214 protein-coding genes and 1 tRNA gene (2 of these 215 running past the window's edge) are annotated in these 220061 nt (G+C 68.1%); 83 read left to right on the forward strand and 132 right to left on the reverse strand.

What is annotated here, in order from left to right; translation table 11 throughout:
* From ACAM54_RS24185 to ACAM54_RS24205, 5 genes are all read right to left on the reverse strand, one after another.
* Positions 1 to 73, reverse strand: partial view of a LysR family transcriptional regulator gene (locus tag ACAM54_RS24185; protein ID WP_145739484.1) — the 5' portion only. Its footprint begins 833 nt before the window's first position; the window shows 73 of its 906 coding nt (coding positions 1-73); the start codon lies at positions 71 to 73; its stop codon lies beyond the left edge, outside the window.
* A 37-nt stretch (positions 74 to 110) separates the two neighbouring features.
* Positions 111 to 725 (reverse strand): hypothetical protein, encoded by a 615-nt coding sequence (locus ACAM54_RS24190; RefSeq protein ID WP_145739482.1) that lies wholly within the window; start codon positions 723 to 725, stop codon positions 111 to 113.
* The gene (gene htpG / locus ACAM54_RS24195) at positions 722 to 2758 is read right to left on the reverse strand and encodes a molecular chaperone HtpG (protein ID WP_369649187.1); all 2037 of its coding nucleotides are present in this window, start codon (positions 2756 to 2758) and stop codon (positions 722 to 724) included. Before htpG ends, ACAM54_RS24190 begins: the two co-directional genes overlap by 4 nt.
* Before the next feature lie 110 nt (positions 2759 to 2868).
* A complete protein-coding gene (locus tag ACAM54_RS24200) occupies positions 2869 to 3912 on the reverse strand; it encodes an ABC transporter substrate-binding protein (protein WP_369649188.1) in 1044 nt (347 codons plus the stop codon).
* Positions 3913 to 3984: 72 nt separating this feature from the next.
* Positions 3985 to 4902, reverse strand: a complete 918-nt coding sequence (locus ACAM54_RS24205; protein WP_192325486.1) for a LysR family transcriptional regulator — start codon at positions 4900 to 4902, stop codon at positions 3985 to 3987.
* 102 nt (positions 4903 to 5004) lie between these two features.
* Between ACAM54_RS24205 and ACAM54_RS24210 the strand changes: the two genes are divergently transcribed.
* Together ACAM54_RS24210 and aqpZ are read left to right on the forward strand one after the other, a co-directional pair.
* Positions 5005 to 6015: an NAD(P)-dependent alcohol dehydrogenase gene (locus ACAM54_RS24210; protein ID WP_369649189.1), complete on the forward strand. Its 1011-nt coding sequence runs from the start codon at positions 5005 to 5007 to the stop codon at positions 6013 to 6015.
* A 175-nt stretch (positions 6016 to 6190) separates the two neighbouring features.
* A complete protein-coding gene (gene aqpZ, locus ACAM54_RS24215; protein ID WP_145739472.1) occupies positions 6191 to 6898 on the forward strand; it encodes an aquaporin Z in 708 nt (235 codons plus the stop codon).
* Here the strand turns inward: aqpZ and ACAM54_RS24220 are convergent, their stop codons facing one another.
* The 5 genes from ACAM54_RS24220 to ACAM54_RS24240 all read right to left on the reverse strand — a co-directional run bounded on the left by ACAM54_RS24220 (position 6899) and on the right by ACAM54_RS24240 (position 11528).
* Positions 6899 to 7237, reverse strand: a complete 339-nt coding sequence (locus tag ACAM54_RS24220; RefSeq protein ID WP_369649190.1) for a hypothetical protein — start codon at positions 7235 to 7237, stop codon at positions 6899 to 6901.
* Positions 7238 to 7348: 111 nt separating this feature from the next.
* Complete coding sequence (locus ACAM54_RS24225) at positions 7349 to 8773, reverse strand: sensor histidine kinase (RefSeq protein ID WP_369649191.1); 1425 nt, start codon at positions 8771 to 8773, stop codon at positions 7349 to 7351.
* A gap of 61 nt (positions 8774 to 8834) precedes the next feature.
* Positions 8835 to 9491 (reverse strand): response regulator transcription factor, encoded by a 657-nt coding sequence (locus ACAM54_RS24230; protein ID WP_145739467.1) that lies wholly within the window; start codon positions 9489 to 9491, stop codon positions 8835 to 8837.
* 86 nt (positions 9492 to 9577) lie between these two features.
* A complete protein-coding gene (locus tag ACAM54_RS24235; RefSeq protein WP_369649192.1) occupies positions 9578 to 10696 on the reverse strand; it encodes a winged helix DNA-binding domain-containing protein in 1119 nt (372 codons plus the stop codon).
* Positions 10697 to 10706: 10 nt separating this feature from the next.
* A complete protein-coding gene (locus tag ACAM54_RS24240; protein WP_369649193.1) occupies positions 10707 to 11528 on the reverse strand; it encodes a pseudouridine synthase in 822 nt (273 codons plus the stop codon).
* Between the two features lie 143 nt (positions 11529 to 11671).
* On the opposite strand from ACAM54_RS24240, the gene ACAM54_RS24245 reads away from it, so the two are divergent.
* From ACAM54_RS24245 to ACAM54_RS24260, 4 genes are all read left to right on the forward strand, one after another.
* The gene (locus ACAM54_RS24245) at positions 11672 to 12811 is read left to right on the forward strand and encodes a glycosyltransferase (RefSeq protein WP_369649194.1); all 1140 of its coding nucleotides are present in this window, start codon (positions 11672 to 11674) and stop codon (positions 12809 to 12811) included.
* Positions 12808 to 13299, forward strand: a complete 492-nt coding sequence (locus ACAM54_RS24250) for a hypothetical protein (RefSeq protein WP_145739461.1) — start codon at positions 12808 to 12810, stop codon at positions 13297 to 13299. The genes ACAM54_RS24245 and ACAM54_RS24250 overlap by 4 nt, the downstream gene beginning before the upstream one ends.
* Entirely contained in the window at positions 13296 to 13874 is a 579-nt protein-coding gene (locus tag ACAM54_RS24255; protein ID WP_369649195.1) for a tyrosine-protein phosphatase, read from the forward strand. Before ACAM54_RS24250 ends, ACAM54_RS24255 begins: the two co-directional genes overlap by 4 nt.
* 100 nt (positions 13875 to 13974) lie before the next feature.
* Positions 13975 to 15105 (forward strand): zinc-binding dehydrogenase, encoded by a 1131-nt coding sequence (locus ACAM54_RS24260; protein WP_369649196.1) that lies wholly within the window; start codon positions 13975 to 13977, stop codon positions 15103 to 15105.
* A gap of 147 nt (positions 15106 to 15252) precedes the next feature.
* Here ACAM54_RS24260 and kdpE read toward each other — a convergent pair whose 3' ends face one another.
* From kdpE to ACAM54_RS24300, 8 genes are read right to left on the reverse strand one after another with little or no spacing between them, the layout of a single operon-like run.
* Entirely contained in the window at positions 15253 to 15945 is a 693-nt protein-coding gene (gene kdpE, locus ACAM54_RS24265; protein WP_369649197.1) for a two-component system response regulator KdpE, read from the reverse strand.
* Positions 15946 to 15949: 4 nt separating this feature from the next.
* On the reverse strand, positions 15950 to 18706 hold the full coding sequence (locus tag ACAM54_RS24270; RefSeq protein WP_369649198.1) for a DUF4118 domain-containing protein: 2757 nt from the start codon (positions 18704 to 18706) through the stop codon (positions 15950 to 15952).
* 23 nt (positions 18707 to 18729) lie between these two features.
* Complete coding sequence (locus tag ACAM54_RS24275; RefSeq protein WP_369649199.1) at positions 18730 to 18861, reverse strand: hypothetical protein; 132 nt, start codon at positions 18859 to 18861, stop codon at positions 18730 to 18732.
* On the reverse strand, positions 18851 to 19420 hold the full coding sequence (kdpC, locus tag ACAM54_RS24280) for a potassium-transporting ATPase subunit KdpC (RefSeq protein ID WP_369649200.1): 570 nt from the start codon (positions 19418 to 19420) through the stop codon (positions 18851 to 18853). The genes ACAM54_RS24275 and kdpC overlap by 11 nt, the downstream gene beginning before the upstream one ends.
* A 13-nt stretch (positions 19421 to 19433) precedes the next feature.
* Positions 19434 to 21530: a potassium-transporting ATPase subunit KdpB gene (kdpB, locus tag ACAM54_RS24285; RefSeq protein ID WP_369649201.1), complete on the reverse strand. Its 2097-nt coding sequence runs from the start codon at positions 21528 to 21530 to the stop codon at positions 19434 to 19436.
* A gap of 11 nt (positions 21531 to 21541) precedes the next feature.
* A complete protein-coding gene (kdpA, locus tag ACAM54_RS24290; protein WP_369649202.1) occupies positions 21542 to 23347 on the reverse strand; it encodes a potassium-transporting ATPase subunit KdpA in 1806 nt (601 codons plus the stop codon).
* Position 23348: 1 nt separating this feature from the next.
* Complete coding sequence (kdpF, locus tag ACAM54_RS24295) at positions 23349 to 23447, reverse strand: K(+)-transporting ATPase subunit F (protein ID WP_145739447.1); 99 nt, start codon at positions 23445 to 23447, stop codon at positions 23349 to 23351.
* Positions 23444 to 23569: a hypothetical protein gene (locus ACAM54_RS24300; protein WP_369649203.1), complete on the reverse strand. Its 126-nt coding sequence runs from the start codon at positions 23567 to 23569 to the stop codon at positions 23444 to 23446. The genes kdpF and ACAM54_RS24300 overlap by 4 nt, the downstream gene beginning before the upstream one ends.
* Before the next feature lie 176 nt (positions 23570 to 23745).
* Between ACAM54_RS24300 and ACAM54_RS24305 the strand changes: the two genes are divergently transcribed.
* A complete protein-coding gene (locus tag ACAM54_RS24305) occupies positions 23746 to 24414 on the forward strand; it encodes a helix-turn-helix transcriptional regulator (protein ID WP_369649204.1) in 669 nt (222 codons plus the stop codon).
* A 38-nt stretch (positions 24415 to 24452) separates the two neighbouring features.
* On the forward strand, positions 24453 to 25034 hold the full coding sequence (locus ACAM54_RS24310; RefSeq protein ID WP_145739444.1) for a superoxide dismutase: 582 nt from the start codon (positions 24453 to 24455) through the stop codon (positions 25032 to 25034).
* A 4-nt stretch (positions 25035 to 25038) separates the two neighbouring features.
* Here the strand turns inward: ACAM54_RS24310 and ACAM54_RS24315 are convergent, their stop codons facing one another.
* From ACAM54_RS24315 to ACAM54_RS24330, 4 genes are all read right to left on the reverse strand, one after another.
* Entirely contained in the window at positions 25039 to 25416 is a 378-nt protein-coding gene (locus tag ACAM54_RS24315; RefSeq protein ID WP_369649205.1) for a VOC family protein, read from the reverse strand.
* Between the two features lie 147 nt (positions 25417 to 25563).
* The gene (locus ACAM54_RS24320; protein ID WP_369649206.1) at positions 25564 to 26106 is read right to left on the reverse strand and encodes a hypothetical protein; all 543 of its coding nucleotides are present in this window, start codon (positions 26104 to 26106) and stop codon (positions 25564 to 25566) included.
* A gap of 15 nt (positions 26107 to 26121) precedes the next feature.
* The gene (locus tag ACAM54_RS24325) at positions 26122 to 27984 is read right to left on the reverse strand and encodes a LysM peptidoglycan-binding domain-containing protein (RefSeq protein WP_369649207.1); all 1863 of its coding nucleotides are present in this window, start codon (positions 27982 to 27984) and stop codon (positions 26122 to 26124) included.
* 15 nt (positions 27985 to 27999) lie between these two features.
* Positions 28000 to 30801, reverse strand: coding sequence for a type VI secretion system Vgr family protein (locus ACAM54_RS24330; RefSeq protein ID WP_369649208.1), 2802 nt, complete (start codon positions 30799 to 30801; stop codon positions 28000 to 28002).
* A gap of 282 nt (positions 30802 to 31083) precedes the next feature.
* Between ACAM54_RS24330 and ACAM54_RS24335 the strand changes: the two genes are divergently transcribed.
* Complete coding sequence (locus ACAM54_RS24335; protein ID WP_369649209.1) at positions 31084 to 32061, forward strand: Bug family tripartite tricarboxylate transporter substrate binding protein; 978 nt, start codon at positions 31084 to 31086, stop codon at positions 32059 to 32061.
* Positions 32062 to 32121: 60 nt separating this feature from the next.
* Complete coding sequence (locus ACAM54_RS24340) at positions 32122 to 33168, forward strand: MBL fold metallo-hydrolase (RefSeq protein ID WP_369649210.1); 1047 nt, start codon at positions 32122 to 32124, stop codon at positions 33166 to 33168.
* Between the two features lie 58 nt (positions 33169 to 33226).
* Here the strand turns inward: ACAM54_RS24340 and ACAM54_RS24345 are convergent, their stop codons facing one another.
* On the reverse strand, positions 33227 to 33484 hold the full coding sequence (locus ACAM54_RS24345; RefSeq protein WP_015867751.1) for a hypothetical protein: 258 nt from the start codon (positions 33482 to 33484) through the stop codon (positions 33227 to 33229).
* 22 nt (positions 33485 to 33506) lie between these two features.
* On the reverse strand, positions 33507 to 34277 hold the full coding sequence (locus tag ACAM54_RS24350; protein ID WP_369649211.1) for an SDR family NAD(P)-dependent oxidoreductase: 771 nt from the start codon (positions 34275 to 34277) through the stop codon (positions 33507 to 33509).
* Positions 34278 to 34479: 202 nt separating this feature from the next.
* Here ACAM54_RS24350 and ACAM54_RS24355 point away from each other — a divergent pair, with 202 nt between their 5' ends.
* Positions 34480 to 35067: a hypothetical protein gene (locus ACAM54_RS24355; protein ID WP_369649212.1), complete on the forward strand. Its 588-nt coding sequence runs from the start codon at positions 34480 to 34482 to the stop codon at positions 35065 to 35067.
* 16 nt (positions 35068 to 35083) lie between these two features.
* On the opposite strand, the gene ACAM54_RS24360 is transcribed toward ACAM54_RS24355, so the two are convergent.
* Together ACAM54_RS24360 and ACAM54_RS24365 are read right to left on the reverse strand one after the other, a co-directional pair.
* The gene (locus ACAM54_RS24360) at positions 35084 to 35554 is read right to left on the reverse strand and encodes a hypothetical protein (protein ID WP_192325464.1); all 471 of its coding nucleotides are present in this window, start codon (positions 35552 to 35554) and stop codon (positions 35084 to 35086) included.
* Entirely contained in the window at positions 35551 to 36345 is a 795-nt protein-coding gene (locus tag ACAM54_RS24365; RefSeq protein WP_369649213.1) for a Crp/Fnr family transcriptional regulator, read from the reverse strand. Before ACAM54_RS24365 ends, ACAM54_RS24360 begins: the two co-directional genes overlap by 4 nt.
* Positions 36346 to 36429: 84 nt before the next feature.
* Here ACAM54_RS24365 and ACAM54_RS24370 point away from each other — a divergent pair, with 84 nt between their 5' ends.
* The 7 genes from ACAM54_RS24370 to ACAM54_RS24400 all read left to right on the forward strand — a co-directional run bounded on the left by ACAM54_RS24370 (position 36430) and on the right by ACAM54_RS24400 (position 44843).
* Entirely contained in the window at positions 36430 to 38385 is a 1956-nt protein-coding gene (locus ACAM54_RS24370) for a long-chain fatty acid--CoA ligase (RefSeq protein ID WP_145739414.1), read from the forward strand.
* Positions 38382 to 39170: an ABC transporter ATP-binding protein gene (locus ACAM54_RS24375; protein WP_145739413.1), complete on the forward strand. Its 789-nt coding sequence runs from the start codon at positions 38382 to 38384 to the stop codon at positions 39168 to 39170. Before ACAM54_RS24370 ends, ACAM54_RS24375 begins: the two co-directional genes overlap by 4 nt.
* A gap of 1 nt (position 39171) precedes the next feature.
* Complete coding sequence (locus tag ACAM54_RS24380) at positions 39172 to 40101, forward strand: branched-chain amino acid ABC transporter permease (RefSeq protein WP_145739411.1); 930 nt, start codon at positions 39172 to 39174, stop codon at positions 40099 to 40101.
* A 1-nt stretch (position 40102) separates the two neighbouring features.
* Complete coding sequence (locus ACAM54_RS24385; protein WP_145739410.1) at positions 40103 to 41167, forward strand: branched-chain amino acid ABC transporter permease; 1065 nt, start codon at positions 40103 to 40105, stop codon at positions 41165 to 41167.
* Positions 41168 to 41217: 50 nt separating this feature from the next.
* The gene (locus tag ACAM54_RS24390; RefSeq protein WP_145739408.1) at positions 41218 to 42549 is read left to right on the forward strand and encodes an ABC transporter substrate-binding protein; all 1332 of its coding nucleotides are present in this window, start codon (positions 41218 to 41220) and stop codon (positions 42547 to 42549) included.
* An 85-nt stretch (positions 42550 to 42634) separates the two neighbouring features.
* The gene (locus ACAM54_RS24395; protein ID WP_145739406.1) at positions 42635 to 43447 is read left to right on the forward strand and encodes an ABC transporter ATP-binding protein; all 813 of its coding nucleotides are present in this window, start codon (positions 42635 to 42637) and stop codon (positions 43445 to 43447) included.
* A gap of 145 nt (positions 43448 to 43592) precedes the next feature.
* Positions 43593 to 44843, forward strand: a complete 1251-nt coding sequence (locus ACAM54_RS24400) for a phenylacetate--CoA ligase family protein (protein ID WP_369651014.1) — start codon at positions 43593 to 43595, stop codon at positions 44841 to 44843.
* On the opposite strand, the gene ACAM54_RS24405 is transcribed toward ACAM54_RS24400, so the two are convergent.
* The 3 genes from ACAM54_RS24405 to ACAM54_RS24415 form a co-directional block, all read right to left on the reverse strand.
* The gene (locus ACAM54_RS24405; RefSeq protein WP_369649214.1) at positions 44834 to 45859 is read right to left on the reverse strand and encodes a hypothetical protein; all 1026 of its coding nucleotides are present in this window, start codon (positions 45857 to 45859) and stop codon (positions 44834 to 44836) included. The genes ACAM54_RS24400 and ACAM54_RS24405 overlap by 10 nt on opposite strands.
* A gap of 61 nt (positions 45860 to 45920) precedes the next feature.
* A complete protein-coding gene (locus tag ACAM54_RS24410) occupies positions 45921 to 46493 on the reverse strand; it encodes a type 1 glutamine amidotransferase domain-containing protein (RefSeq protein WP_145739402.1) in 573 nt (190 codons plus the stop codon).
* A gap of 145 nt (positions 46494 to 46638) precedes the next feature.
* Positions 46639 to 47829, reverse strand: coding sequence for a M48 family metalloprotease (locus ACAM54_RS24415; protein ID WP_192325456.1), 1191 nt, complete (start codon positions 47827 to 47829; stop codon positions 46639 to 46641).
* Positions 47830 to 48035: 206 nt separating this feature from the next.
* On the opposite strand from ACAM54_RS24415, the gene ACAM54_RS24420 reads away from it, so the two are divergent.
* Complete coding sequence (locus tag ACAM54_RS24420) at positions 48036 to 49010, forward strand: tripartite tricarboxylate transporter substrate-binding protein (RefSeq protein WP_145739399.1); 975 nt, start codon at positions 48036 to 48038, stop codon at positions 49008 to 49010.
* Between the two features lie 79 nt (positions 49011 to 49089).
* Here ACAM54_RS24420 and ACAM54_RS24425 read toward each other — a convergent pair whose 3' ends face one another.
* A complete protein-coding gene (locus ACAM54_RS24425; RefSeq protein ID WP_145739397.1) occupies positions 49090 to 51213 on the reverse strand; it encodes a carboxypeptidase-like regulatory domain-containing protein in 2124 nt (707 codons plus the stop codon).
* 179 nt (positions 51214 to 51392) lie between these two features.
* On the opposite strand from ACAM54_RS24425, the gene ACAM54_RS24430 reads away from it, so the two are divergent.
* On the forward strand, positions 51393 to 52373 hold the full coding sequence (locus tag ACAM54_RS24430) for a helix-turn-helix transcriptional regulator (protein ID WP_145739395.1): 981 nt from the start codon (positions 51393 to 51395) through the stop codon (positions 52371 to 52373).
* Between the two features lie 17 nt (positions 52374 to 52390).
* On the opposite strand, the gene ACAM54_RS24435 is transcribed toward ACAM54_RS24430, so the two are convergent.
* Positions 52391 to 54484 carry a PQQ-dependent dehydrogenase, methanol/ethanol family gene (locus ACAM54_RS24435; protein WP_369649215.1) on the reverse strand — a complete coding sequence of 698 codons (2094 nt, stop codon included), beginning with the start codon at positions 54482 to 54484 and terminating at the stop codon, positions 52391 to 52393.
* 155 nt (positions 54485 to 54639) lie between these two features.
* On the opposite strand from ACAM54_RS24435, the gene ACAM54_RS24440 reads away from it, so the two are divergent.
* The gene (locus tag ACAM54_RS24440; protein ID WP_369649216.1) at positions 54640 to 55923 is read left to right on the forward strand and encodes a helix-turn-helix domain-containing protein; all 1284 of its coding nucleotides are present in this window, start codon (positions 54640 to 54642) and stop codon (positions 55921 to 55923) included.
* Between the two features lie 4 nt (positions 55924 to 55927).
* Here ACAM54_RS24440 and ACAM54_RS24445 read toward each other — a convergent pair whose 3' ends face one another.
* The 5 genes from ACAM54_RS24445 to xylF all read right to left on the reverse strand — a co-directional run bounded on the left by ACAM54_RS24445 (position 55928) and on the right by xylF (position 62988).
* Positions 55928 to 58360 carry a membrane-bound PQQ-dependent dehydrogenase, glucose/quinate/shikimate family gene (locus ACAM54_RS24445; RefSeq protein WP_369649217.1) on the reverse strand — a complete coding sequence of 811 codons (2433 nt, stop codon included), beginning with the start codon at positions 58358 to 58360 and terminating at the stop codon, positions 55928 to 55930.
* A 115-nt stretch (positions 58361 to 58475) separates the two neighbouring features.
* Positions 58476 to 59639: an ROK family protein gene (locus tag ACAM54_RS24450; RefSeq protein ID WP_369649218.1), complete on the reverse strand. Its 1164-nt coding sequence runs from the start codon at positions 59637 to 59639 to the stop codon at positions 58476 to 58478.
* 19 nt (positions 59640 to 59658) lie between these two features.
* On the reverse strand, positions 59659 to 60435 hold the full coding sequence (locus ACAM54_RS24455; RefSeq protein WP_047787587.1) for an ATP-binding cassette domain-containing protein: 777 nt from the start codon (positions 60433 to 60435) through the stop codon (positions 59659 to 59661).
* A 219-nt stretch (positions 60436 to 60654) separates the two neighbouring features.
* Entirely contained in the window at positions 60655 to 61845 is a 1191-nt protein-coding gene (locus ACAM54_RS24460) for a sugar ABC transporter permease (RefSeq protein ID WP_369649219.1), read from the reverse strand.
* Positions 61846 to 61965: 120 nt separating this feature from the next.
* Positions 61966 to 62988, reverse strand: coding sequence for a D-xylose ABC transporter substrate-binding protein (xylF, locus tag ACAM54_RS24465; protein WP_369649220.1), 1023 nt, complete (start codon positions 62986 to 62988; stop codon positions 61966 to 61968).
* Positions 62989 to 63240: 252 nt separating this feature from the next.
* Here xylF and ACAM54_RS24470 point away from each other — a divergent pair, with 252 nt between their 5' ends.
* Entirely contained in the window at positions 63241 to 63672 is a 432-nt protein-coding gene (locus ACAM54_RS24470) for a VOC family protein (RefSeq protein WP_145739380.1), read from the forward strand.
* Positions 63673 to 63739: 67 nt separating this feature from the next.
* Positions 63740 to 64606 (forward strand): LysR family transcriptional regulator, encoded by an 867-nt coding sequence (locus tag ACAM54_RS24475; protein WP_145739378.1) that lies wholly within the window; start codon positions 63740 to 63742, stop codon positions 64604 to 64606.
* Here the strand turns inward: ACAM54_RS24475 and ACAM54_RS24480 are convergent.
* Both ACAM54_RS24480 and ACAM54_RS24485 read right to left on the reverse strand, forming a co-directional pair.
* Positions 64600 to 67164: a PepSY domain-containing protein gene (locus tag ACAM54_RS24480; protein ID WP_369649221.1), complete on the reverse strand. Its 2565-nt coding sequence runs from the start codon at positions 67162 to 67164 to the stop codon at positions 64600 to 64602. The genes ACAM54_RS24475 and ACAM54_RS24480 overlap by 7 nt on opposite strands.
* Positions 67165 to 67217: 53 nt before the next feature.
* Positions 67218 to 69332 carry a TonB-dependent siderophore receptor gene (locus ACAM54_RS24485; RefSeq protein ID WP_369649222.1) on the reverse strand — a complete coding sequence of 705 codons (2115 nt, stop codon included), beginning with the start codon at positions 69330 to 69332 and terminating at the stop codon, positions 67218 to 67220.
* Positions 69333 to 69544: 212 nt separating this feature from the next.
* Here ACAM54_RS24485 and ACAM54_RS24490 point away from each other — a divergent pair, with 212 nt between their 5' ends.
* Genes ACAM54_RS24490 through ACAM54_RS24500 form a run of 3 tightly spaced genes read left to right on the forward strand, consistent with a single transcriptional unit; the run spans position 69545 to position 71949 of the window.
* Positions 69545 to 70558 (forward strand): thiamine pyrophosphate-dependent dehydrogenase E1 component subunit alpha, encoded by a 1014-nt coding sequence (locus tag ACAM54_RS24490; RefSeq protein ID WP_145739372.1) that lies wholly within the window; start codon positions 69545 to 69547, stop codon positions 70556 to 70558.
* Positions 70549 to 71514 (forward strand): alpha-ketoacid dehydrogenase subunit beta, encoded by a 966-nt coding sequence (locus tag ACAM54_RS24495; protein ID WP_369649223.1) that lies wholly within the window; start codon positions 70549 to 70551, stop codon positions 71512 to 71514. The genes ACAM54_RS24490 and ACAM54_RS24495 overlap by 10 nt, the downstream gene beginning before the upstream one ends.
* A gap of 12 nt (positions 71515 to 71526) precedes the next feature.
* Positions 71527 to 71949, forward strand: a complete 423-nt coding sequence (locus ACAM54_RS24500) for a MarR family winged helix-turn-helix transcriptional regulator (RefSeq protein ID WP_209535564.1) — start codon at positions 71527 to 71529, stop codon at positions 71947 to 71949.
* Positions 71950 to 71952: 3 nt separating this feature from the next.
* On the opposite strand, the gene ACAM54_RS24505 is transcribed toward ACAM54_RS24500, so the two are convergent.
* A complete protein-coding gene (locus ACAM54_RS24505; RefSeq protein ID WP_307698206.1) occupies positions 71953 to 72714 on the reverse strand; it encodes an SDR family oxidoreductase in 762 nt (253 codons plus the stop codon).
* Positions 72715 to 72830: 116 nt separating this feature from the next.
* Here ACAM54_RS24505 and ACAM54_RS24510 point away from each other — a divergent pair, with 116 nt between their 5' ends.
* Together ACAM54_RS24510 and ACAM54_RS24515 are read left to right on the forward strand one after the other, a co-directional pair.
* Positions 72831 to 73757, forward strand: a complete 927-nt coding sequence (locus ACAM54_RS24510; protein WP_145739364.1) for a LysR family transcriptional regulator — start codon at positions 72831 to 72833, stop codon at positions 73755 to 73757.
* Positions 73758 to 73820: 63 nt separating this feature from the next.
* A complete protein-coding gene (locus ACAM54_RS24515; protein ID WP_145739362.1) occupies positions 73821 to 74840 on the forward strand; it encodes a tripartite tricarboxylate transporter substrate binding protein in 1020 nt (339 codons plus the stop codon).
* Positions 74841 to 74863: 23 nt separating this feature from the next.
* Here the strand turns inward: ACAM54_RS24515 and ACAM54_RS24520 are convergent, their stop codons facing one another.
* On the reverse strand, positions 74864 to 75187 hold the full coding sequence (locus ACAM54_RS24520) for a DUF1840 domain-containing protein (RefSeq protein ID WP_145739360.1): 324 nt from the start codon (positions 75185 to 75187) through the stop codon (positions 74864 to 74866).
* 12 nt (positions 75188 to 75199) lie between these two features.
* Positions 75200 to 76468 (reverse strand): cyclopropane-fatty-acyl-phospholipid synthase family protein, encoded by a 1269-nt coding sequence (locus ACAM54_RS24525; RefSeq protein ID WP_209500131.1) that lies wholly within the window; start codon positions 76466 to 76468, stop codon positions 75200 to 75202.
* 116 nt (positions 76469 to 76584) lie between these two features.
* Between ACAM54_RS24525 and ACAM54_RS24530 the strand changes: the two genes are divergently transcribed.
* From ACAM54_RS24530 to ACAM54_RS24555, 6 genes are all read left to right on the forward strand, one after another.
* Positions 76585 to 78960, forward strand: a complete 2376-nt coding sequence (locus ACAM54_RS24530; protein WP_369651885.1) for a bifunctional salicylyl-CoA 5-hydroxylase/oxidoreductase — start codon at positions 76585 to 76587, stop codon at positions 78958 to 78960.
* Between the two features lie 86 nt (positions 78961 to 79046).
* Positions 79047 to 79523 (forward strand): MarR family winged helix-turn-helix transcriptional regulator, encoded by a 477-nt coding sequence (locus ACAM54_RS24535; RefSeq protein ID WP_015867787.1) that lies wholly within the window; start codon positions 79047 to 79049, stop codon positions 79521 to 79523.
* Positions 79520 to 80374, forward strand: a complete 855-nt coding sequence (locus tag ACAM54_RS24540; protein WP_369649225.1) for an enoyl-CoA hydratase family protein — start codon at positions 79520 to 79522, stop codon at positions 80372 to 80374. The genes ACAM54_RS24535 and ACAM54_RS24540 overlap by 4 nt, the downstream gene beginning before the upstream one ends.
* 4 nt (positions 80375 to 80378) lie before the next feature.
* Entirely contained in the window at positions 80379 to 81572 is a 1194-nt protein-coding gene (locus tag ACAM54_RS24545) for an acyl-CoA dehydrogenase family protein (RefSeq protein WP_369649226.1), read from the forward strand.
* 5 nt (positions 81573 to 81577) lie between these two features.
* Positions 81578 to 83206, forward strand: coding sequence for an AMP-binding protein (locus ACAM54_RS24550; protein ID WP_369649227.1), 1629 nt, complete (start codon positions 81578 to 81580; stop codon positions 83204 to 83206).
* The gene (locus ACAM54_RS24555) at positions 83203 to 83601 is read left to right on the forward strand and encodes a RidA family protein (protein WP_145739348.1); all 399 of its coding nucleotides are present in this window, start codon (positions 83203 to 83205) and stop codon (positions 83599 to 83601) included. The genes ACAM54_RS24550 and ACAM54_RS24555 overlap by 4 nt, the downstream gene beginning before the upstream one ends.
* A 125-nt stretch (positions 83602 to 83726) precedes the next feature.
* On the opposite strand, the gene ACAM54_RS24560 is transcribed toward ACAM54_RS24555, so the two are convergent.
* The 18 genes from ACAM54_RS24560 to rplN form a co-directional block, all read right to left on the reverse strand.
* Positions 83727 to 83803, reverse strand: a tRNA-Met gene (locus ACAM54_RS24560).
* Positions 83804 to 83821: 18 nt separating this feature from the next.
* Positions 83822 to 84220 (reverse strand): 50S ribosomal protein L17, encoded by a 399-nt coding sequence (rplQ, locus tag ACAM54_RS24565; RefSeq protein ID WP_015867792.1) that lies wholly within the window; start codon positions 84218 to 84220, stop codon positions 83822 to 83824.
* 81 nt (positions 84221 to 84301) lie between these two features.
* Positions 84302 to 85291: a DNA-directed RNA polymerase subunit alpha gene (gene rpoA / locus ACAM54_RS24570; RefSeq protein WP_009124827.1), complete on the reverse strand. Its 990-nt coding sequence runs from the start codon at positions 85289 to 85291 to the stop codon at positions 84302 to 84304.
* Between the two features lie 128 nt (positions 85292 to 85419).
* On the reverse strand, positions 85420 to 86043 hold the full coding sequence (gene rpsD, locus ACAM54_RS24575; RefSeq protein WP_013544104.1) for a 30S ribosomal protein S4: 624 nt from the start codon (positions 86041 to 86043) through the stop codon (positions 85420 to 85422).
* A 130-nt stretch (positions 86044 to 86173) separates the two neighbouring features.
* Complete coding sequence (gene rpsK / locus ACAM54_RS24580; RefSeq protein WP_009124825.1) at positions 86174 to 86578, reverse strand: 30S ribosomal protein S11; 405 nt, start codon at positions 86576 to 86578, stop codon at positions 86174 to 86176.
* A gap of 12 nt (positions 86579 to 86590) precedes the next feature.
* Positions 86591 to 86956 (reverse strand): 30S ribosomal protein S13, encoded by a 366-nt coding sequence (gene rpsM, locus ACAM54_RS24585; protein ID WP_013544105.1) that lies wholly within the window; start codon positions 86954 to 86956, stop codon positions 86591 to 86593.
* A gap of 23 nt (positions 86957 to 86979) precedes the next feature.
* Positions 86980 to 87093: a 50S ribosomal protein L36 gene (rpmJ, locus tag ACAM54_RS24590; protein WP_013544106.1), complete on the reverse strand. Its 114-nt coding sequence runs from the start codon at positions 87091 to 87093 to the stop codon at positions 86980 to 86982.
* A gap of 64 nt (positions 87094 to 87157) precedes the next feature.
* The gene (gene secY / locus ACAM54_RS24595) at positions 87158 to 88471 is read right to left on the reverse strand and encodes a preprotein translocase subunit SecY (RefSeq protein WP_145739339.1); all 1314 of its coding nucleotides are present in this window, start codon (positions 88469 to 88471) and stop codon (positions 87158 to 87160) included.
* A 26-nt stretch (positions 88472 to 88497) separates the two neighbouring features.
* Positions 88498 to 88929: a 50S ribosomal protein L15 gene (gene rplO, locus ACAM54_RS24600; RefSeq protein ID WP_369649228.1), complete on the reverse strand. Its 432-nt coding sequence runs from the start codon at positions 88927 to 88929 to the stop codon at positions 88498 to 88500.
* A gap of 11 nt (positions 88930 to 88940) precedes the next feature.
* Positions 88941 to 89126, reverse strand: coding sequence for a 50S ribosomal protein L30 (gene rpmD, locus ACAM54_RS24605; RefSeq protein ID WP_009124818.1), 186 nt, complete (start codon positions 89124 to 89126; stop codon positions 88941 to 88943).
* Positions 89127 to 89161: 35 nt separating this feature from the next.
* Positions 89162 to 89680 (reverse strand): 30S ribosomal protein S5, encoded by a 519-nt coding sequence (gene rpsE / locus ACAM54_RS24610; RefSeq protein ID WP_124959016.1) that lies wholly within the window; start codon positions 89678 to 89680, stop codon positions 89162 to 89164.
* Between the two features lie 18 nt (positions 89681 to 89698).
* Complete coding sequence (gene rplR, locus ACAM54_RS24615; RefSeq protein ID WP_021012927.1) at positions 89699 to 90064, reverse strand: 50S ribosomal protein L18; 366 nt, start codon at positions 90062 to 90064, stop codon at positions 89699 to 89701.
* A 14-nt stretch (positions 90065 to 90078) separates the two neighbouring features.
* A complete protein-coding gene (rplF, locus tag ACAM54_RS24620; RefSeq protein WP_013544111.1) occupies positions 90079 to 90612 on the reverse strand; it encodes a 50S ribosomal protein L6 in 534 nt (177 codons plus the stop codon).
* Positions 90613 to 90636: 24 nt separating this feature from the next.
* Entirely contained in the window at positions 90637 to 91032 is a 396-nt protein-coding gene (gene rpsH, locus ACAM54_RS24625) for a 30S ribosomal protein S8 (RefSeq protein ID WP_021012928.1), read from the reverse strand.
* A gap of 20 nt (positions 91033 to 91052) precedes the next feature.
* Complete coding sequence (gene rpsN / locus ACAM54_RS24630) at positions 91053 to 91358, reverse strand: 30S ribosomal protein S14 (protein WP_015867798.1); 306 nt, start codon at positions 91356 to 91358, stop codon at positions 91053 to 91055.
* 8 nt (positions 91359 to 91366) lie between these two features.
* On the reverse strand, positions 91367 to 91906 hold the full coding sequence (rplE, locus tag ACAM54_RS24635; protein WP_013544114.1) for a 50S ribosomal protein L5: 540 nt from the start codon (positions 91904 to 91906) through the stop codon (positions 91367 to 91369).
* A gap of 11 nt (positions 91907 to 91917) precedes the next feature.
* Complete coding sequence (gene rplX, locus ACAM54_RS24640) at positions 91918 to 92250, reverse strand: 50S ribosomal protein L24 (protein WP_015867799.1); 333 nt, start codon at positions 92248 to 92250, stop codon at positions 91918 to 91920.
* Positions 92251 to 92263: 13 nt separating this feature from the next.
* Entirely contained in the window at positions 92264 to 92632 is a 369-nt protein-coding gene (rplN, locus tag ACAM54_RS24645) for a 50S ribosomal protein L14 (RefSeq protein ID WP_009124801.1), read from the reverse strand.
* Between the two features lie 249 nt (positions 92633 to 92881).
* On the opposite strand from rplN, the gene ACAM54_RS24650 reads away from it, so the two are divergent.
* Both ACAM54_RS24650 and proC read left to right on the forward strand, forming a co-directional pair.
* A complete protein-coding gene (locus ACAM54_RS24650; RefSeq protein WP_369649229.1) occupies positions 92882 to 94024 on the forward strand; it encodes an esterase-like activity of phytase family protein in 1143 nt (380 codons plus the stop codon).
* On the forward strand, positions 94021 to 94878 hold the full coding sequence (proC, locus tag ACAM54_RS24655) for a pyrroline-5-carboxylate reductase (protein WP_209535575.1): 858 nt from the start codon (positions 94021 to 94023) through the stop codon (positions 94876 to 94878). The genes ACAM54_RS24650 and proC overlap by 4 nt, the downstream gene beginning before the upstream one ends.
* A 6-nt stretch (positions 94879 to 94884) precedes the next feature.
* Here proC and ACAM54_RS24660 read toward each other — a convergent pair whose 3' ends face one another.
* The 10 genes from ACAM54_RS24660 to ACAM54_RS24705 form a co-directional block, all read right to left on the reverse strand.
* Positions 94885 to 95352: a MaoC/PaaZ C-terminal domain-containing protein gene (locus ACAM54_RS24660; RefSeq protein ID WP_209535578.1), complete on the reverse strand. Its 468-nt coding sequence runs from the start codon at positions 95350 to 95352 to the stop codon at positions 94885 to 94887.
* A 15-nt stretch (positions 95353 to 95367) separates the two neighbouring features.
* Positions 95368 to 96228, reverse strand: coding sequence for a 4-hydroxybenzoate octaprenyltransferase (gene ubiA, locus ACAM54_RS24665; protein WP_369649230.1), 861 nt, complete (start codon positions 96226 to 96228; stop codon positions 95368 to 95370).
* A gap of 58 nt (positions 96229 to 96286) precedes the next feature.
* A complete protein-coding gene (locus ACAM54_RS24670; RefSeq protein ID WP_145739326.1) occupies positions 96287 to 96853 on the reverse strand; it encodes a Dps family protein in 567 nt (188 codons plus the stop codon).
* A 137-nt stretch (positions 96854 to 96990) separates the two neighbouring features.
* Complete coding sequence (locus tag ACAM54_RS24675) at positions 96991 to 97956, reverse strand: LysR substrate-binding domain-containing protein (protein WP_369649231.1); 966 nt, start codon at positions 97954 to 97956, stop codon at positions 96991 to 96993.
* 73 nt (positions 97957 to 98029) lie between these two features.
* Entirely contained in the window at positions 98030 to 98530 is a 501-nt protein-coding gene (locus ACAM54_RS24680; RefSeq protein ID WP_369649232.1) for a plastocyanin/azurin family copper-binding protein, read from the reverse strand.
* 81 nt (positions 98531 to 98611) lie between these two features.
* Positions 98612 to 99301: an amino acid ABC transporter permease gene (locus ACAM54_RS24685; RefSeq protein ID WP_209500135.1), complete on the reverse strand. Its 690-nt coding sequence runs from the start codon at positions 99299 to 99301 to the stop codon at positions 98612 to 98614.
* Entirely contained in the window at positions 99301 to 100038 is a 738-nt protein-coding gene (locus tag ACAM54_RS24690) for an amino acid ABC transporter permease (protein WP_145739318.1), read from the reverse strand. The genes ACAM54_RS24685 and ACAM54_RS24690 overlap by 1 nt, the downstream gene beginning before the upstream one ends.
* Before the next feature lie 62 nt (positions 100039 to 100100).
* Positions 100101 to 101003 carry a transporter substrate-binding domain-containing protein gene (locus ACAM54_RS24695; RefSeq protein WP_369649233.1) on the reverse strand — a complete coding sequence of 301 codons (903 nt, stop codon included), beginning with the start codon at positions 101001 to 101003 and terminating at the stop codon, positions 100101 to 100103.
* Positions 101004 to 101025: 22 nt separating this feature from the next.
* Complete coding sequence (locus ACAM54_RS24700; RefSeq protein WP_369649234.1) at positions 101026 to 102198, reverse strand: PLP-dependent aspartate aminotransferase family protein; 1173 nt, start codon at positions 102196 to 102198, stop codon at positions 101026 to 101028.
* A gap of 31 nt (positions 102199 to 102229) precedes the next feature.
* Complete coding sequence (locus ACAM54_RS24705; RefSeq protein WP_145739312.1) at positions 102230 to 102682, reverse strand: hypothetical protein; 453 nt, start codon at positions 102680 to 102682, stop codon at positions 102230 to 102232.
* A gap of 96 nt (positions 102683 to 102778) precedes the next feature.
* Here ACAM54_RS24705 and ACAM54_RS24710 point away from each other — a divergent pair, with 96 nt between their 5' ends.
* Positions 102779 to 103717, forward strand: a complete 939-nt coding sequence (locus ACAM54_RS24710) for a LysR substrate-binding domain-containing protein (RefSeq protein WP_369649235.1) — start codon at positions 102779 to 102781, stop codon at positions 103715 to 103717.
* Positions 103718 to 103802: 85 nt separating this feature from the next.
* Here the strand turns inward: ACAM54_RS24710 and recG are convergent, their stop codons facing one another.
* Positions 103803 to 105932, reverse strand: coding sequence for an ATP-dependent DNA helicase RecG (gene recG, locus ACAM54_RS24715; RefSeq protein ID WP_369649236.1), 2130 nt, complete (start codon positions 105930 to 105932; stop codon positions 103803 to 103805).
* 82 nt (positions 105933 to 106014) lie between these two features.
* On the opposite strand from recG, the gene queA reads away from it, so the two are divergent.
* From queA to tgt, 3 genes are read left to right on the forward strand one after another with little or no spacing between them, the layout of a single operon-like run.
* Positions 106015 to 107058, forward strand: coding sequence for a tRNA preQ1(34) S-adenosylmethionine ribosyltransferase-isomerase QueA (gene queA / locus ACAM54_RS24720; protein WP_209535583.1), 1044 nt, complete (start codon positions 106015 to 106017; stop codon positions 107056 to 107058).
* Positions 107055 to 108305 carry a sorbosone dehydrogenase family protein gene (locus ACAM54_RS24725; RefSeq protein ID WP_192325410.1) on the forward strand — a complete coding sequence of 417 codons (1251 nt, stop codon included), beginning with the start codon at positions 107055 to 107057 and terminating at the stop codon, positions 108303 to 108305. Before queA ends, ACAM54_RS24725 begins: the two co-directional genes overlap by 4 nt.
* A complete protein-coding gene (tgt, locus tag ACAM54_RS24730) occupies positions 108302 to 109519 on the forward strand; it encodes a tRNA guanosine(34) transglycosylase Tgt (RefSeq protein WP_369649237.1) in 1218 nt (405 codons plus the stop codon). The genes ACAM54_RS24725 and tgt overlap by 4 nt, the downstream gene beginning before the upstream one ends.
* Positions 109520 to 109528: 9 nt before the next feature.
* Here tgt and ACAM54_RS24735 read toward each other — a convergent pair whose 3' ends face one another.
* On the reverse strand, positions 109529 to 109897 hold the full coding sequence (locus ACAM54_RS24735) for a hypothetical protein (RefSeq protein WP_225613070.1): 369 nt from the start codon (positions 109895 to 109897) through the stop codon (positions 109529 to 109531).
* A 137-nt stretch (positions 109898 to 110034) separates the two neighbouring features.
* On the opposite strand from ACAM54_RS24735, the gene ACAM54_RS24740 reads away from it, so the two are divergent.
* On the forward strand, positions 110035 to 110820 hold the full coding sequence (locus ACAM54_RS24740; protein ID WP_192325408.1) for an SDR family NAD(P)-dependent oxidoreductase: 786 nt from the start codon (positions 110035 to 110037) through the stop codon (positions 110818 to 110820).
* 45 nt (positions 110821 to 110865) lie between these two features.
* On the opposite strand, the gene ACAM54_RS24745 is transcribed toward ACAM54_RS24740, so the two are convergent.
* The 7 genes from ACAM54_RS24745 to ACAM54_RS24775 all read right to left on the reverse strand — a co-directional run bounded on the left by ACAM54_RS24745 (position 110866) and on the right by ACAM54_RS24775 (position 117316).
* On the reverse strand, positions 110866 to 111243 hold the full coding sequence (locus tag ACAM54_RS24745) for a DUF3597 domain-containing protein (RefSeq protein ID WP_009124759.1): 378 nt from the start codon (positions 111241 to 111243) through the stop codon (positions 110866 to 110868).
* 92 nt (positions 111244 to 111335) lie between these two features.
* Positions 111336 to 112451: a serine endopeptidase gene (locus ACAM54_RS24750; protein WP_369649238.1), complete on the reverse strand. Its 1116-nt coding sequence runs from the start codon at positions 112449 to 112451 to the stop codon at positions 111336 to 111338.
* 28 nt (positions 112452 to 112479) lie between these two features.
* Positions 112480 to 113277, reverse strand: a complete 798-nt coding sequence (locus ACAM54_RS24755; protein ID WP_369649239.1) for a DUF2145 domain-containing protein — start codon at positions 113275 to 113277, stop codon at positions 112480 to 112482.
* Positions 113274 to 113732: a hypothetical protein gene (locus ACAM54_RS24760; protein ID WP_369649240.1), complete on the reverse strand. Its 459-nt coding sequence runs from the start codon at positions 113730 to 113732 to the stop codon at positions 113274 to 113276. Before ACAM54_RS24760 ends, ACAM54_RS24755 begins: the two co-directional genes overlap by 4 nt.
* A 41-nt stretch (positions 113733 to 113773) precedes the next feature.
* On the reverse strand, positions 113774 to 114271 hold the full coding sequence (locus ACAM54_RS24765; RefSeq protein ID WP_145739289.1) for a YiaA/YiaB family inner membrane protein: 498 nt from the start codon (positions 114269 to 114271) through the stop codon (positions 113774 to 113776).
* 151 nt (positions 114272 to 114422) lie between these two features.
* Positions 114423 to 116384, reverse strand: coding sequence for an MFS transporter (locus ACAM54_RS24770; RefSeq protein ID WP_209500155.1), 1962 nt, complete (start codon positions 116382 to 116384; stop codon positions 114423 to 114425).
* A gap of 71 nt (positions 116385 to 116455) precedes the next feature.
* Positions 116456 to 117316 carry a hypothetical protein gene (locus ACAM54_RS24775; protein ID WP_145739286.1) on the reverse strand — a complete coding sequence of 287 codons (861 nt, stop codon included), beginning with the start codon at positions 117314 to 117316 and terminating at the stop codon, positions 116456 to 116458.
* A gap of 138 nt (positions 117317 to 117454) precedes the next feature.
* On the opposite strand from ACAM54_RS24775, the gene ACAM54_RS24780 reads away from it, so the two are divergent.
* Positions 117455 to 118189: a helix-turn-helix transcriptional regulator gene (locus ACAM54_RS24780; RefSeq protein WP_145739284.1), complete on the forward strand. Its 735-nt coding sequence runs from the start codon at positions 117455 to 117457 to the stop codon at positions 118187 to 118189.
* A gap of 117 nt (positions 118190 to 118306) precedes the next feature.
* Here ACAM54_RS24780 and pyrF read toward each other — a convergent pair whose 3' ends face one another.
* The 6 genes from pyrF to ACAM54_RS24810 form a co-directional block, all read right to left on the reverse strand.
* On the reverse strand, positions 118307 to 119128 hold the full coding sequence (gene pyrF / locus ACAM54_RS24785) for an orotidine-5'-phosphate decarboxylase (protein WP_369649241.1): 822 nt from the start codon (positions 119126 to 119128) through the stop codon (positions 118307 to 118309).
* Positions 119129 to 119160: 32 nt separating this feature from the next.
* Positions 119161 to 119955 (reverse strand): uracil-DNA glycosylase family protein, encoded by a 795-nt coding sequence (locus ACAM54_RS24790; RefSeq protein WP_369649242.1) that lies wholly within the window; start codon positions 119953 to 119955, stop codon positions 119161 to 119163.
* On the reverse strand, positions 119952 to 120494 hold the full coding sequence (rimI, locus tag ACAM54_RS24795; protein ID WP_062364083.1) for a ribosomal protein S18-alanine N-acetyltransferase: 543 nt from the start codon (positions 120492 to 120494) through the stop codon (positions 119952 to 119954). The genes ACAM54_RS24790 and rimI overlap by 4 nt, the downstream gene beginning before the upstream one ends.
* The gene (gene tsaB / locus ACAM54_RS24800) at positions 120491 to 121207 is read right to left on the reverse strand and encodes a tRNA (adenosine(37)-N6)-threonylcarbamoyltransferase complex dimerization subunit type 1 TsaB (RefSeq protein WP_192327616.1); all 717 of its coding nucleotides are present in this window, start codon (positions 121205 to 121207) and stop codon (positions 120491 to 120493) included. The genes rimI and tsaB overlap by 4 nt, the downstream gene beginning before the upstream one ends.
* A complete protein-coding gene (locus tag ACAM54_RS24805; protein ID WP_369649243.1) occupies positions 121200 to 122216 on the reverse strand; it encodes a DMT family transporter in 1017 nt (338 codons plus the stop codon). The genes tsaB and ACAM54_RS24805 overlap by 8 nt, the downstream gene beginning before the upstream one ends.
* A gap of 65 nt (positions 122217 to 122281) precedes the next feature.
* Positions 122282 to 123046 (reverse strand): DeoR/GlpR family DNA-binding transcription regulator, encoded by a 765-nt coding sequence (locus ACAM54_RS24810; protein WP_209535597.1) that lies wholly within the window; start codon positions 123044 to 123046, stop codon positions 122282 to 122284.
* Between the two features lie 79 nt (positions 123047 to 123125).
* Between ACAM54_RS24810 and ACAM54_RS24815 the strand changes: the two genes are divergently transcribed.
* The 3 genes from ACAM54_RS24815 to ACAM54_RS24825 all read left to right on the forward strand — a co-directional run bounded on the left by ACAM54_RS24815 (position 123126) and on the right by ACAM54_RS24825 (position 126882).
* Entirely contained in the window at positions 123126 to 123716 is a 591-nt protein-coding gene (locus ACAM54_RS24815; protein WP_369649244.1) for a GDP-mannose pyrophosphatase, read from the forward strand.
* Between the two features lie 8 nt (positions 123717 to 123724).
* Positions 123725 to 125158, forward strand: coding sequence for a D-alanyl-D-alanine carboxypeptidase/D-alanyl-D-alanine-endopeptidase (gene dacB / locus ACAM54_RS24820; protein WP_369649245.1), 1434 nt, complete (start codon positions 123725 to 123727; stop codon positions 125156 to 125158).
* A gap of 140 nt (positions 125159 to 125298) precedes the next feature.
* Positions 125299 to 126882, forward strand: coding sequence for an alpha/beta hydrolase family protein (locus ACAM54_RS24825; protein ID WP_369649246.1), 1584 nt, complete (start codon positions 125299 to 125301; stop codon positions 126880 to 126882).
* A 12-nt stretch (positions 126883 to 126894) separates the two neighbouring features.
* Here ACAM54_RS24825 and ACAM54_RS24830 read toward each other — a convergent pair whose 3' ends face one another.
* From ACAM54_RS24830 to purE, 3 genes are read right to left on the reverse strand one after another with little or no spacing between them, the layout of a single operon-like run.
* Complete coding sequence (locus ACAM54_RS24830) at positions 126895 to 127896, reverse strand: L-threonylcarbamoyladenylate synthase (protein WP_369649247.1); 1002 nt, start codon at positions 127894 to 127896, stop codon at positions 126895 to 126897.
* Positions 127893 to 129083 carry a 5-(carboxyamino)imidazole ribonucleotide synthase gene (locus ACAM54_RS24835; protein WP_369649248.1) on the reverse strand — a complete coding sequence of 397 codons (1191 nt, stop codon included), beginning with the start codon at positions 129081 to 129083 and terminating at the stop codon, positions 127893 to 127895. The genes ACAM54_RS24830 and ACAM54_RS24835 overlap by 4 nt, the downstream gene beginning before the upstream one ends.
* Positions 129080 to 129625, reverse strand: coding sequence for a 5-(carboxyamino)imidazole ribonucleotide mutase (gene purE / locus ACAM54_RS24840; protein WP_369649249.1), 546 nt, complete (start codon positions 129623 to 129625; stop codon positions 129080 to 129082). Before purE ends, ACAM54_RS24835 begins: the two co-directional genes overlap by 4 nt.
* A gap of 36 nt (positions 129626 to 129661) precedes the next feature.
* On the opposite strand from purE, the gene ACAM54_RS24845 reads away from it, so the two are divergent.
* Entirely contained in the window at positions 129662 to 130582 is a 921-nt protein-coding gene (locus ACAM54_RS24845) for a tetratricopeptide repeat protein (RefSeq protein ID WP_369649250.1), read from the forward strand.
* 115 nt (positions 130583 to 130697) lie between these two features.
* Positions 130698 to 131150 (forward strand): META domain-containing protein, encoded by a 453-nt coding sequence (locus tag ACAM54_RS24850; RefSeq protein WP_369649251.1) that lies wholly within the window; start codon positions 130698 to 130700, stop codon positions 131148 to 131150.
* A 21-nt stretch (positions 131151 to 131171) separates the two neighbouring features.
* On the opposite strand, the gene ACAM54_RS24855 is transcribed toward ACAM54_RS24850, so the two are convergent.
* From ACAM54_RS24855 to ACAM54_RS24865, 3 genes are all read right to left on the reverse strand, one after another.
* The gene (locus tag ACAM54_RS24855; RefSeq protein ID WP_369649252.1) at positions 131172 to 132077 is read right to left on the reverse strand and encodes a phosphoribosylaminoimidazolesuccinocarboxamide synthase; all 906 of its coding nucleotides are present in this window, start codon (positions 132075 to 132077) and stop codon (positions 131172 to 131174) included.
* Positions 132078 to 132183: 106 nt separating this feature from the next.
* Positions 132184 to 133248 carry a class II fructose-bisphosphate aldolase gene (fba, locus tag ACAM54_RS24860; RefSeq protein ID WP_145739259.1) on the reverse strand — a complete coding sequence of 355 codons (1065 nt, stop codon included), beginning with the start codon at positions 133246 to 133248 and terminating at the stop codon, positions 132184 to 132186.
* 112 nt (positions 133249 to 133360) lie between these two features.
* Positions 133361 to 133870 carry an Lrp/AsnC family transcriptional regulator gene (locus ACAM54_RS24865; RefSeq protein WP_369649253.1) on the reverse strand — a complete coding sequence of 170 codons (510 nt, stop codon included), beginning with the start codon at positions 133868 to 133870 and terminating at the stop codon, positions 133361 to 133363.
* A 137-nt stretch (positions 133871 to 134007) separates the two neighbouring features.
* Here ACAM54_RS24865 and ACAM54_RS24870 point away from each other — a divergent pair, with 137 nt between their 5' ends.
* Positions 134008 to 135024, forward strand: a complete 1017-nt coding sequence (locus ACAM54_RS24870; protein WP_369649254.1) for a 1-aminocyclopropane-1-carboxylate deaminase — start codon at positions 134008 to 134010, stop codon at positions 135022 to 135024.
* Between the two features lie 124 nt (positions 135025 to 135148).
* On the opposite strand, the gene pyk is transcribed toward ACAM54_RS24870, so the two are convergent.
* The 3 genes from pyk to ACAM54_RS24885 all read right to left on the reverse strand — a co-directional run bounded on the left by pyk (position 135149) and on the right by ACAM54_RS24885 (position 138875).
* Positions 135149 to 136597, reverse strand: coding sequence for a pyruvate kinase (gene pyk / locus ACAM54_RS24875; RefSeq protein ID WP_062364063.1), 1449 nt, complete (start codon positions 136595 to 136597; stop codon positions 135149 to 135151).
* 84 nt (positions 136598 to 136681) lie between these two features.
* Positions 136682 to 137875 (reverse strand): phosphoglycerate kinase, encoded by a 1194-nt coding sequence (locus ACAM54_RS24880; protein WP_209500174.1) that lies wholly within the window; start codon positions 137873 to 137875, stop codon positions 136682 to 136684.
* A gap of 94 nt (positions 137876 to 137969) precedes the next feature.
* Positions 137970 to 138875 carry a LysR family transcriptional regulator gene (locus ACAM54_RS24885; RefSeq protein ID WP_369649255.1) on the reverse strand — a complete coding sequence of 302 codons (906 nt, stop codon included), beginning with the start codon at positions 138873 to 138875 and terminating at the stop codon, positions 137970 to 137972.
* 88 nt (positions 138876 to 138963) lie between these two features.
* On the opposite strand from ACAM54_RS24885, the gene ACAM54_RS24890 reads away from it, so the two are divergent.
* From ACAM54_RS24890 to ACAM54_RS24915, 6 genes are read left to right on the forward strand one after another with little or no spacing between them, the layout of a single operon-like run.
* Positions 138964 to 139512 (forward strand): VOC family protein, encoded by a 549-nt coding sequence (locus tag ACAM54_RS24890; protein ID WP_145739249.1) that lies wholly within the window; start codon positions 138964 to 138966, stop codon positions 139510 to 139512.
* Positions 139505 to 140626 (forward strand): S9 family peptidase, encoded by a 1122-nt coding sequence (locus tag ACAM54_RS24895; protein ID WP_145739247.1) that lies wholly within the window; start codon positions 139505 to 139507, stop codon positions 140624 to 140626. The genes ACAM54_RS24890 and ACAM54_RS24895 overlap by 8 nt, the downstream gene beginning before the upstream one ends.
* 7 nt (positions 140627 to 140633) lie before the next feature.
* Positions 140634 to 142286: an FAD-dependent oxidoreductase gene (locus ACAM54_RS24900; RefSeq protein ID WP_369649256.1), complete on the forward strand. Its 1653-nt coding sequence runs from the start codon at positions 140634 to 140636 to the stop codon at positions 142284 to 142286.
* Positions 142283 to 142486 (forward strand): DUF2783 domain-containing protein, encoded by a 204-nt coding sequence (locus ACAM54_RS24905; protein ID WP_145739244.1) that lies wholly within the window; start codon positions 142283 to 142285, stop codon positions 142484 to 142486. Before ACAM54_RS24900 ends, ACAM54_RS24905 begins: the two co-directional genes overlap by 4 nt.
* Positions 142483 to 143454 (forward strand): MBL fold metallo-hydrolase, encoded by a 972-nt coding sequence (locus ACAM54_RS24910; protein WP_369649257.1) that lies wholly within the window; start codon positions 142483 to 142485, stop codon positions 143452 to 143454. The genes ACAM54_RS24905 and ACAM54_RS24910 overlap by 4 nt, the downstream gene beginning before the upstream one ends.
* A gap of 44 nt (positions 143455 to 143498) precedes the next feature.
* A complete protein-coding gene (locus ACAM54_RS24915) occupies positions 143499 to 144473 on the forward strand; it encodes a tripartite tricarboxylate transporter substrate binding protein (protein WP_145739240.1) in 975 nt (324 codons plus the stop codon).
* An 18-nt stretch (positions 144474 to 144491) separates the two neighbouring features.
* Here ACAM54_RS24915 and ACAM54_RS24920 read toward each other — a convergent pair whose 3' ends face one another.
* The 5 genes from ACAM54_RS24920 to def are packed head-to-tail and all read right to left on the reverse strand — an operon-like array spanning position 144492 to position 147535.
* A complete protein-coding gene (locus ACAM54_RS24920; protein ID WP_015867848.1) occupies positions 144492 to 144827 on the reverse strand; it encodes an AzlD domain-containing protein in 336 nt (111 codons plus the stop codon).
* The gene (locus ACAM54_RS24925; RefSeq protein ID WP_145739238.1) at positions 144824 to 145564 is read right to left on the reverse strand and encodes an AzlC family ABC transporter permease; all 741 of its coding nucleotides are present in this window, start codon (positions 145562 to 145564) and stop codon (positions 144824 to 144826) included. The genes ACAM54_RS24920 and ACAM54_RS24925 overlap by 4 nt, the downstream gene beginning before the upstream one ends.
* Positions 145564 to 146520, reverse strand: a complete 957-nt coding sequence (fmt, locus tag ACAM54_RS24930) for a methionyl-tRNA formyltransferase (RefSeq protein WP_209535609.1) — start codon at positions 146518 to 146520, stop codon at positions 145564 to 145566. Before fmt ends, ACAM54_RS24925 begins: the two co-directional genes overlap by 1 nt.
* The gene (locus tag ACAM54_RS24935) at positions 146517 to 147017 is read right to left on the reverse strand and encodes a hypothetical protein (protein WP_369649258.1); all 501 of its coding nucleotides are present in this window, start codon (positions 147015 to 147017) and stop codon (positions 146517 to 146519) included. Before ACAM54_RS24935 ends, fmt begins: the two co-directional genes overlap by 4 nt.
* Positions 147014 to 147535, reverse strand: a complete 522-nt coding sequence (gene def / locus ACAM54_RS24940) for a peptide deformylase (RefSeq protein WP_369649259.1) — start codon at positions 147533 to 147535, stop codon at positions 147014 to 147016. Before def ends, ACAM54_RS24935 begins: the two co-directional genes overlap by 4 nt.
* A gap of 160 nt (positions 147536 to 147695) precedes the next feature.
* Between def and ACAM54_RS24945 the strand changes: the two genes are divergently transcribed.
* From ACAM54_RS24945 to ACAM54_RS24955, 3 genes are all read left to right on the forward strand, one after another.
* The gene (locus ACAM54_RS24945; RefSeq protein ID WP_145739233.1) at positions 147696 to 148913 is read left to right on the forward strand and encodes a LysM peptidoglycan-binding domain-containing protein; all 1218 of its coding nucleotides are present in this window, start codon (positions 147696 to 147698) and stop codon (positions 148911 to 148913) included.
* Positions 148914 to 148946: 33 nt separating this feature from the next.
* Positions 148947 to 150101, forward strand: a complete 1155-nt coding sequence (gene dprA / locus ACAM54_RS24950) for a DNA-processing protein DprA (RefSeq protein WP_369649260.1) — start codon at positions 148947 to 148949, stop codon at positions 150099 to 150101.
* A 142-nt stretch (positions 150102 to 150243) separates the two neighbouring features.
* Positions 150244 to 150762 (forward strand): DUF494 family protein, encoded by a 519-nt coding sequence (locus tag ACAM54_RS24955; protein ID WP_369649261.1) that lies wholly within the window; start codon positions 150244 to 150246, stop codon positions 150760 to 150762.
* A 4-nt stretch (positions 150763 to 150766) separates the two neighbouring features.
* On the opposite strand, the gene ACAM54_RS24960 is transcribed toward ACAM54_RS24955, so the two are convergent.
* From ACAM54_RS24960 to ACAM54_RS24980, 5 genes are all read right to left on the reverse strand, one after another.
* Positions 150767 to 153115: a DUF1631 family protein gene (locus tag ACAM54_RS24960; RefSeq protein WP_369649262.1), complete on the reverse strand. Its 2349-nt coding sequence runs from the start codon at positions 153113 to 153115 to the stop codon at positions 150767 to 150769.
* 140 nt (positions 153116 to 153255) lie between these two features.
* Positions 153256 to 154215 carry a protein translocase subunit SecF gene (secF, locus tag ACAM54_RS24965; RefSeq protein ID WP_145739225.1) on the reverse strand — a complete coding sequence of 320 codons (960 nt, stop codon included), beginning with the start codon at positions 154213 to 154215 and terminating at the stop codon, positions 153256 to 153258.
* Positions 154216 to 154233: 18 nt separating this feature from the next.
* Positions 154234 to 156117, reverse strand: coding sequence for a protein translocase subunit SecD (secD, locus tag ACAM54_RS24970; protein WP_369649263.1), 1884 nt, complete (start codon positions 156115 to 156117; stop codon positions 154234 to 154236).
* Positions 156118 to 156207: 90 nt separating this feature from the next.
* Positions 156208 to 156543, reverse strand: a complete 336-nt coding sequence (yajC, locus tag ACAM54_RS24975; protein ID WP_018905224.1) for a preprotein translocase subunit YajC — start codon at positions 156541 to 156543, stop codon at positions 156208 to 156210.
* 261 nt (positions 156544 to 156804) lie between these two features.
* Positions 156805 to 160401 (reverse strand): indolepyruvate ferredoxin oxidoreductase family protein, encoded by a 3597-nt coding sequence (locus ACAM54_RS24980; RefSeq protein ID WP_369649264.1) that lies wholly within the window; start codon positions 160399 to 160401, stop codon positions 156805 to 156807.
* Positions 160402 to 160581: 180 nt separating this feature from the next.
* Here ACAM54_RS24980 and ACAM54_RS24985 point away from each other — a divergent pair, with 180 nt between their 5' ends.
* The 4 genes from ACAM54_RS24985 (at position 160582) to ACAM54_RS25000 (ending at position 164338) form a co-directional block, all read left to right on the forward strand.
* Positions 160582 to 161058: an Lrp/AsnC family transcriptional regulator gene (locus tag ACAM54_RS24985; RefSeq protein WP_369649265.1), complete on the forward strand. Its 477-nt coding sequence runs from the start codon at positions 160582 to 160584 to the stop codon at positions 161056 to 161058.
* A 74-nt stretch (positions 161059 to 161132) separates the two neighbouring features.
* Positions 161133 to 161891 carry a basic amino acid ABC transporter substrate-binding protein gene (locus ACAM54_RS24990; protein WP_369649266.1) on the forward strand — a complete coding sequence of 253 codons (759 nt, stop codon included), beginning with the start codon at positions 161133 to 161135 and terminating at the stop codon, positions 161889 to 161891.
* A gap of 32 nt (positions 161892 to 161923) precedes the next feature.
* Entirely contained in the window at positions 161924 to 162694 is a 771-nt protein-coding gene (locus tag ACAM54_RS24995) for an amino acid ABC transporter permease (RefSeq protein ID WP_369649267.1), read from the forward strand.
* Between the two features lie 15 nt (positions 162695 to 162709).
* A complete protein-coding gene (locus ACAM54_RS25000) occupies positions 162710 to 164338 on the forward strand; it encodes an MFS transporter (protein ID WP_369649268.1) in 1629 nt (542 codons plus the stop codon).
* A gap of 16 nt (positions 164339 to 164354) precedes the next feature.
* Here ACAM54_RS25000 and ACAM54_RS25005 read toward each other — a convergent pair whose 3' ends face one another.
* The 6 genes from ACAM54_RS25005 to ACAM54_RS25030 are packed head-to-tail and all read right to left on the reverse strand — an operon-like array spanning position 164355 to position 169512.
* Positions 164355 to 164669, reverse strand: coding sequence for a cytochrome C oxidase subunit IV family protein (locus tag ACAM54_RS25005; RefSeq protein WP_145739215.1), 315 nt, complete (start codon positions 164667 to 164669; stop codon positions 164355 to 164357).
* 8 nt (positions 164670 to 164677) lie between these two features.
* A complete protein-coding gene (locus ACAM54_RS25010; RefSeq protein ID WP_209535615.1) occupies positions 164678 to 165379 on the reverse strand; it encodes a heme-copper oxidase subunit III family protein in 702 nt (233 codons plus the stop codon).
* A gap of 11 nt (positions 165380 to 165390) precedes the next feature.
* The gene (locus tag ACAM54_RS25015) at positions 165391 to 166005 is read right to left on the reverse strand and encodes a cytochrome c oxidase subunit 3 (protein WP_145739211.1); all 615 of its coding nucleotides are present in this window, start codon (positions 166003 to 166005) and stop codon (positions 165391 to 165393) included.
* Positions 166002 to 167768, reverse strand: coding sequence for a cytochrome c oxidase subunit I (gene ctaD, locus ACAM54_RS25020; protein WP_307698297.1), 1767 nt, complete (start codon positions 167766 to 167768; stop codon positions 166002 to 166004). The genes ACAM54_RS25015 and ctaD overlap by 4 nt, the downstream gene beginning before the upstream one ends.
* A 26-nt stretch (positions 167769 to 167794) precedes the next feature.
* Entirely contained in the window at positions 167795 to 168952 is a 1158-nt protein-coding gene (locus ACAM54_RS25025) for a c-type cytochrome (protein ID WP_369649269.1), read from the reverse strand.
* A gap of 44 nt (positions 168953 to 168996) precedes the next feature.
* Positions 168997 to 169512, reverse strand: coding sequence for a DUF1269 domain-containing protein (locus tag ACAM54_RS25030; protein ID WP_145739208.1), 516 nt, complete (start codon positions 169510 to 169512; stop codon positions 168997 to 168999).
* Between the two features lie 196 nt (positions 169513 to 169708).
* Here ACAM54_RS25030 and ACAM54_RS25035 point away from each other — a divergent pair, with 196 nt between their 5' ends.
* The 8 genes from ACAM54_RS25035 (at position 169709) to ACAM54_RS25070 (ending at position 177364) form a co-directional block, all read left to right on the forward strand.
* Entirely contained in the window at positions 169709 to 170530 is an 822-nt protein-coding gene (locus ACAM54_RS25035) for a creatininase family protein (protein ID WP_209535618.1), read from the forward strand.
* 13 nt (positions 170531 to 170543) lie between these two features.
* Entirely contained in the window at positions 170544 to 171353 is an 810-nt protein-coding gene (locus tag ACAM54_RS25040; RefSeq protein WP_369649270.1) for an ABC transporter ATP-binding protein, read from the forward strand.
* Positions 171331 to 172212: an ABC transporter permease gene (locus tag ACAM54_RS25045; RefSeq protein WP_369649271.1), complete on the forward strand. Its 882-nt coding sequence runs from the start codon at positions 171331 to 171333 to the stop codon at positions 172210 to 172212. Before ACAM54_RS25040 ends, ACAM54_RS25045 begins: the two co-directional genes overlap by 23 nt.
* Entirely contained in the window at positions 172202 to 173581 is a 1380-nt protein-coding gene (locus tag ACAM54_RS25050; protein WP_369649272.1) for an FAD-binding oxidoreductase, read from the forward strand. The genes ACAM54_RS25045 and ACAM54_RS25050 overlap by 11 nt, the downstream gene beginning before the upstream one ends.
* Before the next feature lie 398 nt (positions 173582 to 173979).
* A complete protein-coding gene (locus tag ACAM54_RS25055) occupies positions 173980 to 175008 on the forward strand; it encodes an ABC transporter substrate-binding protein (RefSeq protein ID WP_192327549.1) in 1029 nt (342 codons plus the stop codon).
* A gap of 139 nt (positions 175009 to 175147) precedes the next feature.
* Positions 175148 to 175738, forward strand: coding sequence for an NAD(P)H-dependent oxidoreductase (locus ACAM54_RS25060; RefSeq protein WP_369649273.1), 591 nt, complete (start codon positions 175148 to 175150; stop codon positions 175736 to 175738).
* A 16-nt stretch (positions 175739 to 175754) separates the two neighbouring features.
* Entirely contained in the window at positions 175755 to 176714 is a 960-nt protein-coding gene (locus ACAM54_RS25065) for a 2Fe-2S iron-sulfur cluster-binding protein (RefSeq protein WP_369649274.1), read from the forward strand.
* Positions 176711 to 177364 carry a TetR family transcriptional regulator C-terminal domain-containing protein gene (locus tag ACAM54_RS25070; protein ID WP_369649275.1) on the forward strand — a complete coding sequence of 218 codons (654 nt, stop codon included), beginning with the start codon at positions 176711 to 176713 and terminating at the stop codon, positions 177362 to 177364. Before ACAM54_RS25065 ends, ACAM54_RS25070 begins: the two co-directional genes overlap by 4 nt.
* A 111-nt stretch (positions 177365 to 177475) precedes the next feature.
* Here the strand turns inward: ACAM54_RS25070 and ACAM54_RS25075 are convergent, their stop codons facing one another.
* The 10 genes from ACAM54_RS25075 to ACAM54_RS25120 form a co-directional block, all read right to left on the reverse strand.
* Entirely contained in the window at positions 177476 to 177931 is a 456-nt protein-coding gene (locus tag ACAM54_RS25075) for a RidA family protein (protein ID WP_369649276.1), read from the reverse strand.
* Positions 177928 to 179127, reverse strand: coding sequence for an amidohydrolase family protein (locus tag ACAM54_RS25080; RefSeq protein WP_369649277.1), 1200 nt, complete (start codon positions 179125 to 179127; stop codon positions 177928 to 177930). The genes ACAM54_RS25075 and ACAM54_RS25080 overlap by 4 nt, the downstream gene beginning before the upstream one ends.
* The gene (gene otnI / locus ACAM54_RS25085; protein WP_369649278.1) at positions 179124 to 179942 is read right to left on the reverse strand and encodes a 2-oxo-tetronate isomerase; all 819 of its coding nucleotides are present in this window, start codon (positions 179940 to 179942) and stop codon (positions 179124 to 179126) included. Before otnI ends, ACAM54_RS25080 begins: the two co-directional genes overlap by 4 nt.
* Before the next feature lie 25 nt (positions 179943 to 179967).
* The gene (locus ACAM54_RS25090; RefSeq protein ID WP_369649279.1) at positions 179968 to 180636 is read right to left on the reverse strand and encodes an aldolase; all 669 of its coding nucleotides are present in this window, start codon (positions 180634 to 180636) and stop codon (positions 179968 to 179970) included.
* Entirely contained in the window at positions 180633 to 181904 is a 1272-nt protein-coding gene (otnK, locus tag ACAM54_RS25095; RefSeq protein WP_369649280.1) for a 3-oxo-tetronate kinase, read from the reverse strand. The genes ACAM54_RS25090 and otnK overlap by 4 nt, the downstream gene beginning before the upstream one ends.
* Before the next feature lie 2 nt (positions 181905 to 181906).
* Positions 181907 to 182920, reverse strand: coding sequence for a D-erythronate dehydrogenase (gene denD / locus ACAM54_RS25100; protein WP_369649281.1), 1014 nt, complete (start codon positions 182918 to 182920; stop codon positions 181907 to 181909).
* Between the two features lie 23 nt (positions 182921 to 182943).
* Positions 182944 to 183837 carry an alpha/beta fold hydrolase gene (locus tag ACAM54_RS25105; protein ID WP_369649282.1) on the reverse strand — a complete coding sequence of 298 codons (894 nt, stop codon included), beginning with the start codon at positions 183835 to 183837 and terminating at the stop codon, positions 182944 to 182946.
* Positions 183834 to 184760: an L-threonate dehydrogenase gene (ltnD, locus tag ACAM54_RS25110; RefSeq protein ID WP_369649283.1), complete on the reverse strand. Its 927-nt coding sequence runs from the start codon at positions 184758 to 184760 to the stop codon at positions 183834 to 183836. The genes ACAM54_RS25105 and ltnD overlap by 4 nt, the downstream gene beginning before the upstream one ends.
* A gap of 16 nt (positions 184761 to 184776) precedes the next feature.
* Positions 184777 to 186099 (reverse strand): MFS transporter, encoded by a 1323-nt coding sequence (locus ACAM54_RS25115; protein ID WP_369649284.1) that lies wholly within the window; start codon positions 186097 to 186099, stop codon positions 184777 to 184779.
* A gap of 170 nt (positions 186100 to 186269) precedes the next feature.
* Positions 186270 to 187046: a FadR/GntR family transcriptional regulator gene (locus ACAM54_RS25120; RefSeq protein WP_145739175.1), complete on the reverse strand. Its 777-nt coding sequence runs from the start codon at positions 187044 to 187046 to the stop codon at positions 186270 to 186272.
* Positions 187047 to 187350: 304 nt separating this feature from the next.
* On the opposite strand from ACAM54_RS25120, the gene ACAM54_RS25125 reads away from it, so the two are divergent.
* The gene (locus ACAM54_RS25125) at positions 187351 to 187812 is read left to right on the forward strand and encodes a hypothetical protein (protein WP_369649285.1); all 462 of its coding nucleotides are present in this window, start codon (positions 187351 to 187353) and stop codon (positions 187810 to 187812) included.
* A gap of 49 nt (positions 187813 to 187861) precedes the next feature.
* Here ACAM54_RS25125 and mdeB read toward each other — a convergent pair whose 3' ends face one another.
* Positions 187862 to 190540, reverse strand: a complete 2679-nt coding sequence (gene mdeB / locus ACAM54_RS25130) for an alpha-ketoglutarate dehydrogenase (protein ID WP_369649286.1) — start codon at positions 190538 to 190540, stop codon at positions 187862 to 187864.
* Positions 190541 to 190645: 105 nt separating this feature from the next.
* On the opposite strand from mdeB, the gene ACAM54_RS25135 reads away from it, so the two are divergent.
* A complete protein-coding gene (locus ACAM54_RS25135; protein ID WP_047785924.1) occupies positions 190646 to 191110 on the forward strand; it encodes an Lrp/AsnC family transcriptional regulator in 465 nt (154 codons plus the stop codon).
* A gap of 22 nt (positions 191111 to 191132) precedes the next feature.
* Here the strand turns inward: ACAM54_RS25135 and ACAM54_RS25140 are convergent, their stop codons facing one another.
* The gene (locus tag ACAM54_RS25140) at positions 191133 to 193385 is read right to left on the reverse strand and encodes a PhoX family phosphatase (protein WP_369649287.1); all 2253 of its coding nucleotides are present in this window, start codon (positions 193383 to 193385) and stop codon (positions 191133 to 191135) included.
* A gap of 109 nt (positions 193386 to 193494) precedes the next feature.
* On the reverse strand, positions 193495 to 194643 hold the full coding sequence (locus tag ACAM54_RS25145; RefSeq protein ID WP_369649288.1) for a murein transglycosylase A: 1149 nt from the start codon (positions 194641 to 194643) through the stop codon (positions 193495 to 193497).
* Here ACAM54_RS25145 and ACAM54_RS25150 point away from each other — a divergent pair.
* The 3 genes from ACAM54_RS25150 (at position 194642) to ACAM54_RS25160 (ending at position 196318) form a co-directional block, all read left to right on the forward strand.
* The gene (locus tag ACAM54_RS25150; RefSeq protein ID WP_186454098.1) at positions 194642 to 194806 is read left to right on the forward strand and encodes a hypothetical protein; all 165 of its coding nucleotides are present in this window, start codon (positions 194642 to 194644) and stop codon (positions 194804 to 194806) included. The two genes, ACAM54_RS25145 and ACAM54_RS25150, sit on opposite strands and share 2 nt — an antisense overlap.
* Positions 194807 to 195003: 197 nt before the next feature.
* Entirely contained in the window at positions 195004 to 195663 is a 660-nt protein-coding gene (locus tag ACAM54_RS25155; RefSeq protein ID WP_145739163.1) for an OmpA family protein, read from the forward strand.
* 91 nt (positions 195664 to 195754) lie between these two features.
* Positions 195755 to 196318, forward strand: a complete 564-nt coding sequence (locus tag ACAM54_RS25160) for an OmpA family protein (RefSeq protein WP_369649289.1) — start codon at positions 195755 to 195757, stop codon at positions 196316 to 196318.
* Between the two features lie 116 nt (positions 196319 to 196434).
* On the opposite strand, the gene ACAM54_RS25165 is transcribed toward ACAM54_RS25160, so the two are convergent.
* The 4 genes from ACAM54_RS25165 to ACAM54_RS25180 are packed head-to-tail and all read right to left on the reverse strand — an operon-like array spanning position 196435 to position 204187.
* Positions 196435 to 197061 carry a response regulator transcription factor gene (locus ACAM54_RS25165; RefSeq protein WP_145739159.1) on the reverse strand — a complete coding sequence of 209 codons (627 nt, stop codon included), beginning with the start codon at positions 197059 to 197061 and terminating at the stop codon, positions 196435 to 196437.
* 43 nt (positions 197062 to 197104) lie between these two features.
* Positions 197105 to 199153: a nitrogen regulation protein NR(II) gene (locus ACAM54_RS25170; protein WP_369649290.1), complete on the reverse strand. Its 2049-nt coding sequence runs from the start codon at positions 199151 to 199153 to the stop codon at positions 197105 to 197107.
* A 19-nt stretch (positions 199154 to 199172) separates the two neighbouring features.
* Positions 199173 to 199988 (reverse strand): carbon-nitrogen hydrolase family protein, encoded by an 816-nt coding sequence (locus tag ACAM54_RS25175; protein WP_145739156.1) that lies wholly within the window; start codon positions 199986 to 199988, stop codon positions 199173 to 199175.
* Positions 199985 to 204187 (reverse strand): YhdP family protein, encoded by a 4203-nt coding sequence (locus tag ACAM54_RS25180; protein ID WP_369649291.1) that lies wholly within the window; start codon positions 204185 to 204187, stop codon positions 199985 to 199987. Before ACAM54_RS25180 ends, ACAM54_RS25175 begins: the two co-directional genes overlap by 4 nt.
* Positions 204188 to 204212: 25 nt before the next feature.
* On the opposite strand from ACAM54_RS25180, the gene glnE reads away from it, so the two are divergent.
* Both glnE and ACAM54_RS25190 read left to right on the forward strand, forming a co-directional pair.
* On the forward strand, positions 204213 to 207008 hold the full coding sequence (gene glnE / locus ACAM54_RS25185; protein WP_369649292.1) for a bifunctional [glutamate--ammonia ligase]-adenylyl-L-tyrosine phosphorylase/[glutamate--ammonia-ligase] adenylyltransferase: 2796 nt from the start codon (positions 204213 to 204215) through the stop codon (positions 207006 to 207008).
* A gap of 109 nt (positions 207009 to 207117) precedes the next feature.
* Positions 207118 to 208248 carry a septal ring lytic transglycosylase RlpA family protein gene (locus ACAM54_RS25190; RefSeq protein ID WP_369649293.1) on the forward strand — a complete coding sequence of 377 codons (1131 nt, stop codon included), beginning with the start codon at positions 207118 to 207120 and terminating at the stop codon, positions 208246 to 208248.
* A 9-nt stretch (positions 208249 to 208257) separates the two neighbouring features.
* On the opposite strand, the gene ACAM54_RS25195 is transcribed toward ACAM54_RS25190, so the two are convergent.
* The 3 genes from ACAM54_RS25195 to ACAM54_RS25205 all read right to left on the reverse strand — a co-directional run bounded on the left by ACAM54_RS25195 (position 208258) and on the right by ACAM54_RS25205 (position 210595).
* The gene (locus ACAM54_RS25195) at positions 208258 to 208725 is read right to left on the reverse strand and encodes a carboxymuconolactone decarboxylase family protein (RefSeq protein ID WP_369649294.1); all 468 of its coding nucleotides are present in this window, start codon (positions 208723 to 208725) and stop codon (positions 208258 to 208260) included.
* A gap of 91 nt (positions 208726 to 208816) precedes the next feature.
* Complete coding sequence (locus ACAM54_RS25200; protein ID WP_145739147.1) at positions 208817 to 209698, reverse strand: RNA polymerase sigma-70 factor; 882 nt, start codon at positions 209696 to 209698, stop codon at positions 208817 to 208819.
* A 39-nt stretch (positions 209699 to 209737) separates the two neighbouring features.
* Positions 209738 to 210595, reverse strand: coding sequence for a ferritin-like domain-containing protein (locus ACAM54_RS25205; RefSeq protein ID WP_145739146.1), 858 nt, complete (start codon positions 210593 to 210595; stop codon positions 209738 to 209740).
* A gap of 130 nt (positions 210596 to 210725) precedes the next feature.
* Between ACAM54_RS25205 and ACAM54_RS25210 the strand changes: the two genes are divergently transcribed.
* Positions 210726 to 211343, forward strand: coding sequence for a glutathione peroxidase (locus ACAM54_RS25210; RefSeq protein WP_369649295.1), 618 nt, complete (start codon positions 210726 to 210728; stop codon positions 211341 to 211343).
* A 287-nt stretch (positions 211344 to 211630) separates the two neighbouring features.
* On the opposite strand, the gene ACAM54_RS25215 is transcribed toward ACAM54_RS25210, so the two are convergent.
* Positions 211631 to 212242 carry a glutathione S-transferase N-terminal domain-containing protein gene (locus tag ACAM54_RS25215; RefSeq protein ID WP_145739142.1) on the reverse strand — a complete coding sequence of 204 codons (612 nt, stop codon included), beginning with the start codon at positions 212240 to 212242 and terminating at the stop codon, positions 211631 to 211633.
* A gap of 121 nt (positions 212243 to 212363) precedes the next feature.
* Between ACAM54_RS25215 and purB the strand changes: the two genes are divergently transcribed.
* The 4 genes from purB (at position 212364) to ACAM54_RS25235 (ending at position 217837) form a co-directional block, all read left to right on the forward strand.
* Positions 212364 to 213743, forward strand: a complete 1380-nt coding sequence (purB, locus tag ACAM54_RS25220; protein ID WP_145739140.1) for an adenylosuccinate lyase — start codon at positions 212364 to 212366, stop codon at positions 213741 to 213743.
* 135 nt (positions 213744 to 213878) lie between these two features.
* Positions 213879 to 215021, forward strand: coding sequence for a PepSY-associated TM helix domain-containing protein (locus tag ACAM54_RS25225; protein ID WP_369649296.1), 1143 nt, complete (start codon positions 213879 to 213881; stop codon positions 215019 to 215021).
* A gap of 82 nt (positions 215022 to 215103) precedes the next feature.
* A complete protein-coding gene (locus ACAM54_RS25230) occupies positions 215104 to 217242 on the forward strand; it encodes a TonB-dependent receptor family protein (protein WP_369651015.1) in 2139 nt (712 codons plus the stop codon).
* 34 nt (positions 217243 to 217276) lie between these two features.
* Positions 217277 to 217837, forward strand: a complete 561-nt coding sequence (locus ACAM54_RS25235) for a YaeQ family protein (RefSeq protein ID WP_145739134.1) — start codon at positions 217277 to 217279, stop codon at positions 217835 to 217837.
* Between the two features lie 2 nt (positions 217838 to 217839).
* Here ACAM54_RS25235 and ACAM54_RS25240 read toward each other — a convergent pair whose 3' ends face one another.
* Positions 217840 to 218145: a DUF2007 domain-containing protein gene (locus ACAM54_RS25240; RefSeq protein WP_209535645.1), complete on the reverse strand. Its 306-nt coding sequence runs from the start codon at positions 218143 to 218145 to the stop codon at positions 217840 to 217842.
* A gap of 13 nt (positions 218146 to 218158) precedes the next feature.
* Complete coding sequence (locus ACAM54_RS25245; protein ID WP_369649297.1) at positions 218159 to 218623, reverse strand: DUF3717 domain-containing protein; 465 nt, start codon at positions 218621 to 218623, stop codon at positions 218159 to 218161.
* Between the two features lie 485 nt (positions 218624 to 219108).
* Between ACAM54_RS25245 and ACAM54_RS25250 the strand changes: the two genes are divergently transcribed.
* The gene (locus tag ACAM54_RS25250) at positions 219109 to 219855 is read left to right on the forward strand and encodes a TerC family protein (protein WP_145739128.1); all 747 of its coding nucleotides are present in this window, start codon (positions 219109 to 219111) and stop codon (positions 219853 to 219855) included.
* Positions 219856 to 219936: 81 nt separating this feature from the next.
* Positions 219937 to 220061, forward strand: partial view of a hypothetical protein gene (locus tag ACAM54_RS25255; protein ID WP_145739126.1) — the start only. Its footprint extends 340 nt past the window's final position; the window shows 125 of its 465 coding nt (coding positions 1-125); the start codon lies at positions 219937 to 219939; the stop codon falls past the right edge of the window.

Raw genomic sequence — 220061 nt, forward strand, 5'->3', positions numbered from 1 at the left:
GCAGCGAAGCCGCGCGGCGGATGTTGCCGATCTCGGCGAGCGTGACGAAGCATCGCCATTGCTTGAGTTCCAAGGAGCGGTCTCCAGCACAGCGCCGCAGGCAGCGGCGATCAGGGTGCGATCGGATTGCCCGGCGTGCCGGGGCTGCCGGCTGCAGGAGCGGCGGCATCGGCCACCGGGCGGTAGGAAACACGCACCGAGGAAGGCGGCGGCACCGCTCGCGGCGCAGAGGCGGCGGCCGGCTGGGTCACGCCGCCCTTGGTGACCGTGACCGGCGCAGCGGTTGGAATCGCCGCCACGGGCGCCACACCCGTGATGCCGGAGGTACCGGAAACCGGGACCGTGGCCCCCACCGCCGCCGTCGTGACCGGCGCGGCGCCGCCTGCAGGCGCGTAGCCGGCCTTTCCGGCATTGGGATCGTGCAGCACCACGCTTTTGCCCACGCCCACGCCGGTGCCGATCGGACCGATGCCGACGCCGACACCCACGCCCGCATTGCCGGCCACCACGCCGGTGTTGTTGACCGCCACGCCCGCGCCGAGCGGACCCCAGCCGGTGTTGAGCCCGACGGAGAAATTGCCGTCCTTGGTGGCGCCCAGCCCGAGCGAGAGTCCGGGCACCAGCGGAATGCCGATGTGATAGTGCGAACAGCCGCTCACCGCCGCCAGCAGCAGCGCCGCCGCGACGGCGGCCGCTGCACGGGCGGTGCGCGGCCGGGCGTTCACACCAGCAGCGCGTTGACGCGCCTCACGTAGGCCGCGGGATCGGCCGGCAGGCCGCCTTCGGCCAGCAGCGCCTGGTCGAACAGGATGTTCGCAAGATCGTCGAAGTGCTCGGAGCCGTCGAGCTTCTTCACCAGCGCGTGCTCGGCGTTCACTTCGAGCACGGGCTTCAGGTCGGGCGCGGGCTGGCCGGCCTGCTTGAGCATGCGCGCGAGCTGCGTGCTCATGCCGCCGTCCTGCACCACCAGGCAGGCCGGCGAATCGACCAGGCGCGTGGTCACCCGCACGTCCCCGGCCTTGTCCTTGAGCGCTTCCTTGAGCTTCTCGAGCAGCGGCTTGAAGGATTCGGCGGCTTCCTCGGCGGCCTTCTTCTCGGCCTCGTCCTGCAGCTTGCCGAGGTCGACCGCGCCCTTGGCCACGCTCTGCAGCGGCGTGCCGTCGAACTCGGTGAGGTAGTTGAGCGCCCATTCGTCGACGCGGTCGGTCATCAGCAGCACCTCGATGCCCTTCTTCTTGAAGACCTCGAGCTGCGGGCTGTTCTTGGCGGCGGCGAGCGTGTCGGCCGTGATGTAGTAGATCGCGTCCTGGCCTTCCTTCATGCGCGCCTTGTAGTCGGCAAAGCTCACGCTCACGGTGTCGCTCGTGGTGGAGGCGAAGCGCAGCAGCTTGGCGATGCGGTCGCGGTTGCCGAAGTCCTCGCCCAGGCCTTCCTTGAGCACGGCGCCGAACTCGGCATAGAACTTGGCGTACTTGCCCGATTCGTCGGCCGCGGATGCCGCTGTTTCGGCGGCCGTCGGCGCATTCTTGTCGACCACGTCGGTCACGGACTCGGTCGGCTCGGGGGCCGGCACCGATTCGCCGGAGCCCACGTCGATCTTGCCCTCTGCGCTTTCCGGCCCGGTCTTCTGCTTCTTGGCCAGGTCTTCGAGCATGCCGAGCACGCGCTTGGTGCTGCCTTCGCGGATGGCCTTCACGTCGCGGCTTTCCTGCAGCAGCTCGCGGCTCACGTTGAGCGGCAGGTCGGACGAGTCGATCACGCCCTTCACGAAGCGCAGGTAGCTGGGCAGCAGCGCCTCGGCGTCGTCCATGATGAAGACGCGCTTCACGTAGAGCTTGACGCCCGCGCTCTTGTCGCGGTTCCACAGGTCGAACGGCGCCTTCGACGGAATGTAGAGCAGCTGCGTGTACTCGGTGCTGCCTTCCACGCGGTTGTGGCTCCAGGCGAGCGGGGCCTCGTAGTCGTGGCTGATGCTCTTGTAGAACTCTTCGTACTGCTCGGGCGTGATGTCCTTCTTGGGGCGGCTCCAGAGCGCGCTGGCCTTGTTGACGGTTTCCCATTCGCCGGTCTTGACCATGTCGCCGGGCTGGTCGTTCTCGCCTTCCTTCCACTCCTCCTTTTCCATGAGGATGGGCAGCGAGATGTGGTCGGAGTACTTGCCGACGATCTGCTTGAGCTTCCAGGCGTTGAGGTATTCGTCGGCGTCGTCGCGCAGGTGCAGCGTGATGCCAGTGCCGCGCTCGGGACGCGTGATGTCGGCCACCTCGAAGTCGCCGGCGCCGCCGCTCGTCCAGCGCACGCCCTGCTCGGGCGGCAGGCCCGCGCGGCGCGATTCGACCGTGATCTTGTCGGCCACGATGAAGCCCGAATAGAAGCCCACGCCGAACTGGCCGATGAGCTGCGCGTCGGCCTTCTGGTCGCCGCTGAGCTTGCTCACGAAGTCCTTGGTACCGCTTTTGGCGATGGTGCCGAGGTTCTCGATGGCCTCCTGGCGCGACAGGCCGATGCCCTTGTCGGTGATGGTGATGGTGCGCGCGGCCTTGTCGAAGGAAAGGCGCACGTCCAGCTCGGGCTGGTCCTCGTAGAGTTCGGGACGGTCGATGGCCTCGAAGCGCAGCTTGTCGCAGGCGTCCGATGCGTTCGAGATCAGCTCGCGCAGGAAGATTTCCTTGTTCGAGTAGAGCGCATGCGTGACGAGGTGCAGCAGTTGCGCGACTTCAGCCTGGAACGGGAGTTTCGTGTTGGAAGAATCAGCCATGGGAAGAGAAGAAATATCGAAGCCAAAAAATTCTAAGCCGGGCGGCCTTGACCGCACGCTCGACTCGCCAACTCTGCGAGTTGGGGCTTTCGCCCCGAAAAACAATAGGCCTACCTGGCCTGCGATTCCACCTCGCGGGTCCAGCGGTCGATCAGCCGCTTGCGCTCGGCGGCCCTGCCGTATTTCTCGAAGTCGTACTTGATGAGCTTCACGTCGCTCATCGACGGAATGCGCGCATCGGGCTTGAAGGTCTTGTTGGCGGGCGACTGCAGGCTGCCGACCTGCCCCCCGATCGCCTGGCCGGCCGGGCTCATGAGCCAGTCGTAGTAGCGCTTCGCATTCTCCTTGTTGCGCGCACCCTTGACCAGCGCGATGCCGCCCACCTCGTAGCTGGTGCCCTCGCAGGGCGCGGCGGTCTTGACCGGGAATTTGTCATACCGCCAGCGCTCGAAGCCGAAGATGAAGCTCACGCCGATGGCCACCTCGCCCTTGGCGACGTTGGGCGCCTGCGCCTGGCCGCTGCGGGTGTAGCTGGTGACGTTGCGGTGCAGCTTCCTCAAATAGTCGAAGGCCGCGTCCTCGCCCATCTGCTGCACCAGGCCCGCGATGATGGTGTAGGCCGTGCCGCTGGAGGCCGGATGCGAGATCTCGATCTCGCCCCGGTATTCGGGCTTGACCAGGTCGGCCCAGCACTTGGGCTCGTGCAGCTTCTTGCGCCTGAGCAGCTCGGTGTTGAAGCCGAAGCCGATGGCGCTGGTGTAGAAGCCGCCCACCATGTTCTGCGACATGGCGTACTGGCGCACCGACCAGTCGTGCAGGTCGTTGATGTAGGCCGGCCGGTAGGCTTCGAGCAGGCCCTGCTCGGCGGCCTGCAGGAACGGGTCGCCGGTGCCGCCCCACCAGATGTCGGTCTTGGGGTTGGCCGCCTCGGCGCGCAGCTGGGCGCCGATCTCGCCGGTGCCCTTGTGCGCCTGCTGCACCCGGATGCCGGTCTCGCGCGTGAAGGCCGCGGCCGCGGCTTCGCACCAGCCCGCGTCGGTGCTGCACAGCGCGTTCACCGTGCCCTGCGCGGCGGCGCCGGCAGAAAAAAGCAGGGCCATGGCGCCCGCGCATGCGGCAAGGGCCGCGGCATTCCTCTGGACAAAGGGGCGCATGCGTTCTCCGGTGAATGAGTGACTGGCTGGCTGAAGGATGAAAGGCGACGAAAGGATAGCGGGCAAAGCCGCTCAGCGGGCCGCCAGCAGCGGCGGCAGGTGCTCGGCCAGCCAGTCGACCACCACCCGGGTCTTGTGGGGCAGGTAGCGGCTGCGCGAGCGGATCACGTTGAGCTCGAAGCCGAAAGGCCGCGGCTCCTCGAACACGCGCACCAGCGTGCCGGCCGCCAGCGCATCGGCTGCCAGCCAGGCCGGCAGGCGCGCGAGCCCCATGCCGCCGATGGCGGCTTCGAGCAGCACCTCGGCGCTGTCGCAGCGCAGCCGCGAGGGCAGCACCACTTCGGCCAGCCGGCCTTCGGCGTCGTGGAAGCGCCAGGGCGAGATCTGCCCGTCGCGGGCGTAGAACACCGCCTCGTGCGACGGCGATGCGCCCAGTTCGGCCACGCTGCCCGGGTGCCCGCGTTCGGCCAGGTAGGCCGGCGCGGCGCACAGCACCATCCACTGCACGCCGACCGGCCGCGCGACCAGTTCGGCGCTGTCGGCCAGCTCGCCGCTGCGGATGGCCAGGTCCAGCCCGTCTTCGACCAGGTCCACGCGCCGGTCGTTGAAGGAAAGCTCCAGCGACAGCCCCGGATGCCGGCGCGCCAGCGCCAGCAGCAGCGGCCCGACCTTCAGCCGCCCCAGCATGGCCGGCATGCTCAGGCGCACCAGCCCGGCGGCGGTGCTGCGCGCGGCGTCGGCCATGGCCTCGGCGGCATCGAGTTCGGCCAGCACGCGCCGGCAGCGCTCGTAGTAGCCATGGCCTTCCTCGGTGAGGCTCTGGCTGCGCGTGGTGCGCAGGAAAAGCCGCGTGCCCAGCCGCGCCTCGAGCCGCGCAATGCTCTTGGCCACCGCGGAGCGGGTGACGTGCAGCCGCTCTGCCGCACGCGCAAAACTGCCGGCCTCCACCGCGGCGACGAACTCTTCGATGCCCTGCAGGCGTGGACTCATTGGATACTTTCAGGCGCCATAGAGTTGAAAATTATCCAACACTGGATATATCAACTCGCCAATAGCATGAAGGCTTCTTTTCTTTTTTGTGGAGGCTTTTTCATGCAGGCAAGCAGAACGCTCAGGCGCTGGCAACTTTCTTCCTTCGGCCGCGAGCAGCTCGAACAGGTGGAGCTGCCGCTGCCCGCGCCCGGCCCGGGCCAGGTCCTCGTGCAGGTGGGCGCGGTGTCGCTCAACTACCGCGACCTGCTGATGATCCGCGACGGCATGGGCATGACGTTCGACCTGCCCTTCACGCCCGGCTCGGACATGGCCGGCACGGTGGTGGCCGTGGGCCCGGGCGTGCGGCGCCTGGCCGTGGGCGACCACGTGGTCAACACTTTCTGGGGCGGCTGGATCGACAGCCACTGGCCGGCCGAGGCCGTGCCGATGGGCGGCCCCGGCCCGGGCATGCTCGCCTCGCACGTGCTGATCGACGCGGCCTGGGCCGTGGCCGCGCCGGCCACGCTCGATTTCGCGCAGGCCAGCACGCTGCCGTGCGCCGGCCTCACGGCCTGGTTCGCGCTGGCCGAGACCGGCGCGCTGCGGCCCGGCCAGACCGTGCTGGTCCATGGCACCGGCGGCGTGGCGCTGTTCGGCGTGCAGCTGGCGCGGCTGAATGGCGCGCGGGCCATCGTGGTCACGGGCAGCGAAGAGAAGCGTGCGCAGACGCTGGCGCTGGGCGCCAGCGAAGTGCTGATGCGAGACAGCGACTGGCCGGCCGAAGTGCGCCGGCTCACGCAGGGCCGCGGCGCCGACCACGTGCTCGAACTCGCGAGCGGGCCGAACCTCGACCGCTCGCTGCAGGCGGTGGCGCAGGGCGGGCGCGTGTCGATCATCGGCATGCTCGGCGGCGAGACGCTCAGCGCTTCGTACTACGCGGTGGTGCTCGGCCGCGTCACGGTGCAGGGCATTGGCGTGGGCCATCGGCGCGCGCTCGAAGACCTGGTGCGCGCCGTCGACGCCAATGCGCTCGAGCCCGTGATCGCGGCGCGATACGCCTTCGATGACTTGCCCGATGCGCTCGACCATCTCGCGCGCGGCGCCTTCGGCAAGATCGTCGTCGTGCCCTGACCAAGCCCTTTAGCGGTTTGCGCAACGCGTGTCAGAAACAAAAGACCGCTGAACTGTGAACAGGTTCCGCCAGCTGCAACAACATGCGTGACGCATGCTGTTTACGTTCCTAGAATCCGCCCGCGCGCGGCCCCCGGCCACGCAATTTTTTTCAACTTCTGGAGGGATGGAGCAGATGGAACATAGCACCTACAAAAAGTGGTCGGCCGAGTTCATTGGTACTTTCTGGCTCACGCTGGGCGGCTGCGGAAGCGCGGTCCTGGCGGCGGCCTTTCCGAACAACCTGGGCATCGGCTTCCTGGGCGTCGCGCTGGCGTTCGGCCTGACGGTGGTGACCGGCGCCTATGCGCTCGGTCCCATCTCGGGCGGCCACTTCAATCCGGCGGTGTCGATCGGCCTCGCAGCCGCGGGGCGCTTCAAGGCCTCGCAGCTCGCGGGCTACATCGTCTCGCAGGTGCTGGGTGCGATTGCCGCGGCCGGCGTGCTCTACCTGATTGCCACCGGCAAGCCCGGCGCCGACATCGGCGGCTTCGCCACCAATGGCTTCGGCGAACACTCGCCCGGCAAGTACGGCATGACGGCCGCGCTGGTGTGCGAGGTGGTGATGACCGCGGTGTTCCTGATCGTGATCCTCGGCGCCACCGCCAAGCGCGCGGCCGGCGGCTTCGCGGGCCTGGCCATCGGCCTGTGCCTCACGCTGATCCACCTGATCTCCATTCCGGTCACCAACACCTCGGTGAATCCCGCGCGCAGCACGGGCCCGGCGCTGTTCGGCCCGTCGTACGCGGTGTCGGAGCTGTGGCTGTTCTGGGTCGCGCCCATCGCGGGCGCGATCATCGGCGCGCTGATCTACCGCGCGCTGCTCGGCAACAGCGACGACTGATCAACTGCCGCTGGCCGACTGCACGAGCGGCAGCGAGGTCGACTGCCCGATCGACTCGGTGCCCGTCGCATGCGAGGCCGCATAGGCGCCGGCCTGCACGTCGGACACCCGCGTCGTCGAGTTCATGGCCGGCGCGCTGGTCGACTGGCCGATGGACTCGGTGCCGTCGGGACGCGCGGCGGCCATCGCGCCGGCCTGCACGTCGGGGTTCTCGGGCGAATTCATCTGCAGCGGGTGGTAGTCCGAGCCGTCGGTGGTCTCGGCCGACGCATTCACGGCACCGAGCGCCGCGAACGCGGCGAAGGAGCCAAGGGCAAGAAGCTTGAAGGAAGTGCGCATGGTGTGTGCTCCTGAGGGTTTGTCTCCGGCCGCGTGCCATCGCGCGAACTGCGCGTGGCAGGGCCTGGATGCACTCTAGGCAGCCCGGCTGAGCGCGCCGTGAGCAGGAAATTAGCTTGGCGTGAGCGGCGCCGTTGCCGCAGTCGCCGCCGGCGGCAGGTGCACCCGGGCCAGCAGCCCCGGCCCGCCGCCACCTTCTGCCTCATCGCGGTTGCGCAGCTCGACGCGCAGGCCATGCCGCTCGGCGGCCGTGCGCGCAATCGCCAGCCCGAGCCCGCTGCCGCCGGCCGGAGCGCCCGGCACGCGAAAGAAGCGGTCGAACACGCGGCCGATCGACGAGGCCGGAATGCCCGGCCCGTTGTCGAGCACGTCGACCACTGCATGGCCGTCGACCTCGTGCAGCCGCACGTCGACCACGCCGCCTTCGGGCGCATAGCGCAGCGCGTTGTCGATCAGGTTGTCGAACACGCTGCGCAGCTCGGCGGCCGGCGCCTGCACCACGGGCGCGATCGAGCCCTCGAAACCGATGTCCACGCGCCGCGCGTCGGCCAGCACCATCAGCTGGCTCACGCTCTCGCGCAGCAGGGTTTCGATGTCGACCGCTTCGCGCGAGGGCGCGAGCGGGCGTCCCGGCGCGTCCTGCCGCGAGAGGCTCAGCAACTGCTCGATCAGGTGCTGCGCGCGCGTGACGCCGGCCTCGAGCTGGTTGAAGCGCTCGGTGGCTTCGCCGGCGGGCACGTGCGCGCGCAGGTTCTCGATCTGCAGGCCGATCGCGGCCATCGGCGTGCGCAGCTCGTGAGCCGCGTCCTGCACGAAGCGGCGCTGCGTGGCGAAGGCACTGCGCACGCGCGACAGCAGGTGGTTGAACGCGTGGACCAGCGGCGCGATCTCGTCCGGCACGCGCGCCAGCGACAGCTCGGTGGGGCGGCGCTCGTCCTGCGAGGCCACGTCGCGCGCCACCGCGCGCAGCGAGCGCGAAGCCGCCGACACGATGAGCCAGAGGATCAGCAAGGCCAGCGGCAGCAGCAGCGCGATGGGCAGTCCTTCGAGCAGCGCGCGGCGCAGCGCCCGGCGCCGGCGGTAGTCCTCGTTCTGCAGCACCTGCACGCGCGGCTGGTCGGCGCGCGGCCCGGCCTCGGCCGTGAACACGCGCCAGCGCGACGGCGTGGGCGCATCGGCGCGCGCATCGCTGAAACCCGGCCGCGGCTGCAGCGGCACCACGGCCAGCGGCGGCCAGGAAACCGCGCGCAGCGTGCGGCCATCGGCGCTCCAGAGCTGGACCACGAAGGAGCCGCGCACCAGGGCGGCATTGCCGTCGAGCGGGCGCGGGGTCCCGGACTGGCCGCTGCCCGCATAGGAATCGGCCACCAGCCGCATCTGCTCGTCGAGCGCGTTGTGCACCAGGTCGCCATAGGCCACGAAGGTGAACCACGCCGTGAGCGCCGCCGCCACCAGGTGCAGCGTGACGAGCCAGAACAGCAGTTGGGTGCGCAGCGAGCGCGGGCGCCACCAGCGGCCGCCGCGCACAGAGGTCATTGGCAAACCTCCGTGCTTCGCACTGCGGTGCGAGCCCCCTTCGGAGCGGCCGGGCGGGGGCTCATGCCGCAACGCGCCAGCCGAGCCCGCGCACGTTGCGGATCGAATCGGCGCCGAGCTTGCGGCGCATGCCGTGGATCAGCACGTCGATGGCGTTGCTGGTCACTTCCTCGCCCCAGCCGTAGATGCGGTTCTCGAGCTGCTCGCGCGAAAGGATGGCGCCGGGCCGCTCGAGCAGGGCGTGCAGCAGCGCGAACTCGCGCGCGGTGAGCGCCTCGCGCGCCCCATCGACCAGCACCTCGCGCGTGGTGAGGTCGAGCTGCATCGTGCTGCCGCCGATCAGCGAATGCGCGGCGCCGTCGCGCCGGCGCACCACGGCCCGCATGCGCGCGAGCAGTTCGCGGAACTCGAAGGGCTTCCGCAGGTAGTCGTCGGCGCCCAGGTCGAGGCTGTGGATGCGGTCGTCCAGGCCGTCGCGCGCGGTGAGCACCAGCACCGGCGTGGCGTCGCCGCGTTCGCGCGCGCGGCGCAGCACCTCGGTGCCGTCCTGCCGCGGCAGGCCCAGGTCGAGCAGCACGCAGGTGTAGCCGCCGTCGCCGAGCGCGCTTTGCGCCAGTTCGCCGTCGCGCACCCAGTCGGCCGACCAGCCTGCGCCCTCGAGCGCCTGCTTCAGGCTGCGCCCGATCATCTCGTCGTCTTCCACCAGCAGCACACGCATTGCGGCGACTCCTTGGGCGCCAAGGTAGCACGCGATCGGGATGACCGGTAGTGTCCTGCGCCGCGGCGCAGCGTAGGGGCGAAGTCTTAGGCGGGGCTTAGCACGCGGACTTCGTGCCGCTCGCCCTCGCCATCCGCTGCAAAGGCCAGCAGGCGCATGGCCTCTTCCTGCACGCCGAGCCGCTCGGCCTTCGGCCAGCGGGTGAAGGGCTCCAGCACCACCGTGGCCGTGTTGTTCTTCGCGCGCTCGATCTTCCAGACGCCCGCGACGAAGCCGTCGAGCAGCACCGTGCCACGCACGATGCCGTTGGCAGTGAACACGCGGGCGCGGTGCGCCTCGCTCATCACGCGGCTGCGGTCGGCATGCGAGAGCAGCAGGTTGTCCCATTCGGCGACGAGGCGCGGCGGCGCGGGCGTGTCGGGCCCGGGGCGCGGCGCGCGCGGCAGGTCGAACAGTTCCTGGCCCTGCTCGCCGATGAAGCTGCGCAGCTGCGGCCGGAGGCGCTCGGCCACGGCCTTCCAGCCCGCGAGGCCCGACCATGCGCCGGCATCGGCGAGTGTGGCGGGGCCGAAGGCTGCGAGGTAGCGCAGCAGCAGCTCGTCCTGCGTGGCCGGTGCGGCATCGGCGGCGGATTCTCCGAGCCACTGTGCGATGGGCTGCAGCCGTGCGTTCTGGTGCGAGTTCCAGCTGCCCGCGGGCGGCAGGTGCACCAGCGGCACACTGTTGCGGATGAGTGCGGCGAGCGAGGCGGGCTCGCGGTCTTTCCAGCGCGCCGCAAGGGCCCGGCCGAGTTCGGAGCTGGTGAGCGGGCCTTCGCGCAGCAGCGCGAGGCCCGCCTGCACCACCACCGCACGGTCGATGCCTTCGAGCGCCCGCGCGTGGCTGCTGCCCTGCAATCCGCGCTGGTGCACGGGTTCGAGCAGCGGCCGCCAGGCCAGCGCATCCGATGCGGCCATCAGGTGCAGCGTCGCGCGCATCGTCGACATGCGCACGACGCGGCGCTGCTTGAGGGCTTCGGTCAACTGCTCGCGGCGAAAGCCTTCGAGCCGGCTCCACAGGCCGATGTAGGGCGGGTTCGGCGCCTGCGCCTGCAGCCCCGCGAGCTTTTCGATGGCCTGCGCGGGCGTCGCCTTGCGCCGCTCCAGCAGCATCTGCCGCGCCAGCGTGGCCCGGTTCAGCGCGCGCTGGCTCAGCACCACGGCCATCGGCAACGGCTCAGAACTTCTCGTGCGGAGCGAGGTAGCGCCACTGCCCCACGGGCAGGTTGCCGAGCATCACACGGCCGATGCGCACGCGCTTCAGGCCCACCACCTTCAGGCCGACCAGCTCGCACATGCGGCGGATCTGGCGCTTCTTGCCCTCGGTGAGCACGAAGCGCAATTGCTCGGGGTTCTGCCATTCGACCCGTGCCGGCTTGAGCGGCTGGCCGTCGAGGCTCAGGCCGTGGCGCAGCCTGGCGAGCATTGCGGGCGGGAAGACCGCCTGCACATTGGTCGTGACGGGATCGTCGTCGTCCATGCGCACCAGCTGCCCGGTGGGCGCGGGCTGGCCCAGGCCGTGGTAGGCCACGCGCACCAGGTACTCCTTCTCCATCACCGAGTCTTCGCCGATCAGCTGGCGCGCGATGCGCCCGTCCTGCGTCATCACCAGCAGGCCGATGGAATCGATGTCGAGCCGCCCGCACGGCGCCAGGCCGCGCAGCTGCTGCGGGCTGAAGAAGAAGCGCGCGTTGTCCTCGGCCCAGCGGTTCTGCGGCGTGAAGAGCGTCACCGCGGGCTCGTGGCCGTCCTCGGCCTGGCCGCTCACGTAGCCGATGGGCTTGTTGATGAGGATGGTGACCTGCGTCGCCTGCTGGCCCTTGGCGGCCTTGTCGATCTCGATGCGGTCGGACGGCGTGACCTTCACGCCCATTTCGGCCGGCTTGCCGTTCACCTTCACCCAGCCGTTGGCGATCCATTCGTCGGCCTCGCGGCGCGAGCAGAGGCCGAGCTCGGCCATGCGTTTGTTGAGGCGGATCGGGGCGGGGGCGTCGGTCATGCGGGGCGCGGTCGGTTGGGGGCGGGTCACGCCCGGTGAAGCGGTGCGCAGCCGCATTTTCGCCGATGGGCGGCCGCCCGCGGGATGTGTCGCAATGCATGGGGATAATGCGCGCCAATGGCCCGCCGACGGCCCGGACCCGCATGACCAAAATCCTGATCCTCAGCGTGAGCGCCGGCAACGGCCACGTGCGCGCAGCGCAAGCCCTCGAAGCCGCGATGCAATCGGCCCCGCCGCACACGGCGGTCCACATCGATGCCATGGCCCACGTGGCCGGCGGCTTCCGCAAGGTGTACACCGACTGGTACATCCAGCTCGTGAACCGCGCGCCCGAGCTGTGGTCCTACCTGCACCAGCGCACCGACGCCACGCCGCACCACGCGCCTTCGCAGCGCCTGCGCCGCGGCATCGAGCGGCTGAGCACCGGCGCCCTGCTGCGCGAGATCCGCCGCGAGAAGCCCGACGCCGTGATCTGCACCCACTTCCTGCCGGCCGAGCTGCTGATGCGCGAGCGCAACCGCGGCCGCATCGACTACCCGGTGTGGCTGCAGATCACCGACTACGACCTGCACAACATGTGGCTGGTGCCGGGCATGGCAGGCTACCTGGCCGCGACGGAGGAAGTGGCCTTCAGGCTGCAAGCGCGCGGCATTCCCGCGGAGCGCATCCACGTGACCGGCATCCCGGTGATGCCGGCCTTCTCCGAGCCTGACGCGCCGGCGCTCGCGCGCAATGCCTGCGCCGCGGCGCTCGGCCTCGATCCCGCACGGCCGGTGCTGCTGATGGCGTCGGGCGGTGCAGGCGTCGGCGACCTGGCGAGCATGGTCGAGCGCGTGCTTTCGCTCGGCGGCGACAGCGGCTTGCAGGTGATTGCCGTGGCCGGCCGCAACGCCGAGGCGCACGGCAAGCTGCAGGCCCTGGCCGCGCGCCATCCGGGGCGCGTGGTCGCCATCGGCTTCACCCACGAGATGCACAGGCTCATGGCGGCGGCCGACCTGGTCGTGACCAAGCCCGGCGGGCTCACGGTGTCGGAGTGCCTGGCGCTCGGCAAGCCGATGCTGCTGATTTCGCCGATTCCGGGGCAGGAAGAGCACAACGCCGGCTTCCTGATGGAAGAAGGCGCGGGCTGGCTGGCCTACGACGCCATCGGCCTCGACTACAAGGTGGCACGCCTGATGGCCGACCCCGCCAAGCTCGCGGACATGGCCGAATGCAGCCGCGCGCTCGGCAAGCCGCGCGCGGCGGCCGCGGTGCTGCGCCACGTGCTGGGCGAAGCCGCATGACGGGCGCCGTGGAGAAAACGGGCGTGGCCCGCACGCTCGGCTACCTGGCATGGGTGGTGGTGATGGCCTTCTTCTTCGCCAATGCCGAGATCCAGATCGAAGGCGGCGCCGGCTGGGCCACCTCGCTGCCCACCTGGCGCATCGAGAACAGCATCTGGCTCGACATCTTCTGGGGCGGGCGCGCGATGACGGGCTACCACGCCTGGGTCTTCACCTTCATGGTGCTGGTGTTCCTGGCGCCGCTGGCCTTCAACGGACGCTGGACGTGGCGCGATTTCGGGCTGGCCGTGGCCGGCCTGATCGTGTTCTGGGTCTGCGAGGACTTCCTCTGGTTCCTCATCAACCCGGCCTTCGGCTGGGCGCGCTTCAATGCGGTGGATGCCTTCTGGCACAAGCACTGGATCTGGGGCGCGCCGGTCGACTACTGGGGCGGCCTGGCGGTGGCCCTGCTGATTTTGGTGACGCGGCATTGGCGGCGCGCGAAATGAGCGCAAGGAAGCACAAGCGCAGGAACGGCAGCGGCGCCGCCGCGGCGCACGCCGTGCCGCGCCCCGGGCACTGGGCCGATCCGCTCGACGCGCTCGGCGTCGAGAACCTGCACCGCATCACGCCCACGCTGTACCGCAGCGCGCAGCCGCGCATCGCCAACGTGGCGGCGCTGAAGGCGCTGGGCATCGGCACCACCGTGAGCCTGCGCTCCTTCAACGACGATCGGAAGGTGTTCGCGGGCAGCGGCATCCGCCTGGTGCGCGTGCCGATCAACACCTGGTCGATCGACGACGCCAAGGTGCTGCGCGCGCTGGTGGCCATTCGCGAGGCCGAGAAGCAGGGGCCGGTGCTGATCCACTGCATGCACGGCGCCGACCGCACCGGCGTGGTCGCGGCGGCCTACCGCATGGCGGTGCAGGGCTGGGACAAGGAAAGCGCGCGCCAGGAGATGTTCCGCGGCGGCTACGGCTACCACACGCTCTGGCGCAACATCCCGCGCTACATCGATCGCTTCGATGCAGAGAAGATGGGCCATGCGCTGGCCCACGCACCGACGGTTCCCGCGGTGTCCTGAAGGCGTCTGCAGCTTTCGCACGCCGCTCCTATACTGGCCGCCCCGTGGCCCTGGGCCACCTTCGAACCTGCCTCTTTCACGAGGCTCAAGGGGCTCATCCATGGCACTGCAACTGCGCTCCCTCATCCGTGCGAACGGCGAACTCGAACTCTCGCTGCACGACGAGCCGATTCCCGAACCCCAGGCGCACGAGGTCGTGATCCGCGTCGAGGCCTCGCCGATGAATCCGTCGGACCTGGGCCTGCTGTTCGGTGCGGCCGACATGGGCACTGCCAAGGTCTCCGGCACGCCCGAGCGGCCGATCGTCACGGCCGCCGTGCCCGAACGCGCCATGCCGGCCATGGCCGGGCGGCTGGACCAGTCGATGCCGGTCGGCAACGAAGGCGCCGGCGTGGTGGTGAAGGCCGGTTCGTCGCCCGCGGCGCAGGCGCTGCTGGGCAAGACGGTGGCCGCGATCGGTGGCGCGATGTATTCGCAGTACCGCGCGGTGGCCGCGGCCCAGTGCCTGGAACTGCCCGCGGGCACCGCGCCGGCCGAAGGCGCGTCGTGCTTCGTGAACCCGCTCACTTCGCTGGGCATGGTCGAGACGATGCGGCGCGAAGGCCACAAGGCGCTGGTGCACACGGCCGCCGCATCCAACCTGGGCCAGATGCTCAACAAGATCTGCCAGAAGGACGGCATCGCGCTGGTCAACATCGTGCGCAAGCCCGAGCAGGAAGCACTGCTGCGCGGCATCGGCGCGAAGTACGTGTGCAACGCGAGTTCGCCCACCTTCCTCGACGACCTGACGCAGGCCCTGGTCGAGACCGGCGCCACGCTGGCCTTCGATGCCACGGGCGGCGGCAAGCTCGCGGGCCAGATCCTCGGCTGCATGGAAGCGGCGCTGAACCGCACCGCCAAGGAATACAGCCGCTACGGCTCGACCACGCACAAGCAGGTCTACATCTACGGCGGCCTGGACCGCTCGCCGACGGAGTTCGTGCGCAACTTCGGCATGGCGTGGGGCATGGGCGGGTGGCTGCTGTTTCCGTTCCTGCAGAAGCTCGGGGACGAAGGCGCGCAGCGGCTGAAGGCGCGCGTGGTGGCGGAGTTGAAGACCACGTTTGCGAGCCATTACACGCGGGAGGTTTCGCTGCTCGAGGCCTTGCAGCTCGATGCGATCGGGGTGTATGGGAAGCAGGCGACGGGGGAGAAATTTCTGCTCAATCCGAACAAGGGCGTGGCGGCTTGAATGCCGCTGCCCTCACCCCTGCCCTCTCCCGGAGGGAGAGGGAGCAATAGCCCGACACCATCTCGCCGCTCCGTCTTGTCCCCTCTCCCTCCGGGAGAGGGCTAGGGTGAGGGCTCTGTGCCCCCGACAAAGCGCGGCGCCCGCCAGCTAAACCACCAACCGATACCCCACGGCCGTTTCGGTCAGCAAATGCCGCGGCTGCGCCGGATCCGCTTCCAGCTTCTGCCGCAAATGCCCCATGTAGATGCGCAGATAGTGGCTCTGGTCGGTATGCGACGGGCCCCATACCTCGCGCAGCAGTTGGCGCTGCGTGAGCACGCGGCCGGCGTTGGCGACCAGCACTGACAGCAATCGGTACTCGGTCGGCGTCAGGTGCACCTCGGCACCTGTGCGGCGCACGATGCGCGCGGCGCGGTCCAGTTCGACCTCGCCGAAACGGAACACCGCTTCTGCCGTTTCGTCGCCGCCCGCCGCGCGCGGCCGGCGCAGGTTGGCGCGCACGCGCGCGAGCAGCTCGCCGGTGCCGAAGGGCTTGGTCAGGTAGTCGTCGGCGCCGGCATCGAGCGCGGCGATCTTGTCGGCCTCGTCGCTGCGCGCGGACAGCACGATGATCGGCACGGCCGACCAGCCCCGCACATCGCGGATCAGGGAGACGCCATCGCCATCGGGCAGGCCGAGGTCGAGCACCAGCAGGTCGGGCTGGCGCGTGCCGGCCGCTGCGAGCCCGTCGCGCAGCGTGCCGGCCTCATGCACCAGCCAGCCTTCGGCCTCGAGCGCACCGCGCACGAAGCGCCGGATCTGCGGCTCGTCCTCGATCACGATGGCGGTGGGCGATGGCATGGATTCAGAATTGTGCTTCGGCTGTTTCCGGTGGTTCCCGGCGCGGCAGGGTGACCGTGAATTCTGCACCGCCGCCCTGCGCATTGGCCGCGGCAATCTCGCCGCCGTGCGCGCTCACCACGGCGCGGCAGATTGCAAGGCCCAGGCCCACGCCCGGCGTGGCCGACTCGGTTTCGCCGCGCGTGAACTTGTCGAACAGCTTCTGCTCGCGGCCCAGCAGCGCGGCGGGCAGGCCCGGGCCGTGGTCGCGCACCGTGAGCATCAGCGTGCCGGGCTCGGCCCGCGCGCCGACCACGATGGGCGGCGCACCGTACTTGGTGGCGTTCTCGATCAGGTTGACCAGCACGCGCTCGATCAGCACGGCATCGAATTCGACCAGCGGAAGCCCCGGTTCGAGCGCGGTCTGCACCACGGTATGGCCGAGCGCGGTGCGCGCCGCGCGGATGGCCGAGCCGACCACCTCCTCCACCGACTGCCAGTCGCGCCGCAGGTTCACCGCGCCGCCCGCGATGCCGCTTTCGAGCCTCGCCATGTCGAGCAGGTTGTTGACCAGCGCGTGCAGCTCGTGCGCCTGCGCGACGATGGCGTGCGCCGCCTCGGCGTGCGCTTCGGGCGGCAGCGTCTGCAGCGATTCAGCCAGCGCGATCAATGCGGTGAGCGGCGTGCGCACGTCGTGCGAAATGGCGCCGAGCAGCGCGTTGCGCAGGCGCTCCGATTCCATCTCGACCACCGCCTGCTGCGCCACCTCCACATAGTGCACGCGCTCCAGCGCAATCGCGATCTGCCGGGCCAGCGTGTCGAGCTGCTGCGCCTGTTCCGGGATCAGCAGCCAGCGCGGCTGCGCCGGCGACAGCGCGAGCACGCCGCGCACGCGCATCGGCGCCTGCAGCGGCACGTAGTGCCAGGGCTGCGCCGCCAGCGTGGCGGTGGCCAGGCCCGCAGGCTGGCCGTGGCGGAAGGCCCAGTCGGCCACCTGCGCATCGAAGCCCTCAGGCGGGCTCTTGGGCAGCACGAGCTGGTCGGCCGCATCGGTGACCAGCACCAGCGCCTGGCCGCCGAAGTGCCCCTGCACCGCGGCGGCGCCCAGCGCCACCACCTGCGTGCTTTCCAGTGCGGCCGAGAGTTCGCGCGTGAGTTCGAACAGCGAGCGCGCGCGCCGCTCGCGGCTGGTCGACACGCCGGCCGCAAAGCGCAGCCCCGCCATCAGCTGGCCCACGAGCAGGCCCACGCCGAGCATGACCGCGAAGGTCAGCACGTACTGCACGTCGCTCACCGCGAACGACAGGCGCGGCGGCACGAAGAAATAATCGAACGCCGCCACGTTGAGCAAGGCCGCAAGCGCCGAGGGCCCGCGGCCGAAGCGCATGGCCACGCCGACCACGCCCAGCATGAACAGCATCACGATGTTGGACAGCTCCAGCACGCGGGCCAGCGGCGTGCAGACCAGCGTGAGCACGACGCTCGCGGCCGTGGCCCAGGCATAGCCCGGCCAATGGACAGGCGCCTTCTCGTGGTCGTCGTCATCGGCGCGCGTGGCGGCGATGGGCGCGCGCGCCAGGCGGCGCGAGCTGTCGGCGCGGCCGACTTCCATGATGTCGAGCGCGGGCGCGCGCCGCGCCAGCGCGCGCGAAAGCGGCATCGGCGTGGCGGGCCACCAGCGGCGCCAGCCGCCGGGCTGCTCCGGGCGCCCCAGCACCAGCGTGGCGCAATTGAGCCGCCGCGCCTGCTCGGCCAGCTGCTCGGCCACGTCGGAGCCGGTGAGCACCGCGGTGGCCGCACCCAGTTCCTCGGCGAGCTTGAGCACCGCGAGGATGCGGTCGCGCTCCTCGGCGGCGAGCCGCTGCAGCCGCGGCGTCTCGACATATGCGGCGTGCCAGCGCACATTGAGCTGCCCCGCAAGCCGCGCCGCAGTGCGCACCGTCTGCGCGTCGCCCTCGTGCGGCCCGACGCACGCGAGGATCGCGCCCGAGGTGTTCCAGGCCTGCAGCGCGCCGCCCTGCCCGTCCTTTCCGTTGCGGCCGGCCGCGCCCGACTGCTCGACGCGCCAGCCGCGCACGTCGTCTTCCACATGCTCGGCGGTACGGCGCAGCGCAATTTCGCGCAGCGCGATCAGGTTGCCCTTGCGGAAGAAGTTCTGCGCGGCACGCTCGGCCTGCTGGGGCAGGTAGACCTTGCCGGCCGCGAGCCGCGCCGCGAGTTCGTCGGGTGTGACGTCCACCAGCACCACCTCGTCGGCTTCGTCGAGCACGGTGTCGGGCACGGTCTCGTGCACCCGCACGCCGGTGATGGCGCCGACCGTGCCGTTGAGGCTTTCGAGATGCTGCACGTTGAGCGCCGACCAGACCTCGATGCCCGCGGCCAGGAGCTCCTGCACGTCCTGCCAGCGCTTGGCATGGCGCGAGCCGGGCGCATTGGTGTGGGCCAGCTCGTCGACCAGCAGCACGGCGGGCTTGCGCGCGAGGGCGGCATCGAGATCGAATTCGGCGAGCCTGCGGCCGCGGTGGTCCACCTCCCGCAGCGGCAGCAGCTCGAGCCCCGCGAGCAGCGCCGCGGTTTCGCTGCGGCCATGGGTCTCGGCCACGCCGACCAGCACGTCGCGCCCCGCGGCACGCTCGCGCTGCGCGGCGCTCAGCATGGCCCAGGTCTTGCCGACGCCCGCGCTCGCGCCGAAGTAGATGCGCAGCTTGCCGCGCAGCGCGCGCGCCTCGTCGCTGCGCAGTTGCGCAAGCAGGGCATCGGGATCGGGGCGGGTGTCGGGCATGGTGCTGGCGGTGGCTGCGCAGGTTAGCGCATCGGCGCGCCCTTGCGGCGCTTGGCATGCCGCCGCGCGGTGCGCGAAAGCGCCCACCAGGCAAAGACCAGCGGCGCGAAGAGTGCTGCAAATGCCAGCAGCAAGCGGAAGAGGTCAGTGGCCATCGAGCGCGAGATTCAATGCCAGCACATTGACGCGCGGCTCGCCCAGCCAGCCCCAGAGCGGTGCCTGCGTGTGGCTGGCGACCAGCGCCTTCACCTGCTCGGGCGGCAGCCCGCGCACGCGCGCCACGCGTGCCGCCTGGTAGAGCGCGGCGGCGGGGCTGATGTCGGGGTCGAGCCCGCTGGCCGAAGCCGTGACGAGATCGACCGGCACCGGCGCAGTGTTGCCCGGGTCCGCGGCGCGCAGCGCCTTGACGCGGCCCTTGACCGCTTCGGCCAGCGCCGGGTTGAGCGGTCCCTGGTTCGAGCCGCCCGAGGCGCTCGCGTTGTACGGCTGCGGCGCGGTGGCCGAGGGCCGGCCCCAGAAGTGCTTCGGATCGCTGAAGTTCTGGCCGATGAGGCTGGAGCCCACGGCGGAGCCGTTGCGCACGACCAGGCTGCCCGCGGCCTGCGACGGAAACAGCGCCTGGGCGGCACCGGTGACGGCCAGCGGGTAGACCAGGCCGGTGAGCGCACTCAGCAGTGCGAAGAGCACCAGCGCGGGACGAATGATGTTGTTCATGGTGAAGAGCTCCTCAGACCAGATGGACTGCGACCAGCAGCCAGTCGATCAGCTTGATGCCGATGAAGGGAACGAGCAGGCCGCCGAGGCCATAAATGGCCAGGTTGCGGCGCAGCAGCGCGGCCGCGCCCACCGGCCGGTAGCGCACGCCCTTGAGCGCGAGCGGAATCAGGAACACGATGACCAGCGCGTTGAAGATCACCGCCGAAAGAATCGCCGACGACGGACTCGCGAGCCGCATCACGTTGAGAGCGCCGAGCTGCGGGTAGGTCGAGACGAAGATCGCCGGGATGATCGCGAAGTACTTCGCCACGTCGTTCGCGATCGAGAAGGTGGTGAGCGAGCCGCGCGTCATGAGCAGCGCCTTGCCGGTTTCCACCACCTCGAGCAGCTTGGTCGGGTTCGAGTCCAGGTCGACCATGTTGCCGGCCTCCTTCGCCGCCTGCGTGCCGCTGCCCATGGCCACGGCCACGTCGGCCTGCGCGAGCGCGGGTGCGTCGTTGGTGCCGTCGCCGGTCATCGCAACGAGGCGGCCTTCGGACTGGTACTGGCGGATCAGCGCGAGCTTGTCCTCGGGCGTGGCTTCGGCCAGGAAGTCGTCGACGCCGGCCTCGGCCGCAATGGCCGCGGCGGTGAGCTTGTTGTCGCCGGTGATCATCACGGTCTTGATGCCCATGCGGCGCAGCTCGGCAAAGCGCTCCTTGATGCCGGTCTTGACGATGTCCTTGAGCTCGACCACGCCGAGCACGCGATTGCCCTCGGACACGGCCAGCGGCGTGCTGCCGCGGCGGGCGGTTTCCTCGGACGCGCGCAGCACCTCGGCCGGCATGCTGCCGCCGATCGATTCGACATGCCGGCGGATCGCATCGACCGCGCCCTTGCGCAGCAGCACCGCGTCGGCATCGAGGCTGTTCGGCGCGGCCGGCAGGTCGACGCCGCTCATGCGGGTCTGGGCAGTGAACGGCACGAAGCGCGCGCCTTCGACAGATGCGGCCTCCAGGCCATCGCGGCGAGCGAGTTCCACGATGCTGCGGCCCTCGGGCGTTTCGTCGGCCAGAGACGCGAGCATCGCGGCGCGTGCGAGGCGGCCCTTCGGCACGCCGGGCGCGGGCAGGAAGGCACTCGCCTGGCGGTTGCCGTGCGTGATGGTGCCGGTCTTGTCGAGCAGCAGCACGTCGACGTCTCCGGCCGCTTCCACGGCACGGCCCGAGGTGGCGATCACGTTGGCCTGCATCATGCGGCTCATGCCGGCCACGCCCACGGCCGAGAGCAGGCCGCCGATGGTGGTGGGAATCAGGCACACCAGCAGCGCCACCAGCGCGGTCAACGACACCACGGCGCCCGCGCCTGCGGCCTCCACGCTGAACAGCGAGAACGGCAGCAGCGTGACGGTGACCATCAGGAACACGAGCGTGAGCGCGACCAGCAGGATGGTGAGCGCGATCTCGTTGGGCGTCTTGTGGCGCTTGGCCGCCTCGACCATGCCGATCATGCGGTCGAGGAACGACTCGCCCGGGTTCACCGAGATGCGCACTACCAGCCAGTCGGACAGCACGCGCGTGCCGCCGGTCACCGCCGAGAAGTCACCGCCCGATTCGCGCACCACGGGCGCCGATTCGCCGGTGATCGCGCTCTCGTCGACCGAGGCCACGCCCTCGATCACCTCGCCGTCGAGCGGGATGACGTCGCCGGTCTCGACCAGCACCACGTCGCCCCTTCGGAGATTCGGCGCCTGTTCGGGAAGCCACTGGCTTCCGTGACGCGGTTCCTTGAGCTTCTTGGCCCAGGTGTCCTTGCGCAGGCCGCGCAGCGAAGCGGCCTGCGCCTTGCTGCGGCCCTCGGCCAGGGCTTCCGCGAAGTTCGCGAACAGCACGGTGAACCACAGCCAGATGGTGATGGCCAGCACGAAGGCAGGCTTCATGCCGGTGTCGCCCGGAAAGCTCAGCGCATGTACCCAGAGCAGCGTCGTGAGGATGCTGCCGATGTAGACGATGAACATCACGGGGTTGCGCCACTGGGTGCGCGGGTTCAGCTTGGCGAAGGCGCCCCACAGGGCGGGCTTGACCAGCGACGCATCGAGCAGCGAGAGAGTTGTCTTTGTATGAATCATGGTGCGCTCCTTCATTTCCAGAGCACGAGGTGTTCGACCACGGGTCCGAGCGCCAGCGCCGGCACGTAGTTGAGAAGGCCGACCAGCAGCACCGTGCCGATCAGCAGCGAGACGAACAGCGGCCCGTGCGTGGGCAGCGTGCCGCCAGTGACGGGCAGGCGCTGCTTTGCCGCGAGCGAGCCGGCAATGGCCAGCACCGGCACGATCACCGCGAAGCGGCCGAGCCACATCGCAAGCCCGAGCAGGCCGTTGTAGAACGGCGTGTTGGCCGAGAGGCCCGCGAAGGCGCTGCCGTTGTTGTTGGCGGCCGAGCTCAGTGCGTAGAGGATTTCGGAGAAGCCGTGGGCGCCGGGGTTCGCGATGCCGGCCTTGCCCGCACCGGCCAGCACCGCCACCGCCGTGCCCGCCAGCACCAGCACAGGTGTGACCAGGATGGCGATGGAGATCAGCTTCATCTCGCGCACCTCGATCTTCTTGCCGAGGTACTCGGGCGTGCGGCCGATCATCAGCCCCGCGATGAACACCGCGAGCATCGCGAAGATCAGCATGCCGTACAGGCCGCTGCCCACGCCGCCGAACACCACCTCGCCCAGCTGCATCAGCACCATGGGCACCATGCCGCCAAGCGGCGTGAAGGAGTCGTGCATCGCGATCACCGCGCCGCACGAGGCGGCCGTGGTGACGGCGGCGAAGAGCGCCGAGGCATCGATGCCGAAGCGCACTTCCTTGCCTTCCATGTTGCCGCCGCTTTGCAGCACGCCATGCAGCTGGTCGACGCCGAGCGCGCCGAAGAGCGGATTGCCGGCCTGCTCGGCGGGAATGACGACCATCACCGCGGCCACGAACATCACCGTCATCGCCGCGAGCACCGCCCAGCCCTGGCGCAGGTCGCCCACCACGCGGCCGAAGGTGAAGCACAGCGCCGCCGGGATCAGGAAGATCGCGAGCATCTGCAGCAGGTTGCTGAGCGCGGTCAGGTTCTCGTAGGGATGCGCCGAGTTGGCGTTGAAGAAGCCGCCGCCGTTGGTGCCGAGCATCTTGATGGCTTCCTGCGAAGCCACCGGCCCCATGGCGAGCGTCTGCGTCCTGGTGGTGGCGTCTTCCATCACCGGCTCACCCTTCTCGTTCTTCAGCGGCTGGCCGTCGGCACCGTTCTTCGGCTGCTGGAAGGCCGTGGCCTCGACCGTGTCTACGGTCTTGTAGGCCTCGAAGTTCTGGATCGCGCCCTGGCTCACGAAGAACACCGCGAGCACGAACGACAGCGGCACCAGCACCCACAGCGTGATGCGCGTGAGGTCGGCCCAGAAGTTGCCGACCAGGCCCTTGGCCTTGCCGTCGCCGCGCCGCGCGAAGCCGCGGATCAGCGCGAAGGCCACCGCGATGCCCGTCGCGGCCGAGAAGAAGTTCTGCACCGCGAGCCCAAGCATCTGCGTGAGATAGCTCATGGCCGACTCGCCGCCGTAGCCCTGCCAGTTGGTGTTGGAGACGAAGCTCACCGCGGTGTTGAAGGCCGAATCGGGCGAGATGGCGCCCATGCCCGCGGGATTCAGCGGCAGCCAGCCCTGCAGGCGCTGCAGCGCATAGACGAAGACCGCGCCCACGGCATTGAAGGCCAGCAGCGCGAGCGCGTAGCGCAGCCAGTGCATCGATTGCTCGGGGCGCGTGCCTGCGAGCCGGTAGAGCGGCGCCTCGACGCGCTGCATCCAGCGCGGCACGCGCTCGTTGCACAGCGCGGCAAGGAATTTGCCGACAGGCCAGGCCAACACCAGCAGTGCGGCCAGAAAAAGAGCCAACAGGCCCCATGCGGAAGAAGTCATTTCAGAACTCCTCGGCACAGATCAGCGCGAACACGAGGTACGCGAACAGGAGCACGGCCACCAGCGCGCCGAAGCCGTAAAGCGCTTCGAGGCCGATCACGATGCGTCCCCTTGCGCCGTTCCCGCCGCATTCTTCGGCGCGCCAAGCCGGTCCAGCCCGACGGCCATGGCCGCGGCCACGGCCCCCAGCGCCAGAAGGGCGCCCATCCAGACGAAGTCCATTCATCACTCCTCAAGCGAAAACAAGGACTCGAGTCTCGGCAGGCGTCCGTAAAAACGGGAAACAGAGTCGGCCAGGGCGCATAAAGAAACCGTAAAAGCGTCCCCTCTTTTCCAAAGGGCTCGACAACACCTCGGCCGCCGCTTGATAATCAAAGCAGCTTCTTTGAATAAGAAAGATGACCTCGCGCCCCCTCGACGCCAAGCCCGCCTGGATGCCGCACCAGCCGGCGGACCGCATCCTGTCCACGCTCAAGACCCGTGGCGCGCTCGGCATTCCCGACATCGCCAAGGTGCTCGACGTCACGGTGGAGGCCGTGCGCCAGCAGATGGCCAAGCTGCAGGCCGAGGGCCTGGTCGATGCCGAGAGCCGTCCCGCGGGCCGCGGCAGGCCCACGCAGATATGGCGCCTTACCGGCGCCGGCCACGCGCGCTTTCCCGACACGCATGCCGAGATGACGGTGCAGATGATCAGCGCCGTGATCAGCGTGTTCGGCGAGAAGGGCATGGACCGGCTCATCGGCGCGCGCGAGGAGGCCATGCGCGCCAACTACCGCGAGGCCATGCGCGGCACGCGCAGCCTCAAGAACAAGCTCGAGCGGCTGGCCGACATCCGCAGCCGCGAGGGCTACATGGCCGAGTTCCGGCCCGAGGGCGACGGCTTCCTCTTCATCGAGAACCATTGCCCCATCTGCGCCGCGGCGCGCGCCTGCACCGGCTTTTGTCGCAGCGAGCTGCAGCTCTTCGACGAAGTGCTGGGCCCCGGCGTGAGCGTGAGCCGCGTCGAGCACGTGCTCGCGGGCGCGCGGCGCTGCGCCTACCAGGTGAGCCCGAAGAGCGCGCCCTGATTCGATTCGATTTCTAACCCCGAAAGGAAAAACCCACCATGGAACACACCCTGCCGCCCCTGCCCTACGCCCTCGACGCGCTGGCACCCGAGTACTCGAAGGAAACCCTCGAGTACCACTACGGCAAGCACCACAACGCCTACGTGGTGAACCTCAACAACCTGCAAAAGGGCACCGAGTTCGAATCGATGCCCCTTGAGGAAATCGTCAAGAAGTCCAGCGGCGGCATCTACAACAACGCCGCCCAGATCTGGAACCACACCTTCTTCTGGAGCTGCATGAAGCCCCAGGGCGGCGGCGCTCCGAGCGGCGCGCTGGCCAAGGCCATCGATGCCAAGTGGGGCAGCTACGACGCGTTCAAGGAAGCGTTCGTGAAGTCGGCCGTGGGCAACTTCGGTTCGGGCTGGACCTGGCTGGTGAAGAAGGCCGACGGCTCGCTGGACATCGTGAACATGGGCGCCGCGGGCACGCCGCTGACCACCGGCGACACACCGGTGCTGACGGTGGACGTCTGGGAGCACGCCTACTACATCGACTACCGCAACCTGCGCCCGAAGTTCGTCGAGACCTTCCTGGCCAAGCTGGTGAACTGGGACTTCGCGGCAAAGAACTTCGGCTGAGCGCTCAGCCGTTGATGAGGTTCAGGATGTTCCCGTCCGGGTCCTTGAACCACGCGACCTTCATGTCGCCCATGACGTGGATGTCGCCTTCGAGCCTTGCGCCGGGCATGTCGTAGTGCTCGAAGCGCACGCCCTTGGCCTTGAGCGCGGCCACGAGCCGCTCGATATCGCCATCGACCGGCCAGGTCACGGCCGTGGCCTGGTTGGTGCCCGCGAAGGCCGAGCGGTACACGTTGACGCGTGAGTTGCCGCTGCGGTAGACGATCACCTCGTCGCCCTCGGCATCGACCTGCGCCAGGCCCAGCGTGTCTTCATAGAAGCGGCGCGCCACGGCGAGATCCTTCACCGCGAGATTGGCCACCGCGTTGATGTTTCCGAGCATGAGAGTCTCCTGTGAAGCCCATCGCGCAGTGGAAGCGCGGCGGGCGAGCCAAAAATACTCAACCATTTGGTGGAGTATTTGACTCGCGGTGGCCCGTGTCAATACCGGGCTAGTTTGCTCGCGCGACCCGTGGGGCAACCGAAAGCTCTATGGCGCGCGGGTTGTGGGAGGCAAAAGCACACAAAACGCTTCTTCGACATCTTGAGCCTTAACCAAGGAATTGTTCGAAGCCAACGAATAGCTTTTGACCTTCTTCCTGCCTCTTATGAAATTCATCATGTGAGGCCCACCTTTGCTGGAGTAAACCACGACTCCATCCAATCCTTCATCCACCCCAATTTCGGGGTCTTTGAACGATTTTAGCAAGTGATTCAAACGCTGAAGCGATGGCCTGTCTTTTTCAATAAAAACCTTTCGAATCAGATCGTCGGTAATTCCATCAGGGCGCTTTTTCATATACAAGGTTGACCCCCACTGCTCCCAACGCACGCCGCAACTCGAATCAACCCGGCCCGAACGTATGAAATCACGAATTACCTCATCAACATTCAACCCCTTGACCCCCTTCTCCAGGTTCACCCAAACTACAAGTCGATCATCCCTATATCCCGCAAATGAGTTCAAAGAAAAACCAAACAAAAAGGCGGCCCAAGATGCAAAAACCACACTTTTGAAGAACAAAAAATTCATCACACGCGCCTCCTATTACAAAATATCTCTGTTTGATTGACTTGCGCTTTTTTTTGGTTTGTCGGGAGGTATTCCCAACATCAGATTCAATGACACAGAATTCGCCTCCTCCAATCCGGGATCGTTTAGATCTTTTTTGGCTTGCTCATGATAAGAGGTGGGGACAAAGTATTTCAAATAATCCGAACTTCCCGATTTTTTTATTTCCATTTTTCCATTTTTTCCCTTTACTTTCACAGGAGCCCTCACCTCCTTTGAAAAAGGAGAAAATCTTATCTGGTTGCGCTGATTTCCTCCAAGGAGGATTAAATCTTCGCCACCATACTTTGCGTAGACGAAGCCGACATGATGTCCGTGACCGGATTTTGACGTGACCATCGCGATAGCGCCGTATATTGGTCTATCCAATTCCACGAACAAAGGGTTTCGAATTATTCGTGCTACTTTTTCAGATTTTTCCTTAGGCCCGTCTACTTCGTAAAAGCCGTGTGCACGTGCTTTCGCGGTCCTGTGATTTGGAAAGCTGATGTTGTCGATCGGATACTTTGCTTGTGACAGGCACCAATTAACGAAAGCGGCGCACCATGCGTTGCTGTTCCCGTCCAAAGATTTCAAGCCGTCGTTCACTTCAATGTGATAGTTGATTTTGTCTTGCAGAGTGGCTTCAGTTTCGCCCGCCCTCAGCTTCGCTTCCGCGATAGCAATAGGCATCCAAGGAGCTCGACCAGGAAAAGGATTGATCAATGCCAAGACCTTTCCCGTTCCTTCCTTGGATCGCTCCGAATCCGAGGGTTGCGTGCTTGACGGGATGGGCGCTGCCGGCGGGGCTGCGGGACGAGGTCGGGGTTTCGGAATTGCTGGCGTGCTTGCTGGAACAGCCTTTGGTGCCACGGCCGTTGGAGCCCCTTGTGCCGGGCCGGCTTCCTTGCCGCTCCCCCCGATCAGCAGCACTTCGCCAGGATAGATCCGGTCGCTGCTCAGGCCGTTGCCATCCTTGATCGCTGCGACACTGGTGCGGTACAGTTTTGCGATTTTCCCTAGGCTGTCTCCGGGTTGCACCACGTAGCTCATCGGCTTTTTCTGGCCGGGCATGGAGCTGTTGATCTTTTCCGAGCCCGCGACGCCCTTCCATTTTCTGAACTTCGCCAAGAGATTGAAGTCTTGGCCGGCGTCGCCTTGAATCGTTCCGACCGTCACCGGCTCCTTGGTTTTCGGGTCTGTGACCTTGACATGCACAGGGGCCTTGTCCGAAGGGTGAATTACCAGCGGGAAGCGCCCTGTGGCATCGGATTTGACCTTTTCTTCCCTGTCTCCCTTTTGCAGGATGATTTCCGTATCGGGCAAGGGCTGGCTGCCGTTGGTGGCGTTGATCGTGCTCACGACCACCCAGGTTTCTTTCCGGGTTTCGGGTTTCGCGTGGTAGCCCTCGATTTCCGAGATGCTGTCCACTATCTTCTCAAGCTCTGCATCGGTGCATTCGCTTAATTTCCGGTCGCCCGGAATGCCGCTTGTCCGGAGCAGGTCGTCTGTATATTTTTCCGTGTTGTTTTCCCCTTTGGGGGCGTAGACCGGAATGGCTTCGGGGATGGTTCGGTTGCCATGCAGGCGTTTCAGGTTGGCCTTCAGTTCCGTCCGCCCGGAATCCTCATCGGGGAAGATCAGGAATGTTCTGCCGGACTTGGTGGTGGCGAACCCGACGTAGCCCTTGGCCTTCTTGGGAGCGGGCACGCCATCCACCATTCGAGCGGTCAAGTCGCCAGGGTTATTGATTCGCCATGGCAGTGTTCCGCCGGAGCGCAGCAGATGTCGGCCGTCCTCGCAGATGAACTCTGCGACTTCGATGTTGGGGTGGTAGGTTGCGGATATCAGCTTTGACATGTCGGATCCAAGGACTCAGGCCAACCCGTTCAGATGAGCTTCGACCACTGACTCAGAAAGAAAGTGGTTCAGGCCCGCCCCTCCTTCCGGTTGCGCAAAGAATCTCGAGTCTTCGATGTCAGGCGGATCGTCGTCCGCATCCTCGCTTTCTGCGTCGGCCATATCGGGATTGGCCTGCTCCGTGCGCATCGTGGGAACCGGGCTCCAATCCCAGGTCTCTTCGCCCACGATCAACGTCGCCTCATCGGGCGTCTCGAAGGTGATTCTTGGAAGCCGCCCGTCGTCCGGAATGACTCCTTCGGCTTTGACCGCCTGCCGCTCGTCCAGGATCTTGTAGGGCAGCCCCGCCATTTCCAGATGCTTGAAGACTTCGTCGCTGCCAAGCGGCGCGAAGCGGACGCTGTACTTGTCGTCATGGCTGACGCCCTGCATCCGTAGAAGCTTCTCCATGTTCATCGGCCCCGCCAGGCTGTGGATGCCCGCATGCTCGCGCCACACCCCGCTGGTGCCATGCACGATCCCCGAGGCATTCCACCGCGTAAAGCTGCTGCCCCCGTTGATCAGGATCTCGTCCTTGGCGGTGATGCTGATCTTTTCGGCTCCCAGGTTGATGTCGAGCCTGGCGAAGAGATTGATGCCTTTCTCCAGCGCGGCGATGTCGATGCCGGCGGTGGCCGCGGTCAGGCGGATGGACTTGTAGGCGAACACGCGCACGGCCTCCTTCACGCTGGCCAGCAGGCTCTTGCCCGCGCTGATGCTGGTGTGGCCGCCGCTGCTCAACGCGTTGTGGGTGATGCTCGCGATGTGCGTGGCGCCTGCCGCGGTGCTCTGGATGCCCGCCGCGCTGGCGATTACCAGGTGAGGTTCGTCGAGTTCCGGAAACCGGTCTTCCTGCCCGTCGCCACCCCTGCCCTTGATGGCATCGTTCTGTTCCTTGAGAACGCGGGTGACGGCGTCCTGGTCGCCCGCCTCGTGCGCCTTGGCCTGCTGGGCGGTCTGGCTCTGGCGCTCATGCAGGTCGCGCGCAGCCGTCAGGCGCGCGGCTGTTTCGCTGAGGTCGGTAATGTGGCCTTGCGCATGGGAGCGTGTCTCGGTGGTGAGCAGCAGGCCCCTGCCCGCGCGCACGGCGGCGTGGCCGTCGGTGCGCAGTTCGGCGCCCTCGCCGCGGTCGTCCTTGCGGCCCGCCGCGTCGTCGATGCGGCCGACGTGGCCCAGGCTCAGGCTGCTGCTGAGGTGATCGCTCTTGAGCTGGACCTGGATCTTCCCGGGATGGTCATCCAGCGCCAGGTGATTGCCGCGCGTGCCGCCAGAGCGCTCTTGCAGGCCCAGTTCGCAGCTTCGTATGCCCGAGAGGTTCGTCTGGGCGGGCAGGTGCCATGCAGGCATGTGCTCGGCATTGAACACGCGCCCGGTGATGAGGGGGTGGTCGGGGTCGCCGCCGAGGAAATCGACGACCACCTCCTGCCCGATGCGCGGCAGGGCGGCCGCGCCGAAGGTCGCGCCGGCCCAGGCCATGGACACGCGCACCCAGCAGCTGGAGTTCTCGTCGCGCTGGCCGAGCCGGTCCCAGTGGAACTGGACCTTGACGCGGCCGTACTGGTCGGCCCAGATCTCCTGGTTGCGCGGACCGACGACGACGGCGGTCTGGGGCCCGCAGGTGCGCGGCCTGGGCGTGGTGCGCGGTGGGCGCCAGGCATAGCTCGTGGGCTGGGCCTCGAAGGCGAAGCGCTGCACCGAGCCTTCGGACGGGGCGGCGCCTTCGCTGGCCTGCAGGTTTTCCTGCAGCTCGTAGTCGACACTGGTCAGGAGGTAGGGCTGGTTCTGGTCGTCCCGCGGATGGTGCGCGAGCTGGAAGGTGCAGCCCGGCGCCAGGTCGCGCCGGTTGGAACGCCCGCTCGCGGTGCTGCGCCCGCTGGCCTGTTCTTCGGTGCGGATGCGCGCATAGGCCTCGCCGTCGTCGTGCTTCGTGTAGCCGCCGGGCCAGTTGTAGCGCTCGAGCTTGTCGTGTGCGTGGCCGGCGGGCATTTGCCGCAGGCTGGACAGGTCCGCCCTGGGTTTGAGGAAGTCGTAGTCGCTGGTGGCATGGAAACCGGCGCGGATTTCTTCGCCGGTCTTCCATTCGTAGATGCGCTCGCCCGGGCTGGCGCCGCTGCCTCGGGTCATGCCCGCCTGTTCGGAGGGATGGAAGCGCACGGTGTCGCCACCGGGCAGGGGGTCGTGCGAGGCGGCGATGTCGTCGGCAAACACCAGGATGTGGCGCTCGGCTTCGTGCCTGAAGTAGTAGTAGATGCCTTCGCGTTCGCACAGGCGCGAGATGAAGTCGAAGTCGCTCTCCTGGTATTGCACGCAGTAGTCCCAGGTGCGGTAGTCGCGGCTGAGCCTCTTTTCGAGGGAATGGCCGTAGCTGCCCAGCACCTCGGCAAGGATGTCGGGCACGGTCTGGTCCTGGAACACCCGCAGGTCGCTGCGCCGCGTGGCCAGCCACAGCCAGGGGCGCAGCGTCATCCGGTAGAAGGACTGGCGGGCGTCCACCTGCGTGAGGCCGAAGTGGGTGACAAGGCCGGCCAGGTAGCGCGGGGCGCCGCTCTCGGTCTCCATCACGACGGTGGCGGGCTCGCCCAGCAGGGCCCTCGCATCGATGGCGTGGCTGCGGCCCAGCAGGTCCAGATCGAATTCGAAGAGCTGGTGCAGCGCCTCGCGGCCAACCAGACGGTGGAACTGCAAGGCTTCGCCCAGGGGCGAGTGCAGGGTGACGCGCCTTTTCGCAGGCGCGGGCAAGCCACGGGCGAGCAAGCTCGCGCGATCGAACATTGACATGAAAGCTCCCTGGCCGCCCTCAGAGGCTGGGGGGCCGTTTTGTTGGAAGATTATGTAAGCCGCTGTTGCAGGCCCGGAAGCAGCCCAAAGTAGTCATCGCGAACGCACACGCACAATTCGTGAAGCAATGCACATTGCGCAGCCGCCGCAGCCCGAGAAGAGGCCCATCGCGAACCACGAAAACCCGGCGACGCCGGTTCCGGCACACTGCACCCCCGGTGCAGTGTCCGGCGAGGACTAAAGTCTGCAACCCCGATTCGCTCCGATACAGAGACAACACCCATGATCCGCAAGCTCACCTGCTCGCTGGCCCTCGCGCTGGCACTTCCCCTGGCCTTCACCGCCCCTGCGCAGGCACAGTCCTACCCCACCAAGCCCATTCGCATGATCGTGCCCTTCCCGCCCGGCGGCGGCACCGACATCCTGGCGCGGCTGGTCGCGCAGAAGCTCACCGAGGCCAACCACTGGACCGTGGTGCCCGACAACCGCGGCGGCGCCGGCGGCACCATCGGCATTGCGGAGGCCGCGCGCGCCGCGCCCACGGGCTACGACATCGTGATGGGCCAGAAGGACAACATGGTCGTTGCGCCCTGGCTCTACAAGAACCTGAGCTACCACCCGGTGAAGGACCTCACGGCCGTGGCCCACGTGGCCTACACGCCGGTGGTGATCGTCACGCAGGCCAACTCGAAGTTCAAGACGCTCGACGACGTGGTGAAAGCCGCGCGCGCCGCGCCCGACACCGTCACCTACGGCTCGCCGGGCAACGGCACCACCATCCACCTGGCCGGCGAGATCTTCAACGGTGCCGCCCAGATCAAGATGCGCCACGTGCCCTACAAGGGCTCCAACGCGGCCATGATGGACGTGCTCGCGGGCAACGTCGACCTGATGGTGTCGTCGGTGCCCTCGGCGCTGGCGCAGATCAAGGCGGGCAAGCTGCGCCCGCTGGCCGTGACCTCGGCCAAGCGCAGCACCTCGCTGCCCGAGACGCCCACCGTGGCCGAGCTGGGCTACAAGGGCTTCGACGTGTCCACCTGGTATGGCCTCTTCGTGCCCGCCAAGACGCCGAAGGACGTGATCGCCACGCTGAATGCCGAAGTCAACAAGCTGCTGGCCACGCCCGAGATGAAGGCCGCCATCGTCGCGCAGGGCGCCGAGCCGCAGGGCATGACGCCCGAGCAGTTCGAGACGCTGCTGAAGACCGACTACGAGAAGTGGAAGGGCATTGTGCAAGCCTCGGGCGCGACCATCGAATAAGCGCGGCCGCCGCACAATGGCGTCTCCACCACAGGCCGCAGCGACGGCACGGAGACACCGATGGCAGCACAGCGCAAGAATTCGAAGAACGCCCTCCCGCTGAAGGCCGCCGCCCTGGCAGCGGTTGCCGCACTGGCACAGGGCTGCGCGCAGACACCGCCCAGTACCACCGCGCCGCTGGCCGCCACCCCCTCGGAGGCCAGCGTGGCGGCCCACGTGGCCACCGCCACGCGCGCGGCCGGCACCGACCTCAAGCCCCTGCTGACCCTGTGCCAGCCCGCCCCCGCGGCCCGGCCGCCGCAGGACGCGCTCGACAAGAGCCTCACCGCATTCATCAACCGGCCCGCGCCGCCGCCGGGCCAGGCCTTCGACAACCTGTATTTCGTGGGCGCCGACTGGGTCAGCGCCTGGGCGATCAAGACCTCGCAGGGGATCATCCTGATCGATGCGCTCAACACCCAGGCCGAGGCCGCGTCGCTCATCGAGGGCGGCATGCGCAGGCTGGGGCTCGACCCGGCGCAGATCAAGTACGTGATCGTGACGCACGGCCACGGCGACCACTACGGCGGTGCCGGCTACCTTGCACAGAAGTACCGCGCGCGCGTGGTGATGAGCGAGGCCGACTGGACCATGACCGAAACCCGGCTCGAGTTCGCGACGCCGATCTGGGGCGCGCCGCCCAAGCGCGACATCTCGGTGAAGGACGGCGACCGCATCACGCTCGGCGACACCAGCGTCACGCTATACCTCACGCCGGGCCACACCATGGGCACGCTCTCGCCGGTGTTCGACGTGAGCGCAGGCGGGCGCAAGCACCGCGCGATGCTCTGGGGCGGCACGGGCTTCAATTTCGGCAAGGACGTGCCGCGGCTGGACGCCTACATCGGCGCCACGCAGCGCATGGGTGCGATCGCGCAGAGCCAGCGTGTCGACGTGCTGCTGTCGAACCATTCGAACATCGATGGCTCGCAAGCCAGGCTCGCCGCCCTGCGGCAGCAGCCTGCGCCGGCCGCGAACCCGTTCGTGCTCGGCACGCCGGCGGTGGAGCGCTCGCTGGCCGTGATGGGCGAATGCGCGCAGGCGCAGCGCGACCGGTTCTTGCTGTAGTGATGCCGCCGTGCCCCCACCCCAACCCTCCCCCGGAAGGGGAGGGAGAAATGCGGGCTCAGTCCGGCGTGAACTTCTTGTTGAAGATGTCGACGTCCGATGCCAGCTCGAAGGTCGCCACCTGGCCCATCTTGCCGTCACTCAGGCGGCAGGCGGAGAACAGGCTGTAGCGGCCCTTGAAGTAGAACTCGTCCATCACGATCAGCGCGTACGGATACGGCACGAAGACCTGGTGCTCGAAGATGACGCGGTGCACGTTCCTCGGCGACGGAAAGAGCTTGTAGTCGCCGGTATCGATCGACTTTGCGGTGGCCATGGTGTGCTCGCCTTGCTGGCGCTCAGGCCGGGTCGCGCACGTCGGCCACGGGGTTGCGGCCGAAGTCCTCGCGCGCCAGGTACTTGAGCACCTTGGCCGCGGCGGTGGCGGGACTGTCGAGCCGGCCTTCCTCCTTCATGCTCACGAAGCGCGTGCGGTCCGGGAACTTCTCGGCCGATGCGCCGCGCAATTGCACCTGCATGTCGGTGTCGATCACGCCGGGCGCGAGCGAGACGATACGCGCGCCGTTCGGTGCAGCGGCCTCCTCGAGCGCCACGGCGCGCGAGAAGTGGTCCATGCCGGCCTTGGCCGCGCAGTAGGGTGCCTGGCTTCCCATGGCATTGCGCCCGAGGCCCGACGAAATGTTCAGCACCTTGCGCGTGCCGCGCCATTCGCGGGTCGCGCCCAGGAAGGCGGCCGTCAGCAGCATCGGTGCTTCGAGGCCGATGCGCAGCGCCTGCGAAAGATCGCCATCGGCCGCGGCCGAGAGCGGCGCCGGATTGCCCACCGTGCCGGCGTTGTTGATCAGCGTGGCGCTGTCGAAGCGCCGGGCGTCCTGCGAGGCGAGCCAGTCGCGCACGCGCGCAGCGGCCGAAACCGGGTCGGCCAGGTCCTGTTCCCATTGCATGAGTTCGACGCCACTGCCTGCCTTGGTCGCTTGACCGGCGAGTTCGGGGCTCTGGCGGCGCGAGATGCACAGCAGCAGGTTGCCGGGCTGGAGAAGCTGCTCGGCCATGGCGCGACCGAGGCCGCGGGAAGCGCCGGTGATCAGGTAGAGATGAGAGGTGGGCATGGGCGATGTATGAGGGTCGGGAAAGCCGTTCGACGGAGCCGGTGAATATAGAAGATGCCGATCCTGCGGGTGATGGCCTGGCTCATTCTCGTTCGCCGGTCCGCTCGCGTTTCCGCCATTTGACAACTCACCGCTCCAGCACTAGGCTGAGCTTGCAGAACGTAATACTTTTGCTTTACCCAAACCTGGGTCAGGAGGCATCATGCTAAGGATCATTGCAGCCCTGAGCGCCGCGCTCATGCTCGCTACCGTGACCGCGGTGGCGCAGGAACCAGCCCCATCCAGCCACAAGGGCATGGCCAAGGCCGGCGGAGCCAAATCCGACGCCGCCGCCATCAGCAAGGCAACGAGTGCCGCGCCGCCGGACATCGGCCGCCATGCCGCGGTCATGGCCATGGGCGCCGACGGCAAGATGAGGGAGTTGCGCCCCGGCACCAATGGTTGGATGTGCATGCTCGATCTCGCCGGCGATTCGATGTGCCTCGACAAGACGTGGCAGGCCTGGGGCGACGCCTGGATGAACAAGAAAGACCCGCCGAAGCCGCAGGCGGTGGGCGTGGCCTACATGCTCAATGGCGACAAGGGCGCCAGCAACACCGATCCCTATGCGACCAAACGAACGGCTGACAACCAGTGGGTCGTGAGCGGACCGCACATCATGATCCTGCCGACGGAGGCGAGTCAGCTCGAGTCGTATCCGACGGACTGGACCAAGGGTGGTCCGTGGGTGATGTGGAAGGGAACGCCCTATGCCCACATCATGGTGCCCACGAAGGCAATGGCGAAATAGGTGCGCGCCGCCCACCCTACCCGCCGCGAAACTGCCCCCTCAAAAACCCCCGATGGCGCGCAATATGCGCCATCTGCGCCGGCGCAATCGTTCCGTCCAGGTCGTGCTCGTCGGCGCCATTGAGCACCGCGTTCGCATGCCCCATCGCGCGCTCGACGATCTCATGCTCGCTCACGCCGAGCTGCGCGCCCAGGTCCATGGCCACGCGCCGCATCGCGCGCTGCGAGAGCATCCACATGGCGCCGAAGCGATCCCATGCGAGCGCGGCCTGTTCGGCTTTCTCATGGTCGGCCAGGATGTCCTTGAGCGGCCTGGCGAGCAGTTCGTCCATGGCTTCGAGCCGCTCGCTCAAGGCGGCGTTACGCTGCGCCAGCTGCTCGGGCGTCGGGCCTTCTTCTTCGTTCTTCGAAGGTTGTCGAGGCGGCGGCACATAGCCCGCCAGGTCGGCATCGGCGGGCACGATGCGGAGTTGGTCGTCGAGGCTCATGGCTTGCGTTCCCGTTCTTCAATGTCAATGCCGGTGTCGGCGGATGCGTTCTTGCGGCCGCTCATCGCGCTCGCGCGCAGGCCCGGCAGGTCGAGCACGCGCAGCCCACCGTACTCCACGCGGATCAACCCCTCTGCCGACAGGCCGTTGAGCGCCTCGTTCACGCGCTGGCGCGACAGGCCGACCAGGTAGGCCAGCTCCTGCTGCGTGATGCGCAGGACCTCGCCCACGCCCGGATAGAGCACCGGGTTGAACAGCGACACGAGGTTGCGCGCCACGCGCGCGTCGGGGTTGTTGAGCCGGTCGATCTCGAGCGCCGCGATGAACTGCCCGAGCCGCTCGTTGAGCTGGTTCATCACGAAGCGGTTGAAGCCGATCGAATGATCGAGCAGCCAGTGGAAGCTCTCGATCGGCAGCCCCGCCACCACGCTGCGCCGCAGCGCCTGGATGTTGTAGCGGTAGGGCTCGCGCTTCATCACCGTGCCTTCGCCGAACCAGCCGCCGGGCGGCACGCCGGTGTAGGTGACGGAGCCGCCGTCGGCGTTGTCGTTGCTCATCTTGAGCAGGCCTTCGACCACGCCGAACCAGTAGGTGGGCGAGCGGCCGACGCGGCAGACCAGGTCGCCGACCTCGGCCTCGCCCACCACCAGCGCAGCTTCGGCGCGGCGGCGCTCGGCCGGTGTGAGCGTGGGCAGCCAGGGAATGCCGTCGAGCTCGGCAGCGTTGGCGGATCGCACGCGGTCCTTGATCGAACCGCCGAGCACGCTGTGTTGGGAATTGCCGTGAGGCATCGGGAAACTCCGGGGAGTAGTGTCCCTAGGATTGTCGTTGGAACGACAACCTGGCGTCAAAGTGGGGCCTACGATCCGCCCACTGTGCAAACCACCGCCCCCACCTTTCCCCGTCTGCTGCTTGCGCACGCGCAAACCCAGCCCCAGGCGCCCGCCATCCGCGAGAAGGACCTCGGCATCTGGCAAACCTGGAGCTGGAGCGCCGTGGCGCAGGAAGTGCGCGAAATGGCCTGCGGCCTCGCGAGCCTGGGCTTCAAGCCCTTCGACAACCTGTCCATCGTGGGGGCCAACCGCCCGCACCTGTACATGGCGGTGCTTGCGGCGCAGAGCCTGCGTGGCGTGCCGGTGCCGCTCTACCAGGACGCGGTGGCCAGCGAGATGGTCTTCATGCTGCAGGACGCGGCCATCGACTTCGTGATCGTCGAGGACCAGGAGCAGGTCGACAAGCTGCTCGAGTGCCGCGAGCTGCAGAAGGACCAGCAGCACGGCATCCGCCACATCATCTACGACGACCCCAAGGGCCTGCGCCACTACGACCAGCCCGGGCTCATGAGCTACGAGCAGCTGCGCGAACTGGGCCGCGAATTCGACAAGGCCCACGTCGGCTACTACGACCGCGCGGTGGCCAGTGGCGAGGCCACCGATGTCGGCGTGATCCTCTACACCTCGGGCACCACCGGCCGGCCCAAGGGCGTGTGCCAGACGCATGCGAGCTTCATCGCGGCGGGCCGCGGCGGCGTGGAGACCGACAGGCTCGGGCCCGGCGACAACATTATGAGCTACCTGCCGATGGCCTGGGTGGGCGACCACCTGTTCTCGGTGGCGCAGTGGCTGGTGGGCGGCTTCACGCTCAACTGCCCGGAGTCGAGCGAGACGGTGATGAACGACATGCGCGAGATCGGACCGAGCTACTACTTCGGCCCGCCGCGCACCTTCGAGGGCCTGCTCACGGCCGTGTCGATCCGCATGGAAGACGCGGCGGCTCCGAAGCGCTGGCTGTACGGCAAGTTCATGGCGCTCGCGCAGCGCGTGGGTGCGGACATCCTCAACGGCGCGCCAGTGAGCCTGGGCGACCGCCTGATGTACGGCCTCGGCAACCTGCTGATCTACGGACCGCTGCGCAACGTGCTGGGCATGAGCCGCATCCGCGTGGCCTACACGGCCGGCGCGGCCATCGGGCCCGACCTGTTCCGCTTCTACCGCTCGATCGGCGTCAACCTGAAGCAGTTCTACGGCCAGACCGAGACCTGCGCCTACGTCTGCCTGCAGCAGGACGGCAAGGTCAAGCTGCAGACGGTGGGCACCGCGGCACCGGGCATCGAACTGAAGATCGCGGACGACGGCGAGGTGCTGGTGCGCGGCGTCTCGGTGCTCAAGGAATACTACAAGCGCCCCGACGCCACGGCCGAGGTGCTCGACGCCAACGGCTATTTCCACACCGGCGACGCCGGCGTGCTCGACAGCGAGGGCCACCTGCGCATCATCGACCGCGCGAAGGATGTGGGCCGGCTCGCGAGCGGCGCGATCTTTGCCCCCAACTACATCGAGAACAAGCTCAAGTTCTTTCCGCAGATCAAGGAAGCCGTGTGCTTCGGCAACGGGCGCGACGAGGTCTGCGCCGCCATCAACATCGACTTCGAGGCGGTGGGCAACTGGGCGGAACGGCGCGGACTGGCCTACGGCGGCTATGTCGATCTGGCCGGCAAGCCCGAGGTGCTGGCGCTGGTGGGCGAGTGCATCGCCAAGGTGAATGCCGACCTTGCGAGCGAGGACGGCATGGGCGAGACGCAGATCGCGCGCTTCCTGGTGCTGCACAAGGAGCTCGATCCCGACGACGACGAGCTCACGCGCACGCGCAAGGTGCGGCGCGGCTTCATCGCCGAAAAGTACGCGGTGCTGGTCAGCGCGCTCTACGGCGGGAGGACCGAGCAGTTCATCGAAACCCAGGTCAAGTTCGAGGACGGACGCACCGGCGCGGTGAGCGCCACGCTGAAGATCGTCGAGGCCAGGACCTTCCCCATCGTGAAGGCCGCGGCATGAGCAGCAACAGAAAAGTCGGCGACGTCATCCTCGACGTGCAGAACATCAGCTTGAGCTTCGGCGGCGTGAAGGCGCTCACTGACATCAGCTTCAACGTGCGCGAGCACGAGGTGCGGGCCATCATCGGCCCGAACGGCGCGGGCAAGAGCTCGATGCTCAACTGCATCAACGGCGTCTACTGGCCGCAGCAGGGCTCCATCACCTTTCGCGGCCAGACCTTCAAGCACATGAACTCGCGCCAGGTGGCCGAGATGGGCGTGGCGCGCACCTTCCAGAACCTGGCGCTGTTCAAGGGCATGAGCGTGCTCGACAACATCATGACGGGACGCAACCTCAAGATGAAGAGCGGCCTGTTCGCGCAGGCACTGCGCTGGGGCCCGGCCGAGCGCGAGGAATTGCGGCATCGCGAGTTCGTCGAGCACATCATCGACTTCCTGGAGATCCAGGCGCACCGCAAGACGCCGGTAGGCCGCCTGCCCTACGGCCTTCAGAAGCGCGTGGACCTGGGCCGCGCGCTCGCGATGGAGCCGCAGGTGCTGCTGCTCGACGAGCCGATGGCCGGCATGAACGTGGAAGAAAAGCAGGACATGAGCCGCTTCATCCTCGACGTGAACGACGAGTTCGGCGCCACCATCGTTCTCATCGAGCACGACATGGGCGTGGTGATGGACATCTCCGACCGCGTGGTGGTGCTGGACTACGGCAAGAAGATCGGCGACGGCACGCCGCACGAGGTTCGCAACAACGAAGACGTGATCCGGGCGTACCTGGGCGTGGAGCACTGACATGGGCTTTTTCCTCGAAACCCTCTTCGGCGGCCTCATGGTCGGCATGCTCTATTCGCTGATCGCCATCGGCTTCGTGCTGATCTACAAGGCCTCGGGCGTCTTCAACTTCGCGCAGGGCGCGATGGTGCTGTTCGCGGCCCTTGCGATGGCGCGCTTCGCCGAATGGTTCCCGCAGTGGTTCGGCTTCGAAAGCCAGGTGCTCGCGAACATCCTGGCCTTCATCGCGGCCATGGGGGTGATGGTGATCGTGGCCTGGCTGATCGAGCGGCTCGCGCTCAGCAAGCTGGTGAACCAGGAAGGCATCACGCTGCTGATGGCGACGCTGGGCATTGCCTACTTTCTCGACGGCGTGGGCCAGACGATCTTCGGCAACGACATCTACAAGATCGACATCGGCATGCCCAAGGAACCGCTGATGGTGCTGCAGGGCACCTTCCAGGGTGGGCTGCTGCTGAGCCAGGAAGACCTGGTTGCCGCGCTGGTGGCCGCAGGCCTCGTGGTGGTGCTGGCGATCTTCTTCCAGAAAACCGCCACGGGCCGCGCCCTTCGCGCCGTGGCCGACGACCACCAGGCGGCGCAGTCGATCGGCATTCCGCTCAAGCGCATCTGGGTGATCGTGTGGTCGGTGGCGGGCTTCTCGGCACTGGTGGCCGGGATCATCTGGGGCTCCAAGCTGGGCGTTCAGTTCTCGCTCTCGCTGGTGGCGCTGAAAGCGCTGCCGGTGGTGATCCTCGGCGGGCTCACCTCGATACCGGGCGCGATCATCGGCGGCCTGCTGATCGGCGTCGGCGAGAAGCTCTCTGAAATCTATCTCGGCCCCATGCTCGGCGGCGGCATCGAGATCTGGTTCGCCTATGTGTTGGCGCTCGTCTTCCTGCTGGTTCGGCCTCAGGGCCTGTTCGGCGAAAAGATCATCGATCGGGTCTGAAATGTTTTACAGAGAAAACGGCCAGTTCAAGTCGAGCTACCGCGCCGACCAGCAGATCTTCCCGATCGCGCAGGACCGCATCGCCATCCTGGTGCTGCTGCTCGTGGCCTTCATCGTGGTGCCGCTGGGCGTCTCGGACTACTGGATGCGCGCCATCCTCACGCCCTTCCTGATCCTGTCGCTCGCGGCGCTGGGCCTCAATATCCTGGTGGGCTACTGCGGGCAGATCTCGCTCGGCACGGGCGCCTTCATGGCGGTGGGTGCGTATGCGGCCTACAACTTCCAGGTGCGCATCGACGGCATGCCGCTGATCGCGTCTCTGCTGCTGGGCGGCCTGTGCGCCACGGTGATCGGCGTGCTGTTCGGCATTCCGAGCCTGCGCATCAAGGGGCTGTACCTGGCCGTGGCCACGCTGGCGGCGCAGTTCTTCACCGACTGGGCTTTCCTGCGCATCCAGTGGTTCACCAACAATTCGTCGTCGGGCTCGGTGAGCGTGGCGGGGCTCAACGTGTTCGGCGTGCCGATCGAGTCGCCGGTGCAGAAGTACCTGTTCTGCCTCATCTTCGTGGTGGTGTTCGCGCTGCTCGCGAAGAACCTGGTGCGCAGCGCCATCGGCCGCGAGTGGATGGCGATGCGCGACATGGACGTGGCCGCCGCGGTGATCGGCATCCGCCCGGTGTACGCCAAGCTCACGGCCTTTGCGGTGAGCAGCTTCATCGTCGGCGTGGCGGGCGCGCTGTGGGGCTTCGTCCACCTGGGCGCATGGGAGCCGGCGGCGTTCAGCATCGACCGCTCGTTCCAGCTGCTGTTCATGGTGATCATCGGCGGGCTCGGCTCGATCATGGGCAGCTTCTTCGGTGCCGCGTTCATCGTGCTGCTGCCGCTCTTCCTGAACCAGCTGCCGGGCTGGCTGGGCTTCTCGATCTCGACCGCACTGGCCTCGCACCTGGAGACCATGATCTTCGGCGCGCTGATCGTGTTCTTCCTGATCGTCGAGCCGCACGGCCTGGCGCGGCTGTGGTCCACGGGCAAGGAAAAGCTGCGGCTCTGGCCCTTCCCCCACTGATTTTCCGTTCGTAGAAACCGGCACCGAGGTGCCCACATAAGGAGACAGGCATGAAACTGAAATCGCTCGCTCTGACCGCCGCCCTGGTGGCCAGCACCCTCGGCGCGCTGCTTGCGCCATCGCTCGCGCAAGCCCAGGCCAAGGAACAGTTCTTCCCGCTGCTGGTGTACCGCACCGGCCCCTATGCGCCCAACGGCACCCCATGGGCCAACGGCAAGCAGGACTACATCAAGTACATCAACGCGACCGGCGGCATCAACGGCGTGAAGATCACGTTCGAAGAGTGCGAGACCGGCTACGCCACCGACAAGGGCGTGGAGTGCTATGAGCGCCTGAAGGGCCGCCCGGGCGTGACGCTGTTCGACCCGCAGGCCACCGGCATCACCTTTGCGCTGACCGACAAGGTGCCCACCGACAAGATCCCGCTCATCACGCTGGGCTACGGCCTGTCGGCGTCGCAGGACGGCAGCGTGTTCAAGTGGAACTTCCCGCTGATGGGCAGCTACTGGACCGCGGCCGACATCCTGATCCAGCACATCGGCAAGAAGGAAGGCGGCATGGACAAGCTCAAGGGCAAGAAGATCGCCCTCGTGTACCACGACTCTCCGTTCGGCAAGGAGCCGATTCCGCTGCTGCAGGAGCGCGCCAAGCAGAACGGCTTCGAGCTGTCGCTGATTCCGGTCACCGCGCCCGGCGTGGAGCAGAAGTCCGCCTGGCTGCAGGTGCGCCAGTCGCGCCCCGACTACGTGCTGCTGTGGGGCTGGGGCGTGATGAACTCCACCGCGCTGAAGGAAGCCGTGGCCACCGGCTATCCGCGCGAGAAGATGTACGGCGTGTGGTGGGCCGGCGCCGAGCCTGACGTGAAGGACGTGGGCGCCAATGCCAAGGGCTACAACGCGCTGGCGCTCAACACCTCGGGCGCGGAGCCGAAGGTGATCCAGGAGATCCTCAAGCAGGTGCACGACAAGGGCCAGGGCACGGGGCCGAAGGACGAAGTGGGCTCGGTGCTCTACACCCGCGGCGTGATCATCCAGATGCTGGGCATCGAGGCTGTGAAGCGCGCGCAGGAACGCTTCGGCAAGGGCAAGGTCATGACCGGCGAGCAGGTGCGCTGGGGCATGGAGAACCTCGCGCTCGACCAGAAGAAGCTCGATGCACTGGGCTTCTCGGGCGTGCTGCGTCCGCTGAGCACTTCGTGCCAGGACCACATGGGCTCGACCTGGGCGCGCGTGCACACCTGGGACGGCGCCAAGTGGGGCGGCATGTCCGACTGGTACCAGGCCGACGAGCAGATCATCAAGCCGATGGTGAAGGTTGCGGCCGAGAAGTACGCCGGCGAGAAGAAGCTGACGCGCCGCGACGCGGCGGACTGCAGCATGTGACGGCTTGAAGAACCGTGGCGGCTCGCAGGAGCCGCCATTCGAAAGCGCAGCCCTTGTTGTTCTTTCGAATGCTTCGGACCACACCATGAGCGAACCCAACATCATCCTCAACGTCAACGGCATCGAGGTCATCTACAACCACGTGATCCTCGTGCTCAAGGGCGTTTCGCTCGTGGTGCCCGAGGGCGGCATCGTGGCGCTGCTCGGTGGCAACGGTGCGGGCAAGACAACCACGCTGCGCGCGGTGAGCAACCTGCTCGCAGGCGAGCGCGGCGCGGTCACCAAGGGCACCATCGAACTGCGCGGCGAACGCATCGAGGCGCTGTCTCCGGCCGAGCTGGTGAAGCGCGGCCTGATCCAGGTGATGGAAGGCCGCCATTGCTTCGCGCACCTGACGATCGAGGAAAACCTGATGACCGGCGCCTACACGCGCACCGACGGCAAGGCCGCGGTGCAGCAGACGCTGGAGAAGGTGTATGCGTACTTCCCGCGGCTGAAGACGCGGCGCACCTCGCAGGCGGCCTACACCTCGGGCGGCGAACAGCAGATGTGCGCGATCGGCCGCGCGCTGATGGCCAACCCGACCATGGTGCTGCTCGACGAGCCCTCGATGGGCCTGGCACCGCAGATCGTGGAAGAGGTGTTCGAGATCGTGAAGGACCTCAACACCAAGGAGCGCGTGACCTTCCTGCTGGCCGAGCAGAACACCAACATGGCGCTGCGCTACGCCGACTACGGCTACATCCTGGAGAACGGCCGCATCGTGATGGACGGCGAGGCGAAGAGCCTGCGCGAGAACGAGGACGTGAAGGAGTTCTACCTCGGCGTCGGCGGTGCGGACCGCAAGAGCTTCCGCGACGTGAAGAGCTACAAGCGCCGGAAAAGGTGGCTGGCATGACCCACCCCCGTTCCTCGCTCACTTCGTTTAGCTCGATTCCCCCCTCGAGGGGGCGCACCCCGGCGGCCCGGCAAAGCCGGTTCCGCGGGTGCCCGCGAACGGGCTTCGTTGCGCCCCCCATCCGATGAAGAAGGGCATTGAACCCATGACCGACTACTACGACGCCCTCGAAATCCGCGACCCCGCCGAACGCGAGCGCGACCTGCTGGCCGCGCTGCCGAAGCAGATCGCACAGGCCCAGACCGCCGCGCCCGCGTTCGCGAAGATCCTCGACGGCGTGAAGCCCGCCGACATCACCACGCGCGAAGCACTCGCCAAGCTGCCCGTCACGCGCAAGACCGAACTGCTCGAACTGCAGAAGCAGCGCCGCGCCGACGACCCGTTCGGCGGCTTTTCCACCATCGGCCGCGGCACCCGCATGCCGCGCGTGTTCGCGAGCCCCGGCACCATCTACGAACCCGAGGGCGAGGCGCGCGACTACTGGCGCACGGCGCGCGCGCTGCATGCCGCGGGCTTTCGCGGCGGCGAGCTCATCCACAACAGCTTCAGCTACCACATGACGCCCGCCGGCTCCATCATGGAAAGCGGCGCGCGGGCCATCGGTTGCACCGTGTTCGCGGGCGGCACCGGCCAGACCGAGCAGCAGCTCGAAGCCATGGCCGACCTGAAGCCCGAGGGCTATGCGGGCACGCCGAGCTTCCTCAAGATCCTGCTGGAAAAAGCCGAGGAGAAGGGCCTGAAGCTGCCCTCGCTCACCAAGGCGCTGGTGTCGGGCGAAGCCTTTCCTCCGAGCCTGCACGACTGGATCGCCGCGCACGGCGTGCAGGGCACGCAGTGCTATGCCACCGCCGACCTCGGCCTGATCGCCTACGAGACCAGCGCGCGCGAAGGCCTGGTGCTCGATGAAGGCGTGCTGGTCGAGATCGTGCGTCCCGGCACCGGCGACCCGGTGCCCGACGGCGAGGTGGGCGAGATCGTGGTGACCACTTTCAACCCCGACTATCCGCTGGTGCGCTTCGGCACCGGCGACCTTTCCGCCGTGCTCGCAGGCACCTGCCCCACCGGCCGCACCAACAAGCGCATCAAGGGCTGGCTCGGCCGCGCCGACCAGACCACCAAGGTGCGCGGCATGTTCGTGCACCCCTCGCAGGTGGCGGAGATCGCGCGGCGCTTTCCGGAAGTGCAGCGCGCGCGCCTCGTGGTCTCGGGCGAGATGGGCGACGACCAGATGACCTTCAGGCTCGAATGCGCAGCAGGTGGGCCGGCCGGGCTCGAGGCGCGCATTGCCGATGCGGTGCGCGAAGTGACCAAGCTGCGCGGCACCATCGAGCTGGTGGCGCCGGGCACGCTGCCGAACGACGGCAAGGTGATCGAGGACGCGCGCAGCTACAAGTAGCGGCGGTAGAACCGGCGCGTGAGCGCGCGCATCGCCAGCACCAGCAGCACCAGGTAGACCGCCGACAGCAGGACTGCGAGCGCCACGAGGCGGCCGTCGCTGCTCGTGCCCGAGAAGCTCGCGCTCGCGATCCACAGCAGCCCGCCGAGCGCAAGGGCGGCGCAGGCCACCTGCAGCAGCACGAAGGCCGACACCGCGGCCGCCACGGCCCGGAACGGACGCGCCTGCGCGGGCCCCGGCGCGGCGCCGAGCCAGCCGCCCCAGAACGCCAGCGCAAAGACCAGCAGCGGCACAGCGAACCAGCCGAGCAGAAGCGGTGCCAGGTCCGAGTCCCTCGAGGTGTCGACCCAGCCGCTCGCGGCATGGCCGATCCACATCTGCAGCGAGACAAAGGTCGCGGCGGCCACGAGTGCCACTGCGCGGCGCGGCGCTGCCATGTCCGCGCCGCCATCCGCCGCGCCGGGCGATGCATCCACGAGCGCAGTGCTGCGCTCGCGCAGCGCGAAGCGTGCGGCCAGCCACACGCTCCCGACGAGCACGAGCATCTGGATGGCCGACTGGACGAACATCGACACGGCCATGACCGGCCGCAGGCCGTACGTGCCGACGCGCTCGTGCAGCGGCCCACCGGGCATGAAGAGCAGCTGCGCCTGGTAAAACAGCGGCGTCAATGCCAGCATGTTGACGACCATCACCGCGAGGAACACGGCAGCGAAGCGGCTGCCAGGACCGCGAAGCTGCGCGATGGAGGCCGCGCCGCGTTCGTCGAGCGCCTGGCGCGCATGGCACCACGCCAGCGTGGCCGCCAGCAGCCATACCGAGACGGCGCGCGACAGCAGCAGCACCCATACGCCGGGCTGCGCATACACGCCGCGCATCTGCTCGCCGTGTGGCGAGGAAGGCAGCAGCTGCACCGCCATGGTCACCGCAAACAGCGCCGCATCGACCGCCACCGCGATCCATGCGAAATTTCCGGGCAGGCGCTGCGCGCGCTCGAACGAAGAGGATGCGGCCATGGGATGGGAGCGTACCGGAACGCGCGGCCCCATCCGCGTGCGCGCCGCACCGGCCGCATGCTCAGTGGATCGCGGCCTCGTGTGCGAGTTCGAACATCGTCGTCATCTCGCGGATGAACGCGGGCAGGTCGCCGGGCTTGCGGCTTGTCACCAGGCCGCTGTCGACCACCACCTCCTTGTCGAGCCACTTCGCACCGGCGTTGTGCAGGTCGGCGCGCAGCGAAGGCCATGAGGTCATCCTGCGGCCCTTCACACCGCCGGCATCGATGAGCGTCCATGGTCCATGACAGATGGCCGCGATGGGCTTGCCCGACTCGACGAAGGCACGCACGAAGGCCACGGCCTTCTGGTTGATACGCAGCGCGTCGGGGTTGGCGACGCCGCCGGGCAGCAGCAGCGCGTCGAAGTCGTCGGCATTGGCGTTCTTGAGCGGCACGTCGACCTCGAAGGTGTCGGCGGGCTCGAGCTGCTTCCAGGCGCGCACGCTGCCGTCGAGTGGCGAAACGATCTGCGTCTGCGCGCCGGCATGGTCGAGCGCCTTGCGCGGCTCGGTCATCTCGGCCTGCTCGAAGCCGTCCGCCACGAGGATGGCAACCTTCATTCCGTCCAGTGAAGAAGAAGAGATGGTGGGCATGGGTGAGTCACTCCTTGAAGGTGGTTTTTTTGATGGCAATGACACTTCACCCTAGGGCCCACGCCCGCGGCGCGCATCGGCGCGCGCCGGGTCCGCCTGTCGGACGGTTCGACGGGCGGCAACCTTCTCTTACGGCCAGCTGCCGCTATTTGCGGCAGCTGGCCGGCAGCGCCTTTTCGGGCAGGCCGTCGCCGGCCACGCAGTTCCAGGCAATGCCGTCCTCGGTGGCCGAGGGCTCCATGCGCAGCGTGCCCTTGGCCTTTGGAAGCACCACATCCACCACCATGCTGTCCGGATCGAGCGTCAGCTCCGAGCCGCCGGGCAGGGTCTCGGGCGCGCCGGCGGTGGCGAGGGAATCGGGAATCTCTTCCTTCTGCTTGTAGTAGTTGCCGAGCGCTTCGCGCACCGGCGCGGCTTCGGACCAGGCCTGCGAAACGGCTGCCCGCGACTCGTAGTCCTTGTAGGCCGGAAGAGCCACCCCAGCCAGCACGCCGATGATGGCCACCACCACCAGGAGCGCCAGCGCGCCGCCGCCGGCACGGCCGGTGTACGGCACGAAGACCGCGAGCAGGTAGGCCACCGGATTGCGGCTCGGCAGCTTCGCGCCCGGATCGATGGCGCGCGCGACGCGCTTGGTGAGCCAGGGATAGCCGGCGATCAGTTCATGGAACGAGGCCCAGAAGCCGCTGTTGCCCACCGACTGGTCGGCGTAGCGCTGCAGGTCGACGTGGCGCCACTGCTGCGCGCCGGCGGCCAGCGCCACGAGCGCGCGGGGCGCGGAGTCGGGCTGCTTGCAGCAGGCGGCGCCGTGCAGGTCGCAGGTGTATTCCTGGGCCCGCGAATAGGCGGCGCCGAGCAGCGGCAGCCACAGCACCGGGGCGCGCCAGATGTGGCCCGTGAGGTGGCCGCGCCGGATGTGGCCCAGCTCGTGGCCGATGTAGAAGTTGATGCCGTCGGGCTGGGCCTCCATGGCGTCGACCACGTCGGACAGCAGCACCACGAAGTTGCGGCCGAAGAAGCGCGTGGCAAAGGCATTGAAGATGCCGTCGCCATGCAGCAGGTAGGCCTCGGGCGGGTTCTGGATGCCCAGATGGCCGCAGCAGGCCTCGAATCGCGCATGCAGTTCCGGCAGCTGGGTGGGCGAAAGCTTCACGGCCGTGCCCTTGATCCAGGCGATGACGGCCGACTGTGCGAACACGTAGGCGATGAAGCCGAGCAGGACATAGACGAGCGCGATGCCCAGGGTGCCCAGCACCAGCAGCGCCCAGACCAGCAGGCCGAGCCCGAGCGTGATGTTGCCGAGCCAGCGCTCGCGCGGATAGACCCATGGATCCATTGGAATTTCCTCCTCGATGCGGGCCCGAAGGCCTGCGGTGTTGTGGTTTTTCTTCGCGCCTCCCCAGGCGCGACTTGCGAGCGCGCATCATGCCCCAGGAAGGGGCGGATTTCGGCCCGTGCCTAAGGGCTATTCGCTATTCGTCAGGTCATGGTCAGCCTTTATGATCGCGGCCGTTTTTGAATTTCACCAACCGAGAGACACACATGAAGAAATTGCTTGCACTCACGGCGTTCGCCGCTGCTGCCGCCGGCGCCTGGGCCCAGGATTTCCCCGCAGGCAAGACCGTCACGCTGGTGGTGCCCTTCTCCGCCGGCGGCCCGACCGACCGCGTGGCCCGCGACCTGGCCGAAGCCCTGCAAAAGACCCTGGGCACGACGATCGTGGTGGACAACACCGCCGGTGCCGGCAGCTCCATCGGCACCGCCAAGGTGGCCCGCGCCGCGCCGGACGGCTACACGCTGCTGCTCAACCACATCGGCATGTCGACGATGCCGGCGCTCTACCGCAAGCTGCCGTTCAACGTCGAGAACGACTTCGAATACCTCGGCATGGTCAATGAAGTGCCGATGACGCTCATCGGCAAGCCGACGCTGCCGGCCAACAACTACAAGGAGCTGACGGCCTGGATCGCGGCCAACAAGGGCAAGATCAACCTCGGCAACGCCGGCCTGGGCGCCGCGTCGCACCTGTGCGGCCTGCTGTTCCAGAGCGCGCTCAAGGTCGAGATGACGCCGGTTCCCTACAAGGGCACCGCACCGGCCATCGCCGACCTGCTGGGCGGCCAGATCGACCTGCTGTGCGACCAGACCACCAACACCACCTCGCAGATCGAGGCCAAGAAGGTCAAGGCCTACGCCGTGACCACGAGCAAGCGCCTGACCACGCCGGCCCTGAAGGACCTGCCGACGCTCGCCGAATCGGGCCTGAAGGACTTCGAGGTCTCGATCTGGCACGGCGTGTACGCGCCCAAGGGCACGCCGGCACCGGTGCTGAAGAAGCTCAACGAAGCCATCAAGGCCGCCATGAAGGACCCGGGCTTCATCAAGCGCGAGGAAGCGCTGGGTGCGGTGATCACCACCGACAAGCGCACCGAGCCGGCCGAGCACAAGAAGTTCGTCGCAGCCGAGATCGCCAAGTGGGGCCCGATCATCAAGGCCGCCGGCGTGTACGCCGACTGATTTCCCCCGCGCTCAAGAAAAAAGAGCCGCCGGCCCTCGGGACCGGCGGCTTTTTTCATGGCGGTGACAGCAGGAAGAATCAGGGCAGCGTGACCGTCCACACCTCGAAGTTCTTGCGCACGTCGACCTGGCGCGCGGTGCGGGCCGTGAAGCTGAAGGTGCTCAGCGAGGAGCCCTGTGCGTACTGCCAGCTGTTGTTGCCGGCCGGCACGCAGTGCGTATCGCTGGGGCTGACCGGCTGGCAATAGACCATCGCCTTGCGCGCCGTGCTGCGCACGGTGACGGTTTCGCCGAAGCGGGCGCCGCCGGGGCCGGGCGCCCTGCCGAAAACACCGAACGAGGTGGGTGCGAGCGCACCGGCCGGAACGGTCCAGGCATCGAGGCCGCCGTCGGCGCTGAAGTCGACGTTGTTGGGCTCCGACGGCGTCGGTGCCGCAAAGACGATGCCCCGCGCGGAGCCCAGGCTTTCCGCGAGCATTTCGGCGCGCAGGGCCGGCGTGAGTTCCACCATCGGCGTCTGCACGGCTTCCGCGATGGTGGGCACGCGCGAGAAGGTGCGCACGTACTGCACCACGTTCGGGGTGGCACCGTCGGCGCGGAAGAACTCCAGCTTCCATACCGACTGGTCGGCGATCTTGCCGAGTTCCTCGTCGGTATACGCCGGCGTGGCGAAGAGATTGGCGCTGTCGAAATCGCTCGGGCTGCCGGGCTGGGCCGGGTCCAGGTAGCGCGCCGACATGCGCCACAGCGCCGAATTCAGGGCGGAGCCGGCCGTGCCGTCCGGCGTGAGCACCAGCGTGTTCAGGCCGGCCTTGGGCACCAGCACCAGCTCCTTGCCCGGCAGTGAAGCGGTCGTTGCCACCACCTTCGAAAGGATCGGATCGCCGTTGCCGTCGCGCACGTTGTCGATGGAGACGGCGTAGCCGACCGAATGGAAGACCAGGTTCTGGTGCTTCAGGTAGTCCTTCTTCTCGAGCTGCGGGCGAACGGACGCGCGGTAGGTGTGGCTGTTGCCGGTGAGCTTCAGCGCGCCATCCACGATCTTGGCGTTGAAGACGTCGTTGTCGGTGTTGCCCAGAACGTCGGTCCAGCGGTAGGTGAGCGCGACGTCGCCGTTCTTGTGGAAGTATTCGAAGTTGCCGCGGTCGTGCTTCAGGTTGGTGGGGCCAAAGCGGAACAGGCTTTCGAACGAGCGGCGCGCACCGCCGCTCACGCGGCCGATGGGCGCGCCGGCCGCCACGAAGCTGGCCGGATCGTCGTTCACGAACAGCGTGCGGCAGGCTGGCGCCACCACGTTGGCGGCGCTGCCGTAGGCATTGCCGTCGGGCTCGATGGGGCTGTCGACGCGCTGTGCGAGCGGCAGCGCATAGCAGGCGTTGATGCGGTCGAGCAGCGCCTGCACCATGGCCGGAGTGGGCGGCTGCACCAGCGTTGCGGCGTCGATGGCGGGCAGCGTCGCAATGGTGGCGTCGCCGCTGCGAAAGACGATGGACACCGGCGGGCTGTCCTCGCCGGCGGGCAGCGCCTTCACCGTGATCTCGATGTTGGCCGCCGTGCCGTCGGGGCGCACCGACACGTTGAGCGCGTCGAGCACGCGATCCTGGCCGGTGCCGTTGGCCTGGAACTCGCCGCTCATCGGGTCGATGCTCGCGTCGAGCGCGGTCAGCAGCGGCTGCAGCGCGGCGACCAGCTTGGCCACCTGGTCGCCGATCGACCCCGCCGTGACGGCGCCGGCGTCGGCCTGGATCGCCGCGGCCAGCTGCGAGGGGTCGCCGTTGGGCGACAGCTGCGCCACGATGATGGTGGTCAGCGGCGTCACGTTGGTGGTGCCGGTCGCGGTGCTCGCGGTGGTGCTGTAGAGGGTCAGGTCGTCGCGCACGGCCTGGATCACCAGCGGCGCCTTGGTGCCGGCGGGCAGCGAGCAGCTGTAGCTGCCTTCGGGCGTGGTGGTCACTTCGCAGACCTTGGCGCCGGTCTGGTCGAACACCGTGAGCACCGCACCGGCGAGCGCCGCGCCGGTGGCGACGGTGCCGCTGAGGGTGGTGGCCGCTGCTGCGGGGGGCTCGCCGCCGTTCGACGCCGCCGGAATGAAGCCGAACCCGCCGCCGCCTCCTCCTCCTCCGCCTCCCCCGCCGCATGCGCCGAGAAGCGCGAGGGTGACAACGGACAGGGCATGCGGGATCTTCCGGGTGAGAGAGGGCATCGGTGGGCTCTTCGAATAGGTTGAAAGCCCCGGACCATCCGGGGTCCGCAAACAATAGCTTTCACTTTTTCAAAGAAAATGATGCAAATGCATCATTCTTGAAAACCGCCGGCGGGCCGCGGTGGCAATCACCGGAACATGGGATGCCCGCTGCGCGGGCGCGATGGAAAACTGCGCCGATGACCAGGCCCGCCGCCCTTCATGACTTCAGCGAGTTGCTGCTGCAGCTCTACCGGCTCTCGCACGAGCTGCCCATCCACGCCTTCCAGGATGCCGCGCTCGACCTCATCAAGCCGGTCCTGGCCTTCGATTCCTCGATGTGGGGCACCGCCACCCGAACCGACAACGGCATCGACATCCACACCATCCACCTGCACAACCAGCCGGTGGAAATGCTCGCGGCCTACGAAGAGGTGAAGCACCTCGACACCGCGGCGATGGAAGTGGGCAAGCAGCCGAAGTCGACGCTCTCGTTCAATGCCAATGCCTGGTTCCACCGCAAGGACCAGGCGCAGCTGCGCGACTACGGCGAGCGCTTCGAACAGGCCAACTTCTTCATCAGCTCGGACGTGCACCCGCAGACGAACTTCGTGCACTGGCTCAGCCTGTTCCGCTCGGACCCGGAGGCGCACGGCACCGAAGACGAACGGCAGCTGCTCGCGAGCCTGGCGCCGCACGTGATGCAGGCACTGGCGCTCAACCGCATCGTGCACCTCGACCGGCTCGAGACCGGCGGCCAGGCACCCGGCGGCTCCGCCATCGGCGACCTGCGCGGCGTGCTCTATCACGCCGACGGCCCTTTCGAAGCGACGCTGAAGGCCGAGTGGCCGTCGTGGCACGGGCGCACGCTGCCCGACGCGCTGCTGAAGCATTTCCTCGGCGGCCATGCGCGCTACAGCGGGCGGGCGGTCGTGGTCACGCACCATGTGGAGCAGCGACTGCTGTTCCTCAAGAGCCGCAGGCGCTGCCTGGCCGACAGCCTCACGCCGCGCGAGCACACCATTGCCGAGCTGCTGGCCCGCGGCGACACGCACAAGGACATCGCGGCCATGCTGAACCGCTCGCCGGCCACCGTGCGCAACCACATCCAGTCGATCTACGACAAGCTGCAGGTGGGCAACGTGGCAGGCCTGATCCAGGAGCTGCGGCTCGCGGGCTGACCGGCCCGCGCGCAGCCTCACTTCGGCCGGATCGCGTCGGCCGTGCCCTGGATGAAGGCCTTGATGCTCTCGATGTCCTCGCCCGAGAGCTTGCCGGTGAAGTCGGGCATGCCGCGCGCCATGGCCGGGCCCTTGAGGATGAACTTGTCGAGGTTCTCGATGTAGGCCGCGTCCATGTAGCCGAGGTTCGGGATGTTGCCGCCGCGGTCCACGCCCGGCACGCCATGGCAGAACACGCAGTTGCTCACATAGAGCATGGTGCCGGTCTGGACCTTGGCGGGGTCGTACTTCACGCCCTGCACCAGCTTGTCCATGCGGTACTGCACGAAGTCGGGCATCTTCGCGCTGCCGCCCACGGCAAAGGTGTAGACCGTGCCCGGGCCCTGCCGCTCGGTGGCGCGCTGCGCGAGGCCGTAGACGCCGCCCCAGCCCACGGCCACCGACACATACTGCTTGCCATCGACCATGTAGGTGGCGGGCGCGGCCACCACGCCGGTGCCGGTGGCCGTTTCCCAGAGCTTCTCGCCGGTCTTCGCGTTGTAGGCTACCAGCCGGCCGTCGGCCGTGCCCTGGAACACCAGGTTGCCGGCGGTGGTGAGCGTGCCGCCGTTCCAGGGCGAGACATAGTCCACGCCCCAGGCCTCCTTCTGCGCCACCGGGTCCCAGGCGACGAGGCGGCCGAAGGGCTTGCTCTTGGGCGGCTCGGCGTTGGCGAACATCGCGGTGTTCCAGCCCAGCGCGGCATGCGGGCGGCCGGGTGCGTTCTGGTCGAACTTCCAGTCCTTGTCGTCCATCAGGTTGATCGGAATGTTCTGCGCCGGCAGGTAGGCCAGGCCCGTCTGCGGGTTGAACGACATCGGATGCCAGTTGTGCGCGCCGAAGGGGCCGGGAATGCTATCGCCGGGCTTGTCGTTCTGGCGCGCGGCCGCGATCTCGATGGGACGGCCGTTCTTGTCGTAGCCCGTGGCCCAGTTCACGTCGACGAAATTCTTCGCCGAGATGAACTTGCCGTTGGTGCGGTCGATGACGAAGAAGAAGCCGTTCTTCGGCGCATGCAGCAGCACCTTGCGCGCCTTGCCGCCGAGCGTGACGTTGGCCAGGATCATCGACTGGGTGGAGGTGTAGTCCCAGTTGTCGCCCGGCGTCTCCTGGTAGTGCCACACGTACTTGCCGGTGTCGGGGTTCAGGGCCACCACCGAGCCGAGGTAGAGGTTGTCGCCGCCCTTGGGGCTGCGCTTCTTGTGCGCCCAGGGCGAGCCGTTGCCGGTGCCCACGTACATCAGGTTGAGCTCGGGGTCGAAGGCGAAGCTGTCCCATGCGGTGCCGCCGCCGCCGGCTTCCCAGTACTTGCCGCTCGGGTCCCAGGTCTTGGCGGCGCGCGCCATCGATTCGTCCTCGAAGGGCTTGGCCGGGTCGCCCGGCACCACGAACCAGCGCCACTTCTGCTCGCCGGTCTTCGCGTCGTAGGCCGTGACGTAGCCGCGCACGCCGTACTCGGCGCCGCCGTTGCCGATGATGACCTTGCCCTTGAAGACGCGCGGCGCGCCGGTGATGGTGTAGGAGCCCTTCTGCCCCTCGATGGTGTTCTTCTCCCAGACCTTCTGCCCTGTGACGGCGTCGAGCGCGATCAGGCGGCCGTCGAAGGCGCCGACGTAGACCTTGCCCTCGTGCAGCGCGACGCCGCGGTTCACCACGTCGCAGCAGCCCCTGAAACCCTTGGACTTGTCGACCTGCGGATCGAAGCTCCAGAGCTTCTGCCCGGTGCGCGTGTCGATGGCATGCACCACGCTCCACGACGCGGTGACGTACATGACGCCGTCCACCACCAGCGGCGTGGCCTCGATGCCGCGCGTGGACTCGAGGTTGTAGGACCAGGCGAGGCCCAGCTGCTTGACGTTGCCGGCGTTCACCTGGTCGAGCTTGCTGAAGCGCGACTCGGCGTAGTCCAGGCCGTAGCTCGGCCAGTCGGGGGTCTTCTTCTGGGCCGCATTGGCGCGGATGAAGTCGCCGTTCACCTGCCTGGCGGCCGAGGCCTGGGCCGCGGCGGGCGAGCTGCCCGCGCACAGCAATGCACCGGCGAGCACGAGCAACCCGGAGTGGATCTTTTTCATCGGGAGTCTCCTTTGTGCCGCAAGGATCGTTTTTGCCGCCCTCGCGTTCACCTTCGGGATTTCCCCAGTCCGGCGCTGTTCCATTGCGGAACACATTCGACAGGGGCAGCGATCTCCCTTTCCTGGTTCCCCCATTTCGAGGAGCAGCGAACAGCATGGCTTTCGAACGGCTGGGCACGGCAACTGCGCCGCGCCAACTTTTTTCCAGCACGCCCGCGCAGCGCGTGGCGCTCGCGCGGCAGCAGTTCTTCGAGGAAGGCGTGCGGCCTTCGGGCCTGGTCGGCGAGGCGGTGATCCAGTCGTGGCTGCGCTGCACGCGAAACCACAGCGACCGCCAGCGCATCGTGCCTTTCGATGCGGTCACGCCGAGCCGCCTTCACGCCACGCTGGCGCGCAACCGCGAGCTGCTCGAAGTGGCGCGGCAGGAACTCGCGAGCATGGAAAGCGCGCTCGCAGGCACCGACTGCCGCGTGATCCTGACCGACGGCGAAGGCGTGGTGGTGCATGTCACGCAGCAGCCGGCCGCCGCGCACCAGCCGGTGCTGCGCAAGACCGCGCGCGTGGGCGTGAACATTTCAGAGCGCATCGTCGGCACCACGGCGCCCGGCATCGTGGCGACCACCGGGCAGGCCTGCACCGTCGACGGCGCGGAGCACTACTTCGACGTGCTGTCGCAGATGCAGTGCGCCGCGGCGCCGATCCGCGACGTGGCGGGCCGGCTCGCGGGCGTGCTCGACATCACGATGGAGGCGCGGCGCTTCGGCTTCGATGCGGCATCGATGGTGGGGCTCTATGCCACGACCATCGAGAACCGCCTGCTGCAGGCGCAGTCGCGCGACCACCTGATCCTGCGCTTCCAGGCCAGCCCCACCCTGCTGGGCACGCCCATGGAAGCGCTGGCCGGCGTGGCGCCCGACGGCACCATCGCCTGGCTCAACAGTGCCGGCGCGCGGCTGATCGGTCGCCTGCCCGAAGAAGCCTGCGAACGCGATGTCGAATCGATGCTGGGCCACGACCTCGCGAGCCTGCTGCGGCTCGAAAGGCGCGAAGCCGCGCAGCCGCTGCGCCTGGCGAGCGGCCTGGGCGTGTGGGTGCAGGCGCGCCTGAAGGCTGCGGACGGCGTGGACTTCAGGCACGCCGTGGCGGTGCCCGGCGAAAGCAGTGCCATGCTGTCCGTCGAGCCTGCAACGGCAGCCGAGCCGTTGGCGGCGCGCGAGCACACGCCAGCGACCGCCTCGCACCCCGTGCCGGCGGAAGCGCCGCCGGGCGAGACCCTGCGCGAGCACAGCCGCAAGCTGATCGAGGAAACGCTGGCGGCGCAGGGCGGTAACGTGTCGCAGGCGGCGCGGCAGCTGGGCGTGTCGCGCGGCACGCTGTACCGGCGGCTGCGCGGCTGGCGCGAAGAGGACAAGGTCGCGCCGCGCACGCCGCCGAGCTGAAGGCTCAGCGCCTGGGCAGCGCGTAGGCGATCACGTGGTCGCCGGTGCGCGTGCCCAGCGAGCCGTGGCCGCCCGCAACCACCACCACGTACTGGCGCCCGTCGCTGCCGCGGTAGCTCATCGGCGTGGCCTGCCCGCCCGCGGGCAGGCGGGCGCGCCAGAGTTCCTTGCCGTTGGCGACGTCGTAGGCGCGCAGGTAGTAGTCGAGCGTGCCCGAGAGAAAGGCCACGCCGCCGGCCGTCATCATCGGCCCGCCGAGGCTGGGCACGCCCATCGCAAAGGGCAGCGGCAGCGGCGAGCTGTCGCGCACGGTGCCGTTCCTGTGCTTCCACACCACGCGGCCGGTGCGCAGGTCGGCTCCGGCCACATGGCCCCATGGCGGCGCCTGGCACGGCAGGCCGAACACCGAGGTGAAGGCGCGCAGCTGCACCGCGAACGGCGCGCCGAAGTTCTCGTTGAGCGCGGGCAGGCTGTCATTGGGCCGGTTCTTGCCCTGCACGTAGAGCGAGGTGTCGTTGGCGCGCGGAATGAGCTTCGACACGAAGGCCAGCGAGGCCGGCGTGGTGAAGGCCATCTGCCGCACCGGGTCGACCGCCACGCCGCCCCAGTTGAAGACGCCGAAGTTGCCGGGATAGATCAGCGAGCCCTCGGTCGACGGCGGCGTGTAGCGGCCTTCGTAGCGCAGCCGGTGGAAGGCGATGCGGCAGGCCAGCTGGTCGAACACGGTGCCGCCCCACATGTCGGCCGGCGTGAGCGCGGGCGGATCGAAAGACAACTCGGACACGGGCTGCGTGAGCGAGGTGTGGTCGCCCGCGGCCGGCCCCTGCGGCGCGGGCCGTTCATGGACCTTGGTCACGGGCTTGCCATCGCGGCGGTCGAGCACGAACAGCTCGCCCTGCTTGGTCGGCTGCACGAGCGCGGGCACCGTCTCGCTGCCGATGCGCAGGTCGACGAGGCTGGGCTGCGAGGGCACGTCGTAGTCCCAGAGGTCGTGGTGCACGGTCTGGAAGCTCCAGCGCACGCGGCCGGTAGCCAGGTCCAGCGCCACCACCGAGGACGAGTAGCGCTCGGCGCCTTCGCTGCGCTTGCCGCCCCACTGGTCGGGCGGCTGGTTGCCGGTGGGCACGTAGACCAGCCCGAGCGCCTCGTCCACGCTGGAGATCGACCAGCTGTTCGGCGAGTTGGCCGTGTACGTGCGGTCGGCCGCGATGGGCGCAGTGTCGTCCGGGTTGCCCGAATCCCAGTTCCACACCAGCGCGCCGGTGTCGATGTCGAAGGCCCGGATCACGCCCGAGGTCTCCTTCGTCGAAACGTTGTCCAGCACCGTGCCGCCCACGATGACGAGCGAGCGCGTTACCACCACGGGAGAGGTCGAGTAGTAGGAACCTGGCTTCGCGTTGGGCATGTTCTTCCACAGGTCGATCTGGCCCGTGCCGCCGCCGAAGCGCATGCAGGGCCTGCCGCTTTCGGGATTGAGCGCGATGACGCGGCCATCGGCCGTGGGCATGAAGAGCTTGGCGTCGCAGTCGCCGCTGGCAGCCGGGGTTGGCGAAGGCGAAGCAGGCGCGGGCCGCACCGCACGGCCCGGGTCGTATGACAGGCCGCGGCAGGTCAGGTGCTGCAGGGCCAGCGGGCGCCGGATCTCGGGCGTGTAGCGCCAGAGCTGCTGGCCGGTGGTCGCGTTCAGTGCCACCACCGACTGGTGCGGCGTGCAAAGAAAAAGCCGCTCGCCGATCTTCAGCGGCGTGACCTCGAAGGTTGTCTCCTCGGGGTCGCCGCTCTGGCCGCGCACGTCGCCGGTGCGGAAGTGCCACGCTTCCTGCAGCTCGCCCACATTGGCCGGCGTGATCTGGTCGAGTGCCGAGTAGCGCTGGCCCATGCCGTTGCCGCCGTAGGCCATCCAGTCGTCCTTCGGCGGGGCCGGTGCGGCGTTCGCCGGCGCCGCGGCGGCTGCCGTCGGCGCCGGCATGGCGCCCTCCACGCGCGTCGCATCGCGCGTCCACGAGAACACCGCGGCGGCCAGGAAGGCCAGCAGCACCACGCCGAGAAAGCCCCGTGCAGGCGCCACGCCCGCGGCGCTGCGGCGCCCGAGTGCACGCGCGACCCAGGGCGTGAGCAGGAACACGCCGAGCACGAAGAACACGTCGCCGCGCGCCGCCAGCGGCCACCAGTCGAACCCCACTTCCCACAGGGCCCAGACCAGCGTGAACGCCACCACGGCCGCATAGGCCCAGAGGCCGGCGCCGCTGCCGCGCGGCAGCAGCACCGCCGCGACGATCAGCCCGAACCCCGCCACGAGGTAGTACCACGAGCCGCCGAGCACCGCGAGCCAGGCGCCTGCCGCCCCCAGCCCCAGGCCCGCAAGGCCGATGACAACGGCAGTGATGTTGAGCAGCGCGGGAGAAGGCGCACGAACGCGCGCGGCGGCATCGGGCATGGCACGGACTCCAGGTTTTTTCTCGAAGCTAGGCCAAGGCCGCGGTGATGGGCGTAGGCGGTTTGCGCATGTCGCCGTGCATCACCGGACGCGCGGCCGCTTGCCGCCGATCTTCTTAAACAGAAGGTATTCGGTATTCGTTGCGCGCGGCGCGGGCCCGGCGCGTGCGCGCATCGGGCTGCAGCGGCCGGAGGTATTCGTGCAGCGCCAGTGCGGCGGCGCCCACGGCGGGTGCAAGCGCGCGATAGCGCGCAATGCGCAGATCGGGCGCGGGCATGCCGGCCGCATCGGCATGGCGCCCGACCCACTCGAAGGCCGCCTGCGCCAGGCCGAGATGGCCGGTGCAGGACTTGCCGCCGAGCACGATGGCGCGCGGATCGAAGGTGACCCACAGGTTCTGCAGCAGCACGCCGAAGAAGGCTGCCGCATGGGCCATGCCGGGCGCTTCGCGCTCGAGCGCGCGCGAGCCGAAGAAGGCCTCGGCGCAGCCGCGGCGCCCGCACGAGCACAGCGGCCCGTCGAGCTGCAGGATGGTGTGGCCGATCTCGCCCGCCATGCCTTGCGCGCCCGTGAAGAGCCGGTCGTTCAGCACCACGCCGGCGCCCACGCCCACGTCGCAGCTCACGAAGATCAGCGGGTCCGCGCTCTCGCCGCCGGAGAACTCGTATTCGCCCAGCGCGGCGGCATCGGCATCGTTCTGCAGCTGCACCGTGACGCCCGGCAGCCCGGCCGCGGCAAAGGCTTCTTCCAGCGCGGGCAGCAGGCTCACGTTGCGCCAGCCGAGGTTGGGCGCGAAGCGGACCACGCCGGTGCAGTCGTCCACCGCGCCAGGCACGCAGACGCCGATGCTCGACAGGCGCAGCCCCAGTGCGTCGAGCTGCCCGTGCGCGGCCGCGGCCATGCGCGCGACCTGCGCGCAGGCGCCGGCCGGTGCGCTGTCGGCCAGCGCCTGCGTATCGGCATGCAGCACCTCGCCCTGCAGCGAGACGCACACCAGGCGCACCGTTTCGACCGCGATCTCGACACCCATCAGCGCGCGCACGCCGACGTTGATCCGCAGCGGCGTCGAAGGCCGTCCCAGCCCATCGGCGACGGTGGTGCCCGCCTCGCTGAGCCAGCCCTCGTCGAGCAGCTCGCGCACCAGCAGGCTCACGGTCGATTTGGTGAGGCCGCTCTCGCTCGCGAGCCGTGCACGCGACAGGCCCGGCCGCGCGCGCAGGAGGCGCAGCAGCACGCTGCGGTTCATGCGCTTGAGCAGCTGCTGGTCGCCGATGGTCACGGGGCTCCCCTGCCTTCGCTCACCTGTGGGCCTGCTCTTTTCCTTCGGGGCGCTTGCCGGCGATGATCATGCCGAGCACTTCGTCCTCCGTGACGTCCGCGGTGCGGTAGGTGCCCACGAGCTTGCCGTTCTTCATGACCGCGACGCGGTCGCTCAGCGAGAACACGTCGGGCATGTCGTGCGTGATCAGGAAGATGCCGACGCCGTCGGCCTTGAGCTGCTTCACGAGTCCGCCGACCATCGCGGTTTCTTCGGGTCCGAGCGCGGCGCAGGGCTCGTCCATGATCAGGATGCGCGCGTTGAAGTACAGCGCGCGCGAGATCGCCACCACCTGCCGCTGCCCGCCCGAGAGCCTGCGCACCGGGATGCGGATGTTGGTGAAGTTCTTGTTCAGGCGCTGGAACACCTTGCGCGCCTGCACTTCCATGAAGTGGTCGTCGAGCGTGTTCCAGCGCGTCATCTTCTCGCGGCCGAGAAAGAGGTTCGACACGGAGTCGAGGTTGTCGGCCAGCGCGAGGGTCTGGTAGATGGTCTCGATGCCGAGCGCCTGCGCTTCGGCGGGCGTGCGGATGTGGACCTTCTCGCCCGCGATCAGCGTGTCGCCCGAATCGACCGGGTAGGCGCCCGCGAGCATCTTCATGAGCGTGGACTTGCCCGCGCCGTTGTGGCCGAGCACGGCGACCACTTCGCCGGGATGTAGGTTGATGCTCACGCCGTCCACGGCCTTCACGCCGCCGAAGGCCTTGCGGATCTCCTTCAGTTCCACCAGGGGCTTCGAGGTGTCGACCGTGGTCATTTGAGTTCCTTTTGCGGTGTGCCGTGGAAAGGACTTTTTGCATCCTGGGTTCCGATGTTCAGGGCGCGTGCACAGGCCACCGGGTACTCCCCTCCGCGAATGTCCCCCGCCTTCGGCTCCTCCTTGATTTCGCTGCGGGGAGCACCCGATGCCCTGCGCACAGGGCACGCTCCGGGTGCGTTGCCGATCAACGACGGCTCTGTCCAGCGCACTTTCATCCTAGTTCTCCCCGAACTTGCGCCGGTACAGCACGTCGAACACCACCGCCACGATCAGCACCTGCCCGATGATCACCATGCGCTTGCCGATCGGCACGTCGAGCAGCAGCATGCCGCTGTCGAGCGACTGCATGATCAGCGCGCCCAGCACCGAGCCGAAGATCGAACCGGTGCCGCCCGCGAGCGCCGTGCCGCCGATCACGGCGGCCGCGATCACGTACAGCTCCATGCCCGTGCCGAGCGAGTTGGTGCCCGCATTGAGCCGCGCGATCGACACGATGGCCGCCACCGTCACCAGCACCGCGAGCAGCGCGAACAGCATCAGCGTGACGCGCTTGACCGGAATGCCCACCAGCGCCGCCGCATCGGGGTTGCCGCCCATCGCGAACACATAGCGGCCGAAGCGCGTGCGGTGCACGATGAACGACAGCACGATCGCGACCACGGCCCAGATCAGCACCGGGATCGGCAGGCCCTGCGGCGCGTCCTTCGAGGCGATCTGGTAGTTGTTCATGACCGCCGCGAAGACGAACACCACGGCCGCCGGCACCGCCGTCAGCAGCACTTCCAGCCACAGCGGCTCGTTGGGCATCCCGTGGTGCGCGCGTGCGCGGCGCTTCTGCAGCATGCGCGCGAACAGCACCACCGCCACGAAGGCCGCGAGGATCCAGGTCATGGTGGTGCCGATGCCGCCGTCGTAGCCGCCGCCCAGGCGCTGGAAGAACTCGTCGTTCACGGGCTGCGTCTTGCCGTCGGCCACCAGGAAGGCCGCGCCGCGGAACGACATCAGCCCGCCGAGCGTGACCACGAACGAGGGTACGCCCAGCATCGCCGTGAGCCAGCCCTGGTAGATCGACACCAGCAGCGCCACCGCAAGGCCCGCGAGGCAGGCCGCGGGCCACGACCAGCCCGAGGTGTACTGCAGGTAGGCGATCAGCACGCCCACGAAGCCCATGACCGAGCCGACCGACAGGTCGATGTGGCGCGCCACGATGACCAGCACCATCACCGTCGACACGATGCCCACCACCGCCGTCTGCTGCGCCACGTTGTAGAGGTTCTCGGGCGACAGGAACACGCCGCCCGACATCACGTTGAAGACCACCCCCATGGCGATCAGCAGCACGCTCATCAGCAAGAGCCGCAGGTCGACGCCCGTGCGCCGCCACCAGCCTGGCGTTGGATTGCTCATTTTTCAGATCCTCTCGAAGGAACAACAGGTGCGCGGCGGCGGCCGGGCGGGCCCATGGGCCGGCCGGACACGGCAGTGCTGCGCGGGTTGCGGCGCTTCTTCGCGCGCGCTCTCTTCTTGCTACTTGCAGGCCGCGGGCGCGCTGGCCGCCTGGACGCCCTTGCAGAGCTCGTCCTTCTTGATCCAGCCGGCCTTCACGACCACGTCGAGGTTGTCGCGCGTGATCGGCACCGGCGTGAGCAGGCGCGACGACAGCGAGATCTTCTTCGGCCCGGAATTCCAGGGCGCGGCCTTCTCGACCGGCTTGCCCTGCGACAGCGCGATGGCGGCGCTGGCGGCTTCGCGGCCGAGTTCGCGCGAGTCCTTGAAGATGGTGGCGGTCTGCGTGCCCAGCGCAATGCGGTTGAGCGCCGCGAAGTCGGCGTCCTGGCCCGACACCGGAATGCCGCGCAGGCCCTTGGCCGTGAGCGCGGCCACCGCGCCGCCGGCCGTGCCGTCGTTGGCCGCCACCACCGCGTCGACCTTGTTGGCGTTCTTGGTGAGGATCTGCTCCATGTTCTTCTGCGCCACCTCGGGCTTCCAGCCCTCGGTGTATTCGTCGCCGACGATCTTGATGTCGCCCTTCTTGATGGCGGCGTCCAGCACCTCCTGCTGGCCCGCGCGCAGGAAGTCGGCGTTGGGATCGCTCGGCGAGCCCTTGATGATCACGTAGTTGCCCTTGGGCTTGACCTTGAAGACCTCGCGCGCCTCCATGCGGCCGACCTCGACGTTGTCGAAGGTGATGTAGAAGACGCCGGGCGCCTCGATCAGCCGGTCGTACGCGACCACGGGCACCTTCTGGCGCGTGGCCTTGGTGACGGCCGGAAGGATCGCATCCTTGTCCATTGCCAGCACGATCAGCGCCTTGGCGCCCTTCGACATCAGGCCCTCGATGTCGCCCAGCTGCTTCTCGGGCGAGCCGCCCGCATCGGCGCTGATGTACTTGGCGCCGAGCTTCTCGAGCTGCGCCTTGATCGCGGCCTCGTCGGTCTTCCAGCGCTCTTCCTGGAAGTTGGACCAGCTCACGCCGACCACGGTCTGGGCCAGTGCGCCCACGGCAGAAAGGCCGAAGGCCATGGCGGCCAGGGTGTGCTTGAGTTGCATGGATGTCTCTCCTTGGAAGGTGTGCCCGGCGAAAAGGCCGTGTAAGAAATTAGTTAGTTTGAAGGGCGAACTAACTATCCCATCGCGGCCGTGCGCTGGGCACCCGGGAATTCCCGGGGGAATGCACACGCCGGGGCGGCGGATCGAGCACCGAAAAAATCGATGCTCAGCGAAAAAATATATCGCTTTCGGTTGTGAGGCGTGCTGCTTAAAGTCCGGGCCATGCTGAACTCAAGAGATGCGATCGCCGCCATGAATGCACCCGCCACGAGAATCCCTTTCCACCTCGCCTTTCCCGTCCGCGACATTGCCGAAGCCCGCGCCTTCTATGGCGGCCTGCTCGGCTGCCCCGAGGGCCGCAGCGCGCCCGAATGGGTCGACTTCGACTTCTACGGCCACCAGATCGTGGCGCACCTCGCGCCCGATGAATGCGGCCACAAGGCCAGCAGCGCGGTCGACGGCCACGACGTGCCGGTGCGCCACTTCGGCGCCATCCTCCCGATGGACCAGTGGCAGGCGCTGGCCGACAAGCTCGTGGCGCGGCAGACCCGCTTCGTGATCGAGCCCTACATCCGCTTCAAGGGCGAGCCGGGCGAACAGGCGACGATGTTCTTTCTCGATCCGTCGGGCAATGCCATCGAGATGAAGTCGTTCGCGAATCTCGATTCGCTGTTCGCCGTCTGAAGGCCCCAACCACAGCCCATCGTGATGAAACATTGAACCATGCATCGATTCTTGAGATGCTCGGTTCATGATCAACGAGCTCAGAACCTTCATCGCCGTCTGCCGCCACGGCACCTTTGCCGCCGCGGGAGAGCGGATCGGCCTGACGCAGTCGGCGGTCAGCAGCCAGGTCAAGCGGCTCGAGGAAGCCCTGGGGTTCGCGCTGTTCGAACGGACCGGGCGCTCCGCCACCTTGAATGCGGCCGGCCAGACGACGCTGGCGCGCGCGGAGGAGATCTGCGCGCTCTACGCCAGGCTCGGCGAGCTTCCCGATGACGCCGCGAGCGGCGGGCTGCTGCGCATCGGCGCCATTGCCTCGGCGCAGTCGACACTCGTCGCGCGGGCGCTTGCAAGGCTGCGCAAGCAGCAGCCGCTGCTGCGCGTCCATGTGTCGCCCGGCGTGTCGATGCGGCTGATGGACGAACTCGACGCGGGCACGATCGATGCGGCGGTGATCATCCGGCCGCCGTTCGGCCTTCTTCCGGAACTGGCGTGGCAGCCGCTGGTGCAGGAGCCGTACGTGCTCATCGCGCCCAGGAAACTGCCGGGCAAGGACTGGCGCGCGCTGCTCCAGGAGCAGCCCTTCCTGCGCTACGACCGCGCGTCGTTCGGTGGCCGCATGGTGGAAAGATTCCTCCGGCGCGAAGGCATCGCGGTCAACGATTCGATCGAACTGGACGAGATCGCCGGGCTCATCCACATGACGTCCAAGGGGCTGGGAGTTGCGCTCGTTCCGCTGGTCGAGGCGCACCTTCCGCTGCCCGCGGGTGTTCGCATGCTCCCGCTCGGCGAATTCACGTTCCACCGCGAGGTGGGCCTCCTGCAGCGCAAGCCGCGCGCCAGCCCGCCTGCCGCCGCGCAGTTTGCGCAGTGCCTGCGGGAAGCCGCTCAGTAGACATCGCGCCGGTAGCGGCCCTCTGCCACCAGGTCTTCGTAGGCCACCGAACCCAGCACCTCGCGCAACGCGAGGTCGACGCCCGGCGCCATGCCTTCGAGGCTGCCGCAGACGTAGACCACCGCACCCTCGGCCACCCGTTGGCGCAGCAGGCCGGCCGCCTCGCGCAGCTGGTGCTGCACATACCGGCGCTCGGCCTGGTCGCGCGAGAACACCAGGTCGACGCGCTCGATCGCCGCGGCCGCCTGCCACTGCGCGATTTCCCCGGCGCAGAAGGCGTCGTGCGCCGCATTCCGTTCGCCGAACACCAGCCAGTTGCGGCCGTGGTCCCGCCGCACGCGCTCGCGAAGATGCGCGCGCAGGCCGGCAAAGCCGGAGCCATTGCCGATGAAGACGCAGGGCGCCTCATCGTCGACGAGCGCGAAAGCGGGATTGGGCAGCAGGCGAAGCTCGACCTGTGCATCCAGCGGCGCCCCCTCGGTCAGCCAGCCCGAGGCCACGCCCATGCCGTCCGCGTGGCGGACCTGGCGCACCAGCAGCTGCACGCAGCCATCGGCCGTGGTCGAGGCCACCGAATAGCGCCGCGGCGCCAGCGGCACCAGCATGTCGGCCAATGCCTGCGCGCTGGCCGCCGACGCTGCGGGAAGCATGCTGCGAGACAGCGCGTCTTCGAGCGTGCGCTCGCGGCCATCGCAGTGCACGCGCGCTCGTCCGTCGAGGCCGGTGCGGCGCAGGAATTGCCCGACGGCGTGGCCGGGCTGGCGCGGCAGCAGTTCGACAAGCGCGCCCGGCGCCCAGGCGGCTGCGCCGGCATGCGCGAGCTCGATCTCGAAGAGCGGATCGCCCTGGCTGCCGGCATTGAGCAGGGTGCGCCGCACGAGGCGCCAGGGCCCGAAGGGCGCCGCCTTCGCTTCGTGCGCCTTCCATGCGCCGGGCTGCAGCACGCCGAAGGCTTCGGCCAGCGACTGCTGCCAGCGGGCCAGCGCACCGGCATCGCCGTTGTGCACTTCGATCATCGGGAACAGCGCCTGCGCGCCGTGGCCGCGCAGGTCATGGTCCAGCGCCCTGCCGAAGCCGCAGAAGTTGGCGTAGTGCCGGTCCCCCAGCGCGAGCAGGCCGTAGTGCACATGCTGCAGGCCGGAGCCGGTCTGCAGCGCGAACTGGCGCGCAAAGGCGCGCAGGCTGTCCGGCGGATCGCCGTCGCCGAAGGTGCTGGCCACCAGCAGCACCTTGCGGTAGCGCCGCAGCGCATCCACGCTCAGGCGCACCAGCGGCTGCAGCACCACCGCGACGCCGGCCGATTGCAGCACCGCGGCCGTCTGCAGCGCGATGCGCTCCGCCTGGCCGGTCTGGCTCGCAAAGGTGAGCAGCACGGGCTCGGCGCCGGGCCCGTCGGACCGCAGCGCAGGACCGAGCCGCGTGCGCTCCTCGCGTACGGCCCGCTTGGTGCGCCGGCGTCCGAGGTAGAGCATCCACCCCGTGATCGCGAACAGCGCCAGGCCCAGGCTGCTGAGCAGCATCACGATGCGGCCCGGCAATCCCCAGTAGGTGCCCATGTGCATCGGATAGATGCTGTTGACCAGCCGGCCGGCCAGCGGCTTGTCGGCATAGCGCTGGTGCCGGGTGGGCTCGCCGGTGGCGGCGTCAAGGTAGAGGCGGTTGCGTGCGCGTTCGTGTTCGGGGTGGGCGCGCAGGTAGGTCACTTCGAGCTGCGATGCATTGCGCGCCGGCAGGCGCAGCGTGGCCAGGCTCCAGTCGCCGCCGGTTTCGTCGAGGAAGGATTGCCACACGCGCTGCAGGTCGGGCGCCGCCTGCGCCTTGGCGGGCGCGCTGCCGGCCTGCATGCCCTGCGCACGGACCACGCGCCCTTCGCCGGCGGCGTTGTCGACCATCGCGCGCACGGCGTCGAAGCCCCAGTAGATGCCCGTGAGGCTCGAGACCAGGTACACCAGCAGCGCGAGGGTGCCGGCCACCGCATGCAGGTTCCAGAGAAAGGCGCGGCCGGTCAGCGCGAAGTCCAGCTTCAGCCAGGCCTGCCACGCGAGCGGCCGGCGCGGCCAGCGCAGGTAGAGGCCCGACAGCGCAAGCACCAGCAGCCCCGCGGCCAGGGTGCCGGTGACGGGCTTGCCCGCATCGCGCGGCAGCAGCAGCCAGCGATGCAGGTGCTCGGCGAACTCGAAGAAGGCCTCGCCCGCGGGCACGGGCAGCAGCGCGCCGGTCCAGGGATCGGCCAGCCGGACCTCGCCCTGGCGCTGGCCTTCGGGCGGCGCAAAGTTGATGCGCGCCGGCCGCCCGGCTTCGGCAAACACCGTGAGCGCCGCGATGCGCAGTGCCGGCTCGGCCGCCTGCACCTGCACCTGCGCCGCGAGCGCCGCGGGCCGCAGCGCCGGCGCACCAGCCAGGTTGGGAATGTGGCGCAATTCGGGATTGAGCGCGTCGACGATCTCCGCGCGAAAGGAAAGCACCGCGCCGCTCAGCCCGATCACGACGAGCACGCTGCCGGCGGTGATGCCGATGAACCAGTGGATCTGGAACCAGATCCGTCTCAGGAGAGCCATGGAAAAAACGCCGAAGGATGTGAAGGGCCGCTGCCGTCTTGTTGCGGATTCGTTCAAAGGTCGACCTTGAGCGTCGCCTTGATGCTGCGCGGCGCGCCCACGGCCAGCCGCGTGCCGGCCGCTGCCCAGTAGCGCTTGTCGGCCACGTTGTCGACGTTGACCTGCCACAGCGTGCGCTTGCCGAACAGCTGCGTCACGTAGCGCGCGCCCAGGCCGAAAAGGGTGTTGCCGCCGATGAAGGCCTGGTTCAGGTCGTCCACCGGCCGGCGCCCCGTGTAGTAGGCGCCCGCGTTGACCGAGAGGCCCGGCACTGCGGCGATGTCGTACGAGAGAAAGACGCTGGCCGTTTGTTTGGCGGTGTTCTCGGGCATCTTCCCGTTGTATTGCGCGTTGATGCCGCGGAACTCGGCATCCAGCGACTGGGCCGACAGCTGCCAGGCGAGCGCGCGCGTCAGGCGGCCCTGCGCCGAGACTTCGAGGCCGCGGTAGCGCTGGCGGCCGTCGGCCACGAAGGTGTTGGCGCTGTTGGTGTAGGCGCCGGGGCGTTCGATGTCGAACAGCGCACCCGACAGCAGCATGCCGCCGTCGCTGAGCCAGCGCAGGCCGATTTCCTTCTGCTTGCTCACGCCGGGCGGCATGTGGGCGTTCTGGTTGGCGGTGCCGGCGGGCGCGATCTCGCCTTCCTCCACGCCCTCCGCATAGGAGACGTAGCCCACCAGCGCGGACGTGAACTTGTAGCTCAGCGCCGCGAGCGGCGTGGTCTTGCGCACGTCGTAGGCGATCGGCGGGATCGTGGCGCTCGCGCCCTGCGTGCTCTCGTAGTGGGTGCGGCGCAGGCCGGCCACCAGCTGCCACTGCGGCGAGAAGCTGATGCGGTCGAGCGCATAGAGCCCGAGCTCCTCGCTTTCCTGGGCGCCAGTGGTGGGCCGGGCCGGCCGCGCCGTCAGCGGCAAATAGCCGATGGGCACCGGGTTGTACAGGTTCTGCACGGTGCTGGCGCCGCCGTAGTTGCGCTGGAAGATCGGGTCCTGCGTCTTCTTGCTGCGCGCGGCGCCGAGCGTGAGTTCGTGCTGCACGCTGCCGGTCGAGAAGGTGCCGAACAGCTCGGTGCGCAGCAGGTCCGAGGTCTGCTTGAGGCTCTGGTCGTTGCCGGTGATGCGGCCGGCGCCTGTCAGCACGTTGTAGTTGCTGAAGCTTGCGAGCCGGCGGTCGCGCTCGGCTTCGGAGTGGCCGGCTTCCACGGTCAGTGCCCAGTTGCCGCCGAGCGAATAGTCGGCGCGCAGCTGGGTGTTGGTGACTTCGGCATCGAACACGGCCCACGGCGGCCCGAGCAGCTTGTCGGGGTTGGGCACGGCAGGCAGGGCGATCACCCCGTTGACAGCCGCCAGCCGGGTGATGCCGGCCTGCTCGGTGATGCGCTTGCGGTAGTTCTCGACGTCGGCCTTGAGCGTGAGCCGGCTGTTGATGCGCCAGTCGAACGCGGCCGACACGAACCTGCGGTTGCCGTCCACGCCGTCGATGTTCGAGCCGATGCGCCCGCCGGCGGCGTTGATGCGCAGCCCGTACTGGTTCTGGTCGCCGAACTGGCGCCCGAGGTCGGCCAGTGCCTGTGCCGAGCCGCGGTCGTCGAGCGTGAGGCCCACGGTGCTCACGGGCGTGCTGCCGGCGCGCTTGGTCACGAGGTTGACGATGCCCGCCGGCGTGGTGAAGCCGTAGTAGAGCGCCGAGGCGCCCTTCAGCACCTCGACGCGCTCCTTGTTCTCCATGGGAATCTCGGAGACGTTGGGAATCGCGAGCGAGCCGTTGAGCCGGTAGTTCGTCCGGTTCTCCACCGCGATGCCGCGGATCACGAGCTGGTCGAAGGTGTCGCCGCCGTTCTGCTGGCGCGTCACGCCGGCCGTGTTGCGCAGCGCCTCGTAGATGCTGGCCGCGCCCTGCAGCTCCAGCACCTCGCGCGTGACGGTGTTGACCGTGGCGGGCACGTCCATGATGCCGGCGCCGCGGAAGGTGCCGGCCTCCACCGTGTTGGCGACGAAGCCGGTGGTCGCACTGGATTCCACCGTGACGGTGCCGAGCTGCCCGCGCGCCTCGGCGGCCGGCTCGGTGATTTGGGCATGGGAAAAGGCCCCCGCGAGCGCGAGAGGCGTGGCCAGAAAGAACTTGTGCATGGGAAAAGCAGGGGCCGGCGCTGCTTCGATCGACGCGGGCAGCGGCCGCAAAGGAATCGTGCGGACGGGGGCGCCATTCTACCGATGCATTTGAGAATCATTCTCAGACTTCCACTGCGGGAACACGGCAGGGGGTAAGCCCTGTGAGGCCATGTCGTCACGCTTGATACGATTTTTGCCGGAACGCCCCCGTCAAGGGCGCTGGAGACAAGATGGACCCGAGCAATTCAGGCACGGCGCTGTACCGCGCCATGGTGCGCATCCGCGCCTTCGAAAACGCCGCCGAAGCCGCCAGCCAGGGCGGCGTGAGCGCCTATGGCCAGCAGGCCGCCGGCGCCGCCAAGGTGCGCGGGCCGCTGCACCTTTCGACCGGCCAGGAGGCGGTGCCCGCGGGCGTCTGCGCGCACCTGCGCACGAGCGACTACCTCACCTCCACGCACCGCGGCCACGGCCACACGCTGGCCAAGGGCGCCGACCTTGCCCGCATGATGTGCGAGCTGTTCGGCAAGGCCACCGGCTTCAACGGCGGCAAGGGCGGCTCGATGCACATCGCGGACTTCTCGGTCGGCATGCTGGGCGCGAACGGCGTGGTGGCGGCGGGCCTGCCGATTGCGGTCGGCGCGGCGCATGCGCAGAAGCTGCTCGGAAAAAATGGCGACATCACGGTCTGCTTCTTCGGCGACGGCGCCATCAACCGCGGGCCTTTCCTCGAGGCGCTGAACTGGGCGCGCGTGTACGGCCTGCCGGTGCTCTTCGTCTGCGAGGACAACCGCTGGAGCGCCACCACCGCGAGCGGCCCGATGACGGCGGGCGAAGGCGCATCGGCGCGCGCCGCCTCGATGGACATCGCGGCCACGCAGGTCGACGGCAACGACGTGTTCGCGGTGCACGAAACCGCCGCGCGGCTGGTCGCCGAAGTGCGCGGTGGCGCCGGACCGCGGCTTTTGCATGCGCTGACCTACCGCGTGAAGGGGCATGTGTCGGTCGACCTCGCGGCCTACCGCGATCCGGCCGAACTGGCCGCCGCGCTCGAAACCGATCCGATCGCGCGGGCACGCGGGCACCTTCTGGACATGGGCGTGGCCGCCGCGACGCTGGATGCCATCGAGAATGCCGCGCGCGACGAGGTGGACACCGCCCTCGCCGTGGCCGACGCCGCGCCCTGGCCCGAGCCCGGCGCCGCCTTCACCGACGTGCAGACCACGGGAGCAGGCCAATGGCTGTGACAACCACGCTGAGTTATTCCGAAGCCGCCGTGCTCGCAATCCAGCGCGAAATGGAAGCCGATGCGCGCGTGGTCGTGCTCGGCGAGGACGTGGGCCGCGGCGGCATCTTCGGCCAGTACAAGGGCCTGCAGCAGGCCTTCGGCGCCGAGCGCGTGATCGACACGCCGATCAGCGAGGCCGCGATCATGGGCGCCGGCGTGGGCATGGCGCTCGCGGGCCTGCGGCCCGTGGTCGAGATGCGGGTGGTCGACTTCGCGCTCTGCGGCATGGACGAACTGGTCAACCAGGCCGCCAAGAACCGCTTCATGTTCGGCGGCCAGGGCCGCGTGCCGCTGGTGGCACGCATGCCCGGCGGCATCTGGGACGCCTCGGCCGCGCAGCATTCGCAGTCGCTCGAGGCCTGGTTCGCGCACCTGCCGGGCGTGGTGGTGGTGAGCCCGTCGACGCCGCAGGACAACTACGGCCTGTTGCGCGCCGCGCTCGCGTGCGGCGACCCCGTGGTCTACATCGAGCACAAGACGCTCTGGGGCCTGCGCGGCGAGGTCGACGAAGACATCGCCGTGCCGCTCGGCAAGGCGCGGCGCATGCGCGAGGGCAACGCGCTCACGCTCGTGAGCTGGAGCCGGCAGATGCAGGCCTGCGCGGCGGCCTGCGATGCACTGGCGGCCGAAGGCATCGCGGTCGACCTGATCGACCTGCGCACGCTCTGGCCCTGGGACCGCGAGACGGTGCTCGCGTCGTGTGCACGCACCGGGCGGCTGCTGGTGGCGCACGAGGCGGTGCAGGCGGCGGGCTTCGGCGCCGAGATTGCCGCCAGCGCCGCCGAGGCCACGGGCTGCCGCGTGGCGCGGCTTGGCGCGCCGCGCATTCCGGTCGGCTATGCGCCGGTGCTGGAGGCGCAATCGCGCGTCGGCGCCGAGGCCATCGCGGCCGCCGCGAGAAAACTGCTGGGCTGAACCAGCCGCGCCATGGACCCGCTGTTCTTCAAGCTGGTGCGGGTGGTCAATCTCACGGCGCGGCCCTTTCACGAGAAGGTGGGCCGCGAACACCACCTCACGCTCAACGAATGGCGTGCCATGGCGGTGCTCGGCGCGCAGCCGGGGCTCAATGCCACGCAGATCGCCGATCTCACCGGCCTCGACAAGATGGCGGTGAGCCGCGCCCTGGCCGGCCTGAAGCGCCACAAGCGTGTGCAGCCCGTGGGCGACCCCACCGACCGGCGCCGCAGCCGGCTCTACCTGACGGCGGCCGGCAAGGCGCTGCACGAAACCGTCGGCGTGCTGGGCCGGCAGCGCGAGGCCGCGCTGTTCGAGGGCATCGCGGCCGACGAGCTCGCCCGCCTCGATGCCACCCTGGACAAGCTCATTGCCGCCGTCCAGCGCGCCGGATAGCCTTCAGGCCGCGAATCCGCCGTCGATGTTGAGGCTGGCGCCGGTAACGAACGCGGCTTCGGGACTCGCGAGGTACGCCACCATGCCGGCGATTTCCTCGGGGCGCGCGTGGCGGGCCAGCGCCATCAGGCCGTGCATCGCGGCGGCGTTCGGGCCGTCGACCGGGTTCATGTCGGTGTTGACGGGGCCGGGCTGCACGTTGTTGACCGTGATGCCGCGCGGACCGAGGTCGCGCGCGAGGCCCTGCACCAGGCCCTTGAGCGCCGACTTGCTCATGGCATAGGCGCTGCCGCCGGGCCAGGGCATGCGCTCGGCGTTGGTGCTGCCGATGTTGATGATGCGCCCGCCCTCGCCCATGTGGCGCACGGCGGCCTTGGCCGCCACGAAGACTGCGCGCACGTTGATGTCCAGCGTGCGGTCGAAATCCTCGAGCGAGAAATCATCGAGGGTGCCGGGCAGGAAGACGCCGGCGTTGTTGACCAGCATGTCGATGCGGCCGAGCTTGCGCGCGGCTTCGTCGATGCCGGCGGTGAGCGCGGCGGCATCGGCGCTGTCGATCTTCAGCGCCAGCGCACGGCCGCCTTCGGCCTCGATGCTGCGCACGAGTTCGTCGGCCGGCGCGCCGGAGCTGGCATAGCTGAAGGCGACGGCGGCGCCGTCCTCGGCCAGGCGGCGCACGATCGCGGCGCCGATGCCGCGCGAACCGCCGGTGACGAAAGCGACCTTGCCCGTGAGCACGGGGGAAGTGGATTTGCTGAGTGCCATGGTGATGGTTTCCTATCGGTTGTGAGGTGGAAGACCTTCAGTGTCGGGATTCCATTACCGTTCCGGTAGCCATCAATCGTTCCAATCAGATTCAACCATTGGTTGAAAATAGGCCCATGGAACCGCTCAATCACCTCCAGTCCTTCGTGCAGAGCGCCGAAAGCGGCAGCTTCTCGGCCGCTGCCCGCCGGCTCGGGCTCACGCCGGCCGCGGTCAGCAAGAACGTCGCGCGGCTCGAAGCCCGGCTGGGCGTGCGGCTGTTCCAGCGCAGCACCCGCCGCCTCACGCTGACGGAGGGCGGCGAGCGTTTCCTGGGCCAGATCGGCGGGGCGCTGGCCACGCTGCAGGACGCCGTGGCCGGCCTGTCGCAGGACGACGGCCAGCCCGCCGGCACACTCAAGGTGAGCATGGGCCAGGCCTTCGGCCGCGAGCATGTGCTGCCGATGATGGGCGACTTCCTCGCGCGATACCCGTCCATCCTGCCCGACTGGCACTTCGACAACCAGCAGGTGGACCTGGTGGGCGAAGGCTTCGACGCGGCCATCGGCGGCGGCATCGAGCTGTCGCCCGGCGTGGTGGCGCGCGAACTGGCGCGCATCCATGTGGTGGCGGTGGCCGCACCGGGCTACCTGGCAGGGCGCACGCTGCCGGCACAGCCCGCGGAACTGGCGCAGCTCGACGCCCTGCTGCGGCGCTCCTCGCCCACCGGCCGGCTTCGCAGCTGGACGCTGCAGCATGCGAGCGGCGACCAGGCCACGGTGGAGCTGCCGCGGCCGCGCGCGATCTTCAACGACCCCGAAGCCATTGCGCACGCCGCGCTGATGGGCCTGGGCGTGGCGATGCTGCCGATGCCCTTCGTCGAACGCGGCCTGCGCAGCGGCGAGCTGGTGCGCCTGCTGCCCGAGTGGCACTTCGACGCGGGCGCGGTCTGGCTCTACTACCCGAGCAAGAAGCTGCTGCCCGCGAAGACGCGCGTGTTCATCGACTTTGTGCTGGAGCGTTTTCGCAGCGAGCGGTTTGCACAGCGGATGCAGGTGGCATAGACCGGCGCCCCACGGGGTTTTTACCCGCCATGCGCGCGGCGGTTCCCCTGTACAAACGCCCGCATGACCTCTTCTTCAAACTTCAAGACGAACCGCCGCGCCGCACTGGCCGCTTCCGCCTGCGCCATCGCCCTCGCGGCTGCCCCTTCCTGGGCCCAGAACACCTGGCCGAACAAGCCGGTGCGCATCGTCGTGCCCTTCGCGGCCGGCGGCACCACCGACATCCTGGCGCGCGCCGTCGCGCCCGAACTGTCGAAGGCCTTCGGCCAGCAGTTCATCGTCGACAACCGCGCGGGCGCGGGCGGCAACGTGGGCGCCGAGATCGTGGCGCGCGCGCCGAACGACGGCTATACGCTCTTGATGGGCACGGTCGGCACGCACGGCATCAACCGCGCGCTCTATCCCAAGCTGCCGTTCGACCCGATCAAGGACTTCGCGCCGATCACGCTGGTGGCGGCCGTGCCGAACGTCATGGAGATGAACGCCGACAAGGCCAAGGCGCTGAACATCCACAACGTGCAGGACTTCATCAAGTACGCCAAGGCCAACCCGGGCAAGCTCAACATGGCCTCCAGCGGCAGCGGCACCTCGATCCACCTGGCAGGCGAGCTCTTCAAGAGCATGACCGGCACCTTCATGGCCCACATCCCGTACAAGGGCTCGGGCCCGGCGCTGCTGGACATGGTGGGCGGCAACGCCGACGTGATGTTCGACAACCTGCCTTCGTCGATGGCGCAGATCAAGGGCGGCAAGCTCACGGCCCTGGCCGTGACCAGTGCCAGGCGCTCGCCGGCGCTGCCCGACGTCCCGACGGTCGAGGAAGCGGGCGGCCCGACGCTCAAGGGCTTCGAGGCGAGCTCATGGTTCGGCCTGCTGGCGCCGGCCGGCACCTCGCCCGAGATCGTGAACCGGATCCAGCAGGAAGTGGCCAAGTCGCTGGGCACGCCCGCCATCAAGGAAAAGATGCTCGCCCAGGGCGCCATCCCGAGCGGCAATTCGCCGGCCGACTTCGCCAAGCTGATTGCCAGCGAGCACGTGAAGTGGGCGAAGGTTGTGAAGGACTCCGGCGCGAAGGTGGACTAACCCCCAGGCTTCGCGACAGGCGCTCAGGTCTTCCAGGTCACGTCTTTTTTATCGGCCAGGGAATCCCTGAGCATGTGCAGCAGCGGGGCTGCGCGCTGGTGCAGGCCCACGTGCTGCTTTTCGGCCTCGTTGGCGTGGCCTTCGACGGCGTAGTCGTCATGGTTGTGCGGATTGCTGGCCTCGCGCGCCAGCGCGGATTCGAGCGCCGCAATGGCGCCCGGGATCTGCTCGAGGGTGATGATGCCCTGCGGCGCAGGTGCCTTGCCGACGATGTCGAACAGCTGGCGTGCATGCACCTCCAGCATCACGAAGTCAGGGGAGGCCCGGGACTGGAATCGGTACAGCATGGTTGTTCTCACTCACTTGTAGATGTAGTCACGGGCAAAAGGGTACACCGATTGCGAACCGCGCAAAACACCATGCTCGACCCGGCCGTCGGGCTTGGTCGAAAGCATCTGGTGCAATGAGATCCAGCCCTGCTCGAAGCTCATGGCCGAGCCCGCCAGGTAGAGGCGGTAGGCGCGCAGGATGCGCTCGGCATTCTCGCCCTGCCGCCCGCCCGCGCGCGCGAGCACTTCGCGCGCCGTGTCGAGCTGCGACTCCAGCGCGTCCGACCAGGCCCACAGCGTGCGCGCATAGTGCGGGCGCAGGCTTTCGGTATCGACCATCTCCAGACCCGCGGCCGCCGTCTCGCGCAGCACGTGCGTCACATGCAGCAGCTCGCCGCCCGGGAAGATGTACTTCTCGATGAAGTCGCCCATGCCCGCGCCCAGCTGGCGGTAGTCGAGCTGGCCCGAGGTGATGCCGTGGTTCAGCACCAGCCCGCCGGGCTTGAGCAGCGAATGGATCTTGCGGAAATAGGTGGGCATGTTGGCCGCGCCCACATGCTCGAACATGCCGACCGACGAGATCTTGTCGAAGGGCGCATCGGCCGAAAGCTCGCGGTAGTCGCGCAGCTCCACCCGCACGCGGCCCTGCAGGCCCTTTTCCTCGATCAGGCGCTGCACGTGCGCATGCTGGTTCTTCGACAGCGTGATGCCGGTGGCGTCGACGCCATAGTGCTCCGCCGCCCACAGCAGCAGCCCGCCCCAGCCGGAGCCGATGTCGAGAAAACGCTCGCCGGGCTGCAGCAGCAGCTTGCGGCAGATGTGGTCCAGCTTGGCCTCCTGGGCTTGCGCCAGCGTCAGCCCCGGCGTGCGGAAATAGGCGCACGAATACACCCGGCGCGGATCGAGCCACAGCGCGTAGAAGTCGTCGGAGACGTCGTAATGGAACTGGATCTGCTCGGCATCCTTGTGCAGCGAATGCGAGTTGTGGGACTTGGCCAGCCGCAGCAGCCGGGTCCACCAGGTGGTGTTGGTCTCCGCGGGGTTGCCGGGCAGCATGCCGACCGTGGCGTCGATCAGGTCGCGCATCGCGCCTTCGATCTGCACCCGGCCCTCCACATAGGCCTCTCCGATGGCCCCCACCTGATGCGCCGCCAGCTTGGCCAGCGCCGACCACTCGCTGAACGCCAGGGTGACACGCGACCCCGGCTTGGCAACTCTTCGACCATCGGGCAGTTCCAGCGCGATGGGCACGGGCAGCGACGCAAGCTGCGACTCGATCTTGGGTATCAAGCTTTGCATGGTGAAGCGATGGTATTGATTTTTTCGATTTTTTGCATGACACCCACGGCGCCCCGGGTACCCCGCCGGGGAAGGCCCCGTTGACACCAGATTGTTTATGCTTAAACTATTCAACCATGAACAGCCTAACCGCCGGCACCTCTGCCGCACCCGCCATGGACCTTCAACGCATCCTGTGCATCGGCGGCGGCCCCGCGGGCCTGTACTTCGCGCTGCTGATGAAGGCGCGCAACCCCGCGCTCGAGATCACCGTGGTGGAGCGCAACCGCCCCTTCGACACCTTCGGCTGGGGCGTGGTGCTCAGCGACCAGACGCTCGCCAACCTGCGCGCGGCCGATGCCGAGACCGCGGCGCTGATCGGCAGCGAGTTCCACCACTGGGACGACATCCAGGTTTTCTTCAAGGGCCGGCAGGTGCGCTCGGGCGGCCACGGCTTCTGCGGCATCGGCCGCAAGCGTCTGCTGAACATCCTGCAGGAGCGCTGCCTCGCGCTCGGCGTGAAGCTGGTCTTCGAGACCGACGCCACCGACGACCAGGCGATCGCCGCCCAGTACAACGCCGACCTGGTGATTGCAAGCGACGGCCTCAACAGCCGCATCCGCCAGCGCTATGCCGACGTGTTCAAGCCCGACATCGACCTGCGCAACTGCCGCTTCGTGTGGCTGGGCACGCACCAGACCTTCGACGCCTTCACCTTCGCCTTCGAACAGACCGAGCACGGCTGGTTCCAGGCCCATGCCTACCAGTTCGATGACAAGACCTCGACCTTCATCGTCGAGACGCCCGAAGCAGTCTGGAAGGCCCACGGCCTCGACCAGATGGAGCAGCCCGAGGCCATCGCCTTCTGCGAGAAGCTGTTCGCCAAGTACCTGGGCGGCCATTCGCTCATCAGCAATGCCACGCATTTGCGCGGCTCGGCCAACTGGATCCGCTTTCCGCGCGTGGTGTGCGAGCGCTGGACGCACCGCATCGACGTGCAGGGCCGCTCGGTGCCCGTGGTGCTGATGGGCGACGCGGCGCACACGGCGCACTTCTCGATCGGCTCGGGCACCAAGCTCGCGCTGGAAGACGCGATCGACCTGGCCAACGAATTCGCGCAGGGCGGCACTGTCGACCACGTGCTCGAAGGCTACGAGGCGCGCCGCAGCGTCGAGGTGCTCAAGATCCAGAACGCCGCGCGCAACTCCACCGAATGGTTCGAGAACGTGCCGCGCTACACCGGCATGCAGATCGAGCAGTTCGCCTACTCGCTGCTCACGCGCTCGCAGCGCATCAGCCACGAGAACCTGCGCGTGCGCGACACGCAATGGCTTGGCGGCTACGAGCAATGGCTCGCCGGCGGCAAGCCCATTGCGCCCATGCTGATGCCGCTGCAGGTGCGCGGCCTCAAGCTCAAGAACCGCATCCTGGTGTCGCCGATGGCCACCTACAGCGCGGTCGACGGCGTGCCGCAGGACTTCCTGCTGGTGCACCTGGGCGCGCGCGCGCTCGGCGGCGCCGCCATGGTGTTCGTCGAAATGACCAGCCCGACGCCCGAAGGCCGCATCACCCCCGGCTGCACGGGCCTGTACAACGACGCCCAGCAGGCCGCGTTCAAGCGCATCGTCGATTTCGTGCACACGCAGTCGAGCGCCAAGATCGCCATGCAGCTCGGCCACAGCGGCCCCAAGGGTTCGACGCGCGTGGGCTGGGAAGGCACCGACGAGCCGCTAGCAAGCGGCAACTGGCCGCTGCTGGCCGCCAGCGCGGTGGCCTACGGCGAACAGAACCAGCTGCCGGCCGCGATGACGCGCGAACAGATGGACTTCATGCGCGACCAGTTCGTGGCGTCCACGCGCCGCGCCGCCGAATGCGGCTTCGACTGGCTCGAGCTGCACTGCGCGCACGGCTACCTGCTGTCGGCCTTCATCAGCCCGCTGACCAACCTGCGCACCGACGAATACGGCGGCGGCATCGAAGCGCGCTGCCGCTACCCGCTCGAGGTGTTCCGCGCCATGCGCGCCGTGTGGCCGCAAGACAAGCCGATGAGCGTGCGCATCTCGGCGCACGACTGGGCGCCCGGCGGCAACACCGATGCCGATGCCGTGGTGGTGGCGCGCCTCTTCAAGGAAGCCGGTGCGGACTTCATCGACGTGTCTTCCGGCCAGACCACGCGCGCCGCCAAGCCGGTGTACGGCCGCATGTACCAGACGCCGTTCTCGGACCGCATCCGCAACGAGGTCGGCATCTCGACCATCGCGGTGGGCGCCATCACCGACGCCGACCAGGCCAACAGCATCATCGCGGCCGGCCGCGCCGACCTCTGCGCCATCGCGCGCCCGCACCTTGCCGACCCTGCGTGGACCTTGCACGAGGCCGCCAAGCTGCAAAGCCGCGACGTCGACTGGCCCAAGCAATACCTGAGCGGGCGCGACCAGATGTACCGCGAGATCGCCAAGCAGCAGCAGATCTCCGCCGCCGCGTTGGCTCAGAACAGCGAGGAGACGCACTGAAATGAAACCCCCACGCTCATCGCTTCGCGTATCGCTGCCCCCCGAGGGGGCGCGTCAGTGCCTTCGGGCGGCCGGGCGCCACTGACATGGACCTCGAAGCACGCGCCCACAGCGAGCACCCCGAGGCCCTGCGCCTCTGGCTGCGGCTGCTCACCTGCACCCAGCTGATCGAGAAGCAGGTGCGCAACGAACTGCGCTCGCAGTTCGCCACCACGCTGCCGCGCTTCGACTTGATGTCGCAGCTCGAGCGCTCGCCCGATGGCCTGAAGATGAACGAGCTCTCGCGCCGCATGATGGTGACGGGCGGCAACGTCACCGGCATCACCGACCAGCTCGTGACCGAAGGGCTGGTGGAACGCATCAACGTCGAGGGCGACCGCCGCGCCTGGCGCGTGCGGCTCACGGCGCGCGGGCGCAAGCTCTTCAACGAGATGGCGCAGCAGCACGAAGACTGGATCGTCGATGCCTTCGCGGCCCTCAGCGCCAAGGAGATCGCGCAGCTGCACAAGCTGCTCGGCAAGGTCAAGCAACACTCACACAGCCAGATGGCGGAGGCCGAATGAAGCACTACATCGGCGCGGGCAATCCCATGCACGCGCAATTCGAGGCCAAGGCGCCTTACGCGGCGAAGCACTTCGCATGGCACTACGAAGCGGGCGTCGGCACCATCACGCTGAATCGCCCCGAGCGCAAGAACCCGCTCACCTTCGACTCGTACGCCGAGCTGCGCGACCTGTTCCGCGCCTTGGCTTATGCGACCGACGTGAGGGCCATCGTGGTCACCGGCGCCGGCGGCAACTTCTGCTCGGGCGGCGACGTGCACGAGATCATCGGCCCGCTCACCGGCATGCGCATGCCGGAGCTGCTCGAGTTCACGCGCATGACCGGCGACCTGGTGAAGGCCATCCGCCACTGCCCGCAGCCGATCGTCGGCGCCATCGACGGCGTGTGCGCCGGTGCCGGCGCGATGATCGCGCTGGCCTGCGACCTGCGCTACGGCTCGCCCGCCACGCGCACTGCCTTCCTGTTCACGCGCGTCGGCCTGGCCGGCGCCGACATGGGCGCCTGCGCCTTGCTGCCGCGCGTGATCGGCCAGGGTCGCGCTTCCGAGCTGCTGTTCACCGGCCGCGCGATGACGGCCCAGGAAGGCCAGGCCTGGGGCTTCTTCAATGCGCTGCATGAAAGCGACGCCCTGCTCGAAGCGGCCACCAAGGTGGCGCGCGAACTGGCTGAAGGCCCGAGCTTCGCGCACGGCATGACCAAGACCATGCTCTCGCAGGAGTGGTCGATGACCATCGACCAGGCCATCGAGGCCGAAGCGCAGGCGCAGGCCATCTGCATGCAGACCGAGGATTTCAGGCGCGCCTACGAAGCGTTTGCGGCCAAGCGCAAGCCCGTGTTCGGCGGAGACTGAAGTCATGATGACCAAGATCCCCGCACCACCGTCGACAACGCACCTCGCGCTGCCGTTCTTCGACGACGCGCATCGCGCGCTCGCGAGCGAGCTGCTGCCCTGGTGCGCCGCGCAGGAGATCGACGAGCGCGACGACCGCGCGGCCTGCCGCGACTGGGTGCGCCGCCTCGGCGACGGCGGCTGGCTGCGCTATGCCGTGCCCGGCAGCGCAGGCGGCGCGCTGGAGCGCCTCGATTCGCGCGCGCTCGTGCTGCTGCGCGAAACGCTCGGCTACCACTCGCCGCTGGCCGACTTCGCGTTTGCGATGCAGGGGCTGGGCAGCGGCGCGATCACGCTCGCGGGCACGCCCGAGCAGCAATCGCAGTACCTCACGGCCGTGGGCAGGGGCGAGAAGATCGCGGCCTTTGCCCTCAGCGAACCCGACGCGGGCTCCGACGTGGCGGCCATGGCCATGCGCGCCGAAGCCACGCCCGACGGCTGGCGCCTCAACGGCGAGAAGACCTGGATCAGCAACGGCGGCATCGCCGACTTCTACTGCCTGTTCGCCAAGACCGATCCCGCGGGCGGCACGCGCGGCATCACGGCGTTCATCGTCGATGCAACGGCAGCCGGCCTCGACACTTCCGAGCACATCGACGTGATGGCGCCGCATCCGCTGGCCACGCTGCGCTTTCAGGACTGCATCGTGCCGCGCACGGCGCAACTCGGCGAACTCAACGGCGGCTTCAAGCTCGCGATGCGCACGCTCGACATCTTCCGTGCATCCGTCGCAGCGGCGGCATTGGGCATGGGTCGCCGCGCACTCGCCGAAGCCATCGCACATGCGAAGGGCCGGCGCATGTTCGGACAGACGCTCGCCGATTTCCAGCTCACGCAGGCCAAGCTCGGCGAGATGGCGGCATTGATCGACAGCGCGGCCTTGCTCACCTACCGCGCCGCATGGATGCGCGATGACGCCGAACGCCGCGGCGCACCCGCGGTGGGCGACGTGTCCGCCGCAGCGGCCATGGCCAAGATGTGCGCCACCGAGAACGCGAGCCGCGTGATCGACATGGCGCTGCAGATGCACGGCGGCCTCGGCGTGAAGGTTGGCACGAAGATTGAGAGCCTCTACCGCGACATCCGCTCGCTGCGCATCTACGAAGGCGCGACGGAAGTCCAGCAACTGATCATCGGCAAATCCGTTTTGCGGGGATAAACACCGTGTCTGCCCAAGTCGACCGCTTCGTTCACGACCGCCTGCCGCCCGCCGAGCAGCTGCCGGTCTTCCGCTACGACCTCCCGGAGTTGCAGTTGCCCGATCAGCTGAACCTCGTGGAGGAGCTCCTGGACAAGGCGCCCGCCAAGGGCTTCGGCGACAAGCCGATGCTGCGTTCGCCCGCCGGCACGCTGACCTATTCGCAGGCCGCCGTCGAAGTCAACCGCATCGCGCAGGTGCTGACCGAAGACCTCGGCCTCGTGCCCGGCAACCGCGTGCTGCTGCGCGGCGGCAACTCGGTGGCCATGGCACTGTCGTGGCTCGCGGTGGTCAAGGCCGGGTTGATTGCCGTCGCCACCATGCCGCTGCTGCGCGCCAAGGAACTCGGCGAGATCGTCGAGAAGGCGCGTCCCGTGGCGGCGCTGTGCGACGGACGCCTGCTCGACGAACTCGTGCTGGCGCAGCGGGAGCATCCCGTGCTCGCATCGGTGATCGCGTTCAACCAGCCCGATGCGCCCGATTCGCTGTCGGCGCGCGCGGCCGGCAAGAGCGGCGTGTTCACCGCCTGCCCCACGGCGTCGGACGACATCGCCCTGCTCGCCTTCACCTCCGGCACCACGGGCAAGCCCAAGGCACCGGTCACCACGCACCGCGACGTGCTCGCAATGTGCAACACCTGGCCCCGGCATGTGCTGCAGGCGCGCAGCGACGACATCGTGATCGGCTCGCCGCCGCTGGCTTTCACTTTCGGGCTCGGCGGGTTGCTGGTGTTTCCGATGTGGGCCGGCGCCTCGGTGTACTTTGCCGATGCGCCGTTCACGCCCGAGGGGCTCGTGAAGCTCATCAACGAGGTCGGCGCGACCATCTGCTACACGGCGCCCACCTTCTATCGCCAGATGGCGCCCTTCGTGCGGCAGCACGGCGTGCCGAGCCTGCGCATCTGCGTGAGCGCCGGCGAGGCGCTGCCCGACGCCACGCGCCAGCTGTGGAAGGAAGCCTCCGGCATCGAGATGCTCGACGGCATCGGCGGCACCGAGGTGTTCCACATCTACATCTCGGCCGCCGGCGACCAGGTGCGCCGCGGCGCAGTCGGCAAGGTGGTGCCCGGCTTCACCGCCAAGGTGGTGGACGACCAGGGCAACGAAGTCCCGCGCGGCACCATCGGCAAGCTGGCGCTGCAGGGGCCCGTGGGCTGCCGCTACCTGGACGATCCGCGCCAGGCCGACTACGTGAAGAACGGCTGGAACTACCCCGGCGATTCGTTCGTGCAGGACGACGACGGCTACTTCTTCTACCAGGCACGCGCCGACGACATGATCATCACCGCCGGCTACAACGTCGGCGGACCCGAGGTCGAGGACGCGCTGCTCAAGCACCCGGCCGTGGCCGAATGCGGCGTGATCGGCAAGCCCGATGCCGACCGCGGCATGATCGTGAAGGCCTTCTGCGTGCTGAAGCCCGGCCACGAGGGCAATGCGGCGCTCGTCAAGGTGCTGCAGGACCATGTGAAGGCCGCCATCGCACCGTTCAAATACCCGCGGGAGATCGAGTTCGTGCCGGTGCTGCCGCGCACCGAGACCGGCAAGCTCCAGCGATTCAAACTGAGACAATTCAACGACGACACCACATCATGATGAACAAACTCCTGCAGCCCCCGGGCTGGTTGCCCCCCAAGGGCTATGCGAATGGCGTGGCCGCGCGCGGCACCATGGTGTTCGTCGGCGGCCAGATCGGCTGGAATGCGCAGCAGCAGTTCGAGTCGGACGACTTCATCGAGCAGTGCGGCCTGGCGTTGCGCAACATCGCCGCAGTGCTGCGTGAAGCCGGTGCCGGCCCCGAGCACATGGTGCGCATGACCTGGTACGTGACCGACCGCGACGAATACAGCCGCCGGCTCGGCGAACTCGGCCCGGTGTACCGCGATGCCATGGGGCGCAATTTCCCGGCCATGACCTGCGTGCAGGTGGCGGCGCTGGTCGAGCACCGCGCCAAGGTCGAGATCGAGGTCACGGCGGTCATTCCGGACTAGCCGGACGCGAAAGAAGCCGCCTGCGCGGCACAAATGAAAATGCCCTCTTCGCGAGGGCATTTTTATGAGCGGATCCATCGACCCAAAGAAAAAAGGCCCTTTGAATTTCAAAGGGCCTTTTAAATTGGTTGCGCGAGCAAGATTTGAACTTGCGACCTTTGGGTTATGAGCCCAACGAGCTACCAGGCTGCTCCATCGCGCGGCAAGATGGAATTATACCTTATTCAGCAGCGCCTTGCTCGGCGGCTTCTTCTTTAATTTCAGGACGGTCGACCAGTTCGACCAGTGCCATGGGTGCATTGTCGCCAACGCGGAAACCCATCTTCAGGATGCGGGTGTAGCCGCCCGGACGCGCTGCGAAACGCGGGCCGAGTTCACCGAAGAGCTTGACGACGCTGTCGCGGTCGCGCAGGCGGTCGAAAGCCAGGCGCTTGTTGGCAACCGTGGGCTTCTTGGCGAGCGTGATCATCGGCTCGATGACGCGGCGCAGTTCCTTGGCCTTGGGGACCGTGGTCTTGATGACTTCGTGCTCGATGAGCGAATTCATCATGTTCTGCAGCATCGCAAGGCGGTGCGAGCTGGTGCGGTTGAGTTTGCGGAGTCCGTGTCCGTGACGCATGGTGCTTTCCTTTACTTTATTAAACAGGCAGCCGTATCAGGTACTGCCCGGGCACGAGCCCTCATGGGCTCAATTCAAAAATCAACGCTTGTCGAGGCCGGCCGGCGGCCAGCTTTCAAGCTTCATACCCAAGGTCAGGCCGCGCGAGGCAAGCACTTCCTTGATTTCGTTGAGCGACTTGCGACCCAGGTTCGGGGTCTTGAGCAGCTCGTTCTCGGTGCGCTGGATCAGGTCGCCGATGTAGTAGATGTTTTCGGCCTTCAGGCAGTTGGCCGAACGCACGGTGAGCTCGAGCTCGTCGACAGGGCGCAGCAGGATCGGATCGAATTGCTGTGCGCTGCGCGGTGCCGGCGCATCGAATGCAGCCAGTTCGCCGCCTTCGAGCTGCGCGAACACGGCCAGCTGTTCAACCAGGATTTTAGCCGAGGCGCGCACCGCGTCTTCGGCGGTGATCGCACCGTTGGTCTCGATTTCGACCAGCAGCTTGTCGAGGTCGGTACGCTGTTCGACACGGGCGCTTTCGACCGTGTAGCTCACGCGCTTCACGGGCGAGAACGAGGCGTCCAGGACGATGCGGCCGATCGACTTGGTCGGCTCGTCGGCGTAGCGGCGCATCGTGCCGGGCACGTAGCCGCGGCCCTTTTCGACCTTGATCTGCATGTCGAGCTTGCCGCCTTGCGACAGGTGCGCGATCACGTGGTCGGGGTTGATGATCTCGACGTCGTGCGGGGTCTGGATGTCCGATGCCAGCACCGGGCCTTCGCCGTCCTTGCGCAGGCTCAGCGTGACTTCGTCGCGGTTGTGGAGCTTGAACACCACACCCTTGAGATTCAGCAGGATGTTGACGACATCTTCCTGCACGCCGTCGATCGACGAGTACTCGTGCAGAACGCCGGCGATCGTGACTTCAGTGGCCGAATAACCGACCATCGACGACAGCAGAACGCGGCGCAGCGCGTTGCCGAGCGTGTGGCCGTAGCCGCGCTCGAAAGGCTCGAGCGTGACCTTGGCCTTGTTGGCGGCAAGTTGCTCGACCTGGATGGTCTTGGGTTTCAGCAGGGTGGTTTGCATGCAGACTTCCTCTCAATACCCCCGGCTCGTTACACCGGTAAGGCTGGTGAAGCACCCGTCGGGAGTGCCTCCCGATGGGAACAAAAAAATCAAAATCGGGCCGCGAAGCGCGGCCCGTTGTCGTCTGTTTAGCGCGAGTACAGTTCGACGATCAGCGATTCGTTGATGTCGGCTGCGAATTCGTCGCGATCGGGCACCTTCTTGAAGGTACCTTCGGCCTTGTCGGCGTTCACTTCGACCCAGGCCGGGATACCGACTTGCTGGGCGAGTTGGAGCGCTTCGGCAATGCGGGTCTGCTTCTTCGACTTGTCGCGAACGGCGATCACGTCGCCGGTCTTGACCAGGTACGACGGGATGTTGACCGACTGGCCATTCACCGTGATCGCCTTGTGCGACACGAGCTGGCGTGCCTCGGCGCGCGTCGAGCCGAAGCCCATGCGGTAGACCACGTTGTCCAGGCGCGATTCGAGGATGAACAGCAGGTTGGCACCAGTGTTGCCACGGCGGCGGTCGGCTTCCTCGAAGTAGCGGCGGAACTGCTTCTCGAGTACGCCGTACATGCGCTTGACCTTCTGCTTTTCGCGCAGCTGCAGGCCGTAGTCCGACGTGCGCTGACCCGAAGTGCGGCCATGCTGGCCGGGCTTGGAATCGAACTTGGCCTTGTCCTGGATGGAGCGGCGGGCGCTCTTGAGGAACAGGTCGGTGCCTTCACGGCGGGAAAGTTTGGCCTTGGGGCCGAGGTAGCGTGCCACGATTTTTCCTTTGTGTCATCTGCCGCAGTTGCCTGCGGGAGCCATCGGCGAGGACGCGGATGGCGGTGGGCTTAGTAAAAAAACAAATGCGCAGCCGCTCAAAAGCCGGCTGCGCCTTGCGGACTGACGATCAGATGCGGCGACGCTTCTGGGGACGGCAGCCGTTGTGCGGAACGGGCGTCACGTCGGCAATGGAATTGATCCGGATGCCGAGCGCAGCCAGTGCGCGCACCGACGATTCGCGACCGGGGCCGGGGCCCTTGATCTCGACGTCGAGGTTCTTGATGCCTTGTTCGACAGCAGCACGGCCGGCCACTTCGGAAGCCACCTGCGCAGCGAACGGCGTCGACTTGCGCGAGCCCTTGAAGCCCTGGCCACCCGACGAAGCCCACGACAGGGCGTTGCCCTGGCGATCGGTGATCGTGATGATGGTGTTGTTGAACGAGGCATGCACGTGGGCGATGCCGTCCGCAACGTTCTTGCGAACCTTCTTGCGAACGCGCTGTGCGGCGTTGTTTGCAGGTGCTTTAGCCATGCTGGTCTATCCTTATTTCTTCAGGGACTGCGCAGCCTTGCGCGGACCCTTGCGGGTGCGGGCGTTGGTGCGCGTGCGCTGGCCGCGCATCGGCAGGCCGCGACGGTGACGGAAGCCGCGATAGCAGCCGATGTCCATCAAACGCTTGATGTTCATCGTCGTCTCGCGACGCAGATCGCCTTCGATGGTGAACAAGGCGATCTGGTCGCGGATCTTTTCGAGATCGGCGTCGGTCAGGTCCTTGATCTTCTTCGAATATTCGATGCCGCTCGCTTCGCAGATTTGACGGGCGCGGGTGCGACCGATGCCGAAGATGGCGGTCAGGCCGATTTCAGCGTGCTTGTGCGGCGGAATGTTGATGCCAGCAATACGTGCCATGTGCGTCCTCTAATACTCTTCAATCAACCCTGGCGCTGCTTGTGGCGCGGGTCGGTGCAAATCACACGCACCACACCTTTACGGCGGATGACCTTGCAATTACGGCAGATGGTTTTGACCGAAGCCGAAACTCTCATTTCATTCTCCTAAAACTGTTTAACGTGGCGGTCTACCGCCCGAACTCAATACTGCAACACAGCCCTACGATGTCTTGAAGTTGGCCTTCTTCAGCAGCGATTCGTACTGCTGGGACATCATGTAGTTTTGCACCTGGGCCATGAAGTCCATCGTGACGACCACGATGATCAGCAGGGAGGTACCACCGAAGTAGAACGGCACGTTGTACTTCAGGATCAGGAACTCGGGCAGCAGGCAGACGAAGGTGATGTACACCGCGCCGGCCAACGTCAGGCGAACCAGAATCTTGTCGATATAGCGAGCGGTCTGGTCACCCGGACGAATGCCCGGAATGAATGCACCGCTCTTCTTCAGGTTGTCGGCCGTTTCCTTGCTGTTGAACACGAGCGCCGTGTAGAAGAAGCAGAAGAAAACGATCGCGGCAGCGTACAGCAGCACGTAGATCGGCTCGCCCGGACGCAGTGCGCCGGCAATGTCCTTGATCCAGCCGAAACCACCTTCGCCGGTGCTGAACCAGCCGACCACCGTTGCCGGCAGCAGGATGATCGAAGAGGCGAAGATCGGCGGAATCACACCGGCCATGTTCAGCTTCAGGGGCAGGTGCGACGACTGGCCGCCATAGACCTTGTTGCCGACCTGGCGCCGCGCATAGTTCACGAGGATCTTGCGCTGGCCGCGTTCGACGAACACCACGAAGTAGGTGACCAGCACCACGATCGCGATGATGAACAGCGCAATGATAGGGTTCATCGCACCGGTCGTCACCAGCGAAGCGAGGCCGCCGATGGCATTGGGCAGGCCGGCCGCGATACCTGCAAAGATCAGGATCGAGATGCCGTTGCCCAGGCCGCGTTCGGTGATCTGCTCGCCGAGCCACATCAGGAACATCGAACCTGCCGTGAGGCTCACCATGGCGGTCAGGCGGAAGCCGAAACCGGGCGAGATGACCAGGCCGGCCGAGGACTCGAGCGCCACTGCAATGCTGAACGACTGGAACAGGGCCAGGCCGAGCGCGCCATAGCGCGTGTACTGCGTGATCTTGCGGCGGCCGGCCTCGCCTTCCTTCTTCAATTGCTCGAAGGTCGGAAGCACGTAGGTCATCAGCTGCATGATGATCGACGCCGAGATGTACGGCATGATCCCCAACGCGAACACGGTGAAGCGCGACAGCGCCCCGCCCGAGAACATGTTGAACAGGCTCAGGATGCCGCCCTGCTGGCCCTGGAACAACGCCGCCAGCTGGTCCGGGTTGATGCCCGGCACAGGAATGTGCGCGCCGATCCGATAGACCACGAGCGCGAGCAGCAAGAAGACGAGCCGGCGACGCAGGTCGCCGAACTTGCCTGTCTTTGCGATCGTTGCCGCGTTAGTTGCCACGAAGAACTTCTTTCAGTCCGGTGTGATCAGGCGACGCTGCCGCCGGCTGCTTCGATCGCAGCCTTGGCACCAGCGGTTGCACCCACGCCCGTCAGCTTGACGGCCTTGGTGAGTTCACCGGTCTTGACGACCTTGACGACCTTGGCGAGCTGGCCCACGAGGCCGGCTTGCTTGAGTGCCAGGATGTCCACTTCGGCCAGGCCGAGCTGCTCGAGGGCAGTCAGCGTGACTTCGGCGTTGAACTTCAGCAGGTGCGACTTGAAGCCACGCTTGGGCAGGCGGCGCTGCAGCGGCATTTGACCGCCTTCGAAGCCGACCTTGTGGAAACCGCCTGCGCGCGACTTCTGACCCTTGTGACCGCGGCCTGCGGTCTTGCCGATGCCGGAGCCGATACCGCGGCCGACACGGCGCTTGGCGTGCTTGGCGCCAGCTGCCGGCTTGATGCCATTGAGTTCCATATCAGTCTCTCTTACAGAACTTTGACCAGATAACTGATCTTGTTGATCATGCCGCGCACCGCCGGGGTGTCCTGCAGCTCGCTCACGCTGTTGAGCTTGCGCAGGCCGAGGCCACGCACGGTCGCGCGATGCGATTCCTTGGTGCCAATCGGGCTCTTGACCAATTGCACCTTGAGGGTTTGTTGTTGCGTCGTCATTTGAATGCTTCCTTCAGCCTTGCGAGAGCTTGCGCTCAGGCGAAGATTTCTTCGACGGTCAGGCCGCGCTTGGCAGCCACTTCGGACGCGGTCGTCGAGTTCTTCAACCCGTCGAGCGTGGCGCGAACCATGTTGTAGGGGTTCGACGAACCGTGGCTCTTGGCCACGATGTCGGTGATGCCCATGACTTCGAACACGGCGCGCATCGGGCCGCCGGCGATGATGCCGGTACCCTTCGGGGCGGGGATCATGACGACCGAAGCGGCGCCATGGTGACCCGTCACGCGGTGATGCAGCGTACCGTTCTTGATCGAGATCTTGGCCAGGTTGCGACGGGCTTCTTCCATCGCCTTCTGCACTGCAGCGGGCACTTCCTTGGACTTGCCCTTGCCCATGCCGACGCGGCCGTCGCCGTCGCCCACGACGGTGAGTGCTGCGAAACCGAGGATACGACCACCCTTCACCACCTTGGTGACGCGGTTGATCGCGATCATCTTCTCGCGCAAACCGTCTTCAGGGCCTTCGTTCTGCGTTCTTGCTTGAATCTTTGCCATTTTGAATCTCGTGTCCGTTTAGAACTGCAGGCCGGCTTCGCGGGCAGCGTCGGCCAGCGCCTTGACGCGGCCGTGGTACGCGAAACCAGCGCGGTCGAAGGCGACCTTCTCGACGCCGGCAGCCTTCGCCTTTTCAGCGATGCGCTTGCCGATGGCCGTTGCAGCGGCAGCATTGCCGCCCTTGCCCGAACCGCCGAGCGCAGCGCGCACTTCGGCTTCGGCCGTCGATGCGGTGGCGATCACCTTGGTGCCGTCGTCGGAGATGACGGTGGCATAGATGTGCAGGTTGGTGCGGTTCACCGTCAGACGGGCCACACCCTGCGTCGCGATGCGGATGCGGGTCTGGCGCGAGCGGCGAAGACGCTGTGCTTTTTTGGTCAACATCATTTTGCTGCCCCTTACTTCTTCTTGGTCTCTTTGATCACGATCTTCTCGTCCGAATAACGGATGCCCTTGCCCTTGTAGGGCTCAGGCGGACGAACAGCGCGGATCTCAGCGGCGATTTGACCAACGCGCTGACGGTCAGCACCCTTGATCACGATTTCGGTCGGGGTCGCAGTGGCCACCGTGATGCCTTGCGGCATGTCGATGTTGACCGGGTGCGAATAGCCGACTTGCAGGTTCAACTTGTTGTTGGACGCTGCAGCCTTGTAGCCGACGCCTACCAGGTTGAGCTTCTTCTCGAAGCCCTTGGTCACGCCAACCACCATGTTGTTCACCAGCTGACGGATCGTGCCGCTCATCGCGTTCGCTTCACGCGACTCGTTGGCGGGCTCGAAATTCAGCTTGCCGTCGTTGCTGACGACCTTGACCAGGGGATTGCGCGCAAGGTTGAGCGTGCCGCCCGTGCCCTTGACGCTGATCTGGTCTTCCTTGATCGACACATCCACGCCTGCGGGGATGGTGATCGGCATTTTTCCTACTCGGGACATTTCAGTTACTCCTCGATGTCTCGGTTAGGCGACGTAGCACAGCACTTCGCCACCGACACCGGTAGCGCGCGCCTTGCGGTCGGTCATCACGCCCTTGGGGGTCGTGACGATCGCGACGCCGAGGCCGTTCTGGACTTGCGGAATGGAAGCGCTGGCCTTGTAGACGCGCAGGCCGGGGCGGCTCACGCGCTCGATGCGCTCGATGACCGGGCGGCCAGCGTAGTACTTCAGGGTAATGACGAGTTCGGACTTGCCGTCTTCGGTCTTGACCTGGAAACCGTCGATATAGCCCTCGTCCTTCAGGACCTGCGAGATCGCGATCTTCACCTTGGAAGACGGGACCGACACAGTGGGCTTCGCCACCATCTGCGCGTTACGGATACGCGTCAGCAGGTCGGCAATGGGATCACTCATGCTCATGTTGTTTGCTCCTGCCTGGCTTACCAGCTGGCCTTGGTGACACCGGGGATGTCGCCATTGAAGGCCAGTTCGCGGATCTTGGCGCGGGCCAGACCGAATTGACGGAAGGTGCCGCGGGGGCGACCGGTGATTTCGCAACGGTTGCGCTGGCGCGTGGGGTTCGCGTTGCGCGGCAGCTTCTGCAGGCCCAGGCGGGCGGCAGCGCGCTCTTCGTCGCTCTTCTTCAGGTCGTTGGAAATTGCCTTCAGTTCCGCGTGCTTCGCAGCGTACTTGGCGACCAGCTTGTCGCGCTTGAGTTCGCGTTGGATCAGGGATTGTTTAGCCACGGTGCGCCTCAGTTCTTGAACGGGAAACGGAAACCAGCGAGAAGCGCCTTGGCTTCTTCGTCGGTCTTGGCCGTCGTCGTGATGCTGATGTTGAGACCGCGCAGGGCATCGACCTTGTCGTATTCGATCTCGGGGAAAATGATCTGTTCCTTGACGCCGATGTTGTAGTTGCCACGGCCGTCGAACGCACGGCCGGAAATGCCGCGGAAGTCGCGAACACGCGGCAGCGCGATGGTCACGAAACGGTCCAGGAACTCATACATCTGCACGCCACGCAGCGTGACCATGCAGCCGATCGGCTGGTTTTCGCGGATCTTGAAACCGGCGATGGCCTTCTTCGACTTGGTGACCACGGGCTTCTGGCCGGCGATCTTGGTCAGGTCGGCAACTGCGTTGTCGAGGACCTTCTTGTCGGCGACAGCTTCACCCACGCCCATGTTTAGCGTGATCTTGGTGAGGCGGGGGACCTGCATCGGCGACTTGTAGCCGAACTTTTCCGTCAGGTCTTTCGCGATCTTTTCGCGATAGTGTTGTTGGAGACGTGCCATGTGAGTACCTCTTAGGCGAACTTGATTTCGTCGCCGCTGGACTTGAAGACGCGAACAGCCACGCGCTTGCCGTCAGCACCCTGGGTGATCTTGATGCCCACGCGATCGGCCTTGCCGGTCGCGGCATTGAAGATCGCCACGTTGGATTGGTGGATGGGCATGGTCTTCTCGACGATGCCGCCGGTCGTACCCTTGAGAGGGTTCGGCTTGGCGTGCTTCTTGACGATGTTCACGCCCTCGACGACGAGGTGCGAATCATCCTTGCGCAGCGAGACGGTGCCGCGCTTGCCTTTGTCGCGCCCGGCCAACACGATGACCTGGTCGCCTTTGCGAATCTTGTTCATGGCGTTGTTGTCCTTAGAGAACTTCAGGGGCCAGCGACACGATCTTCATGAACTTTTCGGTGCGCAGCTCGCGCGTCACCGGTCCGAAGATGCGGGTGCCGATCGGCTCCAGCTTGGCGTTGAGCAACACGGCTGCGTTGCCATCGAATTTGACGAGCGAACCGTCGGCGCGACGGATGCCCTTGGCGGTGCGGACCACCACTGCGCTGTAGATCTCGCCCTTTTTGACGCGACCACGCGGAGCGGCTTCCTTGATGCTCACCTTGATGACGTCGCCCACGCTGGCATAACGCCGCTTGGAGCCACCGAGCACCTTGATACACAGGACGGACTTCGCGCCTGTGTTGTCGGCCACTTCGAGCCGGGATTCAGTTTGGATCATTGCTAGTAGTTCCCAACTTGTACCGATGCGCCTCCGGGAGGGAAACGCTGCGGTCAGTCTTGGGCCCGTCGTCCGCACCTCGAACCACTCGAGGCACTTCCGCTTTGGGCTGAAAGCTTCGCCTTTTTTGAAGCGAAGCCTGCGATTGTTGCACGCAGGCCAAGGCATGTCAACTGCCTTCTGAGATCGAAATGGACTGGAACTAGACTTGGCGGTGTGCGCACCTTCGATCCAGGCCCCACATCGCCCATGCGCCGCCGGCTGCTGGCGGGCGCGGGCGCCATGGCGGCGGGGCTCGCAGGGCTGGGATTGGGCGGCTGCCGCAGTCCGGCCCTTCCGCCGGCGGGGCCGCAGCGGCTGCGCCGCCTGGCCGAGGCGCACTGGCCGCACCGGCTGAATATACAGGGCACGACCGCCGGCGGCCTCTCGGGCATCGATTACGACGCCGAAAGGAGTGAGTACCTGCTGCTCAGCGATGATCGGTCAGACCTGAATCCCGCGCGCTTCTATATGGTGCAGTGGGCGCCTCCGTGGGTCCAGCCGCCCGAACCTCGGAGTGTCGTGCAGCTGCAACGCCCGGGCGGCGGCCCCTGGCCCGCGCGGCGCCGCGCCGAGCCCGGCACCCCGGTGCCGGACCCCGAAGCGTTGCGCCTGCGGCCCGGCGCCGGCACCCTGCTCTGGACGAGCGAAGGCGATGTCGGGCGGGGGTTCGGCCCGGCCCTGTACGAGTCGGCGCGCGATGGCCGCCTGCTGCGCGAGTTCGCGCTGCCGGCCATGTTCAACCCCGATCCGGCGCAGCGCCGCGGCCCGCGCGACAACCTGGGCTTCGAGGGCCTGGCGCTGACACCCGACGGCCGGCACGCCTGGCTCGCGATGGAGAACGCGCTGATCCAGGACGGCCCGGTGCCCACCACGCGCGCGGCGGGCGGCCCCTGCCGGCTGACCCGGATCGAGCTGGAGACCGGCCGGGCCACGCGCCAGATTGCCTATGTTCCCGATGCGATCCCGCTGCGGCCGCTCGTTCCCGGCAGCCATGCCGACAACGGCATCAGCGAGATCCTGATGCTCGATGCCGACCGCATGCTGGTGCTGGAGCGCGCCTATGCCACCGGCGCCGGCAACTCGCTGCGCCTCTACGAGATCGACACCCGCGACGCCTCCGACGTGCTGGACGTGGACACGCTCGCCCCGGGCAACCAACGCGCGGCCGCCAAGGACCTGGTCGCCGACTTCGCCACGCTCGGCCTTTCGCGCCTCGACAACACCGAGGGCATGTGCTGGGGACCGCCACTGCCGGACGGCAAGCGCACGCTGGTGGTGGTGAGCGACGACAATTTCAACCCGCTGCAGACAACCCAGTTCGCGGCATTCGAATACACCGACCGACCATGACCATCGCCGTCACCTTCCTGCCCCGCACCGCACCGCCGCCGCTGCCTCCGATCGCCTTCGTCGGCGGCGGCAACATGGCCAGCGCCATCATCGGCGGCCTCATCAAGCAGGGCACGCCCGCCGGCACCTTCGAGGTGGTCGAGCCCTTCGAGGAGGCGCGCACCAAGCTTGCGCAAGCCTTCGGCATTGCCGCCCACGCCGAGGCCGGCGATGCCCTTTCGCGCTGCTCGGTGGTTGTGTGGGCGGTCAAGCCGCAGACTTTCGCACAAGCCGCCCAACCAGTGCGCGCGTTCGCAGAAAACGCACTGCACCTGAGCGTGGCGGCCGGCATTCCGTCGGGCAGCATTGCGCGCTGGCTCGGCAGCGAGCGCGTGGTGCGCGCCATGCCCAACACGCCGGCGCTGGTGGGCCAGGGCATGACCGGCCTCTTTGCCCGGGCGGCGGTGGATGCCGCCGACCGCGCGCTGGTCGGACAGCTGCTGGCACCGACCGGCGAGCTGCTCTGGGTCGACGACGAAGCCGCGCTCGATGCGGTGACAGCCATGTCCGGCTCCGGCCCGGCCTACGTGTTCTATTTCATCGAGGCCATGACCGAAGCTGGCGTCGAGATGGGCCTGCCGCTCGAGCAGGCCCAGCGGCTGGCCATCGGCACCTTCACCGGCGCCTCGGCGCTCGCGCACAGCGCCACCGAGCCGCCCTCGGTGCTGCGCGAACGCGTGACCTCCAAGGGTGGCACCACCCATGCGGCGATCACCTCGCTCGAGGGTGCCGACGTCAAGGCGAAGTTCAAGGCCGCCATCCGCGCGGCGCAGAAACGCGCCGCCGAGCTGGGCGAGGAATTCGGCCGCGCCTGAAGCGCGTCAGGCCGGCAACGCGCGCGGCCCGAGGAAGACCAGCCACTCGGCCGCCAGCGTGACGGTGCCGTCCTCGAGCTCGAGCAGCACCGCCTCCTTGAGCAGGAAGCTGCCGCCGGGCTTGGACGCGACCTCGAGAACGCGCACACGCGCCCGGAAGCGCGCGCCGACCGGCATCGGCCTGACGAAGCGCAAGCGGTCGAATCCGTAGTTCAACGCGTGATTCGCATCGAAGGGCAGCAGCGTCCGCATGGCCTCGCCGGTCAGCTTTATCAGGTGCGACACCTGGAAGAAGCCCGGCACGATCGTTCCGCCGTAGTCCGCCTCGCGTGCGGCCCGCTCCGGATCGAGGTGGATCCATTCGCCCTCGCCGTCGCCCGACAGCGCCGCGTAGCGGTCGACCATCTCCTGGGTGATGAGGTGCCATCCGGACAGGCCTTCCTGGCCGATCTTCTGTGTCAGGCGATCGAGCATGTGCGTCCTGTCTGTCTAGCGAATGGCGTAGCCGGCCGCGATGCCGGCAAACACTGTGAAGCCGAGCCAGTGGTTCAGCCGGAAGGCCTTGAAGCAGCCGTCGCGCGTGCGCTCGCGGATCAGCCGCCAGTGCCAGGCGGCCTGTCCCGCAGCCACGGCGATCCCCGCGAAGAACGGGGCACCCAGCGAGCGGCTCGCACCGGCCCAGGTCCAGACCGCCAGGAAGATCGCGTAGCTCAGCATCACCGCCGCCACGTCGAAGCGGCCGAAGGTGATGGCCGAGGTCTTCATGCCGATCTTCAGGTCGTCGTCGCGGTCGACCATTGCGTACTCGGTGTCGTAGGCCAGCACCCAGAACAGGTTGCCGGCCAGCAGCCAGGCAGCGAACACCGGCACGGCGGCTTGCACCGCCGCAAAAGCCATCGGGATGCCGAAGCTGAAGGCAACGCCGAGCACCGCCTGCGGAACCGACACGAAGCGCTTGGCGAAGGGATAGGCCAGCGTGATGGCCAGCGCCGCGAACGACCACAGGATGGTGAGCCGGTTGGTCGTGAGCACCAGCCCGAAGGCCAAGAGCGCCAGCACGGCGCCCAGCACGAGCGCCTCCCTGACCGACACCGCGCCGCTGGTCACCGGCCGCTGGGCGGTCCGCTTCACATGGCGGTCGAAGTCGCGGTCGGCCACGTCGTTGACGCAGCAGCCCGCGCTGCGCATCAGGATGGTGCCCAGCACGAAGACGGCCAGCAGCTGCCAGCCCGGCCAGCCTTCGGCCGCAAACCAGAGCGCGCCCAGCGTGGGCCACAGCAGCAGCAGCCAGCCGGCGGGACGGTTCCAGCGGATCAGGTCGAGATAGAGCGCAAAACGGCGGGCGAGCATGCGGCAGGCAAAAAAAGAGCGGCCATTGTGCCGCTCCTGGGTTCCCGGGCCCGGGCGATCAGTCCTCGAGCAGCGAGCGCAGCATCCAGGCCGTCTGGTCGTGCACGGTGCAGCGCGCAGTCAGCATGTCGGCCGTCGGGTCGTCGCCGGCTTCCTCGGCCACGGGGATGAATTCGCGCGCGATGCGCGACACGGTTTCGTGGCCCTTGACCAGGATGCGCACCATTTCCATCGCCTTGGGCGGGGTCTGGGGCACGTCGGGCACGGTGGCGATCTTGCTGAACTCGGCATAGGAGCCCGGCGCATAGTGGCCCAGCGCGCGGATGCGTTCCGCGAGCACGTCGGTGGCGCCCCAGAGTTCGGTGTACTGGCCCATGAACATCGCATGCAGCGAGTTGAAGTGCGGCCCCGTCACGTTCCAGTGGAAGTTGTGGGTCGTGAGGTAGAGCGTGTAGGTGTCGGCCAGCACGCGGCTCAGGCCCTCGGCAATGGCGGCGCGGTCCTGGCGCTCGATGCCGATGTTGATGAGGGGCGCATTGCGGCTGCCGGATTCCTGCGCCACCACGGTGCCGCCCTTCTTGGGCACCTTGCCGGACGACGATGCTTTCTTCGATGCTTTGGCCATGGCTGGAAACTCTTTCTTCAGGTTTTGCTGAACACACCGTTATTCTGAAAGCCGACCCGCGGCTTCGCAACAGCGCCACTCTATCCCGGTGATGAATGAATTCGAACGGCTGCCGCGTAGGCCAAGTTCGCGTATTTCTACGACAGCCGTTTGACACCCGGCAGTTCGCACGCATAGATCGCGTTGCGCAAGGCCGCGATCGCCTCGTAGCGGGTGAAGGTGCGGCGCCAGGCCAGCACCACGCGCCGCGTCGGCGGATCGCGGTCGTGCGCGTCGCGCACCGGCAGGTAGCGCACCATCTGCTCGGGCTCCTTGCGCCCTTTGACCTTGGGCTTGAGCGCTTCGGCCGGCACCGACAGGCGCGGCACCAGCGTCACGCCCATGCCCGAGGCCACCATGTGCTTGATGGTCTCGAGCGACGAGCCCTCGAAGCTCTTGCGGATGCCCTCGGCATTGCTCGAGAAGCGCGCGAATTCGGGACAGACCTCGAGCACGTGGTCGCGAAAGCAATGGCCGGTGCCCAGCAGCAGCATGGTTTCGCTCTGCAGCTCTTCCGAAGTGACCGATTCGCGGTCGGCCAGCTTGTGCTTCGTGGGCAGCGCGGCCATGAAGGGCTCGTCGTAGAGCGGCGCCATGGCCAGGCCGGTGTCGGGGAAGGGCTCGGCCATGATCGCGCAGTCGATCTCGCCGGCACGCAGCATCTCGAGCAGCTTGGCGGTGAAGTTCTCCTGCAGCACCAGCGGCATCTGCGGCGTGCGCGCAATCACCTGGCGCACCAGGTCGGGCAGCAGGTACGGGCCGATGGTGTAGATCACGCCGAGGTTCAGCGGGCCGGCCAGCGGGTCTTTTCCGCGCTTGGCGATTTCCTTGATGCTGGCGGCCTGGTCGAGCACGCTCTGCGCCTGCTGAACGATCTGCTCGCCGAGCGGCGTGACGGTGACTTCGCCCGCGCTGCGCTCGAAGAGCTTGACCTCGAGTTCGTCCTCGAGCTTCTTGATGGCCACCGAGAGAGTGGGTTGGGAGACGTAGCAGGCCTCGGCCGCCTTGCCGAAGTGCCGTTCGCGGGCTACTGCGACGATGTATTTGAGTTCGGTGAGAGTCATAGCTTGCGTCAATTATGCGCAAGCGTCCGTGACCGGACATTGTCTGGGGCTTAGCTGCCAGCAGGGCGGGACGTCAGGACCCCGAAGCGGTGACGACCTTGACCTTGCCCGCCATGCCGGCCTGGTAGTGGCCCGCGATGAGGCAGGCGAAATCGAAGTCCCCGGCCCGGTTGAAGGTCCAGACGATTTCCCCGGTCTTGCCGGGCGGGACGTGCGCCATGTAGGGCTCGGAATGCTCCATGCCAGGGAACTTCATCATCAGCGCCGCGTGCTCGTCGAGTTCCTTCTTCGTGCCGAGCACGAACTCGTGCATGACCTGCCCGTCGTTCCGGATCGAAAGCCTCACCGTCTCGCCCTGCTTCACCTGGATGCGGTCGGGGGCGAAGCGCATGTTGTCGGCCATCCTGAACTCGAGCTTCCGGGTTGCGCTGCCCGCATCGCCCGCAATGCCCCAATCTTTCTGTTCCTTGCGAACCGGCCCGCTCGGCGCGCCGTGATCCTCGTCGCCATGTGCGAAGCCGGGGTTCGAGAACGCCAAGGTGCTGGCGAGCATCAATGTCCTGATGGATGTCATGGGAGTTCCTGCGTGGTTGGCGTGGAAATGGCGCACGGGCGACGCCGGTCATGGTTTTCGTGCGTTCGCCGGTTCATTCATTCAGGCTGCCGATGCGGCCCTGCGCCGCTGCAGCCAGGTGACCGACCACGCCCCTGCCGTGCACAGCACCAGGTAGACGGCGGCGACCAGGAGGTAGACCTCCACCACGCGCCCATCGCGCTGGCCTACCTTGCTTGCCGCTCCGAGAAAGTCGTTCAGGCTGATCACGTAGACCAGCGAGGTGTCCTTGAGCAGGGCAATGGTCTGGTTGATCAGAGACGGCGTCATGTTGCGGAACGCCTGCGGCAGGATCACGTGCCGCAAGGCCTGCCCCGGCGTCATGCCAAGCGATTGCGCCGCCTGCATCTGTCCCGCGCGGACACTGCCGATGCCGGCGCGGATGATCTCGCAGTAGTAAGCCGACTCCGCGAGCACGAAGGCCACGAGCGCCGCATAGATGGGGCCGACCGACAGGTTCGGGTCCCCGGTGGCGGCCCGCAGCACCACGGGCATCAGGAAGTAGATCCAGAGAATCGTGAGGATCAGCGGAATCGAACGGAACAGGTTCACGTAGCCGGCCACGAGGGCCGCAACGGGACGCGGCGCAAAGATCCGCGTGATCGCCAGCAAGGTGCCCACCCCGACGCCCGCCGCCATGGCCGCCACCACGAGGAAGGCCGTCATCTGCAGGCCCTGCGCCAAGTAGGGCCAGGCGCGCTGCAGGGAGACCCAGTCGAAGTCGTATCCCATCAGGCGGCCCCCAGCAGGCCCGGCACGCGCGCGCGCCGCTCGATGTGGCGCATCAGCACGATCACGCCGTAGGTGATCGCCATGTAGACGAAGGTCGCGGCAATGAAGGCCTCGAACGGATGCGCACTGAATTCACTGAGCTGGCGGGTCTGCCCCGTCAGTTCCATGAGCCCGATGGTGAGCGCCACCGCCGAGTTCTTGAACACGTTCAGGAAGTCCGAAGTCAGCGGCGGAATGACGATGCGCAGGGCCTGCGGCAGGATCACGTACCGATAGGCCGCCGCGGTCCCCAGGCCGAGCGCCATGGCCGCCTGCTTCTGGCTGCGCGGCACCGACTCGATGCCCGCCCGCACCTGTTCGGCCGCCTTCGCGGCCGTGTACAGCGTGAGTCCCACCAGCACGGTGAGAAACTGGTTCGTCGTCGGGTTCATCTGCTTCAGTGCGTTGCCCCAATCGACAGGCAACAATTCGGGCACCACGAAGTACCAGAGAAACAGCTGGACCAGCAGCGGCGTGTTCCGAAAGCAGTGGATGTACACCGTGGACAGGTAGCGCGCGGGACGGTTCGGCAGCGTCCTTGCGACGCCGGCCACCAGGCCGAGGCCCAGCGCCAGCGTCCAGGCCAGCAGCGACAGGAGCACCGTCCACCACAACCCGCGCAGAAGCATCAGGCCGTACAGGCCCTCGCCCGTGACTGAAGGCTTGAAAAAGATCAACCAATCCCAGGTGTAGTGCATTGTGCGGGGCGATCGGAGTGGCGGGCGCTTTCAAGCGGTCGTGCGGGAGTGGGCGCTGCCGCTCACAGCGGCTGGTCGTTCGGATGGCGCAGGAGTTCCTGCATGTCGGGCGACATCGGGAAGTTGACCGTGATGTTGCCCTTCACGGCAATCGGCTTGAGAAAATACTTCTCGTACAGCGAGGCAAACTCGCCCGATCGCATCATCCCGGTGATCACGCCGTCGACGAGCTTCTTGAAGGCAGCATCGCCCTTGCGCAGCATGCAGCCGTAGGCCTCCTTCTGCTGGGGCACGCCAACCACTTCCCAGTCGGCCGGATTCCGGGCGCGCGCGATGTTGCTGAACAGAATGATGTCGTCCTGCGTGGCCGCGACGGCCCGGCCTGTTTCAACGGTCAGGAAATTCTCGTTGATGTCCTTGGCCAGGATGATGTTGATGCCCCACTTGTTCTTCTCGTTGAGCTGCCGCAGCATGCGCTCGGCCGTGGTGCCCGCGCTCACGACGACGTTCTTGCCGACCAGATCGGACCAGTGCTTGATGCCCGAGTTCTTGCGCACGAGCAGCCGTGCCCCGACCACGAAGAAGGTGGTGGAGAACGACACCTGGTTCTGCCGCTCGGCGTTGTTCGTGGTGGAGCTGCACTCCAGGTCGACCGTCTGGTTGGCCACCAGCGGAATGCGCGTCTGCGGCGTCACCTCCAGCGTCTTGACCTCCAGCTTGGCGAGCTTCTGGTCCTTCTTCACCTGCTCGACCACGCGCTGCGAGATCTCCCAGGCAAAGCCCGCCTGCTTGTTGTTGTCGTCCAGGTAGTTGAAGGGAATGGACGCGCCGCGGGTTGCCAGCGTGATGGAGCCGGTGTCCTTGATCTTCTTGAGCGTGCCGTCCAGCGGCTGCGCGGCCGCAGCGGCGCACAGCGCCAGTGCGGCAGAGGCGAGACAGGAGCGAATCAGGGGCTTGAGGATCATCGTGGGCTCCGGTGGTCTTGGATCAAAGGGTGGAACTCTTCTGGAAGGCGTTCAGCGCGCCCAGCAGCTCGTCGAGCAGCGCCCGCGGGTCCTGAAGGCCGATGGACAGGCGGATGACCGGGCCGTGCACGTCGCAAAATTTGCGCCCGGCCAGCTCTTGCGCGGGATAGAAGGCCGCGATGCTGCGCACGCCGCCCCAGCTCGCGCCGATGGAAAAATGCCTGAGCTCACGGAACATCGCGCGGTAGGCGTCGTAGGGAGCGTCCACGAGCTGCAGCGACATCACGCAGCCCGCCTGCTTGAAGTCGCGCGCCCACAGGGCATGGTCCGGTGTTCCGGGCAACGCGGGAAAGAGCATCCGGCGCACCAGCGGGTGCTCGGCAAGCCGCCCGGCAATCAGTTGCGCGCTGCCGGCCTGGCGCTCCATGCGCACCTGCATCGTGTCCAGGCCGCGGGCGACGAGAAAGCAATCCTCCGGGCTCACCGCCAGCCCCATCTGCGATTGAAGGCCGCGCAAGGACCGGTACAGGTTCTCGTCCTGGATCGCGATGCTGCCCATCAGCACGTCCGAATGGCCGCCCATGTACTTGGTGCAGGCATGGACGCACAGGTCCACGCCATGCGCCAGGGCGGCAAAGCCCAGCGGGCTGGCCCAGGTGTTGTCGATGGCCGTCAGCACGCCGCGGGCGCGGGCCACGGCGGTGATCGCCGGTATGTCCTCCACCTCCATCGTCACGGTGCCCGGCGACTCCAGCCAGATCAGCCGCGTGTTGGGGCGGATGAGCCGCTCGATGTCCGAGCCGATGCGCGGCGGGTAGAACTCGACCTCGACGCCGAGAGCCTGCAGCCGTTCGACCGCGAAGGATTTGGCGAGACCGTATGCGGCGTCGGTCATCAGAAGGTGGTCGCCCTTCTTGAGCAATGCGAGCAGCACGCTGCAAATGGCCGCCTGGCCCGAAGGGAAGACAACGCAGTGCGCGGCGCCGTCCAGTTCGGCAATGCGGAGTTCCAGCGCGCGCTGCGTGGGCGTGCCGGTGGTTCCGTAGCTGAAGCCGTCCGGCAGGCGGTTGCGCCGGTGCACGAAATCGTCGAGCGAATCGAAGACGACCGTGGAGGCCCGCCATACCGGCGGTGCCAGGCTGGCGAAGGCGCCCGCAGCTGAAGCGTCGAGAGCAGGGGTCTGGGAATTCAACATGGGAAAGAGGGGTCGGTGCCTTGGCTGCAGCTCACTGCGCCGGCGCGGTTTCAATGAGCCGCAAGGCTTGCTTCATCTGGTCGACGGCCATGTTCTCCAGGTCGGTGTAGACCTTCATGTCCGCCGACAGCCGCGCAAAGGTCTCCCGCGCCGCCGCGACCTTGGCCGGATCGTTGGTCTTCGGATTGGCCAGCGCCGCTTCGAGGCGCTTGTACTCGCTGGTGAGCAAGGCCGGCTGCTCGCCCAGCGCCCGCAGGCCGGCATTGGTCATCGAGCGGATGCGCAGCACCATCCTCACGTCGGATTGCTCCATCTCGGCTTGCGCGCGTTCGAATGCGAGCTTCGCGGCCAGGGCCGCTTCGCTGTCGAGCTTCTTCGTCGCCGCAACGGCGTTGAACTTGGCGATGTCGGCCGAAAGGTCATGTGCCCACGAGGGCGCAGCCAAAGCCAGTGCGGTCACTGCAATGACGGTTCGAAGTTTCACGTCGCTTCTCCAGGTGGGTGGCTGAAGCCGCAACTCTAGGACCGCATAGATAATCTGAATCGCGCTCAAAGTTTTTTCTCCATAAGTGATTGTTATATGTTGCTGCGCGAGATCGAGGTGTTCCGTTCGGTGATGTCGGTGGGGTCCGCCAGCAAGGCCGCCGCGCTGCTGGGGGTCACACAACCCGCCATCAGCCAGTCGCTGAAACGGCTCGAAGACGCGGCCGGCTTCGCGCTTTTCCGCCGGCTGCGGGGCCGCCTGCATCCAACACCCGAAGCGCAGGCGCTGCTGGTCGAGGTGGAGCGGGTTTTCGTGGGCCTCAGCAGCATCGAGCACCGCATGCGCAGCCTGAAGCGCTTCGGCGTCAACACGCTGCGCATGGCGGTCTATCCCGCCTTCGGCCTGACCTTCGTGCCGCGGGTGCTGTCGCGCCTGGTCACCGAGCGTCTGGACGCCGAGGCCCGGCCACAGATTTCGCTGCAGGTGCTCAGTTCGCGGGAGGTGCACGAGGCCGTGCTGGGGCGCCAGGTCGACTTCGGGCTGATGGCCGACGAAATGCCGACCACCGGCCTGGAGCACTCCGAATTCGCGCGCTTTCCGGGCGTGGTGGTCATGCATCCGAAGCACCGCCTGGTCAATGCCAGGACCATTCAGCCGCAGCAGATTGCGGAAGAGCCGTTTCTTGCGCTCAACCCCGAGGACGCTTCGCGAAGGCGCCTCGAGCGCGCGCTGGCGGAGCGCAACGTCGCCCTGAGCGTGCTGGTCGAAACGCCGTATGCGGCGAGCGTCTGCGAAATGGCGCTGAGCGGAATGGGCATCGGCGTCGTCAATCCGGTCACGGCACTGGAGTACGCGCGGCGCGGATTGGTCATCCGCCCGCTGTCGCTCGATGTCTCTTTCGCCGGGCTGCTCGTGCTGCCACCGGGCCAGCCGCTGTCGGGGCTTGCGCTGCGCATGCTGCAGCTCATGCGCATCCAGCTTGCCGAGGACCAGAAGGCCCTTGCGGCCTTTCTCAAGCCCCGCCCCAAGGCTTGAGGGCGCTCATTTCGGCGAGTTTCCCTGGACCGGATCGCGGCGCTCGATCCTCGCGTTCACGCGCAGGACTGCCGCCTGACGCGGCCTACGCCTTCAGGTACTCGGCCTTGGTGCCGAGCCAGCGGTCGATGTGGCGCTGGGCCAGGTCGTGGTGCTTGTCGAGCATCAGTGGCGCGAGTTCGCGCGCCCAGTCGAGCAGCATCGTGTCGGTGGCAAGGTCGGCAAAACGCAGCAGCGGCGCGCCCGACTGCCGCGCGCCCAGGAATTCGCCCGGGCCGCGGATCTCGAGGTCGCGCCGCGCGATCTCGAAGCCGTCGCTGGTTTCGGCCATGGCCTTGAGCCGGGCGCGGGCCGCTTCGCCGACGCGGCCGCTGTCGCCCGGCGCGTAGAGCAGCACGCAGGCCGAGGCCGCGGCGCCGCGCCCCACGCGGCCGCGCAGCTGGTGCAGCTGCGAGAGCCCGAAGCGCTCGGCATGCTCGATCACCATCAGCGAGGCATTCGGCACGTCCACGCCCACTTCGATCACCGTGGTGCTCACCAGCACCTGGATCTCGTTGGCAGTGAAAGCGGCCATCACCGCCTGCTTCTCGGCCGTGGGCATGCGCGAATGCAGCAGCCCGACGTTGACGGCCGTGCCGAGCGCATCGGCCAGCTCGTCGCGCGTCTCGGTGGCGTTGCGCAGGTCGACGGCCTCGCTTTCCTCGATCAGCGGGCAGACCCAGTAGACCTGCCGGCCCTGGGCGATCTGCGCCTGGATGCGGTCGATCACCTCGTCGCGGCGGTGGTCGGCCACCAGCTTGGTGACGATGGGCGTGCGGCCCGGCGGCAACTCGTCGAGCGTGGAAACGTCCAGGTCGGCGTAGTAGCTCATCGCCAGCGTGCGCGGGATCGGCGTGGCGCTCATCATCAGCAGGTGCGGTTCGAGGTGGCCCACCGCCTTGCCGCGCAACGCCAGGCGCTGCGCCACGCCGAAGCGGTGCTGCTCGTCGATGATCGCCAATGCGAGGTTCTTGAAACGCACTTTCTCCGAAATGACGGCATGGGTGCCGATGACCAGCGCCGCCTCGCCGCTCTCGACCGCGGCCGACATCGCGTCGCGCTCCCTCTTCTTCTGGCTGCCGGTGAGCCAGGCCACGCGCAGGCCGCGTTCGGCCAAGAGCGGATCGAGCCAGCCGACCAGCTTGCCGAAGTGCTGCGCCGCGAGGATTTCGGTCGGCGCCATCAGCGCGCACTGAAAGCCCGCATCGATGCAGCGCGCCGCCGCGAGCGCCGCCACCACGGTCTTGCCCGAGCCCACGTCGCCCTGCAGCAGGCGGTGCATCGGGATCTCGCGGCGCAGATCGCGGGTGATTTCCTCGCCCACGCGCTGCTGCGCGCCGGTCAGGCCGAAGGGCAGCACCGCGAGCAGCTGCGCATGCAGCGAGCTCGCCTGCGGCTCGGCCGAGGAAGGCAGCATCGGCGCACGCTGCGCCGCGCGCTCCAGCCGCGCCTGCAATTGCGAGAGCTGCTGCGCCAGCAGCTCTTCCGCCTTGATGCGCTGCCATGCCGGGTGGCTGTGGTCTTCGAGCGTGGCCATCGCCACGTCGGGCGTCGGGTAGTGCAGGAAGGTCAGCGAACTGCGCAGGTCCCAGGCGCCGCGCCATCCGATCTGCACGGGAATCGTCTCGTCGAGCACCGCGCGCGCCAGGCCCGAGCGCACCTCGCGCCGCAGCACCGGCTGGGGCAGTCCGGCAATGGTCGAATAGACCGGCGTCAGTGCCTGCGGCAGCGCCGTGCCGGCCGCCTTGACGGTCGGATGCATCATTTGCCGCCCGACGAAGCCGCCGCGCATCTCGCCCCGCACGCGCACGCGCGCGCCAATGGCCAGCTGCTTCTGCTGCGAGGGATAGAAGTTGAAGAAGCGCAGCTGGCAGGTGTCGCTGCCGTCGTCGATGGTGGCGATCAGCTGCCGGCGCGGGCGGAACACCACTTCGCATTCGGTCACCACGCCCTCGACCTGTGCCATGTCGCCGTCGCGCGTGTCGGCCAGCCGCACGATGCGGGTCTCGTCCTCGTAGCGCATCGGCAGGTAGAGCGCGAAGTCGATGTCGCGCACCAGGCCGAGCTTGCGCAGCGCGCGCTGCACGGCGCTCAGCCCGGCGCCGGGCGCGGCCGGGGCGGCGGCGGGCGGGCTTGTGGTCTTTTCGGGCGGCACGGACTTCGCGGAAGCGGGCATGGGACAATTCTGCCCGGCTCCGGCCACGTCCTCCTCATCTTCCATGCCTCCTTGGCACGGGCCCGTCCGGCCCTCAAGCACCATGCGCGCCTTCACGCTTTCCGATTTCGATTTCGACCTGCCGCCCGAGCTGGTGGCCCAACACCCGGCTCCCGAACGCACGTCCTCCCGCCTCCTCGACGGCACGGGCGACGCGCCCGCCGACCGCATCTTCAAGGACCTGCCCTCGCTGCTGCGCGCGGGCGATCTGCTGGTCTTCAACGACACGCGCGTGGTCAAGGCACGCCTGTTCGGCGAGAAGCCGACCGGCGGCAAGCTCGAGTTGCTGGTGGAGCGCGTGCTGCAGGGCCACGAGGTCGTGGCGCACATGAAAGTGAGCAAGAAGCCGCCGGTGGGCACCACACTGCAGATGGTGGGCGGCTTTCGCGCGACGCTGCTGGGCCGCTGGCCCGACGAGCAGGGCGCGCTGTTCCGCTTCGGCTTCGAGAGCGACGCCGGCGAAGACCCCTACGCGCTGATGGCCCGCTGCGGCCATGTGCCGCTGCCGCCCTACATCACGCACACCGATTCGGCCGACGACGAAAGCCGCTACCAGACCGTGTTCGCGCGCGTGCCCGGCGCGGTGGCTGCACCGACCGCTGCGCTGCATTTCGACGAGGCGCTGCTGGCCGAGCTCGAAGCCCGCGGCGTGCAGCGCGCCAACGTCACGCTGCACGTGGGTGCGGGCACCTTCCAGCCCGTGAAGACCGAGAACATTTCAGAGCACACGATGCATGCCGAGCGCTACGAAGTGCCCGAGGCCACGCAGCGCGCCATCGCCGACTGCAAGGCGCGCGGCGGCCGCGTGGTCGCGGTCGGCACCACCACCGTGCGCACGCTCGAATCGTGGGCCAGGAGCGGCGAGGCCGCGGGCGACACGCGCATCTTCATCACGCCGGGCTTCGTGTTCGAGCACGTCGACCTGCTGGTCACCAACTTCCATTTGCCGAAGAGCACGCTGATGATGCTGGTCTCGGCCTTTGCGGGCTATGAACACGTGATGGCGCTCTATGCCCACGCCATCGCGCAGCACTACCGTTTCTTCAGCTACGGCGACGCCATGCTGCTGGCGCGCGCTCCCACATGAAAACCAACCACGCCATCCGCGCCTCGCTGGCCGCGCTCGCCTTCGGATGCACGCTGCTGCTGCCCGTGGCCGGCCATGCACGCGGCTACACGCCGCAGGGGCTGTGCGGCGGCTATACGCGGCTCGACATCGGCAGCCCCGCAGGCACCTGCGTCGCGCTGCTGGCCGACGAGGCCCAGGGCCTGCGTGCGCCCCGGCGCATCCTCGAGGTGGCGCCGGGGCGCTACTGGGTCGTCGACATGGGATCGTGGGAGCCGCGCCGCGGCCGCCTGCTCGAGATGGTGCTGCCCACCGAAGGCGCCGCGCCACGGCGCGCGCGCTTCAGCGTGCTGGCCGAGCAGCTCGACCGGCCGCTGGGCCTCGTGGCCGGGCCCGACGGCAAGATCTACGTCGGCGAGTCGGGCACGATCTGGCGCACGCCGATCCCTCTGCCCGGCGGCACTCTGCAGCGCGAGACGGTGATCGACGGCCTGCCGGGCGACGGCACGCATCCGCTCAAGGAACTGGCCTTCGGACCGGGCGGGCGGCTCTACGTCAACGTCGGCTCCGACTCCGATGCCTGCCGCGATGCGTCGTCGAAGCAATACCCGCTGCCCTGCCCCGACCTGGCCGGACCGAAGCCGCGCGCCGCCGTGTACGAGGCCGTGCTCGCCGGGCCGGACCACAAGCTGCAGAGCTTCAAGCCCTTTGCCACCGGCCTGCGCAACTCGGTCGCCCTGACCGTGCTGCCGGACGGCCCCGCCAAGGGCACCGTGCTGCAGGGCGAGAATTCCATCGACTATGAAGACGTCGGCCAGCCGCCCGAGGAGCTGAACCGGCTGCAGGCCGGGCGCGACTACGGCTGGCCCTATTGCGTAGGCAACCGGCAACCCGCGCGCGGCTACGAGAACCGGCACGACTGCAAGGCCACCGAGGCACCGCTGATGCTCTGGCCCGCGCACGCCGCGCCGCTGCAGATGATCACCGGGCCCGCGGACAGCCGCTTCGCGGGGCAGCTGCTGGTCGCCTGGCGCGGCCACCAGCCGCCCGGCCACCGCGTGGTGGGCTACAAGCTCGATGCGCGCGGCCTGCCGTCGGGCAAGCCGATCGAATGGCTCGCCGGCTGGAGCCCCAAGGCCGGCGTGCGCCCGATGGGCCGCCCCACCGGCATCACCGTCGACCGGCAGGGCCGCCTGCTCGCCGTCGAAGACTTCAACCGTACCATCCTGATGCTGCTGCCGGACACCGGCGCCGCCCCCCAGAAATGACCGACACCACGTCCCTGCCGCGCCTGAAGTTCGAACTTCTCAAGACCGATCCCGCGAGCCACGCGCGCCGCGGCACGCTCACGCTCAACCATGGCGTGGTGCAGACACCGATCTTCATGCCCGTGGGCACCTACGGCACCGTCAAGGGCGTGATGCCGCGCAGCCTCGATGAGATGGGCGCGCAGATCATCCTGGGCAACACCTTCCACCTCTGGATGCGCCCCGGCCTCGACGTGATGGCCAGCTTCGGCGGGCTGCACCAGTTCGAGAAATGGAACAAGCCGATCCTCACCGACTCGGGCGGCTTCCAGGTCTGGTCGCTGGGCGCGATGCGCAAGATCAGCGAGGAAGGCGTGAAGTTCGCCTCGCCCGTCAATGGCGACAAGCTGTTCCTCACGCCCGAGGTCTCGATGCAGATCCAGACCATCCTCAACAGCGACATCGTGATGCAGTTCGACGAGTGCACGCCCTACGACACCCAGGGCCACATCACGACCGAGGCCGAGGCGCGCATCTCGATGGAGCTGAGCCTGCGCTGGGCCAAACGCTGCCAGCACGAGTTCGCGCGGCTTCAGAACCCCAACGCGCTGTTCGGCATCGTGCAGGGCGGCATGTTCGAGAACCTGCGCGAGGAATCGCTCGCGGCGCTGGTCGACATGGACTTTCCGGGCTACGCCATCGGCGGCGTGAGCGTGGGCGAGCCCAAGGAGGAGATGCTGCACATCATGGGCCACACGCCGCACCGGCTGCCCGCGAACAAGCCGCGCTACCTGATGGGCGTGGGCACGCCCGAAGACCTGGTGCAGGGCGTGGCCGACGGCGTCGACATGTTCGACTGCGTGATGCCCACGCGCAACGCGCGCAACGGCACGCTGTTCACGCGCTTCGGCGACCTGAAGATGCGCAATGCGCGCCACAAGAACGATCCGCAGCCGATCGACCCGAGCTGCACCTGCTACGCCTGCGCGGGCGCACCGCGAGGCCCCTCCGGTAGCCCGGGCGTCTCGTGGAACGACGGCGGGCGCGAAGGCTTCAGCCGCGCCTACCTGCACCACCTCGACCGCTGCGCCGAGATGCTCGGGCCGATGCTCGCCACCATCCACAACCTGCACTACTACCTGAACCTGATGCGCGAGATCCGCGAATCGCTCGAGGCGGGCACGTTCACGGAATTCCGCGCGCGCTTCAAGTCGGAGCGCGCACGCGGCATCTGACGCGCAGCGCTACTTCGGCGGCTGGATCGCGAGCGGCGTGGCGTAGGGCTCGATGCGCAGCAGTTCGTTCCTGAACACCACGATCTGCCTGAGGGGCGCCTGCACCAGCGCGCCGCCCGCGTCCTTGTGCGAGGCGTATTGCCACAGCGTGAGCTGGCCCTTGGCCGCGAGCTGAGCGGCCAGCCGTTCCACGGCAGGATTGGAGCCCGACCCCAGCTGCGCCGCATCGGCGCCCACGATCACCTCGTCGCGCGGCGAGACCAGCTTGAAGAGCTGCATGGACGCCGCCGCCTGGGCGCGCACGGGGCGCACCGCCAGCACGGCGGGAAGAAGCGCGAGCCCAAGAAGGGTGCGGCGGGGAAGCGTGTTCGTCGTCATGGAGAAGGAGCGTAGCCACCAACGCCCGCGCCGGCCATTCGCCGGAAGCCATACGCCGGCCGGCGGCCCCTCGCCATGCAGGGGCACGCCCATCCGGTACGCTTGCCGCTCGTAGCCATCGCTGTTGCCGCATTCACATGACCACCGACGCATCACCACTTTCGTCCTACACCGCCCGCTATCCCTCGCTGGCCGGCCGCACCGTGTTCATCTCGGGCGGTGCGAGCGGCATCGGAGAGGCGCTGGTCCGGGCCTTCCACGCGCAGGGCGCGAAGGTCGGGTTCTGCGATCTCGACACGGCCGCCGGCACTGCGCTCGCGGCGCAGCTGCAGGGCGAGACGCCCGCGCTGTTCATCGCATGCGACGTGACCGACACGGCGGCGCTCGCGGCCACCATTGCCGCGGTGCGCGCGCAATTCGGCCCGATCGGCGTGCTGCTCAACAACGCGGCCAACGACCGGCGCCACGAGATGGCCGACGTCACCAGCGAAGACTTCGACCGCCTCGTGGCCGTCAACTTCAAGCACCAGTTCTTTGCCGCGCAGGCGGTGGCGGACGACATGCGCGCGCTGGGCGGCGGCTCGATCATCAACTTCGGCTCGATCAGCTGGATGATCAAGGGCCGCGGCTATCCGGTCTACCAGGCCTGCAAGGCGGCCGCGCGCGGCCTAACGCGCTCGCTGGCGCGCGACCTGGGCAAGCAGAACATCCGCGTCAATTCGATCGTGCCGGGCTGGGTGATGACCGAGCGGCAGATCAAGCTGTGGGTCAAGCCCGAGTCGGGCGCGGAGATCGATGCGGCCCAGTGCCTGCCGGGCCGTGTGATGGCCGAGGACATCGCGGCGATGGCGCTGTTCCTGGCCGCCGACGATTCGCGCATGTGCACCGCGCAGGACTACGTGGTGGACGCGGGCTGGACCTGAAATAGGCTCGCCCCCAAAAAAGAAAATTACCGGGTACCGATCTTCTTAGTCGCGCAGTTCGGCCGGCAGCGTGCCGCCATTGGCGGCGATGCGGCTCATCACCTGCTTGTGCAGGCCGATGTTCCATTCGGCCGAACCCGGCTCGCCATCGCTGTAAAGAATCTCGCTGGCCAGTTCCTTGCGCGCGGCGAGGCTGCTGTCCAGGCCCAGCAACTTGAGCAGGTCGACGATCGAGGTGCGCCAGTTCAGGCCGGCGGCACCAGGCATCGCGTCCAGGACGGCGGGCACGTCGCCCAGCGGGATCGCAGGCGGCGGTGCGGCAGCGGCCGGCGCGCCCGGTGCAGCCGCCGGCGGTGCGGCGACGACTTCAGCGGCGTTGGCCGACGGAAAAATCTTGGAAAAAATCTTGCCGAAAATGCTCATGGGTGTGCTCCGTCAATGTGAATGGGAAAACCCGCGGCACGGCGTTGCGTGCCGCAGCCCCGGGGTTGTAGCACGCCCATGCGGCGGTTCCGCTACGTGGCCGGCAGAACCGGGGCACCCGGCGTGACCAATTGCGCAGTGCCGGTCACAGGTATGTGCGGCGACTGCGCCCGCGCGCCCGCTGAGGTTCCGCAGGCATGGCAGAACTTGGAGAACGCGCTCTTGCGCGTCTCGCACTGGCCGCAATGGTCGAACAGGCCGATGCCGCAGTGCGGGCAGAAGTCGATCTCGCCGTTCTTCAGGTCCACCGGGCGTTCGCAGCCGGGGCACACGCCCTTGCCGAGCCGCGCGAGCGCAACGTCGTAGCTGAGCTCCTCGCGCCGCACCTGGTCGGGCTGCTGCTCGGCGAGCTTCTGGCGCGCGAGGTAGGCGTTGAGCGCAACGATCGCATAGCGCCCCACGAGCACCGTGACCACAATGCCCACCGCGTAGCGCACGTAGCCGCCATAGCTCGGCAGGTAGGGCACCAGCTCGACGAAAAAGGCGAACAGCGCGAAGAAGATGAAGCCCCAGACGAAGGGCCAGTAGGTGCTCTTGCGCTTCTTCGCAAAGAGCCAGCCGGCCACGGCCAGCAGCGGCAGCGTGAGCGCGAGGCGGTAGGCGAACACGCGCAGCTCGACGCGGCGGTACTCCGCTTCGAGCTTTTTTTGCGCATCGCGCTCCAGCAGCGACAGCGCCTCGCGGGCGCGCTGCTCGGCCTGGCGCGCATCGAGCACGATCTGCTGCTGCGCATTGACCAGGCGCTGGGCCTCGTCTTCCTTCTGCTTGAAGGCATCGAGCGCCTTGGTACGCGCGATCAGCTCCGTGTCCTGGTCGGGCTGCGCGGTGGCGCGCCGCGTGGCGATCCAGTTGCCGAAGGTCTCGCGGGCGTTGGCACTGGCCTGCCGTGCGGCGCTCTGCTGCAGGCGGACCTGCTCCAGCTGCCGCGTCGCCTGCAGCTCGGCGGCCTCCGACGCCTTGATGGTGCTGCGCAGCGGCTCGGCCGCGGGGCGGTCGATGAAGTCGTCGAGTTCGAGCGTGCGCTCGACCCGCGGCAGGTCGTCCACGATGGCGCCGCCGAGCCCGATCAGGAAGCTCGCGAACACCAGCGCCACGAGCCAGAGGCCGCGGCGAAACCATTTTTCGGACAGACGCAATGACTTGCTCATTTCATTCTTTCGGTGAGAGAGAGATTTCTTACTGCAGCTTGAACGCCACCGGCGCCGCGCCGAGCCCTGCGCGCGGCATCCACGCGAACACCGAGTCGACCGTCACGGTTTCGATGCGGTCCGAGAACCGCTTCTCGTTCGGATGGTCGTCGAAAGCCACGCTGGCCGAGCCCACGCGGCCGCCCAGCCGCGTGAGCGGGCCGAGCTTGAGCGTGGTCGGCTCGTAGCCCTTGAACTGCAGCCACGCCTGCGCCTGCGCGCGGCTCGCGATGGTGGCGGGCTCCATGGCCGCGGCCAGCGTCTCGACCGCCCACTGGTTCGACTGCTGGTACTTCTGTCCCCAGGCGTAGCTCACGATGCTGTAGGGCGCAATGTTCAGCCGCACGATGCGCGCGGGCGGCTCGCGGAGCGCGGCCAGCAGCTGCACCTGCATGGCGGGCGCGGGCACGACCCAGGCCGCCTCGTAGCGCCACAGGTCGTCGAGGAAGAACTCGCCGAGCCCCTGGCGGTAGACCGCGGCCACGGCGCTGCCGCACTGGTTGAGCTTGTGCACCACGCGCCATGGACCCTCGTCGGTCTTGTAGGCGATGCCCAGGTGCGAATAGCGCAGGCCGTACTTGCCCAGATCCTGCCCGGCGCGCGCCAGCAGCACGACGCGCGCGCCGCTCGCATCGAGCTGCTGCGAAGTGCGCTCGGCCAGCTGCATGCCCTTGGCGATCAGCTCGGCGGTCGGCCTGGCCTGCTCGCAGGAGCGGCCGGCCTGCGCCTGCAGCGGCAGTGCCGCCGCGAGCACAAGCAGGAGCGCAGGGAAGACCGCGCGCTTCACGACAGCCTCTCGTTGTGCAGCAGCGCACGGCCGATCGCATTGGGCACGAAGGCCAGCACCTCGCCCGCGGCCGACAGCACGACGCCGGTGCCGATCACGCTGACCAGCACGCCCGTGCCGACCGCCGCCGATGCGGCATTGGCGGCGCGCCCCATCACCTTGACGCTGGCACGCGCACCGTCCGAGGCGCGCTCCAGCAGGTAGACGGTGCCGTCGGCCGAGGCCTCGACCGCCACCACCGTGAGCATCGAGCCACCCACCGAGAGCGCGGCAGGCAGCGCGGCCACGGCCGTGGCGGAGGCACCCACTGCCGAAGCGGCACCCACGACCGAGGCCACCGGCAGCAGCGAGAGTGCGGCCGAAGCCTCGCTCTGCGCCTGGGCATGAAGGGGCAGCGTGGCGCCCGCGAAGGCGGTGCAGGCGGCGATCAGAAGCGCAGCAACGGATTTTTTCATGGCGGTCTTTCGTGGATGGATGGATGAAGAAAAAGCGGCGCTCATTCGGCCGAGGCAGCGGCTTCCTGGCGGGCGGCGCGGCGGCCTTGCAGCCGCGCTTCGGCCAGGTCGGCCTCGTGGCGGTCGCGCAGGGTCTTGGCCAGCGTGAAGGCCGAGCTGATCAGGAACAGCCAGCTCACGCCCAGGAAGGCCTTGTAGGCGTCGTTGATCTCCATGCGGACCAGGCCCCAGCCGGTCAGGCCCATCGCGGTGAAGAAGCTGCCCCAGACCACCAGGCGCCACATCGGCACGTCGCGGCCCGCCGTGCCGCTGGCGCCCGCCTGCTGGCTGTCGCGCACGAACTTGGCCAGCATGAAGGCGGTGCTGAGGCAGAACACATAGCCCATCACCATGAACGCACGGTCCAGCGCCTCGCCCGGCAGCCAGCTCAGGCCGGTGGCGCACAGGAACACGGCGATCGCGAAGGAAGCCCAGACCTGGAACTGCCAGGCCCGCGTGTCGCGCTGGATCGAAACGGTGGTGGAAGGGAAGGTTTGCATGCGTGCCTCGCGGCGTAGTGAAGGTGAGCGAATGATGGTCCGCTCCCGCGCCACGGGACTCGAATGCTTCGACCAGTTCCGGTTTGAGCCGCTACGGGTATCTTGAAGAGATACTTTTCGGCACCTTGTGCGCCGGAAGAGAGGCCGCGCCTTACGCGGCCAGCAGCAATCCGCTCACGCGCTGCTGCAGCGCCTCGGGCCGCACCTCGGCCGGCGGCACGGCATGGCCGACGTTGAGCCCCACGCGGCTGAAGAAGCCGCGGCGGAAGGGCTTGGCCATGGCCACGTTCTGGCCGCCGCGCAGCTCGATGCGGCTGAAGTACGAGCCCCAGAGATTGGTCAGCGCCATCGGGATCACCGGCGGCTCGATGCCTTCGGCGCGCGCGCTTTCGATGATCTTCATCACGCCGCCCTTGAAGGGCTGCAGCTGGCCGTCCCGCGTGATGGCGCCCTCGGGAAAGATGGCCAGCAGGTCGCCCTCGCGCAGCACGCCCAGCGCCTTCGCGAACGCCGCTTCGTAGGCCGCCGGGTCTTCCTTTTGCGGCGCGATCGGAATCGCCTTGGCCAGCCTGAACAGCCAGCCGAGCACCGGCACCTTGAAGATGCGGTGGTCCATGATGAAGCGGATCGGACGCGGGCTCGCGGCCATCAGCAGTATGGCGTCGATGAAGCTCACGTGGTTGCACACCAGCACCGCGGCGCCTTCGGTGGGAATGTGCTCATCGCCCTTGATCTCGAAGCGGTAGACGAAGTGCGACAGCATCCACGCGATGAAGCGCAGCAGGTATTCCGGCACCAGCATGAAGATGTAGAACGCCACCACGGCGTTGGCAATGCCCGTGAACAGGAAGATCTGCGGGATGGTGAAGCCGGCGCCGAGCAGCGCACCCGCGATGACCGAGCTGCCGATCATGAACAGCGCATTGAGGATGTTGTTGGCCGCGATGATGCGTGCGCGGTGCGTGGGCTGGCTGCGCAGCTGGATCAGCGCGTACATCGGCACGCTGTACAACCCCGCGAAGAGCGACAACAGCGCCAGGTCGGCCATCACGCGCCAGTGCGCGGCCTGGCCCATGAAGGCGCCCAGCCCCATGACCGCTACCGGAGGCAGCGCGCGCGATGCAAAGTACAGGTCGATGGCGAACACGCTCATGCCGATCGCGCCCAGCGGCACCAGGCCGATCTCGACCTGCCGGCGGCTCAGCGTCTCGCACAGCAGCGAGCCCACGCCGATGCCCACCGAGAACACCACCAGCAGCAGAGACGCCACCTGCTCGTCGCCGTGCAGCACTTCCTTCGCGAAGCTGGGGAACTGGCTCAGGAACACCGCGCCGAAGAACCACATCCACGAGATGCCCAGGAGCGAGCGGAACACCACGATGTTGCCGTGCGCGAGCTTGAGGTTGCGCCAGGTCTCGCTGAACGGGTTCCAGTTGATCACCAGCCCCGGGTCGGTGGCCGGCGCCCGCGGAATGGCCTGGGCCACGCCGCGCCCCACCAGTGCCAGCAGCACGCAGGCCACCGCCACCGTCGTGTGGCCGACCTGCGGCAGCGCCACCAGCAGCCCGCCCGCCACCTGCCCGAGCAGGATGGCGACGAAGGTGCCCATCTCGACCATGCCGTTGCCGCCCGTGAGCTCGCGCGCGTCGAGCACCTGCGGCAGGTAGGCGAACTTGACCGGCCCGAACAGCGTGGAATGCAGGCCCATGAGGAACACGCAGCCCAGCAGCACCACCGCATCGGCGCGCACGAAGCCCCAGGCCGCGAGCAGCATGATCGCGATCTCGAGGTTCTTGACGAAGCGGATCATCTTCGTCTTGTCGAACTTGTCGGTGAGCTGCCCCGCCGTGGCGGAGAACAGCAAAAACGGCAGGATGAACAGCGCGCCGATGGCCAGGCCCGCCATGGCCGGCGGCATCCAGCTCAGCTGGAGCTGGTAGGTCACCATGACGGTGAAGGCGAACTTGAAGAGGTTGTCGTTGGCCGCGCCCGCGAACTGGGTCCAGAAGAAGGGCGCGAAGCGCCGCTGCCCGAGAAGCGCGAACTGGTTCGCGTGGGCGTTCGCCTCGTGGGGCGCGGTGGCGGCAGTGGCAGCAGCGGCGGGGGTTGTCATTCGGAACATCTCCTCTTGTTATCTACTGGCGCAGCGACACGCAGTGCGCGAAGACTGGGGGCGGGCCTATGTCATGCCGTCACGGCGGCGGCTGCGTCGGGATTGTGCCGCAGCAGGGTCGCGCGCCAGTTCATGTCGAGCTTGCGCAGCGCCGCCAGCACCGGCAGGCCCGCCAGCGATGCGGTCAGGTGCTTGAGGGTGTGGCCCGAGACCACCTGCTGCGTCGCCTCGTAGATCGCGTGGTCGGCCAGCTCGAATGCCTTGGCCAGGGCATAGAAGCAGATCACCCAGCCCAGCTTGAGCCCGACCGCGCCGCGCATCGGCGTGGCGATCGCGAGCGTGAGCACCAGCGCCATGCCGCCGAACTGCACGATGGCCCAGGGCAGCACGTTGCCGCTTTCCTGGAACACCTCGGCCGACAGCAGCCCGGCCATCAGCACGAACCAGGCGGCCGGCCAGCCGGCGCGCTGGCTCACGCGCTCGCAGACCGCGATGCCGATCAGCCCCGCGAACGCCACCGCCATGCCGGCGCGGTCGGCCGCGAGCCGGGCGCCGTCGGGCATCAGGTGGAAGAAGGCCGATCCCGCAGCAGTGGCGACCAGCCCGGCAAAGAAAAGCCAGGCGCAATCGAGCGTGTTGTCCGGCGGATCGTTGGCCGGCGGCGCCAGCGGGAACTGCGCCAGCGCCTCCTGGTGGGCACGGTCGATCCGGTTGAGCCGGTACAGGCCCCAGAAGCCGATCAGCATGAAGGGCAGGTTGCTCAGCACGTCCATGGCGTTGGGCAGGCCGTGCCAGCTGCGGTCGTCGGCGAACACCGAGGCAATGGCCACCTCGGCCGCCGGCAATGCGGGCCCGAACAGGGCCACCAGCGCGAGCAGCGCGAAGGTGAAGAGCAGTCCGCGTTCGCGGCGGCTGAGGGTGGGCAAAGGCATGGCGGTCCTCGGTGGTGGGTGGTACGAGCCGCGGAATTTAGTTGCCAGTCTCTCTACAGGCATCGAGAATCGATACGAGGCACTAATTCACACCTTTCAGTATCTTTTTCTAATACCTCCTTCCGCATCGGCACCCTCATGAGCACCACCGTCGACCTCGTCCAAGCCCTCAAGAACGAACTCAAGAGCGCCCGCATGACCTACGCCGACCTGGCGCGCTCGCTCGACATGGCCGAATCCAGCGTGAAGCGCATGCTGGCCAAGAGCGACATGCCGCTGTCGCGTGTCGACGCGATCTGCCGCGCGCTCAAGATCGACTTCGCCGAGCTGGCGCGCCGCGTGGCCGACGCCCAGCCGCTGCTGAAGGAGCTCACGCAGGAGCAGGAAAAGGCGGTGGTCAAGGACAAGAAGCTGCTGCTGGTGGCCATCAGCGTGCTGAGCCAGTGGACGCTGGAGCAGATCGTGGCTTCGTACCGGATCAGCGAGGCCGAGTGCATCGGCTGCCTGGCGCAGCTGGACCGCATCGGCATCATCGAACTGCGCCCGCTGAACCGCTACCGGCTGAAGCTGGCCAAGACCTTCCGCTGGCGGCCGCACGGCCCGGTGATGGAGTTCTTCCGCGAGAACGTGGTGCTCGACTACTACCGCGGCGGCTTCGATGGCCCGGCCGAAGGGCTGCTGCTGGTGCACGGGTCGATCAGCCGCTCGCTCGCGCCCGCGTTCCTGGAACGCCTGCAGCGCGTGGCGCAGGACTTCGCGCAGCAGCACCAGACCGACCAGAAGCTCTCGGCCAAGGACCGCGAGGGCTACACGCTGCTGCTGGGCATGCGCAACTGGGAGTTCGAAGCCTTCACACGCCTGCGCAGAGCTTGAGGCCAGACAGCCGCCCACCCCAGGAACACCGAGGAACCGGCTTTGCCGGGCCTCCGGTGTTGCCCCCGGCAGGGGGTTGGAGAAGCGACACGAAGTGCGCGGAGCCTGGGGCGAGCCTTATTTCGCGGCCTCTAGTGCGTCGCGCGTGGTGCGCGCAGCTTTTTGGGCCGCGGCGGCAAAGTCGTCGCCGGAGGAGGCGTAGATGATGGCGCGCGACGAGTTCACGATGATCGGCGCGTCGGGGCGCCAGCCGGCGCGCACCGTGGCCACCGCATCGCCGCCCTGGGCGCCGACGCCCGGAATCAGCAGCGGCACCGTCGGCGCGAGTTCGCGCACGCGCTCGATTTCCGCCGGATAGGTCGCACCCACCACGAGGCCGAGCTGTCCGTTGAGGTTCCACGGGCCCTGCGCCAGCTTGGCGACGTGCTCGTAGAGAAAGGGCTGGCCCTCGATGTCCGCCAGTCGCTGGCCCTGCAGGTCGGAGCCGCCGGGATTGCTGGTGCGGCAGAGCAGGAAGGCGCCCTTGCCCTGGTGCTTGAGGTAGGGCGCCACCGAGTCGAAGCCCATGAAGGGCGACAGGGTCACGGCGTCGGCGCCGTAGCGTTCGAAGGCCTCGATGGCGTACTGCTCGGCCGTGGAGCCGATGTCGCCGCGCTTGGCGTCCAGGATCACGGGCACGTCGGGCGCGTTGCGGCGCATGTGCTCCATCAGTTGTTCGAGCTGGGCTTCGGCGCGGTGGGCCGCGAAATAGGCGATCTGCGGCTTGAAGGCGATGACCAGGCCGGCCGTCGCGTCGACGATGCGCGCGCAGAAGTCATAGATGCGGCTGGCGTCGCCCTTGAGCTGCCCCGGGAACTTGGCTGGCTCCGGATCGAGCCCCACGCAAAGCAACGAACCGTTTTTTTGCTGTGCGGTGGCCAGCTTGTCGAGGAAAGTCATGGGTCCGATTTTACGGACCCGCCCGCCATGCCTCAGTTCGACGGTGTTTGCTGTTCGGCGGCCAGGCACAGATCCGCCCAGGCGCGGGCCTTGTCGGCCGGGTTTCGCAGCAGGTACGCGGGGTGGTAGGTGGCCACCACCGGCACCCCGCTGGCCGAGGGCAGCGGCACCGCGCGGCCGCGCAGCTTGCCGAGCGGATCGGTGCTTTGCATCAGGCTCTGGGCGGCCAGCGGGCCCATGGCGAGCACCAGGCTCGGCGCCAGCGCGGCCGCATGTTCCGCGAACGCCTCGTCCATCGGACGCGGGCTGCCGGGCTGGCCGGCGCCGACGCCGCGGTGCGTGCGCATCAGGTGCACCGGCGTCTTGCCGTCGTGCAGCTGGAGGGCGCGCAGCATGTTGTCGAGCAGCTTGCCGGCATCGCCCGCAAAGGGCTCGCCGTGGCGGCCGTCGGCTTCGGGCGGCATGTCGGCCACCACCAGCCAGCCGCCTTGCGCTGCCTCGGCCGAGGCCTCGGCATAGAGGCGGCGCGGCGCATCGACCAGCACGGCGGCGCCCTGCGCGAGCAGCGCGGGCGCGGTGGGGCGCGCGGCCGGGGCCGGTACGGCTGCAACGGGCCTTGCGGCCGGCGTGGGCGCGGCGGACGGCGCTTCGGCCACGGCGGGCGCGCGCTCGCGGACGGCGGACGGCGGCTCGGCCACCGCTGCCGCTTCCACGCCCGCGGGCGCCGCTTCGGCAGCTTCGGGCATCGGCCACCAGACCTTCACGCCCATCTCGTCGAGCATCGCGCGCTGGCGGGCGTCGAGCTTCAATGTCTGTACCGCGCTCATCGCAAGGCTCCCCAGGCAGAGCCTGATTCGTTCAATCGCAGGCTCATGACGACCGCGTCCTCGCGCTTGCCTTCATGGGCCGGGTAGTAGCCCTTGCGCACGCCCACGCTGCGAAAACCCTGGCGCATGTAGATGTCGAGCGCGCGCCGGTTGCTCTGGCGCACCTCGAGCCAGAGCCACTGCGCGCCCTGCGCGCGCGACCAGCCGGTCAGCGCCTCGAGCATCAGCGGCGCCCAGCCCTGGCGCTGGAAGGCCGGCGCCACGGTGATGTTGAGCAGGTGCACTTCGTCCACGCCCTTCATGGCGACGAAGTAGCCGATCAGCGTCTCGCCGAGGCTGGTGATCGGCGTGCCCAGGTCGGGCCGCGAAACCGGGGCCAGCAGGCATTGGCAGTGGTAGCCGACCGCCATCGAATCGATGAAGTTGGCCCGCGTCCACGGATGGCTGTAGGCCGTCTGCTCGACCGCGCAGACGGCATCGAGCCGCTCGACGGTGAGCGGTTCGAGGCGGGCTTCGACGGGCTGGAGGACAGCGCTCATGGATTGGCAACAGGTGGAACCGCCAGCGCGGCCGCCTTGATGGCAGCACGCTCATCGGTGGTTTGCGCCACTTTATCGCGAACATAGAGCGGCCAGGCATGTGCCGCATCCACCGTGCGCCCCGCGGCCAGCAGCGCGGGCGCCAGCCGCAGCATGGCGGTGGCCGTCGGCAGCACTTCGTGGCGCGCCGCGGCCGGGGCCAGGCGCGGGCCGTAGGCGGCAAAGGCGTTGCCGGCGAGGGACCAGCCGGCGGGCACTTCGAGCGCTTCGGGCGCGAGCAGCAGCGGCTCGACGTCCGCGCCGCCCAGCGCACCGCCCCCATCGAAGTCGTAGCGCGCGGCATAGAGCTGGTCCATCCGCGCGTCGAGCACCGCCACCACCTGGCGCGCGCCGAAGGCATGGCGCGCCTCCTCGGCCACGGCCAGCAGCGTGTCGACCGGCAGCAGCGGCACGCCGGCGCCGAAGGCCAGGCCCTGCGCCACCGAGCAGGCGGTGCGCAGGCCCGTGAAGGAGCCCGGCCCGCGGCCGAAGGCGATGGCGTCGAGCGCGGCAAGTTCGAGCCCGGCCTCGGCCAGCAATTGCAGGATGAGCGGGATCAGCGTGCTCGACGCCTGTGCGCCGCCGGCACCGCTGTGCGTGAACAGGCGCTCGCCGTGGCGCACCGCCACCGACAGGTGCTCGGTGCTGGTGTCGAAAGCCAGGAGCCTAGGCATCGCGGCACCCCGCGGCGGTGGCCGGTATCGCGGGTCGCGCAGCCGCGCGCCCCCCGGCTGTTGTTTTCTGCACGCCGAACAGGATGCCCGCGGTCACCAGCAGCAGGCCGGCGATCAGGTTCCAGTAAAGCGGCTCGTCGAGCCAGATCACCGCGCCGAAGGCCGAGAGGCCGGGCACGAGCGCCGTGATCATGGTGCTGCGCACCGGCCCGAAGTACTGGATCATCTTCGTGAAGGTGATGCCCGAGACGACGACCGAGCCGACGCCCTGGAACAGCATCTGGAACGCCACCTCGCCCCAGGGCGCGGCGCCGATGCGGCTCACGACCGTGCCGCCCGCCACCAGCAGGCCGTAGGCCGGAACATAGGCCAGCAGCGCGAACACGGTGATGGCGATGGTCGCGCGCACGGCGTCCAGCCCGTGGCGGCGCGCCACCACGCTGTAGCAGGCCCAGCAGAAGGCCGCGGCCATGAAGAGCAGGTCGCCCTTCCAGACCTCGCCGCCCTCGAAGGCGTGCAGCAGGCTGCGCCCGCCGACCACCAGGTCGCCGGCCACGATCAGCGCGAGGCCGAAGGCGCGGCCCGGCGTGATGCGGTCGCGCAGCACCAGCGCGGCCAGCAGCGTGGTCCACAGCGGCAGGCTGCCGGGCATCAGCACCGAGGCGTGGCCAGCGGGCGCGAAGAAAAAGCCGCTGTAGGCCAGCAGGGCATAAGCCACGCCGCCGAAGATGCCGGCGCCGGCCGTGACGCGCAGCGACAGCGGCGACAGCCCGAACAGCGACGACGCGGCGCCGTCCTTCTGCCGCTTGCCCTTCATGACCATCCAGGCGCCCCAGGGCACCAGCACCAGGCTGGCACCGCAGATGCGCGCGAGCGCCAGATCGAGCGGGGTGAGCGAGCGCGCGGCCGAGGCCCGCGCGATCACGATGAAGGCAGTCCAGACCAGCACGGTGACCACGGCCGCGCCGATGCCGATCGTGCGGGGCGAAAAACGGGGCAGGGCGGGCATCCCGCGATTATCCAGGGCAGGCCGCGGCCGCGCCGGCCAGGGGCGAATCGGCGCCCCGGGCGCCGTCAACCGCCGTCGCTGCGCAGGATGGCGAGCCCGGCCTTTCGCAGCGGTGCCAGCGCGGCGACGGGCGCTTCCGGCGACACCAGCAGGCTGGTGGCGGCCGAGACCGGGTGGATGACCCAGGCCGAGGCCGCGCCGATCTTTTCCGACGAGGCCAGCACCACCGTCTCGGCCGCGGCCGCCATGAGTGCGCGCTTGATCGCGGCCTCCTCGACGTCGCCGGTGGTCAGGCCCGCCTCGGCATGCACGCCGGTCACGCCGAGGAAGCAGGTGTCGGCGTGGACGCGCGAGATGGCGTCCATGGCCGCGGCGCCCACCGCCACCATCGAATGCCGGAACAGCCGCCCGCCGATCAGCACCACCTCGATGCCGGCATGGCCCGCCAGCTCGACCGCCACCGACGGGCTGTGCGTGACCACCGTGGCGCGCAGGCTGGCCGGCAGGTGCCGCGCCATCTGCACGGCCGTGGTGCCGCCATCGATGAAGACCACCTGCCCGGGCCGCACCAGCCGTGCCGCGGCGCGGCCGATGGCCACCTTTTCCGCGGTTGCGAGCTGCAGGCGGCCCGCGAAGTCGGCTTCGGCCGGGGCGACCGGCAGCGCGCCGCCGTGCACGCGCTGCAGCAGCCCCTCGGCGGCCAGCTCGCGCAGGTCGCGGCGGATCGTGTCTTCCGACAGCGCCAGCTCCTCGCTGAGCGACTTGGCGACGACGTTGCCGTCGCGCTGCAGGACCGAGAGGATGTGTTGCTTGCGCTGGCGGGTGAGCATCGGGCGATGGTAGCGGGCAGGACTGCAGATTGCACGAATTTTCTTGTTTCTGCACGAATTTGCGCATAAGCTGCGCGCCATGACAACCCTCCACGACCGCGTCCGGGTGCACGAAGTCACCCTGCTTTCCGACAACTGGTACACCCTCAAGACCACCGCCTTCGACTGGCGGCGCAGCGACGGCCAGTGGCAGCGCATGCACCGCGAGACCTACGACCGCGGCAACGGCGCCACGCTGCTGCCCTACAACCTCGCGCAGCGCACGGTGCTGCTGACGCGGCAGTTCCGCTACCCGGCCTTCGTCAACGGGCATGACGAGCTGCTGATCGAGGCGGCCGCCGGCCTGCTCGACAACGCGGCGCCGGAGGAGCGCATCCGCGCCGAGGTGGAAGAAGAACTGGGCTATCGCCTGGACGCGGTGCAGAAGGTGTTCGAAGCCTTCATGAGCCCGGGTTCGGTGACCGAGAAGCTGCACTTCTTCTTGGCCGAATACGAGCCCTCGATGCGCATCGGCGGCGGGGGCGGCCTGGCCGAGGAGGGCGAGGACATCGAGGTGCTCGAGCTCGGCATCGACGAGGCGCTGGCCATGGTGGCGGACGGGCGCATCGCCGACGCCAAGACGGTGATGCTGCTGTATCACGCGCAACTGCATGTTTTCGCGCCGAGATAATCGGCACGATGCGTCTTCGTCGTCTCTCCTTCTTCCTGCGCGCCGCCTGCGCGCTTTCCTTCACCGCCCTGGCCGCTCCGGGCGCGCTTGCACAGCAGGCCCTTCCGGGCGAAGTGGAGACCGCCCTTGCGCGCGCCAAGGTGCCGCGCGACGCGGTGACGATGCTGGTGGCCGACGCCGACGGCCTGCGCCCGCCGCGCCTGGCCTGGCGCACGCAGGTGCCGGTGAACCCGGCATCGATCATGAAGCTGGTCACGACCTACGCCGCGCTCGACCTGCTCGGGCCGGCCTACAGCTGGAGCACGCCGGTCTACGTCGATGGCACGGTGAGCAACGGCGTGCTCAACGGCAACCTCTACATCAAGGGCCAGGGCGACCCCAAGCTGGTGCTGGAGCGCGCCTGGCTGCTGCTGCGGCGCGTGCAGGGCCTGGGCATCACCACCGTGAGCGGCGACATCGTGCTGGACCGCAGCGCCTTCGACGGCGCGATCGAGAACGACCCGGCCGCCTTCGACGGCGAGCCGCTGCGGCCCTACAACGCCTCGCCCGAGGCGCTGCTGGTCAACTTCAAGTCGGTCAACATGGTCTTCACGCCCGAGCGCGGCGGCCAACTGGCGCGCGTGAGCTACGAGCCGCCGCTCGCCAGCGTGTCCATGCAGCCCACGGTGGCGCTCGCGCCCGGCGAATGCGGCGACTGGCGCGCGGCGATCAAGCCCGACTTCAGCGACCCGAACCGCATCCGCTTCATGGGCGCCCTGCCGGCCGCCTGCGGCGAGAAGAGCTGGGCCGTGGCGTATGCAGACCCGCGCACCTACGGCCTGCGCGCCATCGGCGGCATGTGGGCCGAGATGGGCGGCCGGGTCGGCGGCCAGATGCGCGACGGCCGCGTGCCGGCCGGGCTCAGGCCGGTGTTCGAATTCGGCTCGCCGCCGCTTGCGGAGGTGGTGCGCGACATCAACAAGTACAGCAACAACGTGATGGCGCAGCAGCTGTTCCTCACGCTCGGGCTCACGCAGAGGAACCGCGGCAGCTTCGAGGCCTCGCGCAGCGCGCTGGGCCAGTGGTGGCGCGAGCGCATCGGCACCGGCGAGGCGCCGCCGGTGTTCGACAACGGCTCGGGCCTGTCGCGCGACGAGCGCATCAGCGCCGCGGCGCTCGGCAAGATGCTGCAGGTGGCTTGGCGCTCGCCGCTGATGCCGGAGCTGGTGTCCTCGCTGCCCGCCATGGGGGTGGACGGCACGCTCAGGAAGCGCACGCTGCGCTCGGGCGGCGCGGCCCACCTGAAGACCGGCTCGCTGCGCGATGCCGCCGGCGTGGCCGGCTATGTGCACGGTGCAAGCGGCCGCCGCTACGTGCTGGTGGCGATTGCCAACGGCGAGAACGCGGGGGCCGCGCGCGCCGCGTTCGACGCACTGGTCGACTGGACGGCGCAGGACAACTGACGGCCATCGGCCGCTCCGGGGCGGCCGTGTACTGAAAACTTCTCTAGGTATACACGCCGCTTGCGCGTGGCCATGGCGCTGCACAGAATCGGACGCCCGTTCGATTCGACAAACAAACAAACACACGCAGGAGCCACGCCGTGAAAAAGCCGCAACGACAACCATCCACTCCGCTGCACAAGATTGCGGCACTCGGCGGCGTCACGCTGCTGCTGGCGGCCTGCGGCGGCGGTGGAGGGGGCGGCGGCATCGGCGTGGGACTGCCGCCTCCCGTCGGCGACACCGGCCGCGGCTCGGTCGTCACAGACCCGCCCGAGCAGACCGCGAAGCTCTCGGCCGACCAGTTGCGGACCAACCTCCAGGCCACCGACCAGGGCAAGGCCCTGCTGCAGGTGGCCGGCACGCCCAGGTGCGGGGTCGAGGTGCGCTACCTCGAATACCGCACCATCGGCGGCAAGAACGAAGCCACCAACGCCACCGCCGCGATCATGCTGCCCTCCGGCGCCGACGTGGCCTGCAACGGACCGCGCCCGGTGGTGCTCTATGCGCACGGCACCACCGCCGCGCGCAACTACAACCTCGCCAAATGGACCGACTCCACCCAGCCGGCGGCCGGCGAAGGCCTCACGATCGCCGCCATGTTCGCGGCGCAGGGCTACATCGTGGTGGCGCCCAACTACGCGGGCTACGACAAGTCGACGCTGCCCTATCACCCGTACCTCAATGGCGACCAGCAGGGCAAGGACATGGTCGATGCGCTCACCGCGGCGCGCAAGACCTTCACGGGCATCGACGCCACGGACGCGGGCTCGCTGCTGATCACCGGCTACTCGCAGGGCGGCTATGTGGCGATGGCGGCGCACCGCGAGATGCAGGCCACGGGCAGGTCGGTGACGGCGTCGGCGCCGCTCTCGGCGCCTTCGGCCATCGGCCTGCTGGCGGACTACACCTTCATGGGCTGGCCGGCGCTCGGCAGCACGCTCTTCGTGCCGTTGCTCTCGGCCAGCTGGCAGCAGCAGTTCGGCGATGTCTACGGCAGCACCAGCGACATCTACGAATCGCAGTACGCCCCCGGCATCGACACCCTGCTGCCGAGCCTCACGCCCCTCACCACGCTGTATGCCAATGGCAAGCTGCCGCAGCTGGCGCTCTTTCCCGCGGGCGCGACGCCGGGGCCGGTGAGCCCGGAGCTGTCGATCTTCTACGGCGCCAACAACCTCATCCGCCAGAGCTACCTGACGCAGGCGGCCAGCGACATCCAGGCGAATCCCTGCCCGGGCAATGCGCTGCCTGCCACGGCCGCCTCGCTGAGCACGACCTCGCCGCTGGACTGCAGGCCGGCCGTGGGCTTCCGCAAGGCGGCGCGCGCCAACGACCTGCGCAACTGGCTGCCGACGCGGCCGGTGCTCATGTGCGGCGGCGCCAACGATCCGACCGTGAACTTCCTGAGCACCCGCGCCACCGCCGGCTACTTCCGCGCCCGCGGCATGCCCGCGGCCGCGCTGACCGTGGTCGACCTGGAAGATAACGCCACCACCGACGCGTATTCCGCCGCGCGCGCCGGCTTCGCCCAGGCCAAGAGCACCCTGGCGCAGAACACCCCCGGCAGCGACGCCGACAAGCGGCAGGCCGTCACCCTGGCCTACCACGGCACCCTGGTGCCGCCGTTCTGCCTGGCTTCGGCGCGAGGCTTCTTCCAGGGCGTGCTGGCCGCCGGCGGCTAGCGAAGACCGGGGTTAGCCCATGGACGCCCTGTGCAGGCGGTCGCGCACGCCTTCCCATTCGGGCGTGTCGGGTGGCGTCTCGACCCAGATCAGCTTGACGCCCTGCGCATCGAACTCGCGCAGCACCGCGAACAGCTGGTGTGCGCTGGCCGCCGCGTCGTCGGGCATGCGCCGCTGCAGCACGCGCTGGGAATGGCTGCGCACCTCGGCGCGCGTCCACACCGCGATGTGGGCCGCGCCCGGCCCGAGCACGTCGAGGCCGGCCTGGATGGCCTTGGCATCCATCAGCCGCAGCTTGGCGTTCGGCGCGTAGTGCGCCTCGAGCGTGCCGGAGGCGCGCGGATCGGGCGTCTCGAGCACCTCGCGGTTGCTCAGGCGCTCGCCCGCGGCGGCCTCGATCTGCGCGCGCGTGATCAGGCCCGGGCGCAGCAGCACGGGTGCACCGCGGCTGCAGTCGACGATGGTCGACTCGATGCCCACCTCGCAGGCGCCGCCGTCGATCACCGTCAGCGCGTCGCCGAACTCGTCATGCACATGCTGTGCGGTGGTGGGGCTCACGCGGCCGAAGCGGTTGGCGCTCGGGCCCGCGAGCCCCGGCACGCCCTGCTCTGCGCAGGCCTCGAGCAGGGCCTGCGCGACCGGATGCGACGGGCAGCGCAGGCCGATGGTGTCCTGCCCGCCGGCGGCCGCGGCCGCCACGCCGGGCTGGCGCGTGACGATCAGCGTCAGCGGGCCGGGCCAGAAGGCCTGCACCAGCTTCTGCGCAAAGGGCGGCAGCGGCTGCGCAAAGCGCGACAGCGCCTCGGTGCCCTTGATGCCGGCCGCCACGTGGACGATCAGCGGATGGTCGGCCGGCCGGCCCTTGGCCTTGAAGATGCCGGCCACCGCCATGTCGCTGGTGGCGTCGGCGCCCAGGCCGTAGACGGTCTCGGTCGGGAACGCGACCAGCCCGCCCGCGCGCAGCACGCGCACGGCCTCGGCAATGGCTTCCGGGGATTGGCCGTCGAGGATCATGCGAAGTCGGCCGCCGACAGCGCCGGCAGGCCGAGCACGGTGGCGGCCTGGGAGGCCGCGGCGCGCACGCTTTCGAGGGTGGCACCGGTGAGCGTGAGGTGGCCCATCTTGCGGCCGCGGCGCGGTTCGATCTTGCCGTAGAGGTGCAGGTGCACGCCGGGCAGCGCGAGCACTTCGCTCCAGCGCGGCGCCACCGGCTTGTCGCCGCCCGCGTTGAACCACAGGTCGCCCAGCAGGTTCAGCATGACCGCCGGGCTGTGCTGGCGCGGCGCGGCCAGCGGCAGGCCCGCGAGGGTGCGCACCTGCAGCTCGAACTGCGACACGTCGCAGGCTTCCATGGTGTAGTGGCCGCTGTTGTGCGGCCGGGGCGCCATTTCGTTCACCACCAGCGAGCCGTCGGCCAGCGCGAAGAACTCCACGCACAGCACGCCCACGTAGTCCAGCCCGGTGGCAATGCTCTTGGCCGAGTTGATGGCCGCCTGCGCCACGGTCTTGGGCATGTTCTGCGCATGCACCTCGGTCACGGCCAGGATGCCGTCGCGGTGCAGGTTGCGCTGCGGCGGAAAGTGCACCAGCTGCCCGTCGCGGCCGCGCGCGACGATCACAGAGCATTCGAATTCGAGCGGCAGCAGCTTTTCGAGCACGCAGGGCACGCAGCCCGCGGCCTGCCAGGCGTCGACCAGTTCGGCGCGCGTGGACACGCGCTGCTGGCCCTTGCCGTCGTAGCCCAGGCGCGCGGTCTTGAGGATGCCGGGCAGCAGCATGTCTTCGACGGCGGCGAGCTGGGCCGCGGTCTCGATGACCGCATAGGGCGCGCAGGCCACGCCGCAGCGCGTGAAATGGGCCTTTTCGGCGATGCGGTCCTGCGCGATGGCGATGGCGCCCGCGTCGGGGGCCACGGGCCGAGCCACCGACAGCTTCTCCAGCGAGGGCGCCGGCACGTTCTCGAACTCGGTCGTGACCGCATCGGCCAGGCCCGCGAGCCGCGCCAGGCCGTCGACGTCGGCGTAGTCGGTGTGGATGTGGTGGTGGCTCACGCGGCCGGCCGGGCTGTCGGCGTCGGGGTCGAGCACGGCCGTGAAGTAGCCCATGCGCTGGGCGGCGTGGGCGAACATGCGGCCCAGCTGGCCGCCGCCGAGCACGCCGAGCGTGGCGCCCGGAAGAATGGGCAGATCGTTGTTGCTCACAGCGCACCCCCGCCCTGCGGCGAAAAGGGCGACACGACGGCGCCGTCCACCGGCGGCGGCAGGACCATCGCCTCGGCCGCGGCGGTTTGCGCGGCGCGGAAGGCATCGAGCCGGCTGCGCAGCGCCGGATCGTTCACCGCCAGCATCGCCACCGCGAACAGCGCCGCATTGGCTGCCCCCGCATTGCCGATGGCAAAGGTGGCCACCGGCACGCCCTTGGGCATCTGCACGATGCTGTAGAGCGAATCGACGCCCTGCAGGTGGCGGCTGGCCACCGGCACGCCGAGCACCGGGACCGTGGTCTTGGCAGCCAGCATGCCCGGCAGGTGGGCGGCGCCGCCCGCGCCCGCGATGATCGCCGCCAGCCCGCGCCCGGCGGCGCTTTCGGCATAGGCGAAGAGCGCATCGGGCATGCGGTGGGCCGAGACCACCTTCGCTTCGTGCTGGATCCCGAATTGCTGGAGAATCTCGACCGCGTGGCGCATCGTCTCCCAATCGGAGTTCGAGCCCATCACAACACCGACCTGAATGGTTTCGTTCATGGTTCCAATTTTACGTTTCACCCCCAGTTGTTCCCGATGATCGACATCACTCTCGAAAATTTTCAGGCTGAACTGATCGAAGGCTCGGTCGCCACGCCGGTGCTGCTCGACATCTGGGCCGAATGGTGCGGACCATGCAAGCAGCTCGGCCCGGTGCTCGAAAAGCTCGAAACCGAGTACGCCGGCCGCTTCACGCTGGCCAAGCTGGACGCCGACAAGGTGCCGCAGATCTCGTCGCAGCTGTCCGAAATGTTCGGCGTGCGCAGCATCCCGTTCTGCGTGATGTTCAAGGACGGCCAACCGGTCGACGGCTTCGTCGGCGCCATTCCGGCCGACAAGATCCGCGAATTCCTCGACAAGCACGTGCCCGCCGCCGAGCAGGTCGAAGCCGCCTCCCAGGAGGCCGCAGCCCAGGAAGCGCTGGCCGAAGGCGACACCGAGGGTGCGCTCGAGCGGCTGCAGCATGCGGTGGCGACCGACCCGGCCAACGATGACGCGCGCTTCGACTACATCAAGCTGCTGCTGCAGATGGGCCGCATCGACGATGCCAAGGTGGCGTTCGCGCCGGTGATCGCCCGGACCACGCTGGTGCGCCGCTTCGATTCGCTGCAGCGCTGGATGGACGCCCTCGATTTTGCGGCGCCGGTGTCGGGCGCCGCGCCCGCCGTCGCCGAGTTCGACGCGAAGATCGCCGCCGGCAAGCGCGACTTCGACGCCCGCTTCGCCCGCGCCCGCCTGCTGATGGTCGAGCAGCGCTGGACCGACGCCATGGACGAGCTGCTCGAGATCCTGATGCGCGACAAGGCCTGGAACGAGGAGCTCGCGCGCAAGACCTACATCGCGATCCTCGACCTGATCGAGCCGCCCAAGGTGAAAGTGGCGGACGGGCAGATTCCGCCGGACGATCCGGTGGTGGCCACCTACCGCCGCCGGCTCAGCAGCGTGGTGCTGAGCTGAACTGAGCCGCCTGGCGGCAAATTGCGGGGGAGCGGACGCATCTTGGCGAGCCGGGGCGGCGTCGCATACGATGGCAACGATTCAACTTGTTGCAATTGAAAAGGAAATCCCGGCCATGCGTCTCCCCGCCCGCCACCGCGCCCGCATCGCGCTCCCCGTTTTCGCGACCGCACTGCTGGCCGCCGCCCTGGCCGGTTGCGGCAGCGGCATCAGCCTCGACGAGCCGATCGAGGGACCGGTCTGGCGCCTGGTGCAGTTGGGCGACGAACCCGTGGCGCCCGGCGGCGAGGCGCAGATCCAGTTCGACCGCAGCAGCGGGCGCGTCAGCGGAACGGGCGGCTGCAACCGCGTGTCGGGGTCGTTCACACGCAGCGGCGTCACGCTGCGCATTGGACAGCTGACCTCGACCCGCATGGCCTGCGCGGACCCGGTGCGCGGCGCCAACGAAGCGCAATTCATCTCGGCGCTGCAGACCACCACTACTTATCGCCTGGCCGGCCCGGGACGGCTCGCGCTGCTCGACGCAAGCGGGCGGACCGTGGCGACGCTGAACTCGGCGAGCCGCTGAGGGGGCGAGCCCGCTTCTTCTTCAGCCGGTCAGGCGCTCCAGCGCTTCGCGGTACTTGGCCGCGGTCTTTTCGATCACCTCGGCCGGCAGGCGCGGCGCCGGCGGGGTCTTGTCCCAGGGCTTGCCGTTGATTTTGGTGGCCTCGAGCCAGTCGCGCACGAACTGCTTGTCGTAGCTCGGCGGATTGGCGCCCGCGGCCAGCGCGGCCTGGTAGCCCTCGACCGGCCAGTAGCGCGAGCTGTCGGGCGTGAGCACCTCATCCATCAGCACCAGCGTGCCGGCCTCGTCGAGGCCGAACTCGAACTTGGTGTCGGCAATGATCATTCCCTTGGCCAACGCGATCTGCGCGGCGGTCTCGTAGATCTCCAGGCTGGTCTCGCGGATCTGCTGCGCCAGCTTGGGGCCGACGATCTCGACCACGCGGTCGTAGCTGATGTTCTCGTCGTGCTCGCCGGCCGCGGCCTTGGCCGCGGGCGTGAAGATCGGGCGCGGCAGCTTGCTCGCGTTGGTGAGCCCTTCGGGCAGCGGCACGCCGCAGACCGAGCGGCTTTCCTGGTATTCCTTCCAGCCGCTGCCGGCCAGGTAGCCGCGCACCACGGCCTCGACCGGGATCGGCGTCAGGCGCTTGACCAGCATCGAGCGGCCCGTGACCTGCGGCACCTCTTCAGGCCTGACCACGCTCTCGGGCGCCTCGCCCGTCAGGTGGTTGGGGCACAGCTGGCCGAGCCGGTCGAACCACCACAGCGCCATCTGCGTGAGGATCTCGCCCTTGCCCGGGATCGGCTCGCCCATGATGACGTCGAAGGCGCTGAGCCGGTCGCTCGCGACCATCAGGATGCGGTCTTCGCCGACGGCGTAGTTGTCTCGCACCTTGCCGCGCGCAAGCAGGGGCAGGCTCTGGATGGAAGAGGTGTGGACGGTGGTCATGGGACGGTGCTGCTGTGCGGAAACGGGTGACGGGGGAAAACGGATTGTGCGCGCAGAAAAAAGCCACCGCGAACGGTGGCCTGCGATTCGCGGAAAAAGTTTGTCTTCAGACCACTTCTTGCGCGAGCTCGCCCTTGGCGTACTTGGCGGCGACGACCTGCAGCGTCTCGCCCTTGACCTTGGGGCCCTGGCCTTCGCAGCCAAACTCGATATAGCGCTGCTTGCAGATCTGCTTGGCGGCCTCGCGCGCGGGCTTGAGCCACTCGCGGGCGTCGAACTTCTCGGGGTTCTCGGCCAGGAACTTGCGCACCGCGCCGGTCATGGCCAGGCGGATGTCGGTGTCGATGTTGATCTTGCGCACGCCGTACTTGATGGCTTCCTGGATTTCCTCGACCGGCACGCCGTAGGTTTCCTTCATGTTGCCGCCGTACTTGCGGATGATCTCGAGCAGGTCCTGCGGCACCGACGACGAGCCGTGCATCACCAGGTGGGTGTTGGGCAGGCGGGCGTGGATTTCCTTCACGCGCGAGATCGACAGGATGTCGCCCGTGGGCTTGCGGGTGAACTTGTAGGCGCCGTGGCTGGTGCCGATGGCGATGGCCAGCGCATCGAGCTGCGTGGCCTTGACGAACTGGGCGGCTTCCTCGGGATCGGTCAGCAGCGCGGAGTGGTCGAGCACCCCTTCGGCGCCGATGCCGTCTTCTTCACCGGCCATGCCGGTTTCGAGCGAACCCAGGCAGCCCAGTTCGCCTTCGACCGTGACGCCGACCTTGTGCGCCAGCTGGACCACCTTGCGGGTCACGTCGACGTTGTAGTCGAACGAAGCCGGCGTCTTGCCGTCTTCCTTGAGCGAGCCGTCCATCATCACGGACGAGAAGCCGAGGTCGATGGCGCCCTGGCAGATGGCCGGGCTCTGGCCGTGGTCCTGGTGCATGACCAGCGGGATGTTCGGGTACTGCTCGATCGCAGCCTGGATCAGGTGCTTGATGAAGGCTTCGCCGGCGTATTTGCGGGCACCCGCGCTGGCCTGCAGGATGACGGGCGCGCCGGTTTCCTTGGCGGCCTCCATGACGGCCTGGACCTGTTCGAGGTTGTTGACGTTGAAGGCCGGAATGCCGTAGCCGTTGGCGGCTGCGTGGTCCAGCAGTTCGCGCATCGAGACGAGTGCCATGGGAAATACCTCGCGGAAATAGGGGAAAAAGAAGGCGGAAAGACGAGAGAAAACTGCCCCAATTCTATCGAGCCCCCTTGTGGGACGGCACTGACACGCAGCGCAGGCGCTCCTAGATCGGCAGCTGCGTGGTCGACAGCACCTGCTTGAGCACCACGAAAGTCCGGATCTGCCGCACGCCCGGCAGGTACAGCAGCTGCTCGGCATGCAGGCGGTTGAAGCTGTCGTTGTCGCGCGTTCGCACGAGCATGAAGTAGTCGAACTCGCCCGTGACCACGTGGCATTCGAGGCAGCCCGAGACCTTTTGCGCGGCCTTCTCGAAATCGGCGAAGGAATCGGGCGTGGAGCGGTCGAGCACCACGCCGATCATCACCAGCATGCCGAGCTCGAGCGCCTGGGCGTCGAGCAGCGCCACGATGCCTTTGACGAGGCCCGCGGCCTTGAGCCGCTCCACGCGGCGCAGGCAGGCGGGCGCGCTCAGGTTGACCTTGGCGGCCAGCGCCACGTTCGACACCGAGGCGTCGCGCTGCAGGGCGCGCAGGATGGCGCGATCGGTGCGGTCGAGCTCCGCCGCCGCTTCGGCCGTCTGCGCCGGCGTGGAGCGCAATTTTGTTGTGCTCATTTTTGTTTTCACGACTCAAAAAACTCGGAATCCCCGATCTTGTCTTCTTTTGCACCGCAATTCCACCAAAGTTTGCAAGCACGTTTCGGCAGCTTCTTCCTACGATCGATGGCATTCCACTTCTCTGGAGCACATCGATGAACCTCAAGAAATTCCCCCGCCACGCCCTGACCTTCGGCCCCACCCCGATCCACCCGCTCAAGCGCCTGAGCGCCCATCTCGGCGGCGAGGTCGAGCTCTACGCCAAGCGCGAGGACTGCAACAGCGGCCTCGCCTTCGGCGGCAACAAGACGCGCAAGCTCGAATACCTGATTCCCGAGGCGCTCGAGGGTGGCTACGACACGCTGGTGTCGATCGGCGGCATCCAGTCGAACCAGACGCGGCAGGTGGCGGCCGTGGCCGCGCATCTGGGCCTGAAGTGCGTGCTGGTGCAGGAGAACTGGGTCAACTATTCCGATGCGGTGTACGACCGCGTCGGCAACATCGAGATGTCCCGCATCATGGGCGCCGATGTGCGGCTGGACAGCGCAGGCTTCGACATCGGCATCCGCAAGAGCTGGGAAGAGGCCATGGCCGACGTGCGCAAGGCCGGCGGCAAGCCCTTCCCGATTCCGGCCGGCTGCTCGGAGCATCCGCGCGGCGGCCTGGGCTTCGTCGGCTTTGCGGAAGAAGTGCGGCAGCAGGAAGCCGAGCTGGGCTTCAAGTTCGACTACATCGTGACCTGCTCGGTCACGGGCAGCACGCAGGCCGGCATGGTGGTGGGCTTCGCGGCCGACGGCCGGGCCGACCGCGTGATCGGCATCGACGCCTCGGCCAAGCCGCAGCAGACCTTCGAGCAGATCGTGCGCATTGCCAAGGGCACGGCTGAACTGGTCGAACTGGGCCGCGACATCACCGACAAGGACGTGGTGCTCGACCGCCGCTTCGGCGGCCCCGAATACGGCCTGCCCAACGAAGGCACGCTGGAAGCGATCCGCCTCTGCGCGCGCCTGGAAGGCATGCTGACCGACCCCGTGTACGAGGGCAAGTCGATGCACGGGATGATCGAGAAGGTGCGCCTGGGCGAATTCCCGGCCGGCTCGAAGGTGCTCTATGCGCACCTGGGCGGCGTGCCGGCCCTCAACGCCTACAGCTTCCTGTTCAGGAATGGCTAGCAATAAGCCCGCCCCCGAAGCATCGCGCACTTCGTGTCGCGATGCCTCCCCCGTCCGGGGGCAACACCAGCGGCCCGGCAAAGCCGGTTCCGCGGTGTTTCACGAATGGGCCCCTTGAGGCCCCCTAGCTAGCGCGGCAAATTTTCAGCATGTTGGTGCCGCCGGGGGCGCCCATCGGCTCGCCGCAGGTGATGGCGTAGACGTCGCCGGTCTGCACGATGCCGCGCTTCTTCAGGTGGGCCTCGGCCTGCTCGAGCGCGGTGTCGCGGTCGCTCTCCGAATCCATCAGCAGCGGGCGCACGTTGCGGTAGAGCGCCATGCGGCGCTGCGTGGCCAGCCGCGAGGTCAGCGCGTACATCGGGATGTGCGCGCGATGGCGGCTCATCCAAAGCGGCGTGGAGCCCGACTCGGTGAGCGCCACGATGGCCTTGGCACCCAGGTGGTGGGCCGTGAACAGCGCGCCCATCGCAATCGACTGGTCGATGCGGCTGTAGGTCTTGCCGCTGAAGTCGGCGTCCAGCGTCTTGTCCTCGGCCGCTTCGGCAGCTTCGCAGATGCGGCTCATCTCCTGCACGGTTTCGAGCGGATAGCGGCCCGAGGCGGTTTCGGCCGAAAGCATCACGGCGTCGGTGCCGTCGAGCACGGCGTTGGCCACGTCGCTCACCTCGGCGCGCGTGGGCACGGGGTTGGTGATCATCGACTCCATCATCTGGGTCGCGGTGATCACCACCTTGTCCATGTCGCGCGCCATGCGGATCATTTTTTTCTGCAGCGCCGGCACGGCGGCATTGCCCACCTCCACCGCGAGGTCGCCGCGCGCCACCATGATGCCGTCGCTCGCGCGCAGGATCTCCTCCAGCTTGGGAATGGCCTCGGCGCGCTCGATCTTGGCGATCAGGCCCGGCTTGTGGCCGTACTCGGCCGCGGCCACGTTGCACAGCTGGCGCGCCATTTCCATGTCGGTGGCGTTCTTGGGAAAGCTCACCGCCACGTAGTCGGCCTGGAAGCTCATCGCGGTCTTGATGTCTTCCATGTCCTTGGCCGTGAGCGCCGGCGCCGTGAGGCCGCCGCCCTGCTTGTTGATGCCCTTGTTGTTGGAGAGCTCGCCGCCGAGCTTCACGGTGGTGTGCACCGCCTCGCCGCGCACCGCGTCGACCGTGAGCACGATGAGGCCGTCGTTCAGCAGCAGCCGGTCCCCGGGGCGCACGTCGCGCGGCAGGTCCTTGTAGTCGAGGCCGACCGCCTCGGCATCGCCGGGCTCGGTGCGCGAGGCGTCGAGCACGAACTTGGCGCCCGGCTCGAGCCAGACCTTGCCCTGCGCGAACTTGCCGACGCGGATCTTGGGGCCCTGCAGGTCGGCCATGATCGCCACCTCGCGGCCCGTCTTGCGCGCCGCCTCCCGCACCATGGCCGCACGGTCGATGTGGTCCTGCGCAGTGCCGTGGCTGAAATTGAGCCGCACCACGCTGACCTTGTTCAGGATCATCTGCTCCAGCAGCTCGGGCGTGTTGGACGCCGGGCCGAGCGTGGCGACGATCTTGGTGGCGTGGCGGGGAAGGCGATCCGTGATCATTGAGCGTGTCTCCATTTTGTATCCGCTACTGTATACACTTTGTGTGACAACAGGAAGCGGGCACCGCGGCGCGGGCGCGAAAAATCAGCCTGCGGCACGCTTGGCGAGGATTTCGAAAGCCGGGAGCGTCTTGCCCTCGAGCACTTCGAGGAAGGCGCCGCCGCCGGTCGAGATGTAGCCGACCTGCTTCTCGATGCCGTACTTGGCAATGGCCGCGAGCGTGTCGCCGCCGCCGGCAATCGAGAACGCGCTGCTCTCGGCGATGGCCTGGGCGATGGCCTTGGTGCCGCCCGCGAAGGCGTCGAACTCGAACACGCCCACCGGGCCGTTCCAGACGATGGTGCCGGCTTCGCGCAACTGCGCGGCCAGGATCGCGGCGGTCTTGGGGCCGATGTCCAGGATCAGGTCGTCGTCGGCCACGTCGTTCGCTGCCTTGACGGTGGCGGGCGCATCGGCCGCGAAGGTCTTGGCCGTGACCACGTCCACCGGGATCGGCACGTCGGCGCCGCGCGCGCGCATGGCTTCGATCACTGCCTTGGCCTGGTCGACCAGGTCGGGCTCGGCCAGCGACTTGCCGATCTTGAGACCGGCCGCGAGCATGAAGGTGTTGGCGATGCCGCCGCCGACGATCAGCTGGTCGACATTGGCCGACAAGCTCTTTAGGATGGTCAGCTTGGTGCTGACCTTGGAACCCGCCACGATGGCCACCAGCGGCCGCTTGGGTTGCGCCAGCGCCTTGGTGATGGCGTCGATCTCGGCCGCCAGCAGCGGGCCGGCCGCGGCCACCTTGGCGAACTGCGCGATGCCGTAGGTGGTGGCTTCGGCGCGGTGGGCAGTGCCGAAGGCATCGTTCACGTAGATGTCGGTGAGCGCTGCGAGCTTGCGGGCCAGTGCCTCGTCGTTCTTCTTCTCGCCCTTGTTGACGCGGCAGTTCTCGAGCAGCACGACCTGGCCGGGCTTGACGTCGACGCCGTCGACCCAGTTGGCGACCAGCGGCACTTCGCGGCCGAGCAGTTCGCCTAGGCGCTTGGCGACGGGGGCGAGCGAGTCCTCGGGCTTGAACTCGCCTTCGGTGGGGCGGCCCAGGTGCGAGGTGACCATCACGGCGGCGCCGGCATCGAGCGCCAGCTGGATGCAGGGCACCGAGGCGCGGATGCGCGTGTCCTCGGTGATGTGGCCGGCATCGTCTTGCGGCACGTTGAGGTCGGCACGGATGAAGACGCGCTGGCCGGCGGCCTTGCCCTGCGCGCAGAGGTCGGTGAATCGAATGACGTTCATGGATCTGGAGGAGGTGGTGGAAGACGAGTCGCCTTCCATTGTAGGTTTGGCCCCGGCGCCGCTCCGAGCGCCTGTTGCGGCGCGCCGATCCTTTTCACCCCTTTGGCTGCGTCCTGGCAAAGCGCTCGAGGATCTCGACGAAGCTCGCGGCCGCGGGCGACAGGGTGCGCCGCGCTGCGCTGTAGATGCAGACCTCGCGGTGGAAGTCGGGCGATTCGAGCCGCACCATCTGCAGGCCGTGGGCGCGCACCAGCGGCGCCGAATAGGTCGGGCACACCGTGAGCCCGAGCCCCGAGGCCACCATGCCCAGCGCAGTGGTCATGTACGACACCTCCTGGGTGCCCGGGCGCAGCATGAGCTCGCGCTCGGCCGGCGCCAGCTCGGGCAGCACGCGCTGGCGGAAGTCGCGCGTGGGCGCAATGAAGGTGTACGGGCCGAGTTCGTTCCAGCGCACCTTGCGGCGCTTCGCAAAGGCGTGGCCGGGCGGGCAGATCAGCCAGTGCCGGTCCCGAAACAGCGTGCGGCGCTCGACGGCGCCGTCGACGGCCACGTCCTGCCCCACCGCAAGCTCCACGTCGCCGGCCATCACGCCGGCCAGCAGGTGCTCGGGCAGCGTGTCGGCCAGGCGCACGTCGACGTCGGGAAACGCCTCACGGTAGAACGCGATCACGTGCGGCATCAGCGTGCAGGCCATGAGCTGCGGCGCTGCAAGCCGCAACAGCCCTTTCTTCTTGTCACGCAAATCCGTGACGCCGGCCACCGCGCCCGCGAGGTCTCCCAGCAGCCGGTGCACCGAAGGCAGGAACTCGCGCCCGGCTTCCGAGAGCTGCACGCGCCGCGTATGGCGGTCGAGCAGCTGCACGCCGATCTCGCGCTCGAGCTCGCGCACCAGCACGCTGAGCGCCGATTGCGTGAGGTGCAGCTGCCGCGCGGCCGCGGTGAAGCTGCCGGTCTCGGCCACGGCTGCAAAGGCGCGCAGTTGGCGCAGGGTCAAATTCATATGTTTATTTCATCAATCTATGAATTAATTTCGATTGCATCATAAGACGAGGCATTGCCCAATCGCGGCTTACCGGAGACAAGAAGCCATGCCGACGACCGACCCCGCGGCCCCGCCAGTTCGCGGGCTGCACCATTTCGCCTGGCGCTGCCGCGACAGCGAGGAAACCCGCCGCTTCTACGAAGACCTGCTGGGCCTGCCGCTCGCGCACGTCATCAAGAGCGACCACGTGCCGAGCACGGGCGAGTACTGCCCCTACGTGCACATCTTCTTTCGCATGCGCGATGGTTCGTACATCGCCTTCTTCGACCTGGGCGACGGCATCGCCGCGCTGCCTTCGCCCAACACGCCGGCGTGGGTGAACCACATCGCGCTGCGGGTCGATTCCGTGGCCGACCTGCTCGCCGCCAAGGCGCGGCTCGAAGGCGCGGGCGTCGAAGTGCTGGGCGTGACCGACCACCACATCATCGAATCGATCTACTTCTTCGATCCCAACGGCCTGCGCGTGGAACTGACCACGCCGACCGTGCCGCAGGCCGAGATGGAGGCGCATGCGCTGCGCGCGCGTGCCGAGCTGGATGCGTGGACCATGCGCAAGGCCGGGCTGCGCGCAGCGAAGGACGCGGCGCATGGCTGAGCTGCAACTCGCCGTCATCGACGTGAAGCCCGGCGCGGCGATGGAAAGCCAGTCGGGCCTGCAGCTGCTGCGGCCGCGCATTTACGGCGCCTTTCGCGCGCCGCCGGGCCCGGAGAAGGTCGCGGCCATCGTGATGCACCCGACCAGCAACTTCATGGGCCACTACCTGATCGGCCCGCTGGCCGAGCGCGGCATCTGCTGCATGGGCCTGAACTCGCGCTACGTGGGAAACGACACTGTGCTGCTGATGGAGCGTGCGATCCAGGACCTGGGTGCCGGCGTGCAGTACCTGCGCGCGGCGGGCTACGAGAAGGTGTTCCTGGTCGGAAACTCCGGCGGCGCGGCGCTCTCGGCCTTCTACCAGGCACAGGCCGAGAATCTCACCGCCACCCACCTGCCCGACGGCGACCCCACGCACCTGCACCCCGACGACCTGCCGCCGGTGGACGGCATCGCGCTGTGCGCCGCGCACCTGGGCCGCACGCGGCTGATGCGCGACTGGATCGACCCGTCCGTCACCGACGAGCACGACCCGCTCTCGGTGGATCCCGAACTCGACATGTACGACCCGCGCCACCGCATGCCCTACGACCGGGGCTTTCTCGCGCGCTTCAGCGCGGCGCAGCAGGCGCGGCTCGATCGCATCGAACAGTGGTGCGTCGATCGCCTCGCGCTGCTGCGCAGCACCCCGGGCGCGCCGCGCGACCAGGCCTTCATCGTCTACCGCACGCACGCCGACCCGCGCTGCGTGGACCTGTCGCTCGATGCCAACGACCGCCTGCCGGGCAGCGTGTGGGGCGATGCGCGCCAGGTCAACTACTCGGCCAACGCGATGGGCCGCACCACCTCGCTCACCGCGTTCCTCTCGCAATGGTCCTCGCGCTCGCAGGCGGACGGGCCCACCAACCTCGCGCGCACCACCTGCCCCAAGCTGCTGCTGACCTACACCGGCGACCAGTCGACCTTTCCGAGCACACGCGATGCGTGGATGGCCGCGGGCGGCGCGCGCATCCGCAACGTCGACATCGTGGGCGGCAACCACTATCTCGCGGGCCAGCCCGAGCTGATCCCCCAGGCGGCCGATGCCATCGCCGAATTCGCCCACGCGCTGTAGAAGAGACATGGAAAGCTTTGCATTTGCACCGGCCTACGAGTTGCCGGTCTGGCCCTTCGTGCCGCCGCCCGAACTGGGCAGCACCAAAACCGTTCGCCACCCGATCGTGATCGTCGGCGCCGGGCCTTCGGGCCTCACGCTGGCCTGCGACCTCGCGCAGCGCGGCATACGCGCGGTGCTGCTCGACGAGGACGACACCGTGGGCGTGCGCGGCGCGTCGTCGCGCGGCATCTGCTACGCGCAGAAGAGCCTCGAAATATTCGAGCGCCTGGGCATCTACGAGCGCATCGCGGCCAAGGGCATCACCTGGTCGCTCGGGCGCACCTTCTCGGGCGAACAGGAGGTCTACAGCTTCAACCTGCAGGCAGAGAGCGTCTCCAGGCAGCCGCCCTTCATCAACCTGCAGCAGTTCTACATCGAGTGGTTCCTGGTCGAGCGCATCCTCGAACTCGGGCTCACCGATGTGCGCTGGAGAAGCCGCGTGACGTCCATCGAGCCCTTGAGCGATGGCGTGCGCATCGGCATCGAAACGCCGGCCGGCCGCTACACGATCGAGGCCGACCGGCTGGTCGACGCGACCGGCGCCAACAGCCCGATCCGCACGCAGCTCGGCATCGACGCGCACGCCTCGCGCAGCACCGACCGCTGGTGCATCAGCGACGTGCGCTTCAGAAAGCCGCTGCCCACCGAGCGCTGGACCTGGGTCGACGCACCTTTCAACGAAGGCCGCGGTGTCTGGCAGCACCTGATGGCCGATGGCGTCTGGCGCATCGACTACCAGATGCCCGAGGACTGCGACACCGCCCACATCAGCCGGCCCGAAGTGGCGGGCGCGCGGCTGCGCGAGCAGCTCGGACCGGGCGTGGAGTTCGAGTTCGTCTGGATCGGCCCGTACGGCTACCGCGATCACCTGCTCGACAGCTTCCGCCACGGCCGCGTGTTCTTCATCGGCGACGCAGCGCATGTGGTGAGCCCCTTCGGCGCGCGCGGCGGCAACAGCGGCATCCAGGATGCGGCGAACCTCGGCTGGAAGCTCGCGCTGGTCGCGCAGGGGCAGGCCGGCGATGCGCTGCTCGACAGCTACGACGCCGAACGGCAGCCGGCCGCGAAAGAGAATCTGAAAGTCACGAGCCGCTCGGCGCGCTTCCTTGCGCCACGCTCGCCGGCCGAGCACACGCTGCGCCGCGCGGTGGTGGCGCTGGCCGCGCGCCATCCATTTGCGCGTGCGCTGGTCAACACCGGCCGCATGTCGGTTGCCAACGACTATCCACCCGCGCCGCAGTTGCCCGAAGGCGCACGCACGGTGCAGAACCTGCCGCTGCGCTGGGCCGATGGCCGCGAGACCACGCTGATGCAGCTGCTGGCCGAGGGCACGCAGTGCCTGGGCCTGTGGCTCGCACCCACGCGCGCCGCAGCCAGAGCGGCGATGGACGCCACGGCCTCGCTGCCGCTGCGTCTGCTGGCCATCGGCGGCGACAGCGGGCTGCCGACGCTGCAAGCCGACGAGAAGTTCACGTGCCACCTTGGCATCCACGATGCGGGCAGCTTCGTCCTCGTGCGGCCCGACGCCTACCGCGCCGCGACGCTGGCGCAGGCCACGCCCAATGCGATCGCCAGCGCGCTGCGCACGGCCCTCGCCCACGACCACCACGCCCCATGATCACCGAGCCCCGCATCCCCGACCCCGACGGCTTCTACGCCGCCTTGCTGGCCGCGCACGAAGGACTGAGCGAAGCGCAGAGCGCCGATCTCAACGCCCGGCTCGTGCTGCTGCTGGCCAGCCAGTGCGGCGACCAGGCCGTGCTGCTGGCCTGCATCCACGCCGCGGCCGAAGACCCCACGACAAGCACCGCACCATGACCGCCAACATCTCCTTCGCCTCGGCCTCCGACACGCGCGAGCAGAAGCCGCAACTGCGCGAACTCGCGCCCGACGTCTACGGTTACATCAGCGACTTCGATCCCAACTGCGGCTTCGTCGTCGGCGACGAGCAGGTGGTGCTGATCGACACGCGCCCCACGCCGCGCATGGCGCGCGACTTCCTGGCGGCCATCCGCACGGTGACCGACAAGCCCATCAAGACCATCGTGCTCACGCACTACCACGCGGTGCGCGTGATGGGGGCGAGCGCCTTCGGCGAGGTCGAGGCCGTCATCGCGAGCCGTGGCACGCTCGACTGGATCCGCACGCGCGGCCAGGCTGACTTCGATTCCGAGGTGGGGCGCTTCCCGCGCCTCTTCGCGGGCGTCGAAGAGATTCCAGGCCTGACCTTTCCCACGCAGAGCTTCGAGCGCGAGATGAGCCTCTGGCTCGGCCCCGGCCAGGGCCGCGAGCTTCGGCTGATGGCCCTGGGCCGCGGCCATTCGAGCGGCGACACGGTCGCGTGGCTGCCCGACTGCGGCGTGCTGTTCTCGGGCGACGTGGTCGAGAACCGCTGCGGCGTCTATGCGGGCGATGCCTACATCGGCGACTGGACCGGCACGCTCGATGCGGTGCGGGCCCTGAAGCCGCGCGTGCTGGTGCCGGGCCGCGGCGCCGTGCTGCAGGGCGAAGCCGAATGCTTCGAAGCCATCGGGCTGACCCAGGCTTTTCTCCAGACCTTGCTCGACAGCGTGAAAGCCGGCATCGCCGCGGGCGAAACGCTCAAGGGCTGCTTCGCACGCGCCGAGGCGGCGATGGCGCCGCGCTTCGGCAGCTGGCCCGTGTTCCAGCACGTGCTGCCTTTCGACGTCTCGCGCACGTACGACGAGCTGCGCGGCATCGAACACCCCGTGGTGTGGACCGCGGAGCGCGACCGCGCACTGTGGCAGACGCTGCGCGGCGAATGAGCTGAACCAGATTTCAAGACAACAAGCAACGGAGACAAGAAACGATGAAGCGACTGATTTCCCTCATGGCCGCGGCCCTCGCGCTGGCCAGCCCCTTCGCATCGGCGCAGCAGCCCGCCGCCTACCCGAGCCAGCCCGTCAAATGGATCGTGCCCTACGTGGCCGGCGGCGGCACCGACAACCTCGCGCGCGCGCTGGCCGAGGCGATGCAGCCTTCGCTCGGACAGCCGCTCATCATCGACAACCGCCCCGGCGCATCGACCAACATCGGCGTGTCCGTGATGATGCAGGCCAAGCCCGACGGCTACACCATCATGCAGGCCGAGAACGCGGCGCTGCTCTTCAACGAGCACATGTTCGCCAGGCTGCCCTACAAGCCCGCGAGCGACTTCACCTACATCGGCGCCATCGGCCGCTTTCCGGTGGCGCTGGTGGTGCACCCCGACTTTCCCGCGAAGAACGTGGCCGAGTTCGTGCGCCACGTGAAGGCCAACCCCGAGAAGGTGAGCTATGCCTCGCCCGGCAACGGCTCGCCGCACCACATGGCGATGGAACTCTTCAAGCAGAAGGCCGGCCTGAGCATCACGCACGTGCCGTACAAGGGCGCCGCGCCCGCAATGACCGACGTGATGGGCGGCCAGGTGCCCACGATGATGCTCGACCTGGCCTCGGGCCTGCCGATCATCAAGGCGGGCAAGGTGCGGGTGCTGGCGATTGCGCTGCCGCAGCGTGCGAGCGCACTGCCCGAGGTGCCCACCTTCGTCGAGGCCGGCTTCAGCGACGTCAACGCCTATGCCTTCCACGGCCTGATCGGCCCGGCCGGCATGCCGCCCGAAGCGGTGGCGCGCATCAACGGCGAACTGCACAAGGCGATGAAGGCCCCGAAGGTGGTGAAGCTGTTCGCGGAGTTCGGCTTCGAGGCCCTGCCGGGCACACCGCAGGATTTCTACAAGCTCTCGCGGGCCGAGAGCGAACGCTGGGGCAAGATCATCCAGGCCGCCGGCGTGAAACTGGATTGAACGGGAGAGTCGCCGGCCCTACCAGCCCAGGCCGAGGTGCAGCGGCAGGTACACCGCCATGCCCGCGAGCATCGTGCCGAGCACACCGCGCCGCCAGTAGTAGTAAGCGGCGCCGACCACCGCCGCATACAGGCGCGCGTCGTGCAGCGTGGTGATCAGGTGGCCCTGGGTCATCACGATCTCGGGCGCGATCACGCCGGCCAGCGCGGCGGCGGGCGCGTAGTGCAGTGCGCGGTGCGCCCACTCGGGCAGGCCCCAGGGCCGGTCCAGGATGAAGAAGAAGCAGCGCGTCAGCACCGTGACCGCGGCCAGCCCGACGATCACGCCCATCGTCCACAGGTCGGTGCCCCTCACTTGTCGTCCTCCGCGTCGGGGTCGAGCCCGAACCGCTTCTCGAGCCAGAAGCACAGCAGCACCGCGGCACCGATGGCCACCACGATGTTGAGCTTGAGCGGCAGGGCATAGGCGGCCACCGCGGTGGCGCTGGCGACCAGCGCGGCCAGCACGCGCAGCCGGGTGGTGGCCATCGAGCAGACGATCGCCACCAGGCTCAGCACGCCGGCAAAGCCCAGGCCCCAGCTCTGCGGGATGAAGTTGGCCAGCGCAATGCCCAGCAGGCTCATGCCCATCCAGGAGCACCAGGTCACGAAGTAGTTGCCGGTGAGATAGGCCTCCTGCGACTGCTGCTCGGCAACGGTGGCCGGCGGCGCCGCGTACTGCCGGGTGAAGAGCGCGTAGCTCAGGTCGGCCGTCAGGTAGCCGTGCGTCATGCGGCGCCAGCGCGGCATGTGCATGAGGTAGGGCCGCAGGTGCAGGCTGAAGACCACGAAGCGCAGGTTGACGCAAAAGCCCGTGGCCAGGATCACCCAGGCCGGCGCGCCCGCGAACAAGAGCGGAATGGCCGCGAGCTGGGAGCTGCCGGCGTAGACCAGCAGCGTCATGGCCACCGACTCCAGCACGCTCATGTTCGACTTGACCATGGCCACGCCGGTCATCAGGCCCCAGGCGCCGATGCCCAGCGCGGCCGAGGACATGTCGCGGATGCCGGCGCGGAATTCGGGGCGGCGGCGAATGGCTGCGGAAAGGAACATCAGCCGAACCGCTGCCCGGGCTTCAGGTCGAAGCCGCGCAGGAAGTCGGCCACGGCCAGGCGCTTGCCGCCGGGCCGCTGCAGTTCGGTCGCCATCACCACCGAGCCGGCTGCCGCCACCGCCACGCCGGCATCGCTCACGGCCAGCAGGGTGCCCGGCGCGGCCGTAACCTCGGCCGGCGGCACCGCATGCGCGGCCCAGAGCTTGATGGTCTCGCCGTCGAGCAGGCTGTTGGCGCCCGGGAACGGGTCGAAGGCCCGGATGCGCCGCACGATGGCGTCGGCGGGCTGGGTCCAGTCGATCTGGGCTTCGTGCTTCTCGACCTTGCTGGCGTAGGTGACGCCTTCGGCGGGCTGCGGCGTGCGCACAAGGTGGCCGATGTTCGCCAGCGCCTGGACGATCAGGCGCCCGCCCAGCTCGGCCAGCCGGTCGTGCAGCCGCGCGGTGGTGTCGCTGCCGATGTCGACGGCTTCGCGCAGCAGCATGTCGCCGGTGTCGAGGCCGGCGTCCATCTGCATGATCGTGATGCCGGTCTGCGCGTCGCCGGCCTCGATGGCGCGGTGGATCGGCGCCGCACCGCGCCAGCGCGGCAGCAGGCTGGCGTGGATGTTGAGGCAGCCGTGCGCCGGCAGGTCGAGCACCCATTGCGGCAGGATGAGGCCGTAAGCCGCGACCACCATCACGTCGGGCCGGGCCGCCAGCAGCGCGTCGCGCGCGGCTGCGGCGTCTTGCGGGTACTTGCCGTCCAGCCGCAGGCTGCGCGGCTGTGCCACCGGCCAGCCGTGGGCGAGGGCGCATTGCTTGACGGGCGAAGCCTGCAGCTTCATGCCGCGGCCCGCGGGCCGGTCGGGCTGGCTCAGCACCAGCGCGATCTCATGGCCGGCAGCGGCAATGGCTTCGAGCGCGGCGCGCGCGAACTCGGGCGTGCCCGCGAAAACGACTTTCAGCGGGGTCAATCGCGGATCCGATCGAGTTCGAGGTCATCCCCCGTGTGATAGCGGCGCACCACGCCGGTGGGATCGATGTAGATATAGAGCATGCGGCGCTCGTTCACGGCCTTGTAGCGCCAGGTCCAGACCACGCCGTCGAACGAGCTGACGCGGCTGGTTTCAAAAGGCCGGCCGTAGAAGGCGAGCACGTCGTTCTGGCGCCACCGGTCGACCTTGATGTCGTGGCCGAAGCGCGCTTCGTTGAGCACCTGGGTCACGGAAACGACTTTGCCGGCGGCATCGAGGTCGATGTCGATGACCTCGAAACCCGCCGGCATGCGCGAATACTGCAGGCGCTCGCCGCCGCCGTTGAGCGGATAGCGGCCCGTGGGTGCGCCCAGGCGCTGCAGGGTTTCGGCGGCGGTGGTGCCAGGCACGATGCGCGTGGGTTCGCTCGCGCAGCCCGCCAGCACGAGCCATGCTGCGGCAAGGCCGAGGGCCCAGGGCCGCAGGGAGGCTGTCACGCCCGGCCCTCTTTGGCCTCTTCGCGCTGCTGCTTGAGCAGCTTGCTCTTGATGCGGTTGCGCTTGAGCGGCGACAGGTATTCGACGAACACCTTGCCCAGCAGGTGGTCGAGTTCGTGCTGGATGCACACGGCCAGCAGGCCTTCGGCCTCGATGGTGCGCAGTTCGCCGTTCTCGTCCAGCGCCTGGACCTTGACCGAGGTGGAGCGCATGACGCCGTCGTAGATGCCCGGCACCGAGAGGCAGCCCTCTTCGTTCAACACCTTTTCGTCGCTTGCCCAGATAATTTCGGGATTGATGAGCACCAGCGGCTCGTTGCGTTCCTCGGACACGTCGATGACGACCAGCCGCTCGTGCACGTCGATCTGGGTCGCGGCCAGGCCGATGCCGCTGGCGTCGTACATGGTCTCGAGCATGTCGGCCACCAGGGCCTTGATGCGCGCGTCGACGCCCTGCACGGGCTTGGCAACCGTGTGCAGGCGCTTGTCCGGGTAACTCAGAATGATTCGTTTGGCCATGAAACAGGGAGAAAGTTGTGGCTATTTTCGCCAATTCCGCGACGCGGCGACTCCGGATCGCCTGAAAACGTTGCCCTCCCAAGGGCTTCGGGCGCAGAATTCGTAGCAAATTGTGAGATTCGTATGCACGCCGATACGCGGCGCGCTCACCCATCCAGACATGAAAAAGCTCCGAATCACTGTCCGCCAGCGCCCGCATCTTCTCGCCACGTTGGCTGCCCTTGCGGTGATCACTGGCGGCACGACGGCGGCGTGGGCGCAGAACTACCCCGTCACGCCGCAGCAGCGCGCCACCGCCCAGCAAACCGCCCAGAACGGCGTTCCGCTGAGCGAGCTGGCGCCCAACGCGCCCGACGAATACACGGTCAAGCCCGGCGACACGCTGTGGGCCATCTCGCGCCTCTACCTGCTGCGCCCCTGGCGCTGGCCGGAACTGTGGGGCATGAACATCAGCGAAATCGCGAATCCGCACCGCATCTACCCGGGCCAGGTCCTCTACCTGGACAAGACCGGCGGCCGCGCACGCCTGACCATGCGCCGCGGCGCTGGCGGCAGCGCCGATGGCGGCACCATCAAGCTGTCGCCGCGCACGCGCTTCGACTCGCTGGCCGGCATGGCCCTGCCCACGCTCAACCCGAGCATCATCGAGCCCTTCCTGAGCGAGCCGATCGTGGTGGACGCCGACACGCTGCAGGCCGCGCCGCGCATCGTTGCCGGCAACGACAGCCGCGTCCTGCTGTCGCGCGGCGACCGCGCCTATGCGCGCGGCAACGCCGAGACGCCGCTGCTCGAAACGCCGGGCCCGCTGAAGAATTTCCGCGTGTTCCGCAGCGCCACGCCGCTGAAGGACCCGGGAACCGGCGAAATCCTCGGCTACGAGGCGCAGTACCTGGGCAAGGCGCAGCTGCAGCGCGGCGAATCGACCACGGTCGAGACCACCGACGACAAGGACGTGATCACCGTGGTGCCGGCCAGCATCGACATCATCGCGGCGCGCGAGGAAATCCGCGCCGGCGACCGCCTGCTGCCTGAACCGCCGCGCCAGCTGCTGAGCTATGTGCCGCGCGCGCCCTCCTCGCAGGTCGAGGGCCGCATCATCTCGGTCTACGGCAATGCGGTGCAGTTCGCGGCGCAGAACCAGGTGGTGGCCATCAACAAGGGCACGCGCGACGGCATCGACAGCGGCCACGTGCTGGCCATCCTGAAGAACGGCGAGACCATTCTCGACCGCACCGGCGCGCGCAAGGAAACCATCAAGCTGCCGAACGAACGCATCGGCCTGCTGATGGTGTTCCGGCCCTTCGAAAAGGTTTCGTACGCACTGGTGCTCGAGATCACCGACACTCCGAAGGCGGGCGACTTCCTCGTCAATCCCTGACGCTTTTTCCGCTTTCTTCTTTCTCCGCTTCATTTGGACCGAGCAGAACTCGCAGGCTGGCTGCGGCTTTCACTGACGCCGGGCATCGGCGATGGCGCCGCGCGCCGGCTGCTGGCGGCCTTCGGGCTGCCCGAGAATATCTTTGCGCAGACGGGCGAGGCGCTGCGCCAGGTCGTTTCGCCAGCGCAGGCCGACGCCCTGCACCAGCCGCCGCCGGGCCTGCAGGCCCAGCTCGACCAGACCTGGCAGTGGCTGCAGCCCGGCCACGATGACGGCGGCGCGCGCCGCCTGGTCACGCTGGGCGATGCCGCCTACCCCACCTCGCTGCTCGAGATGGCCGATCCGCCGCTGATGCTCTACGTGCTCGGTGCCGCGGACTTCGAGCTGACCCAGCTCGGCCACAGCATTGCGGTGGTCGGCAGCCGCAACCCCACGCCCCAGGGCGCCGCCAATGCCCGCGCCTTTGCGCGCGCGCTGGGCGAAGCGGGCCTGCCGGTGGTGTCGGGCCTCGCGCTCGGCGTCGACGGCGCCGCGCACCAGGGCGCGCTCGATGCGGCCGGCGACATGCCGCGGCTCGCCACGGTGGCCGTGGTGGGCACCGGCCTGGACCGCGTCTATCCCGCGCGGCACCGCGACCTGGCGCACCGCATCACGCTGCAGGGGCTGATCGTGAGCGAGCTGCCGCTCGGCACGCCGCCGCTCACGCAGAACTTCCCCAAGCGCAACCGCCTCATCGCCGGCCTGGCCCGCGGCACGCTGGTGGTCGAGGCCGCGCTGGCATCGGGCTCGCTGATCACCGCGCGGCTCACCTCGGAACAAGGCAAGGAAGTGTTCGCCATTCCGGGCTCGATTCATTCGCCGCAGTCGCGCGGCTGCCATGCGCTGATCCGCCAGGGCGCGAAGCTGGTCGAATCGGTCAACGACATCCTCGAGGAGCTGCCGTCGCTGCACGCAGGCAGCGCGGCGGCGGTACCGGCGGCCGCGAACGGCGATGCCGGCGCTGTGCCCGGCGCGCGCGAAGAGCCCTTGCTGGACGCGCTCGGCTTCGACCCCGTGAGCCTGGACGCGCTGAGCGCGCGCACCGGCTGGAGCGCCGCCGCGCTGCAGGCCCGGCTGCTCGAACTCGAGCTCGACGGCCACGTTGCGCGGCTGCCCGGCGGCCTGTTCCAGAGAGCAGCCATCGGCTGACGCCCGCGCCCGCTTTTTCGTGAAACACCGCGGAACCGGCTTTGCCGGGCCGCTGGTGTTGCCCCCGGTAGGGGGTGGGCGAAGCGACACGAAGTGCACGAAGCCTGGGAGCGAGCCACATTTCCTCGGCTATATTGGGCCCATGTTCGAAGTGCTCGTGTTTGTCTACGAAAACTATTGGCGCGGCGATGCCTGCCCCGAACCCCATCAACTGGGCCGCAAGCTCAGCGCCCACGGCTTCGAGGCAGAGGAAATCCGCGATGCGCTGCACTGGCTCGATGGCCTGAGCCTTGCCACGCAGGGCATGCAGTTCGAACGAAGTCCCGGCAACGACGCCGTAGCCACGGTCACGCTGCGCGGCGCGCCCGAGGCAGCCCTGCCCCAGTCGGACAGCGCCATGCGGGTCTATTCGCAGGCCGAGCAGGAGCACCTGGGCGCCGACTGCCTGGGCTTCATCCGCTTTCTCGAGTCGTCGAACGTGCTGTCCTGCGGCCTGCGCGAGATCGTCATCGAGCGCGCCATGGCGGCGCCGGGCGATCCGGTCGCGCTCGACGAGCTCAAGATCATCGTGCTGATGGTGCACTGGAGCACCGGCATCGAGCCCGATGCGCTGGTGCTCGACGAACTCTGCGAAAGCCGCGAAGGCAGAACCGCACACTAGCTGGCTAGTTCAGCAGGCGCTCCGGATTCGCGTCGAGCTTCGCCAGCGCCTCGCGCGTGGCGCGCACCGTGAGCGTTTCCTCTTCGGCCGGCACCAGCAGGCCGGCCTGCAGGTAGTTGGCCAGCCGGCCGACCTGGATCAGGAAGCTGCGGCCGTCGGCCGAGGCGAACAGGTGCAGCTGCTTGCGGTCGCTGCGCCAGACGAACTGCACCTGGCTCACGCGGTCGTTGTGGTCGAGCATGAACCAGTTGCCGACCTCCAGTTCGTGGGCCCACGCGAGCATGTCTTCGGCCGGAACGCCGCCCATGGTGTCGGCCACGACCTCGATCGAGGCCGCATCCACGCCCAGCAGCAGTTCGATGCTGTTCGCATCGAGCGGCAGGCTGGAGGCGCCGCCGTCGTCGCTGACGAAATCTTCCAGGTGCGCGAGGCGCTCGGCCATGGCCTCGATCTTGGCCGCGGGAATGGCTTCGGTCTTCGACAGGAAGGCGTCGGACAGGGTGGCGCCGATGGCCTTGATGTGGGCCTCCTGCGGCTCGTCGATGATGCCCAGCAGGTTCATGCCCAGGCGCAGGCGCTGCAGCAGCTGCGGCAGGTCCTGGATCACGCGGGCGCGGTCGGCGCGGTTGGGCTTGGCGCTGGCCGCCCACACGAGCTCGGAGGCCACGCGCTTGAGCATCACCGTCTGCTCGCCCTGCGCGCCGTAGCGCAGCGCGGCAATCGCCAGCACCTCGGCCCAGACCTTGAAGAGAAACTCGCGGATCTCCTCGCGCACCGGCATGTCGTTGAGCATCTTGCGCAGCTCGATGGTGTACTGGATCGCCATCGTTTCCTTCTGCTCGACCTGCTGCGCCACGCTCATAACGCGCTGGGTGGCGTCGCTTTGCGTGAGATAGCGGTTGAGGAAGGCGACGAACTCGTCGAACACCAGCTTGAAGACGCGCTGGCCGGTTTCGGGATACTGCTCGATCACCTGCACCACGCGGCGGATCTCGCCCTCGAGCGCACTGCCCGAGATGGCGGCGGCATCGAAGCCCATCACGCAGGAGCCCATGCGGTCGATCAGCATGCGCGCGGGGTGCTGCAGCGTGCCGAAGAACTCGGGCTCGGCAATGGCCACGCGCAGCACCGGCATCTGCAGGCGGGCAAACCACACGCGCGCCGAGAAAGGAATGCGCTCCTCGGCGAGGATGGCCTGGAACATGAGCGCCACGATCTCGACCGTGGCCTTGTCGGCGGTGGTGGGCGCCCTTTTCTTGAGCTCGGTGCTGCGCCGCCGGAGGTCGACCGCGGTCTGCTGGATCAGGGTGGCCTGCTCCGCGGAGCCCGGCACCGAACCCTGCATGTACTGCGAGGCAGCCACCCGGTAGGCGGCCTCGGCTTCGGCGATCGCGCCGACAAAGGTCCGGGAGACGGCGCGGGCGCCCCCGGCGCCGGTCGCACCGGCGACGGCCGCATGGCCGTCCATTCCCGTCGTCGTCATCGAGGGCGAAGGCGAGGCCGGCGGCTCCGCGCCGATGCGAGCGGCGACGAAGCGCTTGAGGCTCAGGAGCGCCGTCTGCGCGCGCTGGCGGGCGACCATCAACGGCGAGCCGCCCGTGGTGAAGGCCGGCGCGGCGCCCGGGCGCTGCATGGCGCCGCCGGCGTAGGGCGATGCCGGCATCGTCGCCGGCCCGGTGGGACTGACGCTGCCGGTGCTGCTGCCGGTGCGGCGGACAAAGCTCTTGAGATCGATTTCGGGCATCACGCCCCGGGAGACCAGGAAGGCGTTGGCGTCTTCGTAGGCCTTGACGACCACGCCGACGAGCTGCTGCTGCACGGTGTCCTGCACGCGGGCCCAGAGCGCGCGGCTCAGGCCGGCCGCCAGCCACTGGTCCACCAGCAGCCGGGCCAGCGTTTCGGGCCTGAGCACGTCGTGGGCGTCGAGTTCTGCGGTGCCTTCCAGGAACTGGATGCGCAGCCGCAGGTCGCTGAGTTCGAAGCTGGCCTTGTCGTGGATCAGCTGCGCGAGGCGCGACGACAGGATGCTGCTCTCCATGGCATCGTCGCCGATGAGTTCGAGCCGCAGCTTCGCGGCGGGCGCGGCGGGCGCCGCACCCGCTGTAGCGTCCACCGACTTGCGCCAGCCCGCCTGCGCGAGCGACACCCATTGCGAGGCCTGGCCCTGGAACGCCACGAAGTCGTCGCGGCTCTCCTGCATGGCGCGCGCACTGCCGATTTCCGAGGCCTGCTGCGTCAGGCGGTCCCGTATCGCCTGCGCCAGCGGGACGATGACGCCCTCGGTGGCACGGACGAAGCGCTCACGCGTCTCGTGTGCGAGTTGCAGGGAGGAAGCGGACCGCGCGGTGCTCATTGAAGGATCAGAAAGGCCAACGGGACTCTATTTTTCGGCGAAAGCCGAGAGCTTGCATCGGCAAGCGCCACCGCACAAGTGTGCATCACCTGCGGCATGGTTGCGGGCTTGCGCGGTGCGGTCCCCTTGATCCGGCGCAATCAGACCACGGCGCCGGCGTTCGGGTCGTCCTCGGAGCCGCCGTCGCGCTTGGTCGGGCCGCCCTTGATCAGGTCTTCGCGCTTGATGCCCAGCCACATGGCAATGGCCGCCGCCACGAAGCAGGACGAGTAGATGCCAAAGCAGATGCCGATGGTCAGCGCCAGCGCAAAGTAGTGCAGCGTCGGGCCGCCGAAGAAGAACATCGAGAGCACCACCAGCTGCGTCGAGCCGTGCGTGATGATGGTGCGGCTGATGGTCGAGGTGATCGCGTTGTCGATGATCTCGACGGTGTTCATCTTGCGGTAGCGCCGGAAGTTCTCGCGCACCCGGTCGAAGATCACGACCGACTCGTTGACCGAATAGCCCAGCACCGCCAGCACCGCCGCCAGCACCGCGAGCGAGAACTCCCACTGGAAGAAGGCGAAGAAGCCCAGGATGATGACCACGTCGTGCAGGTTGGCGAGCACGGTGGCAAGCGCAAACTTCCATTCGAAGCGGATCGCCAGGTAGATCATGATGCCCACCACCACCATGCCCAGCGCCTTGAGCCCGTTGGTGGTGAGCTCCTCACCGACCTGCGGGCCGACCACCTCGATGCCGCGCTGCGTGGCCGAGGGATCGACCGTCTTGAGCGCCTGCATCACCTGTGCGCTCTGCTGGTCGGAGTTCATGCCCTTTTGCGCCGGCAGGCGGATCTGCACGTCGCGCGAGGTGCCGTAGCTTTGCACCTGCACGTCGGGGTAGCCGAGCTTGCCGATGGCCTCGCGCACCTTGCCGATGTCGGCCGACTGCTGGTAGGCCACCTCCATCACGGTGCCGCCCGTGAACTCCACCGACAGGTGCAGCCCGCGGTGCAGCAGGAAGAACACCGCCAGCGCGAAGGTGACGAAGGAGATGATGTTCAGCACCAGCGCGTGGCGCATGAACGGGATGGTCTTGTGGATGCGGAAGAATTCCATGGCGCTTGTCCTTGACCTTTACTTGCCTTCAGCCACGGCCGTGCCGTCGGTCTTGGGGCGCCAGACCGTGCCGATCGACACCGTCTTGAGCTTCTTCTTCTGGCCGTACCAGAAGTTCACGAGGCCGCGCGAGAAGAACACGGCCGAGAACATCGAGGTGACGATGCCGATGCAGTGCACCACCGCGAAGCCGCGCACCGGCCCCGAGCCGAAGGCCAGCAGCGCGATGCCCGCGATCAGCGTGGTCACGTTGGAGTCGAGGATCGTGCCCCAGGCGCGGTCGTAGCCGGCGTGGATGGCCGCCTGCGGCGAGGCGCCGTTGCGCAGCTCCTCGCGCACGCGCTCGTTGATCAGCACGTTGGAGTCGATGGCCACGCCGATGGCCAGCGCCATGGCCGCGATGCCGGGCAGCGTGAGCGTGGCCTGCAGCATCGAGAGAATGGCGACCAGCAGCATCAGGTTGACGGCCAGCGCAATCGACGAGAACAGGCCGAACAGCGCGTAGTAGGCGCACATGAACACCATGATGGCCAGGAAGCCATACATCACGCTCTTGAAGCCCTTCTCGATGTTGTCGGCGCCCAGGCTCGGGCCGATGGTGCGTTCCTGGATGATTTCCATCGGCGCGGCCAGCGAGCCGGCGCGCAGCAGCAGCGCGAGGTCGTTGGCCTCGACCACGGTCATCGAGCCGGAAATCTGGAAGCGGTTGCCGAGCTCGCCATTGATCGACGGGGCCGTGAGCACTTCGCCCTTGCCCTTCTCGAAGATCAGCATGGCCATGCGCTTCTTGTAGTTCTCGCGGCTCACGTCGCGCATGATCCGGCCGCCCTTGGCGTCCATGGTCAGGTCGACCTTGGGCTGGTTGCTCTGCTGGTCGAAGCCGGGCTGCGCGTCGGTGAGGTTCTCGCCGGTGACGAGCACCTGCTTCTTCACGATCACCGGGCGGCCGTTGCGTTCGAGGAATTTCTCGGAGCCGAAGGGCACCGGTCCGCCGCTCAGCTCGGCCGCGCGGCCTTCGGCGCTTTCGTCGACCAGGCGCATCTCGAGCGTGGCGGTGCGCCCCAGGATGTCCTTGGCCTTGGCCGTGTCCTGCACGCCGGGCAGCTGCACCACGATGCGGTCCAGGCCCGACTGCTGGATCACCGGCTCGGCCACGCCGAGTTCGTTGATCCGGTTGTGCAGCGTGGTGATGTTCTGCTTGAGCGCCGCGTCCTGGAGCCGGCGCGCGGCTTCGGGCTTGATGGTGGCCACGAGGCGCCAGTTGCTGCCGTCCTGGCTGTCGGTGGTGGCGAGGTCCTGGAACTGGTCCTGGATCAGGCGCTTGGCCGCTTCGAGCGCGGCCGCGTCGCGGAACAGGACCTCGATGGTTTGGCCGTTGCGGCTCACCGAGGTGCCGCGGATGCCCTTGTCGCGGAAAGTGGTGCGCAGGTCGCTCGCGAAGGATTCGGCCTTTTTGTCGATGGCGCCCTTCATGTCGACCTGCAGCAGGAAGTCGACGCCGCCGCGCAGGTCCAGGCCCAGGTACATCGGGAACGCATGCAGCGACGTGAGCCAGGCCGGCGAACGCGAGACCAGGTTCAGCGCCACCACGTAGGGCGGATCGGCCGGATCGGGCACCAGCGTGCGCTGCAGGGTGTCGCGCGCCTTGAGCTGCTCGTCGGGCGTGGCGAAGCGCGCGCGCAGCGAGCCGGCCTCGAGCGTGAGCAGGTCGGGCGCGAGCCCGGCGGCCTTGAGCGCCTCCTCGACCCGGCTCCGGGTGGCCGCATCGACCTTGACGGTGGACTTGGCCGCGGACACCTGCACGGCAGGCGCCTCGCCGAAGAAGTTCGGCAGGGAATAGATCAACCCCACAAGCAGCACGATCACGATGATCGCGTACTTCCAGACCGGATAACGGTTCATGAGAAAGCGCTTTTCAGAAACAGGACACCGGCGTAACTTGAGGCCATGCGCCACGAAGCGCAAGGCCGAGCCGCGCGTTGATTGCTGGGCTTACTGCTTGACGGCGCCCTTGGGCAGGACCTGGACCACAGCGCTGCGCTGGATCTTGATCTCCACGCCATTGGCGATTTCGAGGCCGAGGTACTGGTCGCCGAGCGAAGTGATCTTGCCGAGCACGCCGCCGGCGGTGGCCACTTCGTCGCCCTTGGCCAGCGCCTCGATCATGGCGCGGGCTTCCTTCTGGCGCTTCATTTGCGGGCGGATCATCACGAAATACAGCACCACGAACATCAGCACCAGGGGCAGCATGCTGCCCAGCGAGGACAGCATGTCGCCACCGCCGGAAGCTGCGGGTGCGGTCTGGGCGAAAGCAGAGGAAATGAACAAGAGAGTCTCCAGCAGAGAGAAGAGAGGAATGTCAGAAGCGCGGACCGGGCCCGCGGTTCCGCGGCCCCGGGGAAAAGGCCGCGAGTCAGAGCTTGAGGCGGCCTCGGCCGCGCGCAGCAGCGGGCATTGTATTCGTGGCAATGCCCCGCTCCGCGCGCTTATCCGGCGCGCGGAGCGGGGCTTTCCACGGGCTCCGGTCGCTATCTTTTCAGAAGCAAACGCCCGAGGCGGGGGGCCGCCGGGGCGCGCCCCGCGCCGGAATCACGCGGCGGCGCGCTGCGCCTGCTGCGGATGGCGCCACTTGGCGAGCAGCTCGCTCCAGCGGGTGCGGGCCGCGGCAAGGTTGCGCTCCTTCACGTGGCCGTAGCCGCGGATCTGCTCGGGCAGGCTCGCGATCTCCAGCGCCAGCGCATGGTTCTCGGCGCGAAGGCCGGCCATCACTTCCTCGATGCTCGCGCGGTACTCGGCGATGAGTGCGCGCTCGGTCCTGCGCTCTTCGGTGCGCCCGAAGATGTCCAGGGCCGTGCCGCGCAGGCCCTTGAGCCGGGCCAGCAGCCTGAAGCCGGCGAGCATCCAGGGGCCGAACTTCTGCTTCTGCAGCTGGCCCTTGGCGTTCTTCCTGGCGATGATGGGCGGCGCGAGGTGGTAGTTGAGCTTGAAGTCGCCCTCGAACATGCCCTCGACGCGGTCGAGGAACGAACGGTCGGCGTGCAGCCGCGCCACCTCGTACTCGTCCTTGTAGGCCATGAGCTTGAACAGGTAGCGCGCCACCGTTTCGGCCAGCGCGGTCTTGCCAAGCGCCGATTCGGCCTGCCGGACCTTGTCCACGAACTGCCGGTATTCCTCGGCATAGGCCGCGTTCTGGTAGCCCGTGAGGAATTCGACCCGGCGCGCCACCAGGCTTTCGACGGTCTCGCGCTTCTTGAACTCGATCACCTGGCCCGGGCGCAGGCGCTTTTGCAGCTCGTCCGGATGGACGGCCGCCTGGCGGCCCCATGCGAAGGCGGTCTTGTTGTTCTCGACCGCCACCGCGTTGAGCTCGATGGCGCGCAGCAGCGACTCGAGCGCCAGCGGAATCCAGCCCTTTTGCCAGGCAAAGCCCAGCAGCATCGGGTTGGCATAGAGGCTGTCACCCATCAGCGTGGTGGCCGCGGCATCGGCATCGAAGGTGCCGAGCGCGTCGGTGCCCACGGCGCGCGCGATCTGGCTGGCGCAGTCGTCCTGCGGGTTCACCCAGTTGGCGTTGCGCACGAAGGCGGCCGTGGGCGTGCTGTGCGTGTTGAGCGCGACGTGCGTGCGCCCTTCGCGCATGCGCGCCAGGGTTTCGGCGTTGACGGCCACCAGCGGATCGGCCGCCAGAATGAGGTCGGCCGCGGCGGTGCCCACGCGCGTGGTGCGGATCGCCTCCTGCGACTGGCCGATCAACGCATGGCTCCAGGTGGCGCCGCCCTTTTGGGCGAGGCCGGCCGCGTCCTGCGTGACGATGCCCTTGCCCTCGATGTGCGCCGCCATGCCCAGCAGCTGGCCGATGGTGATGACGCCCGTGCCGCCGACGCCGGCCACCACGATGCCCCACACCTGGTCCTGCGCCAGCACCGGCACGGCCGGCTCGGGCAGCGGGCCGAGTGCGAGCGGCGAATCGGCCTTGTCCCGGGCCTTCTTCTTGAGCTGCCCACCCTCGACCGTGACGAAGCTGGGGCAGAAGCCCTTGAGGCAGCTCATGTCCTTGTTGCAGCTGCTCTGGTTGATGGTGCGCTTGCGGCCGAACTCGGTTTCCAGCGGCTCGACCGACAGGCAGTTGCTCTGCACGCTGCAGTCGCCGCAGCCTTCGCAGACCAGCTCGTTGATGACCACGCGCTTGGCCGGATCGACGGCCGTGCCCCGCTTGCGGCGGCGGCGCTTCTCGGTGGCGCAGGTCTGGTCGTAGATGATGGCGGTGGTGCCGGCGATCTGGCGGAATTCGCGCTGGACCTCGTCGAGCAGGTCGCGATGCTTGACCGCCACATGGTCGCCCGGGATGTTCACGCCCTCGTACTTCTCGGGCTCGTCGGTCACGATGACGACCTTCTTGGCGCCCTCGGCATGCAGGCTCTCGGCGATCTGCAGCACCGAGTGGCCCTCGGGCCGCTCGCCGACCTGCTGGCCGCCGGTCATGGCCACGGCATCGTTGTAGAGGATCTTGTAGGTGATGTTCACGCCGGCCGCGATGCTCTGGCGGATCGCGAGCAGGCCGCTGTGGAAGTAGGTGCCGTCGCCCAGGTTCGCAAAGATGTGCTGGTCGGTGGTGAAAGGCTGCTGGCCGACCCACGGCACGCCCTCGCCGCCCATCTGCGTGAAGCCGATGGTGGAGCGGTCCATCCAGGTGGCCATGAAGTGGCAGCCGATGCCGCCCATCGCGCGCGAGCCCTCGGGCACCACGGTGCTGGTGTTGTGCGGGCAGCCCGAGCAGAACCAGGGCTGGCGGTCGGCGCCCTGCACGCCGCCCACCTTGAGCACTTCCATCGAGCGCTCCTTGGCTTCGAGGATGGCCATCTGGGCGTCGATGCGCGCGCGCATGTCTGCGCCGGCCTGCTCCAGGATGCCGAGCTTGCGCAGGCGCTGCGCAATCGCCTTGGCGATCAGCGCCGGGTTCAGGTCGGCGTTGGCGCGCAGCAGCGTGTTGGCGGTGGGGTTGGGCATGGCCCATTCGCCGCCGGAGAAATCGCCGTCGAGCTCGTTGAACTTGCCGAGCACGGTGGGGCGCACGTCGGCGCGCCAGTTGTAGAGCTCTTCCTTCAGCTGGTATTCGATGACCTGGCGCTTTTCTTCGACCACCAGGATCTCCTGCAGGCCGGTGGCGAAGTCGCGCGTGAGCTGCGCCTCCAGCGGCCACACCACGCCCACCTTGTGCAGCCGGATGCCCAGCTGGCGGCAGGTGGCGTCGTCCAGGCCCAGGTCGATCAGGGCCTGGCGGGTGTCGTTGTAGGCCTTGCCGCTGGCCATGATGCCGAAGCGGTCGTTCGGGCCTTCGATCACGTTGTGGTTCAGCCGGTTGGCGCGGATGTAGGCGAGCGCGGCATACCACTTGTAGTGCATGAGGCGCGCTTCCTGCTCGAGCGCGTGGTCGGGCCAGCGGATGTGCAGGCCGCCGGGCGGCATCTGGAAATCGGTGGGAATGACGATCTCGACGCGGTCCGGGTCGATCATGGCCGTGGCGCTCGACTCGACGATTTCCTGGATCGTCTTCATGCCCGACCAGATGCCCGAGAAGCGGCTCATCGCAAAGGCGTGGATGCCGAGGTCCAGGATTTCCTGCACGTTGGCCGGAAAGAACACCGGCGTGCCGCAGGCCTTGAAGATGTGGTCGCTCTGGTGCGCGGCCGTGCTGCTCTTGGAAATATGGTCGTCGCCCGCCACCGCGATCACGCCGCCCCACTCGGTGGTGCCCGCCATGTTGGCGTGCTTGAAGACGTCGGAGCAGCGGTCCACGCCCGGGCCCTTGCCATACCAGATGCCGAAGACGCCGTCGAACCTGTTGGTGCCCGCGGGCGAGAAGCCCAGCTGCTGGGTGCCCCAGAGCGCGGTGGCGGCGAGTTCTTCGTTCACGCCGGGCTGGAACACGATGTTCTGTTCCTTCAGGAACTTGCTGGCCTTCCACAGCGCCTGGTCGTAGCCGCCGAGCGGGGAACCGCGGTAGCCGCTGATGAAGCCCGCGGTGTTCTTGCCGGCCTGCTTGTCGCGCAGGCGCTGCAGCATCGGCAGCTTGACCAGCGCCTGGACGCCGCTCATGAAGGCCCGGCCGTAGTCGAGGCTGTATTTATCGTCGAGCGTGACCGTTTCGAGGGCCTTGCGAATGTGCTCCGGCAGCGGTGCGTTCATTGATGTCTGTCTCCGTGTGGCAGGGCCTTTTGGGCCTGGCTGATGGGGTGTGGGTCTGTGCCCGGGTCGGGCGCGAGCCCATGATCACGCAAAGTGTATGCCGGGGTGCGCGACAGGTGTTTGCGTTCTGTGCCTCAAAAAAGCAGCTTCCAGGAAGAATCTTGCTTAATATTGCCATCCATGGAAAGCATTGACAAGTTCGACCTCGCAATCCTGCAAGAACTGCAGGCCGATGGACGCCTCACCAACGCCGAGCTTGCGCAGCGCGTGGGGCTCTCGGCCGCGCCCTGCTGGCGCCGCGTGCGCGCGCTGGAGGAAGCCGGCTTCATCAAGGGCTACCACGCCGAGATCGATCGCCACAAGATCGGGCTGGGCGTGCTCGCTTTCGTGCGCGTGGACACCGAGCGCGTCACCAACGATGCAACGCTGAAACTGGAGGACGCGATCCGCAAGCTGCCCGAGGTGGTGGCCTGCCACTACATCAGCGGCACCGGCACCTTCGAGCTGCAGGTGGTGGCGCAGGACCTGGACAGCTTCTCGGCCTTCGCGCGCCAGCACCTCATGAACCTGCCGAACGTGAAAGACCTGCACACCAGCTTCTCGCTGGGCGAGGTGAAGGCCAGCAGCGCCTGGCCGCTCGGGCACCTGGCGCACTAGCGGCAACCTAGAATTCCCGCCCACCCATACACACACGCCGCCAGCCGGCGGATCAAGACGAAGAGGACCCCGCAATGAACCCCATCCGCCGCGCCCTGGCGCTCGGCCTTGCCGCCGCCACGCTCGCCTTCGGCGCCCAGGCCCAGAACCGCGAACTCACCGTGGCCTCCAGCGCCACCTACGCGCCCTTCGCCTTCGAGAACAAGGACAAGCAGATCGTCGGCTTCGACATCGACATCATCAACGCCATCGCCAGGCAGCAGGGACTGAAGATCAAGGTGGTCAACACGCCGTTCACCGGCATCTTCGGCGCGCTCAACAACGGCGACGTCGACCTCGTGATCTCGGGTGTCACCATCAACGAGAAGCGCAAGCAGAGCTACGACTTCACGCCGCCCTACTTCGCGGCGCGCCAGCTGATCGCGCTGCCCAAGAACAGCACGGTCGCCTCGCTGAAGGACCTCGCGGGCAAGAAGATTGCCGTGGTGAGCGCCTCCACGGCCGACGACATCGCCTCGCGCGAGTTCGGCAAGACCAGCCCCAACATCCGCCGATTCGAGAGCACGCCGCTCATCATTTCCGAGCTGGCCGGCGGCGGCGTCGATGCCGCCATGGGCGACAACGGCGTGATCGCCTACCGCGTTGCGCAAAACCCCGACCTGAAGACCATCGACGACAAGTCCTTCCCCGAGGAAGGCTTCGGCATCGTCGTGAAGAAGGGCGACAAGGCGCTGCTCGACAAGCTCACGGCCGGCCTGGCCGCGATCCGCGCCGACGGCAGCTACGCCACCATCTACAAGAAGTGGTTCAACAAGGACCCGAACGCGCGATGAGCGCGGCCGGTCCGAGCGCGAGGGCGCAATAGATGGAACAGCCGATCCTCCTGTTCGGATGGTTCCGCTGGGACATCCTGGTCGAATACAAGGACCTGTTCTGGCACGGCGCCTGGATGACGCTGCGCATGACGGTGGTGTGCGTGCTGCTGGGTTCGAGCTGGGGCCTGTGCCTGGCGCTCGCGCGGCTCGCCCGGCCGCGCCATGCGCCCTGGAGCTGGGTGGCGCGCTTCTTCCTGCGCTGGCCGGCCACGGTGTACGTGAGCTTCTTCCGCGGCACGCCGCTGTTCGTGCAGATCCTCTTGATCCACTTCGCGGTGATGCCGGTGTTCATCCATCCGGCGACCGGCCTGCTGATCAGCGGCGACCTGGCACGCGAGCTCAAGCAGGAGCATGGCGCGCTGATCTCGGGCGTGGTGGCGCTCACGCTCAATTCGGCGGCCTACATCTCGGAGGTGTTCCGCGCCGGCATCCAGTCGATCTCGCGCGGGCAGTTCGACGCCGGCCGCTCGATCGGCTTCACGCCCCTGCAGGTGATGCGCTACGTGGTGCTGCCGCAGGCCTTCAGGCGCATGCTGCCGCCGCTGGGCAACAACGCGATCGCGCTGCTGAAGGACACCTCGCTGGTCTCGGCCATCGGGCTGGCCGAGCTGGCCTACGCCGCGCGCACGGTGGCCGGCGCCTATGCGCGCTACTGGGAGCCGTACCTCGCGATCTCGGTGGTCTACTGGGTGATGACGCTGGTGCTCACGACGATGCTGCGGCGGCTCGAACACCGGCTGGCGCGCAGCGACAGGGGATAGGCACAATCGGGCGACATGCCACCGATTTCCCCCGAAGAGACACCCATTCCCCCGGCCCGGCCGCAGCCGCCGAAGTTCGCGGCGCTCGAGCCGCTCAAGCTGCCCGTGTTCCGCATGCTGTGGAGCACCTGGCTCATCGCCAACATCTGCATGTGGATGAACGACGTGGCGGCGGCGTGGATGATGACCTCGCTGACCACCTCGCCGATCTGGGTGGCGCTGGTGCAGTCGGCCTCGACCCTGCCGGTGTTCCTGCTGGGCCTGCCCAGCGGGGCGCTGGCCGACATCCTGGACCGCCGGCGCTGGCTGGTGGCCACGCAGTTCTGGCTGGCGGGCACGGCCATCGTGCTGTGCGCGGCCATTGCGATGGACCTGATGACCGCGCCGCTCTTGCTGGCGCTCACCTTTGCCAACGGCATCGGCCTGGCGCTGCGCTGGCCGGTGTTCTCGGCCATCGTGCCCGAGCTGGTGCCGCGGCCGCAATTGCCGGCGGCGCTGGGCCTGAACGGCATCGCGATGAACGCCTCGCGCATCATCGGCCCGCTCACGGCCGGCATGCTGATTGCCAGCGCGGGCAGCGTCTGGGTGTTCGCACTCAACGCGGTGCTGTCGGTGGCCTCGGGCTTCGTGGTGCTGCGCTGGCGGCGCGAGCACACGCCCAATCCGCTGGGCCGCGAAAAACTCATCAGCGCGATGCGCGTGGGCGTGCAGTTCGTCTGGCAGTCGCAGCGCATGCGGGCCGTGCTCTCGCGCATCACGATCTTCTTCTTCCATTCCACCGCCCTGCTCGCGCTGCTGCCGCTGCTGGCGCGCAACCTCAAGGGCGGCGGCGCCGCCACCTTCACGCTGCTGCTGGCCGCCATGGGCGCGGGCGCGATCATCGCGGTGCTGTTCCTGCCGCGGCTGCGCCAGGCGCTCGGGCGCGACCAGCTGGTGCTGCGCGGCACGGTGCTGCAGTCGCTCGCCACCGCGGTGATGGCCTTCGCGCCCAACGCCTGGGTGGCGGTGCCCGCGATGTTCTTCGGCGGCATGGCCTGGATCACGGTGGCCAACTCGCTCTCGGTGTCGGCCCAGCTCGCGCTGCCCGACTGGGTGCGCGCGCGCGGCATGTCGACCTACCAGATGGCGATCATGGGCGCGAGCGCGATCGGCGCGGCGCTCTGGGGCCAGGTGGCCACCGTCACCGACCTGCGCTCCAGCCTCGAGATCGCCGCCGCGAGCGGCACCCTGCTGATGCTGGCGGCGCTGCGCTGGGTCACCGACGTCTCGGGCGAGGAAGCCGACATGAGCCCGGCGCGTGCCGGCTGGGCCGCGGGCCCGCCGGCGGAAACGCCGGAGGAAAACGGCCGCGTGGTCATCACCATCGAATACATGATCGACCCCGCGCGCGCGGCCGCCTTCCACCTGGTGATGCACCAGACCCGGCGCGCGCGCCTGGGCCAGGGCGCCATCGGCTGGGAACTGCTGCACGACATCGCGGAGCCGGGCCGCTACCTGGAAGAGATCGTGGACGAAAGCTGGACCGACCACCTGCGCCGCTTCAACCGCGCCACGGCCGCCGACATGGCGCTGCGCGAGCGGCGGCTGGCCTTCCACATCGGCGAGTCGCCGCCGGTGGTGACGCGCTACGTGGTGAAGCGCTGAGCGGCCCGCAGCGGCTTCAGTGGAAGAACTGCAGCCGCGTGAGGAAGGTATGGCCGCCCTCTGCCGCCATCAGCCCGACCAGCACCAGCAGGCACAGGGGCGGCACCAGGATGGCATAGACCAGCGACAGCCGCTCCCAGGCCATGTGCATGAAGACCGCGACGATCAGCCCCGCCTTCAGCAGCATGAAAGTGATGATCAGGGCCCAGCGCAGGTACCCCTGGAAATGGAAGTAGTCGACCAGGTAGGACATCGTGCTGAGCACGAACAGCAGCCCCCAGATCTTGAGATAGAGGCTGATCGGATGTTGCTGGCCTGCGACGGGGTCCATGATGGTCCTCACCAGAGATAGAACAGCGCAAAGATGAACACCCACACCAGGTCCACGAAGTGCCAGTACAGCCCGGCGATCTCGACGATCTGGTAGTTGCCGGCCTTGTCGTAGTCGCCGCGCAAGAGCTTGAAGGCCACGGTGAACAGGAAGACCACGCCGGCCGACACGTGCAGCCCGTGGAAGCCCGTGATCATGAAGAAGGCCGAGCCGAATTGCGCGGCCCCCATCGGATTGCCCCAGGGCCGCACGCCCTCCTCGAGGATCAGCTTGGACCACTCGAAGGCCTGCATGCCGACGAAGATTTCGCCGCAGGTCGCGGTCACGAGCATCAGCGTGGCGGCGTTCACGCGGTCGCGGCGGTAGGCGAAATTGACCGCCATCGCCATCGTGCCGCTGCTGCTGATGAGCACGAAGGTCATGATCGCGATCAGCAGCAGCGGGATGTCGGCGCCCCCCACATGGAGCGCGAACACCTCGCTCGGGCTGGGCCACGGCACGGTGGTCGAGGCGCGCACCGTCATGTAGCCGGTCAGGAAGCAGCTGAAGACGAAGGTGTCGCTGAGCAGGAAGATCCACATCATCGCCTTGCCCCACGACACGTGGAAGGCCTGGCGGTCGGAGGACCAGTCGGCTATCAGCCCGCGCCAGCCGCTGGCGGCGAGGGTCGGACTCAAGGGCCTTGCGGCGATCGTTGCGGTGTTGTTCATGGGACGCCTCCTCAGGATGTGCCGCAGATGAAGCGCGCCACCTCCGGCGTCACCCAGCCCAGCAGCGCGAACAGCACCAGCCACACCGCCAGCATGAAGTGCCAGTAGCGCGCGCACAGCGCAATGCGCCATGCGGCCCGGGCCGGATCGGGCCATGCGGCGTTCGCCGTCCAGGCCCACCCGACCAGCCCGCCCGCCAGGTGGAGCCCGTGCATGGCGGTCAACAGGTAGAAGAAGCTGCCCGCCGGATTTCCGGCCGGCATCACCTGCGCGCTCAGCAGCGCCTGCCAGGCCCACAGCTGCGCGCCCAGGAAGGCCACTGCGAAGAGGCCGCCGGCGAGCAGCAGGCGGCGGGCCCGCATCGGGGCGCGACGGCGCGCTGCGCCGCCGGCCCATTGCAGCGCCGCGCTGCCCGCCACCAGCAGCGCCGAACTGAGCCAGAGCTGCCACGGCAGCGCGATCGTCATCGAATCGTCGCCGCCCATGCGCATCACGTAGGCCACGATGAAGAGCGAGAACAACGCGGTGGCCACGCCCATGAAGACCCACAGGCCGATGCTGGCCGCGCTCGCGTGCGCGTCGCGAGGCAGGCCGCCGCGGAGGCTCCAAGCGGTGCCCGCGCTCATGCCGGCGCTCCCCGGACCTCGCTCTGGCCCTGCGGCTCGGGCTCCCCGGGCCCGGCTTCCGGCGGTGCGTTCTGTGGTATGAAATCCTCCGCCGCACCCGGCTCTCCATAGGCATAGGCCCACCGGTAGACCACCGGCAGCCGCGGCCCCCAGTTGCCGTGGCCCGGCGGCGTGGCGGGCGTCTGCCATTCGAGCGAGGCGGCGCGCCATGGATTGGCGTCGGCCCGCTGCCCGCGCCAGGCGCTCCAGGCGAGATTGGCGATGAACAGCAGCTGCGCCACGCCGACGATCAGCGCGACCACGGTGATGAACGTGTTCAGGCTGAATGCCGAGGGCGGGATGAACGCGTAGCCGTCGAAGTTGTAGTAGCGCCGCGGCATGCCCAGCACGCCCAGGTAGTGCATCGGAAAATAGATCAGGTAGGTGCCGAGGAAGGTGATCCAGAAATGCAGCCGGCCGAGCCGGTCGTCGAGCATGCGGCCCGTGACCTTGGGGAACCAGTGGTAGATGCCGCCGAACACCACCAGCAGCGGCGCCACGCCCATCACCATGTGGAAGTGCGCCACCACGAAATAGGTGCCCGACAGCGGAATGTCCACGCTCACGTTGCCGAGGAACAGGCCCGTGAGCCCGCCGATCAGGAAGGTGCACAGGAAGGCCAGCGCGAACAGCATCGGCACCGTCAGGTGGATGTCGCCGCGCCACAGCGTCAGGATCCAGTTGTAGACCTTGATCGCGGTGGGCACCGCGATGATCAGCGTGGTGGTCGCGAAGAAGAAGCCGAAGTACGGGTTCATGCCGCTCACGAACATGTGGTGCGCCCACACCACCACGCTGAGCGCGCCGATGGCGACGATGGCCCACACCATCATGCGGTAGCCGAAGATGCACTTGCGCGCGTGCACGCTGATCAGGTCGGACACGATGCCGAAGGCCGGCAGCGCCACGATGTAGACCTCCGGATGGCCGAAGAACCAGAACAGGTGCTGGAACAGCAGCGGGCTGCCGCCCTTGTAGCCCGTCACCTGGCCCATCGACACCAGCGCCGGCATGAAGAAGCTGGTGCCCAGCGTGCGGTCGAGCAGCAGCATCACGCCGCTGACGAACAGCGCCGGGAAGCCGAGCAGCGCGAGGATGGTGGCCACGAAGATGCCCCACACCGTGAGCGGCATGCGCAGCAGCGTCATGCCTTCGCAGCGTGCCTGCAGCACGGTGGTCACGTAGTTGAGGCCGCCCATCGTGGTCGCCACGATGAAGATGAGCAGCGACACCAGCATCAGCACGATGCCGCCCGCATGGCCCGGCGTGCCGGGCAGGATCGACTGCGGCGGGTACAGCGTCCAGCCCGCGCCGGTCGGTCCGCCCGCGACGAAGAAGCTCGCCATCAGGACCACCACCGACAGCAGGTAGACCCAGAAGCTCAGCATGTTGAGGTAGGGGAACACCATGTCCCGCGCCCCCACCATCAGCGGAATCAGGTAGTTGCCGAAGCCGCCGAGGAACAGCGCCGTGAGCAGGTAGATCACCATGATCATCCCGTGCATGGTCACGAACTGGTAGTAGCGCTCGGCGTTGATGAACTCGAACTGGCCCGGAAAGCCCAGCTGCAGCCGCATCAGGTTGGACAGCACCACGCCCACCACGCCCACCGCGATGGCGGTGCAGGCGTACTGGACGGCGATCACCTTGTGGTCCTGGCTCCAGACGTAGCGGGTCAGGAAACTCTGCGGCGCGGGGTGCCCGGCGTCGTCGGCGTGGGACATGGCATGCCCCGTGGGCGAAGAAGAGTTCATCGCGGGGCCTTCTGTTCGGCGGCAGCCTGCGCCGGCGGACTGCCCAGACTCTGGATGTAGGCCACCAGCGCGGCCAGTTCTTCATCGGTCATTTCGATCTTGGGCATGACCGGCGGGAAGCCCTTCACGTGGCGGGCCTGCGGGTCGCGGATGAAGCTGCGCAGATAGGCTTCGTCGACCAGCGCGGTGGAGCCGTCCGCCATGGTTTCGGTCTTGCCGTGCAGGCCCTTCCAGGTCGGCCCCACGCGCGGGCTGCCGTCGACCGTGTGGCAGGCCACGCAGCCCTTGGCGTCCGCCAGCGCGCGGCCCTGTTCGACGCGCGTGCCGCCGGCCGCCGCGGCACCGGCCGGGGGCTCGGGCGCCTTGGCCTGCGACCTGGCGAAGGTCGGCAGCGCCGCGTGCCAGGCCTTGTAACTCGCCGGATCTTCCACCACCACGTAGCCGCGCATGTTGGGATGGCCCACGCCGCACAGCTGCGCGCACAGCGCTTCGTAGCGGCCCGCGACGGTCGGCGTGAACCAGAAGCGGCTGACCTGTCCCGGCACCATGTTCATCCGGGCGCGGAAGTTCGGCACGAAGAAGTCGTGCAGCACATCGTTCGAACGCATCAGCACCAGCACCGGCTTGCCGAGCGGCAGGTGCACCTCGTTGCCGGCGATCAGGAGATCGTCCTGCCCGGCCCGGTCGGCGGGGTCGACCCCGAACGGATTGGTGGCGCTGACAAAGCGCGCATCGGTCGCGCCGAGCTTGCCGTCCTCTCCCGGGAAGCGGAAGCGCCACTGCCATTGCTGGCCCAGCACCTCCAGCACGAGGGAGTCGTGGGGTTCCCTGACATAGTTCGCGTACACCACGAGGCCGGGCGCCAGCAGCGCCATGATGCCGACGGTGGTGCCGCCGATCAGCCAGCGCTCGAGCTTCCTGTTCTCGGGCTCATGCGCCGCACGGTGTCCCTCGCGGTGGCGAAAGCGCACCAGCATGTAGGCGATGAACACGTTGATGGCGATGAAGAAGATCCCCGTGATCACCAGCGTGATGGTCAGGGTGTCGTCCATCAGCTGCCAGTTCGAAGCAAGGGGCGTCGTCCACCACGGATTGAAGACGTGGAACAGCACCGAGGCGAGCACGACGAGCAGCAGGGCGACGGCCATGATCATGTGCGCTCCCTCGGCTCGGCATGGGTTCGGGGCTCATGCGCGCTTCAGAGAAACGCCGGGACTTGCGGCTCTTCGCCCTCGAACCGGGCTTCGGGATGCGCGGAGCGCAGCAGCGCCTCGATGTCCCGCACGCGCGAGCGCGGCAAGTCCACCATCAGCAGGATCTGTCCCCGCGCGATGGCGCCCTCGAAACGCTGCAGCCTGGGGCTCGGGATGGAAATGCCGATCATGCTGGCCGACCAGGCGCCGACCACGCCCCCCACGATGGCCACCAGCACAGCCACCTCCCATTCGGGGCCGTCGCCGGTGATCGGGAACAGCAGCGCGGCCGCGAGGCCGACCAAGATGCCGCAGGCACTGCCGACCACCCACCCGGTCTTGGCTGCGTGGACGAGGTCCGAGGTTTGCCACACGTTGGCCGCATGGAGCCCGGCCATGTCCATGCCTTCCGGTCCGGCGAAATGAATGTGCGCAACGTCGACGCGTGCCCACACCAGATCGTCCATCGCCTGCCTGGCGCTCGCCAGGTCCGGCATCAGCCAGTAGATGCGCCTCTTCATAGCGCCCCCTTTCGTCTTGCGACGAGTCAAGGAACCATGAATGACTTATATGCCCAAGGAAGGCCGCCATCAAGTGGCCGCCGCATTTCACGCGGCAGCGGCATGGGGGTTATTGCCAAGCCATCTTTTTTTGACCGATTGGATAATTTAGCTCATCATTCCGGCCCTGTTGCCCGCCATCACAAGGTACGCCACGATGAACCCGCACCCCCTGCGCAGCCGCTTCTGGTCCGACCTGACCAGCGAAGAGTTCTCCCGCCTCGACCGCGAACGGCTCATTGCCGTGCTGCCGGTGGGCGCGACCGAGCAGCACGGCCCCCACCTGCCGATGTCGACCGACACCGCCACCATCGACGGCATGGTGCAGGCCGCGCTGCCGCACCTGCCGGACGAGCTGCCGGTGCTCTTCCTGCCCACGGTCGCCTACGGCAAGAGCAACGAGCATTCGCGCTATCCGGGCACGCTGACCGTCTCGGCCACCACGCTGATCTCGCTGTGGAAGGACATCGGCGCCTGCGTGGCCAAGGCCGGTGTGCGCAAGCTGGTGCTCTACAACAGCCACGGCGGCCAGATGAGCGTGATGGACATCGTGGCGCGCGACCTGCGCGAGGAACACGGCATGATGGTCGTGGCCGCCAACTGGTATACGCTGGGCCTGCCCGAAGGGCTCTTCACCGCGCACGAAGGCCGGCACGGCATCCATGCCGGCGACCTCGAAAGCTCGGTGATGCTGCACCTTGCGCCGGACGACGTGCGTCCCGACCAGTTCCGCAACTTCCGCTCGATGACCGAAGACCTCGCCGCCGAGAACAAATTCCTCTCGATCACGCCCAGCGGCAAGCTCGGCTGGCAGATGCACGACATCAATCCCGCGGGCGCGGCCGGCGATGCCACGCGCGCCACCGCCGAAAAGGGCGCCGCGGTGCTCGACCACGTGGGGCGGCGCTTCGTTGAACTGCTGCAGGAGGTGGACCGCTTCCCGCTGTCGCGCCTCGCCAATGTTCCCGCCTGGCGCTAGGCTCGCACCCACCATGGAAAGCCTCGCACCCTCTTCCCCGCCTTCCCCGCCGCTGGTCAGCCTGCGCCGCGTCAGCAAGCGCTTTGCCAACGGCACGCTCGCGCTGCAGGGCATGACCCTCGACATCGGCGAGCACGACTTCATCAGCTTTCTCGGCCCCTCGGGCTGCGGCAAGAGCACCGCGCTGCGGCTGATCGCCGGCTTGACCCGGCTCAGTTCGGGCGAAATGCACTGGTCCGGCGCCAACAGCGGCAAGACGCAGAGCGACCGCGACCTGGGCTTCGTGTTCCAGGAGCCCACGCTCATGCCCTGGGCCAAGGTGTTCGACAACGTCTGGCTGCCGCTCAAGCTCGCCGGCCAGAGCCGTGATGCGGCGGCGCCGGTGGTGCAGCAGGCGCTCGAGATGGTCGGCCTCTCGCGCTTTGCGGGCGTGTACCCGCGCGAGCTGTCGGGCGGCATGAAGATGCGCGTGTCGATCGCGCGCGCGCTGGTCACGCATCCGCGCCTGCTGCTGATGGACGAGCCCTTTGCCGCACTCGACGAGATGACGCGCATCAAGCTCAACAACGACCTGCTCGCGATCTGGCGCGAGCACCGCTTCTCAGTGGTGTTCGTCACGCACAGCGTCTACGAGTCGGTGTACCTCTCGAACCGCATCGTGGTGATGGCCGCGCGCCCGGGCCGCGTGATCGACGAGATCCGCATCGACGAGCCCTATCCGCGTGGCGAAGACTTCCGCACCTCGAGCCGCTACAACGCGCACTGCACCGCGGTGTCGCAATCCCTGCATGGAGCCCTGCATGGCGTCGACATCGATCACTGAGCCCGTCGCGCTCGCCGACGCGGACACGGCGCCTTCCGAGGCCGCGCTGCGCGCGCACGAAGACAGGCTGCGCCGGCGCGAATCGATGCTGCGCATCGCGGTGCCCGCGGGCATCGTCATCGCACTGCTGCTGGCCTGGGAATGGATGGTGCGCGCCAACAACATCCCGCACTACATCCTGCCCGCGCCCTCGCTCATCCTGAAGACACTGTTCGACAACTGGGCCTCGCTCTCGAGCGCGCTGTGGTTCACCGTGAAGCTCACGCTGCTCGCGCTCGGCGCGGCCATCGTGGGCGGCGTGCTGCTGGCGATTGCCTTCGCGCTCTTCAAGTGGGTGGAGATCGGCCTGTTCCCGATCGCGGTGATCCTGCAGGTGACGCCGATCATCGCGATCGCGCCGCTGATCCTGATCTACGTGTCGAGCACCACCGCGGCGCTCCTGCTGTGCGCCTGGATCGTGGCCTTCTTCCCGATCCTGTCGAACACCGTCATCGGCCTGAAAAGCGCCGACAGCAACCTGCGCGACCTGTTCCAGCTCTACAAGGCCTCGCCGTGGCAGACCTTCCGCCATCTGCTCGCGCCCAGTGCGCTGCCGTACTTCATGGCGGGCCTGAAGATCGCGGGTGGGCTGAGCCTGATCGGCGCCGTGGTGGCCGAGTTCACGGCCGGCACGGCGGGCAAGGAGACGGGGCTGGCCTCGCGCATCCTCGAATCGAGCTTCCGCACCGAGATCCCGATGATGTTCGCGGCACTGCTCTTGGTGTCGTTGCTGGGCATCGTGATCTTCATCGTGTTCGCGGCACTGTCGCGCCTCGTGCTCGGCCATTGGCACGAAAGCGAAATGCGCCGTGAACGCTAGGACCATCGTGCCTGCCGTCGATTGGGAGGCCGTGCGCGCCGACCTGCGCGGGCTCAACCTCGTCACCGCGCCGGCCCAGCGCAAGCAGCTGTCGAAGGACTTCTACTGGTACAGCCCCATCCTCAGCGCGCAGCTCGCGGGCTGCGTGGCCGACCTCGTGGTCAAGGTCAGCACCGAGGACGACGTGCGCCAGGCCGCGGCCGTGGCTGCGAAGTGGAAGCTGCCGCTCACCGTGCGCGCCGGCGGCACCGGCAACTACGGCCAGTGCGTGCCGCTCGAGGGCGGCGTCGTGCTCGACGTGACGCAGATGTGCCGCGTGCTCGACATCCAGGAGGGCCGCATGCGCGTGGAGGCAGGGGCGCGCATGCACGACATCGACCTTGCGGCGCGCGAGACCGGCCAGGCGCTGCGCATGTGGCCCTCGACCTGGCACGTGGCCACGATCGGCGGCTTCATCGCGGGCGGCTTCGGCGGCATCGGCTCATTCCGCCACGGCATCCTGCGCGACCCCGGCAACCTGCTGCGCGCGCGCGTGATGACGGTGGAGCGCGAGCCGCGCATCATCGAACTGCATGGCGACGAGATCCAGCAGGTGCACCATGCCTACGGCACCAACGGCGTGATCCTCGACGTGGAAGTGGCGCTGAGCCCGGCCGTCGAGTGGGTGCACTGCACGGTGCTGTTCGACACCTACCGCGGCGCACTGGACTTCGGCATCGCCGCGCAGGCGCCGACGCTCGACATCTTCCTGCTCTCGACGGTCGAGGCGCGCTTCTCGCCCTACTACACGGCCATGCGCGATCGCTTTCCTGCCGACCGGCATGCGGTGTTCGCGATGGTCTCGCCCGAGTCGATGGCCGATTTCCGCGCGCTGGCCGCTGCGCATCGCGGCACCATCTCCGTCGCCGGTACCGAGCCCGATCTGCTCGCCGAGGGCCTGCCGCCCGCCTATGAATGCGCGTTCAACCACACGACGCTGCAGGCGCTGAAAGCGGATCGCAGCTGGACCTACCTGCAGGTGGCCTACGCCCAACCCTTCGACCCGGCCGTGGTCGAACGGCATCTGCAAATCTTCGGCGACGACGTGCTGCAGCACCAGGACTTCGCGCGCGCCGGCGGCGAATGCGGCACCTTCGGCATCCTGCTCGTGCGCTGGAAGGGCGAGGCTCACCAGTACGAAGTGATCCGCGAGATCGAGTCGCAGGGCGGCTGCAAGATCTTCAACCCGCACGTGGTCACCATCGAGGACGGCGGCATGAAGACCATCGACACGCAGCAGATCGAGTTCAAGAAGCGCAGCGATCCGATGGGCTTGATGAACCCCGGCAAGACGCGCGGCTGGACTTCCGATATGGCTGTCGAGCGTTGAAATGAAGCGTCGCTTGGTCGTCTGTCGCGTTGGTGGTTTCGAGCGCTGCTGTTCGGGGCGCGCTCCCGCCGACGGGGTACCTTGCTCCGCGAATGTCCCCCGGCCTTCGGCCTCCTCCTTTATTTCGCTGCGCAAGGCACCCCATCGACGGGAGCGTTATCAGCAACGGTCGTTGATCGCGGTTCACCGACAGCGTGCCCAGGTGCACAGGGCGTCGGGTGCTTCCCGCAGCGAAATAAAGGAGGAGGGGCGCAGCCCCGGGGGACATTCGCGGAGGGAAGTACCCGGCGGCCTGTGCACGCGCCCCGAACTGCACCGAACTTGCAGCCTCGTCCATCGAACGATGGCCAAGCTGACATGAGAATATCCCGTCGAATTCACACCAGGAGTCCACTGCCATGCGCGTTCCCGCTCTGACAATCCGTCCGCTTGCTCTAGCCCTCGCCCTCTCGGCCGCCGCCTTCGCCGCACAGGCGCAGGAAAAAGTGGTGTTCGCCACCAACTGGAAGGCGCAGGCCGGCCACGGCGGCTTCTACCAGGCGCTGGTGGACGGCACCTACAAGAAGTACGGCCTCGACGTCGACATCCAGCAGGGCGGACCGATGGTCAACAACCGGCCGATGCTGCCGGCCGGCAAGGTCGACTTCCTGATGACAGGCAACCTGCTGCAGTCCTTCGACAACGTCAAGAACGGCGTGCCCACGGTGGTGGTCGCGGCCTTCTTCCAGAAGGATCCGCAGGCCATGTTCGCGCATCCGGGCCAGGGCTTCGACACCTTCAAGGACATGGCCAAGGCGCCCGTGGCCTTCATCGGCAAGGACGGCCAGTTCAGCTTCTGGCAGTGGATGAAGTCGGAGCACGGCTTCAAGGATTCGCAGCTCAAGCCCTACACCTTCAATGTCGGCCCGTTCCTCGCGGACAAGAAGTCGATCCAGCAGGGCTACGCCATTTCGGAGCCGCTTTCGATCAAGGCCCAGGCCGGCTTCGATCCCGTGGTGCAGCTCTTGGCCGACAACGGCTTCTCGACCTACTCGACCACCATCGAGACGCGCGCCGACCTCGTCAAGACCAAGCCCGAGACGGTGCGCAAGTTCGTAGAGGCCTCGATCATCGGCTGGAACAACTACCTCTACGGCGACAACAAGGCCGCCAACGAGATGATCGCCAAGATCAACCCCGACTCGCCCGTCGCCGCGTCGCAGGGCTCGATCGAGCTCATGAAGAAGATGGGCATCGTCGACAGCGGCGAGTCGCTCACCAAGGGCATCGGCGCGATGGACGAGGCCCGCGTGAAGGACTTCTACGACAAGATGGTGAAGGCCGGCCTCTACAAGCCCGGCGAGGTCGATCTCTCGAAGGTCGTGACCACGCAGTTCGTCAACAAGGGCGTCGGTGTCGACGTCCGCAAGAAGCTCGCTGGAAAGTAGGCGCCGATTTTTCCCGCGGGCCGCGCGGGGCTTGCGCCGGGGTCAGATGCCGGCGCCTGGGTTGCCATAAGGCACTGCGCGGCTCTTCATTCCCTGGGCTCTGACCCCGTCTCGCCGAACCGGCGAACCGGCCCTCCCCATGAAAACGCTCGTCGTCCACTGCCATCCGAACCCTGACAGCTTCAACCACGCGCTCTACCGCACCGCGCTCGAGGCCCTCCAGCCGCGGCACCCCGTCAAGGCCATCGACCTCTACGCCGAAGGCTTCGACCCCACGCTGACGCGCGAAGAGCGCATCGCCTATCTCGACAACCCCGAACTGATCCGCGAACGCGTCAAGCCGCATGTCGAAGCGCTGCTGTGGGCCGAGCACCTGGTGTTCGTCTATCCCACCTGGTTCCACGGGCCGCCGTCGATGCTCAAGGGCTGGCTCGAACGGGTGTGGCTGCCGGGCGTGGCCTTCCTGCCGGCGCAACGCAAGGGGCAGCTCGCGAGGTCGGGCATGCGGCACATCCGGCGGCTGACGGTGGTGACCACGGGCGGCTCGCCGCGCTGGTTCGTGATGCTCATCGGCGACCCGGGCCGGCGGCTCTTCACGCGCGCGCTGCGGGCGCTGTTCGCGTGGCGCTGCAAGGTCACGTGGCTGCAGCTGCACGACATGAACGCCGTCACCGCGCGCGACCGCACCCATTTCATCGAACGCGTTGCGCGCAAGCTGCAGAGCATCTAGCCAGGGAGACAACACCATGAGCCTCGAACGCACGCTCACCGTCCGCGTCGAACGCATCTCGCGCGAGACGCCGGAAATCCTGGCCTTCGAGCTGATCCACCCCTGGGGCCGCGCGCTGCCGGGCTACGAGGCCGGTGCGCACATCGACGTGCACATGCCGGGCGGCTTCTCGCGCCAGTATTCGCTGGCGCGCGCGCCGTCGAATGCCGGCTCTTACGTGATCGGCGTGAAGCGCGAAGCCGAAAGCCGCGGCGGCTCGGCCTCGATGCACGAGCGCGTGCGCAAGGGCGACCTGCTCGCGATCAGCGCGCCGCGCAACACCTTTGCGCTGCGCGAGGAAGCGAAGCACCACCTGCTGCTGGCCGGCGGCATCGGCATGACGCCGCTGCTGGCGATGGCGCAGGCACTCGCGGCGCGCGGTGACTCGTTCACGCTCTGCGTGTTCGCACGCAGCGAGGAGCACCTGGCCTTTGCCGATGCGCTGCATTCGCCTGCGCTGGCGCCGCACCTGCGCCTGCACCTCGACCAGGGCGACGCCTCGCAGCGCATCGACCTGCGCGCGCTGCTGGCCGAGCGCGCGCCTGATACGCACCTGTACGTCTGCGGCCCCGGCGGCTTCATGAAGGCAGTGCGCGAGGCCGCGGCGCATTGGCCCGGGGACACGCTGCACGCCGAATACTTCGCCGCCCCCACCGATGCGAACACGAGCACCGGCCTGCCCTTCACGCTGAAGCTCGCGCAGCGCGGCATCAGCGTGCCGGTGGCGGCCGACCAGACCGCCGTCGATGCGCTGCGCGAAGTGGGCATCGACATTCCCGTGTCATGCCAGCAGGGCCTGTGCGGCACCTGCGTGGTCGAGGGCGATGGTGAAGGCGCCGAGCACCGCGACTTCTGCCTCACGGGCAGCGAGCGGCGCCACAAGGTGGCCTTGTGCTGCTCGCGCGCCAAGGGCCTGGAACTGGTGCTTCAGCTGTGAGCATCGAGGAAGAAAGCGACGGCGAGGCGCCCGCCACGCGCGGCCGCTCGCGCAAGTACACGCAGGTGCTCGGCCTCATCAACCAGGCCGCCATCGAGGTGTTTGCAAGCGAGGGCCTGGCCGGCGCATCGACCCAGGCCATTGCCGACAAGGCCGGGCTCTCGAAGGCGCAGCTGCACTACTACATCGAGAGCAAGGAAGCGCTCTACCGGCAGATCCTGCAGGACATCCTCAACGACTGGATCGTGGTGTTCGGCTTTGCCGACGAGGCCTTCGGCCCGCGCAAGGTGCTGGGCGACCTGATCCGCCGCAAGATGGTGTTCTCGTTCGAGCACCCGCTGCGCTCGCGCATCTTCACGGCCGAGATGATGCGCGGCGCGCCGGTGCTCAACACCATGATGGACACGAGCAAGCAGCGCACCGACCAGGCCGCCGCCGTCATACAGAACTGGATGAACCAGGGCCTGATGGACACCGCCGACCCGATGCTGGTGCTGTTCCACATCTGGGCGGTGACGCAGTTCTATGCCGACCACGCCACGCAGGCCGCGTACTTCCGCGACGTGGCGCAGCAGGGCGACGATAAAGACCGGCGCTACCTGATCGAGCAGGTGACCGAATTCCTGCTGAAAGGCGCGGGCGTCAGGTAGGGCGGGACTTTTTGCGGAACACCGCGGAACCGGCTTTGCCGGGCCGCAGGTGTTGCCCCCGGCGAGGGGGTTGGCGAAGCGACACGCAGTGCGCGAAGCTTGGGGGAGTGCCTATTTCGGCAGGTACATGGTGGCTTCGACCTCCACCAGCACCTCGTCGCCCGGCAGGAAGCGCGACACCTCGACCACCGTGCTGACCGGCGGCTCGCCCGGATAGAACAGGCCGCGCACGCGGTTGTAGAACGCGTAGTGCGGCAGGTGGCGGAAGTATTGCACCAGCTTCACCACGTCTTCCATGGTGCCGCCGTGTTCGGCCGCGATCTGGCGGATGCGCTCGAGCACGAACCAGCTCTGCGCCACGATGGGGGCCTCGAAGATGTCGACCGACATCTGCCCCGTGGCATAGCCCAGGCCCTGCAGGGCCGTGCGGGCTTCCTCGGGAATGGCGTCGTAGCCGGCCACGGCACGGCGCGTGGCCGGATCGACCGCAACCACGCCGCTCATGAAGACGAAATCGCCCACGCGCTTGGCGGCGGCGTAGTTGGCCATTGGTTTGCCCATGCTCATCGTGTTGGCTCCAGAATTTTTTGACCGCCTCGGATCACGATGCGCCGGCGTCCGCGCGGACCGACGAGTTCATGCTCGCCGGTGGCTGCGAGCAGCACCAGGTCCGCGGGGCAGCCCGGTGCGATGCGGCCGTCCCACGCAAGGCCGAGCGCCTTCGCGGGGCTGAGGGTGATCGCGTCGAGCCATTCGTCAGCGGGCGCGAGGTGCGCCGTCTGCACGCCGAGGCCGAAGGTTTCGAGAAGGTCGTAGCTGCCATAGGGATAGAAGGCGTCCTGCACGTTGTCCGTTGCCAGGCTCGCACGCAAGCCCCGTGCCGCCGCCTCGCGGATGCGCGTGATGCCGCGCGGCACGGGCGTGCGGTCCCAGGCGCCCTGCAGGTAGAGGTTGGTGGTCGGCAGCGCGACGATGTGGAGGCCGGCGCCCGCGCACAGCGCCAGCGTTTCGTTGGCGACGGCATCGTCCTGCATCGCCAGCGAGCAGCAGTGGCCGCAGACCACGCCGCGCCGGAAGTCGCGCGCACGCACCAGCTGCGCGATGCTGCGCAGGCCGCTCGCATCGGCGTCGAGCCCTTCGTCGACATGGAAGTCGAGGCCCAGGCCGTGGTCCTGCGCGAGGTCGAACACGCGGCCCAGCTTGTGCACCAGGCCCTCGTTGCGATACACGAAGGCGCCCAGCACGCCGCCCGCGCGCTTCACCTCGCGCGCAATGCGCTCGCCGGCCGCGAGATCGGCGAACAGGTCCAGCGGCGTGAGCGAGACGAACTGCAGCTCGATGCGGCCGCGCCACTCTTCGCGCAGCGCTTCGAACACCGCCAGCGCGGCGGGCGGCTCGCCCTCTACCCAGTCGATGTGGGTGCGCAGCGCGCGCGTGCCCGACTGCCAGGCCTCGCGCAGCGCGCGTTCCATGCGCGGACGCAGCGTTTCGCCGCTCCAGCCCGCGCGGTGCTTCGCCATGCGATCGATGGCCGCGAACAGGTTGCCCTCGGCCGCGCCGACTTCCTGCACGGTGTAGTTCTTGTCGATGTGCGCATGCGCCTCGACCAGCGCGCTCAACAAGGTGCCGCGCGCCTGCGACTGCGATGCGCTTGGCACGACGGCCTGCACCCTGTCGCCGGCCAGCGTGACGTCGAAGACCTGCGCATCGCCCGCGGCAAAGCCCCGCAGCCGCGATGGAATGCGCAGCGACTCGAGCTTCATGCGCGCTGTCGCAGCGCCCGCAGCCAGCCCAGTCCGGCCGAGGTGCCGCCGGGTTCCGAACCGCGCTGGGGCCGGTACTCGCAGCCGACCCAGCCCTGCCAGCCGCACTGCGCCGACACGTCGTCGATCAGGTCGAACAGGTAGGGATAGTTCTGCTCGCCGATGTCGGGCTCATGGCGCTCGGGCACGCCGGCAATCTGGATGTGGCCCACGCGCCCGGTGGGCAGGTACTTGCGGATCTTCATGGCCACGTCGCCCTCGACGATCTGGCAGTGGTACAGGTCCATCTGCACCTTGAGGTTGGGCGCGCCCACCATGTCGACGATCTCGTGCGCATGGTCCTGCCGGTTCAGGAAGAAGCGCGGAATGTCGCGCGTGTTGATCGGCTCGATCAGCACGTCGCGCCCGGCCTTGGCCGCCTCGGCCGCGGCCCAGCGCAGGTTGTCGATGTACACGGGCTGCACGGCCTCGCGCTCCAGGCCTTCGGGCACCAGGCCGGCCATGACGTGGATGCGCGGGCAGCCGAGCGCCACCGCATAGTCGATGGCCGTGGTCATGCCCTCGCGGAATTCGGCGTCGCGGCCCGGCAGGCAGGCCAGGCCGCGCTCGCCGCGGTCCCAGTCGCCCGGCGGGGCGTTGAAGAGCACCTGCTGCAGGCCGTTGTCCTTCAGGCGGGCCGCGATCTGGCGGCGCTCGTAGGGATAGGGAAAAAGATACTCGACGGCCTTGAAGCCGTCCTTCGCGGCGGCTTCGAAGCGGTCGAGGAAGTCGAGCTCCGGATAGAGCATCGAGAGGTTGGCGGCGAATTGGGGCATGGCGTGTTTTTACTACTACTGCTGGCTACCAGCGCGCGCCGAAGGTGCGGCGCAGTTCATCGATCTGTTCGTTGCCGAGCGGCTCGGGCCTGGCGGTGCCGGCGAGCAGCCGGAGCTTGGCGGTTTCCTCGAGCTCCTCCAGCACGGCCATCGCGGCGGCCGGGCTCTCGTGCCAGACATTGGGACCGAGGCGTTCGAGCATCACGGCGCGAACCGGCGTGCCGGCCGCGCCATGGCGCTCGATGGCCTGCGCCACGAGTTCGGCCGCTTCGGGCGCGCCGGGGCGGTGGTACGGAATGAGCGGCACGTGGCCGACCTTCATCACGAAATACGGCGTGAGCGCGGGCAGCAGTTCGTCGCCCGGCGTGTTCGCCAGCGTGAGCGCGACGCAGTGCGTGCTGTGCGTGTGGATCACGCAGGCCGTGTTGGCATCGAACCTGCGCGCCGCGGCGTAGATGCGGGTGTGCAGCGCAATGGTCTTGCTGGCGCGGTCGCCGCCGGTCTGCTGGCCCTGCGCATCGAGTCTTGCCAGGCGTGCCGGATCGAGAAAGCCCAGGCAGGCATCGGTCGGCGTGATGAGGAAGCCATCGTCCAGCCGCACGCTGATGTTGCCCGCGGTGGCATGCACGTAGCCGCGCTCGAACAGGCTGCGGCCGACGCGGCAGATTTCTTCGCGGGCTTGGTTCTCGGTCATGCCAGCACTGTAAAGGCCTTGGTGAAGAAATCGTCCCCCCCGAAGTTGCCCGACTTCAGCGCGATGTGCACCGGCAGGCCTTCCGCAACGTCGGTGCGCGCATGGCACCACGGCACCCCGGGGTCGATCTGCGGACCGATCTGCATTTGCGCGATGCCCAGCGCCTGCACGCAGGCACCCGAGGTCTCGCCGCCCGCCACCACCAGCTGGCGCACCCCCCGCTCGACCAGGCCGCGCGCAACGGCGGCAATGGTGCGCTCGACCATCGCGCCGGCTTCCTCGACCCCGAGCCTGCCCTGCACCGATTTCACGGCGCCGGCCTCGGCGGTGGAATACACCAGCACCGGCTGCCTGCCGATCAGCGGCGCGGCCCAGGCCAGCGCTTCGGCCACGACGTCCACGCCTGCGGCAATGCGAAGCGGATCGACGGCCAGCGCCGCGCCGCCGCGCTGGATGAAGTCGAGCACCTGCCGGTTGGTGGCGAGCGAGCAGCTGCCCGACACCACGGCGCGCAGTCCGGCGGCCGTCGGCAGCGCACTGGCCTGCGACGACGGCGCCAGGCCGAAGTTGGCCGGCAGCCCGATGGCCACGCCCGAGCCCGCGGTGAGCAGCGGCATCTTCGCGAGCGCCGGGCCAAGGCGCAGCAGGTCGTCGTTCGACACGGCATCGACGATGGCGATCGACACGCCCTCGCCTTTCAGCTGCTCGATGCGTTCGGTGACGGCCGCCGCGCCGCGCGCCACCACCGCATGGTCGATCAACCCTACCTTGCGCGTGCACTGCGCCTGCAGCACCCGCACGAGGTTCGGATCGGTCATGGGCGTGAGCGGATGGTTCTGCATGCCGCTCTCGTTGAGCAGCACATCGCCCGCGAACAGGTAGCCCTTGAACACGGTGCGCTTGTTGTCGGGGAAGGCGGGCGTGGCGATGGTGAAGTCGCATTGCATCGCTTCCATCAACGCCTCGGTCACGGGGCCGATGTTGCCCTGCGGCGTGCTGTCGAAGGTGGAGCAGTACTTGAAGTAGATCTGTTGCGCGCCCTGCGCCTGCAGCCAGCGCAGTGCCTCGAGCGACTGTGCAATGGCCTCGGCCGGCGCGATGGTGCGCGACTTGAGTGCGACGACCACCGCATCGACGTCGGCGGCCAGCGGCGTGGCCGGCACGCCGATCGCCTGCACCACGCGCATGCCGGCGCGCACGAGGTTGTTGGCGAGGTCGGTGGCGCCGGTGAAATCGTCGGCGATGCAGCCGAGCAGAAGCTTCGCCATGGTCAGCCTTTCACCGGCAGCTTCACCGCCTGCGGGTTCTCGCGCACGTAGTCGCGCAGGATGGCGTCGAAGCTCGCGTCGGCCTGGAGGCCCAGCGCCTCGGCGCGCGCCGCATGGATGCGGCTGGGCCAACTGGTCACGATCTTCGCGATGGCTGCATCGGGCTCCCAGTCGATCAGTCCGGTGGCGTCCTTGCCGGCGATGCGCTCGAGCGCCCCGGCCATCTCGCGCACGGTGGTGGTCAGCGCCGGCAGGTTGACGGCGGTGCGCGCGCCCCATTCGGCAGCGCTGGCCGTGGCCGCGCGCACGATGCCCGCGACGGTGTTGCCGGGCGATGCGAGCGCAACCGCCGTCTCGGGCGCCACGGGGCAGCGCGCGCGCTCACCGGCCAGCGGCTCGCGCAGCATGCCGCTCAAAAAGCTCGAGGCCGCACCGTTGGGCCGGCCCGGCCGCACCGAGACCGTCATGAGCCGAACGTTGCGGCCCTGCACGAAACCCTTGCGCGTGAAGTCCGCCACCAGCTGCTCGCCGATGAACTTCTGGATGCCGTAGCTGTTCTGCGGCGTCGGCAGGGTGGTGTCCTCGATCACCGCAGGCAGCCGCTGCTCGGGCGAATCGCCGAACACCGCGACCGAGCTGGAGAACACGAACACCGGCGCATGGCCCGCGCGGCGGCAGGCGTCGAGCAGGGCGCGCGTGGTGTCGAGATTGCTGCGCATGCCCAGGTCGAAGTCGGCCTCGCATTCGCCGCTCACGGCCGCGGCCAGGTGGAACACGGCGTGGGTGCCGGCCAGCGGCAGCGTGCCATTGGCGGCCTGCTCGTACAGGTCGCCCTGCACGAACTGCACGCGGGCATCGGCCTGCAGGTCGGCGGGCGGCGCCACGCGGTCCGCCAGGGTGATGCGGGAGATCGGCTGTGCCGTGCCGCCGGCCAGCGCCAGCGGGCCGCCTGCGAGCAGCGTGCGGGCGAGCCGCGCGCCGAGAAAACCGCAGCCGCCGGTGATGAGGATGTTCATGGTGTCGTCTTCTCTTTCTGGATTCAGGCAATGGCGGGCAGGAAGCGCAGCAGCGCGGCCGCCACCGCCGCGGGCGCTTCGCGCTGCGGGAAGTGGCCGACGCCGTCGAGCAGTTCGCGGCGGTAGGGGCCGCTGAAGAATCGCTCCTTGCCTGCCGAAGTATCGGGATGATTGCAGCTGTCGGCCGCGCCATGCAGCACGAGCGTGGGCACGGGCAGCACCGGCGCCGGATCGAGCGCGGCGTCGTCCGCCGCATAGCGCGGATCGCCGGACGCGTAGCCCCAGCGGTGGCGGTAGGAATGCAGCACCACCCGCGCCCAGTCGTCGCCTGCGAAGGCGGCGGCTGTGGCCTCGAATTCGGCTTTCTCGTACCAGCCCGCGGGCGCCCAGGTGTCCCACATCATCCGGGTGAAGGCGATGCGGTCGTCGTGCACCGTGCGTTCGCCGCGCGGCGTGGCCATGTACCAGTGATACCAGTAGTTGCGCGCCTGCTCGAGCGCCATCGGCTGGCCTGGCGCATTGGTGCCGTAGCCGACCGACATCAGCACCAGCGCGCGCGCCACCTCGGGCCTCAGCCCGCAGGCGTTGGCCACCGCGCGGGCGCCCCAGTCGTGGCCGACCAGCGCGGGCTTGTCGAGGCCGAGCGCGTCGATGAAATCGAGCAGATCCCGCCCGAGCGCGGAGAGCTGGCCGCTGCGCGGCGTGCCGTCATGCAGGAAGCGCGTGGGTGCGAAGCCGCGCAGGGCGGGCGCGAGCACGCGCCAGCCGGCCTCGGCCAGGCTCGGCGCCACGCCATGCCAGCTGCGCGTGCTGTCGGGCCAGCCATGCATCAGCACCACGGTGGCGGTACCGCCGGGGTTCCACTCTTCGTAGCCGATGCGAAGCAGCGGCGTGTCGATGGTCTTGAGATCGCTCACGAAGCTTTTCCGTTTGCGGCCGGCAGTTCGATGCCGGGAAAAATCTTGATGACCGCGCTGTCGTCCTCGCGCGCGAAGCCCGCGGTCGATGCCTGCATGAACATCTGGTGCGCGGTGGACGACAGCGGCAGCGGAAACTTGCTGGCGCGCGCCACGTCGAGCACCAGGCCCAGGTCCTTCACGAAGATATCGACGGCCGACAGCGGCGTGTAGTCGCCCGCCAGCACGTGTGCCATGCGGTTCTCGAACATCCAGCTGTTGCCCGCGCTGTGCGTGATGACTTCGTACAGCGCGGCCGGGTCCACCCCTTCGCGCAGGCCCAGCGCCATGGCCTCGGCGGCCGCGGCAATGTGCACGCCGGCCAGCAGCTGGTTGATGACCTTGACCTTGCTGCCCGCACCCGCGCGGTCGCCCAGACGATAGACCTTGGCCGCCATCGCGTCGAGCACGGCGCCGGCCTTTTCATAGGCCGCTGGCGTGCCGGCGGTCATCATCGTCATCTGGCCGCTCGCGGCCTTGGCGGCGCCGCCGGAGATCGGCGCGTCGAGGTACAGGATGCCTTCTGCGGCCAGGCGCGCCTCGAGCGCGACCGACCAGTTCGGGTCGACGGTGGAACACATCACGAACAGGCTGCCGGGCTTCATCGACGCCGCGCAGCCGGGCGTGGTGCCGTCGCCGAACAGCACCGACTCCGTCTGCGCCGCGTTGACCACCACGGATACCACGATGTCGCACTGCCCGCCGAGTGCGGCCAGCGTGTCGCAGGCCACGCCGCCGTCGCGCGCAAAGGCGTGAGCGACATCGAGGCGCACGTCGAACACATGCGGCTCGTAGCCCGCGCGGCGCAGCGACTGCGCCATGCCGCTGCCCATGGCGCCGAGGCCCACGACGCCGACGACGGGTGTGTTGGTGTTGGAAGTCATGTGAGGGTTCTTTCGATCAGCGATTCACGAGTTGCTTGGGCGTGAGCCACACGCCAATGGCGCCGAGCACCAGTGCGCCGGCCAGCACATACATGCCGATCTGCGTGCTGCCGGTGAGGTCTTTCAGGTAGCCGATGAGGTAGGGGCTGACGAAGCCCGCCAGGTTGCCCACCGAGTTGATGGCCGCGATGCCGGCGGCCGCCGCCGTGCCCGAGAGGAAGGCCGTGGGCAGCGACCAGAACAGCGGCGCGCAGGTCAGTACGCCGGCCGCGGCGAGCGAAAGAAATGCAAGGGACACGACCGTATTCTGCGTGTACGACGCGGCCACCGTGAAGCCGATGGCGCCCATCAGCGCGGGCACGATCAGGTGCCAGCGGCGCTCCTGCCGGCGGTCGGCGCTGCGGCCGAAGAGGTTCATCGCGACGATCGCGCAGATGAACGGAATGGCGCTCAAAAGGCCGATGTGCAGGTTGCCCTTCACGCCCGTGGCCTTGACCAGCGTGGGCAGCCAGAAGGTCAGCGCGTACTGGCCCATCACGAAGGCGAAATAGATGAGCGCCATCCACCACACGCGCATGTCGCGGAACATGGCACCCACGGAGTGCGGCCCCTTGGCGCCATGCGCCTGGTCGCGCTCGACCTCGCGCTGCAGCAGGCTCTTCTCCTCGGGCGAGAGCCAGCGCGCATGCTGGATGCCGTTGTCCAGGTAGAGCAGCACCATCACCCCCACGAGCACGGCCGGAATGGCCTCGATGATGAACATCCACTGCCAGCCGTGCATCGACGACACGCCGTGGAAGGCGTCCATGATCCAGCCCGACAGCGGGTTGCCGAAGATGCCCGCCACCGGGATGGCCGACATGAAGACCGCGATGATGCGCGCGCGCCGGTGCGCCGGATACCAGTGGGTCAGGTAGAGGATCACGCCGGGATAGAAACCCGCCTCCGCCACGCCGAGCAGGAAGCGCAGGATGTAGAAGCTGGTCGGCGTTTCCACGAACACGAAGCAGACCGACAGCACGCCCCAGGTGATCATGATCCGCGCAATCCAGATGCGCGCACCCACGCGGTTGAGCAGCAGGTTGCTCGGCACCTCGAACAAGAAGTAGCCGAGGAAGAAGATACCCGCGCCCAGGCCGAACACCGTTTCGCTGAAGCCCAGGTCCTGTCCCATCTGCAGCTTGGCAAAGCCCACGTTCACGCGGTCGAGGTACGCGACCACGTAGCACAGCATCAAAAAGGGAACCAGGCGCCAGAACACCTTGGCATAGGCGCGCTTTTCGAGCGCGGCGTCGGCGGACACGGGCAGAGCGCCAACCGGAAGGGTGGAGGAAGTCATGAGAAGGGTTGTCCCGCTTTGGATGAGAAAGAGGCCTTGCCGTCGCTGGTTCGCGCGGCCGCCCCTATTTGTCAGGTCATCATACAAATTTGATTTCGGAGCTTCGCCTCGGGTAAACCCGAACATTCCCCCGTCCGCAGTGCCTTTTTGGTGACCTGGTGTGTCGCGGCTCAGCTGCCGACCGGCCAGCCTTCGACCAGCGGCCGCGCGAGCTGCGCGCCCTCCTGCTGCCAGAACGCGGGATCGGCCTGCTCGATGCGGCGGATCGCGTTGTCCATGTGGGACTTGGCCGCCTCGCGGGCCCGCAGCGGATCGCCGGCCTCGATGGCCTCGACGATGCGGGCGTGCTCCTGCGCCACCTCGCGCGCGAAATCGGCCCGGCGCGCCTCGTTGGCGCGCGTGACGCGCGTGGCGCCATGCAGGAACTGCCGCAGGTATTGCAGCGTGCCGATCAGGAACGGGTTGCGTGCGGCCTCGGCGATGGCGCGGTGAAAGCGCACGTCTTCCTCGGCGCCGTTGCCGCCTGCGGCCACGGCCGCATGCAGCGCGCCGATGGCCTCCTGGATGCGCTGCACATCGTCGGGCGTGCGCCGTTCGGCCGCGAGCGCGGCCACCTCGGCTTCGAGCGCGCGGCGCAGCTCGACCATCTGGATCACCGCTTCGCGCGAAGCCACGTGAGGCATCTCGAAGCGCAGCGGCTCCACGCCCGCGGCACGCACGTACACACCGCTGCCCTGGCGCGAATCGAGCAGCCCCAGCGACTTGAGCCGCGACACCGCCTCGCGCACCACGGTGCGGCTCACGCCGAATTGCTCGGCCAGCGCGGCCTCGGTCGGCAGGCGGTCGCCTTCCGACAGGCGCCCGCTGCGCACTTCGGCGGCCAATGCGTCGGCCACCTGGTCGGCGAGGCGGGCACCGGGAGCGATGGATTGGAAGCGGGCGGTCATGAGTCGCGAAAGGGATGGGGCCTGCGACTCTAACGCAGGCCTGCGCAAGCGGCACGCCCGCACATCCTGTGCCGCCAGGAATGCGAGTAGATGACGCATCTTCTGCCCGTGAAAGGCCGGTCCGCATGGTGTAACGCGCGTCCCGGGAATGCGAGTAGGCCAATACGAGCCTTCACTCGTATTCTTTGGGCACACGAAATCGCTCAACGACCTGAACGGAGATCGAACGCATGAAAACCCAACTCAAAGGCCACCTGAAGTGCCGTCCTCAATTCGGCGAGGCAGGCGTTGCCTGAGCACGCCGATGCTGTACACGACTGCCCTGATGATCCACGCCGGCGCGACATTCGCGGCACTTCTGTCGTTCGTGGCCGGCGAACTGCTTCTTGCCATTGCCCGGAAAGGCCGATCGCAGCCCGCAAGGATGGCGCTGCGCGCCGGCCGGCTCGCACACTTGCTGCTCAACCTGGGCGTGCTCGCCGGAATCGCTCTGGTGTTCCTCGGCGGCTGGCCACTGTGGACACCATGGCTGCTGGCGGCATTCGCCGTCATTGCCGCTGCCATGGTGGTGCGAAGCGAATTCGTCGCCCCTTGGGAGTCGCGGGTCGAATCGGCGCTCGGTGGCAGGGCTTCGGATGAGCAGGTCGGGGCGTTTGCAAGCGAGGGGTCCGCCTTCGTGGGGCGTGTGAGCGTGATCGCCCTGTTCGGCGTTGTCGCAGCCTTGATGACGATGAAGCCGAGCTTCGCGCTCCTGGCCGGCGGTTGATCCAGGAACCGTGCGGGCCGCAGCCGCTAGCCCCGGGGCTCGCCGGAACTCAACAGGCGGTGCCGAGCGCGTAGCGCGCAGCCCGCGCAATGCTCCCCGCATCCACCCCGAAGAACTGCCGCAGCGCCGCGCGCGTGTCGCTGCGCCCGAACCCGTCGGTGCCCAGCGTGAGGTAGCGGCGCCCCTCGGGCAGGAAGGCGCGCAGGCTCTCGGGCACGGCGCGCACGTAGTCGGTGGCGGCAATGATCGGGCCCTTGCCGGTGCCGAGCTGCTGCGCGATGAACGGCACGCCGGCTTCCTTCTTCTCGCCCGCGATCGCGCGCTGCTCGCAAGCCTGCCCGTCGCGCGCGAGCTCGCTCCAGCTCGTGACGCTGAACACCTCGGCCTCGATGCCTTCGTTGGCCAGCAACTGCGCGGCCTTCACGACCTCGGTGAGGATCGCGCCCGAGCCCATCAGCGTGACCTTCTTCTTCGCCTCGCCTGAAACCGGCGCATACACGCCGAAGCGATAGCAGCCGCGCAGGATGCCGGCCTCCGCGCCTTGCGGCACGTCGGGCTGCGCGTAGTTCTCGTTCATGAGCGTGACGTAATAGAACACGTCCTTTTGCTCGACCATCATTTCGCGGATGCCCGCATCGACGATCACCGCCATCTCGCCCGCGAAGGCCGGGTCGTAGGCCTTGCAGTTGGGAATGGTCGCGGCCACGAGGTGGCTGCTGCCGTCCTGGTGCTGCAGGCCTTCGCCGCCGAGCGTGGTGCGGCCCGAGGTGGCGCCGAGCAAAAAGCCGCGTGCACGCTGGTCGGCCGCGGCCCAGATGGCGTCGCCCACGCGCTGGAAGCCGAACATCGAATAGTAGATGTAGAAGGGCAGCATCGCCAGGCCGTGCACGCTGTAGCTGGTGGCCGCGGCGGTCCAGCTGGCAATGGCGCCGGCTTCGCTGATGCCCTCTTCGAGGATCTGGCCGTCGGTGGCTTCGCGGTAGCTCAGCACCGAGCCGATGTCTTCGGGCGCGTAGCGCTGGCCCACGCTCGAATAGATGCCGACCTGCTTGAACAGGTTGGCCATGCCGAAGGTGCGCGCCTCGTCGGCCACGATGGGCACGATGCGCGGGCCGAGCGCAGCGTCCTTCATGAGGTTGCCCAGCATGCGCACGAAGGCCATGGTGGTGCTCATCTCCTTGCCGGCCGCTGCGGTGGCGAACTGCGCGTAGCTTGCGATGTCGGGCTTGGGCACGATGTCGCACGCTGTCTCGCGGCGCGGCATGGCGCCGCCGAGCGCGGCGCGGTGGCTGCGCAGGTACTGCATCTCGGCGCTGTCTTCGGGCGGGCGGTAGAAGTCCATCGCAATGGCCTGCGCATCGGTGAGCGGCAGGCTGAAGCGGTCGCGGAATTCGAGCAAATCGACGTCGCCCATCTTCTTGTGCGAGTGCGTGGTCATCTTGCCCTGCGCGGCGCTGCCCATGCCGTAGCCCTTCTTGGTGTGGGCGAGGATCACGGTGGGCCGGCCCTTGTGCGCGGCCGCGGCGGCGTAGGCCGCATGGATCTTCACGAGGTCGTGGCCGCCGCGCTTCAGGCGGTCGATCTGCTCGTCGGTCATGCCTTCGGCCAGGCGCGCGAGCTCGGGGTTCTGGCCGAAGAAGTTGTCGCGGTTGAAGCGGCCGTCCTTGGCCGCGAAGGTCTGCATCTGGCCGTCGACGGTTTCGGCGAACACGCGCGCCAGCGCACCGCTCACGTCCTGCGCGAACAGGCCGTCCCAGTCGCTGCCCCAGATGAGCTTGATGACGTTCCAGCCCGCGCCGGCAAAGAGCTTTTCGAGCTCGTCGATGATGCGGCCGTTGCCGCGCACCGGGCCGTCCAGGCGCTGCAGGTTGCAGTTGACCACCCACACGAGGTTGTCGAGCTTCTCGCGCGCGGCCAGCGTCAGGGCGCTCATCGATTCGGGCTCGTCCATCTCGCCGTCGCCGAACACGCCCCACACTTTCCGGCCCTCGCAGTCGAGCAGATGGCGGTGCGTGAGGTAGCGCATGAAGCGCGCGTGGTAGATCGAGCTGATCGGGCCGATGCCCATCGAGCCGGTCGGGAACTGCCAGAAGTCCGGCATCAGGTAGGGATGCGGGTAGCTGCTGAGGCCGCGCGCGCCGCTGCCTCGGGTGAAGGCGGGCGCGGTGAGTTCCTGGCGGTAGTGCTTGAGGTCTTCTTCGCCGAGGCGGCCTTCGAGGTAGGCGCGGGCATAGACGCCGGGCGCGCTGTGCGGCTGGAAGAAGACGAGGTCGCCGCGGTGCGCATCGTCGCCCGAGTCCTTGCGCGCATGGAAGAAGTGATTGAAGCCGGTCTCGAACAGGTCGGCCGCGCTCGCATAGCTCGCGATGTGGCCGCCGAGTTCGCCATACGCCTGGTTGGCCCTGGCCACCATCGCGAGGGCGTTCCACCGCATCAGCGAGGCCAGGCGCTCCTCGATGGCGAGGTCGCCGGGGAACGGCGGCTGGTCTTCCACCGCAATGGTGTTGACGTAGGGCGTGGCAAGCTCGGGCTGCCAGCCGATGCGCTGCTGCCGCGCGAGGCGGGCCAGTTCCACCAGCATCTGCCGGGCGCGCTGGGGGCCGTGGGCCTGGGCCAGCGCCAGGAAGGCGTCGCGCCATTCGGCGGTCTCGGCCGGATCGGGGTCGTGCGAGAGCGGCGTGTCGAGCAGCAGCGCACGCATCTGGTCGGTGGAAATCGGGGCGTTCATGCCGGCACTTTAGGCCGCTAAGCGGCAAATTAGCTACCGGCGCACGCAATCCCATGCGGGCTTCGCAGCATAAAATTCCGGCGATTCTTTATTTGTCGGCATTTCATGCAACTCGATGCCATCGACCTGCGCATTCTCGACGAGCTGCAGCGCGACGGCGCGCTCTCGAACGTGGAGCTGGCGCGCCGCGTGCACCTCTCGCCCTCGCCCTGCCTCGCGCGCGTGAAGATGCTCGAGGCGAACGGCGTGATCGACCGTTACGTGGCGCTCGCAAGCGCCAAGGCGCTGGGCCTGGGGCTCAATGTGTTCATCTCGATCAGCCTCACGACGCAAAGCAAGCAGTCGCTCGCCGACTTCGAGCAGCGCATTGCCGAGCATGACGAGGTGATGGAGTGCTACCTGATGACGGGCGACAGCGACTACCTGATCCGCATCGCCGTGGCCGACATGGCGGCGCTGGAGAAATTCATCCTGGAACAGCTCACGCCGATTCCGGGCATCGAGAAGATCCGCTCGAGCTTTGCGCTCAAGCAGGTGCGCTACAAGACGGCGCTGCCGCTGCCCCGGTAGGAGGCAGCGGCAGCGCAACCGGTCAGAGGCCGATCAGGCCGCCGTCATCCCTGGTGATGACCACCGTGGCCGAGCGCGGGCGGCTCTTGGCGCCATCCGGCCAGTGGCTGATGTAGCCATCAGGATTGGCGATGTCCTTCGAACCCTCGCCCGGGTGCTGGATGTTCACGAACAGCGCACGGCCGTCGCCGGATTCGGCAATGCCGGTGATCTCGCAGTCCTTCGGGCCGACCAGGAAGCGGCGCAGGCCGTCGGTGCCGGGCGCCTTGCCCACGAAGGTGTCCTGGGTGCGCGTGGTGGCGCCATCGATGTTGGTGATGGTCCTGGCGCCGCCGTCGCCGACCTTGCCCGGCAGCGCGGCCAGCAGCATGCAGTTGGTGACGTCGGTGTAGGCGCCGTCGTCGGTCTCCAGCCAGAGCAGGCCGGCGGTGGCGTGGCTGAACCACATGCCGTCGGGGCTGGAGAAGTCGTTGTCGGCGCTCAGCTGCGACAGGTTGACGTCGGCCGAGGCGGTGGAGCGCGCGCCGAACAGGTACACGTCCCACTTGAAGCTCAGCGAGGCCGGGTCGGCGTTGTCGTCGGCGAAGCGCACGACGTGGCCGTTCGGATTGCCCTTCTGGTCCGAGCCAGTGGTCGTCTTGTCGTTGTAGAAGCGCGGGTTGGCGCCGTCGGTGGCGGTGATGGGGCGCGAGGCGGCGTTGGTGTTGGTGAGGGTGACGTACACCTCGCCGGTCTTCGGATTGACGGCCGTCCACTCCGGGCGGTCCATCTTGGTGGCGCCGGCGGCGTCGGCCGCGAGGCGCGCGTTGACCACCACGTCGGCCGCATCGGCAAAGGCATAGGCCGGATTGCTCGCGGTGATGCCGTTGACGCCGAGCTTCAGTTCGAGCCACGCGCCGGTGCCGTCGGCGTTGAACTTGGCCACGTAGAGGCGGCCGTCGTCCATGTACTTGTCGCCGGCCGCGGTGCCGCCGCCCACGTCGGCCGCATCCCAGTTCTTCGCCGAGACGAACTTGTAGATGTACTCGTTGCGCGAGTCGTCGCCCATGTACCAGACCAGCGGCTTGCCGACCACGACCGGGCCGAGGCAGGCGCCTTCATGGCCGAAACGGCCGAGCGCGGTGCGCTTCTTGGGGGTGCTGGAGGGGTTGAAGGGATCGATCTCGACCACCCAGCCGTAGGTGTTGGCGCCATTGCGGAAGTCGTCGGTGGCGGTGGCGCCGACCACCTGGGCATTCCAGCGGCCGTAGAGGTTGTCGGCCGTGTCGGGCGTGACGGTGGCCCAGAGTTCGCGGCCGGTGCTGGCCACGCCATAGCGGGTGAACGAGGCGATCTCCTTGGCGCTGCGGCTGGGGTCGTCGGTGGCCTTGATGCGGCGGAAGTAGCCGGCCCAGTTTTCTTCGCAGGTCAGGTAGGTGCCCCAGGGCGTGGTGCCGTTGGCGCAGTTGTTGAGTGTGCCGCGGGTCTTGCTGCCGTCGGTCGAATACTTGGTCTTCAGGTAGTCGGTCTTGGCGGCCGGGCCCGAGAACGCCATTTCGGTGAGCGTGTGGACGCGGCGGTTGAAGCTCGAGTCCTGCTTGTAGCTCCAGGCGTTGCCGCTCTTGTTGATCTCGATCACGCTCACGCCGTGCAGGTAGAACTCGCGCAGCACTTCGTCGGCGGAGGTGCGCACCGCGGCGTTGCCGGTGCCGCTGATGGTCTGGCCGGCGGGATGCAGGAACAGCGGGGTGATGGCTTCGTGGTTCATCACGAGCAGGCCGCGCGCGGCGCTGGCTGCGTCCCACTTGTTCGACGCGTTCATGCCGAAGAAGGTCATGCCGTCGTGGTGGTCGCCGGCGCGCCGGTCGTAGGTGGCCGGATCGTCGGTGCCGTCGTTCTTGTAGGCGGCCACGCCTGCGGCGATCGGGTCGCCCAGGCGATAGAGCACGCTGGCGGTGTAGCCGGCGGGCACGGTGACCACGTCGGCAAGGCTCTTGGCCACGGCATTGAAGCCGAGCTTGGCCGGTGCGGGAGCCGGCGCGGGGGCTGGCGCCGGGGCCGGCGCAGGAGCGGGGGCCGGTGCAGGCGGAATGATCGGGAAAGCCACGCCGCCATTGCCGCCGCCACCGCAGGCCTGCAGCAGCGCGGTGCTGGCCGTGCCGACGCCCAGGCCGAACAGATGGCGGCGGCTCAGGCGCGAGGCGATCAGGTCGGTGAAGGACGGATTCGGGCTGGGGTTGGTGCCGATGTCGTCAAGATCGATGCCGTTGGCGTCGGTACGGTTGTTTGCGGTCATGCGCAATCGCTTTCGTGGGTTGAAAAGGAATCCAACCCGCGAAGTTAGGCAATTCGCATGACATCCGCGTGAAACGCTCAGCTTGCGGTCAGGCGCATCTGCTCGGCGTTCAGGGCGCCGGCATTTGCCTGGGCCACAGCGCCCACAGGCGCAGCGGCTGGTTCATGCTGGCGGCCAGGCGCCCGGCATCGGCGCCGGTGCCGGCAAAGTAGTCGGCGCGCACGGCGCCCAGGATGGCGCTGCCGGTGTCCTGCGCGACCACCAGTTTCTGCAGCTGCGCCGCCGGCCCGCTCGATGCGAGCCAGACCGGCGTGCCGTACGGGATGCTGTCGCGGTCGACCGCAATGGAGCGCCCGGCCGTCAGCGGCACGCCCTGCGCGCCGCGCGGGCCGAAGGCCGCATCGAGCTCGCTCATGGTTTCCTCGCGGAAGAACACGTAGCGCGGATTGCTCCACAGCAGCTGCGTCACGCGCTGCGGGTTCTGCGCGGCCCATGCCTTGGTGTCCTCGGGCCATTTGCCGACCTTGGTCACGCCCTGGCCGATCAGCCATTGCTGCACGCTCTTGTACGGCTGCTCGTTGGTGGCCGAGAACGCCACGCGCACGGTGCGCTGGATGCCGTTGGCCTCGGTGATGCGAAGGCGCCCCGAGCCCTGGATGTGGAGCATCAGCGCGTCGATGGGGTCGGCCATCCAGGCGATCTCGCGGCCGCGCAGCGCGGCCTGGGCTTCGGGCAGGGTTTCGATTTCCTGGCGGGTGTACCAGGGCCGGCGCGGCACCAGCCCGTCGGGCGCCTGGTAGATCGGAATGTTGAAGGTGGCGGTGGGCACGCGCGAGGCCTCGTACACCGGCTCGTAGTAGCTCGTGAGCTTGCCTTCGCTCGAGCCCGCGAGAGATTCGACGCGGTAGGGCTGCAGCCTGTCGGTCATCCACTGGCGCTGTTCCTCGGGCGTGGCGATGGCCAGCTGGCGCACCTCGCGGCACAGTGGCGCAAAGGCGGCGTTGGGCCGTGCGCAATTGGCCAGGAGCGCGATCCAGGCTTCGTGCAGCGGGTCGTCGCCGAAACCCGGCAGCTCCGACCAGCCGACCGGCACCCACCGGCTCTTGGGATGCGCGAGCGAACCGGTCAGCGGTCCGAGGTCGCGCGGCGGCGTGGCGGCCGGCCGGGCCGGGGTGTCGGGCGCGCGCGGGGCGATCGAGCAGCCGGCCAGCGTTGCTACGATCGCGAGCCCAACCAGCCACTGGAGTCCATTTCTCATGGGTTTGATTTTGCTTGAAGCCCTCGGGGCCGGGCTCGTGTTCATATTGATCGTCTGGTGGACCATGTTTTCCGGTCGAAAAAAGGGCGAACTGCATGACGACGGCGAGGCCGCCGATGGCAACGGCGCCGGCGAGAAAAAGAATCCGCCGCCCGAAGCGTGAATTACTTGCGTAGCCGAGAGTCGCAGCGGAATGTCGGAGAACAGGCTATCAGCTATTACTTTAGTAGCAATCATCGCAGCATTCACGGGGCTTTGCAGAAAGTTTTCTTCTTTCCTGCAAGTTGGGAAGGCCGTACCATTGCAGGTTCGCCGAGGCTAAGCTGTGGCCCGCCTGATTCAACCTTGAAAGGGATTGCCATGAAAAAGTTTGTACTCGCCACCACCGCTGCCGCCCTCGTCCTGTCCGGCTGTGCCGGCGGCATGACCGATACCCAGCGCAACACCGGCATCGGCGCCGGCATCGGCGCGCTGGGCGGTGCGGCCATCGGTTCCGCCACCGGCGGCAACCGCGGCGCCATCGGCACCGGTGCCGTGGTCGGCGCCGCGGCCGGCGCGCTCGGCGGCTACCTGTGGTCGCAGCGCATGGAAAACCAGAAGCGCCAGATGGAAGCCGCCACCCAGGGCACCGGCGTGGCCGTGACGCAAACCCCGAACAACGAGCTCAAGCTCCAGATCCCGAGCGACGTCTCCTTCGACGTGGGCCGCTCCAACATCAAGCCCAACTTCGCACCGGTGCTCGACCAGTTCGCGAGCGGCCTGCGCAACAACCCGAACGCCGAGGTGCGCATCATCGGCCACACCGACAACACCGGCTCGGACGCCATCAACAATCCGCTGTCGGTCGACCGCGCCGCCAGCACGCGCGACTACCTGGTGGCGCGCGGCGTGAGCGCCGCGGCCTTCCGCATCGAAGGACGCGGTTCGCACGAGCCGATCGCCAACAACAACAGCGATGCCGGCCGGGCGCAGAACCGCCGCGTCGAGATCTACGTGGGCGAGCGCGCGCCGCGGGGCTGACCGGATCGGCTGATATAAAAACAAAGCCGGCCGTGCGGGAGCGGCCGGCGCCCATCGCCATCGTTTCATGTTCACAAAGAGGGAAAAACTCATGAGGAAGCTTGTTGTTTCGGGTGCGGCTGCGGCCGCATTGTTCGTTGCGGGGTGCGCCTCGCAGTCGCCCGCGCCGGGATCGGCCGCCGCACCAGCCGCCCAGGCGGCTGCGCCGGCCAACAGCTGGACTGCGCGCCTGGCGGCGCTCAAGACCGAGCTGGAGAATTCCACCAAGGGCACGGGCGTGGTGATCGAGCAGACCGCGGACAACCAGCTGCATCTCGTGGTTCCCAACGAACTGTCGTTCGACGTGGGCCGCGCCAACGTCAAGCGCAACCTGGCGCAGGTGCTCGACAAGGTGGCCGAAGGCCTGCGCAGCGCCGCCGCAGCCAGCGTGCGCGTGGTGGGCCACACCGACAACACCGGCAGCGAGGAAGGCAACGAGCGCCTCTCGGTGAGCCGCGCCGACAGCGTGCGCAACCACCTGGTCAGCCGCGGCGTCTCGACCACGGCCATCACCACCGACGGCCGCGGCTCGCGCGAACCGATCGCCGACAACGGCACGCCGGCCGGCCGGGCCCAGAACCGCCGCGTCGAGATCTTCGTCGCGGAAAAAAGCTGACCCCCAGTCTTCGCGCACTTCGTGTCGCTTCGCCAACCCCCTTCCAGGGGGCAACACCAGCGGCCCGGCAAAGCCGGTTCCGCGGTGTTCACACGAAAAACCGAAGCTCGTGACAGCTAGAGATCTCTGAGGCGGTTGGCCAGTTCGACCGCCGATTTCACTTCCATCTTGTCGAACACGCGTGCGCGGTGGACCTCCACCGTGCGCACGCTGATCGCCAGCTGATCGGCGATCAGCTTGTTCGGCAGGCCCTCGACCACGAGCCGCATCACGTCGCGCTCGCGGTCGGTCAGTTCGGCGACGCGGCCAGCCAGGCTGCGCCGCACGCGCCGCACCTCCAGCGCCCGCAGCGAAGCGCCCAGCGCCTGCTCGATGCGGTCGACCAGGGCGTTGTCGGAGAACGGCTTCTCGCAGAAGTCGAAGGCGCCCCGCTTCACCGCGTCCACGGCCGTGGGCACGTCGGCGTGGCCGGTCAGGAAGATCACCGGCATGGCGTCCAGCAGGCCGCGCTCGGCGAGCCGGTCGAACAGCACCAGCCCGCTGGTGCCGGGCATGCGCACGTCCAGCAGCAGGCACAGCGGCTGATCGGGCAGCGGGCCTTCGGCCAGGCGCAGCTCGAAGGCCTCGGCGCTCGCGAAGTGTTCGCTCTCGAGGCGGCGCGAGCGCAGCAGCCAGGCCAGTGCCTCGCGCACACTGGCGTCGTCGTCCACGATGAAGATCAGGCCGTCGATCAGCGGTTGCATGTCATGTCGATTCCAGAAACGGGCGCAAAAGCCTGGGAGTAAATCATGTACTCGGCAGGGTAAACCGGAACACGGTGCCCCGGGGGCGGTTGGGCTCGAACACGAGCACCCCGCCATGCTGCTCCACCACGGTGCGGCACAGGCTGAGGCCCAGCCCCATGCCGTCGGCACGCGTGGTGAAGAAAGGCGTGAAGAGGCGGCCGGCCACCTCTTCGCTGATGCCGCAGCCGAGATCGGCGACCGAGAACTCCAGCCAGCGCCGGGCGTCCTCCGCGCCCGGGCCGCCGACCGCGACAACGCGCGACACGCGCAGCCGCAGCACGCGCTCGCCCACGTGCTCCGCCGTATCCATGGCCTGCATCGCATTGCGCGCCAGGTTCAGCAGCACCTGCTCGACCAGCGTGCGGTCGCACACGGCCGGAGGCAGGCGGTCTTCGAGCGCCACCTCGATGCTCACGCCGAGCTTGCGCGCCTGCAACCGCACCAGCGGCAGCACCGCATCGATCAGCGCCTGCGGCGCCACCGCCTCGCGCGTGCGGTCGCGGCGGCGCACGAAGTCGTGCACGCTGCGGATCACCTGGCCGGCGCGGTCGGCCTGCTCGGCAATGCGCCGCACCGCCATGGCCACCTCGGCCTGCTCGCCCTTGGCGTGCGGCCCGAGCATGTTGAGCGACCCCGTCGCATAGCTGGCGATGGCGGCCAGCGGCTGCGTGAGCTCGTGGCTCAGCAGCGAGGCCATCTCGCCCACCGTGGCAAGCCGCGCGCTGGCCTGCAGCCGTTCCTGGCTGGCGCGCGAGAGCTCCTCGATGCGGCGCTGCTCGCTGATGTCGATGAAGGCGCTCATCCAGCCGGTCTGCACGCGATGCGCGTTGATCAGCGGGGCCTCGAAGATGAGCACCGGAAAGCGCGTACCGTCCTTGCGCATGAAGACCGATTCGAAGCCCTCGCGCGGCGGCATGCCGCCGGCCAGCCGCCGGGCCTGCCGCTGCTGGTATTCGTGCGCCAGCTCGGTCGGCCAATAGGGGGCCTCGATGTCTTCGCCGCTGCCGGCCATCAGCTCTTCGGGGCTGAAGCCGACCATTTCGCAGAACGCGGGGTTCACGTAGGTGATGCGCCCCTGCAGGTCGCGCGCGCGCAGGCCGGTGATGACCGAGTCTTCCATCGCCTTGCGGAAGGCCAGCGCATCGGCCAGGTCGCGTTCGGCGCGCAGCCGGCGGCGCGTGTCGCGCGCAAGCAGCACCAGCACCGACACCAGCGCGATCGAAATGGCCGTGACCAGCGCCGTCAGCACGTTCGGAAAGAGATCGGGCGCGGCGCGCCAGCCGTCCACGCGCAGCATCAGCGCGGCACCGGGCAGGTCGATCAGCTGCTGCGAGGTGAAGACGCGCGTTCCGGTGCGGCGCGAGGTGCCGAGCGCCACCAGGCGCGTGCCGTCGGCCTCGGTAAAGGCCACTTCCTGGCCGCGCGTGAGCGTGGGGCCGACCAGCTCGATGAGCGTGTCGCGCAGCGAGTAGCTCGCCACCAGGAAGCCGCCCGCATCGATCGGCACGCACAGTTCCATCACCTCGACGCCGCCTCCGCCGAGGATCGGCACGTAGTGGCTCGGCGAATAGGCCGGCGCGCCGAGCTTGCGCGCGGCCGCGCAGGCGAGGCCCACGTCGGACTGGTCGGCGCCGCGGCTCTCGTCGGCGATCAGCCGCATGCGGTAGGGCGTGTTCACCGCTTCGAGCGGACGCAGCGCGGCGTCGCGCCATTCGAGCCGCAGCCACTCGCGGTGCTCGCGCAGCAGGGAGGCCGCGGCGTCGGGCCAATGCGTGCGGTCCAGGCCCGAGGCCTGGGTGGCGCGCAGGCTCTGGGCGTTGCGCTGCAGGCCGATGCGAAGGTCCGAAACCGCGTCGGCGGTGTCGCGGTCGAGGTTCGCCTGGACCTGCTCGACCTCGTGCCGGCCCGCGAGCCACACCACGGTGACCAGCAGCGCCGACACCAGCACGGCCAGGATCAGCCAGAGAAACCAGCGCTGCCAGAGCGAGCGCAGGCGCGCGAACGCCGACAGCGCCCACCGGGGCGGTGCGACAGCCAAAGCCTCCTCCATCTAGGGCCTGTTCACAACACTAGAGCACGCAGTGCGAAAGAACGGGCAGCTGCGCACGCACCCGCTCGATCTGCCCGGCATCGATGTCGAACAGCACCACGCCCTCTTCGCTCGCCTGCTGCGCCACCACCGTGCCCCAGGGGTCGACCACCATCGACTGGCCCCAGGTATGGCGGCCGTTCTCGTGCGTGCCGCCCTGCGCGGGCGCCACCACCCAGGCCAGGTTCTCGATGGCCCGCGCGCGCAGCAGCACTTCCCAGTGCGCGGCGCCCGTGGTGCGGGTGAAGGCACTGGGCACCAGCAGCAGCTCGGCGCCGCGTTTGGCGAGCGCGCGGTAGAGCTCGGGAAAGCGCAGGTCGTAGCAGACGCTCATGCCCACGCGCCAGCGATGGCCGTCGCGCGAGGGCAGCTCGAACAGCACGGGCTCGGCGCCCGGCGCGATGACGCGGCGCTCGTCGTAGCGCTCGCTGCCGTTGTCGAAGAAGAAGAGATGGATCTTGTCGTAGCGCGCCACGCACCGGCCATCGGGCGAATAGCACAGCGAGCTGTTGAACACGTGCTCGGCGTCGCCGCTTTCGATGGGCAGCGTGCCGCCCACGATCCAGAGCCCGAACTCGCGCGCCGCGTCGGCCAGAAAGCCCTGCACGGTGCCCGCGCCCGCGGTCTCGCGCAGGCCCAGCTTGTCGGTGTCGCGCGCGCCCATCATGCAGAAATACTCGGGCAGCACCGCCAGTTCGGCACCGGCCGCGGCGGCTTGCGCTAGCAGGCCGTGCGCGCGTGCGAGGTTGGCTTCGCGGGCGATGGCCGACACCATCTGGATGGCTGCGACTTTCATTGCGTGGTCTCCGTTTTCTTGCCCTGCCCGCCGGCCGGCGCCGCGGGAAGGCCAGGTGCGTTCGGCAGGATGGATCGTGGCACCTTGGCTATTTTGGGGTCGGCCCAGGTGCCTTCGATATGGAACTCCTGCGTGGCGGCGGCCGCAAGCGGCTTGCTCAGCACCCACTGCGCGAGGAAGGTGCCCAGGCCGATCGCGGGGTTGATCGCGGTGGCCACCAGCGCGGCCGTACCGGCATTGATCTCGGGCACCACCACCACGCGCAGGTCCTGCGTTTCGCGCACGATGTCGGCCGAGCCGTCCATCAGCGCGCCCGCGTTGACGCCCTTCATCTGCAGGTTGTTGGTGCTCGCGATGCCGTTGTGTATTTTTGCGTCGCCGCGGATGAAGTCGAAGGCGAAGCCCTGGCTGAAGACATCGCGGAAATCCAGCGTGAGCCGGCGCGGCAGCGCCTGCAGGCTCAGCACGCCGAGCAGCTTGGCCAGGCCGGGGTCGGCCTTGAGGAACTGGCCCGATTCGACGTTGACCTGGAGCTGCCCGCCCAGGCTCGGATAGTCGAGCGAGAACGGCGAGCCGCGCCAGTTGACCTCGCCTTCGAGCCGCCCGCTGCCGCGCCGCAGCACGCCGGGCATGCCGAAGCGCGCGAGCAGATCGCCCGCGTCCGCGATCTCCAGCCTGAAGGTCATGGCCGTGCGGCGCTGCTCTGCACGCCCGGGGGTGCCGCCCGGCGCGGCGGCCCAGGTGCCCTTGGCCGAGAAACTGGCCTCGGGCATGGTGAAGCTCAACTTGTTGAGCATCCATTCGCGGCCCGCGCCGCCGCGGTTGACGGCATCGATCTCGGCACGGCCCAGGCGCTTGCCCAGCAGTTCGAAGTCGTCGATGACGATGTCGAGCGCGGGCAGCGTGCCCGGCTGCTCGTCGAGCAGGGTTTCGACCTGCCTGGCTTCGGTGGGCGCAATCTTGAGCCGCGCCAGCCGCGCATAGAGCCGCCCGGCCTGGGTGTGGCGGTACTCGGCATAGCCGCTGAGTTCGGTGGCGTCGATGTTGGCGCGCCAGAGCGCACCGTCGCGCGTGCCGCCGAGCACCACGTTGTGCAGCGTGCGCCCCGCGATGCCGAGTTCCTGCGCACGCACCGCGATGCGCGTGGGCAGGTAGCCCGTGGCCGCGTCTTCGGGCCGCTCGGCATTGCCCGCCGCTTCGGCCGCGCTGCTTCCGGTGTCGCCGACCAGCGCCTGCCACGCAGGCATGTCGAGCTTCGCGACGTTGACGTTGGCCAGCACGCCCTTGTCGGGCAAGGGGGCGGTATCGCCCGCGGCAAGGCCGATGCCGATGCTGCCGCGCAGCACGCGCGCTTCGGCGCCGGAGATGTCGCGCACATACTGGGCGGCGCCGATGCGGCCGAGCTCCATCGAGAGCTGGTCCTGCACGGCAACGGCGGCACCCGCCCGGGTCTCGCGCTGCAGCACCTTTTTCTCGATGCGCAGCGGCATCTGTTCGTCCGCCGTCTTCACGAGCGGGGCGGGCAGCTGCAGCGCCAGGCCCTGCAGCGTGCTGGTGAGCGAGAACTCCGGCGCGCCGTCGCGCATCGAGAAGGTGGCCGCATAGGGCGTGCCGCCGCTCGCCTTGGCCGCGATGCGCGTGAGCCACTCGGCCTCGCGCGCCGCGCGCAGGCCCTCGGCCGTTGCGGTGCCCTGCGCCTTCAATGCCAGCTCGCGGTTGGGCCCGGCAAAGCGGCCGCGGCCTTCGACGCGAACGTCGCCGCCGAGCAGCCTGGCGTTGACGCCGGCCAGCGAAAAGCCCGTTTCGGTAAAGCCGACGACGCCCTTCGCATGGGTGAAGGACGGTGCCTCGGGCACCAGCTGCAGCTCGTTGTCGGCGAGCGCGATGCTGGCCTGGACCTTGGCCGCCTCCAGCGCGGCCAGCGGCAGTTCGAGGTGCAGCCGGTAGTCGGCCGTGCCGGTGGCGCGCGCGCGGGACAGCACCTCGCCGGTTTCCCCGGCCAGCGGCGCGCCCACGCGCAGCAGTTCGGCGAGCGGGCCCTTGGCCTGGGCATCGACGCGCAGCAGCGAGGCATGGTGCGACATGTCGGCAATCTGCGCCTCGGCCTTGGTCACCTCGATGCCGGTGGCACCCGCCAGCCGGCCGCGCGCGTTGCGCACCAGCATGCCCGCGCGCTCGAACACCAGTTCGCCCGAAAGCCCCGTGAGCGCGGGCCAGGCCGGCGCCGGCGCACCGCTGCGGGCCGCGGAGGCCGGCGCCTTGGATGCCGTGGACGCGGCAATGGCCGAGGCCGGCGGCACATAGGCGTAGTTGACGTCGGCCACCTTGGCCACGATGCGGAACTCGCCCTGCTTCGGGTCCATGAACGGCATGTCGTGCAGGTCGCCGCGCACGCGGAAGTCGACGCTGCTGGCCGTGCCCTTGGTGACCGCGTCGCGCACGTAGTCGCGCGTGTGCTGGGGGATCTCGAGCGGCAGGTAGCGGAACACGCGCGTGCCGTCGGCGCGGGTCAGCTTGCCCTGCAGGTCGAGCACGCCGGGGTAGAGCGACTGCCCGCGGGACACGGCGGGATCGCTGGTGCGCCAGCTGGCTTCGGCTTCGCCGTCGGCATCGGCATTGGCGAAGCGCAGCTTGGAAACCTGCAATTGCGCGTGGCCCTTGTCGAGCTTCCACTGCAATTGGGCCGCGAGACGGTCGATGGGAATGACCGGTTCCTCGAATACCCCCGGAAATTCGAGCGTGCCCTGCGCCATCGACAGTGCGGCGCTGCCGCCGGCCTGGGTGGCGTCGAACTCGACGGTGGCCCCGCTCAGGCCCGGCGAGCCGGCATGCGGCCGCTGGGCGGCGGGCGCGGCGCCGGCGGGCCTGGCCGCGGTGGCCGGTGGGGCGGGGGCGGCTTCAGGCGTGGCCGCCGCCTGCGAGGCGACGCGCAGGCCGCTGACCCGCCCCTTGGCCTGGTAGCGTTCAGGGGCGCCCAGCGAGCCTTGCCAGTTCAGGTCGATGCGCTCGACCAGCCCGCGCGGCGCATAGGCGTCGAGCACGCGGTGCGTGGCATCGCCCAGCGGCAGCCGGTCGGCAATGAGGGCCAGCGCGGCCAGGTCGAGCCGGTCGGCGCGCAAGGCGCCCTGCTCCGGCGTGCGGCCCCGCGCGGGGGAGTGCTGCAGCCACAGGTTGCCGCCGGGCCAGCGCATGCCGTCCGCGGTGTCGAACTGCAGGGCGGCGGTCGAGAACTCGAGCTTTTCCTCGTCCAGTTGGCCGGCCAGCCGTCCGGTCACCGCGCGCAACACCAGCGGCTGCAGGCCCCGGCCCAGCGAGGCGTCGATGCGGTCGAGCCCGAGGTCCGCCGCGCCGCCCACGATCTGCCCCCTTTTCACGTCGGCCCAGAGGCGCAGCGCGCCGCTGCCTTCGCGGATGCGGGCATCGAGGGAGACATAGCGGCCCAGGCGGGTGACGTCCATGTAGGGCAGGTCGGCATAGACCTGGCCGTCCCAGGTCTGCCAGCGGCCCGAGCGCACCGACAGCAGCGGCTGGCGGAACTGCCCGCGCAGCGTGAAGCGCTCGCCCCAGCCGACCGGCGGCGTGGCGTCGAGCCTGAGGCCGTGGCGCCGGGCCGTGTTGCGCGCCACGAAGCGCACGTCGGTCAGGAGCAGGGGCTCGGCCTGGCGCTGCTCGTCGGTCCAGCGCACGGTGCCGCCTTCGACCACCAGCTCGCGCTGGGCGAAAAACCAGTCGGCGGCGCGGGTCTCTCCGGTGGTGTCGGTGTCCATGTGGAGGCCCGCCACGTGCAGCTTGCCGAGCACGTCGCGCCGCACGTCGACCTGCGGCCCCTCGATGTAGAGCTGCTCGAAATTGAGGCGCCACAGCGAGCGCGGCGACACGCTCGCCACCACCCGCACGAGACGCAGGGCTTCCCGCTTCTGGGCGTCGTGCAGCACCACGTCGCGCAACTCGAAAGCGGGAAAGAGACTATCGGAACGGGCCGTGATCGACCCGATGCGCACGGGTACCCCGATGGCCTTGCTGGCTTGTGCCTCGAGCGCGCCACGGTAATCGCCGATTCGCGGCACAATCCACGCGTGTAGGACAACCACTGACAGTGCCAGCAGAAGCCATGCAGCGATCAGTAAACCCAGCAGCCAGCGCGCCGTCGCAGCGGTGATCTTGAGCAGACGTGAAGGGGAAGACGCCGTGTCGTTCATTGAGGATCGCGCTGTGTCCGGAATTATGACCGCCAGCATTCAGAGGGGTTCCGCGGAAGCCGACACCAGTGTGAACCAGTTGCCAGCCACGCCATCGACAGAAGCGACCGAGGTCGCGTTCTCTTCCTATTCGCGCTTCGTCCAGCGCCTGCGCCGCAGGTATGCGGCCGAGCTTGCATTGCTTTCCCCTGGCGCGCCACGGCGCGAGTCGATGTCGAAGGCCTACGAGGCACTGCGCGAACGCGGGGACGGCGTCGGCGATGCGCTGCGCATTGTGCGGCAGCTCGTGATGGAACGGCTTGTCACCCTCGATTGCGATGCGAAGGCGCCGCTGGCCGTGGTGACCACCGCCGTCACCGAGCTCGCTGAATTCGCGCTCGACGTCGCCTGCCGCGACGCCTGCCAGGAACTCGACGCGGTGCACGGCGCCCCGCTGGGCCCCGAAGGCCAGCGCGCGCAGCTCTGGGTGGTGGGCATGGGCAAGCTCGGCGCGCGCGAGCTCAACGTGTCGAGCGACATCGACCTGATCTACCTCTACGACCTGGACGGCGAAACCCGCGGCGATGCCGACGGCCGCAGCCGCCTCTCGAACCAGGAATATTTCTCGCGCGCCGTGAAGCGCATCTATGCGCTGGTGGGCGACATCACCGAGCACGGCTTCGTGTTCCGCGTCGACCTTGCGCTGCGGCCGAACGGCAATTCCGGGCCCAGCGTGGTGTCGCTCGATGCGCTCGAAGAATATTTCCAGGTGCAGGGCCGCGAGTGGGAGCGCTTTGCCTGGATGAAGAGCCGGGTCGTCGCGCCGCGCGACGTGGTCTCGGAAGGCCTTGCGCAGGGCCTGCGCGCCACCGTGCTGCCCTTCGTGTTCCGGCGCTACCTGGACTACAGCGTGTTCGATTCGCTGCGCACGCTGCACCGGCAGATCCGCGAGCAGTCGGCCCGCCGCAGCGCCGGGCGGCCCGAGCGCGCCAACGACGTCAAGCTCTCGCGCGGCGGCATCCGCGAGATCGAGTTCACCGTGCAGCTGCTGCAGGTGGTGCGCGGCGGCCAGTTTCCCGAACTGCGCACGCGCCCCACGCTCGACGCGCTGCAGCGGCTCGCGCGCGCCGGCCTGATGCCGCAGGAAACCGCCGACACCCTGGCCGCGGCCTACGAGTTCCTGCGCCGCGTGGAGCACCGCATCCAGTACCTGGACGACCAGCAGACCCACGTCCTGCCGGTGGCCGACGACGACCTGCGCTGGGTCGCGCAGACCATGGGCTACGCCAGCTGCTGCCCGTTCCTCGAGCAGCTCGACACGCACCGCGAGTTCGTGGCGCAGGAGTTCGACAAGCTGCTCGGCGGCGAGAAGCCCTGCAACGGCAAATGCAACGGCAAGAAGGCCGCCGCCCCCACCGACCTGGCCGACCTGCTCGACGACCTGCCGCCGGCCTTTGCCGACCGCATCCGCAACTGGTGCGAGCAGCCCCGCGTGCTGGCGCTGCGCGAGGAAACGCGCGCCCGGCTGCGCCAGCTGGTGCAGCGCACCGGGCAATGGCTGAAGGAGCCCGACGGCGACGGCCCCGGACAGACGCCGCGCCATGTGGACGCCGCCTTGCGCTGGGCCGACTGGATCGAGCCGCTGCTGCGGCGCGAGAGCTACCTGGCGCTGCTGGTCGAGCGGCCCGCGGTGCAGGAACGGCTGCTGCGGCTCTTGGGCGCCGCGAAGTGGCCCGCGCGCTACCTGATGCAGCACCCGGGCGTGATCGACGAGCTCGCGAGCGACGAAATGCTCTCGGGCCGCTTCATGGCGGCCGAGTTCGAGCGCGAACTCGAGGCGCGCCACGCCTCGCTCAGCCGCACCGGCGAGGCCGACGAGGAGCGCCTGCTGAACCTGCTGCGCCACGCCCACCATGCCGAGGTGTTCCGCACGCTGGCGCGCGACGTGGACGGCCGGCTCACGGTGGAGCAGGTGGCCGACGACCTGAGCGCGCTGGCCGACACCACCTTGCGCGTGACCGCCCATTGGTGCTGGCCGCATGTGCGCAACAGGCACCGCGAGCTGCCGCAGTTCGCGATCATCGGCTACGGCAAGCTCGGCGGAAAGGAACTGGGCTACGGCAGCGACCTCGACATCGTGTTCGTCTACGAAGACGACGACGAACGCGCGGGCGAAGTCTATGCGGCCTACGTGCGCAAGCTGATCAACTGGCTCACCGTGAAGACGCGCGAGGGCGACCTGTTCGAGATCGACACTGCCTTGAGGCCGAACGGCAATTCGGGCCTGCTGACCACCAGCTTCGAAGCCTACGAGCGCTACCAGCTGGGCCGCGGCAGCAACACCGCATGGACCTGGGAGCACCAGGCCATGACGCGTGCGCGCTTCGTGCTCGGCAGTACAGCGCTGGGCACGCGCTTCGACCAGGTGCGCGAAGCCGTGCTGGTGGCGCCGCGCGACCGCGAGGCACTGAAGGCCGAGATCATCGCAATGCGCAACAAGCTGCGCGGCGCGCGGCCGGTGAAGGCCGATCGCTTCGACGTCAAGCACAGCCCCGGCGGCATGGTGGATGCCGAGTTCGCGGTGCAGTTCCTGGTGCTGTCGGCCTCGGGCGAGCATCCGGAGCTGATTCCCAACGTCGGCAACATCGCGCTGCTGCTGCGCGCCGAAGAAGCCGGCCTGCTGCCCGAAGGCGTCGGCCGCAATGCCGCCGCCGCCTACCGCGAACTGCGCCGCGTGCAGCACCGTGCACGCCTCAACGAAGAACCGACCCAGGTCACCCCGCCCGCACTGGCCGCCGAGCGCGACGCCATGCTGGCCTTGTGGAAGGCGGTATTTGGCTGATTTGGCTCACCCCCAGGCTTCGCGCACTTCGTGTCGCTTCGCCACCCCCCTCACCGGGGGCAACACCGGCGGCCCGGCAAAGCCGGTTCCGCGGTGTTTCTGGCGCGAAATGCATCGAAAAGCAGCGGCGGTGTGTGCCATCGCCGTCGCCGTCCTTCTCGCGGGCTGCGCGAGCGGCACGCGCAGCGGCGGCGGCGCACTGGGCGGCCGCGACGGCCCGGGCAGCAACATCCCGTCCGACCTGGACCGCGTGCCCGATGCCGAGCCCCGCATCGAAGCCATCCGCAACAGCGGCGGCACCAGCAAGCCCTACACGGTGCTGGGCCGGGCCTACCAGCCGATCACCGACGACCGGCCGTTCCGCGAATCGGGCATCGCCTCGTGGTACGGCCGCAAGTTCCACAGCGCCTCGACCGCGAGCGGCGAGCCCTACGACATGTACGCCATGACGGCCGCACACAAGACGCTGCCGCTGCCCAGCTACGTGCGGGTGCGCAACCCGGCCAACGGGCGCGAGGTGATCGTGCGGGTGAACGACCGCGGGCCCTTCGTCGACGGCCGCATCATCGACCTGAGCTACACCGCGGCGCTCAAGCTCGACCTGCTGCGCGGCGTGGCGCCGGTGGAAATCGAGCGCATCACGAACGAGGACATCCGCACGGGCGCATGGCGGCGCGATTCGGGCACGGCGTATGCCTCGGCCTCGCAGCCGCCGCGCGCCGAGCCTGCACCGGTGGCCGTGCCCTCGGCCTGGGTGGCGCCGGTGGCGATGAACGCTGCAGCGCCGGCCGGGGCGATGCCGGTCGCGCCGCAAACGCCCATGGCATCCACGGCGCCCGCCGACCGGATCGCGCAGGCCGCGCCGGCGCCCGAGCCGGAGGCCGCATCGCCCCGCCAGCCGATCATGGTCACCGACCTCCCGCCGCTGGCGCCGCCCACGGCACCGCCGCCCGCGCCCGCAGCTGCCTCGCAGGGCGCGGCGCCCTCCTCGCCTTCAGCCGCAGCCGCGGGTTTCTGGGTGCAGCTCGGTGCCTTCCGCGAGCGCGATGGCGCCGAGAGCCTGCGGAGCCAGGCCGCGCGCGGCCTGCCCACCCTGGCGCCGCAGCTGCGCGTGTTCAGCGAAGCCGGCACGCACCGCCTGCAGGCCGGGCCCTTTACCTCGCGCAGCGAAGCCGGCGAGGCCGTCACGCAGCTGCGCGAGAGCCTGCGCATCGCGCCGATGGTGGTCGAGCGACGCTGATTCGAGGCCTCAGGGCATCGCCTTGGCCGCCACCGGCAGGCGCATGCCCACGCCCATGCGGTTCCACGCGTTGATCTGCGCGATGGCGATCGAGAGTTCGACGATCTCGAGTTCGCTGAAATGCGCCTGGAGCGCTTCGAATTCGGCATCGCGGGCTTGGTGATGATCGGGCAGGCGCGTCAGCGTCTCGGCCCAGTCGAGCGCCGCGCGCTCGCGCTCGCTGAAGAAGCTCACTTCGCGCCAGGTGGACAGGCTGTTGATGCGCTGCCAGTCCTCGCCCTGCTGGCGCAGGTCGCGCACGTGCATGTCGAGGCAGTAGGCGCAGCCGTTGATCTGCGAGACGCGGGCAAAGACGAGGTCGATCAGCACCTTGCCGAGCGTGCTCGACTCGATGGTGCCGTTGACGGCGATCATGGCCTGGAAGGCCTTGGGCGCGATCTTGAACCAGGTCAGGCGGGGGGCGATGGGGTTGCTCATGGTGCGTGCTCCAGGTGGTTGAGATGAAGAATCTGCTTGCTACCCACTGAAGACGGGCCGGCCATCGGCCCTGTGACACGCCGTCCGAAAATTATTTCGACGAATAGAGCTGCGCGATGCGCGCGAGCTTGTCGGGGTTGCGCTGCACGCGGACGCGCACGATGCGCTCGTCCTCGATCTCGAAGGTCTGGGCCGATTCGAGCTGCCCGTCGATGAAACGCAAGAGTCCGGGCTCGCCGTTGATCTCCACCAGTTCCATGCGCACCGCGGTGCCCATGCGGCGCCAAAGCGCGAAGTACAGCTGCGCGAGCCGCTGGCTGCCGCGCAGGACCTTGCTGAAGCTCTGCACCTTGCCGCCGCCGTCGCCGATGAGTTCCACGTCTTCCGCCATCAGCGCCTTCAGCTCCTGCAGGCTGCCGCGCGCTGCCGCATCGGCAAAGGCGCGCAGCAGGCGCTGGTGGGTTTCGCGCGGCACCTGGAAGCGCGGGCGCGCCTCCTGCACCTGGGCCTTGGCGCGGTGCACCAGCTGCCGGCAGGCGGCTTCGCTCTTGCCGAGCGTGCGGGCCACCTCGTCGTAGTCGGCATCGAACACCTCGCGCAGCAGGAAGGCCGCGCGCGCCTCGGGCGCCAGGCGCTCGAGCACGGCCAGGAAGGCGACGGAAATGTTGTCGGCGCGTTCGAGCAGCTGCTCCGGGGTGTCCGGCCCGCCGGTCAGCGTGGGCTCGGGCATCCAGGCACCGACGTAGTGCTCGCGCTGGACCTTCGCGGCGCGCAGCCGGTCGATCGAAAGGCGCGTGACGACGGTGACCAGCCAGGCTTCGGCACTGCCCAGGTCGGCCTTGTCGGCCTCATGCCAGCGCAGCCAGGCGTCCTGCACCACCTCTTCGGCTTCCGCGACGGAGCCGAGCATGCGGTAGGCGATGCCCTGCAGGCGGCGGCGGTGGCTGTTGAAGGCGAGGGTGGGATCGTCCATGCTCACAAGACGGGCGACCCACCGGGTTTGTGACAGGTGCTATGCGCCCTGGTACTCGGGCCTGGGGCCGAGCGAGGCGGCCAGTTCCTTGCGGTAGCGGTTGAGTTCCTGCACGGTCTTGAAGCTGCGGTTCATCAGCAGGCTCAGGTTGTGCAGGATGCGCTCGCCGACCTTGCTTTCCCAGACCGCGTCGAACTTGATCTGCTTGTCCAGCCAGTGCTCGAGCCAGTCGGGGTCGGGCATGCGGCTCTGGATGGTGTCGTTGGGGAACAGCGCCTTGTTGACGTGCAGGTTGGTCGGGTGCAGCGCCTGGGCCGTGCGCCTCGCGCTGGCCATCAGCACGCCCACCTTGGTGAACGCGGCGCGCGCCTCGTCGCCGAACTTTTCCATGGCGCGCTTCATGTAGCGCAGGTAGGCGCCGCCGTGGCGGGCCTCGTCCTGGCTCAGCGTGGTGTAGATGTGCTTGATGACCGGCTCGGTGTGCCACTGGGCGGCGCGGCGGTACCAGTGGTTGAGGCGGATTTCGCCGCAGAAGTGCAGCATCAGGGTTTCGAGCGGGGGGGCCGGGTCGAAGTCGAAGCGCACCTCGTGCAGTTCCTGCTCGGTGGGCGCATGCTGGGGACTGAAACGCTTCAGGTACTCCATGAGCACCAGCGAATGCTTCTGCTCCTCGAAGAACCAGATCGACATGAAAGCGGAAAAGTCGCTATCGTGGCGGTTGTCGCGCAGGAACATCTCGGTGGCCGGCAGTGCCGCCCACTCGGTGATGGCGTTCATCTTGATGGTCTGCGCCTGCTCTTCGGACAGCAGCGAAGCATCGAACGACTGCCAGGGAATGTCCTTGTCCATGTCCCAGCGGACAGATTCGAGTTGTCTGAAGAGTTCCGGATAAAGCATCAAAGTCTTTCTAAGGCCGTCGATTTTAGTCGGCTCGTTTGGCGCACCCATGACAGACGCGCGATGATGTGTGGATAAGCGCGGTCTTATGGCGCGAAATGCACACTTTTTTGTCTTCAGGAGCCCTCTTATGCGAATCCCCGCCGTCCTGGCCGCATGCCTCCTTGCCGCTGGCACGGCGGTCGCCCAGGCCCCTTCTCCCAGCCCGTCTCCAACTCCCGCTGCTGCCCCATCCGCCGCGGCCGACGGTGCCGCGGCCGCCGCCTGCCCGCCCATCCTGCAACACACCTTTCCGCGGCTGCAGGACGAAAAACCCCAATCGCTGTGCCAGTACGCGGGCAAGGTGGTGCTGGTGGTGAACACCGCGAGCTTCTGCGGCTTTACCCCGCAATACAAGGGGCTGGAGGCGCTGGACAGCAGATACCGCTCGCGCGGGCTGGTGGTGCTGGGCTTCCCGTCCAACGATTTCGCGCAGGAATCGGGTTCGAACAAGGAAATTGCCGATTTCTGCGAAAGCACCTTCGGCGTGAAGTTTCCGATGTTCGCGAAGTCGTCGGTGCGCGGCGCCAATGCCAACCCGCTGTTCAAGCAGCTCGCGCTGGCCTCGGGCACCACGCCGAAGTGGAATTTCTACAAGTACCTGATCGGGCGGGACGGCAAGGTGGTGCAGGCCTGGTCCAGCATGACGGCGCCCGACGAGAGCGCCTTCGTCAAGGTCATCGAGAGCCAGCTCGCGGCCGGGGGCTGACGGCTTGCCGCCGTGAACTAACGGTCACAAACGTTTACCACTGGAGGGGGAACCGGACTGGCACACTGTGCTCATAACGAACGAGTGCAGCAAATGCCTTCCAGTTTTCATGTTGCGAGGTCTTCCGGGCGTCTTGCCTGGTCGAAATCCCGAGGCGATTCTTCTCCTCCTCCCTCCCTCCCTCCTTCGCGTCGGGGCGCCTCGCAGCATTTTTGTATTTCCCGCACGGGCGGGGCGCGGCATACGCCGGCGCCCTGAAACGAAAAAGGCGCCAGAGGCGCCTTTTTTCATGGTTGGGTGTCGATGAAGCTGGGCCGCAGCATCAGCTTGTCGTACAGCTTTGCGAGATTGGCGTGCTCATGGCGCCAGTCGATCTCGGGAAAGCGCAACCCCAGCCAGCCCAGCGCGCAGCCCACGGCGATGTCCGACAGGCTCAGGTGGATGCCGCTGCAAAAGGGCTTGTCGGCCAGCCCCTTGGCCATGGCGGCGATGCCGCCTTCGACCTTGGCGCGCTGGCGCTCGATCCAGGCGGCGCTGCGCTCGCCATCGCTGCGGCCCGACCAGGTGGCTTCCAGCCGCCAGAGCACGCCGGCGTCCATGACGCCGTCGGCCAGCGCTTCCCAGGTCTTGACCTCGGCGCGCTCGCGGCCCTGCTGGGGAATCAGCTTGCCCACGGGGGACAGGGTGTCGAGGTATTCGACGATCACGCGCGAATCGAACATCGCGTCGCCGCCTTCCATGATGAGGCAAGGCACCTTCCCGAGGGGGTTGGAGTGCGCGATGGTGGTGTCGGCCGCCCAGACGTCCTCGATCACGAACTGGTAGTCGAGACGCTTTTCGGCCAGCACCACGCGCACCTTGCGCACATAAGGGCTGGCGGCCGATCCGATCAGTTTCATGAAAGCTCTCTCCCCTTGCATTGATGACGTTTGTTCATGGTCATTTTAGGGGAAGGGCCAAAGAGCGGGCCCCGATCCGTGGCAAACGTGCATCGGCGCCAAGCCACCTAAAATTCGGGGAATGAGCTTCTCCACCGTTTCCGCCCTCTCCCCACTTGATGGCCGCTATGCGGCCAAACTCGCGGCCTTGCGCCCGCTGATGAGCGAACAGGGCTACATGCACCGGCGCGTGCAGGTCGAAGTGGCGTGGTTCATCGCGCTGTCGGACTGCGGCTTTGCCGAATTCAAGCCGCTCACGGGCGGCGCCCGCAAGTACCTGCTGGGGCTGGTTTCGCACTTCTCGGAGGCCGACGCGCTGGCCATCAAGGACATCGAGAAGACCACCAACCACGACGTGAAGGCGGTCGAATACTGGATCAAGTCCAAGTTCGAAGCCCGGCCCGAGCTGCTGGCCGCCGCCGAATTCGTGCACTTCGCCTGCACCAGCGAAGACATCAACAACACCAGCCATGCGCTGCAGATCCAGGCCGCGCGCGAAAAAGTCATGCTGCCGGCCATCGACGGCCTGATTGCCAAGCTGCGCGAAATGGCGCACCAGTTCGCCGGCGTCTCGATGCTGTCGCGCACGCACGGCCAGACCGCCAGCCCGACCACCGTGGGCAAGGAAATCGCCAACGTGGCGGTGCGGCTCTCGAAGGCGCGCGCGCAGATTGCCTCGGTGCAGCTGCTCGGCAAGATGAACGGCGCCGTGGGCAACTACAACGCCCACCTGGCCGCCTGGCCCGACTTCGACTGGGAGGCGTTCAGCCGCAAGGTCATCGAAACGCCGGCACCGCTCGGCCTGGGCCTGAGCTTCCAGCCCTACAGCATCCAGATCGAGCCGCACGACTACATGGCCGAGCTGTTCGACGCGGTGGCGCGCGCCAACACCATCCTGATCGACTTCTCGCGCGACGTCTGGGGCTACGTGAGCCTGGGCTACTTCAAGCAGCGGCTCAAGAAGGGCGAGATCGGCTCCTCGACCATGCCGCACAAGGTCAACCCGATCGATTTCGAGAATGCCGAAGGCAACCTGGGCCTGGCCAACGCGGTGCTGCGCCACCTGAGCGAGAAACTGCCGATCAGCCGCTGGCAGCGCGACCTGACCGACAGCACGGTGCTGCGCAACATCGGCGTGGCCTTCGGCTATGCCACGCTGGCCTACGCGAGCCTGGCCACGGGCCTGGGCAAGCTGGAACTCAACGAAGAAGCGCTGGCCGAAGACCTCGACGCCTCGTGGGAAGTGCTGGCCGAACCGATCCAGACCGTGATGCGCCGCTTCGGCGTGCAGGGCGCCTACGAGCAGCTCAAGGAAGTGACGCGCGGCAAGACCGTGACGGCCGAGGCGCTGCACGGCCTGATCCGCTCGCTCGACATTCCCGAAGCGGAAAAGGAGCGCCTGCTTGCCATGACGCCCGCGAGCTACGTGGGCAAGGCGGCGGAGCTCGCCAGTAGAATCTAGCCTCCCCGCACGCCGATGCAGCAGCCGCCCGAGGGCGGCTGTTTTCTTCGTGCCACGCCCCCTTTCCAGCCAACGCGCCCCGTGCGGCGCGCCAGCCAACAACCAGGCGGGGCCTTTTCGACGCCCCTGTTGTCCATGCTGCGCGCATCCCTCCGACGCCTCTGGCTCAAGATCCACCGCTGGATCGGCCTCTCGCTCGGTCCGGTCCTGGCCCTCACGGCGCTGCTGGGCGCCGTGCTGGTGGTGGCCTTGCCGATCGACCGCCATGCGCATCCCGCGCTCTTCGTCGCACGAAGCGCGGCCGAAGCGGGAACGGGGATGCCCACGCTGCCGCTCGAACCGCTGCGCCAGCACCTCGTGGCCGAGTTCGGCCCCGACACCACCTTCACGCTGCGCCCGCCGCGCAGCCCCGGCGAGACGCTCTGGGTGTACGTGCGCGGCCCCTGGGACGGCACCCTCTACCTCGACCCCGCCACCGGCGCGGAGCAAGGCCGGCGCGGCTCGCACGAAGGCGCCTACAACCTGCTCTTCGAGCTGCACAGCAGCCTGCTGCTGGAAGACACAGGCAAGGGCATCCTGGCCTTCGTGGCGCTGGCCTACCTCTTCCTGCTGGTCACCGGCCTGGTGCTCTGGTGGCCCGCGCGCTGGCCGCCGTCGCTGCGCATTTCGCTCGACCGCGGCCTGCTGCGCGGGCTGTTCGACCTGCACCGCACCGGCGGCGCGGTGCTCGGGCTGCTGATTGCGGTGTCGGTGTTCACGGGCGCCTACATGGCCTGGCGGCCGCTCGGCGGCTTCATTTCCACCGCCATGGGCCAGGAGCTGGTCAAGCCGCCCGCGGTTCCCAAGGGCTCGCCCATGAGCGCCCGGCTTTCGCTCGACGAACTGGTGGCCCGCGCGCAAAGCGTATTCCCGGGCCAGCCGATCGGCTACGTGCAGGTGCCGGCCAGGCCGAACCGCCCGATGCGCGTGCGCTTCCGGCTGGCCGACGATCCGCATCCGAACGGCATCAGCTCCGTGTGGCTGCATCCGCTGACCGGCGAAGTGCTGGCGGTGCGCCGCTGGCAGGACCTGGACGCCGGCAACGGCGCGGTGGTGGTGATCTACCCGCTGCACACGGGCGTGCTGGGCGGGCCGGTGCACCAGGCGATCACCATGCTGCTCGGCCTGGCGCTCGGCGGCCTGGGCCTGAGCGGCATCTGGCTCTGGTGGCGCCGCCGCCGCGCGGCGGCCGCGGCCCGCGACATCGCGCTTTCGGGCGGCAACCGCACCACGTCCTGAGCCGGACGCCCTGCAGCTTTCGATTTTTATGGATATCCGAGGAGAAGCCTTGTTCAAGCAAAAGAAGTGCGCCGCACTGGTCATGGCGCTGTTCCCCATCAGTTTCCAGAGCCTGGCGGCCGAGGCCGAGCCGGCCGGTGCCGCATCCGGCGCGAAGTCGCTGGAGGCGGTGACCGTCACGGGCGACTGGCTCGGCACGCCCAGCGAGACCAAGGTGCTCGAGCACCCGGGCGCGCGCAGCATCGTCGAGCGCACGCAGATCCAGGAAAGCGGCGCCACCAGCGTGCGCGAGGCGCTGCGCCAGGTTCCGGGCGTGCAAGTGCAGGAGAGCAACGGCACGGGCGGCAGCGACATCTCGCTCAACGTGGGCGTGCGCGGCCTCACCTCGCGGCTGTCGCCGCGCTCGACCATCCTGCTGGACGGCGTGCCGCTGGCCTATGCGCCCTACGGCCAGCCGCAGCTGTCGCTGGCACCGCTGTCGCTCGGCAGCCTGGAAGCGGTCGACGTGGTGCGCGGCGCGGGCTCGGTGCGCTACGGACCGCAGAACGTGGGCGGCATCATCAACTTCGTGACGCGCGCTATTCCCAAGCAGTTCGCGGGCGAAGTGAGTGTGGGCGTGGAAAGCGCGGGCCACGGCGGCGGCACCAAGACCACGCCCAGCCTGTTCATCGGCGGCACCAACGAGAACGGCCTGGGCCTGGCGCTGCTCTATTCGGGCACGCACGGCGACGGCTTTCGCCGGAGCAACGACCACACCAGCATCGACGACCTGATGCTCAAGGGCGCCTACCGCCTGTCGAAGACCGACGACATCGCGGTGACGCTGCATCACTTCGAGGGCAAGGGCCGCATGCCGGGCGGGCTGACCACCGCGCAGTTCGCGGCCGACCCGTTCCAGTCGGACCGGCCTTTCGACGAGTTTTCCGGACGCCGCACCGACGGCTCGATCAAGTACACGCACGACGACGGCGTGAACAAGTTCGAGATGCTGAGCTACTACACGGACTCCTTCCGCAGCAGCTACCTCGAGCAGGAAGGCACCGGCGCCAACGCCAGCCGGCGGCGCCTGACCAGCGCGCCGCGCAACTACAAGACCTACGCCTTCGAGCCCCGCTACTCGCGCCTGATCGATTCGGGCAGCGTGGTGCAGGAGATCAGCGTCGGCGCGCGCTACCTCAAGGAAGAAGCCTCCGAAGTGGCGACGCGCAGCGCCTACTACCGGCCGAGCCCGGGCTTCGACGCCTATGCCCTCGCCCAGCCCGCCTACCAGTCGAGCAAGGGCGGCACCACCGCCCACGCCGTCTACATCGACGACCGCATCGACTTCGGCAACTGGACGGTCACGCCCGGCGTGCGCTACGAATCGATCCGCTCGCACAACGACGTCTTCACGCTGGCCAACGGCCGCGTCACCGGCGCGAACTATCCGAAGATCGATTCCAACGAGGTGCTGCCGACGCTGTCGGTGCTCTACCGCATGAACGAGCGCTGGTCGGTGTTCGCGAATGCCGGCGTTTCGTTCGGGCCGCAGCAATATGCGCAGCTCGCGCAGTCCACCACCGGCCTGCACCCCGAGAAGGCCAAGACCTACGAGATCGGCACGCACTACAAGGGCGAGGCCTGGAGCGGCGAGCTGACGCTGTTCAACATCAACTTCGACAAGGAGCTGCTGCTGGCCCGCTCGATCACCGGCGACGTCGGCCAGTGGACCGACCTGGGCGCCACGCGGCACCGCGGCCTGGAGTCGGCGCTGCGCTACCAGCTCGGCAGCCTGAGCGATTCGCTCAAGGGCCTGTCGGTGTCGGCCACCTACACCTACACGCAGGCGATTGCCAAGGCCGGGGCCTTTGCCGGGCGCGACCTGCCCTTCTACTCGCGCCAGGTGGCCACGCTCGGCGCGCGCTACGAGCGCGGGCCGTGGACCTTCAATGCCGACGTGTACGCGCAATCGAAGCAGCGCTCGCCGGGCTCGCCCGACGACGGCGCGCAATACATCACGCTGGAAGACCCGAACGGCCGGCTCGGCAACATTCCGGGCTACGCCACCATGAACCTGCGCGCGGCGTACGACTTCGGCCCCTCGATGAGCCACCTGAAGCTGGCCGTCGGCGTCAAGAACCTGTTCGACCGCCGCTACTACAACCGCTCGGTCGACAACAACGGCGGCAAGTACGTGGGCCAGCCGCGCACGGTATACCTGCAGGCCTCGGTGGCGTTCTGACGCGGCCCGTGGGGGCGCATACACTCGCGCACCCATGGCCCTCAAATCCACCATCTTCAAGGCTGCCCTCGCGGTGGCCGACATCGACCACGGCTACTACGCCGACCATGCGCTGACCCTGGCGCGCCATCCGAGCGAGACCGACGAGCGGATGATGATCCGGCTCGTCGCGCTCGCGCTCAACGCGCACAAGCTGCAGGACGTTTGCCAGGGCGACGGCACGCTGGCCTTCGGCGCGGGCTTGTCGAATGTGGACGAACCCGATGTCTGGCTGCGCGATTTCACGGGCGAGACCAAGCTGTGGATCGAGGTCGGCCAGCCCGAGGACAAGCCCATCATCAAGGCCTGCGGCAAGGCGGACGAGGTGATCGTCTACTGCTTCAACCATGCGGCCGAGATCTGGTGGCGCGGCATCGAGAACAAGCTCACGCGGCCGCAGAACCTGCAGGTCTACCGGGTGCCGACGGAAGCCTCGCAGGCGCTGGCCGCGCTCGCGCAGCGCAGCATGCAGCTGCAGGCGACGATCCAGGAGAACACGCTGACGCTGGGCGACGGCACCCACAGCATCGACGTCGAGCTGCTGCGCTGGAAGTAGCCTCAGGCCACCGGCATCATCCGGCCGCAGTGCCAGCACTGCTCGAAGCCGCCTTCGATGCGCTCGCCGCAGATGCACTGCCAGTTGCGCTGCGGCCGGTGCTGGGCCGCATGCAGCACCTGCTGCGCGCGCTCGAACTGCGCTTCGTCGTCGATCCAGATCTCGGGCAGGCACTGGTCGGGCGGCAGCTGGCCCATGACGGCGCCCAGGTATTCGCGCTGAACCGTCGCCTCCACGCCCTCCTCGCGCAGCGCATGCACCCACAGGGCCGCGATCGCGAGGTTCGGAGCCTGGGCAAGGCGGCGCATGGGGCGGCCTCCTTCAGGGCGCGTCGTCGGGACCGAGGGGCTCGGCGGGATCGTCGGGCCACTGCGGCGGCTCGGCCTCGCGCGCACGCTCCGCATATTTGTTGAAGCGCCAGGCCGAGTCTTCCATGGTGATGCGGCGCCAGGTCACGCGCTTCTCGGCCGGCGACATGGCGGGCCAGTGCTGCACCTCGTCGAAGCTGCGGCCGCAGCCCTTGCACTGATCGTCGCCCTGGCTGGTGGAGCAGATGGCGATGCAGGGGGTGTCGGGCGTGCTGTTGTACCAGTCGAGCCAGGCGGCCCAGGCTTTTTCGGGGAAGCCGAACTCGTCGACCTCGTCCTCGTGGTGGAACACCATGAGCGCGTAGACCTCGGCGAGCGCGCGCAATTCGGGCGCCAGCGTGATGCCGTCGGGCGAGGGGCTCTTCTCCCGCCAATGGTTGATGGCGGCCTCGATGTCGGTGATGTGAATGGCGGCCATGAAGAGAGAAAAAACAGCGAGCCGGCGATCATAGTCCGGCAATGTCCCGCGTCAGTCGAAGGTTATATGCGCTACACAACACATAGCAACATAACCAGCAACCACAAGGCTTTCGAGAGCATTCTTTTTGGATCTCGGTAATTTCGAGGTTGCCAGAACAGGGTTTGCAATGCTCTAATTCTCCTCACGAAGGGGAGTAGCTCCCAGCCGCCGTGCACCACGGCGGCCATCGACAGGTCGTCAATACGAAGCACAACACTTCCGGCCTGTTGGACAACACGTGCCCCCGGGCGCGCGCTGTCGAGCAAGACCTTCGATTTGAACCTGCGCAGGTTTGGTCGAAGCGTTCCTGAATCCCCGGTCATCGCCCGGTCTTCGCCATCGCTTCGGCCTACCCGCACGGGATGGATCGAAATGCAACGCATGCGCCGGACCGGCGCCATCCAGCCCAGGATGGACGGACCGCGCGAAGACAAGAGGAATCTATGGAACAGTTCATGACCCCGGAATTCTGGGTCGCGGTCGGTCAGATCATCATGATCGACATCCTGCTCGGCGGCGACAACGCCGTCGTCATTGCCCTGGCCTGCCGCAAGCTGCCGCCTGCGCAACGCACCAAGGGCATCCTCTGGGGCACGGCCGGCGCCATTGCGCTGCGGGTGATATTGATCTTCTTCGCGCTCACGCTCCTGGCCATTCCGTTCCTGAAACTCGTCGGCGCCGCGCTGCTGGTGTGGATCGGCATCAAGCTGCTGGCGCCCGACCATGACGATGCGCACGGCAACATCCAGAGCAGCGACAAGCTGTGGGGTGCGGTCAAGACCGTGATCGTGGCCGACCTGGTGATGAGCGTGGACAACGTGATTGCCATTGCCGGTGCCGCGCAAGGCGCCGGCCAGGCCCACCAGATGCCGCTGGTGATCTTCGGCCTGCTGGTGAGCATTCCGATCATCGTCTGGGGCAGCCAGCTGGTCATCAAGCTGATGGACCGCTTCCCGGTCATCATCACGCTCGGCGGCATGCTGCTGGGCTGGATTGCGGGCACCATGGCGGTGTCCGACCCCGCGCTGTCGAACACCGCGGCCTGGACCTGGGTGCCGAAGCTGCCGCAGACCGATACCATCCGGTACGCCGCAGGCATTGCCGGCGCGCTGCTGGTGCTGGCCGTCGGCAAGTGGGTGGCCATGCGCCAGGCTCGCCAGAAGCCGGCCGAAGCCGCCACGTCCAGCTGACGGCCACTTGCAGGGGCCTGGCGAAAATGCTCTTCCCCTGCTGCCCGGTCTCTGCCACTCTAATTACTTGAAGGAGCACCCATGGAAAAGGTCATTCTGTACGTCGACGACGCCGGCTATGCGGCCGAGCAGTTCGCCGAGCTTGCCCCCGACGCCAGCAGCGTCGTGGCACGCCACTGGGTACTCGTGGCCTGCGCTCCGCGCAT

This window comes from Variovorax sp. V93, assembly GCF_041154485.1.
GTDB classification, from domain to species: Bacteria; Pseudomonadota; Gammaproteobacteria; order Burkholderiales; family Burkholderiaceae_C; genus Variovorax; species Variovorax beijingensis_A.

What these genes read in the sequence shown, in the direction of transcription:
- htpG (WP_369649187.1), bottom strand. Translation starts at nt 2,758, where the DNA reads ATGGCTGATTCTTCCAACACGAAACTCCCGTTCCAGGCTGAAGTCGCG.
- ACAM54_RS24200 (WP_369649188.1), bottom strand. Translation starts at nt 3,912, where the DNA reads ATGCGCCCCTTTGTCCAGAGGAATGCCGCGGCCCTTGCCGCATGCGCG.
- ACAM54_RS24205 (WP_192325486.1), bottom strand. Translation starts at nt 4,902, where the DNA reads ATGAGTCCACGCCTGCAGGGCATCGAAGAGTTCGTCGCCGCGGTGGAG.
- ACAM54_RS24210 (WP_369649189.1), top strand. Translation starts at nt 5,005, where the DNA reads ATGCAGGCAAGCAGAACGCTCAGGCGCTGGCAACTTTCTTCCTTCGGC.
- aqpZ (WP_145739472.1), top strand. Translation starts at nt 6,191, where the DNA reads ATGGAACATAGCACCTACAAAAAGTGGTCGGCCGAGTTCATTGGTACT.
- ACAM54_RS24220 (WP_369649190.1), bottom strand. Translation starts at nt 7,237, where the DNA reads ATGCGCACTTCCTTCAAGCTTCTTGCCCTTGGCTCCTTCGCCGCGTTC.
- ACAM54_RS24225 (WP_369649191.1), bottom strand. Translation starts at nt 8,773, where the DNA reads ATGACCTCTGTGCGCGGCGGCCGCTGGTGGCGCCCGCGCTCGCTGCGC.
- ACAM54_RS24230 (WP_145739467.1), bottom strand. Translation starts at nt 9,491, where the DNA reads ATGCGTGTGCTGCTGGTGGAAGACGACGAGATGATCGGGCGCAGCCTG.
- ACAM54_RS24235 (WP_369649192.1), bottom strand. Translation starts at nt 10,696, where the DNA reads ATGGCCGTGGTGCTGAGCCAGCGCGCGCTGAACCGGGCCACGCTGGCG.
- ACAM54_RS24240 (WP_369649193.1), bottom strand. Translation starts at nt 11,528, where the DNA reads ATGACCGACGCCCCCGCCCCGATCCGCCTCAACAAACGCATGGCCGAG.
- ACAM54_RS24245 (WP_369649194.1), top strand. Translation starts at nt 11,672, where the DNA reads ATGACCAAAATCCTGATCCTCAGCGTGAGCGCCGGCAACGGCCACGTG.
- ACAM54_RS24250 (WP_145739461.1), top strand. Translation starts at nt 12,808, where the DNA reads ATGACGGGCGCCGTGGAGAAAACGGGCGTGGCCCGCACGCTCGGCTAC.
- ACAM54_RS24255 (WP_369649195.1), top strand. Translation starts at nt 13,296, where the DNA reads ATGAGCGCAAGGAAGCACAAGCGCAGGAACGGCAGCGGCGCCGCCGCG.
- ACAM54_RS24260 (WP_369649196.1), top strand. Translation starts at nt 13,975, where the DNA reads ATGGCACTGCAACTGCGCTCCCTCATCCGTGCGAACGGCGAACTCGAA.
- kdpE (WP_369649197.1), bottom strand. Translation starts at nt 15,945, where the DNA reads ATGCCATCGCCCACCGCCATCGTGATCGAGGACGAGCCGCAGATCCGG.
- ACAM54_RS24270 (WP_369649198.1), bottom strand. Translation starts at nt 18,706, where the DNA reads ATGCCCGACACCCGCCCCGATCCCGATGCCCTGCTTGCGCAACTGCGC.
- ACAM54_RS24275 (WP_369649199.1), bottom strand. Translation starts at nt 18,861, where the DNA reads ATGGCCACTGACCTCTTCCGCTTGCTGCTGGCATTTGCAGCACTCTTC.
- kdpC (WP_369649200.1), bottom strand. Translation starts at nt 19,420, where the DNA reads ATGAACAACATCATTCGTCCCGCGCTGGTGCTCTTCGCACTGCTGAGT.
- kdpB (WP_369649201.1), bottom strand. Translation starts at nt 21,530, where the DNA reads ATGATTCATACAAAGACAACTCTCTCGCTGCTCGATGCGTCGCTGGTC.
- kdpA (WP_369649202.1), bottom strand. Translation starts at nt 23,347, where the DNA reads ATGACTTCTTCCGCATGGGGCCTGTTGGCTCTTTTTCTGGCCGCACTG.
- ACAM54_RS24300 (WP_369649203.1), bottom strand. Translation starts at nt 23,569, where the DNA reads ATGGACTTCGTCTGGATGGGCGCCCTTCTGGCGCTGGGGGCCGTGGCC.
- ACAM54_RS24305 (WP_369649204.1), top strand. Translation starts at nt 23,746, where the DNA reads ATGACCTCGCGCCCCCTCGACGCCAAGCCCGCCTGGATGCCGCACCAG.
- ACAM54_RS24310 (WP_145739444.1), top strand. Translation starts at nt 24,453, where the DNA reads ATGGAACACACCCTGCCGCCCCTGCCCTACGCCCTCGACGCGCTGGCA.
- ACAM54_RS24315 (WP_369649205.1), bottom strand. Translation starts at nt 25,416, where the DNA reads ATGCTCGGAAACATCAACGCGGTGGCCAATCTCGCGGTGAAGGATCTC.
- ACAM54_RS24320 (WP_369649206.1), bottom strand. Translation starts at nt 26,106, where the DNA reads ATGAATTTTTTGTTCTTCAAAAGTGTGGTTTTTGCATCTTGGGCCGCC.
- ACAM54_RS24325 (WP_369649207.1), bottom strand. Translation starts at nt 27,984, where the DNA reads ATGTCAAAGCTGATATCCGCAACCTACCACCCCAACATCGAAGTCGCA.
- ACAM54_RS24330 (WP_369649208.1), bottom strand. Translation starts at nt 30,801, where the DNA reads ATGTCAATGTTCGATCGCGCGAGCTTGCTCGCCCGTGGCTTGCCCGCG.
- ACAM54_RS24335 (WP_369649209.1), top strand. Translation starts at nt 31,084, where the DNA reads ATGATCCGCAAGCTCACCTGCTCGCTGGCCCTCGCGCTGGCACTTCCC.
- ACAM54_RS24340 (WP_369649210.1), top strand. Translation starts at nt 32,122, where the DNA reads ATGGCAGCACAGCGCAAGAATTCGAAGAACGCCCTCCCGCTGAAGGCC.
- ACAM54_RS24345 (WP_015867751.1), bottom strand. Translation starts at nt 33,484, where the DNA reads ATGGCCACCGCAAAGTCGATCGATACCGGCGACTACAAGCTCTTTCCG.
- ACAM54_RS24350 (WP_369649211.1), bottom strand. Translation starts at nt 34,277, where the DNA reads ATGCCCACCTCTCATCTCTACCTGATCACCGGCGCTTCCCGCGGCCTC.
- ACAM54_RS24355 (WP_369649212.1), top strand. Translation starts at nt 34,480, where the DNA reads ATGCTAAGGATCATTGCAGCCCTGAGCGCCGCGCTCATGCTCGCTACC.
- ACAM54_RS24360 (WP_192325464.1), bottom strand. Translation starts at nt 35,554, where the DNA reads ATGAGCCTCGACGACCAACTCCGCATCGTGCCCGCCGATGCCGACCTG.
- ACAM54_RS24365 (WP_369649213.1), bottom strand. Translation starts at nt 36,345, where the DNA reads ATGCCTCACGGCAATTCCCAACACAGCGTGCTCGGCGGTTCGATCAAG.
- ACAM54_RS24375 (WP_145739413.1), top strand. Translation starts at nt 38,382, where the DNA reads ATGAGCAGCAACAGAAAAGTCGGCGACGTCATCCTCGACGTGCAGAAC.
- ACAM54_RS24380 (WP_145739411.1), top strand. Translation starts at nt 39,172, where the DNA reads ATGGGCTTTTTCCTCGAAACCCTCTTCGGCGGCCTCATGGTCGGCATG.
- ACAM54_RS24385 (WP_145739410.1), top strand. Translation starts at nt 40,103, where the DNA reads ATGTTTTACAGAGAAAACGGCCAGTTCAAGTCGAGCTACCGCGCCGAC.
- ACAM54_RS24390 (WP_145739408.1), top strand. Translation starts at nt 41,218, where the DNA reads ATGAAACTGAAATCGCTCGCTCTGACCGCCGCCCTGGTGGCCAGCACC.
- ACAM54_RS24395 (WP_145739406.1), top strand. Translation starts at nt 42,635, where the DNA reads ATGAGCGAACCCAACATCATCCTCAACGTCAACGGCATCGAGGTCATC.
- ACAM54_RS24400 (WP_369651014.1), top strand. Translation starts at nt 43,593, where the DNA reads ATGACCGACTACTACGACGCCCTCGAAATCCGCGACCCCGCCGAACGC.
- ACAM54_RS24405 (WP_369649214.1), bottom strand. Translation starts at nt 45,859, where the DNA reads ATGGCCGCATCCTCTTCGTTCGAGCGCGCGCAGCGCCTGCCCGGAAAT.
- ACAM54_RS24410 (WP_145739402.1), bottom strand. Translation starts at nt 46,493, where the DNA reads ATGCCCACCATCTCTTCTTCTTCACTGGACGGAATGAAGGTTGCCATC.
- ACAM54_RS24415 (WP_192325456.1), bottom strand. Translation starts at nt 47,829, where the DNA reads ATGGATCCATGGGTCTATCCGCGCGAGCGCTGGCTCGGCAACATCACG.
- ACAM54_RS24420 (WP_145739399.1), top strand. Translation starts at nt 48,036, where the DNA reads ATGAAGAAATTGCTTGCACTCACGGCGTTCGCCGCTGCTGCCGCCGGC.
- ACAM54_RS24425 (WP_145739397.1), bottom strand. Translation starts at nt 51,213, where the DNA reads ATGCCCTCTCTCACCCGGAAGATCCCGCATGCCCTGTCCGTTGTCACC.
- ACAM54_RS24430 (WP_145739395.1), top strand. Translation starts at nt 51,393, where the DNA reads ATGACCAGGCCCGCCGCCCTTCATGACTTCAGCGAGTTGCTGCTGCAG.
- ACAM54_RS24435 (WP_369649215.1), bottom strand. Translation starts at nt 54,484, where the DNA reads ATGAAAAAGATCCACTCCGGGTTGCTCGTGCTCGCCGGTGCATTGCTG.
- ACAM54_RS24440 (WP_369649216.1), top strand. Translation starts at nt 54,640, where the DNA reads ATGGCTTTCGAACGGCTGGGCACGGCAACTGCGCCGCGCCAACTTTTT.
- ACAM54_RS24445 (WP_369649217.1), bottom strand. Translation starts at nt 58,360, where the DNA reads ATGCCCGATGCCGCCGCGCGCGTTCGTGCGCCTTCTCCCGCGCTGCTC.
- ACAM54_RS24455 (WP_047787587.1), bottom strand. Translation starts at nt 60,435, where the DNA reads ATGACCACGGTCGACACCTCGAAGCCCCTGGTGGAACTGAAGGAGATC.
- ACAM54_RS24460 (WP_369649219.1), bottom strand. Translation starts at nt 61,845, where the DNA reads ATGAGCAATCCAACGCCAGGCTGGTGGCGGCGCACGGGCGTCGACCTG.
- xylF (WP_369649220.1), bottom strand. Translation starts at nt 62,988, where the DNA reads ATGCAACTCAAGCACACCCTGGCCGCCATGGCCTTCGGCCTTTCTGCC.
- ACAM54_RS24470 (WP_145739380.1), top strand. Translation starts at nt 63,241, where the DNA reads ATGAATGCACCCGCCACGAGAATCCCTTTCCACCTCGCCTTTCCCGTC.
- ACAM54_RS24475 (WP_145739378.1), top strand. Translation starts at nt 63,740, where the DNA reads ATGATCAACGAGCTCAGAACCTTCATCGCCGTCTGCCGCCACGGCACC.
- ACAM54_RS24480 (WP_369649221.1), bottom strand. Translation starts at nt 67,164, where the DNA reads ATGGCTCTCCTGAGACGGATCTGGTTCCAGATCCACTGGTTCATCGGC.
- ACAM54_RS24485 (WP_369649222.1), bottom strand. Translation starts at nt 69,332, where the DNA reads ATGCACAAGTTCTTTCTGGCCACGCCTCTCGCGCTCGCGGGGGCCTTT.
- ACAM54_RS24490 (WP_145739372.1), top strand. Translation starts at nt 69,545, where the DNA reads ATGGACCCGAGCAATTCAGGCACGGCGCTGTACCGCGCCATGGTGCGC.
- ACAM54_RS24495 (WP_369649223.1), top strand. Translation starts at nt 70,549, where the DNA reads ATGGCTGTGACAACCACGCTGAGTTATTCCGAAGCCGCCGTGCTCGCA.
- ACAM54_RS24500 (WP_209535564.1), top strand. Translation starts at nt 71,527, where the DNA reads ATGGACCCGCTGTTCTTCAAGCTGGTGCGGGTGGTCAATCTCACGGCG.
- ACAM54_RS24505 (WP_307698206.1), bottom strand. Translation starts at nt 72,714, where the DNA reads ATGGCACTCAGCAAATCCACTTCCCCCGTGCTCACGGGCAAGGTCGCT.
- ACAM54_RS24510 (WP_145739364.1), top strand. Translation starts at nt 72,831, where the DNA reads ATGGAACCGCTCAATCACCTCCAGTCCTTCGTGCAGAGCGCCGAAAGC.
- ACAM54_RS24515 (WP_145739362.1), top strand. Translation starts at nt 73,821, where the DNA reads ATGACCTCTTCTTCAAACTTCAAGACGAACCGCCGCGCCGCACTGGCC.
- ACAM54_RS24520 (WP_145739360.1), bottom strand. Translation starts at nt 75,187, where the DNA reads ATGCTGTACCGATTCCAGTCCCGGGCCTCCCCTGACTTCGTGATGCTG.
- ACAM54_RS24525 (WP_209500131.1), bottom strand. Translation starts at nt 76,468, where the DNA reads ATGCAAAGCTTGATACCCAAGATCGAGTCGCAGCTTGCGTCGCTGCCC.
- ACAM54_RS24530 (WP_369651885.1), top strand. Translation starts at nt 76,585, where the DNA reads ATGAACAGCCTAACCGCCGGCACCTCTGCCGCACCCGCCATGGACCTT.
- ACAM54_RS24535 (WP_015867787.1), top strand. Translation starts at nt 79,047, where the DNA reads ATGGACCTCGAAGCACGCGCCCACAGCGAGCACCCCGAGGCCCTGCGC.
- ACAM54_RS24540 (WP_369649225.1), top strand. Translation starts at nt 79,520, where the DNA reads ATGAAGCACTACATCGGCGCGGGCAATCCCATGCACGCGCAATTCGAG.
- ACAM54_RS24545 (WP_369649226.1), top strand. Translation starts at nt 80,379, where the DNA reads ATGATGACCAAGATCCCCGCACCACCGTCGACAACGCACCTCGCGCTG.
- ACAM54_RS24555 (WP_145739348.1), top strand. Translation starts at nt 83,203, where the DNA reads ATGATGAACAAACTCCTGCAGCCCCCGGGCTGGTTGCCCCCCAAGGGC.
- rplQ (WP_015867792.1), bottom strand. Translation starts at nt 84,220, where the DNA reads ATGCGTCACGGACACGGACTCCGCAAACTCAACCGCACCAGCTCGCAC.
- rpoA (WP_009124827.1), bottom strand. Translation starts at nt 85,291, where the DNA reads ATGCAAACCACCCTGCTGAAACCCAAGACCATCCAGGTCGAGCAACTT.
- rpsK (WP_009124825.1), bottom strand. Translation starts at nt 86,578, where the DNA reads ATGGCTAAAGCACCTGCAAACAACGCCGCACAGCGCGTTCGCAAGAAG.
- rpsM (WP_013544105.1), bottom strand. Translation starts at nt 86,956, where the DNA reads ATGGCACGTATTGCTGGCATCAACATTCCGCCGCACAAGCACGCTGAA.
- rpmJ (WP_013544106.1), bottom strand. Translation starts at nt 87,093, where the DNA reads ATGAGAGTTTCGGCTTCGGTCAAAACCATCTGCCGTAATTGCAAGGTC.
- rplO (WP_369649228.1), bottom strand. Translation starts at nt 88,929, where the DNA reads ATGGAACTCAATGGCATCAAGCCGGCAGCTGGCGCCAAGCACGCCAAG.
- rpmD (WP_009124818.1), bottom strand. Translation starts at nt 89,126, where the DNA reads ATGACGACGCAACAACAAACCCTCAAGGTGCAATTGGTCAAGAGCCCG.
- rpsE (WP_124959016.1), bottom strand. Translation starts at nt 89,680, where the DNA reads ATGGCAAAGATTCAAGCAAGAACGCAGAACGAAGGCCCTGAAGACGGT.
- rplR (WP_021012927.1), bottom strand. Translation starts at nt 90,064, where the DNA reads ATGTTGACCAAAAAAGCACAGCGTCTTCGCCGCTCGCGCCAGACCCGC.
- rplF (WP_013544111.1), bottom strand. Translation starts at nt 90,612, where the DNA reads ATGTCCCGAGTAGGAAAAATGCCGATCACCATCCCCGCAGGCGTGGAT.
- rpsH (WP_021012928.1), bottom strand. Translation starts at nt 91,032, where the DNA reads ATGAGCATGAGTGATCCCATTGCCGACCTGCTGACGCGTATCCGTAAC.
- rplE (WP_013544114.1), bottom strand. Translation starts at nt 91,906, where the DNA reads ATGGCACGTCTCCAACAACACTATCGCGAAAAGATCGCGAAAGACCTG.
- rplX (WP_015867799.1), bottom strand. Translation starts at nt 92,250, where the DNA reads ATGAACAAGATTCGCAAAGGCGACCAGGTCATCGTGTTGGCCGGGCGC.
- rplN (WP_009124801.1), bottom strand. Translation starts at nt 92,632, where the DNA reads ATGATCCAAACTGAATCCCGGCTCGAAGTGGCCGACAACACAGGCGCG.
- ACAM54_RS24650 (WP_369649229.1), top strand. Translation starts at nt 92,882, where the DNA reads ATGCGCCGCCGGCTGCTGGCGGGCGCGGGCGCCATGGCGGCGGGGCTC.
- proC (WP_209535575.1), top strand. Translation starts at nt 94,021, where the DNA reads ATGACCATCGCCGTCACCTTCCTGCCCCGCACCGCACCGCCGCCGCTG.
- ACAM54_RS24660 (WP_209535578.1), bottom strand. Translation starts at nt 95,352, where the DNA reads ATGCTCGATCGCCTGACACAGAAGATCGGCCAGGAAGGCCTGTCCGGA.
- ubiA (WP_369649230.1), bottom strand. Translation starts at nt 96,228, where the DNA reads ATGCTCGCCCGCCGTTTTGCGCTCTATCTCGACCTGATCCGCTGGAAC.
- ACAM54_RS24670 (WP_145739326.1), bottom strand. Translation starts at nt 96,853, where the DNA reads ATGGCCAAAGCATCGAAGAAAGCATCGTCGTCCGGCAAGGTGCCCAAG.
- ACAM54_RS24675 (WP_369649231.1), bottom strand. Translation starts at nt 97,956, where the DNA reads ATGACTCTCACCGAACTCAAATACATCGTCGCAGTAGCCCGCGAACGG.
- ACAM54_RS24680 (WP_369649232.1), bottom strand. Translation starts at nt 98,530, where the DNA reads ATGACATCCATCAGGACATTGATGCTCGCCAGCACCTTGGCGTTCTCG.
- ACAM54_RS24685 (WP_209500135.1), bottom strand. Translation starts at nt 99,301, where the DNA reads ATGGGATACGACTTCGACTGGGTCTCCCTGCAGCGCGCCTGGCCCTAC.
- ACAM54_RS24690 (WP_145739318.1), bottom strand. Translation starts at nt 100,038, where the DNA reads ATGCACTACACCTGGGATTGGTTGATCTTTTTCAAGCCTTCAGTCACG.
- ACAM54_RS24695 (WP_369649233.1), bottom strand. Translation starts at nt 101,003, where the DNA reads ATGATCCTCAAGCCCCTGATTCGCTCCTGTCTCGCCTCTGCCGCACTG.
- ACAM54_RS24700 (WP_369649234.1), bottom strand. Translation starts at nt 102,198, where the DNA reads ATGTTGAATTCCCAGACCCCTGCTCTCGACGCTTCAGCTGCGGGCGCC.
- ACAM54_RS24710 (WP_369649235.1), top strand. Translation starts at nt 102,779, where the DNA reads ATGTTGCTGCGCGAGATCGAGGTGTTCCGTTCGGTGATGTCGGTGGGG.
- recG (WP_369649236.1), bottom strand. Translation starts at nt 105,932, where the DNA reads ATGCCCGCTTCCGCGAAGTCCGTGCCGCCCGAAAAGACCACAAGCCCG.
- queA (WP_209535583.1), top strand. Translation starts at nt 106,015, where the DNA reads ATGCGCGCCTTCACGCTTTCCGATTTCGATTTCGACCTGCCGCCCGAG.
- ACAM54_RS24725 (WP_192325410.1), top strand. Translation starts at nt 107,055, where the DNA reads ATGAAAACCAACCACGCCATCCGCGCCTCGCTGGCCGCGCTCGCCTTC.
- tgt (WP_369649237.1), top strand. Translation starts at nt 108,302, where the DNA reads ATGACCGACACCACGTCCCTGCCGCGCCTGAAGTTCGAACTTCTCAAG.
- ACAM54_RS24735 (WP_225613070.1), bottom strand. Translation starts at nt 109,897, where the DNA reads ATGACGACGAACACGCTTCCCCGCCGCACCCTTCTTGGGCTCGCGCTT.
- ACAM54_RS24740 (WP_192325408.1), top strand. Translation starts at nt 110,035, where the DNA reads ATGACCACCGACGCATCACCACTTTCGTCCTACACCGCCCGCTATCCC.
- ACAM54_RS24745 (WP_009124759.1), bottom strand. Translation starts at nt 111,243, where the DNA reads ATGAGCATTTTCGGCAAGATTTTTTCCAAGATTTTTCCGTCGGCCAAC.
- ACAM54_RS24750 (WP_369649238.1), bottom strand. Translation starts at nt 112,451, where the DNA reads ATGAGCAAGTCATTGCGTCTGTCCGAAAAATGGTTTCGCCGCGGCCTC.
- ACAM54_RS24760 (WP_369649240.1), bottom strand. Translation starts at nt 113,732, where the DNA reads ATGAAAAAATCCGTTGCTGCGCTTCTGATCGCCGCCTGCACCGCCTTC.
- ACAM54_RS24765 (WP_145739289.1), bottom strand. Translation starts at nt 114,271, where the DNA reads ATGCAAACCTTCCCTTCCACCACCGTTTCGATCCAGCGCGACACGCGG.
- ACAM54_RS24770 (WP_209500155.1), bottom strand. Translation starts at nt 116,384, where the DNA reads ATGACAACCCCCGCCGCTGCTGCCACTGCCGCCACCGCGCCCCACGAG.
- ACAM54_RS24775 (WP_145739286.1), bottom strand. Translation starts at nt 117,316, where the DNA reads ATGCCTTTGCCCACCCTCAGCCGCCGCGAACGCGGACTGCTCTTCACC.
- ACAM54_RS24780 (WP_145739284.1), top strand. Translation starts at nt 117,455, where the DNA reads ATGAGCACCACCGTCGACCTCGTCCAAGCCCTCAAGAACGAACTCAAG.
- pyrF (WP_369649241.1), bottom strand. Translation starts at nt 119,128, where the DNA reads ATGACTTTCCTCGACAAGCTGGCCACCGCACAGCAAAAAAACGGTTCG.
- ACAM54_RS24790 (WP_369649242.1), bottom strand. Translation starts at nt 119,955, where the DNA reads ATGAGCGCGGTACAGACATTGAAGCTCGACGCCCGCCAGCGCGCGATG.
- rimI (WP_062364083.1), bottom strand. Translation starts at nt 120,494, where the DNA reads ATGAGCGCTGTCCTCCAGCCCGTCGAAGCCCGCCTCGAACCGCTCACC.
- tsaB (WP_192327616.1), bottom strand. Translation starts at nt 121,207, where the DNA reads ATGCCTAGGCTCCTGGCTTTCGACACCAGCACCGAGCACCTGTCGGTG.
- ACAM54_RS24805 (WP_369649243.1), bottom strand. Translation starts at nt 122,216, where the DNA reads ATGCCCGCCCTGCCCCGTTTTTCGCCCCGCACGATCGGCATCGGCGCG.
- ACAM54_RS24810 (WP_209535597.1), bottom strand. Translation starts at nt 123,046, where the DNA reads ATGCTCACCCGCCAGCGCAAGCAACACATCCTCTCGGTCCTGCAGCGC.
- ACAM54_RS24815 (WP_369649244.1), top strand. Translation starts at nt 123,126, where the DNA reads ATGACAACCCTCCACGACCGCGTCCGGGTGCACGAAGTCACCCTGCTT.
- dacB (WP_369649245.1), top strand. Translation starts at nt 123,725, where the DNA reads ATGCGTCTTCGTCGTCTCTCCTTCTTCCTGCGCGCCGCCTGCGCGCTT.
- ACAM54_RS24830 (WP_369649247.1), bottom strand. Translation starts at nt 127,896, where the DNA reads ATGATCCTCGACGGCCAATCCCCGGAAGCCATTGCCGAGGCCGTGCGC.
- purE (WP_369649249.1), bottom strand. Translation starts at nt 129,625, where the DNA reads ATGAACGAAACCATTCAGGTCGGTGTTGTGATGGGCTCGAACTCCGAT.
- ACAM54_RS24845 (WP_369649250.1), top strand. Translation starts at nt 129,662, where the DNA reads ATGATCGACATCACTCTCGAAAATTTTCAGGCTGAACTGATCGAAGGC.
- ACAM54_RS24850 (WP_369649251.1), top strand. Translation starts at nt 130,698, where the DNA reads ATGCGTCTCCCCGCCCGCCACCGCGCCCGCATCGCGCTCCCCGTTTTC.
- ACAM54_RS24855 (WP_369649252.1), bottom strand. Translation starts at nt 132,077, where the DNA reads ATGACCACCGTCCACACCTCTTCCATCCAGAGCCTGCCCCTGCTTGCG.
- fba (WP_145739259.1), bottom strand. Translation starts at nt 133,248, where the DNA reads ATGGCACTCGTCTCGATGCGCGAACTGCTGGACCACGCAGCCGCCAAC.
- ACAM54_RS24865 (WP_369649253.1), bottom strand. Translation starts at nt 133,870, where the DNA reads ATGAGCACAACAAAATTGCGCTCCACGCCGGCGCAGACGGCCGAAGCG.
- ACAM54_RS24870 (WP_369649254.1), top strand. Translation starts at nt 134,008, where the DNA reads ATGAACCTCAAGAAATTCCCCCGCCACGCCCTGACCTTCGGCCCCACC.
- pyk (WP_062364063.1), bottom strand. Translation starts at nt 136,597, where the DNA reads ATGATCACGGATCGCCTTCCCCGCCACGCCACCAAGATCGTCGCCACG.
- ACAM54_RS24880 (WP_209500174.1), bottom strand. Translation starts at nt 137,875, where the DNA reads ATGAACGTCATTCGATTCACCGACCTCTGCGCGCAGGGCAAGGCCGCC.
- ACAM54_RS24885 (WP_369649255.1), bottom strand. Translation starts at nt 138,875, where the DNA reads ATGAATTTGACCCTGCGCCAACTGCGCGCCTTTGCAGCCGTGGCCGAG.
- ACAM54_RS24890 (WP_145739249.1), top strand. Translation starts at nt 138,964, where the DNA reads ATGCCGACGACCGACCCCGCGGCCCCGCCAGTTCGCGGGCTGCACCAT.
- ACAM54_RS24895 (WP_145739247.1), top strand. Translation starts at nt 139,505, where the DNA reads ATGGCTGAGCTGCAACTCGCCGTCATCGACGTGAAGCCCGGCGCGGCG.
- ACAM54_RS24900 (WP_369649256.1), top strand. Translation starts at nt 140,634, where the DNA reads ATGGAAAGCTTTGCATTTGCACCGGCCTACGAGTTGCCGGTCTGGCCC.
- ACAM54_RS24905 (WP_145739244.1), top strand. Translation starts at nt 142,283, where the DNA reads ATGATCACCGAGCCCCGCATCCCCGACCCCGACGGCTTCTACGCCGCC.
- ACAM54_RS24910 (WP_369649257.1), top strand. Translation starts at nt 142,483, where the DNA reads ATGACCGCCAACATCTCCTTCGCCTCGGCCTCCGACACGCGCGAGCAG.
- ACAM54_RS24915 (WP_145739240.1), top strand. Translation starts at nt 143,499, where the DNA reads ATGAAGCGACTGATTTCCCTCATGGCCGCGGCCCTCGCGCTGGCCAGC.
- ACAM54_RS24925 (WP_145739238.1), bottom strand. Translation starts at nt 145,564, where the DNA reads ATGTTCCTTTCCGCAGCCATTCGCCGCCGCCCCGAATTCCGCGCCGGC.
- def (WP_369649259.1), bottom strand. Translation starts at nt 147,535, where the DNA reads ATGGCCAAACGAATCATTCTGAGTTACCCGGACAAGCGCCTGCACACG.
- ACAM54_RS24945 (WP_145739233.1), top strand. Translation starts at nt 147,696, where the DNA reads ATGAAAAAGCTCCGAATCACTGTCCGCCAGCGCCCGCATCTTCTCGCC.
- ACAM54_RS24955 (WP_369649261.1), top strand. Translation starts at nt 150,244, where the DNA reads ATGTTCGAAGTGCTCGTGTTTGTCTACGAAAACTATTGGCGCGGCGAT.
- ACAM54_RS24960 (WP_369649262.1), bottom strand. Translation starts at nt 153,115, where the DNA reads ATGAGCACCGCGCGGTCCGCTTCCTCCCTGCAACTCGCACACGAGACG.
- secF (WP_145739225.1), bottom strand. Translation starts at nt 154,215, where the DNA reads ATGGAATTCTTCCGCATCCACAAGACCATCCCGTTCATGCGCCACGCG.
- secD (WP_369649263.1), bottom strand. Translation starts at nt 156,117, where the DNA reads ATGAACCGTTATCCGGTCTGGAAGTACGCGATCATCGTGATCGTGCTG.
- ACAM54_RS24980 (WP_369649264.1), bottom strand. Translation starts at nt 160,401, where the DNA reads ATGAACGCACCGCTGCCGGAGCACATTCGCAAGGCCCTCGAAACGGTC.
- ACAM54_RS24985 (WP_369649265.1), top strand. Translation starts at nt 160,582, where the DNA reads ATGGAAAGCATTGACAAGTTCGACCTCGCAATCCTGCAAGAACTGCAG.
- ACAM54_RS24990 (WP_369649266.1), top strand. Translation starts at nt 161,133, where the DNA reads ATGAACCCCATCCGCCGCGCCCTGGCGCTCGGCCTTGCCGCCGCCACG.
- ACAM54_RS24995 (WP_369649267.1), top strand. Translation starts at nt 161,924, where the DNA reads ATGGAACAGCCGATCCTCCTGTTCGGATGGTTCCGCTGGGACATCCTG.
- ACAM54_RS25000 (WP_369649268.1), top strand. Translation starts at nt 162,710, where the DNA reads ATGCCACCGATTTCCCCCGAAGAGACACCCATTCCCCCGGCCCGGCCG.
- ACAM54_RS25005 (WP_145739215.1), bottom strand. Translation starts at nt 164,669, where the DNA reads ATGGACCCCGTCGCAGGCCAGCAACATCCGATCAGCCTCTATCTCAAG.
- ACAM54_RS25010 (WP_209535615.1), bottom strand. Translation starts at nt 165,379, where the DNA reads ATGAACAACACCGCAACGATCGCCGCAAGGCCCTTGAGTCCGACCCTC.
- ACAM54_RS25015 (WP_145739211.1), bottom strand. Translation starts at nt 166,005, where the DNA reads ATGAGCGCGGGCACCGCTTGGAGCCTCCGCGGCGGCCTGCCTCGCGAC.
- ctaD (WP_307698297.1), bottom strand. Translation starts at nt 167,768, where the DNA reads ATGTCCCACGCCGACGACGCCGGGCACCCCGCGCCGCAGAGTTTCCTG.
- ACAM54_RS25025 (WP_369649269.1), bottom strand. Translation starts at nt 168,952, where the DNA reads ATGATCATGGCCGTCGCCCTGCTGCTCGTCGTGCTCGCCTCGGTGCTG.
- ACAM54_RS25030 (WP_145739208.1), bottom strand. Translation starts at nt 169,512, where the DNA reads ATGAAGAGGCGCATCTACTGGCTGATGCCGGACCTGGCGAGCGCCAGG.
- ACAM54_RS25035 (WP_209535618.1), top strand. Translation starts at nt 169,709, where the DNA reads ATGAACCCGCACCCCCTGCGCAGCCGCTTCTGGTCCGACCTGACCAGC.
- ACAM54_RS25040 (WP_369649270.1), top strand. Translation starts at nt 170,544, where the DNA reads ATGGAAAGCCTCGCACCCTCTTCCCCGCCTTCCCCGCCGCTGGTCAGC.
- ACAM54_RS25045 (WP_369649271.1), top strand. Translation starts at nt 171,331, where the DNA reads ATGGCGTCGACATCGATCACTGAGCCCGTCGCGCTCGCCGACGCGGAC.
- ACAM54_RS25055 (WP_192327549.1), top strand. Translation starts at nt 173,980, where the DNA reads ATGCGCGTTCCCGCTCTGACAATCCGTCCGCTTGCTCTAGCCCTCGCC.
- ACAM54_RS25060 (WP_369649273.1), top strand. Translation starts at nt 175,148, where the DNA reads ATGAAAACGCTCGTCGTCCACTGCCATCCGAACCCTGACAGCTTCAAC.
- ACAM54_RS25065 (WP_369649274.1), top strand. Translation starts at nt 175,755, where the DNA reads ATGAGCCTCGAACGCACGCTCACCGTCCGCGTCGAACGCATCTCGCGC.
- ACAM54_RS25075 (WP_369649276.1), bottom strand. Translation starts at nt 177,931, where the DNA reads ATGAGCATGGGCAAACCAATGGCCAACTACGCCGCCGCCAAGCGCGTG.
- ACAM54_RS25080 (WP_369649277.1), bottom strand. Translation starts at nt 179,127, where the DNA reads ATGAAGCTCGAGTCGCTGCGCATTCCATCGCGGCTGCGGGGCTTTGCC.
- otnI (WP_369649278.1), bottom strand. Translation starts at nt 179,942, where the DNA reads ATGCCCCAATTCGCCGCCAACCTCTCGATGCTCTATCCGGAGCTCGAC.
- ACAM54_RS25090 (WP_369649279.1), bottom strand. Translation starts at nt 180,636, where the DNA reads ATGACCGAGAACCAAGCCCGCGAAGAAATCTGCCGCGTCGGCCGCAGC.
- otnK (WP_369649280.1), bottom strand. Translation starts at nt 181,904, where the DNA reads ATGGCGAAGCTTCTGCTCGGCTGCATCGCCGACGATTTCACCGGCGCC.
- denD (WP_369649281.1), bottom strand. Translation starts at nt 182,920, where the DNA reads ATGAACATCCTCATCACCGGCGGCTGCGGTTTTCTCGGCGCGCGGCTC.
- ltnD (WP_369649283.1), bottom strand. Translation starts at nt 184,760, where the DNA reads ATGACTTCCAACACCAACACACCCGTCGTCGGCGTCGTGGGCCTCGGC.
- ACAM54_RS25115 (WP_369649284.1), bottom strand. Translation starts at nt 186,099, where the DNA reads ATGACTTCCTCCACCCTTCCGGTTGGCGCTCTGCCCGTGTCCGCCGAC.
- ACAM54_RS25120 (WP_145739175.1), bottom strand. Translation starts at nt 187,046, where the DNA reads ATGACCGCCCGCTTCCAATCCATCGCTCCCGGTGCCCGCCTCGCCGAC.
- ACAM54_RS25125 (WP_369649285.1), top strand. Translation starts at nt 187,351, where the DNA reads ATGCTGTACACGACTGCCCTGATGATCCACGCCGGCGCGACATTCGCG.
- mdeB (WP_369649286.1), bottom strand. Translation starts at nt 190,540, where the DNA reads ATGAACGCCCCGATTTCCACCGACCAGATGCGTGCGCTGCTGCTCGAC.
- ACAM54_RS25135 (WP_047785924.1), top strand. Translation starts at nt 190,646, where the DNA reads ATGCAACTCGATGCCATCGACCTGCGCATTCTCGACGAGCTGCAGCGC.
- ACAM54_RS25140 (WP_369649287.1), bottom strand. Translation starts at nt 193,385, where the DNA reads ATGACCGCAAACAACCGTACCGACGCCAACGGCATCGATCTTGACGAC.
- ACAM54_RS25150 (WP_186454098.1), top strand. Translation starts at nt 194,642, where the DNA reads ATGGGTTTGATTTTGCTTGAAGCCCTCGGGGCCGGGCTCGTGTTCATA.
- ACAM54_RS25145 (WP_369649288.1), bottom strand. Translation starts at nt 194,643, where the DNA reads ATGAGAAATGGACTCCAGTGGCTGGTTGGGCTCGCGATCGTAGCAACG.
- ACAM54_RS25155 (WP_145739163.1), top strand. Translation starts at nt 195,004, where the DNA reads ATGAAAAAGTTTGTACTCGCCACCACCGCTGCCGCCCTCGTCCTGTCC.
- ACAM54_RS25160 (WP_369649289.1), top strand. Translation starts at nt 195,755, where the DNA reads ATGAGGAAGCTTGTTGTTTCGGGTGCGGCTGCGGCCGCATTGTTCGTT.
- ACAM54_RS25165 (WP_145739159.1), bottom strand. Translation starts at nt 197,061, where the DNA reads ATGCAACCGCTGATCGACGGCCTGATCTTCATCGTGGACGACGACGCC.
- ACAM54_RS25170 (WP_369649290.1), bottom strand. Translation starts at nt 199,153, where the DNA reads ATGGAGGAGGCTTTGGCTGTCGCACCGCCCCGGTGGGCGCTGTCGGCG.
- ACAM54_RS25175 (WP_145739156.1), bottom strand. Translation starts at nt 199,988, where the DNA reads ATGAAAGTCGCAGCCATCCAGATGGTGTCGGCCATCGCCCGCGAAGCC.
- ACAM54_RS25180 (WP_369649291.1), bottom strand. Translation starts at nt 204,187, where the DNA reads ATGAACGACACGGCGTCTTCCCCTTCACGTCTGCTCAAGATCACCGCT.
- glnE (WP_369649292.1), top strand. Translation starts at nt 204,213, where the DNA reads ATGACCGCCAGCATTCAGAGGGGTTCCGCGGAAGCCGACACCAGTGTG.
- ACAM54_RS25190 (WP_369649293.1), top strand. Translation starts at nt 207,118, where the DNA reads ATGCATCGAAAAGCAGCGGCGGTGTGTGCCATCGCCGTCGCCGTCCTT.
- ACAM54_RS25195 (WP_369649294.1), bottom strand. Translation starts at nt 208,725, where the DNA reads ATGAGCAACCCCATCGCCCCCCGCCTGACCTGGTTCAAGATCGCGCCC.
- ACAM54_RS25200 (WP_145739147.1), bottom strand. Translation starts at nt 209,698, where the DNA reads ATGGACGATCCCACCCTCGCCTTCAACAGCCACCGCCGCCGCCTGCAG.
- ACAM54_RS25205 (WP_145739146.1), bottom strand. Translation starts at nt 210,595, where the DNA reads ATGCTTTATCCGGAACTCTTCAGACAACTCGAATCTGTCCGCTGGGAC.
- ACAM54_RS25210 (WP_369649295.1), top strand. Translation starts at nt 210,726, where the DNA reads ATGCGAATCCCCGCCGTCCTGGCCGCATGCCTCCTTGCCGCTGGCACG.
- ACAM54_RS25215 (WP_145739142.1), bottom strand. Translation starts at nt 212,242, where the DNA reads ATGAAACTGATCGGATCGGCCGCCAGCCCTTATGTGCGCAAGGTGCGC.
- purB (WP_145739140.1), top strand. Translation starts at nt 212,364, where the DNA reads ATGAGCTTCTCCACCGTTTCCGCCCTCTCCCCACTTGATGGCCGCTAT.
- ACAM54_RS25225 (WP_369649296.1), top strand. Translation starts at nt 213,879, where the DNA reads ATGCTGCGCGCATCCCTCCGACGCCTCTGGCTCAAGATCCACCGCTGG.
- ACAM54_RS25230 (WP_369651015.1), top strand. Translation starts at nt 215,104, where the DNA reads ATGGCGCTGTTCCCCATCAGTTTCCAGAGCCTGGCGGCCGAGGCCGAG.
- ACAM54_RS25235 (WP_145739134.1), top strand. Translation starts at nt 217,277, where the DNA reads ATGGCCCTCAAATCCACCATCTTCAAGGCTGCCCTCGCGGTGGCCGAC.
- ACAM54_RS25240 (WP_209535645.1), bottom strand. Translation starts at nt 218,145, where the DNA reads ATGCGCCGCCTTGCCCAGGCTCCGAACCTCGCGATCGCGGCCCTGTGG.
- ACAM54_RS25245 (WP_369649297.1), bottom strand. Translation starts at nt 218,623, where the DNA reads ATGGCCGCCATTCACATCACCGACATCGAGGCCGCCATCAACCATTGG.
- ACAM54_RS25250 (WP_145739128.1), top strand. Translation starts at nt 219,109, where the DNA reads ATGGAACAGTTCATGACCCCGGAATTCTGGGTCGCGGTCGGTCAGATC.